Origin of the sequence: Varibaculum massiliense (assembly GCF_900106855.1) — a bacterium.
In the GTDB taxonomy this organism is placed as follows: Bacteria; Actinomycetota; Actinomycetes; order Actinomycetales; family Actinomycetaceae; genus Varibaculum; species Varibaculum massiliense.
In genome coordinates this window covers 519,044-749,729 of sequence record NZ_FNWI01000004.1, presented here as the reverse complement: position 1 = coordinate 749,729, position 230,686 = coordinate 519,044, and the positions used below count along the sequence as shown (strand labels likewise).

The window sequence follows — 230,686 nt, the reverse complement described above, 5'->3', positions numbered from 1 at the left end:
CGGAAGATCCTCAGGCAGTTCATTTTAATTCTGCTTACCTGGGGTATCATCAACAGATAAATCGAGATAACAGCGGAGTTTCCCCCTATGCTAAAGATATGCCGACAGGTCATGGGATGTATAGATGGCACCTGCTAGATCCCATCAGATTTTCCACCCGTCTAAAGGTAACTTTACAGCAAATAGGAGACCGGGGAGATCACCTATTCGAACGCCGAGATGATGTAACTACCGTAGCTTACTGGTATCTAACTGACCCGAATGGAGATGGTTACTCCTTGCCTCCCAAAGAATGTCGGAGACCTCGTTGATAGGAACTGGAGAACAAGGCCTGGGGAAAGCTCGCTAAAAATTAGGCAAAACGCCCCCCCTATCTGGGAGGTGGTTCTTGGGTGGTCTCGGCGGGGGGGTAAAACTAGAGAAAGAAGTTAATACGCTATGGCTTCAAATTCGTTAGCTGTTGGTTAACGTTTCAATCGCTATTTTAGCCTGACATGCTCTGCTGGGGGGCAAACACAAAAATAAATAAAAGGCTGTCCGTACTAACAGACGGGGTAGTTTATCTAACCCAAAGAGGACAAAATTATTATCTAGAAATATAACTGTTAGTATCCCCGGTGTCGCTGGTCAGTATGACGGGCATATGCCGCCAAAATAAGAAACATGATTAACTATTTAACCGTAAACGGCGTGGCTCGGTGGTTCGGGTTATCCCCTCACACCATAAAAAGTCATATTGCGCGCGGCACGTTCCCCGCCCCTGACGCATCCATAGGAGCGGGAAAGGCCATCAAATACGGTTGGTTACCCGAAACCGTGGACGCCTGGCAGGAAACCCACCCGGGGAAAGCCGGAAGACCTAAAGGGAGTTTTAAGCGGCAGCTATAGCCATCACCTTCTCTCCGTCAAGCGCGGTTACCAGATTCTGCTAATAGAATCCGCCCTGGGTGGGGGAGTGAGGCAACAGATAGTGATACGGTTACGCTAATAATTGATGAAACTGACCTTAAAAATATTGAAAAAATGAAAAAAGGTTTATATCCAGTTCAAATTTCTTATAAACGAGTTCAAGACTGGATGTAAATCTAAAAAATATCTGCCAGCGGATATCTAGAAGATAACTATCAAACTACGGTAAATATATGCTGACGTATTTAGATTTATATAAACGGGTGCGTGGCCATTTAGAAAAAACAGCTAGCCCTGCAGTGCAACAATTGATAGCAGATTACGAATATGGCGAGGGCGAAGACCTGGATTTCATAGTCTCGCTCGCGTTTGAGGAACGGATCGGTCTACCGAAAACCCTTGGCGAACAGCTAGTTACTTTACAGGACGATTACGCAAAGACCGGAGATTATCCCTTGCCCCTGTCTGAAGCGACCCTAAAATATTTACGGGAATAATCTCGCGGGATTATCGGGTCTAAGGCTGGAGCCGTGAAAGATTCCACCCCGGCAGAGATTATGTCTAAGGCAGGACTATGCTTGTCATGGTGGACATGAGTATAGCGGTTATCGACTATTCCGGGGATCAAAACGATGACTTATGATGAGCTTTACGCTGCTTCGCGCGCTTTCTTCGAAGCTCATGCTACCCCCGAGCAAATAGCTCTTTTAGATAGCCACGAAAAGTGTGATGGGGCTGGTTTTGTTGATTCTGTCCTGCTTTTTATTGATCTGTTCCTCGGTGACATGCCGGGCGTACCCGAAAAAATTGCCCAGTGGCAGGCAGTCTTAGACAGCCTCCCAGAACACGATTAATCGATAGTCACCACGGTTCAAGAATTACTCTATACGTGGGGTTGATTTTTAAATGCAGCTCACTCCCGGGATAGCTACCGTGCCGGAAATTAGCAATATCGTAAACATGTATATCGAGATGTTGTTAGCAAGGTGATTTTGCTTCAGACCCCCGGGAAAACAGCATTCAGGTATCAAATACAGCATCCAATGCATAATAAAAACTACATTGAGAGTGGTTTTATTTTGCTTACGGGTGTACCTGAAGTTAACTGTCTCGGGTTACTGCAGGCGCATCTTTACCGGGAACCGGCAAGTGCAGGTGGCGATAAACCGTCTCACCGGCATCTTTGATTTCTCCGCGCTGTTTAGCGGTTCTCCCAATCAAATGGGCCCCAATCGGCGCAGTTATTGTCTGCAACACAATCGCCAGCATCACTACCGTAAGCCAGGACCAGGTTTGCCGAATCGCCACTAATCCCAGACAGGTTAAAATAAACCCAGTTAACTGCGGTTTGGTAGCTGCGTGCTGCCTTTGCAACAAAGTTGGCAGCTTAACCACTCCAATGGCGGCAATCAGCGTCATGGCAGAACCCAGGGTTAAAATCGCTACTCCCAGGTATGTGAGGACGGTAGACCAAGTTTCACTCATCGCGTCCTCCTTCCGCCGTGGTCGTATCGGTCACTTGCTGCGGCTTAATAGCAGCACCAGGATCAGCATCGTGAGCCTGTTCCGCCGCCGAACGCTGCCCAATAATCCGCGCTACCGACGTCGCGGTCAAGAAACTCACCAAAGTCAGAATCAATAAAATCTGCATGGTGTCATCGCGCTCCCCAGTAACCGATATCAGGCAAATAATCCCGATGGTGATGGCAGTAAGCAGATCCAGCGCCACTGTACGATTCAAAATCCCCGGTCCCCGCCATAAAATATAGAGCGCCAGTAGTTCAGCAACGCACAACATCGCCCAGTTCAAAGTGAAAATTAAGGTCATAGCGCCTGCCTCCCTTCGCTAGCAGGTTGCTGGGGCATATCCGCGGGTAGGTAAGGACTCCTGCCCGAATAGGGGATTTTCCCCTCCGCAACTAGCTGTTCATAGCTTTGCAAACGTTCCTCGGCCTCACGAATCTCTGCCCGGCTACCCAGGGCTTTTACAATTCTCATTTCGAGGGCGTGCAAAGATTTCTCTACTCCCCGCGCTCCTCCCGAAAGTTGTCCGTCCAACACGTGCAAAACTACGCGCGAAGGATTTATCTGGGCACTCACCACTAAAGACCCGGGCACCAGGCAAGTCATTGCCGATGCCATAGTCAAATAAAACTCTGAGCGGGTCACCATCTCCACTTCAATCATCTGGGGACGAGCCGGTTTGCTGCGCAAAACCACATAAGCCACCTGGAAAGCCGAAGCCAGCAAATCCCAGGCAAACCGCAGAATCAGCCAAGTTACTCGCAGAGGGCGAAAACGCTTGACCGGATTGACGTGGGGCATCGGGGAAAATATCTGCAGTGCTACCGCAAGCAGTAAACCGCCACAAATTGAAACCGCTGAAAGATCCCGAATCAGCAATAGCCACACTACAAACAGCCAGGTAGTCATCCCCAAGGAGCAGCGGCGAGGCAGTGTTCGCAAACGCTGTTTTAGATCAGGGCGTTGCGACCTGACGCTGGCGGGGGGTTCTGCCAATCCCTCTCGCTTGTCCCGGTCGTCAACAGAATCTGCTAGCACTTGCACAATCTTCTCCGGGGAATCCACCGGAGCTGCGTTCCCTTTGTCGAGCCTATTCGTTTTTTCGTTAGTCATCGCTACCTCCCCTCATCAGGGCGGATCCGCTAAAATCCGTTGGAACCAGCGAAAACGCATCGAGAATAAAGTCGTGCGCACTAGTCTTTCCTCCCGAGGAAGTATTTTGACCTCCGACCTCAGTAACCAAATCTTCCGGGAGCCCAGAAGCAATTTTTGAGATCCCGTGTCCGCGTCCGTCCTCGCCGAGAATCGCGCGTTGATATTCGGCCCGTGACATAGAAATCGTGGCGCGTTCAGTAAAGGTATAGACCGGACCGGCAAAAACCGACAGACCGATCGTTACTGCAGTTAGGAAACCAGTTGCTGTCCATACTCCCCGCGGAATCCGGGAGGCAGTATCAAAAGTATCGACCGCTTCCTCTTCTTCGCCGCCACTTTCTTGCGCAGATTCACGTCCCTGCCAGAAAGTTTGCAGCCAGATTTTCACCACCACATACAGGGTGAGCAGCGAAGCAATCAGCCCCGCAGCCAGCAGCGCCCAAGCCAGGGGAGTGTTACGCGCCGCCGTGGCCTCCGCCAAACCAAGTTTGCCCAAAAATCCGGTCAAAGGCGGAAAACCCACCAGGTTGAAAGCCGGAATCAAATACCAGACGGCTAGTAGCGGGGAAATTTTTGCCAGAGAGTGCAGACGGCGCAGCGAGGTGGAGCCGCCTACCTTCTCCATCATCCCTGCCACCAGGAACAAAGTGGTTTGCACCAAAATATGGTGGACGGCGTAAAAGATAGCCGAAGCCACCCCCAGGGTATTGGCCAGGGAAATCCCCCAGATCATAAAACCAATATGGGAAACCAAGGTAAAAGAAAGCAGCCGTTTAATATCGTCTTGAGCGACCGCCCCTAAGATTCCCACAATCATGGTGAGAATCCCCACCACTGCTAGCACTATATCCACCGGTGACTCCGGGAAAATCAGTACCTGCATCCGGATAATTGCATACACCCCGACTTTGGTAAGCAAACCCGCAAATACTGCGGTAATCGGGGCGGGAGCCGTAGGATAAGAGTCCGGAAGCCAAGCCGAAAGCGGGAAAACCGCCGCCTTCAAACCAAAACCCACCAGGAATAGCGTTTGGATCAGCATAGCGACTGCCGGGTCGATTTCGGTTAGCCGCATAGACAGCTGCGCCATATTCATAGTGCCACAGGCGCCATAGAGAGCAGCCAGGGCAATCAGGAAAACCGCTGACCCCACCATCGAAACCGCCACATAGACGGTACCGGAACGAATCCGATCTCGGGTGCCTCCCAGAGTGATCAGGACGAAAGAGGAGGTGAGCAGGATTTCTACCCCCACGTAAAGGTTAAACATATCGCCGGTGAGGAACGCGTTATTAACTCCGGCACATAGCACCAGGTAGGTGGGGTGAAAAATTGGGGTAGGGATATCTTCTGACTCGTGGACAGTGCCTTCTGCAAGGGAATAGGCCAGTACCGCCACCATCACCACCAGGGAAGTACACAGCATTATCGCAGCTAGACGGTCACCAACCAGGGAAATCCCGATTGGAGCCGCCCACGAACCGACATCTAGAACCAGGGTTGCCTCGTCGGAAAACACCAAAATCATGATGGCAACTACCAGGGAAGCAGTCAGGGTGGTGAAGGCAACTACTGATTGGGTGCGATAGTGGCGTCCCAATCCTAAGGTTAAAGCTGCCGCTAATAGGGGGAGGAGCACTGGCAGTGCCAACAGAAAGTTCACAGCTCCCTCCTTTTACGTCCGTGGCTCTTGTCGAGTTCATCCAAATCTAGGCGCAAGAAACGCTCGGTATCGCCCACTTTCTTTGCCAGCCGCCTATCTTCCAGGTCATCGGTAACTTCGTCATGCCCCGACAGTCGCCAGGAGCGATAGGCAAGCGCCAGACCGAAGGCGGTAGTGGCCATAGAAAGCACAATCGCAGTCAGAATCATGCCCTGGGGGAGCGGATCGGACATTTTTGAAAGGGCAGTTCCTAGAATCGGGGCGGTCCCGGCCGCACCGCCCTGGGAAAGCAGAAATAAATTAATTCCGTTACCCAGCAGTCCTAATCCGATAACTATGCGGGTCAAAGTGCGTTCAGTGACCAAGTAAACCCCGCAGGCAACCAGGAAGCCGGCAGCTAAAAGTAGACATAAAGAAACACTCATCGCTGTACCTCCCGAGGTTCAGAGGGGGAACTTAGTTCTGGAGGGAGCTTTTTTCCTTCGCTCGCGGAGGACGAAACTGAGGTCTCGCCCTTAGCGTCCCTAAAGCCTGGCGGCTGATCCGCTGGATCTTCGCGTCCGGTAATATCAATTTCCGGCAACTGGTGTCCCGCAGATTCGCCCTGCCGGTCAATCTCGGATCCTAAGGACTGCAGCAAATCAAGCACCACCCCGATAACCAGCAGATATACCCCAATATCTAGCCCCATTGCAGAAGTAAAGTGCAAATCCCCTAAGATTCCTAAATCAAGGTGAGCCTCCACGCTTTGCAAAATGGTGTAGCCAAAGGCCAGGGGGACTAGGGCGCTAACTACCGCAGTAGTCATTCCGATAGCGATCACCCCGCCCGGACGCGCCGGGACTGCCTCCAGCAGTTCAAAACGCCCTCCTGCAAAATAACGGATAGTGATAGCAATACCGGCAACCATGCCACCGATAAAGCCTCCACCAGGGTGGTTGTGTCCAATAAACAGTAGCCATACCGATACCAGCAGCAAAGTATGGAAGAGGATTCGGGTGGAAACCTCCAGCAAAATAGAGCGGCGGCGCGGATTGATTAAAGTGGCGACGGCTAGCCAGGTTTGCTGGGGGGCGGCAGAAGTTTCCTTTAAGCGACCCCGCCGTTTGCGTGCCCTCGCCAATAGTCGGTATCGGCGAGCGCGTTGGGAGTCAGCGAGCGCAGTAGATAATCCTCGCAGGTAGATGAGGGCGGTAACCCCGGTGGCAGCAACTAGCAGTACCGACAGTTCCCCCACGGTATCCCAGGCTCGCACGTCCACCAGCAAGATATTGACCAGGTTTTGACCGCCCGCAAAAATGCTACCCTCGGTAGTTACCAGGTTGGAGACCGGTTCGTGAATCCGGGCAGAGGCGGTGGATAGCCCTAATAGCACTACGCCCACTCCGCAGGCAGCGGCCATTAGAAGCCGGTACCCGGGCGCCCAGCGGCTGAAGCGACGAGAAAAACGTGCGGGTAGGCGCCGCAGTACCAGCAAGAAAAGAGTCAAAGTGACCGCTTCGACTACCAGTTGAGTTAGCGCTAAGTCAGGGGCGCCCTGGAGAACGAAAACTGCGGCAACTGCGGCTCCACAAGCCGAAAGTGCCAGCACAGCATTTAGGCGACGTTGAGCAACTACGCAGATAGTGGCCATTCCGATAAGGGCAAAACAGATGAATGCTTGCCCGAAGGAATCGGCGAAATGCCAGCGATGCATATCGGAAATCCCTAGCATGCATACTGCTCCTGCCAACACCGCAACGGTAAATATCACCGAAAGATCAGTAGGTAGGGATCCGGTTTGTACCTTGCCAGTCACCCAGGAGGCGCCACTTTCTAGGCTGCGGATAGTGCGCGAATAAATACCTTGGGCGCCCCAACGCGGCGAGAAGGCTAGACGGCGTTGCAAGCGTGCCAGGCGGGCGCGACTCCAGAACAACCAACCTCCTGCAATCAGGATCAGCGCGGTCACCAAACCGGGGAGTATCCCTGACCAAAGATGCAGATGACCCGGATTTTTCCCGTAGATTTGCACAGCGGTTTGCCCCAGAAAACCGTCAAGGACACCGGGCAGGAACCCCAGGCACAACGAAAGTCCGGTAAGTACGCCGGGAATGATGGTCAGAGTTTTACCGGTTGCCCGCAGTTTTTGGCGATGGGGACAAGTTCCCTGCCGGTCATGTTTATGGCTAAAGGCTCCCCAAAAATAACGCAGCGAGTAAGCGAAGGTGAGGGCAGATCCGGCAATCAGGACCGCCAGAATCACCTCGGATTCAAGGTCGCGTCCTGCACCTAGAAGAGCGGTAATGGCGTGCTCTTTTCCGAGGTATCCGCTGGTGATCGGGATTCCGGACATAGATAGAATCCCCGCGAGAGCGCAAATGGCCAGTTTCCGGGAACGTTCCCCCAGCCCGCACAGGCTGGGAAACTCGCGGGTGCCGGTCTGTTTTTCAATAGTACCCGTAGTTAGGAACAATCCGGATTTGAAGGTGGAATGTGCAGCCAAAACGCACAGTCCCGCCAAGTAAAGTTGGGGGTTCCCTGAGCCAATTAGCATAGTCAGGAATCCCAGCTGAGATACGGTACCGAAAGCTAACACCAGTTTTAGGTCGGTTTGCCGCAGTGCGGAGTATCCACCTAGCAGCATGGTGAATCCCCCTAAACCTACGATTGCCCAGGTAAGTCCGGGGAAACTGGCAAAGGCGGGTGCAAAACGGGCAAGTAGGTAGATACCAGCTTTAACCATCGCGGCAGCGTGCAGGAAAGCCGAGACCGGGGTGGGGGCAGCCATCGCGGAGGGGAGCCAAAAGTGGGTTGGGAAAATCGCCGATTTGGTAACTGCCGCAAAAAGAATTAACGCTAATCCGCTGATAGCTGCCACCGGCTCGACGGGAGTGCCCAGGGCGGTAGGGGAAGAGAGTACGGTTAACAGTTCGCTGATTCTAAAGGAGCCTCCGGGCATGATTCCTAAAATCACGAAACCGGCGAACATGCTTAAAGAACCGGTGGTGGTCACCAAAATCGCTTGGCGAGCGGCAGCGCGAGAGGCACGTTCCTCAGCCTCGTGACCAATCAAAATAAAGGAACTGAAAGTGGTGATTTCCCAAAAGAAATAGAGGGTCATGGTGTGATCTGCTAAGACCAGACCTGACATCGAGGCGGCAAAACCTAGGAAAGCTGCGATAAATTGACGAAGGCGCGGAGAATTTTCAGAGAAATATTGCGCACAATACACCAAGATCAAAGCGCCAACCAGGTTAATTACTGTCAGCATCAGCCATGATAGGCCGGTTAGGCGAAATCCTATTTCCAAATCTAGCGCACTTGACCATTGATAAAAGTCAGCCAATCCTTGCGATCCCGTGCCGAAAGCCTGCCGGGTGTGCGATAGCGTCCAGATTAAGGCTCCCAGGGGCATGAGGGCGGCGATGTAAAAAGTGCGCTGCCTAAAGTATTTGACCAGAAAGGGAATTAGCAGTGTCGCCAAGAAGTAGCATACGATCAGCGCGGCTGCGCGATCCCACAAAAGCATAGCTATTTCCGTTTCACTTTCTTGGTTTTTCGTCCAGCATGTTCCGGCTGTCACTTAACTGTACCGTGAACCGGTATTTTTTTCGCTTCTGACCGCGTAAAAGCTCAGCGGGTGCACGAAGGAAAGAAAATCCCCACCTGCGCCCTCATCGTTACTGATGTTTCATTTCCGTACGGGTTTCGCGGAGCTTTCTGATGCCAACCCTGTTCCAGCGCAAACGTGAGGGAGAACACTTTCTGGTGACGAAATAAGCGCAAATATGCGGTACTATAGTCCTATATCTTGATGTCGAGGTACTTACTGAGAGGACGTGCAAGTGGACCTTTACGAATACCAGGCTCGTGACTTATTCGAGGCTCACGGAGTTCCCGTGCTAGCCGGAATCGTGGCCGAAACTCCTGAAGAAGCGCAAAAAGCTGCCGAGAAACTCGCTGCACCCCTAGTGGTGGTAAAAGCGCAGGTAAAGACAGGAGGGCGGGGAAAGGCTGGCGGGGTTAAACTCGCTCGCAGTCCCCAGGAAGCCCGCGAAAAAGCCGAAGAAATCTTGGGTATGGATATTAAGGGGCATACCGTGCATCGGGTGTTAGTTGCCGCTGGTGCCGATATCGCTTCCGAATACTATTTCTCGATTTTGCTTGACCGCTCAAACCGTCGCCACCTGGCGATGTGCTCTAAAGAAGGCGGCATGGAAATCGAGCAGCTAGCCAAAGAGCGCCCGGAGGCACTGGCCAAAGTTCCGCTGCCGGTTACTGGGATTGACGAGGATGTTGCCCGCAACATTCTGAAACAGGCCGGTTTCGAGGATGAAGAGCTGATCGCTAAGGCCGTACCGGTGCTGGAGGGGCTCTGGGATGTCTACCAGGGCGAGGATGCTACCCTGGTCGAGGTAAACCCCCTAGTATCCAGTGAAGAAGGCGAGATTATTGCCCTGGACGGGAAAGTAACCTTGGATGATAATGCCCGTTTCCGGCAGCCCGGTCACGACCAGTTGGTAGACAAACGCACCGAGGATCCTCTGGAAGCCAAAGCTAAAGAAAAAGGCTTGAACTATGTACACCTGGAAGGTCAGGTGGGGATTATTGGTAACGGCGCTGGTCTAGTGATGTCTACTTTGGACGTGGTGGCTTACGCGGGCGAGGAATATGGAGTGAAACCAGCCAACTTCCTAGATATCGGGGGCGGCGCCTCCGCGCAGGTGATGGCTGATGGGTTGGACGTGATTCTGGGCGATCCCCAGGTCAAGTCAGTATTCGTAAACGTATTCGGGGGAATCACCGCCTGCGACCAGGTAGCTTCCGGAATCGTGAAAGCAATCGAAATGTTGGGCGATAAAGCCACGAAGCCGCTGGTGGTGCGGCTAGATGGTAACGCGGTGGCGGCTGGTCGCAAGATTTTGGAAGAAGCGAACCTGCAGCAGGTGACCATGGTAGAAACTATGGATGCCGGTGCCGCCCAGGCAGCTAAACTCGCTGCCGGCTGTTAAGAATCGGTAAAAGAATAAGGAGAAACCAAATGTCAGTATTCCTTGATTCCTCAGCCCGGATTGTCGTACAGGGCATGACCGGTTCCGAGGGGCGCAAACACACCCGATTAATGCTAGGTGCCGGTACCAATGTGGTAGGGGGTACCAACCCCAAGAAAGCAGGGCAAACGGTCGATTTCGATATCGTCCCCCTGGGAGAAGCCGCAGAAAAGAAAGGTATTAAAGCCGGAACGGTTTCGGTACCGGTTTTTGGCACCGTAAAAGAAGCAATGGAAAAAGAGGGCGCGAATGTTTCGGTAGTGTTCGTTCCCCCGCGTTTCGCTAAAGGGGCGGTGCTAGAGGCGGTTGAGGCCGGAATGCCGCTAATCGTGGTGATCACCGAGGGAATCCCGGTACAAGATTCCACCGAGTTCGTAAATGCCGCCCTGGAAAAGGGCTGTCGGATTATCGGCCCTAACTGTCCGGGAATCATTACCCCGGGACAGTCCAATGTGGGGATTACCCCCGCCGATATTACCGGTTCTGGTCCCATCGGACTGGTATCCAAGTCCGGTACTTTGACTTATCAGATGATGTTTGAGCTCCGCGATATCGGCTTTACCACCTGTATGGGGATTGGCGGTGACCCGGTGGTGGGTACCACCCATATCGATGCTCTCGAGGCCTTTGAAAAAGACCCCGACACCAAAGTAATCGTGATGATTGGTGAGATCGGGGGAGACGCGGAAGAACGCGCCGCCGACTATATCGCCGCTAATGTCACCAAACCGGTGATCGCCTATGTAGCAGGCTTTACTGCTCCTAAAGGTAAAACCATGGGGCATGCGGGCGCTATCGTCTCCGGTTCGGCAGGGACTGCCCAAGCCAAGAAAGAAGCCTTGGAAGCCCACGGCGTAAAAGTCGGGAAGACTCCTTCCCAGACTGCCGAGCTGGCGCGGGAGGCATATAAAGCGCTTAGCTAAATGGCAGTTGCTGCCAGTTAGCTAATCCTCCCGCTGGTGACAGCACGTCAGCTAAAATTGAAATACCTGAAAATGTTGTGGGGGCGGCGCCTAGCGCCGCCCCCACAACCATTATTCAGCGCGGGGCAGGCTTGAGCGCGGTGCGCCTAAATGGCAGTACCGCGAAAAAGTGGACAATAGTAGGGATGTTACGGCGGCCTAAAGTTCCAAAGATTCCTCGGCAACCTGCGGGTGCGAGGAAAGTATCCGCCTATACCTCCGTAGGAAAATCGCCTAAACCAGAAAAGAAAAACGCGCGAAAATCCGGAACTGAGCGTCCGGGGGGCAAAAATAAGTATTCCGACAAAGTCAAGAATGGCTCCGGCGGCACCAAGAAAGGTAAGGGGAGCCCCTTAGGCGGGAAATTGCGGCTAGCAAGACAGAAAACTTCCCCTGCTGGGAAAGTATCCGCAAAATCGGCTGGAAACAAAACCGTAGCTAGCTCCCAAAAGGGGCGGCGCACCCTCACCGTGAGGATTCCGCGAGGGATTCCCCGGATGGTGGCCGCCGCCCTCATCACCTGCATATTTCCCTGGATAATTTTCTTAGCGATCAGTGCGGGAGTGTATTTTTCCACCTCTGGCAACCCCTGGATGGTGGATACTGTCTGGACGGAATCCCTGACAGTAGGCGCCAGCGTCTGGGCATTAGGCTTCGGGGTTCCCCTAAGCGGCACCCTCGGTGGAGCCGCCACCTTATCGGTGATTCCTTTGGGACTGTGGATTGCCTACCTGTGGTTAGCTGGGCGCCTAGCACATAGTTTCGTCCTCGAAAGTAAAACCATCCTGTGGGCTTATCCTTTTGCGCAAGCGGCAATTGCCACCCTGGTGGGTCTAGCAATCCGCGGAGCCTATAGTCTGGGAGGCTTGTTTTTTTGGGCGTTCCTACACGGTCTTGCCGCTGTTGCCTACGCTTTTTACCTATTTGACCGCGATCAGCGTCCCGATACCGAAAAACCTTCGCTGCTCCGTCCTAAAGCGCGTCTAGCTGCTGATTTTAACCGTTTTACGGCGTGGAGCCGGACTCTCATCCTGCGGATGCGCCAGCCCGACCGCGCCTATAGACAAGATCTGGAAAATCGTCGCCTGGGAATCGACCGCGATGAGCGCAGTTGGGACGGAACTAATAGCACCTGGACGGTGCCTGGCTGGGTAGTTTCCGGGGTACGTGCCGGATGGCAAATGTTTATGTTCTTCGGGATTGTCACCTTGATTCTGGTGCTCGCCCAAGTGTTTTCCCATATCACGGCAGTAAATAAAATCTATGACCTGTACGGGGTATCCCTGGGGGCAGGCGCCCTCATGTGGTTGGCGCAACTGCTCTATCTGCCTACCGTTCAGACCTGGGCGTTAGCCTGGATTTTGGGGCCGGGATTCCAGCAGGGTACCGGCACTATCCGTTCTTTAACTCAGGTGAAAGCTGGCCCGATTCCGGCAGTGCCTATCCTGGGGGCGCTACCTGCCCAAACCCCCGGATATTGGGTATTGGCGTTGATTGCGGTACTTAGCCTGATGGTTGGATATCTGTTTTATACCGTAATGGCTCGGGTTGACTTCTTTTCACACGTAGCATCTTTCCTTGTGGGAGGGCTTTTATTTACCTTTTTGACCACTTGGTTCTGTTTCTTAGCCTCCGGTTCTATCGGCGCGGGACGGATGTCTGCCTGGGGGGCGCATCCATTGGCTGTTGCCGCCATGGGATTATTCCTGGTTTGGGTGCCAATTATACTGGTAGGAACGGTTTTGCATCCCCACGCCCGCGCCTATTTGGCAGATAAATTTTTTAAGGTCAAGAGGGCGAGTGTGCGCGCTAGCCGCCAAGGTTTTGCAGCCGCGAAAGAAAAAGCGAAAGGTTACCGCTCCTGGACTCCTTTGAGCAGCGATACTACCGTTAAGGCCGCGGACGCAGCAGAAGGCGAGCAGACCGCCACTGAAAAAGAAGAAAACGCAACCGAAGATGCGGCAGAAAGTGAGTCGCCAGAAGCCTCCCCAGTCGTGGAAGGGGAGGAAACGACAGAGATTCCCCAGACGCGCGAACTGCCTGAAGCTGATGAGCCAGAAACTCTCGCTAATGAAGAAAGTGAGCATGAGGACGAGCGGGAAGAAAACAACGAAAATGTCCCCGAAGAAAGCACCTCCGAAACCACCGGTAACTCGGACAGTGAAACAGCAAGTGAGCAGGAGTCCCCAGAGCCGACCCGCCCGGCTCCGCCAACTCCGCAAGAAATCTTTGCCCGCTCTCGCGGCGCGCTCCCGGCTGACACCGAAGAAATCAAAGATTTAGTCACCGATTGGGCAGAACGCAAAACCGATGAAGTTATTGCTAAAGAACAGCAAGAACTAGAAAAAATAAAATCCTCTGCTAAGCGGCTCCCAGCAGCAGAGCTCACGCGGCCAGCAATCAAACGCTCACTTTTCAAACGAGGACGGCTAAAAGCTGGCAAACCGCACCGCGATGCGGACGATACCTCCACCCAAGCTATTGAAATTCCCGACCAAGACTAACTTTCGTCGCCGAAGCCAGCAGGGTAGACTGGTTTTTACGTGACTGGCGAAAAAAGTGGATTACCACTGGGGAACGTAAAGGGACAGTCGCTCGCCTGGGCTGGACAAAGAATGCAACAAAAGGATCCCGCGTCATGAGCGAAATTAAACCCATTAAACGTGCCCTGGTCAGCGTGTACGATAAGACCGGTCTGGATAAACTGGCAAAAAGCCTACAGGCTGCTGGGGTAGAGATTATTTCCACCGGTTCTACCGCCCATCAGATTGCCGCTGCCGGGGTAGAGGTAACTGAAGTTTCCCAGGTAACCGGGTTTCCCGAATGCCTAGACGGGCGGGTAAAAACTCTGCACCCGCTGATTCACGCGGGGATTTTGGCTAACCGGGAGCTGCCGGCCCACGTTGCGCAGCTAGAAGAATTAAAAGTAACCCCGATTGACCTGGTGGTTTGCAATCTTTACCCCTTCGCGGACACGGTGGCTTCCGGTGCGGGGTTTGCGGATTGCATCGAAAAAATCGATATTGGAGGTCCCTCGATGATTCGGGCGGCCGCCAAGAATCACGCCGATGTGGCAGTGATCGTTGATCCCAGCTCCTATGATGATCTAGCGGCTGCTTTGCAGCGCGGGGGCTTCACTGCCGAGGAGCGCCGCGAACTTGCTGCTAAGGCTTTTAACCACACCGCTATTTACGACACCCAGATTTCTTCCTGGTTTGCTAAGCAACTCCAGGGCGAGGACGCGGCTACCACCAGCAGCGCCCTGCCTAACCTGGAAGAGTGGAAACCGCAGCTCAAGGAACTGTACAGCTTGCGCTACGGGGAAAACCCGCATCAAGAGGCCGCGGTCTACCGCTTCACCGATGAAGAAGGCGGTCTGGCACAGGCAGAACAGCTGGGTGGCAAGCCGATGAGTTATAACAACTACACTGACGCTGATGCGGCTTGGCGGGCTGCCACCGACCATAGCGAGCCTTGCGTGGCGGTAATCAAACACGCCAACCCCTGCGGGATTGCAGTTGCTGAGGACGTAGCAAAGGCACATCTGCTGGCGCACGGCTGCGATCCGCTGTCGGCCTATGGCGGGGTGATTGCCTGTAACCGTGAAGTGACACTAAAGATGGCGCAGCAGGTGAAACCGATTTTCACCGAAGTGATTATTGCCCCCGAATATGAAGCAGAGGCGCTTGAGCTGCTGCAAACTAAGAAGAATCTGCGGATTTTGCGGATTGATGCGGATGCTCCAGTGGAATGGGAGTTCCGGCAGATCAGCGGGGGAGTGTTGGCGCAAACTCGTGACCGCCTGCAGGCCGAGGGAGATAATCCAGAAAACTGGAAATTGGCCGCGGGACAGGTAGCAGATGAACAAACCCTAGCTGACCTAGCCTTTGCGTGGAAGACCGTGCGGGCAGTGAAATCGAATGCTATTTTGCTGGCAAAGGATCAGGCCACGGTCGGCATTGGCATGGGGCAAGTTAACCGCGTTGATTCTTGTGCTCTGGCGGTTCAACGCGCCAACATCTTGGGACAGGCGCCGGAAGGCGAGGCCGCTCCCGAGCGGGCACGCGGCTCGGTGGCCGCCTCTGATGCTTTCTTCCCCTTTGCGGATGGTCCTCAAACCCTGATTGATGCGGGCGTAAAAGCGATTGTGCAGCCAGGGGGTTCGATTCGTGATGAAGAAACCATCAAAGCCTGCCAGGAGGCAGGGGTAACCCTCTACCTGACCGGTACCCGCCATTTCTGGCACTAGGCGGTTAATCACGGCTGACAGCAAGTCCGTCACTGATTTTTAAAGCTGCCAGCCATTTAGCGGGCTCGGCAGACAAATGCCTTGCCTGAGCGATAGATCTGATACTGGTACTGATAACCTGGGGACGCCGACCGGCGTCCCCAGGTTATTTTGATTTGCCAAGTGTGCAGTAAGGAGATTGCAGATGATTATCGCAGCAACAGATGGTTCCTCCCTCGGCAATCCCGGTGCCGGCGGCTGGTGTTGGTACCTGTCACCTGAATGTTGGCGAGCCGGCGGTTTTACCCGGGGAACTAATAACCAGGCAGAGCTGATGGCAGTAGCCGATCTACTCACCGAAACTGCCGGAATAGCCGATGATTTATTGATCCAGGCGGACTCCCAATACGTGATTAACATTTTGACCAAATGGCGGTTCGGTTGGAAGAAAAAAGGCTGGAAAACCGGCGGTGGCAAACCAGTAGCCAACCTAGAAGTGGTGAAACGCCTAGACCAGCTGCTATCTGACCCCAGTAGAAGGGGAAAAGTCAGATTCGAATGGGTAAAAGGACACGCCGGTCACCCGCTTAATGAGCAAGCGGACAGTCATGCGCAGGCAGTAGCGAGAGCCTATCAGTCAGGTACCCCCAGCGAGAAACAGTTAGGACCAGGCTGGAAATCTGGAAAGGAGGGGACCAGTGAACGAACTTCCCATACACCAGGTGAGGACGCTGCTAAATCCGCAAAATACCTACATCCAGAAGACTCCCGCGAAACTAGCGGCCAGCAAAAACCGGTCGCTCCCGCAGCAGCGCCAGCGCGCCCTCTTTATCCGCAATTAGAACAAAACCCTAACCCCAAGGAGTATCGCCAGGGACGTTACCTAATCCGCGAACACGTCCTGACTGTACCCCTCTACCACCCAGAAGTGGCGCTAAACCTGTACCCGGACTCGGCGAAAAACCCGGTAGTAAACCTGGCGCGAGGGGCAGATGAGCAGGACAGCGGGGTACAAAGCGAGCTGTTTGCGGTTACTCCCGGAGAACTAGCCCGGCCAAAATCGCAGAAAAACTCCAACATTTCGGATTCAGACAACCAGTTTCTACCCCCTTGGGTAGACGCCGAAATCCAGAAAACCAATATCCAGATTTATACCCGCGAAATCGCCCGCGACGATGATGAAAACCGTCCCTACCTGATCTTTTTCCAAGGCGGTCCCGGATGTAAGGGGTCTCGCCCGGCCGATTGGTCTTCCCCCTGGTTCGGAGCTGCCCTGGAAAAATACCGGATTATCATGCTTGACCAGCGGGGGACTGGGCGTTCCACCCCGCTTGATAACGTTACTATTCCCGCATTGGGGTCTCGCGCCGGAGCCTGGCTGCGGCTAATGCGCGCTGACCAGATCGTAGGGGACGCGGAAGCGCTGCGCCGCGCCCTAGGAATAAAAAAGTGGACAGTCATGGGGCAAAGTTTCGGCGGGTTTATTATTACCGCCTATCTTTCCCGCTTTCCGGAGGCCATCGAAAAAGCCTATATCACCGGAGGACTGCCGGGACTAACCAAGGTTAACCGCATCTATGAGCGCACGTTTGCGGCTACCGCCCGGCGTTGCCGCGAGTTCTACGCCTTGCCCGGAATGGAAGAAGCAGTCCGCCAAACCTGTGCGCACGTGCTAGAGCGCGATGAATACCTGCCTAATGGAGAAAAACTTACCCCCAATCGAATTCGGCAGGTAGGCCTGGAGCTGGGACGCACCTACGGTCTTGAAAATCTGCGCTACCTTTTCGAGGCGCCTTTTGTGCAGACCGGAGGCAAGCGCCACCTCACCCAAGAATTTTTAGGGCAAGTCGGAAGCCGGGTCAGTTTTGCTCTAGATCCCCTCTACGCCCTCCTGCATGAAACTATTTACGGGAATGCGGTGCCGCAAAGCGAAGTTGAGCCGACTGCCTGGGCAGCAGATCGGATTCGCGCAAATGCTCCCGGGTTCGCGCAAAACGCCGATCCTCTCGACTGGGGGAAACCCTATTATCTGACCGGGGAACACTTTGGTAGCTGGGTCTTTGCGCAAGATCCGGCGCTGAAACCCCTAGCTAATCTAGCAGATGATTTGGCGGCAGAAACTGACTGGCCGGTACTCTATGACCCGCAGAAACTGGCGGAAAACCAGGTGCCGGTACATGCGGTGGTTTACCGGGACGATATTTTCGTTCCCCGCACCCTGTCGCTAAACACCGGCAGGGTTATGGGAGCCAATATCTTAGAAAAACCAGACTGGCACCACGATGGGCTGCGCGCCTCTGGCAATCTGATTATTTCCTGGCTGCTATCCAACTAGAGAACCGGCAGCTAACAGCAGCTGATAGGAGCACTGGTCGGGAGTTCCCTCGATGCCGGGGTGGGGCACCGGATGCCCTTTAATGGTGCACGACTACCGGGGTGCCAATAGGCGCCCAATTATAGAACTCGCCGGCTTCAGAAACTGGCATATTTACGCAGCCGTGGGATCCACGGGGGTCTCCCCAGCCAAAGGAACTGCGCCAGGGTGCTCCGTGGAGGGCGTATCCTCCGGAAAAGTACATAGCATAGGGGACGTTCGGTGTCACATAGCGGGTGCCGTCTGTATTAAATCCCCGCATGGTGTCGAATCGTAGTTTGCGTTGGATGGCAAAAGTTCCTTTAATCGTCGGGGTAGCGGGAGCTCCGGGAACCATGCTGGTCGGCGCTACTGCCACCGTGGTTCCCTCATATCCGGTAACCGTGTAGTTAGAAAGATTCACATCAATCCATTTTTCTCCGGGCGCTGCTAGATAAGCCAGGTTTTCCGCCCCATCGGCAATGAGCTTATCTTCATTACTGGCTTTATCGACTTTAGTCTCGAAGGCAAGGGAGCTGTCTTTCCCCGCAGCAAAGTTACTGGCGATTTCTTTTGCCAACTGGTCACCGTTAGTAACGGTGACTCCATCCTTTGATGCGGTTTTAGTTCTTAGTACCTTTCCCGCGCTATTAACCAGGCGCTGGCCGTTAACCTTTTTTACCTCAACGGCTTCTTTACTCTTGTTTACCCAGTCAGCCACGGCATTGTCATTGGTAGTGAGCTTGGCATGCCGACTGACCTCCGGAACAATAACGAAACTAACCTTGTCTTTTTGGTCAGCGACGATTTCTTTATCCCCGACTTTTATCGTGACCTGTGGTTGGATGAATTTTTCTGCCGCGTCTGCTAACTGCTGTGCCAATTTAATATCAACCAGTGGTTTGACTGCACCCATAGTCAGAGGCATCTTCTGATTTTTTTGACTAGCCATAACCTTATCCGCGCCTGCTAGTAGCCTCTTAGTATCTGCTCCGAATCCGTCCTTACCCGGAATCGCTTTAAAACCAGTCCCCTCGGCGTTAAGTTGCACGCTAGGCTCGGTGACCGGTTTGCTGCCTTTAATATCTTTAGTAAGTTCATGCGATAGTTTGCTGGTAACCTGCGCGTTTACCTGGTGCTTGATCGGAATCCGCCTGGAGGTAAACAGGCTGGTTACGTAGCTGAAGGCGCTACTGCGCGCGGTTGCTTTCCGGGCGGTTTCCGCTGAATCAACCTGATACCCGATTTCCTTGGGGGTCAGCGATTTTCCGTTAACCCCATGTCCCGAAAAAGTGACCCGGTACTTGGTTTCTGCGGTATCTAGCTGCTTTTTAATTTGCTTAGCAGTTAGCCCGGAGACTTTAACTTCCCCCACCTTGGTGCCAGGTAGTGCCTTCTTCCCAACTGCGTAGTAGGAAACGTAGATTGCAAAGGCAGCGATAATCGTAACCAGCGCGGCAGCCACTGCGACAATAGTGATTTTTGTTTTCTTAGACATGGATATCGGGGTTTCAGAAAATGGGTGAATCCAAACAGTATCTTCATCCTAGCTGGCTTTGCATCGCTGACCACACCCAAAATGGGTAAGTCTGCTCACAATAGCAGGTGAAACCGGCTGCGAAGGGATTTCGATAGCTGGAATCCCTTCGGGAATGTAACTAGCGGTGAGAGACTACTACTGTTCCTATCGGTGCCCAGTTGTAGAACTCGCCCGCTGCGGGTACGGGCATATTTACGCAGCCGTGAGAACCGCCTGATCCTCCCCATCCAAAGGAACCACGCCAGGGTGCTCCGTGAAGCGCGTATCCTCCGGAGAAGTACATGGCGTAAGGAACATTCGGGGTTACGTACCGGCTGCCATCAGTGTTAAATCCCCGCATAGTGTCAGAGCGAACTTTACGTTCAACCGCAAAGGTTCCTTGAATGGTGGGGGTAGCGGGGGCGCCAGGAACCATTTTTGTTGGTCCTTTAACTACCGTGGCACCCTCATAACCGGTAACCGTGTAGTTAGAAAGATTTACGTCAATCCATTTTTCCCCCGGAGCTGCCATATAGGCCAGCTTTTCCGCCCCATCGGCAATGGTCTTGTCTTCATTAGTAGCTTTATCAACATCGGTCTTGTAGGCTACCGAGCTGTCTTTTCCGGCGGCAAAGTTGGTGGTGATTTCTTTTACCAGCTGATCAGCGTTGGTGACTTTAACTCCATCTTTCAGTTCGGTTTCGGTTTTAAGTACCTTCCCCTCGCTATTTACGAAGCGTTTGCCGTTAACTTTTTCTACCTCAACAGATTCTTTATTCTCGTTTATCCAGTTGCTGATAACTTTCCCATCTGCTCCCGGTTTAGGATTCATGGTGACATCTGGGATTTTCACGAAGGAAACCCGATCCTGCTGGGTGGCAACGATATCCTTTTCTCCGGTCTTCACCGTTACCTCGGTTTTAGCTAATTTTTCGGCATTAGCAGCCAGTTGTTTAGCCCAACTCGCTTCCGCCAAAGGCATAGTCTTACCAATTTTCAGGGGAACGTTTTGATCCTTCTGGGTGGCGACTACCTTGGCAGCTGCCATCAAGATAGCGCGGTTATCTGCTCCAAAACCGTCCTTACCGGGAGTTATTTCAAACCCAGTTGCTTCGGAGTTTGCTTCTACCTGAGGCTCAGTTACCGGCTGTAGTTTCGAAGTTTCCGTGGGTAACTCTTGTGACCATTTGTCCACAACTTTAGGTTTTAAGTCATGAACAATGTTTACCTGGCGGGTGGTGAACAGGCTGGTTACGTAGCTGAAGGCACCGTTGCGGACGGTCGCCTTCCGGGCGGTTTCTATCGAATTCACCTGATACCCGATTTCCTTGGGAGTCAGCGAAGTTTCCTTGATTCCCTGTCCGGAAAAAGTAACTTTGTTATTTGTTTCCGCGGTGTCGAGTTGTTTTTTGATTTGGCTAGCAGTTAGACCGGAAACTGTAACTTCCCCTACCTTGGTGCCGGGCAGTGCTTTCTTCCCAACTGCGTAGTAGGAAACGTAGATTGCGAACGCGGCGATAATCGTCACCAGGATGGCAACTACTACCCCAACAGTTATTTTTGTTTTCTTAGACATCAATATCGGGCTTCCAAAATGGGCGAATCAAAACAACACCTTCATCCTAACGGCGTTTTAGGCTTTAACTATCCCCAGCGTGGGTAAGTCTGCTCACAATTGCAGGTAGAAGTAGGTTTTGCCCCACTTTACCAGCACTGATGCCCTGCTGTTTTCTTGTCTGTTATGAGATTGTTATAAGATTCATTTTTCAAATGGCGAACAACGGCTAGAAGAAGCCACCCGGAAAGGTCATGCCCACCACATTTTTGCCCGAGAAGTAGCATCACCAAGGCGCGAAGTGGCATAATCTAATCCGGTTCCGGTTCACCTCTTGTAACCTGCATTTGGACCCGGCGCCCTAAGAACCTCAAGGAGAAACCATGAAGCAGGGAATTCATCCCGAATACGTTCCCACCACGGTTACCTGTACCTGTGGGAATACTTTTGAAACCCGTTCTACCATTAAGTCCGGCACCATGCGGGTAGACGTGTGCTCTGCCTGTCATCCCTTCTACACCGGTAAGCAAAAGATTATGGATACCGGAGGGCGGGTTGCTCGCTTCGAAGCTCGCTACGGCAAGCGCAAGCGCGAACAGTAAAGCTTTTATTAGGTGTGGTCGGCCAGTTGGTCGGCCACACCTTTTTAATTTGCCATCACCCTGCCTCTTTGGTTCGAGAAAGGCTTTAACCGGCGCTTCCTAGCGAAAGCTGGTTTTCGCCCCGGGGATAGGCAACGTAGAGTAGAAGTCAGGTCGCAAAGATTTAAGGAGCAACTGTGGGATCGCCGATTGACGAGGAAGCTGTTCAGGCTCTCATCGCAGAAAAAACTGAACTGGAAATGAAAATGGGCGATCCCCAGATACAAAAGGATCAGCAACAGGCCCGCAAGATTGGGCGCCGCCATACGCAGTTAGCGCAGATCGCTAAGGCTTATGAAACCTGGAAAAGCGCGGAAGGAGACCTGCAGGCGGGCAGGGAACTGGCGAAAGAAGATTCCGATTTTGCCTCCGAGATTCCCCAGATGGAGCAAACTGAAAGTCAGGCGTTAGATAAGCTGCGTAAAGTCTTGGCTCCCCGTGACCCCGATGATGCTCGCGATGTGATTATGGAAATTAAAGCGGGTGCCGGTGGGGACGAGTCTGCCCTCTTCGCCGGGGATTTGCTGCGAATGTACGAGCGTTACGCCGAAGCTAAAGGTTGGAGCCTACAGGTGCTGGATTCCACAGTGAATGATCTCGGGGGAATCAAGGACGCGCAAATTGCGATAAAAGCTAAAGGAAATGTAGCTCCCGAGGACGGAGTCTGGGCGAACCTAAAATACGAGGGCGGGGTACACCGGGTACAGCGGGTGCCGGTTACTGAATCCCAAGGGCGCATCCATACTTCCGCCGCCGGAGTGTTGGTAATGCCCGAGGTTGAAGACGCGGGAGAAATAGAGATAGACCCCAACGAGGTACGGGTAGATGTATTCCGCTCTTCCGGTCCGGGCGGGCAGTCGGTTAATACCACCGATTCCGCGGTTCGCCTGACCCATATTCCCACCGGAATCGTGGTCAGTATGCAAAACGAGAAGTCGCAGATTCAAAACCGTGAGGCAGCTTTCCGGGTGCTCCGGGCGCGTCTAAAGGCGGAAGAAGAGGCAAAGCGGGAGGCCGAGGCCGCCGAGCAGCGGCACTCCCAGGTGCGTACAGTGGATCGTTCCGAACGTATCCGTACCTATAACTTCCCGGAGAATCGGATTGCTGATCATCGCACCGGATACAAGGCCTATAACCTCGACCAGGTGCTCAATGGGCAATTGCAGCCGGTGATTGATTCGGCCATCAAACTTGATGAGGAACATCGCTTGCAGCAGCTCTCCGGGCAGTCAAGCGATAAATAGCGTGGTATTTTTCGCGGATGAACGAGGTCGGTTTTTCTCGCCAGCAAGCGTTTAGCTGGGCGCGAGGGCGTTACGCTGAAGCTGGAATCGAGCCGGCACGAGAAATCATGGCACTATATTGCGCTGCCTGTGAAGCTAAAGAATTCCTATTTGCTCCTCAGGTATTGTCAGCTACGCAAACAGAAGTTTTCCGTGATTTGGTTAGCCAGCGTTGTACTCACCAGCCGCTGCAACATCTGCTAAAAGAAATGCATTTCGGGGCTTTTCGCCTGGTTTCCAGCCCAGATGTTTTTATTGTGCGCCCGGAAACTGAGTATCTAGTAGAACTGGCGCTGCGTCCCCAGGGTGCAAGGAAAGCAAAACTCGCGGCAGATTTATGCGCCGGATCGGGGGCTATTGCTCTTACTCTTGCCCGCGAATTGCCCTCGGCTGAGGTCTTTATGGTGGAGATCAGCAAAAAAGCTTTAGCAGTGGCGCAGAAAAATTTGGAACGCTATTCAGATTTAGCGCGGCGGATTACCGTGAGCTACGCCGATGTAGCGGAACCTGGTCTTTGGTCTGAACAGGCGGGAAGATTTGACCTGGTTGTAAGCAACCCGCCCTATGTACCGCCCGGCACTATCACCCAGCCAGAAGCATTAAAGGATCCGCCGCTCGCGCTTTGGGGTGGGGGAGCAGATGGTCTCCAGATTCCCAAACAAACCGTTAAACAAGCTTTCCGGCTGCTGGGGCAAGACGGGATTTTGGCGATGGAACATGACCCCACCCAAGGGGAAATCCTATGTGCTTATGCTGGTAAAATCGGTTTTCGACAAGCGAGGACGCATCTGGATCTTAATGGTCGTCCTCGATACCTATTGGCGCGAAAGTAAAGATAACATTAACGTCTGCCTTAGATGCTGCTAACGTTAAGGTAAAGTGGCTGGAAGATAAGAGAAAGGGGGCGGAGATGGCGCGCAGTTTTCGCACGGTACTTGCTATTGCCGTGGTAGCTTTGCTGCCTTTAGCTCTTACTTCTACTGCCTTCGCGGATGACCCCACTCCTCAGCCCACTTTGAATTATGTCGAGGCTCCTTTAGATCGCCCTCCTGCCACCACGGCGGTAGAGGTCACTAAATCTCCCGAACCGGCAGCAACTACCCCTTCTCCCCAAAATAGTGAAACCCCGTCTTCCCCGCAGGAAAGCACTCCCGATAGCCCGGGTGAGTTAGCAAAAACTGGGGGTAGCCGCGATATTTGGTTAACAGGTATTTCCTTGGTCTGTATCTGGGTAGGAGCGGCCATCACCACCTATGGACGGGAACGTAACCTAAAACGTTAATATCGAAGTATGCGTACTCCCTTAAGTCCCGAAGACATCTCTTGCCTGAAAAACCAGATTTCTGCTGGAAACCTGCTGGTAGTGCCCACGGATACCGTCTATGGGATTGCGGCAGACCCTTTTTCATCTGCGGCAGTCGATAAGCTGTTGACCGCGAAAGGTCGGGGAAGAGACTTTCCCTCTCCGGTGTTGGTCAATAGTATCGCTCAAGCTGCTTCTTTGGTTCCGAAGATTCCGCCCCTGGCCAAATGCTTCATGGATAGTTTCTGGCCAGGCGCCCTAACTATCGTGCTGCCGGCTCGCCCAGATTTACCCCTTGACCTGGGGGTGACAGGGGGTACGGTGGCGGTGCGGCAGCCGAATCAAGCAGACCTTTTGCAGTTACTGACCACAACCGGGCCGCTAGCGGTAACTTCCGCCAATCTCCACGGGCTTCCTCCTGCCCAGTCAGCCGCCGAAGCCAAAAAGTATTTTGGAGATAAGGTGGCGGCATACCTGGATGCGGGTTCCAGTAGAATCGGTCAGTCCTCCACCATAGTTAAAGTAGAGAATGAAGAGTATTCGCTGATACGGGTAGGAGCCATCGCGCCTCCGCTGTTATCTGCAGTAGCGGGCAAAGAGCCGAAAGACTAGCAAAACTGTGAAAGCCTATCTGTTACTTGGAGTAATCGCCTGCGCGATTACTTTCTTAGTGACCCCGATAGTGCGCCGTATTTCCTTGGCACTGCACGTATTGACCCCGGTAAGGGGGCGCGATGTGCATACCGTACCCACCCCGCGTCTCGGGGGGATTGCCATGCTATCTGGACTGTTAGGGGCGTTCTTAATTGCGAGACAAACCCCGTATTTCTCGCAGTTTTACAGCGATCCCCAAGTTTGGGCGCTAATCTTTGGATCTCTCGCAATCGCAGTTTTGAGAATAATCGACGATATTTATGATTTGAACTGGTGGACAAAGCTTTCTGGACAGGTTTTAATCGCCGCCGGGATAGCCTGGCAGGGCATTCAAATAGTTTCTTTCCCGATTTTTGGAATGACTATTCCCTCCACCCGGATGTCGATTCTGGTAACCGTGCTCATCATCGTGGTTTCAACCAATGCGGTGAACTTTGTAGACGGTCTGGACGGTCTAGCTGCCGGAATCACCCTGATTGGCGCCGGAGCGTTTTTTGTTTATTCCTACCTGCTGATTCGCCTCACTAACGCCCAAAGTTATGCTTCCTTCGCTGCCATGATTGGAATCGTAATCGTCGGGGTTTGCCTGGGGTTTTTAACCTCTAACTTCCATCCCGCCAAAATCTTTATGGGGGATTCGGGGTCGATGTTGCTGGGGCTCACTACTTCCTGCATGTTTATCGTGGTAACTGGGCAGACGGATCCCGCCTCTTTAGGCAGGTCGCAATTCCTGCCGGCCGCCATCCCGGTGTTGCTACCTATCGCCGTAATGATTTTGCCGTTCCTCGACATGGTGATGGCAGTAATTCGTCGGCTTAGCCGCGGGCAGAGTCCTTTCAAGCCCGATCGCCAGCACTTGCATCATCGGCTGCTAAAAATGGGGCATTCTCACCGCCGCGCAGTCTTGGTGATGTATCTTTGGGCATTCTTTATTTCTCTACTGGCAGTCAGTTTCTTGAAACTAAGCCCGCTGGGAGAACTGCTGCTGGCCTGCGGTGGTGGGGTTCTGTGTTTCCTAGTTACCATAGCTTTTTTACCGGGTTTGCGGAGTGATTATTTTGCTGCTTCTGGTCCCTATCCGCGCCACCTGCGACAAAAGGAGGATTTATGAACGAGGATGCATCAGCGGCTGAGCTGCAGGGGGGTGACGTAAAAAGCACTGCCGACAAAGGCCTGGAAAAAACTAGTCTGACCAGCGCTACCTCCTCTATTCAGGATCGCTACGGGGCGCGCGCGGCTATTCGCACAGGTAATCGGGTAGTAGCCCTGATTTTAGGGGTCTTAACGGTGGTAGCAATACCGTTGGCCGGGGTAATCCGTTCCTGGCCAGGGCTGCTGGGGGCTGTAGCCGGGATGACGATTATGTGGATTGTGGCCGCGGTGGGAATCGGAGCCAATCAGCTAGTGCTGCGCAATCCCCGTCGCACTAGCGGGGTGGTTTTCGGGGCTTATTTAGTGAAACTGGTCATAGTTATTGTGGCCGTGGCGGCTCTGCGCCCTTTGCCACAGGTTGATAACACGGTGATCTTTCTCGTATTGATAGTCGCTATTTTACTAACCACCGTTGGCGAGGCGCGTGCGGTATCTAAAACCAATAAATTGATTATCGAGAAACTATAGAAACAGTAAATGCGCAGCACTAGCACCTTTAGTTCTCAGCGACGCGTGTCCTATGTTAAGTTAATCTAGAGATATTTTGAAGCGGTCTCTTGAAGCGCTATGAAAGCGTTAGAATGGAGTCCGAATCACAGTTTTCGGCCAAATCGGCAGAAATGAAGGGAACAGACAGTGTCACCGATGCTTAGTGGGCTCACCACCCTGTTACCGCAAGGCGGTTTCGAGGCACCTACTATTGATGAATTCTTCCCCCCGGTGATTGCTTTTGCCGGAACCCCTTTCGAAATGAACCGCATCACCTTAGTGCGGATTGTGCTGCTAGTGGCTTTCTTGATTTGCGCGGTGCTCTATACCCGCCGGGCAAAAATGATTCCCGGTACGGCGCAATCTACGATGGAGTATCTCCTGGATTTTTGTCGCACCAATATCTCTGAGCAGGTGATGGGTAAAGAGTACGCGAAGAAATACAACGGTTTTGTTACCGCAATCTTCTTTACCGTCCTGTTTATGAATATCGGGGGCATTATTCCTGGGCTTAACATCGCTGGTAGTGCAGTGGCAGGCATTCCGCTACTGTTGGCGATATTTGTTTGGTTTTTGTTTATCATCGCCGGAATCCGGGCTCAGGGCTTTGGAGGTTACTTTAAGTCTTCGCTATTTATTCCGAACGTTCCCAAGGTGCTCTACATTCTGCTGACTCCGATTGAGTTTTTCTCCACCTTCCTGGTGCGCCCTTTCACCTTGTTCGTCCGGCTTTTGGCCAATATGGTCGCCGGACACATGCTGCTGGCACTGACAATTTTGGCATCCAACTATTTCTTGCTTACCGCGGCCGGAGGACTAAAAGTGCTCTCGCTGGTAACCTTCCTAGCTGCGATTGCGGTAACCGCCTTTGAAATTTTTGTTGCATTCCTTCAGGCTTATGTATTCGCGGTACTCACCGCGGTGTACGTAGAACAATCGGTACACACCCACTAAGACTTCCGCCTTCGGCGGGAAAACCCACAAATAAAGAAAAGAAAGAGAAGAAAATAATGACTGGATCTATAGCTACTATCGGATACGGCTTGGCATGTCTTGGACCCGGTATCGGTCTTGGGCTTCTAATCGGTAAGACCCAGGAATCTCTGGCTCGCCAGCCTGAACTTGGTGGTCGTCTAACCACCAATATGTTCATCGGTATCGCGTTCGTAGAGGCGTTGGCACTAATCGGTTTGGTTGCCGGCTTCTTGTTCTAATCCTCAAAAGGAAACTCAATGTTGTACATGATTCAGCGGGCAGGCGAGGAAGGTGACCACCACATTCTACTGCCAGCGATTCCAGAGTTAGTCTGGTCTGCGATTATTATCGCAATCTTCTTCTTTGTGATTTTGAAGTTCGTTTATCCAAAGTACAAAGAAATCACCGAAACCCGCGCCATCACCATTAAGGATGGTTTGGAAAAGGCGGAGCAAGCGAAGAAAGAAATCGCTGATGCTAACACCCAATCTGAACTGGCGTTGCGCAAGGCTCACGAAGAAGCAGCTCAAATCCGCTCCGAGGCGCAAGAAAGCGCCAAGCGGATTGTGGCAGAAGCAAAGACACAAGCCAGCGAGGAAGCTGAACGTATCAGTGCTAATGCCCAGCGGCAAGTAGAGGCCAACCGACAGGCAGCAGAAATCTCTCTCAAGACTGAGGTCGGGATGCTAGCAGCGGACCTGGCAGAGAACATTGTGGGCGAACAGCTGACCGATCGGGAACTATCTGCACGAGTTGTTGAACGTTTTCTAGATCAGCTGGAAGCTTCCTGCGAGAAGGAAAGTGTTGAGAAATAATGCGCGCATCCAGTAGGCAAGCCCTAGAGAAGGGCAAAGAGGTTATAGCTGGACAAGCGGGCGTAGCAGCTGAAACCTGTTACGCCTGGGCAGATGACCTCTTTGTACTCTCTGACTTGGTGCAAGGCTCATCTAGGATTGCTTTGGCGCTCACTGATCCGGCTCGTAGCCACGAGGATCGATCCGGCTTGCTCACTGCCCTGGCAGAAAACCTGTCAGATGTCGCCAGGGAAGCAGTGATAGCAGCTTTGGCAACTGCACATAGCTCTCCAGAGTTGCCTACCGTTATTGAGCGGCTAGGTGAATATGCGGTGCGATATGGTGCCCAGACAGAGGGCAAGACCATTGAGATCGCCGATGAAGTATTCTCCCTGGAGCAGTTCGTGCGCGCTAACCAGCAGGTGCGTTCGGCACTTTCTGACCGCAATCGTGACTCTAAGTATCGGGTGCGCTTGCTACAAGAGCTAGTCGGCGGGCAGCTTTCACGTCCGGCGGCCACTTTGGCTGCGCGGGCAGTTAAAGCGGTTAGTCGCGATTCCAAGATTGAAGGCTCGGTTTCCCTTACAGGAACCCTGCGCCATATTCGCCGTGACCTGGCAGCTGCCGGAGATGCTCTGGTGGCAACCGTACAGGTGGCGATGCCCTTGGAGCCGGCACAAGCTGAGCGTCTGCGGGATATTTTGTCCCGACGCTATCAAAAAAACATTCACCTACAGGTGAGCGTTGACCCTTCGGTGGTAGGGGGCATGAAAGTCCGGGTTGGTTCCCAGGTTTTCGATGGCTCCGTGGCCACCATTATTCAAGAAACAAAGCAGAAACTGGCCGGGTAGTACCGGAACGTTAGGAAAAGGCAATTTTCATGGCTGAACTTCAAATCCAACCGGAGAAGATTCGTGACGCCCTCGCGGACTTCGTAAGCTCCTACGAGCCCACTCGTTCTACTGAGGACGAAGTCGGGCACGTAGTGATGGCGGCTGATGGTATCGCTCGAATCGAGGGCTTACCGGGGGCAATGGCGAACGAACTGCTCAAGTTCGCCGACGGCACCACCGGCTTGGCAATGAACCTAGAAGATCGGGTTATCGGCGCGATTGTGCTGGGTGACTTCTCGGGTATTGAAGAAGGTCAGCCCGTGCGCCGCACCGGAGAGGTGCTATCCGTTCCTGTGGGTGACGGATACCTGGGGCGTGTAGTCGATCCCATGGGGCAACCCCTTGACGGTATGGGAGAGATTCAAGATATCGAGGGGCGCCGCGTCTTGGAGCTACAGGCTCCGGGGGTAATGATGCGTAAGTCCGTGCATGAGCCCTTGCAGACCGGTCTAAAAGCCATCGACTCTATGATTCCGATTGGGCGGGGTCAGCGGCAGCTAATTATTGGAGATCGCCAGACCGGTAAAACCGCGATTGCGATTGACGCTGTGCTTAACCAGCGTAAGAACTGGGAAAGTGGGGATCCCAAGAAGCAGGTGCGCTGCATTTACGTGGCCGTGGGGCAAAAAGGCTCCACGATTGCTAGTGTGCGCGGGCAGTTAGAAGCTGCCGGAGCCATGGAATACACCACTATTGTGGCGGCTCCCGCCTCCGATTCTGCCGGCTATAAGTACCTGGCTCCCTACACTGGCTCCGCTATTGGTCAGCACTGGATGTACCAGGGCAAACACGTCCTGATTATTTTTGATGATCTTTCGAAGCAGGCCGAAGCCTACCGTAGTGTTTCCCTGATGCTCCGTCGCCCGCCGGGGCGCGAAGCCTACCCGGGCGATGTGTTCTATCTGCACTCGCGGCTCCTAGAGCGCTGTGCCAAGCTTTCTGATGAGCTCGGCGGAGGCTCCATGACTGGATTGCCTTTGATTGAAACCAAAGACAATGACGTATCAGCCTATATCCCCACCAACGTCATTTCGATTACCGATGGACAGATTTTCTTGCAGTCGGATCTGTTTAACTCCAACCAGCGTCCGGCGGTAGACGTAGGTATTTCCGTTTCTCGTGTAGGCGGAGATGCGCAGGTCAAAGCGATGAAGAAAGTTTCCGGTACCCTGAAGATTACTTTGGCACAGTACCGAGATATGCAGGCTTTCGCGATGTTTGCTTCCGATTTGGATGCCACCACGAAACGCCAGCTAACCCGCGGGGAACGCCTGATGGAGCTGCTGCGACAACCGCAAGCCACCCCTTACGAGGTAGAAGATCAGGTTTGCTCTATTTGGGCTGGTAACAGTGGATATATGGACGACATCGAAGTCAGCGATGTTCACCGTTTCGAGTCGGAAATGCTTGCCTATCTGCACGCCAACTCGGATATACCAGCCAAAATTAAGGAAACTGGGCAGTTTGATTCTGACACCGAACAAGCTCTGAAAGAGGCAGTGGAGAAGTTCCGTGCGGGCTTCGTTTCTTCTCAGGGAGTGCTGGAATCGGAAGTTCAGATTCCCGAGGAGGTTTCCGAAGCCGAGCGTGACAGCGAACAACTGGTGGTAGACCGCCATAACAAGAAAGACAAAAAGGATTAGCCTTGAGCGGAAAGCAGCGGATATATAAGCAGAAGATTAAGGCCACGCAGACGCTGGCTAAGGTCTTTCATGCTATGGAGCTGATTGCGGCCTCGCGTATCGGGAAGGCTCGCGCAGCTGCCACTCAGTCCACGCCCTTCGACTCGGCGATTACCCAGGCTTTGGCGGCTTTGGCGATGCACTCTTCCTTTGATCATCCAGTTACCCGTGAACGTACGGACACTAACCGGGTAGCGGTGATGTGTGTTACTTCGGATCGCGGTCTGGCTGGTGCCTATTCAGCTTCCATCTTGCGGGAAACTGAAAAGTTGGTTGAAGAGCTAAAAGAGCAGGGTAAAGAGCCGGTACTGTACAGCTGTGGGCGCAAAGCAGAAAGTTATTTCCGGTTCCGGGGGATTCCGGTTAAGCGCTCGTGGACTGGGAATTCAGATTCCCCGACAATCGAGCAATCTTACGAGATAGCAGACGTCCTCACCGAAGCTTTCTTGGCGGATGTGATTAACGAGGGCGTAGCTCAGGTGTACCTGGTGTTCACCCGGTATGTGAATATGGTTAAGCAGGTTCCGGTAGTGCGCAAGATGCTGCCTCTGGAGGTCATCTCGGAAGAAGAAGCCGTAGAGATGGAGATGGATATTAACCTGGATCCACCCCAGGGTAAAGTTCCCCCACTCTATGATTTCGAGCCTAACCCCGAGGCAGTACTGGATCAGATTCTGCCCATGTATGTGCGCTCGCGGATTCGGTCGGCGCTGCTGCAGGCAGCAGCCAGTGAGCTGGCCAGCCGGCAAACTGCTATGCATACTGCAAACGATAACGCCCAAGACATGATTGAGCGTTACACCCGTCTGGCAAATAACGCACGCCAGGCAGAAATTACTACTGAAATAACTGAGATCGTCGGCGGGGCAGAAGCCTTGGCCGCTGGTCGCTAGAGGAAACAAGGAATAAGGAGACTCTAATGAGTGATACCGAACGGACTACGGGCGTGGGACGGGTTTCCCAGGTGATCGGCTCGATCGTGGACGTGGAGTTCCCGCCCGATCATCTGCCTGAAATGTATAACGCGCTGGAAACCATGATTCAGATGGAAGGGGAAGCAGCTCCTCATAAGCTGACTTTGGAGGTGGCGCAGTTCTTGGGTGACGATGTGGTTCGCTGCCTAGCACTCAAACCCACTGACGGCTTAGTGCGTGGACAAGAGGTTACCGATACTGGCGCCCCCATTTCGGTTCCGGTAGGGGACGTAACCAAGGGACACGTATTTAACGTGACCGGTGATTGCCTCAACCTGGAAGAGGGCGAGACTCTCGAAATTAAAGAACGTTGGCCGATCCACCGTGACCCGCCGTCTTTCGACAAGCTGGAATCCAAGACCCAGATGTTTGAGACCGGGATTAAAGTTATCGATCTGCTCACTCCCTATGTGCTGGGCGGCAAGATTGGTCTTTTCGGAGGCGCGGGCGTAGGCAAAACCGTGTTGATTCAGGAAATGATTCAGCGCGTAGCCCAAGACCACGGAGGCGTGTCAGTATTCGCCGGTGTAGGCGAGCGTACTCGTGAAGGCAACGACCTGATTCACGAAATGGATGAAGCGGGGGTCTTTGACAAGACCGCACTGGTGTTCGGACAGATGGATGAGCCTCCGGGGACTCGTCTGCGGATTCCGCTAACCGGTCTGACCATGGCGGAATACTTCCGGGATGTACAGCATCAAGACGTGTTGTTGTTCATCGATAATATCTTCCGCTTCACCCAGGCCGGCTCGGAAGTATCTACCCTGCTTGGGCACATGCCTTCGGCAGTAGGCTACCAGCCGAACCTCGCCGACGAGATGGGGCTACTACAGGAGCGGATTACTTCGGTGGCGGGGCACTCGATTACCTCCCTGCAGGCCATTTACGTGCCTGCTGACGACTATACTGACCCGGCTCCGGCGACCACCTTCGCACACTTGGATGCCACTACCGAGCTTTCGCGTGATATTGCTTCGCGTGGTCTGTATCCGGCGGTTGATCCTTTGGCTTCGACTTCGCGTATTTTGGATCCCACGTATGTGGGTGAAGAGCACTACCAGGTTGCCACCAAGGTGAAGACAATTCTGCAAAAGAACAAAGAACTACAAGATATTATCGCCATCCTGGGTATGGATGAGCTCTCCGAAGAGGACAAGCTCACCGTTAACCGGGCGCGCCGAATCCAGCAGTTCCTGTCCCAGAACACCTATATGGCGACAAAGTTCACCGGTGTCGAGGGCTCTACGGTTCCGCTTTCGGAAACCATTGAAGCGTTCAAGCGGATATGCGAAGGCCAATACGACCATATTCCGGAGCAGGCCTTCTTCAATATTGGCGGGATCGAAGATCTGGAACGCAACTGGGCGAAGCTGCAGAAAGAAGCGGCGTAATGAGTTCGCTTTCGGTTCGATTAGTTACCCGCTCTGGGGAGCTGTTTAGTGGGCAGGCGGGATTCGTCTCCCTGCCCACTACCGAAGGTTCTATGGGTATTTTACCGGGTCACCTCCCGCTTTTAGCTACCATTACCGCTGGTAAAGTAAAAGTTGGGGCAAAGGAAAATGATCCGGACGCCCAAGAGTTTGAGGTGGTTCCCGGATTCGTTTCGGTTGACGATGACAAGGTAACTATCGTAGTAGATGGGCTCTAGGCCGAAAAGAATCATCTTTAAGAGATATAGTTAGGCCATGACGGCGCTAAAAGTTTTTCTGCTAATCATATTGGTGATTGCTGCCCTGGTGGCTTTAATCGCCGCCTATTTTCTGTGGCGCATGAATCGGCTCTATCGTCGGGGAGCTTTCCTGTGCTCTTATCGCCCGGACGTGACCTCCGGATGGACCGAGGGGTGTGCGGTCTACGAAGCCGAGTCCTTAAACTGGCACAAAGCGGCAGGTCTTTCCTTTCGCCCCGACAAGACCTGGTCACGTCGGCATCTAGAGTTAGGCAAAGTGCATAACTACCTCTCCAAAAAAGGGGTGCGCAACGTAGCGGTGCCGGTTACGGTAGGTACTCATCGTTTTTGGCTCTTCCTGTCTGAGGATGACCACGCCGGTCTGGTTTCTTGGGCAGAGGCGGCACCTCCTCGGGAAATTCCCCAATCCTGGGGTTAAAATCTTTTTGCTTTAGAATAGATTCTCATGCGCGTTCTCTTCGCTAATTGCTCAGTTGAATACAGTGGTCGTCTAACCTCTTTCTTACCGATGGCACCGCGAATGATTATGGTAAAGGCGGATTCGTCGGTGCTTATCCATTGTGATGGCGGCTCCTATAAACCTCTCAACTGGATGGCGGGTCCGGCAACTATCGAAGAACTGCCGGTGCTACCCGAGGACGAGGCCGCCGGGGTAGAACAGATTTGGTTAGTAGAATCGGCAAAAACTGGCGATCAGTTAAAGCTGCGAATCGGGGAGATTTTCTCGGAAACCAGTTGCGACCTGGGAATAGATCCGGGACTGCAAAAAGATGGGGTAGAGGCGCACTTACAAGAATTATTGGCGGCGCAAGTACCCGAAATCCTCGGGTCTGGTTGGGAATTAATCCGGCGTGAATACCCCACTCCGGTAGGTCCGGTAGATTTACTGGTTTTTGACCCCGAACTCAATCATGTAGCCATCGAAGTTAAGCGACGCGGGGAAATCGATGGGGTGGAACAGTTAACCCGCTATCTAGATTTACTTTCCCGCGACCCGATTATGCCGGAAGTGCGGGGAATTTTCGCCGCGCAAGTCATCAAACCCCAAGCTAGAACGCTTGCCGAGGATAGAGGAATTCGCTGTCTAACCTTGGATTACGATACGATGCGAGGGGTGGACGACGCGGAATCGCGCCTATTTTAAGCAATGAGAATAATACTGAGCGGGCAGGAGCATTGCAGCTATGAGTGAAGTTTTCGCACTACGTGGACGAGTGGTCACCGCGAATCGCATCATTACTGATGGGGCAGTGGTGGTCTCCGGGGATGCCATCGTCTGGGTGGGGGAGGCAACCGCCGCTAAAGAGGTCGGGTTCGGCGATGAAATCTTAGCTGCGGAATCTCCCAGTGACGATCGCTATGTGCTCCCCGGTCTGGTTGACGTACACTGCCACGGCGGTGGGGGAGTCTCCTTCCCTGATATCCAAACCAAAGAACAGGCGCTGGCAGCGGTGTCCGAACATCTGCGTTGGGGAACCACTTCGCTGGTGGCTTCGCTGGTCACCCAATCCCCGATGGTGCTTCGGGAAAAGGCAGAGATGCTGGCGGAATTGTGCGAGGCAGGTAAACTCGCCGGTATCCATTTTGAAGGCCCGTTCATCGCTCAAGGTCATTGTGGCGCGCAAGATCCCGCACATATTCAAGCCCCTAACGCGCCCTTAGCGCGCGAGCTACTAATTGTTTCGCGTGGCTATGCGGTATCGATGACTTTTGCGCCTGAAAAACCTTATGCGATGGGACCTTCCGGGGTGGCAGAAACTTTGATTGCCGGCGGAGCGGTGCCTTCTTTCGGGCATACCGATACCAACTCTGAAAAGATGCGGGATGCCTTGGTAGAGGTACGGCAAACCCTGCAACATTCCGCGAGCGCTCGCTGCCCGCATGCTACTGTTACCCATCTGTTTAACGGGATGGCGCCTATGCATCACCGCAATCCCGGTCCGGTTCCGGAGATTCTGGCGGATGCCGCCGGGGGCGGAGTGATTGTAGAACTTATCGCTGATGGGGTACATGTCGCTCCTTCTTTGGTGCGTAATGTGTATGAACTGATCGGGCGGGAGCAAATGGTGTTTGTTACCGATGCGATGGCGGCGACCGGTCTGGGAGATGGTGACTACGTCCTCGGCGGACAAGCGGTAAGCGTTAAAGAGGGGGTAGCTAAGCTAACTCAGCCAGGCGGGGGGCTTGCCGGGGGAACTTCCCATCTGATTAACCAGGTTAAAATCGCACATCAGGCGGGAATCCCGCTGGTAGATGCGGTTTATTGCGCTTCGATGCAAGGGGCAAAAATCATGGGGAACTCCCAATTGGGGGAGGTTGCTGCCGGAAAGTCGGCGGACCTGCTGGTTACCGATGCCGATTTGAATCCCATGCGGGTTTATAAGCGGGGAGCTTTAGCGTTTTAAGTGGCCAGGCGTTCTCGTAAGCGTCCCTGGGGCGAGCATCGCCCTTTGCGGATGGATTCTCTAGCTTCGATGCCACGGGCAGTTTCCCGCGCCGATGGCGACTATCAGGTGCAGTATCTTTCGCAGGCGCGCAAGGTTTATCGTTGCCCCGGCTGTAGCCAGGAAATCCAGATTGGTCAGGCGCATGTGGTGGCTTGGCGCACTGATTCTCTTTTTGGTCAGCGTTCCGCTTTGGAAGGACGCCGCCACTGGCATCGCTCCTGCTGGGAACGCGGTCTTTAGCTAAATTTGAGGACGCGCCAAGTCCCGCCTCCCGGAAAAGGCCAACTCTCGCGCCGATTTACCTTAAGCTAAGCGGAGAGCTGTGCGAAGATGGATTTATGAACGTGGCGATTTTTACGCGCGATGCGCAAAGAATAGGGGGTACTCCCGCAGTAGTTTTATTAGCTGCCTTCCCCTACGATCACCGAATGTGGGAAGGGGTGGCGCGCCGTTTCGAGGGGGTACCGGTGATTGCTGTTGATCCCCCGGGTTTCGGTCATTCACCGATTCCCACTGACCCACCCTCTTTAGAAATCTATGCCGACTATGTAGCCCAGGCGGTGCGCGCGGAGGGCGCGGAAAAAGTGCTGGTGTGCGGAAACTCTATGGGGGGACACACCGCACAGGCGATGATTGAGCGTCATCCGCGCCTAGTGGGTGGAGTGGTTCTGGTAGGCACCAAGGCTGATATTGACACTCCCGCCGCGCGGGCAGCTCGCACCGAGATGGCGGTAGGGGCCTTAGTAGGCAGGGCGCAAGAACAGTTAGTGGAGGGCATCCCCACTATGTTGGCTAAAGAAACTGTTACTGATTTTCCCAAGATTCCGCAGCTGATGGAAAAGTGGATTAACGAGGCTCCCGGGGAGGCCATCTCTTGGGCACAACGGGCGCTAGCGGCGCGTCCGGGGCGCCTGGAAACTTTGGGGAGGGCGCAGATTCCGGCAATGGTAGTGCGCGGGGAACAAGATCAAAGTTCTACCGCTGCTCAAGCCGAAGCGATGGCTAAGGCGCTCGGTACCCGGGTAGTTTCGGTGCCACGCGCCGGGCATTTGGTTCCCCTTGAGGCGCCCTCGGCAGTGGCGCGGGCAGTGATGAGCGTTTATCGGCGAATGTCCTGACTTTTGCCGCTAGTTTTAAACTAAGGCGAGGGCGGGTAGCATTTACATCCTCCCCCCAGGGAACGGGCGAGCCAATATTTTAAATCAAGTTGCTGAGCGTAGCCTGAAAGTTTTCGTATTCACCTGCATAAACTAAAATAAATCGACCGTAGAGTGAGACTGAAAAGCGCGGGCAGCGCTCGTCCTCATACCGTAAAACTATGAGTTCTTATTCTGACTTTGACCTAGCATTGTCTAAGCTGCATCCCCACATGTTTGGCAAGTATGTATTCTTGTCGGAGCGGGATGGTTTGCCCGCGGGATTGGAGCCGTTCGCGCAGATAAAAGAGGAAGAAGGACTTACCCTAATCGTGCCTTTGGAACAGGCTAAAGCTGCCGGAGTGGCCGAGGGGAAAAAGATTTATCGCCGTATCACTTTGGACTGTGATGTTTCCTTGGAAGAAACCGGGCTTACTTTTACCGTGGCTTCCCAGTTGGCCAGCCAATCTATTCCCTGCAATGTTTTATCCGGTCTGTATCACGATCATTTGATGGTGCCGGCAGCGCGGGCGCAAGAAGCGATATCTCTGTTAGAACAGCTCTCCCAGCAAGCTAAAGGCTGGCTGCAATACTAGGCGTTCCTCTGCCTGCCAGCTAGTTTAGGACGCTAATGCCGCGCTGATTTGGGACAGGGTCGCCTCCTCGCCCCCTACGAATACGTTTTCAGTGTTATGGGCTGCTCCCGGTTGCCCAACTTTCTTTCCCTGGGGGTCATAGATCCCGATTTTTGACCCCACGTAGCGGCGTTGCGGAAATGAAAACTTCTTTACCCGGGCAAACCCGGCCTGATAGATGGCGCTAATCATCTCGTCTTCGCTGATCCAGGCTTCATCGTTATAGGAAACCACGATAGTGTTGGCGCGTACCCGATGCAGCAGGGAAAAGAAACTGCTTGCCATAGTGCGTTTGGAGTTAAAGACTGAGCGGTGCTCCTCGCCGCGGGCATCTACTCGTTTGCGGGCTACCCCGTAGGTTTCCGGGGCATCCCAGCGCACCAGAGTCTCCCAAATATGGTAGTTCGTGAAGTATCGGTGCTGGTTATAGGGGGGATCTAGGTAGGCGAGGTCGACTGGCGGTACCTGGTCAACCAGCTTGAGGGCATCTCCTTGCAGTGCCTGTCCCTTGCCCGAAATTAGTTCCGGCTCCCGCAGTTCTAACTGGTTATAGGAACGCGGCGCCCACTTCTTCAAATATGCCATCTGGAGCCCGGTGGTAGAGTCTACTCGGTCGGCTGCCTCTAGCAGGGAAGTTAATAAAATCGGAAATAGGGGATCGTCTGTTAGGGGAACCAGATAGTCGCGGCAAGCATCGATGCGCGCTCCGTTGTGGGGTTGGAAAAACCTGGCCTGCCGGCAAAAAGTCTCGGTGAAATACCCCTCTTTGCCTTCTAGGGCGCTCATTGCGGCTAGGTGCGCGCGCAAAGCGTCGTAATCTACCGTGTCGGCATCGGTTTCGATATAGGTGCGCGCCAGCTGGTAACTATAGGAGGCCAGGTCGCAGGCAGTGGTGAAGATTCCACGGCGTTTAAACTCTTGGGCAACCCGGGTAGTGCCAGAAAATAGGTCGAGGGCGCTTCTGACGCCAGCGGCGGTGGCAATAGTTCCTAAAGCTGGCACCAGGTTTCGTTTGGAGCCCAAATACTTAATCAATGTCCCTCCTTTCCTTCCGCTCACTATAAACCAGACCTGGCGGTTTTGGGGTATCTGAGCTACACGCGCCGAGGGTGAACGAAAAAATGGGTGCGGGCAACTAGGGTGGAAGTATGGCAAAAGAGGAAGCAGAAGCCGCGCGCGCCCTAGTTAAACTGGCAGATGGAACCGTTAAACAGCGAAATCAGTTGACCGGAACCGAAGTGTGGACCGTGCCGGGGCGGGGGCATCGGCCCCTTTCTAAGCCGCAGGTTAATCCCACGCCGATTACTGCAAAAGACCACACTGCTAGCTGCGCATTCTGCTCAGATCGCTATCTAGAAACTCCGCCCGAAAAATCTCGGATTGTCCTCGGGGATCAGGAACTTCCCGCAGATAAGACTACTAGCTGTGGGGATTTTCGGATTGCGGAGGGGCTGGCAGCCGATCAGCTCAGTAAATATCCGGCAGATTTTCGCCGGATTCCCAACTTATTCGAGATTGTTTCCTATCAATACTGGAACCTGAATTACGGACACCAGCCTTCCGATAAGGAACGCCAACGTATGGCGGAATACCTGTCTACCCCTACCGGCTATGACCATGTGCTGCGGGTAGTGCGGGCTAAGCTGCACCAATACGGGATGAATGATGCGGAAATAGACGGCATGAGCGAGCCGGAGATGCTGGGGCATGCCAATTCCTTCTTTTCGGGCGGACATGACCTGATTGTGGCTAAACGACATTTTGTTCCCGGAGCGACCGATTCTTCCCAACTGGCCTCGGCAGGTACCCTCACTCCCGAGGAACATAATGCCTATACCGCTTTCACCGCCCGCACGCTGCGTGACCTGTACGAGTTGGATTCGGCAGTTAAATACGTGGCCACTTTCCAGAACTGGCTAAAACCGGCGGGCGCCAGTTTCGATCACCTACATAAACAATTGGTGGCAATTGATGAATTCCCGGTTCAGACCGCGCAAGAACGCGAGCGGCTGCGTAAAGACCCCGATATTTACCACACGATTTTAAAGATTCGGGCGACTCGCGGGCTGATTTTGGCGCAAAACGAGGACGCGATTGCGATGGCCGGGGTGGGACACCGCTATCCCACGATTGCAGTCTGGCCGCTGGGCAAGCCCTGTAATCCTTGGGATGCGGGAGAAAAGAAAGTGCGGGCAGTATCCGATATTTTGCACGCTATCCATGCGGCGACCGGGGCGGATGTCCCCTGCAATGAAGAGTGGTATCACCGTCCGCTTTCGGTTTCCACCCCCATGCGTTGGCGGATTTTGGTTAAATGGCGGATTTCTACCCTGGCAGGATTCGAGGGCGGCACCCGGATTTACTTAAACACGATTGATCCTTGGGGGATTTGTCGGCGAGTAGTTCCCCGCCTAAAAGAGCTACGCGCATCCGGGAAGATTGCGGATATGCGCATTGGCGACGAAACTAAGGTTCTGCCCTCCCTACTGGATTAACTGCAGGTTTTAAGGGCGCGTTGGGGGTAATCCTGGCAAGTCCGCTTTATTAAGCAAAATATATAAGGAATCGGGAGGCTACCGCCTCCCGATTCCTTATTTAGCTACTTTAAAGCTTAGTTTCCTCTGGATTACTTATCGTTAGAGAAACCTTCCTTGATTTTTTCGGCAGCAGCCTTCAGATTGGCGCCGGCTTCTTCGGCTACGTCCTTGGCTTTGTCGGTAAACTCAGAAACCTTGTCTTTGATTTCTGCGCCCACCTGGTCAACTTTGCCTTCGGCTTCTACGTTCTTGTCTCCGCTAACTTTGCCAGCAGCTTCTTTAGCTTTGCCACCCAAATCTTCAGCGGTGTTCTTAATTTTGTCGTCTAATCCCATTTTGTTCTCCTTTTATTTCTTGGAATCTACGCGGTCCGCAGACCCTAAGCTACTTCGCCAATTCGTGGTTAGCCGCACCAGAATCGGCATTTTTATTCCTAAAACTTGATCGAGCCTAGCGATTGCCTGGTCAAGCTCTGTCTTTACTTCTCGAGGATTTGCTCCCTTAAAAACTGCGGCACTTAGCAGCAGTCCAGGCTGTTTCTTCACGTCCCAAGAAGCCACCTTCAAGGACGAGATCCAGCGGCTGTCGCTGACTTCGTCCTCGATAATGTCCCGGATTAAGCCCAGTTCGGCGGTAATCTCGCCCTCTTTTTCGGAATCTTTTCCAGCCTTATTTAAAGCCAGTGAGCGAATCTTGCCGCCTCCCTGGGAAAAAATCCAAGTGATTAGCAAGAGGGCGACAATTATCGCGACTGCAATCAGCCCCACCTGTATCCAGGAAAACTGCTGCCCCGACACTGTAAAGGTTGCTTTCTGCACTAGCGAAGTGTAGTCACTATCTAGACATGAGCGATATTTAAGTACCAGGTCGCGCAGCGGCGCATTTATGGCTGCTCCCACCAGCAGCGTTCCGGCAGCTAAGAAAAGCAAACCGAAAACGAACAGCAGAATCCGGTTCAATGCCCGCGGCAGTTTCTTCACTTCTCCAGCCTCCCCTCGGGGGCGACTTTAACAGTGGTTTTTAGCCGCGGCTGCAAGTTCCAGGAAGTAACTTCATCCTTCGTGAACTGTGTCATCTGCCCTTGGTCTAGGGGGCGACCGGTACTGGGGGTAATCGTGCTTAGCGAGCGGCGTTTACTGACCGCGGTAGACACTGTTCCCTGGGGGAGTCCTGCCTCTTCGCGCACCAAACGGGAAATCCCGGAGGCGATCACCGAGTCATCGGCAACGTAGGCGGCGCGTTCGTCCCTTAATGCATGTTTACTTAAAGATCCGGGAAGAATCGCTTTGCCTAGTAATCCGAGACCGAAAAGCCCCAATACTGCCCCCACGATGATTACTAAGGGGCGAGACTTTTCCTGTAAAGCTACCGGGGCTTGCTCCCACAAGTCTTGGGGAGCAGCCAGCAGGGGAGGACGCCCTAACGCGGACAGCACTCCCTCAGCGGCTAAATACCCTATTCCCGCAATCAAGAGCAGTGCCAGGATGACGCTGATTAATGCCCGGGAAGAGTGGGTTTCTCGCCGAACCAGATAAGACACATACAGGCGAGGTTGGCTAGCTTTCTTGCTCATTTCAGCCTCCTCTTTTCTGTATTTCTGTGTAGTCCGGTCAGGCGGAGGTTTACCCGCCCTACTTTTACCCCGGCGATTTCGCTGACGCGAGTGACGATATCTTGGCGCGCCTTGCCTGCCAGTGAAAACACCGAAGTGTCCGGGGTCTGCCTGATGGTGTCCAGGGCACGATAATCTAAGGGACAAGAAATATTTATCCCCAATAATCCCTGGTCATCGTGGGTAGTAACTTTTATCAGCTTATTGGGTACGCTGACTCGTCGTCCAGTGGTGGCAGCCACAATGGTTTGGATTGCGCGCGAGGAAACCGTGGTGATTCCCGGGAGATCCGCCCGTTCCTTATCGGATTGCATTACGCCTCCTTTCTAATCGGAGGTGGTGGTGTGCTTGCCGATCAGGGCTTCACCAACGCCTTTCAAATCTAGCTTGCCAGAAGCCGCCCTGCCTAATACTGCCCCGATGGCCATAAACAGGATGGCGACTAAAAATCCGAAAAACCCGTGAGCTACGGCCATATAGGCCAGAAAAGCACCACAAAAAATACCGGCTATGGTGGTCATTTTATTTTCCTTTCCGGCGAAGGTTACTTCAGATCCTTGCTTTCCTTCTCGTCCTCTTTTTCTTCGTCACTGTCGGGTACATGCACATCGGTAACCTTGATGTTTACTTCGGTGACTTCCAGGCCCACTAGCCCTTCGACAGCGGAGAAAATCGCTTCGCGTACTTTGTCGGCTACTTGGTGTACCGGATGGGGATATTCCACAATCAGCACCACGTCCAGCGCGGTTTGGGTTTGCCCAATTTCTACGGAAATTCCCTTAGTAATGCTTTCAGAAGCACCGACTTTAGACCGCAAGGCTCCGAGGGCGCGGGCGGCGGAGGTACCCAGGTCGTAAACTCCGGGAATCTCTTTAATAGCCAGACCGGCAACTTTGGCCACTACCTGATCGGCAACGGTGGTTAGCCCCTGACCTTGATCCTCGGCAACGTTATTGGCGGGGATTAGTTCCTTGGCTTCTTCCGCACTAGGTACCACGGTGGGTTTCTTCTTATCTTTTTCTGCAGTTGCCATTACTCATCCCAACTTAGTTATCTAATCTTCTTTTTAGTGGTCTGTAACCAGCTGTTTTATATATGCTGATTCTCTTTGACCTGTTTTCAGGGTATCGGAGATTGCTCCCCTTAGCGAACGCTAACTCCATCTCAATGAGCATTTAGCAGGGTTTTCCCGGTAGTATCGCCCTATGAGTAAGGAAGCAGATAAAGAAGAAACGGCTGGGCATGGCTTAGCAGATGCCGATAACAGCTCCGGAAATCAGGAAAAGGTTTCGCCGGCGGCGAACGAAGGAGAGAAATCTTTGCCACAAACCCGCGAAGAGGACGAAAAACAAGTTTCTTCCTCGACAGTTGCGGGTGAGAATTCAACGGGAGAGGGCAAGGAATCGGATGAAGAAGAAAGGCTTTCTGAGCAGCTGGGGGAAGCCGATAATAATTCCGATGACGCAGAAGACGCAGAAGAAATCGAAGAAATCGAAGACGCCGGAGCGACCGCAGATGGCAATGAAGCCGCAGCTGCTGAAGATAGCGCAGACACCGCAGATCCAGAGGACACAGTCTTGCACAGCGGTGAGGAAAATAGCGACGATCAGCAGTTCCAGGTTCCAGAAATTTTACCTTTAGCCGGTAGCCAGTCAGAATCGCCGGAGCAGCCAGATGAAGCTGGGGAGAATAAAGACGACGAACGGGTTTGGGGTAACCAAGTTGGCGGACACGTTGACCGGGAGGAAGTACCGCCCCTGCCCGCGGGCAGCTCTTTTGATGTTTCCCAGATTTCGGTAAAGAAATCTGAACCGGTTAAGAAGGCACATTCAAATTCACGCCGGGTCGTTGCCTGGATTTTAGGGGCAGTGGCGGTCATAACCCTGGTAGTAGTGGGGCTCTACGCCAGCGGGCTTTTACAAAAGATTTTTAATCCCGAAGGTGCCGCCTCCCCGAAGGAGGGCGCGCGAGCCTACTACGGGGCGCTACTGGATAAGGACGCCGAAACTTTATGTGTGCTTAGCTCCCCCGCCGCGCGTGGGGAGCTGGTGACCGCTTTAAGTAAGAAATCCGCAGGAAACAGCGATAGCGTAAAGGCGTGTACGGCTGCCGCTAAGGAGGCGTTTGCGCAGGTTCCAGACAGTCCCGCTATTAAGCTAAAAGATATGGTGTTTGCGCCCGAAAAAGCGGCAGATGCCGGAGGCGTGAAAGCGATTCTGATTAAGGATAAAAAAGGTACGCCCTTGCAGATAATGGGGTGGCAGGAGATCGATGGACGCTGGTTCCTGGCGGGGCAAGAATCCCAGCAAAAGGTGATGATGAAGTATCAGCAATCCTTGGCGGCGGGCGCTGAAGGAAAGAAGTAGGCTTTAGCGATCTAGCTCGTCCTCGTCCTCGTCGTCGGCGAAACGTTCATCAACGTTGGGGTCTTGCGTGTCCTCGAGGGCGGGGGACAGCTCTTCCCATTCTTCCTCGTGGTTTTCCCAATCGCCGCTGGGGGAGAGTACCAGCTCGCCGCGGTGCTCGCGGAAGGAATCGGGGGTAGCCATATAGACGTAGGCTTGTACGTCTTGGGTGGGACCTTCCCAGGTGCTGTCCTCGTCGGGGAATACCTCTACCCGCACGGTTTGGCGGGTGTACATATTATTGGGGTCGCCTTCCCCTAGGTAGCCTTCGTAGTCGTCGAGTTCTTCTAGGGTTTCTTCAAAGAGACGCTGTTCGACTAAGAGGATCTGTCCCACGATTCCGGTACCGCCGATAGAGCGGATCGCCATCGGATAGGATGCCCCGATATATAGGGAGGCTTCTCGCAGATAGGCCGGGGCGAATTCGGTCACTGCGGCTTTCAGACTGGAGCCAAAGCCGCGCGAACCGAGTTTCAAGGTGCCGTAGACGAATAAAGGTAGGTATCGCGTGCTCATGTCTTCATTTTCTCAGTAGCTAACGCTTTTCGGGCGTCTTTGGGGCGGCGTTTCGGTTTGAGATTCCGGCTCATGCCTAAATGAGGGCAGTATTGGCTGTTAAAAGCATTTTTTTTATTTTTTTAAGAGCGCGGGTAAAGAAAAAAGTAAAGTTGAGCCTATAAGACTTAACTTTTCGCCTCCAGAATAATTTGCTAGCACTAAGACGCTTAGAGTGCCAAAATAAGAGGCGTGAGGCCGAGAAATTCTCGGCGAGAAGATTTCCCGCTTTGCGGGGGTAAGGAGTAATCATGGTTCGCAGGTATGACCCCTTCCGCCAGATGGAAGCGATTTTTGATGACGCCATGCGTCAAGGTCCCTCCCGGGCAGCTATGCCCCTGGATTTGTATCGCGATGGGGAAAAGTTCATCGCTCTGTTTGATTTGCCGGGGGTGGATCCGGCCAGTGTAGATATTGATATCGAGGATCGCACCCTCACTATACGAGCCGAGCGCAAATCCCCTGAAATTGCGGGCGCCCAGTGGCTCACCCACGAACGCCCCTTTGGCACTTTTGCCCGCCAGCTCACCTTGGGTAATGGGGTAGCTCTTGACCAGGTGGAGGCGGAGTATGTGGACGGGGTACTCAAGCTGGTTATCCCGGTTGCCGAAGAAGCTAAGCCCCGCAAGATCGCGGTGCAGCGTGGCTCTCGCCAGATCGAGGGCAGTGGCGAAATCCTAAATCAGGATGACTAATAACAGTAAATAATTTTTTAAGGGCGGGGACGCGCAAAATGTGCGTCCCCGCCCTTACTTAGTTTTACCCTCAGGATTATTGCGGGTTATGCCCGCTGTGCTTTCCTCCTAATCCTGCTGATCACCAGCGCGCCGCCAACTGCGGTAAACAAAGCTGCCGCATACAGGTAAAGCAGTGCATTCGCGCCGGTTACCGGACCGGGCGACACCACCGGTTTATTTTCCTTCTTTTCCGGTACCGGGGTAACTACTTTATCTACAAATACCGGGGTAATAACCGTGTCTTCGCTGAACTTATGTCGTTTACTGAAGCCATAAACTCCCAGCCGAGCTTGCCCCTCATTTTGGGCTGCTTTATTGGCGGACCAATGCTTAAACCCGGTTGCGGCTTTTTCTCCGTCACTGACTGCGATCTCGGGAATCTCAACCCAAGCCTTGGGGTTGACCCAATAGCTCTTAGGAGTCAGATTGCCCAGTCGGCTGGAGGGCTTCACCGTCACCTTGACGTAGTTTCGGGCTTTAGTGTCCTTTAGCAGGTTCACTAAATCACCATTACCACTGGTTGCCTCCTTCAAGAAGTCGGGCATTTCCCCTGAGGGGAGGGCATCATAGCGGTTCTTGTAGACCTTTATCGGCACGTCAATTTCCCGCGTATTTTTCTCTCCCTTAATTTTTACTTTCGCCTTGAGGGTTATGGTGCGAACAACTTCCTCGGAGTCAGTCTTCCCCTTTTCGCTTACCAGCACGTAGATGTCGGCAGGGGTTTTTACTTCCTTCCCACCCTCGTCATAGAAATCTATACTTTCATACTCGGGCAAGGGTTTTATCTGATTATTCTTATATTTCGCCTTAATCAGGTTCTTTAAATCATCCAGCTTTGGTGCAAAATCATTTGTCCAGGTGTTAGCGGGATCAGCAAAGGACTCGGTAGTAGCCATGCCTTCGGTGGTGAGAGTAAACCAGTCAAAATAAGCGGTAAAGACGTAAGGAGATTCGTCATCCTTCTTTTTGATGATGGTTTCTGGAGACAAAAGTGGATTTTGATCCCACTTTTCAAAAGCCTTGCCGTCTTCCGGGGTGATGTAATATTTGTCCTTTTCCGGATTCTCTCCCTTCTTCAATGTCTGAGGAATCGGAATCGACTCAAACTTAGTGCCCTCCAGCACGTCGTAATGAATTTCTTTGATGGGGTTCCCATCTTTATCGGTACCAAAGGAGCCGCCATCGCTTGCCTTAAAGATAACCCGGACGTATCCATCGGGCGTCGGGTCATCTTTCGGTACTTCAATAACTCTGACATCTTTATAGAAGAAGGTAATCTCGTCGGAACCGGTACCGTTGATTCCTAAAAACTTGTTAGTGTCTTCCTCTACATCGTAGAAGAGCTGCTGCTGGGGATTAGAACTCAGTTTCCAGCCAATTATCGGCTTATAGTTGCGGGCGTCGTAATGCCGAGCTGCACTGGTGACTTCTTCTTGATCCAAGATGCGGTATTTCTCTATAATCTCTTTCTTTTTCGCATCGGTAGCGGCTTTCGCCAACTCCGTCTGGGCTCTTTCGTCCACATAGTTGACCTTATAGTGGCGGCTTCTGAAGGGGCGATAGAAGAAGTGGAATTCATTGTGCTTGAAGTTGGGGTTATCAACTAATTTGCCACCCTGCAAAATCTGCTTTGGCTCTACCAGGAGCGTTTGGAAATAGGGGTTACCTTGCGTTGCCAGGTTACCAAGCTCTTTAGCCAGCTTTTGATAATCGTCATAGAGTGTTTTAGTGTCTTTGTCTTTGGTGTTCCGCAATTCTTCATCGGAAGCCAAAATCCAATTGTCATCTTGCTTTGCACCAGTGGCGGATACCAATTTACCTGCGCGCTGGTTTCCTATAGTTTCTTTAGCGGGATTAGGCTTCACGGTCTTATCAATTGCGAGATTGTTATCCAAGAAGTGGTGGTAAACTCGCACATCCTGCATATCATTTTTTACCCAAATGGCTTTCAGGTAAATGGGACTTACTACGTCGTTACCGTAGGAGTAAAGTTCCGGAACTTTATAGGTGTCCCGATAAGAGGTGTCCACTTTGTCGGTGTATTCACCGGTATTGGCATCTTTCTGATAGCGCAGTACCTCCCAACCCATGAAGCTATAGCCTGTCCGGGTTGGTTTTGCCGGTTCTACCAGCTTTTGTCGCTGCACAACAGTAAAGACTTGCTTGTCCCCCTCATTTGCGCCCTTTTTCGCGTAAGTTTCTGGATCTGAGCCAACATCGCCTTTAATAGTTTTACGGGCGGTGGTAACGTTCTTCTCCTCAATGGAAGCTAACTTGCCCCCATTGGGGTCAAAGGTTACTTTCCACTTGTAGTCCGGCTCCCCCCCACTTGGCGTAGAGCACCAGGTTGTGGGCGGGCATCGTTTCTTTTTTGTTTTCCCAAACCAGTTTCTGCCCCGCCGGGTCTAGCGCCCAACCCTTAAATACCATTTCGGGCGCCAGTCCCGCTGGTCTCTTAATCCGATATCCGTCGCCATCTTTTTCCACCAGATCGGTCAGCTTCAGATTCGCTAAGGTCTGAGGATCATCTAGGTTTAAATCCTTTAAGGGTTTTTGGTAGAGGACGTCTGTCTGATTGGTGTCGTTGTACTCACTGTCGTCCTTGAGGTTTGCGGGATCATTGTTGAACCGCAGCTTGTACTTATTGCGGTGGTACTTAAAGCGAATATAGCCATTTGTATCAAATTGATCGCTGCCATCGGCAACGTCGCCCCATTCGTCGGCACGGTTAAAGAAGGTGGACATAAACTTCATTTTGCCCTTGGTTCGGACATCATCCTCATAGGGGCCAATTACCGTTTCGTTAGGAAACGGGGTCACCGCTGCCCGCTCTTCGTTCATAGCAGCAAGCTCATCCGCAGTAAGCTTCTCCGTTGTTTCGGATGTGCGGTAAGGGGTAAATCCTTGGACTACCGGATATCTGTGGTCATAGCTGTTCGATGAGGTGTCCGACTTGGTTCGATAAAGATTGTAGTCAATGATGGTCTTGCCGTCCTCAAACCCATCCATCCAAAAGTCCATGTGGTGAGGCATTGGCTGGTTTCCATCTTTGTCGCGACCCCGTTGTTCGATACCAAAGGAAAGAGTAGTGAACTCAAACCATTTGAGGTTCTTAGTGACGCCATTTCCGGCATCAATCTTCTTGGTGTAACCACCCAGGTTGTCGTAGCCTGCCATATCTAGGAACTCATCAGCCGATAGCCGGTAGGGAGGAGTATCGCGGTAGACCCAATGTGGCACATCGAAGTTTGGACTCCAGCCAAAACTTTGCTTACCCGGGGAAAACCCCTTGGTTTCCTCGGCGTCATTTGGCCACTCTGTCATCAACTGGTTAAACCGGGCCTTAAAGTGGTATGGGTTTCCTGGCTCGCCTAACTTTTTGCCGTGTCTCCAAATTTCGGGATAGAAGGTCGCCTCATCTGCATCATGCTGCTTATCATTCGACTTCGTAAAGTAAAGGTCATACACCTGGCGATCATAATAGATGTTATAGACGGTTTTGCCGGTGGAAGAAACCGTCTTTACTAAGTTGGGGCTATTTGGATCAGCGTTTTCTTTATCGGTTAAATCTTTATTGTATGTATAGAATTTATTCAGTAAGAGGTCCTTACCCCGGTTAAATCTTTGGTTTTTCCATATTTTATCTAACCGTGCCTGATCCAGATCCGGAAACTCCACCCCGTTTACCGTCTCCTTTTCAAGTTCTGGACGAGTACCGGTGGGCTGATTCTTATACACGTGGGTACTCACAAAATCATATTTTTCTAAAAGAGAAGCCCCCTCGGGGTAGTCGGCTTTTTCTGTCCAAATTTGGATTGCATAGTCTGCCTTCTCGTTATCTTTCCACACCGCAGTGAACTTGACGTTTTCAGCCGGCATAACCAGCTGCGCTTTTAGATCTTTAATCGCATTACCGCTGCTGTCTTTAATAACTTCACCGGCATTAAAGGTCGTGCCCGATTTATCTTTTAGCTCCATCGAAGGTTTCCAACCTCGGAAGGTAGCTCCCACTTTAGTGGGGATATCTTTGGCATCCAGGGTGGGGATTACTTGCTGGTAGTAAAGAGTGCGGGTAGGAACTTCCGTACCCCCGTCGGTATCAAAGGTGACGTCATAGTGGTTACGGTTGTAACGATATTCCACGGTAAATTTCGCGGTATTTAGTGGAACTTGGACCTGGATATACTCGGTTTCCGGAACGAAACCTTTTATTTCATCTGCTGGTAAAGGTGGAATTTTCAGGTTCGAGCCCACGCTACCTTCTGCGGTAGTTTTAGTTTCGCCGGTTTCTCCAGGTTTATTGCCATATTTGTCAAAATCACCAATGTCTTGGAAAACGTGTCTGACGTTAATGGTTTTCTTTTCCGCGTCATACTTAAATTCTTGGGAATTTTGGTGAGCGATTCCGTATTCCGCATCCCCGCTGCTTTTACCCTTTTTAGCTTTCTCCACAACTTCTTGATAGTTGATAAGAAAATCGTCTAGGGGATTGCCGTTATCCTTCGGCTTACCGTAACCCGGGAAATCCGGAAACTTAATCTTCTTGTTTACCTTGTCTTTTTCGTCTTTAGTAGCCGCTGCCCCTACGGTCGCCACATAGGGTTGATAGTTGATGTCGTACTCCCCATTTCTTTCAACCTTAAAGTCGCTACGAAGAGTGTAGATATCGGGTTGCTCCGGGTTCTTGACGAAATCTGCTGCCTTTTCGCCCGCTGGCAGCTTTACCGGTTCCACCTTCAGTTTGTCTGCGTATTTGGGGGTTTCCGCGGCGTCAGCTGTCAGCGGCTGGGAAAGCATCACTGCCGCCGGTAACACCAACGCCAATGCCAACAGTAGAGCCAGGGTTTGCTTAAAGGAAACTTTCATGGGGGACTTCCCACCTCCGACACCAAGATTCATTTCTGAGGGCAAATATTGGTGTTTCTACCTATTGATTATTTTAGCCATTAAAACATTGTTAATTTATATAAGTTAGCTGCGTAAAGCAAGCTCTCGGGGGCGATTCACGTAGTGTCAAGGCAGCCTGGTAGGGGCGCCTAAGTTATTTCGCGGACAGAGATTTCCCTCGGGGGTGCCGCAAATTTTTTTAACGCTTAAAACCCCTTATGTTCAAGTTGCTCGCGTGCGCGAGCAGTGAACTCAATAATCTGACTAGCGACGGTTACCGGATCAAAAACTTGCAAGAGGTGGCGGGAAGAGTCGGCGCGCACTAAGCGGGCATCTATTGCGCGAGCAAAAGAAGTAAGCCCTTGCCAGGTTTTGCTGGAGCGGCGGTGAGCTGCGGAAATAACCAGTTGGGGGAGCTGGCGATCCAGCAGGTCAATTTCTTGCAGGTCTTGCCAGGCCATATAAAAGGAGGGTTGCTCGCGGGCGGCACCCCGGTAAAGCCAGGTCAGGATTTTTTGCTCTATATCTTGGTACAGAGGGCTGGCGCCCTCGTAATTTCCCTCAAAAGAGGGATCTATCTGCACGATTCCCACTGGCCGCACCCGGGAGGGAGCGGGGGATTTTAATAGCTGCGCTGCCCAGACTCGCACTAGCATCGCCCCATAGGAGTGTCCCACCAGCACTATAGGCAGGGGATTATCAAAGGTAGCTCCCAGGTGAGCGGCGGTTTTTTCTCCGCCCGATCGCATTTCCGCCACTAGGCTTTGCCAAGTTACCTTCGCGTCCTCTTGGGGGCGCAAAATCGGGGAGCGGGTAGAGCGGGCGCAGTAAAAAGCGCGACAAAGAATCGGGAAAGTCAGGTCCCAGCTGCGCATAGACCCACCCAGTCCGGCCTCGAGCCAGATAAGGGGCGCCGGTCGCGCCTGGATAGTTTTGCCAATCTGAACCCGCATATAACCAATTTAAGGTAAGAAGCTACTTTGGGTGAAGCGTTCATCGCTGCGCGGTGGTAGCAGGGGTGGAACACCTGCGGCTGTGAGCCGCGAAATCGCCTGCCAGCTCACAGTGCTAGCCATTGCGAATTTATCTCGATGTCGAGTAAAGTTGATAGCGAGGACTTAAAACTACAGCTTTTGGAGTTATTCATGGCAAAAATCAAAGTAGCCGGTCCAGTCGTCGAACTAGACGGCGATGAAATGACCCGCATCATTTGGCAAAAAATCCGTAATGAACTGATTCTTCCTTACCTGGACGTGGATCTTCGTTACTACGACCTCAGCATCGAGAACCGCGACGCCACCGGTGACCAAGTCACCATTGATGCCGCTAACGCGATTAAGGAACACGGGGTAGGGGTTAAATGCGCAACTATTACCCCCGATGAAGCCCGGGTAGAAGAGTTCGGGTTGCGCAAAATGTGGAAATCACCCAATGGCACCATTCGGAATATTCTGGGTGGGGTAATCTTCCGGGAACCCATTATTATGAGCAACGTGCCGCGCCTGGTGGGCGGATGGACAAAACCCATCGTAGTTGCCCGCCATGCCTTCGGTGACCAATACAAGGCTACCGATTTCAAGATTCCCGGTGCTGGCAGCTTGACTATTACTTTCCATCCCAAAGATGGCTCCCAGCCCATTGAGCATACCGTGGTGGAATACCCCGAAGATGGGGGAGTCGCCATGGGAATGTACAACTTCAACGATTCCATTAAAGATTTTGCCCGCGCCTGCTTCCGCTACGGTCTGCTGCGCGGCTACCCAGTCTACCTGTCCACCAAGAACACTATTTTGAAGGCTTATGACGGGCAGTTCAAAGATATCTTCGCCGACATCTACGACGCCGAATTCAAGGCACAATACGAGGAAGCCGGATTGCACTATGAACACCGTTTGATCGATGACATGGTGGCTTCTTCCCTGCGCTGGGAAGGTGGATACATATGGGCATGTAAGAACTACGATGGCGACGTCCAGTCCGATACGGTAGCGCAAGGCTTCGGCTCTCTGGGGCTAATGACGTCGGTGCTTATGACCCCCGATGGGCGCACTATCGAGGCCGAGGCAGCGCACGGTACGGTAACCCGGCACTATCGCCGCTGGCAGCGCGGGGAAAAGACTTCCACCAACCCGATTGCCTCTATCTATGCCTGGACCCGCGGTCTGGCACATCGCGGCAATCTGGACAACACCCCGGAGGTTACCCACTTCGCCGAGACCCTAGAAGATGTCATTATTTCTACTGTCGAAGGCGGGCAAATGACCAAAGACCTAGCGCGCCTGATTGCTGAGGATCATCCCTGGCTAGACACCGATGGCTTTATGAATGTGCTGATTGAAAATCTAGCTCAACGTCTAAAGCAAGAGGCATAAAATAAACCCAGTTGACCTGGGGGTTTAAAGAGGGATTTCCTCCGGTATAGCCCCCCAGGTAAGCGATTCTTTCGGGACGGACGCGGGGAAGCAGCGTCCGCCCCGAATTTTTCACGCTGGTCGCATCCTTGAAATAGGCTAGTATTGACTTTATAACTGACCGTTAAAAAATAGAGCAGCTAGATATTAGGGCAGGGAGGGAAACAGTGGCGAAGAATCCGCAGCCAGAAGCCAAACGTTTCCTATTAGTAATTCCCCCAATGCCCCATAACTCCCCAATGCTCAGTACGGTAATGCGAGTAACATTTGCAACCGCCAAGATGGGGATTGACTTAATCCCGGTGCAGTTAGACAGTGATCAACTAGATGTGGATGCCCTAGCCGACAGCGCAAAACTTATCGGCGCGATTTTGCCGTTGGTTCCCTTTAGTACAGAGCAAACCAAACAGTTACAAAGTCTGGGAGTGCCGGTAGAGCCGGCAATTTTTGCCACCGATTCGCCGATGTATTCGGTGGTGGCTGCCCTCTATGGTGCCTCCGGGCGGGCGATGGCTTCCCGGATGGTTTCCTCCGGGCATCGAAACTTGGTTTATCTTTGTTCCGATAGCGCCCTCCTAAAAAATCTAAATCAATTGCGTTACGCCGGAGTGCTGCAAGGGTGCATTTTTGGGGGGTGTCCTACCCCCACCATGCTCACCACCGAATATAACTCTCCCAACCTTTCAGGAGAGCTGGTGCAGTTATTCTCGAAGAATCCCGGGGTGGATGGATTTATTTGTCATAGCGATTTCCTGGCGATGGAAGTAATCCAGGCGCTGCGGATGTGTGGGCGAATGGTTCCCAATGATTGCGCGGTGATTGGGGTAGGCAACGCTCCCGAGGGCGAACTCTTCAACCCGCCACTCACCTCTGTCGATTTTAATCCCGAAGCCAGTGGGCGGATATACGCCCAGGCTCTCAAGAAATTCTTGTCTGGAGAAAAGGTGGAAGCGCCCGATCCAGCAGAAGTAGACAAAATGATGACGCTGGTCGCCAGGGGAAGCGCCTAGGGGTCAGCCTTCAAAGAGGAGGAATGATGGGCCAGTCCGCGCAAGGGCAACCAAAACGGCTTGGAGTTTTAACCTCGGGCGGGGACGCCCAGGGAATGAACGCTGCGGTGCGGGCAGTGGTGCGTACCGCCTTAAAAATGGGAGCTCAACCCTACGCGATTCTTGAGGGATGGCAAGGGGCAGTTACCGGCGGCGAGATGATCAAGCCGATGGGCTGGTCAGATGTATCTAGCGTGCTTAATAAAGGTGGCACGGTTATTGGTACTGCCCGCTGTAAAGAATTCCGGGAACGTTCCGGACTGCGCAAAGCCGCTAAAAACCTAGTTCTAAAGGGGATAGACCGGCTAATTTCTATCGGTGGTGACGGCTCGTTGGCCGGAACCAATGAGTTCCAAGAAGAATGGCCCAGCCTGCTGGAAGAATTAGTACAGGCGGGGGAACTAACTCCCGAGCAGGTAGCCGGACATGAAAAATTGCGGGTAGCCGGACTGGTCGGTTCTATCGACAATGATTTAGTCGGTTTCGATATGACTATCGGCACCGATTCTGCCCTCCAGCGCATCCTGGTAGCTCTGGACGAACTATCTTCAACCGCGGCCTCCCACCGCCGCACTTTCGTAGTAGAGGTAATGGGGCGTCACTGCGGGTATTTGCCGCTGATGAGTGCAGTCGCCCGCGGCTGTGACTATGTGTTTATCCCCGAGGCTCCCCCCGAGGAAGGCTGGCAAAAAACCCTGGCAGACAAACTTGCGGCTGGGCGCAAAGCGGGCAGACGAGAATCCATAGTGTTGGTAGCTGAGGGAGCTATCGATCACGAGGGTAATCCCATCACTGCAAACGATGTGTGTGACGCCCTCGAACAAGAAACCGGGCAGCGTCCGCATCTGACAATTTTGGGACACGTGCAGCGCGGGGGTACCCCCTCTGCTTATGATCGCTGGATGCCCACCGCCCTGGGATATGCCGCCGCCTACGAAGTGCTACACCAAGACCAAAACTCGCAACCGGTAATTATCGGCGCGCGTAACAATCGAGTAGCCCGCCTCCCCCTGATGAAAGCGGTAGGGGATACGCGCGCAGTCGCCAAATTCACCAAAGCTAAAGAATATGACAAAGCAGTGCAGGCACGCGGGCGTTCCTTTAGCGAAATGCTGGCGATTAACGAAGTAATGTCAACCCCTCCCCAGGAAGACCAGCTGCCAGCTGATGCGCGGCGGGTAGCCATTATGCACGTAGGCGGACTGGCTCCCGGAATGAATTCCGCCGCCCGCGCGGCAGTGCGGCAAGGCATTGACTGCGGATTCGAAATGCTAGGAATCTACGGTTCCTTTGATGGACTAATGTCCGGGAAAGTTAAACATCTAGCCTGGGAAGACGTCGAAGGCTGGGGTTTTGATGGTGGCGCCGAACTGGGAACCTTACGCCCCATCCCCAAGGTGGAAGAATACTATGCGATAGGGCGCGCCCTGGAAGAACACCGCATTGACGCGCTGGTAGTAATCGGGGGCTACAACGCCTACCTGTCGATTAATCAGATGCGCCAGGAAACTTCCCGCTATCCCGCCTTTAATATCCCCATGATTTGTGTCCCGGCATCAATCGACAACAATTTGCCGGGATCCGAGCTATCCATCGGAGCCGATTCCGCCCTTAATAATGCAGTCTGGGCGCTAGATCGTATCCGAGAATCTGCAGCCGCCTCGCGGCGCTGTTTCGTAGCGGATGCGATGGGGCGCCACTGTGGGTACCTATCCCTAATGTCAGGGATTGCGGCGGGAGCCGAGTTAGTCTACCTTGATGAATTCCCCTACAATCTGCAAAATCTGGCGAATGACGTGAAAATGATGCGGGATTCGTTCCGCGAGGGGCGCCGGCTCTGCCTTGTTCTGCACAACGAAGAGGCCGGAGGTAGATACGACCGAGAGTTCATCGCCTCCGTTTTTGCCCAAGAATCAGAAGGGCTTTTCGATGTGCGTCACTCTGCCCTGGGACACTTGCAGCAAGGAGGCGAGCCCTCGCCCTTTGACCGAATTTTAGCTACCCGCCTAGTACGGGTGGCGATTCAAGAGCTCAGCAAGCAATTCGCGCAAAATCGAAGCGAACCCTTAGGGGTGGGGCTGGCAGCGAACGGGATTGAAACCTTCCCGCTGCTGCAAATGCAAGAAAAAGTAGACCCCCAGGTTCGCAGGCCTGTCAACCAATGGTGGCTGCCACTGGCTGACATTATTTCGGTGGTTTCCCGCGATGAATGGGACATTGAAGTCCGGGAACTGCCCATCACTGACCTTTAAAAACCTTTGAACAGGAGAAAAAATGAGTGCCCCGATTGATCCCACCACCACCCAGGCCTGGCAAGAGCTAAGCAATCTTGCCCAATCCTTCCAGCCAGATTTAGCTGCTTGGTTCCAAGACCAGCCCAGTCGCGCCCAGGAACTGACCTTTAAAGCGGCAGATTTGCAGGTAGATTTATCAAAGAATCTGGTCGATGCCCCCGTATTGGCGGCGCTTGCGCGCCTGGCGGCACAGACCAAAGTCGAGGCACACCGGGATGCGATGTTCGCGGGTGCTCACATCAATACCACCGAAGATCGCGCGGTGCTGCATACCGCATTGCGGCGTCCTCGTGAGGACAATCTAAAAGTTGATGGGCAAGACGTTAGCGCCGATGTGGCCGCCGTTTTAGAACAGGTCTATGCCTTTGCCGACAAAGTACGCAGCGGTGCCTGGCGAGGAATTACCGGTAAACCCATCACTACCGTGGTAAATATCGGAATTGGGGGCTCAGATTTAGGCCCGGCAATGGCTTATGAGGCGCTACTTCCCTATGTGAAACCAGGACTTGAGTGCCGTTTCATATCCAATATCGACCCCACGGACCTCAGTGAAAAAGTGAGGGATCTAGACCCGGAAACCACCCTATTTATCGTGGCCTCCAAGACTTTCACCACTTTGGAAACCCTAACTAATGCCCGGGCGGCTCGCACCTGGCTGTTAGAACAATTGGCGGCTCGCGGAATCTGGGAAGGGAAAGATAGCGCCGCGCAACTGAGCGAACAAGACGCGCGTCAAGCAGTATCTAAGCATTTCGTGGCGGTGTCTACCAACCTTGAGGCAGTATCAGAGTTTGGGATTGATCCCGAGAACGCCTTTGGTTTTTGGAACTGGGTAGGAGGGCGCTACTCGGTAGATTCCGCCGTTGGCACCGCCTTGGCAGTGGCGATTGGGAAAGAAGGGTTCGCTGATTTCCTCGCCGGAATGAACGCCATGGACGAGCATTTCCGCACTGCGCCTTTGAGTGAAAATGTTCCCCTCTTGATGGGGCTATTTAACGTGTGGTACCGCAACTTCTTGCACGCGCCCACCCACGCGGTCTTGCCCTACTCCCAGTACTTGCATCGTTTCCCTGCCTACCTGCAGCAACTCACTATGGAATCCAATGGTAAGTCGGTGCGCTGGGATGGGGCAGCGGTAACCTACGATACTGGCGAAATCTTCTGGGGAGAGCCCGGCACTAACGGGCAGCACGCCTTCTACCAGTTGATTCATCAAGGTACCCAGATGATTCCCGCCGACTTTATTGCCTTCGCCAACCCCACTTGGCCGCTTAAAGACGGCGACAATGATCAGCATGAGCTATTCTTGGGCAACTTCTTTGCCCAAACCCAGGCGCTCGCCTTCGGAAAGACCGCTGATCAGGTACGCGCCGAAGGCACCCCGGAACAAATCGTGCCGGCCCGGGTGTTTCCTGGAAACAAGCCCTCGACCTCAATCATGGCTCCGCGGTTAACCCCCTCGGTACTGGGGCAGTTAATCGCCCTCTATGAACACATCACCTTTACCCAAGGGGTTGTGTGGGGGATTAACAGCTTCGACCAGTGGGGTGTGGAGCTGGGTAAACAGCTCGCCAAAGCCTTGACGCCGGCAATCGCTGGTGACCAGGAAGTCTTGGAGCAGCAAGATCCTTCTACTAAAGCGTTGATCGACTACTACCACGCCAATCGTGAAAACTAGCCTATAAAACTATTGAGGTTACGCGAGGGCTAGAGGGTTAGTGCACTAAAAGCGCTCGGGGCTCTGGTGAGCCTTGCTTCGCTCGGCTCAAGTCGCCCTCTCGCATCTTTTAGCGCACCAACCGCTGCATAGTGGGCCGATTTATTCCAGCTGTGCGCGGGGGCTAGGTTTTATCCGAGTCGGCTAGGCGGGCGCAAAATTTGGGAAACATCGCTACGTTTTCCAAATTTTTGGGCAGGAGGAAAAATCTAGCCCCTGCGCCAACCATGAAGATCCGCCCCCGAGCGCTTTTACCGCACCAACCTATTCCCGGGAACGGCGATATTTGTTTTCAAGCGGAAGGAAAAATCTAGCCCCTGCGCACAGCTGGGACTAGAGGATGTCCATGGTGTCGGGGTGGGAGCCGGAGCGGCCCGGCTCGCCCATATCCAGGGAATCTAGATCCGCTTTGGCTTGCTCATCGAGCTGGAAATCGAAAATATCCAGGTTTTCTTTAATGCGGTCGGGGTGAACTGACTTGGGGAAGATGACGTCCCCGCGCTCAATGCCCCAACGCAGTACTACCTGGGCAGGAGTTTTTCCTAGACGCTTGGCGGCGGCAACCACTTTTTCTTCCCCTAGAACCCTTCCTCGAGCTAGGGGCGACCAGGCTTCGGTTACGATTCCATGTTCCTGGTGGAACGCGCGCAGCTCATTATTGGCAAACTGGGGGTGAATCTCCACCTGATTGACAGCCGGGGTCACTCCGGTTTCCGCAATCAAGCGCTCTAAATGGTGAATCTGGAAGTTAGAAACCCCCACGGTGCGTGCTTTTTCGTCAAATTGGAATTCGAGGAGGGTGCGCCAAGTCTGCACGAAATCACCGTCATAACGGGTGGGCAATGGCCAGTGGATTAAGAATAAATCCACATAGTCAGTGCGCAGATCCTCCAGGCTCTGCTGGAAAGACTTTCGCGCGTCCTCCGGCAGATGCTTGTCATTATTGAGCTTGGTGGTCAAGAAAATTTCTTCTCGGGGAATTCCCGATTCCTCAATGGCGCGTCCTACTTCTGCCTCATTGTGATACATTTGCGCGGTGTCGATATGGCGAATCCCCAGATCCAAAGCATATTTCACCGCATCTACACATTCTTCGGCGGGAATTTTGTAGGTTCCAAAACCGAATTGGGGAATCTGATATCCGGTAGAAAGTTCCAAAGTGGGGATAGACAAGGCGGTCATAAAATCATTCCTTATTTCTCGACTGCTGTTGCCCCCATTGTTACCCGAGGGCTGTGGCATTTGGGGAACAATGCTAGCTAACTCACGCTTTGGGTAGCGATCTTCCAAGGGGAAAGCTGAAAGTAAAATGCTTTTAACTGCGAAAATATCCCAAAAAATCGACTTTGTGTTTTATCTTGCAGACCCCAGGTAATCTCATCTTGCGCCCTCGGAAAAAATCAGTGACCAGAAAGTAGCAGGGGGTGGCAGGCTAGTTATCGGCGTAGCGATAAACGTTGGTTTCCCGCTGTTTAAATCCGCAGCGCCGGTAGAGGCGGTTAGCGGCCTCGCGGGAAGGGCGGGAAGTTAAATCCACAGTTTTTGCCCCCACCTTCTTGGCGTGAACTACCGCTGCCTCCACTAGCTTTTGACCGGCTCCCTGACCGCGAGCAGCCGAATCCACCACCACGTCCTCTATCCAGGCGCGTTTTCCAGTGGGAATCTTGAAAGTGGCCAAGGAGAGCATCCCCAGAATCTTGCCTGCGTCTGAGCGGAAAACCAGCAGGTAAACTCCGTCTTGTTCGCAGAACTCTTTGATCTGCTCCGGGGTTAGCTGTTTGGCGGATTGCGAAAGCTGGGGGATGAGACGAGAAAATGCCTCTACAAGTTCTTCGTTGAACTCTTCGACCAGTTCGACTGCCATGATTGCTCCTTTTATTTTGGGAAACTCTTACCTAGAAAACATATACGCTGAAAGCGCAATTCGGAAAGTGACCTCTCCGTACCTGGCTTTTCTTAGGGAAAATCTGCGCCTAAACCAACCTTTCTGAAAATATATCTGCTGGTAGATGTGGTTTTTAAGAATTTCAGAAAAAAATTTTCCCGGACGAGGGAATAAACTCTGAACTTACGGAGTTGAGTTAAGTAGACTCAGGTTTTAGGGGTGCGGCTTGATAGACCCTCTAGATTTGATAACCTTGAGCGCGTAAGGCTCAAGGCTGATGGAATCTAAGCGGACGTCGTCAAGATTGAAAGCGGGGGCGTCAGCCGCCAAGGCCTAGAGCTAAAAAGACTAACTAAATAAATTCTTAGGAAGGAAAAAACTATGGCACGTGCAGTAGGTATTGACTTGGGCACCACCAACTCCGCGATTGCGGTTCTAGAAGGGGGGCAGCCCACGATTATCGCCAACGCGGAAGGTCAGCGCACCACCCCCTCGGTAGTGGCATTCTCCAAAGCCGGGGAAGTTCTGGTAGGGGAAGTTGCCAAGCGTCAGGCGGTAACCAACGTGGATCGGACCATCTCGTCCGTGAAGCGTCATATGGGGGATAGCTCTTGGAAAGTAAAAATTGACGATAAGGAATACAACCCCCAGCAGATTAGCGCCTTCATCTTGGGTAAACTGAAGAAGGACGCCGAGGAATACTTGGGTGATTCGGTACAGGACGCGGTAATCACCGTGCCGGCCTACTTTAACGATGCGCAGCGTCAGGCAACCAAAGACGCCGGTAAAATCGCCGGACTTAACGTGTTGCGCCTGGTAAACGAACCGACCGCCGCTGCCCTGGCTTACGGCTTGGAAAAGAGCGAAAAGGACGAATCCATTCTGGTCTTCGACCTAGGCGGAGGCACCTTCGACGTTTCCTTACTGGAAGTAATGAAAGATGAGGACGGCTTTTCCACGATTGAAGTGCGCGCCACTAACGGGGACAACCGCCTCGGTGGTGACGACTGGGATCAGCGAATCGTGGATTGGTTAATCAGTACCGTGAAAACCAATACCGGGGTGGATTTGTCTAACGACAAGATTGCAATCCAGCGTTTGCGCGATGCCGCAGAGCAAGCCAAGAAGGAACTGTCTTCGGCGACCTCTACCCAGATTTCTTTGCAGTACCTGTCGATGGCGGAGTCTGGCCCGGTTCACCTCGATGAGCGCTTAACTCGCGCCCGCTTCGAGGAAATGACCCAGGATTTGCTAGAGCGCACCCGCAAGCCCTTCGAACAGGTAATCGCGGATGCCAAGATTCATGTGTCTGATATTGACCACGTGGTGCTGGTGGGTGGCTCTACCCGGATGCCGGCAGTAGCCGAGATGGTAAAGACCTTGACCGGTGGAAAAGAAGCCAACAAGTCGGTTAACCCCGACGAAGTGGTGGCTAGCGGAGCTGCGCTGCAAACCGGGATTATCCAGGGTGACCGCAATGACGTCCTCTTGATCGACGTCACCCCCTTGTCGCTAGGAATTGAAACCAAGGGAGGAGTAATGACCACCCTGATCAAGCGCAATAGCGCGATTCCTACTAAGCATTCGGAGATCTTCTCCACTGCCGAAGATAACCAGGATTCGGTGCTAATCCAGGTGTTCCAAGGCGAACGTACCTTTACCCGTGACAACAAGTCGCTAGGTACTTTCCAGCTCACCGGGATTTTGCCCGCACCTATGGGGGTTCCCCGGATCGAAGTCACCTTCGATATCGACACCAACGGAATCGTGCACGTCTCGGCGAAAGACCAGAACACCAACAAGGAACAGTCGATGACTATTTCCGGGGGCTCGGCGCTTTCTAAAGAGGAAATCGACCGCATGGTGAAAGAGGCAGAAGCGCACGCGGAAGAGGATAAGAAGCGGCGCGAAGAAGCCGATTTGCGTAACTCGGCGGAACAGACGGTTTACTCGATCGAGAAACTGCTGAAAGACAACGCCGAGAAACTGCCCGAGGAAATCGCCAAAGAGGTACGCGAAGCCTCTGACAAGGTCAAGAAGGCTTTGGAAGGTGAAGACATCGAGGCGGTAAAGACCGCGATGGAAGAACTCAACACCAAGTCGCAAAAGATTGGGGAAACCCTCTATGCGCAAACCCAAGCCGAGGCGGCGCAAAGTGAGGCAGCCTCTGGCACCGAGGCTGCGGATGCTGGTGCCGGGGCAGAGGACGAGGTAATCGACGCGGAAGTTGTCGATGAAGAGGACGAAAACAAGTAACTCTTAAGTCTCAAGCTGTCTGGGGCGCTCGCGAAAGTGGGCGCCCCATCGGCAGGAGGAAGAATTTTGGAAGAGCAAAATGGGAAACGGAGGATAAAGATCAAGGTGAAAGACCCATTGCATCCCACTTCGGAACCAGAATCAGAAAATCAGGCGGATGCGTCCGCCGGGCAGGTGCCGGATTCTCAAAGCACCGTCACGCCGGAACAGTCAGCTTCAGTCAGCCCGGAGACCTCCGCGCAGTCTGCACCCGTCGACAGCACCAAAGGGGAGGAAACCGATGAGCAGGACGAAAACGCGGCGTTTGCGGATTTAGCTGCCCGCCTGGGCGAAGAGGTCGATCCGGAGGCTAGCGCGGCTCCAGAAGCAGCGAGCGAAGAGGAACACGAAGCTGAGGACCCTCAAGCCCAGGTAGAACAGCTTAAAGCCCAAGTGGCGCAGTTGACGGAACAGCTAGCCCGAGCGCGGGCGGAAACCTATAACCTGCAACAGGAATACTCCGGTTATGTAAAGCGTAGCAAAACCGAGATGTCTGCCCATCGGACAGATGGGCAAAAAGCGGTGCTGCAGGTGCTGCTGAGCGTTCTCGATGACGTGCAGGCGGCGCGAGAAGCAGGAGATTTGCAAGGCCCCTTCGAATCGATTGCTAACAAATTGGAAAACACTCTAGAAACCAACTTTGGTTTGACTCGCTATGGCAATAACGGGGATGAATTTGACCCCAACGTACACGAAGCCATGATGGCGCAAAGTGGTGGGGAGGGCGAACCCAGTATTGCCCAGGTGCTCCAGCCTGGCTACAAAGTGGGCGACCAGGTGTTGCGAGCAACAAAAGTAATAGTAAATAACCCAGATTAGGGATTAAGGAGGTGAGCATTCATGGCCGGACAAGATTGGGTAGCAAAAGATTTCTACCGCACTTTAGGGGTGTCGAAAAAGGCAAATCAGGCCGAGATTAAGAAGGCTTACCGAAAGCTGGCACGTAAATACCATCCGGATCAAAACCCTGGAGATAAAGCTGCCGAAGAGAAATTCAAGTCAATCGGGGAAGCCTATCAGGTACTGTCCGATCCCGAACAAAAACGTCAATACGACGCGATTCGCGCGATGGCGGGCGGTGGTGCCCGTTTCAGCGCCGGCCCCGCCGCAGGTCATGGTGGGGCCGGAGGCTTCGAAGACGTATTAGGCGCTATGTTTGGGGGCGGAACCGTTCCCGGGGGCGGCTCCGCTAGAATCAACTTAGGCGAGGGTGACCTTGGCTCCATGTTTGGTTCCCTGTTTTCTGGGGGAGGACGCGGCAGCTTCGGGGCATCCGCTCCTTTCGGGGCAGGGGCAGGTGGTTTCCCCGGCGGCGGCAAAGGACAAGATTTAGCTGCCGAGGTTACCCTGGATTTTCGCACCGCGATGGCGGGCAGCACTATGAAGCTGACGGTTGATGGCAAGAGCATGACCGTGCGAATTCCTAGCAAGATCCGCGATGGCAAGAAACTGCGTCTGCGTGGAAAAGGGCGGCCCGGTCCGGGTGGAAACGGTGACCTAGTGGTTACGGTGCATGTAACCCCCGATCCGGTGTATTCCTTTGACGGAAAAGCCCTACAAATGCAGCTACCGGTGAGCGCGGCGGAAGCCCTAACCGGCGCCAAAGTTAAAGTGCCGCTGCTTGGCGGCAAGCAGGCAACCATCAAAATCCCTGCCGGAGCTGATAGTGGCACCAAGCTGCGCCTGCGCGGTAAAGGATTAGCGGGGTTAGATGTGGTAGCTACGGTGCGCATCGTTAACCCTGCTAAACCCTCTAGTCGGGTAGTCGATATTGCCCAACAGCTAGGGGAAGCAATTCGCGCCGACCACCCGGATTTTGATCCCCGCAGTCAGCTGGAGAAGCAATAATGACTGCCAGGGTGGAAACTCTCTATGTGATCTCGGTTGCCGCAGAGCTGGCGGGGATGCACCCACAAACTCTGCGGCAATACGACCGCATCGGATTGGTAATTCCAAGGCGCACCAAAGGGCGGGGGCGACGTTATAGCGCCGAAGATATCGCAGAATTGCGAGAAATTCAGCGCCTTTCCCAAGAAGAAGGAATCAATCTAGCCGGTATTAAACGGGTGCTGGAGTTGCAACGCGCGGCAGCCCGCCTAGCAGCAGAAAATCAACGTTTGCGGCAGCGGCTCGCTGTTTATGAACGAGGACGCGGACGGGTGTTTTCAGCCGCGCCCACTGGGGAAGTTTCCCCTTTAACCAGATTTCCCGGGTCCCGCCGGGTTCCGGGACAAGAATTGGTTCCCTATTTGCCCGGTCAGATAGTTATATGGGGTGAAAATCAGGGTTAACCCTTACAATAGGGGAAACGATTCAGGGGAGGAAGAATGAGCGAAACACCAAAAAGGTACGGGGCTAACTCCAGCGAGCAGGAGCAATGGGTGTTGGATGGAAAGCTATACTCTGGAGATCCTGCTGATCAGCGGCAAGACACCTCGCCGTCCTCCTTACAGCAGCCGGTTTCCTCCCCGGGGCAAGCAGCGGAGCAGGCATCCTTTAATCAGGGCAGGGGAAATAATTTTGTCGCTTCTCCCGACGGTTCTCCGCAAAATAATATTGGCGAGCAAAATAATTTTGGTTTCGGAAGTGAACCTAGCGTTTCCAATAACTTTGGTACCCAAAATAGTGGCGGTAATAACTTCCCGCAGCCTCCCCTCTCTCAGCCTCCTTACGAGCAAAACTTCCCTGGCTACGGAACCCCCAATGCTTACCCCCAGGCGCAATATCCCTCCGCGGCAGGAAATAATTTTCCCACCCCGCCCGGTTACCCAGGGGGTGGCGCTGGGAATGTGCCTCCGGGAATGCCGCAACCTAATGAGCCGGGAGGAATGGAACCGGGTAGTTTCTCGGGGCTTAGTAATAACCCGATAACTCCGCCCCCGGAAAGAAAGTCTCGAACTGTGCCGGTCTTGGTGCTGGTGCTGGGAATCGTGTTCATGGTGGTAATCGCCCCCCTGACCTGTATTGGGATGCTAGTCGGGTATGGGCTGGACGTTGCTTCCAATGCGGAGCACCATAGCGGCGATAGTGTGATTACTCGCGAGGACGACTATAACGGGCGTACCTTAGTGCTGGTGGAAGTGCCTGAAGGTACCAAGGTTAGTTGTAAAACTACATTTAACGGCAATGAAATTCCTTCTGAAACCAGCCCGGGAGCCGATTTTAGTGCCGGTACCGCCACGGGTGACGAAAACAACGAGGTGTTCAGCTACAACCTTCACTCTCGCGGAAAACTGGTAATTGATTGCCAGAGCGCCCAGCCCGATAAAGCACCCATTTCCGCCATCAGCGTGATTCCCAACGTTACCTTTACCCTGTTGGTCTGGGCATTTGTTCTCCCCACGATTATGGGGTTTGCGGGTCTAGGGCTGCTGATTTGGGGGATAATCTGGACGGTGAAACGCGGTCGGGATAGTAGACAAGCTCTCGTCAATAACTCTTACTACCGCTAGTTTTCTGGTTTCCCGGAATCCCCGGAGTGCGTAGCGGCTTAGTTTAGATGAACATTTCGCTCGCCCTCAGGTGGTTTTGTCTCGCTCTGGTTGCGCACGAAAATCGGTTTCTGTGAGGTAGTTAACCCAAAATATAAAGTTGAGTGGAATAAACTCAACTTTCGGGGTGTTGGACTAAATAGCAACACCCCATCCCACCCGGATGGGAATATGGGAGGAAAAATGGAAACAAAACTTACTGTTAAATCACAGGCTGCCTTAGGGGACGCGGTACAAACCGCGCAAGCCAATAAGAACCCTCAGGTAGAGCCAGAACATCTTTTAAACGCATTATTAGGGCAAACCGACTCGATCGCGTTTGCGCTTCTGGAAGCGATGGTGCCGAACCGTACCCAGCAGATTAACGCCCCCTTACATCAAATGTTGGGAAGACTTCCCAGCGTCACGGGTACCAGCGTGGGCGAAGTGCAAACCTCAATGGCGATGCGCCGGGTAATAAATAAGGCCGGTGAGCTGGCACGCGAGCTCAGTGACGAATACGTATCTACTGAGCATCTGCTTATCGCCCTTGCCGACGATTCTGAGGGGCAAACCGCGGTGACGCAGCTGCTTAAAGGAGCGGGCGCCGATGTCAAGGCACTGCGTGAAAAACTCAAGGAAATTCGCAAAGATCCGGTGACTTCTGAGGATCCCGAAGCCTCTTTCGATGCCTTGAAAAAATATGGTCGTGACCTGACGGAAGTGGCGCGCAGCGGAAAACTCGATCCGGTAATCGGACGGGATAAAGAAATCCGGCGGGTAATCCAAGTGCTCTCGCGGCGCACCAAGAACAACCCGGTGCTAATCGGAGAGGCCGGGGTAGGTAAAACCGCAGTGGTAGAAGGCTTAGCGCAACGGATTGTCGCGGGAGACGTCCCCCAATCTTTACAAAACAAGAAACTGATTAGCCTAGATTTAGGGGCAATGGTCGCGGGCGCCAAATACCGTGGCGAGTTCGAAGAGCGTCTCAAAGCCGTCCTGGAAGAAATCAAGAACGCCGGCGGGGAAGTCATCACCTTTATTGACGAGCTGCACACGGTAGTAGGTGCCGGGGGTGGCTCCGAGGGCGCCATGGATGCTGGCAACATGATTAAACCCATGCTGGCACGCGGCGAACTACGGATGGTGGGTGCCACCACCCTGGACGAATACCGGCAAAATATCGAGAAAGATCCGGCCCTAGAACGCCGCTTCCAGCAGGTGTTCGTAGCCGAACCCTCGGTAGAAGATACGGTAGCGATTTTGCGCGGGATTGCCCCCAAATACGAAGCGCACCACAAGGTCACGATTACCGATGGGGCCTTAGTGGCGGCGGCCAAACTCTCGGATCGCTATATCACCGAACGTAACCTGCCGGATAAAGCTATTGACTTGATTGACGAGGCTGCTTCCCGGCTACGGATGGAGCTAGATTCCAGTCCGGTAGAAGTAGACGAAAAACGCCGTCAGGTTGACCGGTTGAAAATGGAAGAAGCCTATCTGGCGGATTCCGAGGGTGAAGGCTCAGATGAACAGACCAAAGCCCGGCTGGCGGATTTGCGCGCGGAAATCGCCAAGGAACAACAGGTCTTGGATGACTTGAATGTGCGGTGGGAATCTGAAAAAGCCTCCCGCAATAAGGTCGGGGATCTGCGCGCCCAACTCGATAAGCTAAACACCCAGCTAGAGCGGGCAATGCGTAGTGGCGATTGGGAAAGCGCTGGACGGCTGCAGAACGGGGAAATCCCGCAAATTCAGGCCGCGATTGCTGCTGCTGAAAAGCAGGAGCAGCAAAGCGATGACTCCGACGCGATGGTGGTAGACAAAGTCGGTCCTACCGAAGTTGCCGAAGTCGTGGAGTCCTGGACGGGGATCCCCACTGGAAAAATGCTGCAAACCGAAACTGACAAGCTGCTGCACATGGAAACCGAGATTGGTAAACGCCTAATCGGGCAAGAACAAGCGGTGCAAGCGGTTGCCGATGCAGTCCGCCGCTCGCGGGCGGGAGTCTCTGACCCCAACCGTCCCACGGGTTCCTTCCTCTTCCTCGGTCCTACCGGGGTGGGGAAGACCGAACTTGCTAAGTCCCTCGCGGCGTTCCTCTTTGATGACCCCGCCGCGATGGTACGCATCGATATGAGCGAATACGGAGAAAAGCACTCGGTATCGCGCCTAATCGGAGCCCCTCCCGGATACGTAGGTTACGAAGAGGGCGGGCAGCTAACCGAGGCGGTACGTCGGCGTCCCTACTCGGTGATTCTGCTGGATGAAGTGGAAAAGGCGCATCCGGAAATCTTCCATGTGCTGCTGCAGGTGCTAGATGACGGCCGCCTGACTGATGGGCAAGGTCGGGTAGTGGATTTTCGTAACACTATTTTGGTGCTGACCTCGAACCTAGGCTCACAGTATCTGACCGAGAAAGATCTGGGCGAGGACGAGAAAGAGCATCTGGTGAAAGAGGCTGTAAAAGCCAATTTCCGGCCTGAGTTTTTGAATCGGCTGGACGAGATTTTGATCTTTAAGCCGCTCACTCGGGCTCAGCTGGCGCAGATTGTGGATTTGCAGTTGGCGCAAGTCATGCAGCGGCTAGCCTCTCGCCGTTTGAAGCTGACAGTTAGCGAGGACGCAAAACAGTGGCTAGCGAACCGCGGATATGACCCGGCGTTCGGGGCGCGTCCGCTGCGGCGCTTGATTCAAACCGAAATTGGCGATCAGCTGGCACAAGGTCTGCTGGCGGGACAATGGGAAGATGGTGCCGAAATTAAGGTTACGGTGCCGGAAGGACATGCCGCTCCGGCGGGAAGATTCCACCTGCAGCTAGTTTAGTGACGCCTAGTCATAAAAATGGTGCCGGAAGAGAGATGCTCTTTCGGCGCCATTTTTTGATACCCATTCTCAGTAGAAGCCCAGCTAGCAAAGCAATTTAATTGGTTTTATATAGAAATCCAGGCATTTGGAGGTGATGTAACTCTCGGAAACGGAGAAAACTGTTATAAAACATTGTCGATTTGTTAGGTGGTTTGAGGGGAAAAACTGTATCCTGGTTAGAGCTTGGGTATTTTTGTGCCCAACGGTAGAAAAAATTATAGGCGATAGGCAAGAGGGAGGGGGATGCCCAGGTGCCCAAAGCAGCACATAAGAGCGGGGAACGCGGGCCTTACGCCGGTGGCGTAGCTCGGCGTGAAGCCATACTTGACGCAACTGTAGATATGATTGCGGAAGTTGGCTACCACGGTCTATCTATGCGCGATGTGGCTCGTCGGGTTGGTATTTCCCACCCCGGGGTTATCTACCATTTCCCCTCCAAAGAAGCCCTGCTCATGGCGGTTATCGAGCGCTATGAGGATCGTTCTAACTTCGATGTGCAAGCCATGCGGCACATGCAGCCTTTCGAAGTGTTCAATGCCTTCACCGAACTTTCTACCGAGCTCAGTTCTAACCCCACAATCGTGGAAATGGAGTGCATGTTGTCGGTGGAAGCCTCTAACGAGGTACACCCGGCTCACGACCACTTCGCAGCTCGTTTCGAGGGGTTACAAAAGGTGCTAACCAGCGCCTTTGGGCAGCTACAAGAAGAAGAGCTCATTAACAAGGATTCCGATCCCAAGACACTGGCACATTCCCTTCTGGCCGAATGGTACGGCCTGCATATCCAGTGGCTCTACAACAGGGACGGCGTAGATGTAGTCGGTTCCTTGACCAACTTGATTATCAACCAGGTGGATCTTTCCAATCCCAAGGCGCTTCACGCCATCATGTCCAGCGGTTTTGCATCCCCCTCCGCAATGGCCGCAATCGAGCAGGTGGCTGGATTTACCTTGGAAGATTTGTTGGAAAAAGGATACATCAGCCTTTCCTCCCAGGAAATGGAGAAGTACGGCCTTTCGGACGTGCCGGAAGAAATCCTGGACAAGATTGTTCGTTCCGGCATCTTGACGGCCAACGACCTCGAATACGCGCAAGAAAACAAAGCTCTCAGTATCGATTTGCTGGGGCGGTTGGTTATCAACAACGTCCTCGAAACCGAGGAATACAACACCCTGGCAGATGTTGGCGTAGTGCCGCGTGAAGCTGTGGCTGCTCTTACTGCGGTTATGGCTGCCCGCCCCTTCTAGGAACTCGGCTGGATGGCTTCTGACCCAGTAGCTACAGTTTTAAGGCAGTTCCCTTTCCCGGTTTCCTGCGCGCTTTTCTCCTTTGTATCAGCGTCTTTACCCCAAAGTTGCCACCTGCTCGGTACCTGGGGTGACCAGGATAAAGTCTATCCTTGGATGTCAGTGACTAAGCTGGTTACCTCCCGCACTATTCTGGGGGCGGTAGAAAACGGTGTTTTAGACCTAGATCAGCCTTTTTCGCACCTACCGGGGGTGAGCGAGCCCCGCCCAGTAAGTGTGGCTGACCTACTTGCTCACCGCAGCGGTCTCGATTATGAAAAGAGAGAGTTTACCCGCGCCACCCATAGCCGTAGGGTGTACTCCAATTCTGGGTATGAAATCCTCGGCGAGCTACTAAGCCAGCGCAGCGGGGTTCCTTTTGCCACCTGGGTAGCGGAAATGGTGTTTTCACCCCTGGGAATAAAACGTAAAATGCGAGGTTCGCCTGCCTGGGGAATGCATGGCAGCCTGCGAGAACTTTTAGCTTTTGCTTTCGAGGCCGCCTGCCCCCGGTTCCTATCCCGGGAACTGTTTGCTGCCTGGTCGCGCAGTGATGGAATGGCGCTACCTGGGGTGGTACCCGGATATGGTTTTCACCGCGACAATGCCTGGGGGCTGGGCTGCGAAATCCGCGCCGCCAAAGACCCGCACTGGACGCTGCCGGATTCTTCCCCGGATACCTATGGACACTTTGGGCAATCCGGATCTTTCCTCTGGGTTGACCCCGCCGCTCATCTGGGCGCAGTTTTCTTGGGGCAAGAGCCTTTCGGCGCCCTCCACAAGCGTCTGTGGGTGCAGCTAAACCGCGTCCTGCGAGAAGTAGCCGAAACCGCTCAGGAGGCTTAAGGAGTTACCTCTAAAATCACTGGCACATGGTCAGAGGCGCCTTTGCCTTTGCGTTCCTCGCGTAAAGACTCGGCGGCTTGAATTCGCTGTGCCAGAGCGGGGGAGCAGTAGGCAAAATCAATCCGCATCCCTTCATTACGGGGAAAACGCAACTGCTTATAGTCCCAATAGGTGTATTGATCAAACAGGTCGCGGGTAACTTCAGTAAAACCGGCATCCGTGAAAGCGAAAAAGGCTTCGCGCTCAGGTTCGGACACGTGGGTGGCACCCGCAAACACCTCCATATCCCACACATCCTGGTCAAAGGGGGCAATATTCCAGTCGCCCATTAGCGCCAGTTGTGCTTTCGGATCCGCCTGAAGCAGCGAGGACGCATACTTCCGCAAGTTCTCTAGCCAGGTGAGCTTATAACGGTAGTGGGGATGGGATAGTTCGCGGCCATTGGGAACGTAGAGAGAAAAGATTCTTAGCCCGCCACATAGGGCGCTGATCGCGCGCGGCTCCACCACCGGTTCTTTCCCCGGATTCCCATAGGCGGGCTGAGAGGGAAAATCTCGCTGTACCTCCTCGAGACCTACCCGAGAAATAATCGCTACCCCGTTCCACTGGTTGGCTCCATGCACCGCGACCTCGTATCCTGCGTGCTTGAACGGTTCATAAGGGAACTGATCTGGGCGGCATTTGGTTTCTTGTATTGCTAAAACATCTAAGTTTTCCCGCTCCAAAAGCGCGCTCACCCGCTCATATCGTGCCCTGATTGAGTTAACGTTCCAAGTTGCAATCTTCATGTGTCAACCATAACGGCTATAAACCGATAAACTGAATGTCATGACCGCAAACGACTCGCAAAAGGCTCGCCTGATTTCTTTAATCAAAGAGCTATCTGTTAAATACGGGGATTTTACGCTGGCCAGCGGAAAGAAATCCTCCTTCTATATTGACCTGCGCCGCTCCACCCTGCATCACGAGGCTTCAGTGCTAATCGGGCATGTGTTGCTGGACTTGCTAGAAGAGGCGGGGTATCTGCCGGAAGATATTGATGCAGTCGGTGGACTCACCATGGGAGCCGATCCGGTGGCCTTTGCGATTATGCAGGCAGCTGCTTCGCGCGGTCTAGATATAGACGCTTTCGTGGTGCGTAAAGAAGCTAAAGACCACGGAATGGGGCGGCAGATTGAAGGTCCTGATATTGCGGGTAAACAGGTGGTAATCGTGGAAGATACTTCCACCACCGGCGGATCGCCCATCCAGGCAGCGCAGGCAGCAGAAAAAGCGGGCGCCAAAGTGCTTTGCGTGGCGGTGGTGGTTGACCGCGGCGATGTGGCGAAGCAAAAGGTTAACCAAGCTGGCTGGAAGTATCTGGCGGCACTAGATTTGACAGATTTAGGAATCGAGGGGGATTAACAGATGTCATGGGTTTTAGTAACCGGAGCTTCCAGCGGGCTAGGGCTAGAGTTTTGTAACCAGTTGGCAGGGCGCGGACACAATGTGGTGATGGTGGCGCGGCGCGAGAATGTTTTGCTGGAACAGGCGCAAAGGATTGAAGACTTTTATGGGGTTACCTGCGAAGTGTTAGCTGCTGATTTAGCTATGCAACAGGGGCTGAGAACGGTGGCGCGGCGTTTGGCTGCCGAAGAGCGTCCGATTTCTTTACTGGTTAATAATGCTGGTTTTGCCCTGGCGGAAGATTTCGTGGACGGATCCGCCTCTAAGCAGGTGCGCGGGCTAAACGTAATGGTGCGGGCAGTCATGCTGCTCTCGCAAACCGCCGCCTCTCGGATGCGTCGGCGCGGGCGGGGCGCAATTTTGAATGTTTCCTCAGTGGCGTCTGGAACTGCCATGGGAACTTACGCGGCTCACAAAACCTGGGTAGAAATCTTCAGTTGCGCCCTAGCGGAAGAACTGCGTGGCAGTGGGGTACAGGTAATGGCGTTAAAGCCAGGTACTACTGATACCGGTTTCTTCAGCAAGATCACCACCAAAATCGAGGACGTACCCACTATCGCTCGGCTGACCCCGGAATACGTAGTTGAGCAAGCCTTGAACGATTTGGCACGGGGAAAAATGATTTCGGTACCTTCCGTGATTTACAAGATTATAGATTTTTTGACCTGGAAGGCTCCCCGCTCCCTAGTCTGCCGCTTTACTGGATATTTGCAGCGTGATCGGTTCAAAGCCTAAGCCGATGGGTAACGGAGTCGGCCCTTGGCCCGGTGGGTCGGAGCACTGGCCAGAAGGTGAGCATTGGGATCCGGAGTTACTAGCGGGCGGGGATCGTCGCAATGTGGAAGATCGTTTCCGTTATTGGCGCCGGGATGCGATACGGGACTTCCTAGATAGCGAGCGTTTCCCGTTCCAAGTGGCTATCGAAAACCTCGACCATGATTTCAATATCGGTTCCATCGTGCGTTCAGCAAATGCTTTCGGGGCTAACTCGGTACATATTGTAGGAAAGCACCGCTGGAACAAGCGGGGGGCGATGGTAACCGATCGCTACCAGCACGTGGATCATTTTCCGGATGCAGACTCTTTCGCCCATTGGGCACGTTCAGCGGGCATTACCCTGATTGGGATAGACAATGTGGAAGGCTCGCAGGCACTGGAAGATGCGGTTCTACCGACGGAATGTTGCCTGGTTTTCGGGTCGGAAGCCAATGGCTTAAGCCCGGAAATGCTGGCTCAATGTTCGGCAGTCTATGAAATAACCCAGTACGGCTCGACCCGCTCTATAAACGTAGGAGCAGCCGCCGCAGTCGCCATGTGGGCGTGGGTGATTCAGCATCGAGACCAAAATCAATGACGCTAGTAAAAAATTAGTACAGGTTTTTAGAGAGATATATTGCGTCTTAGGTAGCATCTTGGGACACAAGACCCTGCAGTTAGCTTGACCTTGTGAGAGAATGAAAACGTAAGAAATCTATCTTAAAGGAGGGCCCTCGTGGCTATTGCAACCCCTGATGTTTATAACGAAATGCTAGATCGCGCGAAGGAAGGCAAGTTCGCCTACCCTGCGATTAACGTTACTTCCTCCCAGACGCTAACCGCAGCGATTCGCGGTTTTGCCGAGGCAGAATCCGACGGGATCATCCAGGTTTCGGTAGGCGGTGCCGAATACTGGTCGGGCTCTACCGTTAAAGATCGGGTAGCCGGCTCGTTGGCGATGGCGGCTTATGCACGGGAAATCGCCAAGAACTATCCGGTGACCGTAGCTTTGCATACTGACCACTGCGCCAAGCAGAACATTGATTCTTGGGTTCGCCCCCTATTGGAGCTAGAAGCTGAAGAGGTTAAGGCTGGTCGCCTCCCGTTCTACCAGTCCCACATGTGGGACGGTTCCTCGGTTCCGTTGAGCGAAAACCTGGAAATCGCCCAGGAACTGTTGGATCTGTCGGTTAAAGCCAACACCATTCTCGAGGTCGAGATTGGCGTTGTCGGTGGCGAAGAAGACGGCATCGTTGGCGAAATCAACGAGAAACTCTACACCACCCCTGAAGATGGCATGAAGACCGCTGAGGCTTTGGGCTTCGGGGAAAAGGGTCGCTACCTGACCGCTTTGACCTTCGGCAACGTTCACGGCGCCTACAAGCCGGGACACGTTAAGCTGCGTCCGGAAATTCTGGGTGAGATTCAGGAAGCCGTAGGCGAGAAGTACGGAAAGGGCGATCGTCCGTTCGACTTGGTTATGCACGGTGGTTCTGGCTCCACTGCCGAAGAAATCGCCACGGCGGTAAAGAACGGCGTTATCAAGATGAATGTCGACACTGACACCCAGTACGCCTTCACTCGTCCGATCGCTGATTGGATGTACAAGAACTACGAAGGTGTCCTAAAGGTTGACGGCGAGGTTGGCATCAAGAAGCAGTACGATCCTCGTTCTTGGGGCAAAGCTGCCGAAGCCGGAATGGCGGCTCGCGTAGTCGAAGCGTGTGAGCGCCTCGGCTCGGTCGGCACCAAGATGAAGTAACTTTGCAGTTTAGCTAGTTACCTAAAGATTCAAGGGTAGCCCTGGCGGATTTTTCGCCAGGGCTACCCTTTTTTCTTGCACTTTTTATCCCCGAAGCGTAGGTTATGCGGGCTAATATCCATTTGGGTATTAACCCCCATTTGGGGGTGCGGACGGATTTTTAGAGAGTGTTTTGGCTGGTACTGTCTTGTAAGTTGGGGTTTGTTTAGCTTTTTGGGCTCATGACTGAGGGCTGTTGATGAAGCCTCCCTCTAAAAACAGAACCGCCCTCCGGCGACAGAACCGCCCTCCGGCGACAAGATAGTCCTCCAAATACAACAGCGCCCCCCGGATTCGTGAATATGGGCGGAGAAAGTGCGCTCTTTATTGTCGCTGGAGGGTGCTTTTGTCCGAGGAGGGCGCTTTTGCTCGCTTTTCTTTCTTCTTCCTGACCAAATCACCCTCCAGGGACGGAATCACCCTCCGGAGACAGAATTGCGCTCCGGAAATAGAAATCCCCCCCGACAACAACTCCTCCCTCCGGCGACAGTAACACCCTCCCGGTAGAAATGCTTTTGCAGCAGCTACGAGGTGGTGAACAAAAATCACGCTCGGAAAGCGCCTTACGCTATGATTAGGGGCAGTGAAACTCTTACCTATTTGCTCGTGCCCCCTCGGTGCGGGCAATTTTTTCTATATGCCCTTACCCCTGGGTGAGGCATAGATAAGGAGAAGTTCTTATGCAGCAGGCCTCCTCGGATCTGGCCTTAATCGTGCTGGAGGACGGGTTCATTGCGAAAGGCAAAGCCTGGGGGAAACGCGGACGCGCCCTGGGAGAAGTGGTTTTTGCTACCGGGATGACCGGATACCAGGAAACTTTGACCGATCCCTCCTATCACCGCCAAATAGTTATCCAAACCGCTCCCCATATCGGAAATACCGGGGTAAACGAGACCGATCCCGAATCGGGACGAGTCTGGGTAGCTGGATATGTGGTCCGCGATGCCGCTCGGCGAGCCTCCAATTGGCGTGCTACCGGAGACCTCGAAGACCTGTTAAAAGCCCAGGATGTGGTAGGTATTCGCGAGGTAGACACCCGCGCCCTCACCCTGCATTTGCGGGAAGCGGGCGCCATGCGCGGCGGGATTTTTTCCGGAGATGCCCTCCCGGCGGGAGCCGCCTATCTAGACCAGGCCACCCGCGACCTTTTGGTTTCAGTGGTGCGCGACCAGCCGATGATGGCAGGAGCCGCGCTGGCCGCCGACGTGAGTACCCCCGAAAAATACGTGGTGGAGCCTGCCGGCGAATATGAAGGCAAAAAGCCCTTAGCGGTAGTAGCCGCCCTAGATCTAGGGATCAAAGCGCGTACTCCCGAACAGATGGCGCTGCGCGGAATCCAGGTGCATGTGTTCCCGCAGCACTCCAGCTTTGCAGACATCATGCAGGTGAACCCCGATGGGGTGTTCTTCTCTAACGGACCGGGCGACCCGGCCTCGGCAGACCACGAAGTAGCTTTGGCGAGGGCGGTGCTGGACGCGGGCATCCCCTTCTTCGGGATCTGTTTCGGCAACCAAATCCTAGGGCGTGCCCTGGGGTACGGCACCTATAAACTGGCCTACGGTCACCGCGGAGTAAATCAACCGGTGGTAGACCGTGAAAGCGGAAAAGTGCAGATCACTGCCCACAACCACGGTTTCGCGGTGGACGCCCCTGCGGAACACCCCTCGGTGGCACCTTTCGATGGAGGACGCTATGGGCGGGTTGAAGTATCTCACCTGGCGCTAAACGATGGGGTAGTAGAAGGCTTGCGCGCCCTCGACCTGCCGGCTTTCAGCGTACAGTACCATCCCGAGGCGGCGGCCGGCCCCCACGATGCCCAATATCTATTTGATAAGTTCCTAAGAATCATGCAGGAAACGAAGGAAAAAAATGCCACGCAGAACTGATCTTAAATCTGTCCTAGTTATTGGTTCCGGGCCGATCCAAATCGGCCAGGCCTGCGAGTTCGACTATTCCGGGAGTCAGGCCTGCCGCGTGCTAAAAGCGGAAGGGCTGCGAGTTATTTTGGTTAACTCCAACCCGGCAACCATTATGACCGATGCGCAGATGGCGGACGCCACCTATATTGAGCCGATAACCCCGCAGGTAGTGGCCTCAATTATTGAAAAGGAACGCCCGGACGCCCTACTGCCTACTTTGGGTGGGCAGACTGCGCTCAACACTGCGATTGCTCTGAGCCAAGATGGCACCTTGGAAAAATACCAGGTGGAGCTAATCGGAGCCAGCGCTCAGGCGATTAACGCCGGTGAGGATCGTGAAGAATTTAAAAAGGTAGTACACCGCTGCGGCGCCGAAGTGGCACGATCTTTCATTGCTCACAACCTGGCTGACTGCAGAAAAGCCGCCGAACAGCTGGGATATCCGCTGGTAGTGCGCCCTTCTTTCACTATGGGAGGCATGGGCTCCGGTATTGCCTATAACGAACAGGATCTGATTCGGATCGCCGGGGGAGGCATGGCCGATTCCATCACCTCCGAAGTGCTGCTGGAAGAATCGATTCTGGGCTGGAAAGAATATGAACTGGAGCTGATGCGCGACAAGGCAGATAACGTAGTCGTGGTCTGCTCTATCGAAAACGTGGACCCGGTAGGGGTACATACCGGCGATTCCATTACGGTGGCACCGGCGCTCACCCTAACTGACCGGGAGCTGCAGAATCTGCGCGATATCGGGATTAACGTGATCCGGGAAGTAGGGGTAGATACCGGCGGGTGTAATATCCAGTTCGCGGTGCACCCCGATACTGGTCGGGTAGTAGTTATCGAGATGAACCCGCGGGTGTCGCGCTCCTCCGCCCTGGCGTCGAAAGCTACCGGTTTCCCGATTGCGAAACTGGCCGCAAAACTGGCGCTCGGTTACACCCTCGACGAGATTCCCAACGATATTACCGGCTCAACCCCGGCTTCTTTCGAGCCCACTTTGGACTATGTAGTCGTCAAAGTGCCGCGGTTTGCTTTCGAAAAGTTCCCGGCTGCCGATCCCACCCTGACCACCGCCATGAAGTCGGTGGGCGAGGCGATGGCGCTGGGCCGAAACTTTACTGAAGCGCTACAAAAAGCCTTGATTTCTCTAGATAAGGCCGGCACTTACTTCCGTTGGGACACCCCGCTTTCCTCCTCTAAAGCGGAGCTATTAGAGCAGGTCAAGATACCTACGGAAAAACGCCTAATCCAGGTGATGGATGTGATTAGGGCGGGGGCAAGCCTGGAAGAACTCTACGAGGCTACCAAGATTGATCGCTGGTTCCTAGATCAGCTGTTCTTGTTGAACGAGGTCGCAGATAAGATTCGGGAAGCGGAGGCGCTTACCCCGGATCTGCTGGTAGAGGCGAAACGTCATGGTTTCTCGGATCTGCAGATTGGGCAGATCCGCTCCGTATCCGACGAGGTAGTGCGAGAAGTCCGCAAGGCCTTCGGGATTCGCCCGGTCTATAAAACGGTCGATACCTGCGCCGGGGAGTTCCCCGCTCAAACCCCCTATTACTATTCCAGCTATGACCTGACCAGCGAAGTTAAACCGCGTCAGCGTCCGGCGGTGATTATTCTCGGCTCCGGACCGAACCGAATCGGGCAGGGGATTGAGTTCGATTATTCCTGTGTACACGCTACCCAAGAACTGCAATCTGACTATGACACCGTAATGGTCAACTGTAACCCGGAAACTGTGTCCACGGACTACGATATTTCCTCGCGTCTATATTTCGAGCCGCTCACCTTTGAGCACGTGATGGAAGTTTACGAGGCCGAGTGCGCGGCCGGTCCAGTTGCGGGGATGATTGTGCAGCTCGGTGGGCAAACCCCGCTTTCTTTAGCCGCGCGTTTGAAAGCCGCCGGGGTGCCGATTGTGGGTACTCCACCGAGCGCGATTGACGCCGCCGAAGACCGCGAACTCTTTGGGCGAGTACTTGACGAGGCGGGGTTGCCCTCTCCGGCGCATGGAACTGCCACCACCCCGGAGCAGGCATTTGAGCAGGCAGAAAAAGTCGGGTATCCGGTTTTGGTGCGTCCTTCTTTCGTTTTGGGAGGACGGGGAATGGAGATTCTCTATTCCGCCGAAGAACTCGACTCTTACCTGCATCGCTATAACCTGTCAGATCCCACAGTCATGACTGGACCCCTGCTTATTGACCGTTTTCTTGATGATGCCATCGAGATTGATGTGGACGCCCTTTACGATGGTCAGGAACTTTTCTTGGGTGGAGTCATGGAACATATCGAAGAGGCCGGGATTCACTCTGGGGATTCTTCTTGCGTGCTGCCCCCGATCACCCTTTCCGACGCGATTATTGACCATATCCGCACTTCTACCGAGAAGATCGCGGCGGGAGTAGGGGTACGCGGCCTCATCAATATCCAATATGCCCTAGTCAGCGGGGTGTTGTATGTGATTGAGGCTAATCCGCGGGCTTCCCGCACGGTACCCTTCGTTGCTAAAGCCACCGGAGTACCGCTGGCTAGGGCAGCAGCCCTAGTAATGATGGGGTCCTCAATCGCGCAGCTAAAACAGCGCGGCTACCTGCCGGCAGATGATTCCGATTTCGCCACGCCCGGACGGCCGATTGCGGTTAAAGAAGCGGTGCTGCCATTTAAACGTTTCCGGGACAAGAATGGGCGAATTGTGGATACGGTTCTCGGACCCGAGATGCGTTCTACCGGGGAAGTTATGGGCTATGACCGGGATTTCCCCACTGCCTTCGCTAAGAGTCAGACCGCGGCTTACGGGAATCTGCCCTCTAAAGGAACCGTGTTCGTATCTGTCTCTGACCAGGACAAACGAGCCTTAGCCTTGCCGGTATCCCGGTTATTTGACCTGGGATTCTCGATTATGGCGACTGCGGGAACTGCCGCTTTGCTGCGCCGCTACGGGATTCCAGTTACCGAAGTGCGCAAAGCCAGCCAAGGGCCAGGTCCTGACGGGGAACAAACGGTAGTGGATATGATCCGCGCCGGGCTAATCGATATGGTGATTAACACCCCCGGCACTTCCGGGGCGCGGGTGGATGGTTATGAAATCCGTACCGCCACCACTGCCGCCGATAAACCGATTATCACTACCATTTCCCAGTTCCAGGCAGCGGTGCAGGCGATTGAGGCTACTCGGGACCGCACCTATGGGGTGTGTTCACTGCAGGAATACGACAAAGCTAAATAGTCATGTTTTTAATGCTTGCCGCCGCCATCGGGCTATCAATCGGTCTGGTAGTGGGGGCGCTGGGCGCCGGTGGGGGAATGCTGTTTATCCCCGTGCTGGTGTATTTGCTGCGCTTTTCCCCGCACGAGGCGGCGGCTGCCTCTCTGATTATCGTGGGGCTTACCGCTATGGTTTCGCTCATTCCTCATGCACGTTCGGGCAATGTGCAATGGCGTAGAGGATTGCTCTTCGCGGTCTTTAGCGCTGCTGGATCCATCGGTGGATCTCGGCTGAACGCAATCACCCCTGGTAACTACCTGATGTTGCTGTTTGCGCTGTTAGCAGCGGTGGTGGCGGTGGTGATGACCCAGAAAGGATTAGCGACCAGGCGTCAGTATTGGGATGGAATCCGCGAAATTGTGCAGGAGGACGCCGGGGAGTCTCCCCAGCAAAACTTCAGCTCGGATGCTGACGCGGTTCCCGAGACCTCCGCACAAGTAGCAGCAGATAAAGTAGAGCAGCACGGTCCCGTAATCAAATGGGTACTGGCAGCGTTGGTTACTGGTTTCTTAACCGGATTCTTTGGAGTCGGCGGCGGCTTTGCAGTAGTGCCGGCACTGGTGATTTTTCTGCATCTTAATATGCGGCAGGCTGCAGGTACTTCGCTGCTGATAATGGTGATTTCCTGTGCGTCTTCGCTGCTCGCCAGGATAGGGACGCCCCTAAATATCGACCTGATATTAATAGCGGTTTTTGCGCTTACTTCGATGGTGGGAGGGGCGCTCGGCCCTATCCTTACCCGCCGGGCAAAAGAATACCGCCTAACTTTGTGTTTTGCTCTGTTACTGGCAGGTGTAGCCGTGTTTACCGCTTACGAGCAGATATTTCTGCTGTAACTTTAAAAACACCGCAGTCAATCCTCGGGGCTGATCCGTTTGCCATACCTGGCAATAGCAGATTCCGTAATGGAACCTCCCGCGTCTTGTAAGGAAAACGAATACTGAAACTAAGACCGCTTGGCCACATCATTTTCGGCGAGACGCAAAGCCTGCTCGGTTTGTTGTTTCGCGCGTTGTAATAGTCGCAAGGCTTCTTGGGTGTCGACGCTCCCCGGACGGTCTAGACGCGTTAAAGTACGATTCGCCAGGTCAAGCATGGTGCGGGAGGCTACTCCGACCTGAGCGGTATGTACCCCGATATAGTCATCTACAGCTGCCATCAAAATCGCAACCTGCTCGCTAAGCGGCTCCACCTTTTCTTCGAAGGTTAAGGCTTGCGTAACTTTTTCTGCCGCGCGGAGACCGGCTTCTTCAGCTCGAGCTTGTCGCGCGATTTTACGACCTTGCAGTAAGAGGTTCTCGGTGCGTACGGTAGCTTTCAGTACCTCATTTTCGCATCCTGCGCGATCCATGGTTTGCGCTTCTTCCAGCAGGTTCTGTGCTCGCGCCAATAATTTATGCGCCCCCATGACGTCCTCGCCGATGCGAGTGGCCTTTTGGGGATCATCCTTTTGGATACGCTCCACAATTAAGCGGCATCTGACCAATTCTTCCCGGCATTCAATAATCTGCCGTTCAAAGCTGCGAGTAATATCTGGCAGCGGAGTCTGCTGATGATACAGATTCGTAAAGTGAGTAATCTGATCGCGTAGCTCCCGTAAAGGTGCGGGCAGATTTCCGGCCACAATCTGTTGATCAACCGGACGCGACTGCAGCTGAGCGGTAGCGAACTCCGCAAATGCGGCGCGGACTGCATCTTGGGCACGTACTAGCGCTAAAGCGAAAGGCTGAGTGATGCTCTTTCCGAAGCGATCCTGCGCCAACGCCAGCTTGCTGGAACCTTTGCGAGCCCAGGAATCGGCCTGCCGCAAAACTTTCGTAAAGTCTGGTTGCGCGCCAGGCTCTGCCGGGCACTCTCTCGTCTTTTGCGGGGTTTGCGGAGCTGCATGTACAGAAGCTTGCGGAGCGGGCTGCGGAGCCACTTGCGGGGTTTCTTGCGGGACGGTCTGCGGTGCAGGTGTCGGCGCGGGATAAGAGGGCGCGGCGGGCTGCGGCTGCCTGGGAGCCTGCGAACCTTCGACTCGCGGAGGCGGGGCTGCCGTATGGGCAGATACCTGCGGGATTGTCTGTGGCGCTACCGGAGTAGTTGCTTGTGGAGCGGGCTGCGGAGCCACTTGCGGGGTTTCTTGCGGGACGGTCTGCGGTGCAGGTGTCGGCGCGGGATAAGAAGGCGCGGCGGGCTGCGGGCGGGGCGCCAGGGTATCCGGTGTCCTGACAGCAGTCTGAGATGCAGAAGCCGCCGGTTCAGCAGGAGCAACTGATGAAATAGGGGAGCCGCCCTGCGGGGTTTGCGGAGCTGCGAACGCTTGCCCCGGAATGGGTGAGGCTACCGGCGCTACCGCCTGCAGCGCGAGGCTGGAGGCAGTTGCCTGGGGGCTCAAGTCCGGCTGATAGCTGACGGGCTGACCTAGAGCGGGTGAGGGCTGCTTCTTTGCCTGTTCTTGACGGAAACGGCTCATTGCCTGGGCGCGGGCTTTCGCGCGGGCAATCTCATCACGGCGCTCTTGCCCATAGTCTTTAATTTGCGCGGCAGAAGTAACCTGAGTGTCATCGTCATTGGCTTGCGGTGGCAAGTAGGTAGTTGCTCCCGGATGCAAAACGGAACTGTGAGGTTGAGGCGCGGATGCGCGCGGTGAAGGCGAGGTTTGCGCCGCTGGAGGAGTCGCTGGAGCAGCGGTAGCAGCTAACGGAGATGAAGCCGGCGGTTGTGCTGGCGGCACCGGCGATAAACCGGGAGCTACTGTTTGAGGGGCGGGCGCTACGGGCTGAGGCTGCGGCATAGCCGGTTGCGTGTGCGCCTGAGGTACCTGCGCCTTTGGTGCTTGTGCTTGTTGTTGTTGCGTCACCGCGGACTGCTGTACCTGCGGTTGCGCCTGTGTCACCTGAGGTTGGAACTGCTGCGGCTGCTGTACAGCTGGCGTCTGGGACACTACCTCCTGCGGAGAATGCGGAGATTGCATAGCGGAGTGAGCGCTGCCGGTAGTCCCGGCAAGTGCCTGGGAAGCAGCTTTCGTCCTAGCTAAAGCAATTTGATCTAACTCGGCTAGGGAAGGAACTTTGCCTGGCCGGGCGTCCTCCTCGCCAGTTTCCGCTTCACTATCGGCAGAAACCGAAGATGCCGGGGCAGTCGGTTCCCTGGTAGCCGGGGTTGATGGAGCCACCGGGCTGGATACCGCCTGGGAGGTCAAAACATCCGGTTGCTCCTTTTCTTCAATGCGTTCCTTAGCTTTACGGCGCGCTTTCAGCATCCGGGAAAGTACCACGATTACCACAATCAGGGCAATCAGGAAGGCAATCATTGCCCAGGGGGCGACCGCTAGCCCCGACCCCATTTCCGGCGCTTTCGCTGAGAGCGCATCTAGGTACGCCAGCACCGCCTCGGGATATTTTTGCTGATTAAGCAAGGGAACCATTTTATCGGAGGCGATGGCAGATAATTCCTCTTGGGAGAGTTTCGCGGCATTATCTGCAGAAGCCAAATACATAGTCTGATTAGGGTTATCAGCCACTATTGAGAGCATATAGGAGCCCTGGGGGGCGCCCGATTTTTGCAGCGCCATTAAATTCCAGTTACTGACGGTGTCATTGGAATACTCTGAGGGGAATGCCACATAAACATGCAGCCCAGAGCGATCTAAAGATGCCAGGCGCTCTTTTACTTTCCCCGCCTGCGACCCCATTTTATTTCCCGGATCATAAAGATGATTGGAAATTTTAGGCGGATCTTCGGCGTAAGCAACATTTCCAGTGACCATAAAACTGGCAAAAAGCGCAGCTAGAAGCACTATTGTCAGTAAACTGGCTTTCTTTAAGACTCTCACTTAAGTTTCTCCCTAACTAATGTGGATAGCCCGGAGCAGATTAAATCCCCACTGTGCATTATCATAGGCAAAGAAGTGGGTTGCATGTTGCTTCATGTAACCTAGATTAAGAAAAAGTAGGGAGAAATCAGTGCCAACCGGAAAAGTTAAGTGGTTTGATGCCGACAAAGGGTTCGGGTTTATCACCGCAGAGGACGGCTCACAGGTGTTCTTACACGCCAGTGTATTGCCAGCTGACACTAAACCTCCTACTCCGGGAACCCGAGTCGAGTTCTCAGTTGCCGACTCGCGCCGCGGTCCCCAAGCCCTATCGGTAAAGATCTTGCAGCGCACGCCCTCGGTAGCAAAAAATTTGCGGCGTAAACCCAAGGCCATGGTGCCGGTAGTCGAAGACCTGATTAAGTTATTGGACGCCTCCTCCGGGCATTTGCGGCATGGACGCTACCCGGATAATGGTGCGAAAATCGCGCAGCTGCTGCGGGCAGTTGCCGATGATTTCGATGCCTAGCGGCGGCGGTGAACTAAGAAAGACGCACATGAGTGAAACTACCCGGCGTAAAACCGGAAAAGCGGATAGTCTCCTGGCGGGCGCGGTAGACATTGCCCGCGAAGGGCTTGCCCCCATAGCGAAACCGGCAGAAATTGGCGAGCATTTGGGCGCCACTAGCGAAGGTGAACGCCTGGTTACTCACAGTTTTGAATGCTTAAAGCCCGGTTACCGCGGCTGGCATTGGGTGGCGGTTTTGGCGCGAGTACCTCGGGGACGCAAAGCCACAGTCTGCGAAATCGACCTACTTCCGGGCGAGGACGCATTGCTGGCGCGCCCCTGGGTGCCTTGGGCAGAGCGGTTGCGTCCTCAAGATATAAAACGCGAGGACGTGCTGCCTTACGTACCCGATGACGAACGCCTCGATCAGTCCTACGCGGATACGAACGCCGAAGACTTAGATCGGCGCACCCTCGAGGAACTGGGGCTGGGGCGTCCTCGGGTGCTGTCTGCCTGTGGCCGCGCGCAGGCCGCCAAACGTTGGTATCACTCCGAACAAGGCCCGGCACGACGGGGTATGACCCGGAAGAAACTACCGGAAAATACCTGTTCAACCTGTGGATTCTTGCTAAAAGTGGCAGGCAGTATGCGCACTATGTTCGGGGTATGTACCAATGAATGGTCGGTCGACGACGGCCGCGTAGTGTCTATGGATCACACCTGTGGTTCCCATTCGGAAACTGATGTCAAAGTGGATACTTCGCCTTGGCAACCCACTCCTGCCCGTCTAAATGAGCTGGACGTGGAACAGGTGGAAATCTAGGGGACTAGAGGCTCTGGCTGAAGGCGGGGGGCTGTGTTTGCGTCCTAGATATTGCCCGCTAGTGATTAGGTCTAGCGGCTTTGACATGGTGGCTAGTGAACTTCCGGCGGGACTAGGAAATCTGGCTGAAATTTGCAAATAAGTTGCAGATAGCGGTCAAGATTGGAAAAACCCTGGGAATCTCCCGATAATAAGCCTGTAAGTAACTTCTATGCCCCTGGTGGCGGATTGGACAGTTATCTTGTCTTCTCAAGATACGGCGAAAAAGTCGGATAGTTCCTTAGATCGTTTCTTTAAAATCTCGGAAAGGGGCTCTACCGTTGGGCGGGAAATCCGCGGCGGCCTGGTCACTTTCTTCGCGATGGCCTATATTTTGGTGGTTAATGCCGCGATTTTGGGGGTGGCGGCTCCCAAAGATATTAGCCAGTCCGCAATCGCGGCTGGCACCGCCCTGGTCGCCTGCGTAATGACCCTGCTGATGGGGCTAGTCGCAAACTTCCCTCTGGCATTGGCCTCCGGTATGGGGCTAAACGCCGTGGTGGCTTTCACTTTGGCTAACCCCGAGGCTTTAGGACTTAGCTACCAGGAAGCTATGGGGCTAATCTTTTGGGAGGGTGTGGCCATCACCATCCTGGTGCTGACCGGTTTTCGCGAGGCCGTGTTCAAAGCGGTTCCGGCCCAGCTAAAAACTGCGATTAGCGTAGGCATCGGGCTATTTATTGCGTTTGTCGGTCTGATTAATGCCGGGATTATTCGTCCGGGTGGCACTCCGGTACAGCTGGGGGTGAACGGCTCCCTGGTGGGCTGGCCGGCTTTGGTATTCTGCGTTGGTCTGATTGTGATCATTGTGCTTTATATCCGCAAGGTGCAGGGCGCGATTCTTATCGGGATTGTGGGAGCCACCGTTTTGGCTTTCATCGTGCAGGCTTTCGCCCATTTAGGCTCGCGCGCGGCCGATGAAAAGGCCGTGTCTGCATGGGCCTCTAACGTGCCGCAACTGAAAGGTTCCCCGGTTTCCCTACCTGATTTTTCCACTATTGGTGCGATTGACTTCTTCGGTCCCTTCACCAATCCCCACACCACCGCGGTGGGAGTGGTGCTGCTAATCTTCTCGCTGATGCTCGCGGACTTCTTTGACACTATGGGAACCATGGTGGCCGTAGGCGCGGGCGCCAACCTGCTAGACGAGAACGGCAATCCCCCCAAGACTCGCGAGATTCTGCTGATTGACTCGCTTTCGGCCATGGCCGGGGGACTCGGCGGGGTTTCCTCTAACACTTCCTTCGTGGAGTCGACCTCCGGGGTGGGCGAGGGCGCACGCACCGGTTTGGCTTCGGTAGTCACCGGGCTGCTGTTTGGGGTGTCTATGTTTATCGCCCCGCTCGTGGAGCTGGTACCTGCCTAGGCGGCCTCGACCGCCCTGGTGTTCGTAGGCTTCCTAATGATGGTGAATGTCCGCGATATCGAGTGGACGCGTGCGGACGTGGCGATTCCCGCCTTCATGACCATCATGATGATGCCGTTCGCCTATTCGATTACCGTCGGTATTGGCTTCGGTTTCATCACCTACGTGGTGGTAAAGATTGCCTCCGGACGGATTTCACGGATCCACCCCCTGATGTGGGTAGTCTCGATCCTGTTCGTAATCTACTTCTGCTTAGGTCCCATCCAATCCCTGCTGTCGTAAAGCAGGTGAGGCAAGAGCCTTAAGAAACCAAATAGTCCGTGGGAGTGGCCAGGAGCTGCTCCCACGGACTATTTGCTTTTAAAAAATGGGTGCTAGCCCTAAAAACTTGGGTTAAGACGGCGATAAATCTCAACTAAAATCCTGGCGAAACATGTATCTCATATGTATGATATCCATATGGATATAGAAAGTTATCTAAGCTTCGAATGGGATGATGCCAAAGCCGCAATCAACCAAGACAAGCACGCGGTAACTTTCGAAGAAGCCACAGAGGCTTTTGGTGATCCCTATGCGCGGGTAATCGACGACCCCGATCATTCGCAAGATGAAAAGCGATTTGTACTGATAGGTCTGAGCATGTCGGCTCGGGTTTTAACCGTCTGCCACTGTTTACGAGGACGAGGGAGAATTATCCGCATAATCTCTGCGCGGAAAGCAACAAAAAACGAGGAAAAGCAATACTGGAGGTGTCGACAATGAGAAAAGAATACGATTTTAGCGAAAGCCGCGTTAATCCCTATGTGGAACGTTTACGCAAACCGGTCACTATAAATCTCGATGTTGCCAACATTGACTATTTTAAGTCAGAGGCTGCGCGTACCGGAGTTCCCTATCAAACCATTATCAATATGTATCTGACAGAGTGCCGCACTCAAGATAAACACCTGGTATTTGCCTAGCGGTGCAGGTAGCTGCGCTAGGGTGGGAAGTGTGAGCCTGGGTTACAGGCGGTCGATTACATAGTCTAGGCAGGCGGTTAGCGCCTGGGTGTCGGCCACTTCCACATTGGGGAAGCATGCAACCCGAATCTGGTTGCGCCCCAAAGCGCGGTAGGGATCAATATCCACAATCCCGTTTGCGCGCAGCTGCGCAATCACCTGGTTGGCATCAATATCGTGGAAATCAATCGTCACCACTACCGGGGACTGTTCTTCCGGGTTGGACACGTAGGGGGAAGCGTCCGGGTGGGAACGCGCCCATTCATATAGCACCGCCGAGGACGCGCGGGTGCGTTTTTCCATTGCCTCCAGACCGCCCTCGGCTAGCATCCATTTCACCTGGTCTTCCCATAAAATCAAGGTGGCAATCGCCGGAGTGTTTAAGGTCTGGTTCTTAACCGAGTTCTTTAACGCCACTGAAAAATCCAGTATCGGCGGAATCCAACGGCCGGCACCCGGGTCTGCTTTGATTTCTTGCGCCCGTTCCTGAGCGGCCGGGGAAGCGAGCGCTACCCACAGCCCGCCCTCGGCGGCGAAACATTTTTGCCCCGAGAAGTAATAAACGTCGGTCTGTGAAATGTCGACCTGGATTCCCCCGGCAACCGAAGTGGCATCTACCAGGTTTAATCCGCCTTCAACGCGCTTTACTGGGCTGAGGGCGCCGGTAGAAGTCTCGTGAGCGGGATAGCAATAGGCATCGATTCCCTCTTGTCCGCCACGCAATAGTGCGATTTCGCTGCTGGTTTCTAGGCCCTGCGTCCTCGCCGATACGCCCCCGAGCTCTAGATAGGGGTCTTTAAGGTGAGGAGCCCCGCTGACGGTTTCCGCAAACTTAGCGCCGAAGGAGCCGAACACCGCATGCGCGGAACGCTCCCTAATTAAAGAGGACGCCGCTACCGCCCAAAAAGTAGTGGCGCCGCCATTACCGAGTACAACCTCATACCCGTCCGGGAGGGCGAATAACTCTTTTAGCCCGTCGCGTAGCGAACCTACCAGGTTTTTAACCGGTGTCTGCCGGTGCGAGGTGCCGGGCAGATTGCTGGCGGCAACTTTCGCAAGGGCAGTTTTTCTTATTGAGCTGGGTCCGGAGCCAAATTTCTTATTTTTGGGCAGTAAATTTTGGGGAATGCTGACAAAGTTTTCCATAGAGAAAACCTTACTCTAGGTGCGTAAACCGTTACTAATCCGGTTTGAATGTCATTAGAAAATGTTGGCAAGCATAAAAAATTGCAGACAATCGAGTTAGCCTAAGAGAGGATAAGCGCGGCGATAGCTCCCGCGCAAGGAACGGCGTTAGGGGCATTGATGGGTGACCTGGTTGATACTACCGAAATGTATCTGAAAACTGTCTACGAGATGCTCGAGGACGGGGTGCCGCCCCTGCGGGCGCGAATCGTGGAACGTCTGGATCATTCCGGTCCCACGGTTTCTCAGACGGTGGCGCGTATGGAACGTGATGGTTTGCTGTTTGTGGCTGATAATCGCCAGATTGAATTCACTGATAAGGGTGCAGAGCTGGCGCGGGAAGTAGTGCGTAAACACCGTCTCGCGGAACGCTTACTTTTGGATCTGATTGGCCTGGATTGGGTGATGGTCCATGATGAGGCTTGCCGCTGGGAGCATGTGATGTCTAATGCTGTGGAGATGCGGCTGCTTGATTTGTTGCATCATCCTTCGACTGACCCCTACGGCAACCCGATTCCCGATACCGAAAGCGATTTGCTGGGGCCGGGGATGTCCGCTGCGCAGATTGTGGAACAATACGGCGGCATTGTGGCCACTAAGGTGGTGCGGATTGGTGAGCCTTTGCAGGCACAACCGCGGATGTTGGCTTTCTTCGACGAGGCAGGTATTTTGCCTGGTAACGAGGTAAATCTGCAGCCACAAAATGACCAGGTGGCGGTTATTGGGGTCGACACGGAAAAAACTGTGTTACTTGACACTTCTTTGGGGCAGCACCTGTTTGTCGAAGGGGTCTCCGAGCAGAATTAAGCCTGTTTAAGAGAGCTTTTACCCTGCGGAAACGCATGGTCTTTGCGACTAATTTTACGGTTCTGAGGGCGCGTGTTTTTGTGGGGCTGACCACTTAGACGTCGGGGCGCTCCGAAAGATTAAAAAACTTTCGTAACCAAAACGTGACATTCCGTTACCGAAGCATTATATTTAGATACGACCAATCGGTTAGGACGGTTTCCTGGGTAGCTCCCAGTTAGCCATCTTGATCGGCCAGAGAATTTTTGACTGTCAGGAGAACCCTTATCGTGACTCAGAAACTGCAGGCGCGTCACCGCGCTCCGAGCCGTCCCTCCACTCCGGTTTCCCAGTTTGCCCAGTCGTTCTTTTCCTCCGAAAACGGCAAGCGCCTATCTGCGCTGGCCGGCTCGGGAGTTGCGCTAACGGTAGTAGCGGCCGCAGCCGTTCCCGCTAGCGCCGATGCCACTGCTGCTAAGCGGGCTGCGACCTCGGTTAATGCGGCTGAACTGGCTAAAGGCACCGTTGAAAAACTGACTGTTAATGCGGCTGTTTCCTCTGAGGTGGACAAAGTTGCTCAGGCTGCCACCTCTGCTCAGGTAAACACCCCCGCTCCGGCAGCACAGCCCGCACAAGGTTCTTCCTCGCAATCTTCCTCCTTCGTAGGGCGCGATTTGGGGCCTGCCGACGGCACTGTGGTGGGAATCGCGATGCAGTATCAGGACGTTCCTTACGTATGGGGCGGTTCGACTCCTAGTGGTTTTGACTGTTCTGGCTTTGTCGGTTACGTTTATCGTCAAGTCGGAAAGTCGCTACCTCGTACTGCCAATGCTATTGCTGCTGCTGGCACTAAGCTGCCGCTCAGCCAGGCTCAGCCCGGAGACATTCTGTGGCATAACAATCACGTAGCGATTTATATCGGTGGCGGAAAGCTGATTCACGCCCCCAAACCTGGTGAGCGTGTAAAAGTAGCCCCGATTTACTCCTCGGCTTTCCAGGTCATCCGTTTTTAGTTATTTAGTTTTTGAGGATTGTGACCCGAGGTGACCCCTCGGGTCACAATCTTTTTTAGCTATTCACATCTGCTTTCTTTCCAGTTACTTATACTTCCCAGTCGCTGGCGGGTCTTTCTATTCCGGGAGAGCCATCGTGTCTCCATTGTGTCTCCGGAGGGTCTATTTGCGCGCGGGGGGCGATTCTGTACCTGGCGGATGTTTTTGCGTGCGGAGGGTGATTCTGTCGCACAAATTGCCTGTTGATGCATCTGCACCTGACGTTTCCGCCCTCCAGAGACAAAATCACCCTCCGACGTTAGGCAATCCCTCTTTCAATCCTTCTGCTTTCGGGTATTAACCCCTGTTTTTTATCGCGCTGGCGGGTCTTCCTGTCTCGAGGGGGGTGTTTAAGAGGCAGGATCTTTCTATCTCGGGAGGTTATTACTGCGTCGAGAGGGTCTTTCTGCGCGTGGAGGGCGCAAATGCCGCGCATATTTCCTGTTTGCGTGCATTGCCCCAGCATTTCCACCCTCCAAACGCTTAGATAGGGCAGATATCTAACTATCAGTAGGGAGGGTATCTGCTCGGCTTTTATAAAGCGTGACGTTTCCGCCCTCCATAGGTCGAAATATGCATATGAATTGCGGGCAAAAGGCTTGCACCAGGAGATACAAAGAAGTGTGGAGTAGCTAGAAATAAGGGGACGCTATTGATCCGTTTCGTGCGTGAAACACGCATTCCCCGTGAGGACATAACGTCGCAGAAGAACTGCTCAGATAGCTAATAGAATCAGACTTCTTATAGGTCTTTACATATTAAAAGCAGGCTTTTTCAAGCGGTATAGGGGTGGAAGTGCCACACCGTTCCAACTGGTGCCGAGCCGTTCCCGCAGGAATTTAGCGAAGCCTAGAGTGTCTGCCACGTCCTCGTAGGTGAATCGGTAAATATGCCATCCGAGTTTTTGTAGCCGACTTTGACGCTGTTTTTCACCCTGGATAGCCTCGTAAGCTTTCTGAGGATCATTGCTTCGATATTTCTGCATCCCGTCGATTTCAAAAGCTTTACGAATCTTCGGGAGTGCAGCATCCAGAAAGTAGCTTTGAGCGGTGGAAATCTTAACTTGGAACTGTGGAATTAGTCGTTTTACCTGCGCTAACTGTGCGGCGGCATGAAATAAAGATTCCGCGTAACTTTCGAATCGGGGATCCATGTTTGCGAGGATTCGCCGAGCTTGAGGAGCGCCGAGCCGCTTCCGGTACTTTCTGGCCAGGCTATACATCTGCGCGCGCAGTTTTGGAATCCGGTCTGCGAAAGCCTCTCGGCCACGCCGATCAAGCTGACCCCACTCCGGAATAAGCTTTCTAGCTGCGGAATCGGCTACTGCTTGGGCGCTTCCGGCTGGGAGCCAGGCGGCACATTGCAACGTGGTCGTAGGAAGGTCGGTGATGCGCACTTGGTGACCGATAAATTTAGTGGAATCTTTTGGGAGGCTGATTTTATGGAAAATCAGGGGAGTCGGGGGTATTTTCGTGCGGATAGGGCGCCCTTGGGAGGTGTCGACATCAACCCAAGCTGGCAGCAGTTTCTTTTCAAAATGCCTAGTCGAGGTGTGTAAAGGAGTATCGCCTCGCAGCGATTTTAGGGACAGGCCATGCAGCAGGGCGGCAGTAACTCCGATAAACACCGGGGGAGTATGGCACCGCGCCGCGTGGGAGGCGATTTGTCCTAACTTTACATAGCGGATTCGTTGCCATTTGTCTGCTGATTTCAAAGGCCTGATCACGTGTCCGCGCCCGACCTGAATTAGGGAGCTGTTCGCTAGGGAGTCTGCAAGGACTCTCCGCGAAAACGCCTGGGTACTAATTAATTCAGGAAACATAGCTACACCTTGACAGCTATGGTGAACAAACTCCTGTTCCTAATAATCGGGCAAGGATACTTTCAGTTTGTTGCCCGCTGGGGACTGGCGTTATTGGCGCATTATTGAGATGCCGCGGGAAGGTATTTTTGTCTCGGGAGGGTGGGATTTTCTCCGGAGGGTGTTTTTATCTTGGGAGGGCGGTCTTGTCCTAGGAGGGCGGAACGGTCACGCGATTTAGGGAAAATGCTGGTGGCATCTGGCGGAATCGCCCTTCGGCGACTAATTGACCCTCCAGGGTTGAAAATGCCCTCCGGGGACGGGAATAGCCTCCAAATACAAGTTGACCCTCCAGCGCCGAAATTGACCGCCGGTGCTACTGGGAGTGCGGGCGGCGCAGGAGTGGCCTCATCAGGCAGCACATGGGCGTTTTTGTCAGGCGCACAGCAGTCTTCTTACCAGGCAGCAAAGTAGTGTTCCCGCCAGGCGCACAGGAGTCTTCTTGTCGGGCGGCAAATCGGGGTTTTCGCCGGGCGGCAGCAACATTAATATTCCCGCGATGAGGAAATCGTTAATGGATATATAGATAATCTGGGATTTCCAGGACGTATGTCCTAGTGTCAGAAATAATTTTTAAAAAGCAGCCGTAAATACGTAAAAATCTAAATATTTTACGACCAACCATCTTCCCGAACCGTTGCGAAAAAAAGATTAGTTTACTATCATGGAAATGTAATACGTTGAGGTGAAATTAGCTGCCATAGGTGGCGGCTGACCCGTGTTAGAGGTGTTTACGTGGCAAGTAAGACGCTTAGTAGAAGGCTGGTTGCTTCGCTATCTGTTTTGGGGTTGTTGTTATCGTCTTTGCTGGTGATTGTGCCGATGACGGCGCCCGCAGCAGAGCAGCCAAATGCCAATGACCCCACTTCCACCAGTACTAATACCTCCACTAATAACAACTCCGCAAAGCCTGCTGCCAACGCCACTAAACCTAGCCCGTCCGCATCCAAAAACCCTGCAACCGGCAACCAAGCAGCCCCCTTTAACTTCGAAGATCCCAGCGCGGGCGTTCCTCCGGCACTTCGTAGCCCGATTCCGATGCGGGGAGGGGTGCCGACTGACCCTCGTTTCACTTTCAACGGAACGGAAATCACCGGCCTGACCGATGCCGGTAAAACGGATCTTAAAAATAATCACGAACTGACCATCCCCGATGGCACCACCAAGATCGCGGCGGGCGTATTTTCGGGGCTGAAACTCACTAAGGTCACGCTTCCGGCTTCGGTGACGGAAGTAGGCGACCGCGCCTTTTACGATAATGCGATTACGGAACTTACGGCTCCGGGGTTGCAAACTATTGGCGAGGGCGCGTTCCAGAAGAACCAGCTAACTACTTTCGCTTCGGATACGGTAATCAGCATTGGCGAGGGCGCGTTCAGCGATAACCAGTTAACCAAGGTGAATATCACCGACGCCCGCCCGGATGATCCGCAGAACCCGCCCCAGCGGTTAACCACTATTTCGGCGAATGCTTTCCGTGACAATAAACTAACTGAGGTCACCCTGCCGAAGTATGTGACCGAGATCGGCGCTAGTGCTTTTGCCAATAACCAGCTGAAAACGATCAATTTGCCGGAGAACCTGCAGACAGTAGGCCAGGAGGCCTTTAGCGGCAACCAAATTGAAAAGGTGAAGATTCCCGCTACTATCACCACCTTTGGCAAGGAAGTTTTTTCGAATAATAAGCGCTGGGTGGTGCTAGAAAAAGCTGACGGGCAGCCCTCGCTCCCGGCCGCAGTAAAGTCCGAAAAGTACGATTCCGGCTTTGGTCAGGTAGCTGCCGAGGATGCAGTCTCGATCACCATTAACTACATCGATGCTGATACTAATAAGCCCCTGCGCAGCCCGCAGGTGCTACAAAGTGAGTTCACCGAACCGGACGGAGTCTATTTCGCGGGCGAAAAAAACACTATTAAGGCGCCGCAACTGGCTGGCTACGCGGTGACTCCGGCTTCTCAAGATATTACCCCGCAGTCCGGAGCGGAAAATGCGGTTACTTTTACCTATAAGAAAACTGATTTCTCGCCCAAGATCAGCGGGGAAATCGTCAAGCATATTCCCCAAGGTGGAGACGGTTCCAAAGCAGCTTTGCTGGCAGGGGTGACCGCAGAGGATATTGACGGCAACGATATTACTGCCTCTCTGACTGTCTCTCCAGAAAAAATTGACACCAGTGTGCCAGAGGCTACCTACGATGTCTACTACACGGCTACTGATTCTCAAGGGCGCACTAAGACGGTTAAAGGCAAGGTGGCAGTAGGTCCGGATTGGCCAGAAAAAACCATTTGTGCTGGTTGGCAGGTAAAAGATTTCACTTACAACGGGGGAACCATCACTGGGTTCAGCTCTACCGGTAATCAGAAACACAATGGTGGGAAGACCGCTGATCCCTGGTGCTGGTCGACAGTAGGAGACAAAGGGCAACCTATTACCGCCATTGGTGACCGAGCCTTTAATGGTAAAGGTCTTACCCGGCTCCCGGATTCTTGGGGTTCCATAACCAGTATCGGGAACCAGGCGTTTGCATCTAACAAATTCACCGAGGTGCCTAAATCTTGGGACAAAGTTACTACCATTGGCGATTCCGCCTTTGCTGGACCTTCAGGCTATCGGGGAGGAGAGCTTAAGGCTCTGCCTAAATCTTGGGGAAATGTAACTACCCTGGGGGAAAGTGCTTTTTCGAATAATAAGATTACTGCGCTGGAAGCTCCGTGGGGGAAGATAACCAACCTTCCAAAAAATGTTTTTTCCAATAACCAGATAGCTTCAGTGCCGGATTCTTGGGGCGATATTACTAATATCGACGAATCTGCGTTTTATAAAAATCAGATTACTTCCTTACCCGATTCCTGGGGCAAAGTAGCTTCTCTAGGCAGAAGTGCGTTCTCTGACAATAAGCTCACTGCTTTGAAGGCTCCGTGGGGCAAGATCACTACCCTGCCAGACAGCGTTTTTGAAAATAACCTCTTAACATCACTCCCCGCTAGCTGGGGGAAAATTACCTCCATCGGTAATAGCGCTTTTTCCCAAAATTATTACAATAGATCTGAATCGATGGCACTCCCGGATTCGTGGGGGGAAGTTACCTCCATTGGGAATCAAGCGTTTGCAAATAACCCGAACACTGCCCTTCCCGCGTCTTGGGGAAAGGTATCAAGGCTAGGTACTAAAGCTTTTTATAGCAACAAGATTACGGCCGTACCCAACTCTTGGGGCAATATCACCGCCCTACCTGAGAGCGTATTTGAACAAAACGAAATAACCTCGCTACCGGATGACTGGGGATTGGTTGCCACTCTCGGCAAGAGTGTATTTGCCAGTAATAAGCTAGTTGCTCTGCCGGATTCTTGGGGCAAGATCACCACTATCCCGAGAGAGGCTTTTTTCAAGAACGAACTTGCGTCGTTGCCTGCTTGGGGCCCAATCACTAGCATCGGACAAGCCGCTTTCCACCGAAATAGGCTGACTGTACTCCCGGACTCTTGGGACAATGTCACCACTATTGAGCCGTGTGCCTTCGCTGGGAAAAAGGTCTATGACGACGGTACTTATCCGCAGTTTTCGGAGAATAACAGTTGCTATTCCAATCCCGGTTCAGGCGATACCAACTTTAACCAGATTCAGTCCCTGCCTTCTTCTTGGGGCAAGGTAAAAACTATTGGATTCCACGCTTTTATGGGCAATACCCTCACCGGTCTGCCGGACTCCTGGGGAGAGGTTTCGACCCTCGGTGAAGAGTGCTTCAAAGATAATAAAATTACTGCTCTGACCGCTCCCTGGGATACTTTTACTCAGATTCCCCGCGGCGTGTTCTTGAATAACGAAATAACAACTTTACCGTCGTCCTGGGGAAACCTAAAGGACATCGGTAGCTATGCCTTCACGAACAACCGCCTCCCGGCATTACCAGCCTCCTGGGGCGAAGTGGAATACATCAGATATGGCGCATTTGCCAATAACGCATTAACTTCTCTTCCAGATTCTTGGGGGAATGTAAAGAGCCTGGGGTTGCGGGTACCGGGTAAGGATCGTCCTGCGCGCAACGAGCCGGCTGCGGGGGTATTTGGGCGAAATCTCAAACTCTACGAATGGGACAATCCGATAAACAAGGACAAAGATAAAAATAGGATTACCTCTCTTCCAGAGTCTTTAGAAAATATCGTTGAACTAGGGCAGAACACTTTCTATGGGATGCCGATTGAAGATCCCGTGTTTACGGTTCCGGACACTCCCTTAGATAAACCAGATAGTGACTTAAAGCATCCATATAACCGCTTGGAGCGCATTAGGGCTCTGTTCACCCAGACCTGGTGGGGGGGAGGCAGAGGCTCCTACGCCGGCTTCAACGGTCCAGTTTATTTGCGGCCAGAGTCAGGGAAGAACCCCGACAATATCACCGGTTACGGTGGTGATCGAGGCATCATTATCCTCACCGATTCCCAGGTGCGGGTACGCTACCTTGATCAGCAAACCGGTCAGCCGGTAGCTCCGGAAATGAACCGTCCAATTAACAGCCGAGAGGGCGATAGTAACCAAAATTATGTGCTAGTTCCTCCCATGGTGAAGGGATATTCGCTGCCTCCTACCCAGACCATAAAGCTAGATGGTAATGACAAGGACATAGTTTTCCGTTACCAGAAGGCTCCTGCCGAGTTGTCGGGCTCTTACGCCCGTCTGAATTTGACCGGAAAAATAAACCAGCCAGGCTGGCCCGAGTCCAACGAGCTAGAAGAGCAGTTCGGCAATAATATGCGTACTGACATCACCTACGGTGGGGATGCTGGCACCTCGATAGTTAAGAATGGGACCATCCGGATAACTTATGATCCCACCCGGGTAGAAGTTGCGGATTGGGATAATACTTCCAGCCAATACTTCCGATCAGTAAAGGTAGTTGCCCCAGGAGTCCTAGAAGTTAAGCTGAGGCCGAATTACGATAGCTCCATACGAACAAGTATTCCTATCTACTGGCGTATAAAGAAGCGGATTACCGCCTCGGATGCAGTGTTCCCGGTTAAGGCCGAATTGCTTGATACCGCCTCGGATGGGAAGCAGTATGTGTTGACCCCGCACCCGGCTTCTAAACCGGGACCGGTGAACCTTAAAGGTTACTATCCGCTGCCTACCTTCAAGAAAGATACAGTCGGATGCGAACTTGCTGTATGCAGGGACTACGATGACGATCCGGAAGGGGACGTCAGCACCTCTGGCAATAACGCGGTCACCTTTACTTTTGAAGTAGAGAAAATGCTGCGGAACGTGCGGGGTTACACCATCACTGACCAGTTGCCGCTATATACGAAGACAGATGGTACCCAAGCGCGTGCCCAGTTCGTAGCTTCTGAAAACCCGGGGTGGAAGCTAGGTGACGATCAGGTCACCCTCACTTACACTAATACCCAAAAACGTCTGACCACGGAATACTCAGGTCTAGGGAGCTTGAAGTTGCATTTCCCGGGGGCAAAGAAACAAAAACGGATTGATAACCACGCCGATTTTACCCTCACCCCCGAAGAACAAGGTCCGAAGGAACCGCTAATTACTGGGGCGGCAAATACTTACTTTAGCTTCTATAAACCGATGGAGACCGCACCCCCCGGCGTGCCCTTAACGAAGGTTGCTGCCGGTCCGCACTTCCGTGATGGAGTCGCGGTAATCTACGACAGCAAGCAGGATCGTAATACAGAATTCGATTGGAATGTACTTACCAGGAACACATCGGATACTCCTGTCACCCTAAATCTTAGGGACTTCGACCTTGATGACCGTTTACAATACACCGCTATTACTCCCGACCCAGTGTTTGTAGGGGGCAAACTGGAGATTATTAGTCCCACTGGTGAACCGGATACCTATCAAGTTCTTTATTCGGTTGGTATTACGGGAACTGACCGTATCGACCTGCCGGAGAATCTTACCTCCTACCAGAACGTCCAGTTGCGGTGGAGCAGCGTTAAGGCAATGCAGCCGGGACAAAGCACTATTACCAAGATTCACACCAAGCTCCGTGACCCGAATCAGAACCTCTGTAACGGACTGAAGTGCCAAGCTGACCTCAGAAATAAGGTACAGGGCGGAGAACGTATCAAAGAGGCTCATGTCAAGGTGAAGCCCGAGGGCAAAGTTCTTAAAGCTCGTAAAGTGAACACTTTTGCCAAGGCAACTATAGCCGGTAAAACCGGTACCTATACCGTGGGTGCCGAGCTGGAAACCGATTATGGTGATCCCTTGACTGCTTTCGAGCTGGTAGATGTGCTACCCAAGGGCTTGGAAGTTAACCGGGTGACGCTAACTCAAAAGTTTGCGGAGCTGCCCGGAGCGCGTTATGAGATCCTTTCCAACTTCAATGGCACCGGACGCGTAGCGGTTCGTTTCCAAGCCGACCAAGTCACGGATCCGAACCAGGTATACAGTGTGGGACAACTAGAGACCACTATTACCAATGGTGTTATCGACGGTGACATTATTAACGAAGCGTTTGTACGGGCGCAGGGAAATGTCCGTTACCTAAATGAAGTGAAGAACCCGATTGCGGGTACGGGAACGTGGTCGAAAGCGGAAAATACCACCCGAGTCGCGGTTGGGGATGAAACCTACATAACTAAGCGGATTCGGGAGCGCAAGCCCAATGCCCCCTGGATTACCGAGATTAGAACTGTCGGGGGAGCGAACTTCGATTATCAGCTGCGCTTAGGCTACGGGACGCGCCCGGAGCAAAATCCGGTGGTCTATGACTTACTGCCGGTGGCAGGTACTCCTGCCCGCAAAGGTTCCACCATGATTAACCAGTATGATCCCAGCGGGCGAATCAGCTTCCAAATGGCTGATGGAACGGCTGCTACTGGTTGGAATACCTTCTATACCTGCGATACTGGTATCGCGACGAAATATGACCTGGATCGTGCCAACTGGCAGAGCACTCCTTGCTCGGCGGTAACGGGGTTGAAATTCACTAATACCAACCCGCAGCAGCCGCGCAGCGAAGTGCGGATCACGGTACCGATGATTGCCGGCCCCAAGGGCGCGACTCCGCTTTCCCAAGAACATTTGGGTAAGCAGGCGATAAATGATTTCTGGAGCGTGTCTAGTTCTCACGAAGGGAAACTGGAATCCAACCCGGTGATTAACACTTTGGTGCCGCCGGCGGTAAATATTGAGCTGACAAAGTACGGATACAAAGCCGAGCCCTTACAGTCAGCGCAGAAGAAACTGCTCGCAGGAGCCAAGTTTGGCCTCTATGATAAAGAGGGCGCGCTCAAAGCCACCGCTATCTCTGGCTCTAACGGCAAAGTCAGGTTTACGAATGTGAATGCCGCCCCGGGTTGGACGGTGCGAGAAATCGAGGCTCCGACCGGGTATGCAGTAAGCGATAGAGCATTTATGCTGTCCGCCACCGACTTTAGTGCGACTAATTTTGATTCTGCTACCGGCACCTACCAGATTAAAGCGCCTGATGTTACCAACATGGGCAAATGGTATCCAGTCGAGCCGATTCGTGGTACCGCCGAGTTTAAAAAGGTGGATAAGAACGGTCAACCCTTAGCGGGAATCGAGTTCACGATTACTCCGCTACCGGTGCAACAGAACGATGGCACCATGTTTGTGCCGAACTCAGCTCCGAGGACGGTGCGCTCTAACGATGACGGTGACGTAAAGTTCTATGGCATTCCTGCCGGTAAATGGCGCTTAACCGAGAATCCGGGTGATCGTCACCTGCAGCCGATTGCTCCGATTGACTTTACGATTACGACTTGTTCCACGGGATGTACTCAATTCCGTGGGTTGAATCTGACGTTCGGCTTCGGGGATCTTGGTCTGGTTTTTAACGATAAAGGCTCGGTGTCCTTGTCGAAGCTAGGCGTGCGCGGCATGGCTGATAAGAATAAGTCCTTTGGCCAGTGGAAGCGCGGTGACGGGGTGATTAAACCCGGCGCGACCTTCGCCCTCTATAAAGGCAATACTGCTTCGGCTACCAACCTGGTTACGCAGGTAACCACCGGGGGACCAGACGCTAATGCCATCTTGAAGGATCTGGTGATTAACCAGGTCTATACTCTGAAAGAAATCACGGCTCCTGCCGGATATGTCAAGAACGATGCCCCGCTGCAGTTCCAGATTGATGAGGCCGGCAAGCTTAAGGATGCTGCCGGGCATCTGTTGTTCGAGCAAAGCGAGCTACTGGTGCCCAATGAGGAACAAAAGCAACAGTCTTCGCTGGTAGTCACCAAGGTTGACCCCAATGTTACCGGCGATGCCCGCAACCTTGCTGGCGCCGAGTTCGGCCTATTCAAGCAGGCCGACGATGGTTCTTGGCCCGCCGAGCCGATTAAGAAGGCAACTACAGTCGATACCGGGCAAGCAGAGTTCACCGAACTGGATGGCGGTATTTACCGGGTGAAAGAGCTGAAAGCTCCCATCGGGTACTATGTTGACCCCCAGGCGCAATACGATTTCATAGTTGATGATTATAAGGCGCAGCAGTTTACTTGGACGGCCAATAATAATCCTTCTCGCCTGCGGGTTTTCAAGTTCGAACCCCTGGTGAAGTCGATTGATGAAGCGGCAGCGGACAAGGTGGTGTCGGGCACTCCCGGCGCGGTTAAAGTGCCAGGCCAGGTGGCAGGCACCTTCAATGTGGTGATTCCGCTTTCCGGTGCCAAGTTCACCTTGTATGAAGAGGACGAGTCGACGGAAGTGGCTACCAACCTGGTTACTGGTAGTGACGGTTTGGTTAACCTGCCGGCAACCGTGAAGCTGGATCCGAACAAGATCTATAAGCTGAAGGAAATTCAAGCTCCCAGCGGTTATATCCTGAAATCTAACCCAATTTCGGTGAAAGTATCCGACTATGCCCTGCTAGAAGGGTTTACCGGACTGATCACTATGGAGGTGCCTAACACTAAGGACACCGGCAGGATCACGGTTTCGAAACTATCGAAAGAAACCGGTAAGCCGCTGGCGGGTGCGGAATTCACCCTAACGGCGCCTGATGGAACCAAGAAGACGCTGGTTACTAACGAGGTCGGCCTCGCCACCTTTACCGGCCTTACTTTCGGCGTGAAGTATAAGATTCAGGAAACTAAGGCTCCGGCGGGTTATATGACCACTGATGAAGGAACAGAAGTTACCCTGACCGGCGACAATCCGCTAATAACTTTCAAGCGCTATAACCAACTATCCGAGACCGAGGTGGAGCTTAATAAAGTCTCCGATGCCGGTACCGCAATAGAGGGCGTGGTCTTCGAGCTTTCTCAGGAGGGCGCGAGCGGAGCTGCTCAGACTTTGACTACTGATAAGAACGGGAAAGTTAAGTTCAAGGTGATACCTGGACAAAACTACACCTTAAAGGAAACCCAAACCAGCAGGGGTTACGCCCTATTGCCGCAGCCGGTGAACTTCACGGTAGACGGTAGCGGGAACGTGACCATTATCAGTGGAAAAGGAAATGTAAATACCGTTAGTGGCGGGAATGGATCCCTGACTGTCACTAACTACCCGGAAGGGAAACTTCCCTTGTCGGGATACGCCGGTGCTTTAGAAGTGTTACTTCTAGGGTGCCTGGCATTAGGGATTGCTATTGTAGTCACTCTATTTGAAAGGAAGAGAAGTGAGTAAGAAAAAGTTATTAGCCGTGCTAACCGGCATGGTGATGGCCTTTATGGGCCTGGCAGGCGTCGGCGCCGCCAGTGCTGATACTACGTTGACCCCGGGTGCATCGCAGCCCACTACCGCATCTTTGACGGTGCATAAGTATCTGGGTGCGACTACGAATTTGAAACACGATGGTACCGCGATTGACGCTGCCGAGCTTACCGGTAAAACACCTTTGGAAGGGGTTAATTTTAAGCTCTACAAGGTTGAGGGCGTTGACGTTTCTACCAATGACGGTCTGAAACTGGCTCAAGAAATTGGGGAAGTTTCTTTGAAGGACGATGTAGTCACCACCGGGATCACAGTTGGAGCTACCACTTACAAGCTGGCCGCTAACCCGACGACTATGACAACTGGCACTAATGGGGAAGCTAAGTTTTCCTCTGTACCCAGGGGTCTGTACGTCGTGGTAGAGGATCTAGCCGGATCAGGCACGATTAAGGCTGCAGGTAAAGAGGTTAAGAAGGAAAAAATCACTCCGATTGCCCCCTTCGCAGTTACTTTGCCGATGACCAATCCCGATGGCAAGGCCTGGAATAGCGACGTACACGTCTACCCCAAGAACCAGGAAAATGAACTGGATAAGAAGGTTGTAGACAAGGGCGTTACTACCCTGAATCAGGGCGCTGCAAACGGTATGGATGAGTTTAAGTATGTCTTGACCACCAAGTCCACGGGCGCTGACGTCAATGGCGATGGCAAGATGGATGCCGCTGACCTGGGTAATCTATACCAGATTGTCGACCAGCTGCCCGCCAATGTGGAGTATGTAAAGACTACCGCCAAGATTAACGACCAGACTACAACCGATTTTGATGCCACGACCGTTAAGGATGGTACTCCCGAACGCACCACCGTCACCGTCGCCTTCAAGGGTGCCGGTCTAAACACTATTGCTGGGGGTGCCAAGATCGAGGTTACTCTACACGTTAAGCTAAAGAGCGTTCCGGCTGATGGCTTGACCAAGAACACCGGTAAGTTGTTCCCGAATGATTGGTCTAAGAAGAACGATAAGCCGATTAACTCTCCGGAGGTTGAGACCCGGCACGGCGATATCGTAATCAAGAAGGTTAACAGCGCGGACGAGCCTCTGGCTGGCGCTATTTTCAGTGTCCACCTGGATACCTCGGCCAAGAAAGATTGCTCCAGCTATGGCCCGACTATCAAGACCTCGAATGAGACCGGGGCAGATGGTCTAGCGAAGATCTCTGATTTGCAGATGACTGACTGGATTGATGGGGTAGAAGTACCGGAAGCGAACCAGGTACCCTACTGCCTCGTTGAGGAACAAGCTCCGGCTGGTTACCAGATTCTGCCGCAGGCTATTAAGTTCTCGCTTACTAAGCCGGGAACGGTTACTGATCTGTCTACCGCCAAAGCGGGTGACGGTAACTTCGTGCAGATTACCAACCACAAGAACCTGGGGCTGCCGCTGACTGGTGCGCAGGGGATTCTACTCGTTTCGGCTCTGGGACTAATCCTAGTTTCCATCGGCGTGGTACTAACCGTTAAACGCCGTAAGGACTAGGCGCAAGTCTAGGAAAACTACTAATAGAGTGAACAATAGCCCCTAAGACCAAAGAGGGGGCGGTGCAGCCATCTGCACCGCCCCCTCTTTGCGCCCTCAAAATGGAAACTGCGTGCCAGAGAAAGCGGCAGAAAGCAGACCAGCTGACTAGGGGAGAAGCAGCTAACTAAACAAGCAAAAAGCCCGATGTAGACTGCGGGAAGCTCAAGCATCCGAGTTGGGTTAAGAAAATACCGAGCCAGCTAAAAGAATAGTAAGGCGTAAACAGCTAAGAAAACGAGGGGAGGGAACCGCGGTGCGAAAAACTTTAATCATCATTTTGACAGCAGTGGGAGCCCTGCTCTTGCTGTATCCGGTAGTCGCTATTTTCATTGGCAACGTGCGTATTGGGGAAATCTCGCGCATGCAAGCGCAAGAAATGAAACAGATGTCTGCCCATCCTGATCAGTCTCAGGCGCTGCTGAAAGCGGCACACGAATATAACCACAATATCCGTGGCATCCCCATTCTTGACCCCTACCTCTACCAGATGACTAAAACCGGGTCGGAAGAATATCAAGAATACCTAGCGACCCTCCCTGGAGACGTGATGGCGCGGCTAGTAGTGCCCTCCGCAAAAATCGACCTACCGGTGCGGCACGGCACCGAAGATGACGCGATTGCCCGTGGCGCCGGGCATCTTTTCGGTACCGGACTGCCAGTTGGAGGTAAAGGAGTAAACGCCGTCCTCACCGCCCATTCCGGGATGAGAACCGCCAGTTTGTTTGACGGGCTTCACGATGTCAAAGTCGGCGATATTGCCTACGTGCAGGTGGCAGGAAAAAAGCTCGCCTATAAAGTCCGCGCTATCCACGTAATCAAACCCACCCAGTTAGAGTTATTCCATCCCGTACCGGGCAAAGATATCCTGACCCTGTTCACCTGCACCCCCTACGGCACTAACACCCACCGCCTGGTAGTTACCGCCGAACGTATCCCCCTCAAGACAGCGCCCCCGATGAACGAAGAAGGACCCACCTGGTGGGATGCGTTGCGCTGGTGGATGATCCTCCCGATACTTATTTCCGCAGTGGGAGGGACTATCGTGGCGCGGTACCTGCGAAACGGCCGTAAAAAAGACGATGAAGAAGATAACCTCGAGGAAGCAGAAAATCTCGCGCAAATAGGTAGATTAACCCGGGCGGAAAGAGCAAAGAAGTTCCGGGAATCGCGTAAACGTAAAGCATCGCGCCATTCCGCAGGGTCGCGTAATTCCGCTCGCGCCCCCAAAGCTAGCAAGACCGGCGCAAAAAGCCACCAAACGTCTCTTCAGGAAAAAGAAAAAAGCTTCACCTGAACACCATCCGTTTCGGCCTTAGTTTCAGCGCGCACGGTTCATTTCAGAGTAAAGGCGCCCTCAGGTCTATAAAATAGGAGTAAGCAGGCATAGGCGCAGCAGAAGGGGGATATAGCCATGTCGGGAAAAGAAACTATTTTAGTGGGCGTTGACGGCTCCCCAGAATCTTTAGAGGCCGCGGAATGGGCGGGTGTGCGCGCCCAGCAAAGCGGCAGCAAGCTGCAAGTATTATGTGCCTACGCCCTGCCTTCCTATACGGCAGCCTCCATGGATTCCGGATTCGCAGTAGTAGATAATGATGCGATTCGGGAAAGCGCGCAAACCGTAGTGGACGAGGCTATCTCCCACCTCAATAAGCTTGGTTATCAGGCCGAAGGTCGGGTGGAGGCCGGTGATCCCACCGCGATTTTGGTGCAGCTGTCGCAGCAAGTCGATTTGATTGTGGTCGGTACCCGCGGAGGCGGCGGATTTACTGACCGGTTGCTGGGTGCGACCTCTTCGGCGCTACCTGCCTATTCTCGTTGCCCAGTAGTGGTAGTGCCGCGGCGAGGGGGCGCCGATGACCAATTCGTGCCAGTAAAGAAAATCGTGATCGGATTTGACGGTTCCACCCGGTCCCGCAAATCTTTGCGCCGCTCTATCAAAGAAGCCCAAGTTTGGGGCGCGGAGCTCACCGCCGTGGATGCGGTTCCCCTGGCATCATCCGCCGGGATCTTGTCCTGGTTGCCGGCAACAGTCGACCGCGACAGCATCTTGCGGGATGTACGGGACCAGCTTAAACAAACATGTCAGGAAGAAACCGCTGGTAGCGGGGTGAAAGTGCATTCTCATGCCCTAGACGGCAATCCGGCGGCGTTGCTGACAGAGTTTTCCACCGCCGTCGACCTGGTGGTGGTAGGTACTCGCGGAGGCGGCGGATTCGCGGGAGCGCTGATGGGTTCCACCTCGCAATCCATCTTGGCGCATGCAGCCTGCCCCGTACTGGTAGTACCCACTGGCGACCGCGAATCTGGCGCCGAAGAATAGGGTTAGGTACCAGGGGGGTTATTTCGGCTCTAGTGCCGGCCTGCTACGACGAGACCGAATCCGGCGCCAAACACTGAGCGTTAGTATCGCAAGTACAACGCAAATGGTTTCGTTGCATTTGCGTTGCAAGACTAAATTTTGCGTTGCACTTTGCATTGCAACGCAAACCTAGGGATTCTTCCTAGGTTTGATCTCCTCTTACTTACTTTTCCTGCGTTCGTGCGTTTTGATCTGTCCTTTCTTTTTGCGTATTTCTGCGTATTTTTACGAATCAAAATGAGTTTTCTGGCGCTGTCGTTGTTGGATCCCGAGACTCTACTCTCTGCCTCAGGCTTTATCATCCTGGCACTTATGCGTCTCACCTGCAGATATTCATGTTTGCGTTGCTTTACAGGTGCGACAGCCTCTTAGTGGACAGGCAGGCAGATAGACATTCTACATGAAGTATGCGACAAGTTAGCTGTATATCGTGAGAGTGGTTGGGTGGGAGTTTTTTGGCCTCGAGCGCCGCCTCGGAGCCCAAAATAGGCTGTTTTATGTAGAAAAGTGTTTAAAATTGGCAATTTCAAGATAAATGTTACAAAAGAAAATCTAGTTTCATTTAAAAATAAAGGAAATTACACGTTTAATTTAATGAATTTGCCTGTCGCATTCCTAATTTCAATTTCGATGAATTACGCAACAAAGTTATCCACAGGTTGTCGTCAGAAGTGCTTGTTTCGTTACTCCGCGAAAGATCGCCAAAACTGGGTGAAGTTCGAAAAAATTTCACCTTTCTGAGTGCTGAGCCTGTCCTGTAGTCGTATCGCCGTCCTCTGCTGGTCTGCCTCCGCCCCGAATCCTCACCTCTCTCGCCTTCCTCTCATCGCCCTCGTTCCCTTCCTTCGCCCTCTTCCCGCTCTGCCGTTCTCGCCCTCACTCCCAATTCCGTCCTTCCCGCCCCGTCCTTTCGATCCCACTCCGCACCTCCGCTCTGGAGGGTGAAAGTGTCGCGGGAGGGTGGAAATGTCGGCGTTGTGCCTGTAGTGGTTTGTGAGGGTGTGCAGAATCGCCCTCCCCGGACAAAATCACCCTCCCGGTACCGGAACACCCTCCGGCGCGGGGAAAGCGACAAAAACACCCTCCAGGGTCTTTAGGGTGGGGGAGGAGAATCGTCTGGTGTTCAAGATCGATGGCGAGGTGTTGCGGATAGTCCAGTGCGGCACCCATTATGGTGACTTGTGACGCTTAACTCCTTCTAGCTCCCTCCCAATTCCCGCAACCGCCAGCGCTGCCATAAACTGGAGACTATGAGCGCAAAGCAGTCGATTTTTACTTCTGAATCTGTCACCAGCGGACACCCCGACAAAGTCTGCGACCGGATCGCCGACACCATTGTGGATGCCCTGCTGGAGCAAGACCCGGAGGCGCGATCCGCCGTAGAAGTTATGGCCACCACCGGGCAGGTACATCTGGCCGGCGAAATCACCACTTCCGGCTATGTTGACCTGCAGACCCTAGTGCGCGAAACCATTAATGAAATCGGCTATACCTCCTCCGATATTGGTTTCGATGGAAATTCTTGCGGAGTGCTGGTCTCAATCGACCGTCAGAGCCCCGATATTGCTCACGGGGTGCAAGACTCGTGGGAAACCCGCCAAGGCGCAGCGGTAGATGCCTTTGACCAGCAGGGAGCCGGCGACCAAGGGATGATGTTCGGCTATGCCTGCAACGAAACCCCCGATTTAATGCCCGCCCCGATCTGGCTGGCGCATCGCCTCGCCAAGCAACTCGAAAAAGTCCGGCGGGAAAACATCCTCGACTACCTGTGCCCCGACGGGAAAACCCAGGTGACGGTACGTTACGAGGACGGGCGTCCAGTGGGACTAGACACCATCGTGCTTTCGACTCAGCATCGCGCTTCCGCAAACCTTAAAGACCTGCGGGAAGAAGTAAAAGCCGCCGTTATCGACCCGGTTATCGCTCAGGTGCCGTGGATTGAGGATCACGATTTCCGCACCCTCGTGAACCCGGCGGGACGCTTCATCCTTGGGGGACCGGCCGCCGACACCGGCCTGACTGGCAGGAAACTGATTGTCGATACCTACGGGGGAATGGCGCGTCACGGCGGGGGCGCATTCTCTGGGAAAGACGCCAGCAAAGTGGATCGCTCCGCGGCCTATGCGGCGCGGTGGGTAGCCAAGAACGTAGTGGCGGCCGGACTTGCGGATCGGGCGGAACTGCAGGTGGCTTACGCTATCGGCTCGGCGCACCCGGTTTCGATAGAACTGGAAACTTTCGGCACCGAAAAGATGGATAAATCTCAGATTCTTGAGGCCGTGCGGGAAACTTTCGACTTGCGACCGGCCGCTATTATCGATCGCCTTTCGCTGCGCCGACCTATCTATTCGCGTACCGCCGCCTACGGGCATTTCGGACGCTCCGGGTTTACCTGGGAAGATACCGATATGGCGCGGGAGCTACGCGCCAAGCTGGGGGCGTAAAAACAGCGGGCAAGCTGGGGCGTGACCCCCAGCCAGTCAAGCGTGGAGCCTAAAAAACTAGCGCCACCAGGTACTACGCCGAGAGGGAAAACTAAAACAACTAATCGTGCTTTTTGCCGCAGCCATATAGAATCGGTAAACGGAGCGAACACACGGGAGAACTAATGTCATTTTTTGAAAAAATCCTGCGGATGGGTGAGGGGCGAATCCTCAAACGCCTAGACCGGACAGCTCGCGAAGTCGTGGCGAAAGAAGAAGAATACGCCGCCCTCAGCGACGAAGAACTAAAAGCCAAGACCGCCGAATTCAAAGAGGCACTGGCAAAAGGGGCAACCGAGGACGAAATCCTGGTGGATGCCTTCGCGACTGTGCGGGAGGCCGCCTGGCGCGTCCTCAAGCAAAAGCCCTATCACGTGCAGGTTATGGGAGGAATTGCCCTTCACAACGGCAATATCGCCGAAATGAAAACCGGTGAAGGTAAAACCCTGGTCGCCACCATGCCCAGCTACCTGAATGCCTTAAGCGGCAAGGGCGTGCACGTAGTCACGGTTAACGACTACCTCGCCAGTTATCAAAGTGAACTCATGGGGCGTGTCTATCGCTTCCTGGGGCTAACCGTCGGCTGTATCGTTAACGGTCAAACCCCTACGGAGCGGCTAAAACAATACCAAGCAGATATTACTTACGGCACCAATAACGAGTTCGGATTCGACTATCTGCGCGACAATATGGTGCAGCGGGTAGAAGACATTGTCCAGCGTGAACACAACTTCGCCATCGTGGACGAGGTGGACTCCATTCTGATTGACGAAGCGCGTACCCCGCTGATTATTTCCGGTCCCGCCCAAGGCGAGGCTGACCAGTGGTACAACAAGTTCGCCTCCCTGGTAACCCGCTTAGAAAAAGATATGGATTACGAGGTCGACGAAAAGAAACGTACCGTGGGGGTCACCGATGTGGGGATTGCCGCGGTCGAGGACTTCTTAGGAATCGACAACCTCTACGAAGCCTCCCACACTCCCTTAATCGGCTTCCTCAATAACGCAATCAAAGCGAAAGAGCTGTTCAAACGGGATCGGGACTATATTGTTCGCAACCGGGAAGTGCTAATCGTTGACGAACATACCGGGCGCGTAATGGAAGGGCGGCGCTACAACGAGGGCATGCACCAGGCGATTGAAGCCAAGGAACACGTCCCGGTTAAAGCCGAAAACCAGACCCTGGCCACCATCACCTTGCAGAACTATTTCCGCCTGTACAACAAACTTTCGGGCATGACCGGTACCGCGGAAACCGAGGCGGCCGAGTTCATGAATACCTACAAGATTGGGGTTATCCCGATTCCGCCCAATAAGCCGATGATCCGCATTGACCAGCCGGATTTGGTTTACCCTTCCCGGCGCGGCAAACTCAAGGCGATTGTCGATGATATTAAAGAACGGCATGAAAAAGGCCAGCCAATTCTGGTAGGTACCACCGACGTTGCCAAGTCGGAAGAACTTTCCATCCTGCTGGATGAGGCCGGGGTGCCGCACAACGTGCTCAACGCGAAGCAGCACGCCCACGAGGCGCAGGTGGTGTTCGATGCCGGACGTAAAGGCATGGTTACCGTGGCCACCAATATGGCCGGGCGTGGTACCGACATTATGCTGGGTGGCAACCCGGAACATATTGCGGATCAGAAACTACGCGCGCGCGGCCTGGATCCGGAAGAAAACCTCTCCGAATGGCAAGCAGCTTGGGAGGACGCCCTTACCGAGGCGGAGGCCGAGGTAGCTGACGAACACGAAGAGGTTGTTGACCTGGGCGGACTCTACGTCCTCGGCACGGAACGTCACGATGCTCGCCGCATTGATAACCAGTTGCGCGGGCGTTCTGGACGTCAAGGTGACCCCGGGGAATCCCGCTTCTACCTGGCAATGGATGACCCGTTGATGATGAAGAACATGGCGGCGTTCGTTACCCGGTTTATGAATTCTTCCCTCTACCCCGAGGATTTGCCGCTAGAATCCAAGATGGTTTCCGGGCGCATCCAGTCCGCGCAGCATCAGACGGAGGCGCAGAACTTCGAGATTCGTAAGAACGTCCTTAAATATGACGACGTGATGACCGATCAGCGCGACCTGATTTACACCGAACGTCAGGAAGTGCTGCATAAGAAAATCGACCTCGATGAGCTGATTCCTTCCTACCTGCGTACTTTGATTAAAGAAGCGGTTACTCACGCCACCAGTGAAGGCAATGATTCCAACGAATGGGATTTGGAAAAACTGTGGAATAACCTACGTGCGGTTTATCCGGTGCGCGCCTCCCTTTCAGATCTCAAGGGTGAGGACGGCACTTTCCTGCATATTTCGGCTTCTGAGCTGGAAACTATGTTGCAGAATGATATTGCCGATGCCTATGAAGAGATTCTGGATCAGGTCAACGAGAACCCGATTGCGATTGATCAGCTGGGTGACCAGCCGATGGCCGAACTAGAACGCCGGGTACTGCTGGCCACGGTGGACCGCCTGTGGCAACAGCACCTCTACGAGATGGACTACCTCAAAGAAGGTATCGGCCTGCGGGCGATGGGGCAGCGCGACCCCTTGGTGGAATACAAGTCCGAGGGTGCGCTCATGTTCGAAAATATGATGGGGCAGGTACGTGAAGATACCATTACCGGTATTTTCAGTTTCTCCCACCAGTTCCAGCAGGTCTATGAGCAGCAGCTAGAGGCAGAAAAACAGCAAGCGGAGCAAGCCAAGAAGAAGGCGCTGGCAGAAGGCTCGGTGATGGGGGATACCGGACATAAGGAATCCTCACAAACGGTGCCGGCTGGCGCGGGAGCTTCTGGGCAAGGCTCAGCTTTTGGTGCCGAGGCTGCCCGACAGACTGCTGCGCAAGGCGGTAACCGGGCTCAGCGCCGCGCGCAGAAGAAGCGCAAGAAGCGTCGGTGAAATAACGGGTAATCCTTTTTACCTGCAGTATCGCGGGGAAGGCGGTTGGGTGGGCTTTTTGTATTAGCGCTATTGCCAAGCCCAGTACTCGTTGGCTGTGCGTTTGTTTACCCGATTTCCAGGGCGGTGATTCGCCAAGTTTTTCCCCAGGGTTTGATGCGCATGGCGATTGCCCGCACCCGGGAACCATCACTGACGCTGACTGCGACCTCGATTCCGTTGAAACCGTACTCGCCCTCACCGGCTTTGCGGTAACAAATCCGGCGCACCTGGATTGGTGCCGGCAGCGGATCATGTCTTTCGGTGCGCGCCAAAGCCAAGAAGGGTTTGCGCAGCTCCGCGCTGAACCAATTGGTGATGGCCTGTTCGGAGCGCCGCCCGGAAAAGACTTCAAAAATAGTTTTCACCGCCGTCGCTACCCAGGGTTTAATTTGAGGTAGCTGAGACAAGGATTCCCCTTGTTTAGGGGCAGGTAGTACTTTCGGTTTTTCTTGTTTTAAAGGGCGTAGTGCCTGCACTTCCAAAGAGCCATATTTGGGGCTAAGAGGAATTGTAGGAAGCTCCGGGCAAATGATGGCTAACGGCTGGGAGGAATTTCTGTCTTGAGGACAGATAGTCAATATTGGTTTTCCTGGCGGAAACAGCACCCGAAAGCGATTTTCACTATTAATTGGTTCGGCATAGTTCTCCACGGTCTCCCGTAAGAGGGGTTGTCTAGCTGCTAAACTCATCGACTTTGATCCTTGCAATATGAGAATTGTGCCGCTAATCCATTAGAGGCATCAGGGGAAAGGCATCACTGCCCAGTTGCGGTTTCGCGTTATTTAGAGAGAAAACCAAAAGCTACTTTAATAGTCAAAACTGCTACCAACAGGTTGTTAGTAATTTCAAATTAAGAAAACATTAAAGATAGGTGAGTTTTAGAGGTGGTTTCTGAGGTGGAAAAATCTGGGGGTAATACCAAAAATCTGCGGAACCTCACCTTTAGGATGCTTCGGGGTGGATTAAGAGTCCAGAGGGCGCGCGGGCGATAACATAGTTAGGTGCGTATTTATCTTCCGCTCGCGGACATCGAACTTTATAACCAGCAGCTTTATTCCCGCTTCGCCTGGGCGGGTAATGATGATTTCTGCCAGCTTTGGGGAATCGACTCTCAAGATGAGGAAGAAGCAGAAGATATGGCCATGACCATGGCGTCCATGTCTTGCCTAGAAAATTCCGGGGACGCCTATCCAGGGCGGATAGTGGCGGCGCTGGACGCAGATGGCAGTGAAATTGGCGCTACCAGTGACCTCGGTGTCTTTGAGGTGAAAACCGGCTTTAGCTGGCAGCGCCTGGTCAGCCTACATCTGGATAGCCCTGAAGATCTTGAGCTATGTCAGCAGGTAAGAGCGGCGCTGCCGGCGGAACAAGCCGCCTTTTGGTGTCGCGGAAACTATAGCGGTGAGGAAAATCTAGAAACTCCGGGATGGGAGCTCTGGCAAAAACTAGTGGCTGAGCCGCTGTCCTGGTATGACCGGAGCGAACTTGAGTATCTGCGCCGGCTGCTAGCTGCAAATGCTGGTTCTTAGGCGCGGGTTCCCGCTTCCTGGGCATGTCCCTGGGCGGCAATCGCCTGGCGTAGCGCCTGCATAGAAGTGGCAATTTCCTCCGGGGTAGCTGGCTGGGCGTGCGCGAACTTAATGTCTTCCATAGAGTTCGCCGGAATTAGGTGCAGGTGTAGGTGCGGCACATCGAATCCCGCGATGCTCAGGCAGGAACGCTGGGAGCCGAAAGCTTGTCGTTGGGCGCGCCCGATAATCTGCGCCACTTTCATCAGGTGTTGCAGCTCTTCAGTGGGGGCGTCCCAATAGTTTTCGACTTCCCGGCGAGGAACTAGCAGCACGTGTCCGGGGGTTATCGGGTTGATATCAGCGAAGGCGACGCAAATCTCGTCTTTCCAGCAGAACTCGCCGGGGATTTCGCCAGCGATAATGCGAGTAAAAATAGTGGGCATGGTTCCTCCTGAGGTTACAGTTCTTGTCTTCAATGATAGGACGGCGAGGATTCTGGGGCGGATTTAGCGCAAATTTGGCAACACGCGCGGGCAGTGCTTGCCGAAAATGCCACTTTACATAGGATTTTCGTTTGACCAAGAGGGCAAGAAAAGCTAACCCTAAACTAAAGGTTGAGGGTTAGATCGGAGGGCGACCGTGACAGTACCAGATACCAACCTGGCGGATATTAAAGTTGTAGGCATCGGCGGCGGGGGAGCAAACGCCGTTAACCGCATGATTGAGTTCGGCCTGAAAGGCGTAGAGTTCATTGCGATTAATACCGATGCGCAGGCACTAATGATGTCAGATGCGGACGTGAAACTGGACATCGGACGGGAAGAAACCCGCGGCCTCGGCGCCGGTGCTGATCCCAAGGTAGGCGAGCGCGCCGCCGCTGATAACGAAGAAGAAATCAAAGACACCCTAGAAGGTGCGGACATGGTCTTCGTTACCGCAGGTGAGGGCGGCGGTACCGGTACCGGTGGCGCTCCCATCGTGGCGCGGGTAGCGCGGGAAATGGGCGCCCTGACTATCGGGGTAGTTACCCGCCCGTTCTCCTTTGAAGGTAAGCGTCGTCAGACCCAAGCTGATGCTGGGGTAGAGGCGCTACGCAAAGAAGTAGATACCATTATCGTGATTCCGAACGATCGCCTCCTGGAAATCTCAGATCAAAACATCACCATGGTGGACGCCTTCTCCGCGGCCGACGAAGTTCTACATTCCGGGGTGCAGGGGATCACCGACCTGATTACCACCTCCGCCCTTATTAACGTTGACTTCGCGGACGTGAAAAGCGTGATGAAGGGGGCAGGGACCGCTCTGATGGGGATTGGCTCTGCCACCGGGGAAGACCGCGCAATCCGCGCTGCCGAAGCCGCTTTTATGTCACCGCTGTTAGAAGCGAATATCGATGGAGCGCTGGGGGTGTTGATGTTCTTCCAAGGCGGCTCTGATATGGGATTACTGGAGGTTCACCGCGCCGCCGATATGGTGCGGGAAATGGTGCATCCGGAAGCCAATATCATTTTCGGTGCCAATGTAGATGAATCTTTGGGTGACCAGATTAGGGTGACGATTATTGCTGCCGGATTTGATGACCCCAAAAAAGGTAAAGGCAAAACCAAGAGCGCGAAGGTAGAGCAGAAAGCGCCGCTACCAGCGGGAGAACCGGCTGCGGCTCCGGCGAAAAAAGAGCAAAAAGAGGACTCCACCGCTACCTCCACGATTCCGACTTTCCCCCGGAGGGCATCTTTGAACGAGGAAGAACGCAATGTGGGGGATTTGCCGCGGGCGAGCGCGCCGGGAGCACACCGTCTGCCGGTAACGCCGCCCTCCCGTGATGCTTTCAACCGCCGAGATAATGAAAGCTCGCACAGCTACCGCGATAACTTTGGCGTAGATACGAAGCGTGATGATGACACTACTTTGACCGTGCCGCGAGTATTCGAGGACGATAATCAGGAATCGGGGCTAGACGTACCCGACTTTATGCGGTAGATCCAGATGTTTGACCTTGGGGGAGCACAGGCGGTTTTCACCAACCGGATTGGTGGGGGATCCACCGGTTCTTATGCCACTCTCAACTTGGGAGATCACGTTGGTGATGACCCGGCTGCAGTAGCACAAAACCGCAAGATAGTTGATGAGGCGATTGGGCGCAAAGTGGTGTGGATGCATCAGACCCACTCCAACCGGGTGACACAAGTCCATCCCGGTTACACTGACAGCCCCGCCGATGCCGATGGAATCATTATTGATACCCGCGAGTTCGCGGAACTGGGGCTGGCTACCCCCGCTGCCGCAGTGATGGTAGCCGACTGTGTACCGCTGCTACTGGCTTCCGATGATGGTCTATTAGTAGCTGCCGTACACGCCGGTAGAGCCGGAATGGTGACCGGAATTGTCCGGGAAGCGGTAATCGCCATGCGAAAACTGGGTGCACAAAACGGCAAGATTCATGCTGCAGTCGGACCGGCAATCTGCGGAGCCTGCTACGAGGTACCAGAGGCGATGCGTACCCACGTGACTGGGCATGTACCGGCCGCCTGGTCGCGGACTCGCTCAGGCAGTCCCGGTTTAGATTTGCAGGCGGGAGTAATCTCGCAGCTGCGCACGGCAGGGGTACGGATTACCTTCGCCTCTAAACGCTGCACTTTCGAGGATCGAAATCTTTATTCTTATCGCCGCGATGGCGTCACCGGACGCTTTGCGGGGATTGTGGTTGGCAAAGGCCAGGTGCCAACCGGCTGAACTGCAACTTTAGGTCGGTAGTTTTGGGAACACGCCGAGGGGGTGCTTCCTAAAAAACCCGCCCGCGATTAACGTTTTCATAGACCCGCATTAAACGAAGGAGAACCTGATGGGCGCTTTGAGGAAGACGATGGACTATTTAGGCCTGTCCGAACCGCAAGAGAACGAGGAATACCGCGATGAGCTGCAAAGCGAAGTTCCGGATGCTGAAGTTCCGGCTCCGCGCCCGCGAATCGTAGAGCCGGCGCTGCGTTTCCCGCATGCGGTCAGCTCCCAGCCCGAACCGGCCTCCGAATTAAAGCGGATTGTAACTATTCGCCCCACCACCTATAACGAGGCACAAAATATTGGGGAGGCCTTCAAGGCCGGCACCCCGGTGATTATGAACCTGGGGGCAATGAATGACCTGGAGGCGCGGAGAATGATTGATTTTGCCGCTGGTCTTAGCTTCGCTCTCGATGGGGGGATCGAAAAGGTAACCAACCGGGTGTTCCTGCTTTCGCCAAAATCTGTACAGGTTGACGAGGGTGCGTCCTCCCTGGGGTCAAAACGAGATTTCTTCAACCAAAGCTAATAAATGCTTTCCCTGATCTATTGGGTCGGTCTGGTTGGCAGATGGCTGCTACAACTGTACATCCTGGCACTAATTATCCGGGCAGTCTTGTCCTGGGTGATGACGCTAAACCCCAGTTGGCGTCCTCAAAAGTCGCTGAGCCTATTTCTTTGTAACCTGGTTTTTGGTCTAACCGATCCGCCTTTACGTTTCTTAGGAAGATTTATTAAACCGCTCCGTCTTGGGACTATCGCCCTAGACCTTAGTTTTATCGTACTGTTTCTGCTGGTCACAATCTTAATTAATATTTGGACGCATTTAATCAACGCGCTTTTGGTGCTTGCCAGTTCCTAAAACTGCAGAAAAATGCACAAAGTGTTGCCGAAAATCATAGATGTTACTATTGTTGAAGATGTGGAAGTTGAGCAGAACTTCGGTATGCTTGTTTCCAACTGCAACCTATAGTGCAGAAGTTCCTCTAGAAAGTTAATAGCTTTCCCGGGGAAGAAGACGATAACAAACTGAGGTGACAGGTATGGCTCTGCTGACTGCTGAGGATGTCCATTGGAAGCAATTCCAGGCGACTAAATTCCGTGAAGGGTACGACCAAGAAGAAGTCGATGAATTCCTAGACGAGGTCGTGGAAACTATTGCGACGCTACAAGATCAGAATGCGTCCCTAAAATCTGAGCTAGATGAGGTACGTCAGCAGGCGGCTGCTGGTGGAGTAGTAGCTCCCAGCGACAACAGCGAAGAAGTCGCTGCCCTCAAGGCACAACTAGAAACCGCTAATGGGCAGATTGCGCAGATGCAAGCGCAGGTACAGCAGTACCAGGCGGCGGCCGCCGAAGGTGACCCGCAGGCCGGGGAACAAATCCAGGCGCTGCAAGCTCACTTGGCGCAGACGCAGCAAGAAGCTCAGGCGGCTTTGGCACAGTCTCAAGCGGAAACCCAACAGGCGATTGCGGAAATCGAACAGCTGCGTGAACAGCTGGCGCAGGCACAACAAAGTGCAGTGGCTCCGCAGGCTGCAGCAGACCAGCCCGAGGACGCCACCTCGATGCTGGCGCTGGCACAGCGGGTACACGATGAATACGTACGCAACGGTCAGCAGGAAGCTGATCAGATTCTGGAAGATTCCCGTCTCAAGGGTGACCAGATTGTACGCGAAGCCAATGACGAGCGTCGTCGCGTGCTAGAGCAGCTAGAATCCGAGCGGGCAGACCTAGAGACCCGAGTCGATGATCTCAAGGCTTTCGAGAATGACTACCGTCAGAAGGTGCGCGAACACCTGCAGGCGCTAATTGGTCAACTCGATGCCCAAGAGGCCTAAAAAGAATATAAAAGCCTAGTTCCTTCCAAGAGCCAGGGAGGATGAAGCGATGCCACCACGCAAGTGGTGGCATCGCTACTTTTTTATTAAATTTAGTCATAGACTTAACCAATCTGGGAAGAAGATGAATAAGCGAGAGAAGAAGCCAGTCGCCCCACTCCTGGTGATATTTGCATTTATCGCCGTGCCGGTGCTGATTATTGACCAAGCCACCAAAGCTTGGGCACTCAGCACCCTAGAAGTAGGAGCTGCCCCTAAGCCCCTAATCGGTACCTTTATTGGTCTGCAACTGGTACGCAACCCCGGCGCAGCCTTTTCCCTAGCCGAAAGTTTCACCTGGGTATTTTCGGTGATTGCAGCGGCAGTACTGGCAATCATTATTTGGAGTGGGCGAGCGATGACCAATCTGGCATGGCAACTATCCCTCGGGCTATTAGCGGGGGGAGCGCTAGGAAACTTGGTTGACCGGCTCACTCGCCCTCCGGGAATCTTTCGCGGGCATGTGATTGATTTCTTGAACTACCGCGGAATGTTTGTAGGGAATATCGCAGATATTGCTATCGTAGTGGGGGTTATTACCGTGGTAGTGCTGGTGGTGCTGGGCGTACCTTCTACCAGCGGAAAGCATACCTACAAACCGGAGCGGGTGCGAGGTACCGATGCGTGAACGGGTTACGATGCGTCTGCCTGATTTAGTGCAGGGGATGCGTCTTGACCAGGTATTAGCCAGTGAACTACAGCTTTCACGTTCCCTAGTTGCCAAGCTGATTAACCAATGCGATGTGAAAGTAAATGGGAAAATTCCTCGTAAATCCGCCGAGGTCTTTCCCGGAGATCAGGTGGAAGTACTCCTTCCGGATGCCTCCCCAAAAAGTTTGGAAATACCCTTTGAACTGCCGGTTCTTTTTGAGGACGCCGATATCGTGGTGGTCAATAAACCGGTGGGGGTAGCCGCGCATACCGCTCCCGGATGGAAGGGACCTACGGTTAATGGCGCCCTGCTAGCGGCGGGTCACCAGATTTGTACATCTGGGCCGCGAGAGCGGATTGGGATTGTGCATCGCTTAGATGTCGGTACCTCCGGCGCCCTGGTGGTGGCGAAGACGGAGGTAGCATACCGGCAGCTTCAAGATGATTTTCGCGCCCGCCGGGTGGAAAAGATTTATCACGCTCTGGTGCAAGGGTATTTTGAGCCGCCGCAGGGAACCATTTCCGCCCCGATTGGGCGGCACCCCTCCCGGGATTTCAAAATGGCGGTGGTAACGGGGGGAAGACCGGCGGTTACCCATTATCGCACTTTAGAGAGGTTACCGGGGGTTTCGCTACTGGAAATCCAGCTAGAAACCGGCAGAACGCATCAGATTCGGGTGCATGCGCAGGCAATGAGACATTGCCTGGTGGGCGATCCTATCTATGGAGGAAATCCGGAGTTGGCAAAGAAGCTCGGCTTAGAGCGGCAGTGGTTGCATGCAGTTTCTCTAAGTTTTATGCACCCGGTAACCGGTAAAAAAATGACTTTCGAAGCCCCCTTGAGCCCGGATTTAATGGCAGCTTTAGAAAAGTTGCGGACTTTGGATGCGGGGAAATAGGCGTTTAACCCGCCTTTATCCGAGTTCTATTGTGGGGTTAGCGACTTTAGGGTTTGTCCCCAGGGGTAGATAACGCCGCTTTATCCTGTTAGCTGCAGAGTCCAGATTGCGGATAAAAGTCGCAGAAAATAGTTTCGCCCTATGGATCAGGAAAAATCCAGCTATACCCGCGCGCAGTTTCGCCAGGCCACCCGCAGCGCCGGGCAGGGTGAAAAACTCTTAGAACAGGCCGAGGGGCGTTTGCGCTCGTCCAAAGGGGGGTTGCGAGCGCGTCTGCTTCCCTCCCCGCAGATAGTGGCAGTGGCACTGGTTGTCATCGTCATCGTGGCAGTACTGGCGGGGGGGGCGCAAAGGAAAAATCCTTCCAGCCCGGCTTCTTTACCGGTCCCTACTATCAGTTCCGCATCAGCACCCACATCGACAACTGGTGGGGCGGTGCTGGTAGATGTAGTGGGAAAAGTTAATAAACCGGGGGTGGTACGTCTGGAGGCATCTGCTCGGGTACAGGACGCGATTAAGGCCGCCGGGGGAGCGCTAGCGGGTACGGATTTATCAGGGCTGAACTTGGCGCGCAAAGTCAGTGATGGGGAGCAGATCCGGGTAGGTATCGATGATAGCGCCGGCAGCTCCAGTGAAGAAGGTAGTGCGGGGGCAGGTGGAGAGGGTGAAGGAATAGCTACCGGGGGCGGGGGAAAAATTTCTATCAATGACGCCTCCAAAGAACAGTTACAACAGTTGCCCGGAGTAGGGGAGGCTTTGGCGCAACGGATTGTGGCTTATCGCAAAGAGCAGGGACGATTCCAAAGCATTGAGGATCTAAAAAATGTTTCCGGAATCGGAGAAAAGAAATATGCCGCCTTGGCGGAGTTAATCAAAATCTAGCTGCACATGAATCAGCGCATTTTAGATTTGCGATTATTACCGGCAGCGGTTTCTGCCTGGTTAGGGGCGCTGTTTTTGCCGGCTTTGCCTTTGGAGTGGGAACCGATTGTCAGTTTCTTAGCTTTGGCGGCAGCGGCAGGGTTGCTAATGGCCGTTTATCGCCGGCATCTAGCAGGGGTAGGGTTAATACTTGCCCTGGCGGTAGCGGCTTTTGGCGGGGTGGGGCTGTCGGTTTCACAGGTTGTACGGGAAGTATCCGCAGATCCCTTAGCGCGCGCTTGGCAAGGGGAGGTCTCTAAAGTTCGAGTGTTGGCAAGGGTAGAAGCGCCACCGCGAAAATATGCGCCCGGCAGTGAGCAACAAATAACCCAGTTGCAGCTATTAGAAGCCAGATTACCGCACACTCCACAGGTTAAAACCCGCCTGAAAGTGGTGGCCTTCGGTCAGCACCTAAAAGCATATCCACGCGGAACCGTGCTAGAAACCAGCCTGAAATTGGGAAAACCACATCGCGCTGCGGGAATCAATTCAAATATAAACGATTTTACCAGCGCAAATATGATTTTTCAGATCCCTGCGCAAATCATGGCTACCCCAAAGATTAGAGCCGGGCCGCGCGGTCTCGCGGCTCTCAAACAAAAATTCGCGGCCAGGCTGGAAGAAAAGCTAGAAGCCGTAAAATCCCCGGCAGCAGCCACGCTACTGCCAGCCATGATCCTGGGAATCCGCGCTGATGCCTCCGCGGATACCGAAGCGCTGAAAACTGCCGGAATTGTCCATATAACCTGTGTGTCTGGGATGCATATCTCCGTGTTGCTGTCCTTAGTGGCACTGCTGACTGCCGGTCTGAGGCGCCGCTGGCGCCTAGTGGCGTGTGGAAGTCTGTTAATAGGTTACTGTCTGCTGCTGGGGCCGGCGCCCTCACTGCTGCGCGCCGCGGTAATGGGCATGGTAAGCATACTGGCTCTAGCCAGGGGCAGAGAACCCCGCTCTTTTAGCGCCCTCCAAGTGGCAGTAATCGGGCTCCTAATCTTTAATCCCGCTTTTGGTCAGGACGCTGGATTTTTACTTTCAGTTAGTGCCACCGCCGCAATCGTGCTGGTAGCTAAACCTTTAGAGGAAAGGCTCCAAGAAAAACTGAAATGTTTAGAAAGGAAGGGGAGCGGGCGGGTGCCTCGGATAGTAAGCGAAAAATACCGCGCGCTTGGGGGAAAATTTCTGGTGGCTTTTTTGACGGTTAGTGCAGTTAGCCTGGTGGCGCAGCTTGCTTGTTTGCCGGGGCAACTGTTAATCCGTCCCGGAATCAACACTTTGACCGTATTAGCGAATCTGGCTATCGCCCCGGTGGTTACCTTGCTGATTTGGGGAGGGGCTTTCTTGACCTTCTTACCACTGCCAGGTACTTTACTAGCTAAAATCTTGGGAGCGGGATGTAGCTGGGTGATGCTGGTAGCTCGCGGGGTCGCTGGTAACCGTTTCGCCGTCCTGCCCTGGCCACAAGGAATTCCCGGGATTATAGCTTTGGGCGCAGTTGCTGCCGGGGTTATGTTTATTTTGCGTTGCTACTTTCCAAAAATGGAGATAGGTGGCAATGTTAAAGCATGGTCTCAAAGCAGATGAGTTGGCGCGATTGCGCCCTGGCGTCCGCCGTATTAATTCGCGGCTCAGAGAAACTGCTAGCAGATCGCGCCCTTGCTCGCTTAAAGCAACTGGGACGCAACCAGGATCCTTCCCTGGCGGTTACGGAAATCAGTGCCACTGAATACCAGGCCGGCTCCCTGGAATCTTTGACCTCTCCCTCATTGTTCGGAGAAGCTCGGCTGGTAGTGATCCCCGATTTTGAATCTGCCGATGAAGCCTTGGGGGCAGACTTAGTAGCTTATCTATCTGCTCCGCAACCAGATTGCTGGGTGGTAGCGCTTCACGATGGCTCCAATAAAGGAAAACGCCAGGTAGACAAGATAAAGAAAGCGGGAGCTAGGGAAGTTAAAGTCGCTAAATTAAAGAATGCCCGCGACAAATTGGCGTTAGTGGTCGAAGAAGTCCGCACCGCGGGTGGACGCATAGAGCCAGCTGGGGCGCAGCTACTGGTAGATGCGCTCGGTGGGGATCTAGCGGAACTAATCGGCGCTGCCCGCCAGCTGGTCTCTGACTATCCGCAGGCAGTAACCTTGCAGGCAGTACAGCAATTCTACGGATCGCGAGTGGGGGCTACCGGGTTTAACGTAGCCGATGCGGCGGCGGTGGGGAATCTTTCACGCGCCCTGGTGTTGCTGCGGCAAGCGTTTTCTTCCGGAGTGGAGCCGGTTGCGATTGGGGGTGCGCTCGCCCTCAAGTTTCGTAACCTGGCAAAAGTAAGCGTGCGGGGAGTAAACCCCTCCCAGCTGGGAATGGCGCCTTGGCAGGTAGAAAAAGTCCGGCGAGAGGTGCGCGGATGGAAAGATTCGCAGCTGGCGGCAGCGATTAAAATTATTGCGCAAGCGGATGAGGACGCTAAAGGAGCCAGCCGAGATCCGCAATACGCCCTGGAAGCGGCAGTTAGGAAAATCTGTCTTTTACGGCAGCGGTGAAGCGAGGAGAACTAGTTAGGAGCAGCAATGGCAATGCAGCGTAAAACCCGGCAACGGGACGCCATTATGGCAATCATGGCTGATGAAACGGATTTTCGTTCTGCCCAGCAAGTACATGCCGCTCTGGTGGCAGCTGGGCAAAACGTGGGATTAGCTACGGTCTATCGTAACCTGCAGACCCTAACCGAGATCGGAGAGCTGGATAGTTTGCGGTCCGAAGAGGGCGAAACCCTCTATCGGCGGTGTGCGGCCAGGCGTCACCATCACCACCTGGTGTGTCGAAGTTGTGGTTACACCGTAGATATTCAAGATGACCAGTTAGAACAGTGGATTGCCGAGATTTCCCAGCGCTACCAATTCAGCGATATCGAACATATGGCAGACATTTTTGGCCTCTGTGCCAATTGCGCAAACCAGCATTAAGAAACAGCGCCAGTATGCTACTTAGTGCGGGCACTCGCGATGGCATACAGGGCAATCGCAGCGGCAGTCGCCACATTAAGAGATTCCGCCTTTCCCCACATAGGGATGGCGATGGTTTGATTACAGAGGGCGATTTCCTCGCTAGATAAACCTTGGGCTTCATTACCCAGGCAGATAAACAAGGGTGAGGCAGTAACTTTACTAGAGGCGGTAAAAGCCGGTAAATCTGTTTCGGCCGCTCCTGACAGACCCACTAGGCAGCCGCCGCTTTCCTCGCTCAGCGCCCCTAACGCACTGAAGGAGGCACCAGAGTAAACCGGCAGGTGAAACAGGCTCCCGGCACTGGCGCGAATAACTTTGGGGCTAGAGGAATCCGCGCAGCCTTCCAAAGCCAGCACCCCCGCCAGACCGCAGGCATCGGCAATCCGAATGATTGTTCCCAGGTTGCCGGGATCTTGTACCCGCGCGCATACCGCCCAGGCGCCCTCTTTCGAAACCTCCGCAGGGGGAAGCTTGGCGCTAGGGAGCAGTGAAAGCTCGGCAGTGGTCGCAATTCCTTGCGCCGCGGGTGCGAATAACTTCATTACCTGCCGGGTTACCGGATGTACCCAGGAAGTAACTCCTAGTGCCTCCCGCGCCACCTGGATAGCCGGGGAAGGCGCACCGACCTCAACGTAAACGTCACGAACCGCTTCCGGATAAAAACGCAGCAGCTCGGCGCAAGCTTGTGGCCCCTCTACCAGCAGTAACCCTTGCTTTAAACGAAAACTACGCCTAGACAGATTGACCAGGGTCCGCACCCGCTGGGAGCGAGGATTGTCAATCGTGTCTAGGCGTAGATTAAGCAAAAAGCTAACTTCTTATTAGCGGCTTTAAGCAGCCGGAGCGTTTACGTCCTTCGGTAGAGCCGCTTTCGCTTTTTCTACCAGCTGATTAAAGGTGTCAATATCGTAAACCGCTAATTCGGAGAGCATCCGGCGGTCAACTTCGATTTCCGCTAGGCGCAGCCCCTGGATGAACCGGTTATAGGTCATATCCTGGGCGCGGCAAGCGGCATTAATCCGCTGAATCCACAGTTTCCGGAAATCATTCTTGCGTTTGCGCCGATCGTTATAGGAATAAACGCCTGAGTGCAGCAGCTGTTCTTTAGCCTTGCGGTACAGGCGGGAACGCTGACCCCGGTAACCGGAGGCGCGATCCAATACGGTGCGACGTTTCTTCTTGGCGTTTACTGCTCGTTTTACGCGTGCCATATCTCTTAATCCTCTCCTTGCCTACTTGTTGCCAGCCAGCAGCTTATTTACACGCTTGGCATCGGCGGGTGCCACTACCTGATCGCGGCTGAGGCGACGGGTCAGTTTGGAAGACTTGTGTTCTAGCAGGTGGCGTTTTCCTGCCTTTTCCCGCATCAGTTTGCCGCTTCCGGTCCTGCGGAAGCGCTTCTTCGCACCGGAGTGCGTCTTCATCTTCGGCATTGTTTTTCCTCTCTACCGGCGCGCCGGTGGTTTTGCCTGTTTCTTAGGCGGTTAGGACGGCCCTACTTTTTCGCTTTCGCTACAGCTTCAGTTTCCTGAGCCTCTTTAGCTTTGCGCGCTTTACGGGCATCCTTAAGTTGTTGACGGTTCATAGTTTCGCCGCGCTTTTGGTCACGGCGGCGACGCTGATCCGATTTGGTGTGATGCTTACGTTTCGTGGGAGCCAGCACCATGGTCATATTGCGCCCGTCCTGGCGGGGCATAGATTCTACGGTGGCCATCTCGGTTACATCCGCAGCCAGGCGTTCTAAAAGTTTTACGCCCAGCTCGGGGCGAGACTGCTCGCGCCCGCGAAACATAATCATGACTTTTACTTTGTCCCCGCCTTCGAGGAACCGTACTACGTGACCTTTCTTGGTTTCGTAGTCGTGATCATCGATTTTGAGGCGGAAACGAATCTCTTTTAGCTGGGAGTTAACTTGATTACGGCGAGCGTTACGAGCCTTCTGTGCAGCCTCGTATTTGAACTTGCCGTAATCCATCAACTTACAAACTGGAGGTTTCGCCGTGGGTGCGACCTCTACTAGATCCAAGCCAGCTTCTGTGGCTAGGCGCAATGCGTCCTCGATCCGGACTACCCCTACCTGTTCCCCACTGGGACCAACTAGGCGTACTTCTTTCACCCGGATGCGGTCATTAATGCGTGTCTCGTTGCTGATAGCTACTCCTTGCTTAAGATTTTTTGGGAGCCAAACTTAAAAAGAAAAGCCCCCGCTTATTGAGCGGAGGCAGCGATAAACGCGCAGATGCGTTAAGCATCTGTTCTTACCCGATACCCGAGAGCATCCAGGTGGGAAAACCTCCACTTTCGTACCAGTTTCCTGGTCGGTTAGTACCCAATCTAGCAGACCAGGGTACCTTAAGGAAAGCTGAGAACGCCTTGGCAGGGTTTGAAGTTGCTCACATGGCGAGCCGGTGGCATCAGCGGCGATAGTTGTCCGCCTGGTTTTCCTGGTTAGAAACTGAAAACTGGGAGCTGCCGGAACCGCCTTAGTGACAAACTAGTCCCGTAGAGGTATCCCGCGGGCATCGACTGCCCAAGAAGACCCGGGTTTCGCGGTCAAAATTAAGATACCTTCGATAAGACCCCAGGTAGTAGAGACAATAGCTAGGAAACCTAGAGAAAGTAGGCTAATTAGTAGCTGAGTAACCGCCCTGCCTATTCTTCCGAGATAGAAGTTATGCACCCCTAAACCACCCAGGAAAATGCCAAGCAAACCGGCAGCCAGTTTAGATTTTTGATTCGGGTACTGCCCGCTTGCGGGATTCGGCATAGGGGATGCCGTGCCTGGAACTGGTTGTCCCGGGAAAGGCGAATACTGCTGATAATTACCCGGAGTTGCCTGCCCGGGGAATGGTTGGCCTTGAGCCTGACCATTGTTATTCCAGTAATAGTCGCCGCCTTGGGGAGCGGGCATTGGGCTTTGGCTTACACCTTGGGCTTGATAGGGCTGAATCTGAGGGTTTTGTCCGCCGGGAGCTTCCGGCTTTAAAGAGTTATTCGGATTGTTAGGAACGGGAGGGTGACCCGGGTTATTGGGAAAATTACCGGATTGGTTTGGGGTGTTCTGGCTCATGAGAATCCTTTAGCTGTCTGACTTCGGACGCAGTATCGTTTCTAAGTTTACACGGAATCCCCTGCTGAGATGGAAGAATTTTCCAGGGCGAAAACAAAAATAACGCCGCCTGCTTTTCGCAGACGGCGCCGATTGTGTCCTGCTTACTAGCGGGTTACCCGACCAGACTTCAGGCACTTGGTGCAAACATTCATGCGCTTGCGCATGCTACCAACAACGGCGCGCACGCTTTGAATATTTGGGTTAAAACGGCGGTTCGTGCGCCGGTGGGAGTGCGAAACGCTCTTCCCGAAACCGGGGCCTTTTCCGCAGATGTCACAGGTGGCAGCCACGATAGTCTCCTTCAAGTATTCTTCTAGCTCTGAGCGATAACGCCCAGATATCGGCAACCCGACCAGATTAACTGATTCGAAGGGCAACAGCCAACTACCAGGTGGTTATTGTGCCAGGCTTCACTGAAAAACTCGTTAGACTATAAAGGCGGGATAAAACAGATCCTTAGCCATTATTTTGCGAAGGAGGCGGCGGTGGGCGAAGAAGAACCCTTAGCGGATTTATTTTCCTTTGCGGATTTTGCGCGCGCCGCGCGAGCTAAAAAAACGGTTACTGCCAGTTCGGAGCCGCTCAATAATGAGGGGCAAGAAGAGAAAAATCCCTTTGAGGTTAAGGAAAGCGTAAAACCCAATAAGCCCGCCCCGCGTCCTAGCTCCCGGGAGGAGCGGCTAAAAAATAGCCAAAAAGCCGGAGAAACCACCGTAGAAGGAACAACTGGGCTACTTGACTTTGAAATGCCGCAAATGGCTCCTAAACCGGTGAAACCGAGGACGAAGGGAAAACGGGAAAATGTGGCGAAAGCGTTGGAGTCTGATGAACGCCTTGACCTGCAAGTTACTGGAAGTAATATCCGGCGTTGGGTCAAAGTCAGCGGGGAAGTACTGCAGGTGGCGCAAAGCGCACTAGATGCCATGGATTCACAAAGTGAGCTGGATTCCGATACTGGCGCAAATGCTCTACTCACCTGGGATAAAGTGACTTTGACTGTAGCTGGGCTGCCCCCCAGTGCTGATAGGGACGTGAGCTGGGTATTAGAAGCGATTGCCGATGCCGCCTTAGCGGGAGCCAGCGGGATGATTGGGATAGTGTTGTCCGAGCTGTTTAGCGCAGCCGCCAATGCAGCTAATTCTCCCGGTTTAAACCCGGTGCAGTTATTAAAAGTATTGCGTTCCAGCAGCCAGTGCCCTACGCGCTGTCTGTTGCCCGCCGTGGAACGCCTGGATCCTCCGACCCTGTCGGGACTAATCGAAGAGATAAACGCGGAGCTAGAAACCCAGCCAGAGCAAATGTCGATTGAAGATATTCTCTCGCGTGCCTGGATGGCTAGCCAGGTGGCCTTGGTGGAGGGGGCAGAAGAAAATCACGGACGTCCCGATGCGCGTGCGGCAGTATTAATGCTGCTAGTGGCAGCGATGGTAGAAACTTATTGTCAGGAGAATCAACAAGACCAGGGGGCGGTAGCCACCAGTTTGCAGATGGTGCGGGATATGGTTCCCGCTTCCCATCTCGGTCTGCCGGCACCCTCGCGAATGAACTCTCTAGTGTTGACCTGGCGCGGGGAAGCCGATAACTCTCGTTTTCAGCGACTGCGCGCTGAGTTAGAAGAAAACGGGGTGTATGGGGCGATGACCGGGCGCGCCGATATGTTGGGAATCGGTCCGCGGATGCTGCTGGTGCGCAGCCGGCATCCCCGGCGGGTAATCGAACTGTTACCGGAAAAATCGGGGATGATTTTAACCCGCCCGCCGCTGCCTAGTGAAAGGGAAGATCCCGCTAACTCCAATCTGGTGAGTCTGGATTCCTCGCGCGCTATCCGCCCGATTAGACCAGCGGTTTTAGCCTACGCTTCGGCTCCCGGACTGGTGGGGGATTTAGCTAACCTAGGTGCTACGGTGGTACTTTCGCGCCGCGGAATTCCCCAGGAAGTGCTGCCAATAATCACTGAAATGGAGCAGGAAGTCGTGCAAGTTCTCCCCTGCGATCAGGTGAGCGCGGCGGAATTAGCAAACCTGGTGCGTCCCGCCAAAGATAAAGGGATTGAAGTAATGCTGGCTCCCACCCAAGATGACCTGCAAGTATTAGAAGTAGCGCGTGCCTGCTGTCAAATAGTTTCCTCCGCCATTGAAGCCCCTGACCTAATCCAGTTGCAACGCTCGCGCACCTTTGATGCGTTAGCTACCCAACGTACGTGGACAGTCTCGCCCAAAACACCCTTTGAGCTGCTGGCATCGTCAGTGAGCCCCAATGATATTCAGGCACGGATCCTCACCCGCAAAGGAGAGGATCCCGAGTTGATTGCCCGTATCCAAAACGCGCTTTCACAGGGGGCTCCCGGAATCCGGATAGAGCTAATCAGTGGAGGGCAAAGCGGTGACACCCTGGTGGGGGTACTGTCTTCGTGAGCGAGCAAGAAACCCCAGCAGCCGAGGAGCCTCTAAAGAAAGTCCTAGGGCGCGTCGCCGGAAAGTTAGAGAAAAAGTTTGGACTGCAAACCACCCTTGACCTGTTGTATTTCTTTCCCAGGCGTTATCACGAACTGGGGGAGCTTACCTCTTTTTCGCAGCTTACCTTAGGGGAAGAACAGTCGGTTATCGCCCAAATCGCAGATTCTTCGCGGCGACGCACTCGGGGCGGGAAATGGATGCTTTCCCTGCAGCTAAGCGATGGGGAAAATTTGATGGATGCGGTGTTTTGGGCAAAAAGCCAGCATCTGATCAACTGGATGTCCACGCAGATGCAGGTGGGGCAAACGAAACTTTTTTCTGGGCGCCCCAGTCTTTATCGCGGACGCTTGCAGCTGTCCCACCCCTCCTATCAGGAGGTAAGTGACGAAAATCTGGACGTAACCAGTAACCAGGCGGCGAAAGTGCAGGCGCAGCGTCCGGAACCGATTTATCCCGCGAAGGTCGGGCTACCCACCTGGACCACGCAAAAGGCGATTGCAGTGGTTTTAGATCAGCTAAAGTTTCGCCCCCTGCCCGATCCCTTACCCGCGGAAATCCGCAAAGAACAGGGCTTATTAGAGATAAATACGGCTTTAGAACAGATTCATCATCCCCAAACTCGCGCAGATTACCAGGCGGCGCGTAGTCGTTTTCGCTACGAGGAAGCCTTCGTGCTGCAGGCGGCGCTAGCTGAGCGGCGACAAGAACTCGCTGAGGATGCGCCGGTGTTAAAAGAGCTTCCCGGAGGATTTACCGAGCGGGTTGCCGCCTCGCTACCCTTTGCTTTAACTGATTTTCAGCAGCAAGCCTTGGCTGATATTGGCGAGCGGTTACAGTCACCTCGCCCTATGAACTTGCTGCTCCAGGGGGATGTGGGGTCGGGGAAAACCGTGGTGTCGCTGCTGGCGATGTTGCGGGCAGTAGATGGCGGGCGGCAAGGAATCTTCATGGCGCCCACCGAAGTGTTGGTACACCAGCATTTTTCTACCCTCACCGGTCTTTTGGGCGAATATGCCCAGCCGGGGGGATTTACTTTGCGGGGGACAGAGGGAGTCCCGATTTATCGTCTTACCTCCTCGATGCCAACTGCCGAGAAAAACCGGACTTTGGATGCGCTAAAAACTGGGCAACCAGCGTTGATTGTGGGAACTCATGCTTTGCTTTCTCAGCGGGTGATGCTTACTTCCCCCGGGGTGGTAGTGATTGATGAGCAGCACAAGTTCGGGGTGCGTCAGCGTGACCGGCTGCGACAGGCCGAATCGGGTACCCCCCACCTGCTGGTGATGACCGCTACCCCCATACCGCGCTCAGTGGCTATGACCTCGTTTGGGGATCTAGATTTACTGACTTTAAAGGGAATGCCTCCCGGGCGGACGAAAGTGGAAACTTTTCGGGTAGATACCGCTAATCGCACTTGGACAGCGCGCACCTGGCAGCGCGCCGCCGAAGAAATTGCGGCTGGTCATCGCGTTTTTGTAGTGTGCCCGGCGATTAATCCCGGCTCCACGAGTGCAGATGGGGCTGAGGGTGAAGAAGGCGAGGACGCCCGCGAACCAATCGCAAACGTCTCCGATACGGTCAGCCAGCTGCGATCCTTACCGGCGTTAAAAGGAATCGAAATTGGGATTCTGTATGGTCAAATGTCTGCGGAAGAAAAAGACCAGGCGATGGCGGATTTTACTGCTGGGAGAACCCCCTTACTGGTAGCCACTACGGTAATCGAAGTAGGGGTGGATGTTCCTGAGGCAACCATGATGGTGATTCTAGATGCCGATAGGTTTGGTCTGGCTCAGTTGCATCAGCTACGGGGGCGAATAGGGCGCGGTAAATTTGGGGGAGTTTGCCTGGTTTGGTCCCGGGTGCAACCGGACACGCTTGCCAGTCGCCGCCTCGATGCTTTCACTAAAACCACCGATGGTTTCGAATTGGCGGCATTTGATTTGCAGCTACGTGAGAGTGGAGACATTCTAGGAGATAGCCAATCCGGACGTGCCTCCTCCCTGAAAATCCTGGATTTATTGGCAGACGAGGAAGTGATCTCCCAAGCGCGCAAAGATGCGAAACATCTGGTTGCAGGTGATCCGCACCTACAGCAGCATCAAGTATTACAGCAGGCAATTGCCCGGCGAGTCAGCGAAGAAGAACAGGAATTTTTAGAACGAGGATAGCTGCCAGTATCTGAAATCTGGGAAGCTGCTTTCTGAGGAACTTAGCTAGGGTTAAACTGTCATGGTGACGAGAATAATAGCTGGAGCCGCCCGAGGCACTCAGCTAGCCGTACCCTCTTGTGGCACCCGCCCTACCCAAGACCGAGTTCGGGAGGCGATTTTCTCGGCTTTGCAATCTCGGGGAGCTACGGAAGATGCCTGTGTTTTGGATCTTTTTGCCGGCTCCGGAGCCTACGGATTTGAATCCCTTTCACGAGGAGCCCTCAGCCTAGACCTGGTTGATCGTGCCCAAAGCGCGGCTGCGGCAATCCGAAAGAACCAGGCGGCATCTGCGGTTTTTGCGGAAGCGAAACTATATGTGCAGTCAGCACTGGCTTTCTTGGCTTCGCGTTGGAAAGGAACCGACCCGAATCCCCAGTGGGAACTGGTTTTCATCGACCCTCCCTACATTATGAAAAATTCGGAAATCTTAGAGATATTAACGCAGCTGCTTCCCCTGTGTGACCCTGATGCCTGGATAGTAGTAGAGCGTTCGGCGCGCGATGAAGCCCCAGATTGGAACGAAGATGATTGGGAAGAAGACACCCGTAAAATCTACGGGGAAAGCGCCGTTTATTTCTTACGCCCCGCCCTCGACGCCATCTAAAACCATCCGGACGGCTGCAGTTTCCCCTCCCTCCGCGTGGGACGCCCTCTTCTGGCACGTCTTGCAGGTATTTTGGTATTCATGAGTACTGTTGTCTGCGTTGGATCCTACGACCCGTTAACCTACGGTCACCTGGATGTAATCAGTCGCGCAGCCCACATTTTTGAGCGTGTTATTGTGGCGGTTGCAAAAAACTCTCAGAAAAACTATCTTTTCACCGCTGCCAAGCGCGAAGAATTCATTACTCAAGCCACCGCAGACTTGCCGAATGTGCAGGCAGTTACCTGGGAGGGACTGGCTTGCGACCTCGCCACCCGCTATGGGGCAGTGGCGCTAGTGAAAGGGATTCGCAACTCTAAAGATACTGACAGCGAAATGACCCAGGCTTTCGCTAACCGGCAACTTTCCGGAATCGACACTATTTTGATTCCCACTTCCCCCGAAAACGCTCTAATCTCCTCCTCGGTAGTGAAAGAAATTGCTGCCTACGGGGGAGATGTCTCCGGATTTGTTCCCCCCGAAGTAGCCCAGGCGTTACAACAAGCGTTTACGGCAACCTCGGAAGATAACATCGCTCCCGACCATTCTTTGAACCCAGAAGCCTAAAACAGGAAGGAAGATTATGGAAGCCCAGGAAGAACCGCAATATGCACCTTCAGATGTGATTGCAGTACTCGATCGTCTCACCGAAATGATCGAGGAGGGACGCAGCGTTCCCTTTTCCGCTTCGGTGATGATTAATCAGGCTGAGGGGGTGGAGCTGCTTGACAATGCGCGTGCGGCACTACCGGCCGACCTGGTTAATGCGGATCGAATCGTGGCTGATGCTAACAAGGTGTTGGACGCCGCCGACGAGGAGGCCGAGCAGACTATTTCTGATGCTCGCTCCGAGGCCGAGCGGGTCACCACCGAGGCGAACCAGAGCGCGGAGCAAACTATTGCCCAGGCAGATGAACAGGCGCGACAAACGGTTGCGGATGCCAATCAGCAGGCTGAATCGGCGATTGCACACGCCAGTGCCCAGGCAGAAGAAACTATTGCCCAGGCAAAGGAGCAAGCCTCGCAGATTTTGCAGGAAGCCCGGCAGCGTGCAGATCAAATGGTTGCTCAAGAAAACGTTTACCAGGAAGCCCAGAGGGTTGCCAAAGAAACGGTTAATGCCGCGCGCGGGGAAGCCAGCGATTTCATGACCCAATCTGACCAGTACGTTAATGATTCGTTGACGCAGCTAGAAGATTTGCTGGGGGCAATAGCAGAGCAAACTCGCAAGGGGCGGGCGCAGTTTTCCCATCAGGAGCGTCCCCAGTTTTAGTAACTGAGGGTCGGCTCGCTAGCGCCGAAACAGAATAAATCTTAAGCTGAGGGGCATGAAGCAAGTAAAAAAGGCAGCTATCCCCCTGGATTTAGCAGGTTTAGGCTCCGCTGAAGGCGACAGTAAATCATGGCGGGTGCAGGTGGAATTACCCGCCGCCATCGGCACCGAGGATATGGCGGTTCCGGCCGGGGAAACCCTGGATTTGCAGGTACTCGCGGTAGCGATTTCCGAAGGGGTATCTATCAGTGTCAGCGGGCAGGCACGTACCCAGGGGGAGTGTGTGCGCTGCCTGGAAGCGGCAGAAAAAGTCATCGATTTTTCTTTGAGTCGGGTCTATTACTATCCGGATGAGCTGGCGCACCTGCTAAATGAGGTGAGTGACGACTCAAACATGTATGCTGAGCTAGATGAGGTCTATCAGGTGTGCCCTGATTCTCGGGTAGATTTAGAGCCACTTCTGATAGACGCCATCGTGCCGCAAATTCCGTATTCGGTGCTGTGCAGCCCTGATTGCCCAGGGCTCTGCCCCGACTGTGGAATCGCTCTGGCACACGCCGAAGCCGGTCACCATCACGAAAAGATTGATCCGCGCTGGTCGGCGCTAAAGGGGATATTTGATTAAGAGGGAGACAAAAACGCATGAGTCGCGGTTCGCAAGACCTAGCGAAGCTGCTAACCAAATGGGGGATTGAGCTAGACCCCGATATGGTGGTGCTGGCTTTGACTCACCGTTCTTTCGCGCATGAACAAGACGACCTGCCCAATAATGAACGTCTAGAGTTCCTAGGTGACGCAGTGTTACAACTGATTGTTACCGAAAGCCTCTACCGCACTTATCCCTCCCATCCGGAAGGACATTTGGCGAAAATGCGTTCCGCCACGGTTTCCCAACCGGCATTAGCCAAGGTTGCCCGGGATATTAACCTCGGGGAATTTATATTATTAGGGCGCGGAGAAGATAAGACCGGAGGCCGCGAAAAAGACTCTATTCTCTCGGACACGGTAGAAGCCTTGATTGGTGCAACTTATCTAAGCCACGGACTGGAGCCTACCCGGAAGGTAGTAGAAAATCTGCTTCAAGAACTCTTAGAGCACGCCCTCGAGCGGGGAGCAGTTATGGATTGGAAAACTACTTTGCAAGAACTTACTGGTCAGTTAGGGGTTCATAATGTAGAGTTTTCAGTAGAGGGTACCGGTCCTGACCATAATCGCCGTTTTAAGGCACGAGCTCTTATCGGAGAACGGGAGATCGGTTCCGGGAAGGGACGTTCTAAGAAGGTGGCAGAACATGAAGCCGCCCGGCAAGCGGTAATGACGCTGCGAGAAGAACACGGGGTAACCACGCCGTTAGGGTTCTAGAAAGCAATAATCTGACAGTTAAATATTTAGGAACAACAGTAGATTTGAGGGGAACTGTTTATGCCAGAATTACCTGAGGTTGAGGTAGTGCGCCGCGGCCTCGAAAAGCAGCTAATCGGGGCGCAAATAGAAAAAGTTGAGGTACTGTTTCCTGGCTCCCTGCGCGGGCAAGATGCGAAACGTTTCAGCGAAGCATTAGCAGGGTGGACAATTACCAACGCTGTACGTCGCGGCAAGTTCCTGTGGCTATTAGGCGAAGACGAAGAAGGGGAACAAACCCTATATTCCCTGGTTATTCATCTGGGTATGTCCGGGCAGTTGCTAATCAATAAACCCAAGATTGAATTGTCCCATCGGAACCAAGGACATTTGCGGGTGCGGTTGACGCTAAAAGATGGCAGAACCGTTAATTTCGTGGATCAGCGCACCTTCGGGCGCATGATAGTCGAGCCGCTAGTGGAAACCAAGGACAAGAAACCGGCAGGTATTGGCGCTGAATCTCATTTGCTTCCCCGCAATGTCGAAGTAAACGTAGCTCGGGATGTGCTAGATCCTCACGCGGATTTAAAGAAAATTGCAGAGAAAATACATCAGCGCAAGAGCTCAATTAAGCACTCCCTTCTAGATCAAAAACTGGTATCCGGGATTGGGAATATCTATGCAGATGAATCCCTGTTTGCTGCCCGTACTAGTCCGGCACAAAGCGCTAATACCATTAGTGAAGAACGGATTGTGGAAATTTTTAAGGTTGCCGGCAAGATTATGAAAGCCGCAATTAAACACGGCGGAACTTCTTTCGATGAACTCTATGTAGATACCAGCGGGAACCCCGGGTATTTCGAGCAGGAACTAAAAGTTTATGGACGAGGCGGCGAACCCTGTAAGGTTTGCGGCACCACTTTAGAAAAACTGCAGCAATCTGGGCGTACCGCCACCTTCTGTCCCCAGTGTCAGGCATTGGAAAAGTAGGATTACGTTAAATTCCCGCTGACAGCTAAGCCAGGCGATATTTCAGTGTAGAAACTACTGTTTACGTGTGAAAGTAGGGGTTAGCTCACCACTTTGTGACAACATTGTTTCCTTTGCAACAGGATTAGGTAGAATCGAGACGTGAACATTCAGCAGTCGCAGACAGAAGAGCCGTCCACTCGGGTAATGATTATTGACGACCACGAAATTGTGCGTCGAGGGATTGCGGAAATCGTAGATCGTACTGCCGATATGGAGGTAGTAGCCGAGGCGGGAACGGTTGAGGATGCGGTGCGTCGCGCGGAACTGGTGCGTCCTGACGTAGTACTGGTGGATTTGCAAATGCCCGATGGTACCGGCATTGATGTGATGAAACAGTTACGGGAGGTCTCTCCCCAGTCTCTGGCAATCGTACTCACTAGCTTTGATGACGATGATGCTTTAGCTGAATCCTTGCAGGCAGGAGCCAAAGCCTACGTACTTAAAACGGTAAGGGGAGCCGAAATTACTGACGTGATTCGGGCAGTAGTAGGCGGACGGGTGTTGCTCGATGAACGCACTGTTACCCGCCGCCGTGCCGGCAATGAAGATCCCACCGCTAATCTGACTCCGGCGGAACGCAAAGTCTTAAACCTCATCGGCGATGGGCTGTCTAACCGAGAAATCGGCGAAAAGCTGGGGGTTGCTGAAAAGACAGTGAAGAATCATATCACCTCGCTACTAGCCAAAATGGGGTTGCAGCGCCGCACGCAGGTAGCTGCTTGGGTTGCCAGTCAGCGTTCCGCCGCGTGGCGCCATCAATCGTAGCTGTTCCTTAAGTGCGGGGCTGGCTCGGTAAAAGCACTCGGCGTGTCTTTTAGCTTTCATACCAAAGTCAACGCGGGGATTAGTTTTTCCTCTCGTCGTGGGTCAGCCGGAAAAAGTGCTCGGGGGACCCCGGTGAGCCTTGCTTCGCTCGGCTCAAGCCCCCTCTCGCATCTTTTTCCGCCCGACCCCTGAGGCTAGGAAAACGGGTTTCTTCTCGATTCGGGTCTGGCTTAGGAAAAGTGCTCTGGAGACCTGGATAGTCTCGCAGGATCAGATCAATCACCGTTCGCATCTTGTTCCGCCTGACCCTTGCGGGGAATCAGCTACGATCAGCATTTATAAAAAATAGTTTTCGATTAGGCGCTTGTTTGGTGGGTATTTGATGCTGTTAGTAATGAGTTCTTGTTCGTTTGCGCTATAAATCCGTACTTGCACGCTCAGTGCGTATCTCGCGTGTTTCTCGTATCAGCCGGGACCCGAGCGCGGGGGATTAGTTTTATCTGAGTCGGCTAGGCGGGCGCAAAATTTGGAAAACGCCGCTACGTTTTCCAAATTTTTGGGCAGGAGGAAAAACTAATTCCCCGCGCTTAACTCGGTCTACGGGAAAGCGAGGCTGCGGGCGCGCGGGAGTGTAAAAATCCGCGCACCGGAATCGGTACGCGGATTATTACTTGGCTCCGGGAAAATCCGAATCTGAGATTCTACGGGTTGATGCGGGCGGTGGTGGCTAGTTTGATTTCTTTGCCAGCGCGCGGCAGGGCTTCGACCCGACCCGATTGAGAGTTACGGCGGAAGATTACGTCCGAAGCGCCTGAAAGTTCCGAGGCCGGAACCACTACCGGCTCCGCGAAGTAACCTTCCGCAGAGGGCGCCACGCCTGCGTGGGGGAGCACCGAAACTTTAGTGCTGGCGGTCAAGTTCAGACCAGGTTCCACCATGCAGTCATCGCCGAGGGCAATCCCCAGACCCGAGTTGGCGCCCAACAAGCAGCGTTTCCCGAGGGAAATCTGTTGCCCGGTTTCACCCGAGAGGGTGGTTTCAGTCGAGGCACCTCCTCCAATATCGGAGCCGTCATCGATTACTACCCCTTGGGCAACCCGCCCCTCGATGAGGCAAGCGCCCAAGGTGCCGGCATTGAAATTGACGAAAGCGGCGTGCATTACGGTAGTGCCGGGAGCCAGATAGGCGCCGAGACGAACTTTCGCCCCGTCGGCAATCCGCACCCCAGAGGGGATAATGTAGTTAACCATTGGGGGAAACTTATCCACGCTGAGCAGGTGAATTGGATGTCCATAGCTCAGGCGCATCCGCATGCGGGTGTTCTCAAAGTCTTCGACCGCGCAGGGACCTTCCGTGGTCCAGGCTACGGTAGGGAGGCGAGCAAAAATCCCGTCCAAGTTAATGGTGTTCGGTTTTACTAGCCGGTGTGAAAGTAGGTGCAGGCGCAGATATGCATCGGCTGTGGAGTGCGCCGACTCGTCCAAATCGATGGTTACCACTGTGGCGGTGCGGTTAACCCCACGTCCGGTATCGTGTCCTTCAATCTGGCTTAGTTTGTGGATTAAATCTTCATCTGTCTCATTTGGTTGGTAACCCAGGTGGGGTTGCGGATACCAAACGTCCAAGGTTTGCCCAGTTTCGCTGACGGTTGCGAGACCTACCCCGCGTGCTTTTCGTTCACTCATAACTCAACCTTATCCGTTGGGGCTTGATTTGGTAAGCCCTTCCATAAATTTGGCCAAAAAAAGCCAAGTTCATTTAATAGTTTACGCGCTAACGGCAAAGAAATTCCAATAATTCCGTGTGGGTCACCCTTGATTGAGTCAATAAATGCCCCTCCCAGTCCATCGATGGTAAAGCCACCGGCTACTTCCAAAGGTTCTTTACTATTTGCGTAAGCGCGCGCCTCTTCAGTGCTAATCTCGCTGAAATATAGCGTGGCCTGAGAATATCCGTGCACTTCTTGCTCGCAGTTAAAACCCTCTTTGGTGCGAATAAGGGAAATCGCGCAGTGACCGGTGAACAGCACCGGGGAAGCCCCGGAAAGTTCATGAATCTGGGCGAGGGCGCGTTCGAAGGTGTGGGGTTTTCCTCGGAGTTTGCCATTTAGTAGCAGCATGGAATCGCAGCCCATTACCGCCAGCCGGTCACCCACTTCCAATCTCGCAATTGCGTTCAAAGTGACCTGGTTGAGATGTAAACATTGCCGGCGGCGCTGCTCGGTGTTAGTTATTAACTGGGCGACGTGACGGGCTTTTGCCTGGGCTAAAGCCGTAACTACCTGGGCTGGGGTGGCGTTAACCAAATTAGTGCGCACCGCGTCCTCATCGATATCTGCTGCCCAAACTAAGGGGGTGATACCTGCCGCAGTCAGCACTTTTACCCGTGCTTTAGATGCCGAGGCTAGGACTAAGAAATCAGTCATAGCCTCTATTTTAAAAGTTCAGGTAATGGCGGGGGATAAAACTTTTTAAAACCATTGCTATTGGAGAAAAGCGAGGTGGCAAAGCTGTCGAAAATAAAAAGTTTCCGCCAAAGCGAGCGCCGCCGCCCCGTCTGCTGGAAAAAGTGAGGCTGTTCACCTTAAGGTTGTAGGGTGAGTGAATCCATGTCTGCTGCCCGGCTAGCGCGCAATACCGTGATGCGTCCGGTGTGGAAACTCATCGGGGGAGCTCCCACGATGACTATGCGTGAAATGGCAGAGCATGTGGGGGTAGAGATTAAGGTCGTAGAACGTTTTTGGACTTCTTGTGGCTTCCCCAAGGCAGATCCGGACACCTATATGTTCACAGAGCAAGACGCACAGGCGATAAAGGAATGGATTCACGAGATTAGAAACAGTGCGCTGTCACCTGGTACCGTAACTTCGTTACTGCGCGCCCAGTCCTATCTGGCCGATCGCCTAGTGCTTTGGCAGTTAGAGGCGATTGTCACCGATTTTCAAGAGCGCATGGGTCTGGATGACACCTCAGCGCGCCTGGTGGTTCTGGATAAAATCGATCAATACATAGAACTATTGCAATCCCAACTGGGTTATGCCTGGCGCCGGCAGATGGCGTATCTGCTGCTCAACACGAACCGGGAAGTAGAAATGCGGGAAGGGAAAGAGGCTGCCCCCGATTCTTACCCCCTGGATCGTTGCATGGGGTTCGTGGATATGGTTGCCTATACTCGCCGTTCTTCCACTATGACTGGGTCAGCGCTGGCAGATATGGTGCAAACTTTTGAAATGGCTTGCCGAGACGTGGTTACTACTCGCGGAGGGCGAGTGGTGAAAACTCTGGGGGATGCAGTCTTGTTCGTTGCTGATGAACTGTTGGTTGCCGCCGATATTGTGTGCGCAATCGTTGAGCGGTTGAAGCAGGAGCCGGAGCTCCAGCCGGTGCGAGCCTCACTAGTTCACGGGCGGGTAGTTTCCCGTTCCGGCGATATTTTTGGCCCGCCGGTCAACCTAGCCTCTCGCCTGGTAGATATTGCTCCCCGCGGACAAATTCTGATGGATGCCACCTCTGCCAAACAGCTTCAGGAATTAGATACTCAAGGTTTTTTTGCGGTCAGCCCGGCAGAAACTCAAGACCTGCAAGGTCTGGGGGAAGTGGAAGCCTGGTTGCTTACCCGCGATAAATCTGTGCATACTGCCCAGCCACTGATACGCCGCAGCACTCTGGAAATAGCTTCCCCCCTGGTAAAGAAACGGTAAAACTATCTAAAGCTCAAGCCCAGTGGCAATAAAGATTTTTATAGTTTACCATGGGAATATGACTACAGTTTTACTTGTTGAAGACGATCCGGCCATCTCGGAACCCCTGGCACGTGCGCTAGGGCGAGAAGGCTACGAAGTGCGCGCCCACGGTACCGGTCGCGGAGCTCTCGGTGAAATAATTGGCGCTGACCTGGTGATACTCGATTTAGGGTTGCCCGATATGGATGGGTTAGACGTGGCTCGGGAGATTCGCTCCCAAGGGTCTTCGGTGCCGATTTTGGTGCTGACCGCCCGCACTGACGAAGTTGATATGGTGGTTGGTCTGGATGCAGGCGCGGATGACTATGTAACCAAGCCTTTCCGGCTAGCGGAACTCTTGGCGAGGGTGCGCGCCCTGTTGCGCCGCGCTGGTAGCGACTTCCAAGATGACACTCTAGAGGCGCAAGACATTAAAATTGATGTTTCCGCTCACCGTGCTTTTCAGGATGGACGGGAGCTGCAGCTGACCGCCAAAGAGTTCGATCTGCTGCGTATTTTGATTAAAGAGGCGGGCAATGTGGTTCCTCGCCAGGTGATTATGCAGGAGGTATGGGGCTCGGATCCCGCGGGTTCCACCAAGACCTTGGATATGCATATTTCCTGGTTGCGCCGAAAACTGGGCGATGATGCTGCCTATCCCTATTACATTTCTACTGTGCGGGGAATGGGATTTCGTTTCGAGACCGACCGAAAGTAGACCGTGATGCGCCGCCGCGCGCTGTTAATGGTTTTTCAGTCAGTGTTGGTATCGCTGACCCTATTGGGACTACCTTTGGCAATTTTGGCTCCGTCGTACGTGTGGCAGTCCAGCCAGAGAGCCCAAGATCAGCAAGCGGTTACCCTGTCACGTTATCTGGATCAGATTGGGGTACACGACCTGGATCGTACCCGAAAGGCAGTTATCCAGTGGCGACGCGTCTATGCTCCCGAAGCTCAAATCCGTATTGACCATCAGGAAAAGCGTATTTTTGATTCTGGCCCCATAGGCACTGACTGGCAACTGTATTCCCACGCTCGCAGCGCTGGGGGTCTCTACGTTTCTGTGCGTTCCTCGGCGGTGCCAGTGATTTGGTCCGCGGTAGGGGCAGTTTGTGCGGTGCTCATCTGCGGGGCGGTGGCACTGGGGGCGGGCACCGCCTTCGCTTTCCATGGTTCGCGCCGGCTGGCTGCGCCCCTAATCTATCTTTCTGCCCAGGCAGAACAAGTGGGTTCCGGGGCAGTGCAAGCCCGGCTAGAGCCTACTGGAATCGAAGAGATTGACCTGGTAAGTGAGGAACTTTCTCGCTCCGGGGAAAGGATTGTGGGTCGGATTGCCAAGGAGCGCCAGTTCGCTTCGGACGTCACTCACCAGTTGCGCACCCCCTTGACCGCCCTGTCAATGCGGATAGAAGAAATCCAATATCTAAGCGATGACGAAGAGGTACGCAGCGAAGCTGAAGCCTGCCTGGAACAGGTAGAACGAATCACCCAAGTGGTAGAGGATTTGAAGAAGCGCGCACAGCAGGCCAGTCACGGTCACACCCAGGCAGTGAAAATGGAGGAGATTTTCCGTCAACAAAAGGACGAGTGGGAGCCCCAATTCGCAGCAGTAGGACGCCAAATTGTTTTTAATAACTTGGTAACTGACCGTTTACCCTTGGCGACCCCCTCTTCACTTTCGCAGGCCATTGCCACTTTGGTAGAGAATTCTTTGAAATACGGGGCAGGTACGGTCACGGTTTCTACCCGCAAAGGAGTCTCCTCGCGCTCAATCTTCGTAGAAGTTGCTGACGAGGGCGAGGGGGTGAGCGAAGATATTGCCCCCGATATTTTCCGGCGGGGAGTTAGCGGTCACGGGTCCAGTGGAATCGGTCTGGCGCTGGCGAAAGACCTGATTGAAGCCGATGGAGGTCGCATTGAGCTAACTAATCGTCAGCCGGCGGTTTTTACGATTTCCCTAGCGGCTGTTTCCGAGTCGATGTCTCCCGATCGTCTCTTACCTCAAGGGGGATTAGTAGTGATAGGGCGCCGTCATGGTCGCCACTAACGGCACTTTTAGGGAACCAGCACCATTATCCAGGGTTTCTTCAGCTAGCGCTCTAGGTTATCAATGCCGGTGCGCACCAGAAAATGACAGTTAGTTTCTTTCTGAGTCTAGATAGTCGGAAATATCGGCGGTCGCGGTGAGAGGCATGGGAAGTACTACTTGCTCGTCTGGGCGGGTCGCCAACTGGGTGCGGATATAGTCCTTTACCGCTTTGCGGGTGTGGACATGGTGGTGAGCTTTTTCAGACATGAACCAGCGGTGCTCTAGAACCTCATGGAAGATTTGTGCCGGCTCTAGTTTCGCCCGCAGGTCATCGGGGATTGCGCTGATAGTGGGCAGATAAACGCGGTCCATCCAGGCGTTTGCCACTAAACGCAGCGGAGTTTTGCTTAGTTTCTTGTGTTGCTGATAGGTCAAAATATCGGTGTAGATACGTTTTGCCTGTTTTTCTTGGACTTCCAGACCGGTTAAATCTTTTACCAGACGCTGGAAATGCCCGGCCTCTACCACTCGCGGGGCGAACCTCAGGAAATCCCCGTCCTCATCGGATTCAATGTCTACTTGACCGATATCGAAACCGAGCTGTCCCAACCTGTCGGCGCGTGCTCCTACTCGCCAAATCTCGTCGGCGGGGATACGCTCGGATCTGGTTAAATCATTCCAGAGGGCGCGGTAGCGTTCTTCCAGGTAATCGCCGACTATAGTCGGATCAAAGTCTTCGTCTACCAGACCACCTGCCTGTAAGTCCATTAGTTCGCCGATGATATTCATAGCACCTAGGGAAACATCGTATTCGCGGGAACGATCCGAGATGTTGTCGTAAAAACGCCCAGTTTCTGCATCTACCAGATAGGCGGCATAGGTGCCGGCATCACGGCGGAAAAGGGTATTTGATAAGGAAACATCTCCCCAGTAGAACCCGGATAAATGCAAGCGAACCAGCAGGGCAACTAGGGAATCCAGGACGCGGTCGAGGGTGCCGCGAGATAGATGTTTTGACAATAACACCCGGTAGGGAAGGGAATACTGTAAGTGGTGGGTGACTAGGGCGGAGGGTAGTTCTTCGCCATTTTCGTCCTCGCGTCCGGCGACTACTGCCGCCACCGACACAGTAGGCAGTTCTTTACTTTGCAGCTGGCGCAGCATTTGGTATTCGTGGAGCGCATCGCGTTCAGAAATCTCTTTGACTGCGAAAATTTCGCCCTTGGCCTGAATAAAACGTACTACGTGGCGGGAAATGCCACGGGGGAGGGCTGCTAACAGCTCATTTGGCCATTCTTCTAGAGGCAAGGACCAGGGCAGAGAAGGTACCAGGGAATAAAATGAAGAGGTCCCCTCAGTAGTTACCCTTAGCTTTTGCATAGCTGGCACTATTTCCTCCTTATGGCTATTGCTAGGACAATTGTGGCACAGGTAGTTGGGTATCTGCGAACACAGTTAGCTAAAATCGCTTAAAGAGAGTTGCTTAACAGTTAGGGAGATAGTGGTCGCGCAAGAAATTGGCGGATACAAGGTACTTAAGGCCTTGGGGACAGGGGGGATGGCATCGGTTTACCAAGCCGAAGCCCCCGATGGGCGCCAAGTTGCCTTGAAATTTTTGCATCCCCAAATCGCTAGCGACCCCAATGCCCGCAAACGCTTGCAGAGAGAAGCTGACGCGATTAACCGGGTCAGCTCCTCGGGGGTAGCGAAAGTTTTTGAGGTAAACACCGAGGGTGAAACTCCTTATGTGGCCATGGAACTGATTAAAGGGGTCACTATCGCCCAGGATGTGAGCGAATTCGGTACCTGGAATCTGCCAGATCTGATTGACCTGGCACAGTGGCTAGCCCGGATTTTGCGGGAACTTCATAGCGCCGGGGTAGTGCATAGAGACGTGAAACCCGCGAACATTATGATTTCTAAGCAGGGGCCGGTGTTGATTGATTTTGGGATCTCCCAAACCCCGGGGGCAGAACGTTTAACCGCAACCGGGCTGGTCACAGGAACTCCCGGCTATATTTCACCGCAACTTATTCAAGGCGAGGATGCACAGGAGCGCGATGACTGGTGGGCTTGGCTGTGCGTGTTGCTCTATTGCATCACTGGTCGTCCCCCCTTTGGTTCTGGCCCTATCGAGGTAGTTTTAGGGCGGATAAATACCGGTCAAGCCGACCTGTCAGAATTGCCGCAGCCACTCAGGCAAGTGTTTTTGGCTGGCTTCCAGGTGGATCCGGAGCGCCGCGCCTCCCCCGAGCAGCTAATCGCGGCTTTTGAGGCGGTTAATGAGGGGAAAGATCCTGCTGACTACTTGCCGGAAGGCGCCTACCTGCAGGATGATTCTGGCTCTGCGACGGCTAGCCAGGGTACAGCGGTTTTGGGGGCAACGAGTATCGGAGCTGCTGGTCTGGGGGCGGCAGGCTTAGGGGCGGCTCCTCCCAGTTTCCCCCCTTCCCCTCAACACGGAGGGGAAACAGAGCCCAACTCTGCCCCCCTGGCTTCGGGGCAAGCTACGCGGCTTTATCCCCCCGCGTCCCCTGAAAATGCCGGCGCTGCCGCTAACCAGGTAGTGCCAGCGGGGAATTATGCCGGGAACTATGCGAGTAGCGGCGTAAATTCGGGGGCGCAGCCGCCTGGCTATGGCGCAGTCGCCGGAGTTGCTCCTGGCGGCGAGGTGCCTGCACAGTGGGAGCCGCGCTATATCCCTAATAAGCTACCTAATGCTTGGATATCCTGTTTGGCGTTAATGCTATCTTTATCTCTGTTTACGGAAGTTTTTGAGTTCAAAAATTATTCGGGAACCTCTGACGTGAATTATCTGTGTGCGGTAGTCTTAGCGATTTTAGTAGCGCTTTGCGGTCTTTTTGGGGCATTTAGGGCGCGCATGCGAGATGCGCAATTGGCTTCGGGAATGGTTACTCCGCCCAGCGCAGCACTTAAAGCCCAACCGTTATTGGCTCCGATAAATGGAGCAATCGTGGTGACCATACTGGTGGCGGTGGGTGTTTCTCTTATAGGGCGTTTTGGCTACCCGCCGTTAATGCAGCTGGCGTCGCAGCTTTTGCCACCGGGGCTGCGCGAACAACCGGTGATTTATCGGGTACTGCTCTACCTGGCGTGTTCGCTGTTTGGGACGATAGTTGCCTTCTTTTCTCGTTCCTTTCGGGTGGGGTTTGGTTCTATGGTGCGCCTGCTGGGGGGAGCGGGGGCGCGCCTATTTTGGATCTTGGTGGCGTTAGCAGCCAGTATTGCTGCCGAATATATGGTGGTAAATGGTCTGTGGTAGGTGGCGTCACCCAGGATTACGGTGATTAAAGCCCGGATAGGGTGAGAGTGAGGTGCGTCCTCGTTTATGCTTAAAACAGATAATCTGGAAAGTTGCAGGAAAGTAGTAGCGGGAAAGTAATGGCAAAGACAAAAGGCAAAATGCAGACCGGAAAAATTAAGAGTTCATCTCCAGCTGCGAAAAAGCGGCAAGAAAAGGTTTGGAAGCAGGTAGAAGCGCAGCGTGAAGCGGCGCGGCGCAAGCAGACTCGTAATCGCGTGGTAATCGCGATAGTTGCGGTGCTGGTGGTGGCGGCGGTCGCCCTCTCCGGATACCTGATTGCGCAGCGAGGGAACAATATAGCGCATGCAAGTCGAAGTGCTGGGGGCGCGGTGCTTTCCGGACAAAGCCCGGAAAAAGTTGCTGCCCTCTCTGGTCAACAGGCCGTTGATGCGGCGCAGGGCATTTTGATTGGTCAAAAGGGCGTATATAAAGCTACCGCTGGGGTTCCCACGATTGAGATGTGGTACTCCTATGGCTGCCCCGCTTGTTTGAATCTAGAGCACAAGCTGGGGGATAAAGTCCTGGCTTTTGCTAAAGATGGTAAAGCCAATCTGGTGCTGCATCCGGTGGCTACTCACGCTCTGCCGTGGACGATCATCGCCGGGAATGCTTCTATGCAGGTAGCTGCAGAGCAGCCGGAGAAGACGCTGGATTTCCACCAGGCGTTGATCGATGCCGGATATGGGGTGATGTTCGCTAAAGGTGAGGACGCTGGGTGGAAGGATCAGGGTAACTCCACGATTATGGCTGATCCGGCTAAGTCGCTAGAAAAAATCAAAGAAGTTGCCAAGAAGGTTGGGGTTAAAGACGAGATCATTAACTCCTTTAAGGCAGATCCGCAATCGGCGCTGCTGGAGAAGTGGCAAAAACAGTGGGCGGAGGCTGCTGGTAAGCAAACCCAGCAGGTAGGTACCCCGATGTTTGCCTCCAATGGGAAATTGGTTGAGAACCCGATTAACCAGGATGGAAGTTTTAACGAGGACGTGTTGCTGGGGAAGTAATAGGTCTGGGACTGCTAGCTGGGTGGGGATTAAGTCTCAGCCACTAGTAACTCGGGGCGGACTAGGTGGGTCTCACCTAGGTAGAGATCAGGTTTGATCCAGCGGTAGGTTAGTGAGAACTACTCTTTAACTGCCGAAGAAATACGGGAGATCGGGTTGCAACTAGCTGCGGTTTTGTTCATTTACTAAAGCCATGACAAACTAAAGGGCGTCTTCATTTTTGAGGACGCGAGGCGAGGACTGCGGGTACGGGATACCTACCCAACGCGCCGGTTTCGTAAGGGCCGCGGGAGTTACAGACGCACCGCACCCTCTGTACGCATTGCGTACCCGCCGACTTAGCTCAGTTGGTAGAGCAGCTGTCTTGTAAACAGCAGGTCATCGGTTCGAGTCCGATAGTCGGCTCCACGCAGGGAATATTCTATTTGGGTCGTTGCGCAGCCAGGATGTAATCCTGGTATTTTCCCTATTACGGGAAAGAATCCTGCTGCCGGGCAGGTCGGCGGATAGCGATAATCACTCATGGTGACTTAGAACGCGTCGAGGTCGTGGTGCTTATATCAGCAGCGGAGAATGTTCATTTTTGAAGATTGTTTGGGACAAATCGTAGCTTACGGGCGTTGGCGATTATTGCTCGATTTTAAAAAGCCTCGGTCTCCTACGCGGTAAAAATTGGGTTAAACAGCAGAAACGTAAATAATAAACTCTACAACTTAACGTTGCTTAACTCCCAGTCCTGATGTGATTATGAGCATAAGCGTCCAAAAAGGTCTCAGCAAAGAAGCGAGCCTTGGGCGTTACAAGGAGAAATGCATGAGGGTTAATGAGAACCGTAGTAGGGCTACCCGCGGATCGGCATCTGATATCGCCCAGGTGTTGGGAGTGTCGAAGGCAGCGGTCTCCTATGCATTAAATGGGAAGCCCGGAATCTCTGATGAAACCCGGCGGTCAATAATCGAATTGGCACGTGCTTACGGCATAGAAGTACCAGAACGTGCTACAAATATGCACACTATCCCCTCGTTGGTAGGTTTGGTACTTGCGGATCTTTCCAACCCGTTTTACCAGGAGCTAGGCGTTGCTGTGGCAGAGGTCGCTCGGTCACATAATCTAAACACGCTGTTAGCACACACCGGCGACCGTCCTAAAGATCTGCTCTCGACCGTGCAAACCATGACTCAGCATGGAGTTAATGGAATCATTCTTACCGCAACGCAAGATGGTGATGCTTCGGTAGCTCGCCTATTGCGCAATGCAAACCTGCCTTATGTACAGGTATCACGCAAAATGCCAACAGTACGTGCAGCTTTTGTGGGAATAGATAACAAGAACGCGGCAAAAGATATGGCTCTACATATGGTGAGCCACGGATATAAGAAGATAGCGCTGGCTATTGGTCCCCGGAGCTCTTCGGCTTCAAACGAGCGTCATGTTGGGTATCTTGAAGGTCTAATCGAAAGCGGATTATCCACCCCTACCGAGTGGATTGTGCGTACCGATCTGGGAACTGGGGGCGGGTATAACGCCGCAAAACATTTTCGTTCGCTAAAACGTGGGTTACCAGAGGCAATTCTGTGTGGCTCAGATGCCATTGCTTTCGGAATAATAGAGGATTTTAACGCTCATGGTATTAGCGTTCCTGACGACGTCGCTGTGGGAGGTTTTGATGGTGTTACCCCAGCGGTATGGCCAGGATTTTCACTTACCACTATCGTGCAACCAATTCGTGCGATGGCGGAGCAAGCTGTGGTGCAGCTAGAAAACCTGATGCGTAACGAGCGTGTCAAGCAAACGGACATCGTATGTCCATATGAACTACACATCGGCAATTCTTGCCGCTGTCAACCTATTTAATCTAATGAAAGGTATAAGAATAATGGATTCGATATCGCTAAACGGCAGGGTTGCGGTAGTAACCGGAGCCTCGCAGGGGATTGGTAAAGGCATCGCGCTAAAACTTGCGCAGCGCGGAGCCACCGTGGTTGTTGTAGATATTAATGGCGAGGCTGCCAAGGTGGTGGCTGAACAGTGTGGAGGCAAGTCACGATCCATTGCATTGAATGTTGCCGATCGTGAAGCTGTGGATGCTGCCATAGAGCAGGTGATTGCGGAACTGGGCAAGATTGACATCCTGGTAAATAACGCCGGAATCAACCGTGACGGCATGCTTCATAAGATGACCGATGACATGTGGGATGTGGTGCTCGCAGTAGATCTTTCTGCCGTTTTCTACTTGTGTCGCAAGGTGGGATCGCATATGCGTGAAAACCAGTATGGGCGCATTTGTAACGTGGCCTCCGAATCTTGGCAAGGAAACGTGGGGCAAACTAACTACGCGGCAGCAAAAGGTGGCGTTGTCTCCCTAACCCGCTCTATATCCAAGGAGCTGGGGTTCAAGAATGTGACCGCCAATGCAATTGCTCCTGGTTTTATTGAAACGGATATGACCTGCAAGCTTAAGGAAATTCCTTCACGTGCTGGATTCGAGAACCTCTATGAAGAGCAAGTCGCAAAGGTGTCCCTCAAGCGTGCCGGAAAACCAGAGGATGTAGCCAATCTGGTTGCGTTCCTGGTATCTGACGATGCCTCCTACCTGACCGGTGAAACCATTCGCATCGGAGGGGGATACAAGCTATGAGCTTTAAACAAGTGACGCCTGAAGAAGTGGCATCACTGATTCCGAACGGGGCTACTGTAGCTGCCGATGGTTTCACCATGATGAGCGTAGCTGATGAAATCTATGCGCATATCGAACAGTCATTCTTAGAAAAAGGTACCCCGAATAATTTGACATTCGTACATGCAGCTGGGCAGTCAAACCGAGTGGATGGGCTTGCCCGCCTTGCTCACCCAAAATTACTAAAACGCGTAGTGGGGCCACACTGGGGGCTAAACCCACCTATGGCGAACCTGTTGGGCGAAGATGAGGTGGAAGCTATTTGCTTGCCGCAAGGTCAGATATCCACGCTGTATCGTACGATAGCAGCAGGTAGACCGGGGCAGCTTTCTACGGTGGGGCTCGGTACTTTCGTTGACCCACGGCTGGATGGAGGACGAATTAACGATTCTGCCCGTGCTGCCACAGCTCCTGATGAGTATGTGGAACTGGTGGAAAGAGATGGTAAGGAATACCTATTCTACAAGTCTTTCCCGATTGACGTGGCGATTATACGGGGTACGAAGATTGATCCAGATGGAAATATGTCGCAAGAAGACGACGTGACAATTCTGGATTCGCTGGCAATTGCGCAGTCTGTTCATAACAATGGCGGAATCGTAATTGCCCAGGTGAAGCAGATTGTAGAGCGTGGTGACATTCCGGCTCGTCTGGTGAATGTTCCCGGTGTACTGGTGGATTACGTTATGGTGACTTCTGATCCAGCGAAATACCACAAGCAAACTAACTCGGCGGTTGAGGTAAATATGGATCTGATCACGGGGTATGCCTCCTCTGAGGAACTAGCAAAGTCCATCCTTGACCACGAGGTGGAACCGGTTCGGGTGCGCATCGGGGAGAGGGGCGCAAAGCTGGTACGCGACGGAGACATTATTAATCTAGGTACCGGTCTCCCCGGAGACTCCATAGGTCGGGCACTTGCGGTAAGCGGTAAGCTCGCCAAAGTTACCTTAACGGTGGAGTCTGGCACATACGGAGGTGTCCCGCTAGGGGGAGTGGACTTTGGGTGTGCAATTCATCCGGCAGCTATTATCAGCCATCCGCAACAGTTCGATTTTTACAACGGTGGCGGCGTGGACATCACCTACATGGGTGTGGGGCAAGTAGATGGTAAAGGCAATATTAACGTTTCGGCTTTTGGTGGCAAAGCCATCGGCTGCGGTGGCTTCATGGACATTGTGGACGGTGCGAAACGAATCTGCTTCCTGATGATTGCCGATTCGAAACATCCCAAGTGGGTAGATGAAGTGGACCAATTAACTTTCTACGGTGCTGCCGCCCTAGATAAAGGGCAAGAAGTCTACTTGGCTTCTGAACATTACATGGTGCAACTAACCACCGAAGGTTGGAAGATTCTCGAGGTTGATGACAATGACGCTGCTCGCCAAGCAGCGGCGCTCATTCATACGACGCGTTAAGTAAAACACTGGATTCCGCGAAGGCGGGAGCGGTTCTATTAAGAAAGGTAAACAATTGGAAAAAATAGTCATTATTGAGGGCGCAAGGACTGCAATCGGTACATTTGCTGGTTCCCTGTCCACTACGCCTAATCACGTCATGGGGGCAACCGCGATGAAAGCGGCGGTGGAACGTTCTGGCGTTCCCATGGATGCAATTGATGAAGTAGTAGTTGGCTGCGTGGGACAAGTAGGCGGGGATGCCTTCTTGGCACGCCGAATTTCCTTAGAGGCGGGAGTACGCGAAGAGTCCACTGCTTTTACAGTAAATAGGTTATGTGGATCGGGGTTGCAGGCAGTTCAATCTGCAGCGCTTGAACTGCGTGCTGGAGATTCGAAATTCGTAGTTGCCGGTGGTTCCGAAAATATGTCGAATCAGCCCTTTATGGATTTTCAGGCGCGTAACGGCTGGCGCACTGGCAACCATACCTTGGTTGATGGAACCATGTCGCTAGTAACCGATCCTTTTGGTGGTTACCCGATGGGTGTTACCGCAGAAAATGTAGCGGATAAATTCGATATTTCCCGCACGGATCAAGATGCTTTTGCAGCACGTTCACAAAGGTTAGCCGCAAAAGCTCAAGCTGACGGCATGTTCCAAGATGAGATCGTGGACATCACAGTTAAGGAACGTAAGTCAGAGCGTGTGTTTAACACCGATGAGCATTTGCGCCCCACCTCCAACGAGGAGAAATTGGCCAAACTACGTCCTGCTTTCCGCAAAGGTGGATCCGTTACCGCCGGTAATTCCTCCGGCATTAACGATGCTGCTGCCATGTTGGTGATGACCACTGAATCTATTGCCAAGGCGGAAGGTTTAAAGCCGATTGGTGAGCTGGTTAGTTTTGCAAAGGCAGGTTTGGCTCCCGAAATTATGGGTTTTGCTCCAGCATTGGCGATTCCGCGGGCGCTTGATAAGGCTGGGCTGTCCCTGGCCGATATCGACTGGATCGAGCTTAACGAGGCCTTCGCCGCTCAGGCACTAGCCGTGATCCGTGACCAGGATTTGGATATGGATAAGACGAACCCGCTGGGTGGCGCGATTGCATTGGGGCACCCGGTGGGAGCAACTGGCGCTATTTTGACACTTCGTACCCTTTACAACCTGCGTCGCACGAACACCGAATTTGGCATGGTAACCATGTGCATTGGTGGAGGCCAAGGCGTGGCAGCGGTATTCCGCGCACTATAGAACGGAGAAATTATATGTCAACTACACATGCTGAGTTCTCCTCCGAAGAGAAATCTAGGATGGACCTACTAACAAAGAAGAACTTCAAGAAGCTGATGCCGCTCCTGGTGATCGTGTACATCATTAGCTTCATTGACCGCACCAATATCGGTATGGCTAAAGAAGCGCTGCAGGCTGATATCGGCCTTTCGGCGGCCGCCTACGGCCTCGGTGCCGGTCTGTTCTTCCTTTGCTATGCCGTGCTCGAGATCCCCTCGAACCTGATCATGCACAAAACGGGTGCTCGCTTCTGGATCACCCGAATCATGGTCACCTGGGGCATTATTTCGATGCTTATGGCGATCGTCTGGAACGATACATCGTTCTACGTACTGCGAATCTTGCTAGGTGTCGCTGAAGCAGGCCTGTACCCTGGCATCATCCTGTACATTTCGTACTGGTTCCCGCAGAAGTACCGCGCTCGCGCCATCGGCATTTTCCTCCTCGGCGTATCGATCGCAAACATCATTGGGGCCCCGCTGGCGGGCGCTCTGCTCCAGATGCATGGTTTGCTCGGCCTACACGGTTGGCAGTGGATGTTCATTATTGAAGGTCTGCCGGCAGTTTTCCTTGCCTACGGCGTGTGGCACTGGCTTCCTAATAAGCCAGAAAACGCTAAGTGGCTCAGCGACGAGGATAAGGATCTCATCGAGCGTTACCTCGCTTCGGAGGACGTTGGAGAAGAGTCCAGCCACAGTGATCTGCGCGCGCTGGGCCCGGTCTTTCGCGATCCAATTATCTGGCTGGTAGTTGTTGCTTACTTCACCCACCAGATCGCTGTGTACTCGCTGTCGTACTTCTTGCCCTCCATGATTAAGTCTTACGACGCGAACATGGGCAGCATGACGGTGGGTCTAATTACTGCGATTCCGTGGATCGCGGCTGCGCTGGGATCCTGGTTCCTACCGAAGTACGCCACCGGCCTTCGCAAGTCGAAGTTCATGGCCTCGATTGGGTTCCTCATGGTTGCCGCTGGTCTGACCATCGCTGCTGTTGCCTCAACGAACCTATGGGTCGCCGTTATCGGCTTCTTCATCGCTGCTTCACAGCTGTTCGTGATCCAGTCGATCCTGTTCACCTTCCCGCAGCAGCGCTTCTCTGGCGCCACCTCTGCAGCAGCTGTCGCATTCATGAATATGTGCGGCCTGGCGGGTGGCTTCCTAGGCCCCACGGTCATGGGCAAGTTAGAGGACTCGACCGGCAACCAGCTTGCTGGTCTATGGTTCATCATCATCGCTGTGCTTGTTGGTTCCGTCCTGGTATGGGGTCTGAAGTACCGCAACACCAATGCTGAAGAATCAGCAAATGCGTAAAACATCCTAGATTGGTGGGGTAGCCGCTTTAAACCCGGCTACCCCACCACTCAACAATCGGAGTAGCAATGAAATTCGTCCTCGCCCCTGATTCTTTCAAAGGCACGATGAGCGCCGCCACCGCCGCCGCAACGATGAGCGCCGGGGTTCGTGATGTGTTCCCTGATGCTGAATGCATTGAGGTTCCCATGGCTGACGGCGGCGAAGGAACCACCCAGTCCCTGGTGGACGCGCTTGGCGGCAAACTACTCCACGCCGATGTCGCCGATGCACTCGGGCGCACCAGGACCGCCCACTTCGGGTGGATCGAGGCGGAACGCCTGGCGGTCGTCGAAATCGCCGAGGCTGCCGGCATCGAACACCTCACCACAGAAGAGCTGAACCCCCGCGAAGCAAACACCGCGGGCGTGGGTCAGCTGCTCAACCACATACTTGAACTCTCCCCCGCCCGCCTGATAGTTGGCCTGGGCGGATCAGCCACCAATGACGGCGGCTGGGGCATGGCGCGCGCCCTGGGCGCGGTTGCCACAACTGCCGCAGGAAAGGAAATTGAGACCCGGGCGCTGGCTCTGGCGGACGCCGCCAACCTGGACACCAGCGGCATCAGCGAACGCTGGCAAGATGTAGAAATCACGCTCGCGTGCGACGTCGATAACCCACTCACCGGCGAACGCGGCGCAACCGCCGTCTTCGGCCCCCAAAAGGGCGTGCAACCGAATGAGGTTGAGGTGTTTGACGCAGCCCTCGCCCAATGGGGCAAGCTCCTGGACTCGGCAAGCGGGCGTGCCGTATCCGAGATTCCCGGAGCCGGAGCAGCCGGCGGCCTGGGCGCGGCCTTCATGGCACTGCTGGGCGCAAAACCGCAGCGCGGCGTGGAAGTCGTGATAGCCACCGTGAAGCTCGGCGAAAAAATCGCGGGTGCGGACTTCGTGTTCACCGGAGAAGGCTCCATGGACTTCCAGACCAAATTTGGCAAAACCCCGTGGGGGGTTATGCTCGAGGCACGCGCACAGGGCGTACCCACTATTGCGTTCACCGGCAATCTGGGCCGCGACGTGGAGTCGCTACACGAAAACGGTTTCGCGGCCATCATCCCCACCGTGCGGGTTGTTGGCACCCTTAAAGAGGCTCTCGCCACAGCCCAGCCGTCACTACAAGATTCAGTGCGAATGGCGTGCCGCATCCTCGCGGCGGCACGAACACGCGAATAGCTCTAAGTCGGCTTGGCTCAGCACGGGCCAAGCCACCTACAGGGGAGCCGGTTTGGCAGAGCCGCCTAATCGGGAAGCCCCAGACTAAAAGTTGAACAAGGAGTACTCAAAGATGATTTCCGGGCAAGCACTTTGGCCAGAAGAAATGGTGCACGATTTGCAGCCAGTTGAGGTATATGGGCGAACGGTTCAAACCTATGTACCTGGTCCTGCTTCACTTTATGAAACTCTAGTAAATACCGCGCAACGGTTCGCCAGTAAGGTGGCAATTTTTGCTGAGGACGGTAACCGTTTCACTTTCTCTGAAGTCAAGCAGCTAACCGACCAGTTCGCGGCCTATTTGCACACAGAATACAAAATTGGTCCCGGAAACCGAATAGGGGTATTGCTGGACAACGGAATTGACTTTATTACCTCTTTCTACGCTAGCAACCGGCTAGGTGCCATCATAGTGCCGCTCCCTGGTAAATTCCGTCGGGCAGAAATCGACGCTTTGGTGGCTCGCGCCAACTTAGATTTAGTCATTTGTCATCCTGAGCAAGCTGCTTGGTTTGAGGATAAGCCAGTAGTTACCACCTCCTCTAACACCTGTGCTTGCGGGTTACCTTTGAATAGTGAGAAGGGGGAGTTAGACCCGAAAACAGTGCTGGCAGAGGTTCCACTTCCGGGAATCGAGCAGGATTCCATCCTGTTATTTACTTCGGGAACCACATCCCTATCCAAAGGTGTGCTGCTGACAAATATGAACGCAGTACATGCTGTACGTTCTTATGAAAGGGTACTTGAGTTAACCAGCGATGACACTACTATTATCGCCGTTCCCATCTACCATGTAACCGGAATGATTGCCATCATTGGACTATTTATTTATTTGGGAGGTTCAATTCATATCCAGAAACGTATGGAAGGCAGACCATTTGTCAAGGAAATTTTCATTTCTGCGGTTAGCTTTGTGCATGCCTCTCCTACGGTTTTCGCGTTGATGTTAGAAGAGCGTGATCGTTTTCCCGAACTTCCATCGGTGCAGAAGATGGCATGTGGCGCAGCCCATATGCCGGTATCGCGAATTAAAGAATTACACGAATGGATGCCGCAAATGCAGTTCCGTACGGTGTATGGGCTAACCGAAAGTTGCTCTCCTGCTTTCGTGTTTCCCTGTGATGCGGCTGGCTCTCCTTACTTAGGATCCTCTGGATTACCTATTCCCGGACTAGAAGTGAAGATATGTGATGATTCTGGGGTGGAATTGCCCGTTGGGGAGGTGGGCGAAATAAAAATGCGCGGAGCTAACATTGCTAGGCGCTATGACGAAATCGAAATTGATGCCTTGACCGCCGATGGTTGGCTAGCCACCGGTGATGTAGGGCGAGCCAATTCTCAGGGGTATATATACCTGATGGATCGCAAGAAAGACATGATTAACCGCGGTGGTGAAAAAATCTGGTGTATCGATGTGGAAGAAGAACTGCGTAGGCTAAACGTGATTGCGGATGCATCTGTGGTTGGAGTTCCAGACCCAGTCTATGGTGAAGTTGCTGCTGCTGCCGTGGTACTTGAGGATGGGGCAAACACCAGTGAAACACAACTTAAACAAGAACTAAATAAGCGGTTGGCGCGCTACCAGGTTCCGGTATACTTCCGCCAGGTTTCCGCCATTCCGCTGACCGCTGGTTCGAAGGTGGATAAGAGCGCGGTACGAGCATTGTTTGTTTCTCTCTAAACTGATTTATTCTCTAGGTTTTCATCGAAACTGCCAAACTGTGAGTGAAATTTTAGCGCCGCCCTGTTCCAAGATAACTATGGGGCTTTGGTATTACAGAGTTTTCACACCCCTGCCGATTCAAGATTTACTGAGCACAGTAGGTTAGAGATTTAACTGTCGAACTTTTCGAAGCCGAATTTGCTATAAACCAATGATTCCAAGGTCTCGGGTTCTAGGGATTTTTCTATGCCAGCCGTGTGGGGGCTGGTTTCTTTTCTCTCCAGGACGTTGGTGTGACGGGTGGGTTTAGCTAACCATGGCTTTAGATACCCGGGTTTTCGTCTTCGGGAAGGAGGGGTAAAAATGTTGCGCCCCCAAGCCAGATGGTACTACACTTGTAATACAGCGCCGGAGGGAGAGATGATGGGGGCGATTAGTTTACGGGTTCCAGATAAAGAGCTGGATTTATATAAGGATTACGCGCGGATTCATAACCGTAGTTTATCGGCGGTTATTCGCGCAACCATGATGGAACGCATTGAGGACGAATACGATCTGAAGACGATCGCGCGTTATGAAAAGCAGAAGGGTGCCGGTGAGGCGGAGCTTTATTCCCACGATGATGTATGGGCGGAATTGGGGGTATGAAGCGCTATTCGCTCTACTACACGAAAGAAGCCAAGAAAGCCCTGAAAAAACTGGATAAGCCGGTTTTGGTGATGATTAAAGCGTGGGTAGAAAAGAACCTAGTCAATACCGCTGAGCCGAGAAAGTATGGCAAACCATTAAAGGGCAAATTCTCTGGTTACTGGCGTTACCGGGTTGGAAACTATCGGCTCATTACTGAAATTCGGGACCGCGAACTGATTATTATTCTGGTTGATCTGGGGCATCGCAGGGACGTTTACCGGTAATAACCTGCGCTGAAGGCTGCGTCTCTCTGAGAGCGAGCTAGGGGAGGGCGAGAGAAACGTGAGTATGAAAGATCCGGTGTATCCCGGGGCGGTAATCCGGGAGGATTGTTTGGAAAAACTTAGGGTTGATCTTTTCCGCTACGGAGTTTAGTGCTATTGAGTGGAGAGGGTCATTTTTAGCCCCAGGGCTTTCATGATTTTCGTGATGGACGCAAAGGAGGGGTTGCCCTCTTTGGATAATGATTTGTAGAGGGATTCGCGGTTTAGCTGAGTTTCTTTAGCGAGCTGAGTCATGCCGTGTGCGCGGGCAATATCACGTAGAACCACTTGCACTGTTTTGGTGTCACCGTCTTCGAGTGCGATAGCTAGATAGTCATTTATCGCTTCGTCAGTGTCAAGGTATTTGCTCGCGTCAAACGCAGAAAAAGTCACCTCGTTCATGATTGTTCCTTCCTTATCTGTTTTGCGAGTTCCTGAGCGGTTTTAATATCTCTGGTTTGGTTAGATCTATACCCCCCAGCGAAGCGCCAAACAAGCTGCTGGAAGCATTTTCCACACCCTAATTGTAGCTTAAAAGCTACAGCAGTCAAAAAGTGCTGTTCATTTTACCCCGATAGGGCAGGATACCACGCAATCTAACCTCAGAACGGCATTAGCAGCCAGCCCTGTTTTATCGGGTGTTGTGCAAGTTGGACCATTTTTGTTGTGCAAGTTGGACCGTTTCTATTGTGCAAGTTGGACTTTTCGGATACTGCTGCTGGGGAGATTCCTGGTGCAGGTTTTTCCCCGGGGTGTCGCAGAGGAACCTATCGGTTAACACTCTCCTGCCATATAGGAAACCAGGTGCCTAGCGGTAAATGCGGCTTCTATGCCCGATCTCGATTGCGATCACTACCAGTTCTTGATCTTTGATATCGCAAAGTACGCGATAGTTACCTACTCGGTAACGCCACTTTTCAGATAGGTTGGCGCTCAAGCCTTTTCCGTGCGCGCGGGGATCTAGGCACCCGTCGATGTTTTTGAGCAGCCAAGCGACAATAACTCGCCTGACGCCGGGATCCGTTTTTGATAACTGCTTATCGGCGTGCTTAGAAAACTCCAGTTTCCACATACTAGAGGTATTTCTTTGCGATCTCGGCGGAAGAAATCGTTTCCGGGTCAGCTTCGAACTCTGCTTTCGCTTCTTCCCAGGCCTGTAAATCTAGTTCGTCCTCTATACGCTCCAGCGTTACCCTGCGAATAAACTCGGATACAGAGATTCCGAAGGCAGCGGCATAATCAGAAATGAGAGCCTTTTCTTCCCGCTCGAGCCTGATAGTAATAGTTGTACTAGCCATCGCTACCTCCCCTCTATTTATAAGACAATGTAATACGTAGGTGGTGGGCGGCAGTGAGTGTATTGACTTACGCCTTACCATTTAGCGCTGCGAGTCGCACGGATTAGCCACTTTACGATTGCTGCCACCGCGGCGCCTTGTGCCCAACGCTCAAAACTACCTGAACGCCGGTGAACCGTAATTCGGGGATCATCAGGGCGGGCATAAGAATTTAGATGCTTGTCGAAATTCGCTGCCCAGCGAGATTCCAATAGGCACACGCCCTCTCCATCCAAGACCACGTCCATGACTAAAGCGGCAGATGTAACTGTCTGAACGTACACCGCCAGGCTCTCAGCAAACTCGGCAATCGCGCGCCTACAAGATTTATCGCCGCTATCCGCAAGCCGCATGAGTTCTTCCGCAGAGGTTGGTGAATTATCGTCCTCGGTAATGGCTCTACCTGCTTGAGCTCGCGATAAAACTGCTGGCACAGTCAGTGCCCCATTAGCGCACCCCACGTGTCCATATTGGCAAACGCCGTGGGCTCCCGCTAGAGGAAGATGTGCGGTCATACCTAGACCGCCCTGTGGGGAGCGAACAGCTCGTAGGTTATGCACCATGCCGTGACCTACACCAGCCCCAATAGTGGCAACCACGAAATCTTCACAGTGTCGACCCAGCCCAAACCATTGCTCTAGCATGGTTAAACCAGTTACGTCATTAACTAGTTCTATCTCGGGAATGTTTTCATCTGTGGTTTCTGTGAAAAAAGTTTTTAGGTTAACGTTTCGCCAGCCTAAAAAACGACTTTCAATCACCCTGGATTTATCAATCTTTCCCCCCAGAGAAATTCCGACACCTTCAATCGGAGGGTGATTAGTGGATCGAGTGTATTCGTCAATCAGATTTTTCAATTGTTTTTGGCACTCAGTGGCGCTCTGGTTTTGAATTGGAATCGTCTTGCTAGAAATAATGCGCGCATGGGTATCGGTACGCACACAGTGGATTGTGGAGCTGGTCAGATTAATTCCGATAAACGAACGGTTATTAGAAGCAACTTCCAATAACTTGGTGGGGCGCCCCATCCCGGTTGTTGATTTCCCAGAACGCACTTCGCTGATTGTTCCGCTGCTAATCAAAGGGCGAACTAGGCGGGTGAGGGTAGCAGGAGATAAATCAAGATCACGTGCGGTGTCGGCACGCGAAAGGGGACCGTGCGCCAAGACGTGCGCAACGATAGCAAGCGCAGAATCATCAAATATCCGTGTCATCGTTCCCCTTTCGCAATCCTTTTCAGTTGTTCAAGACATTGCCCAGATGCAGCGCAGTAGGGCGCGCGGAATTTATTTTCCCAAAACTTCTTGTAACAACTCAACAATCGCGCTATTATTTTTAGTAATGAAAATAAGTCGGTGCAATGAAGTGTCGATTAAAATTTTTCTTGGAGGAATCGATGACGAATTTTCCTACGTTACTTAATCTTCGTAATGGCGGCACCTCAGTGTATTTACGCATTACAGAGTGGAGAATTCCGCAGATTCTCTACTGGGGGGAAGATCTTGGGGAGTTAACTGCTGCTCAAAGTCAAAATTTTTCGCGTTCTCAATTTTCGGCCGTAGTTTCCGGCAATGCCGATATTTCCCCCCTCTTTTCTTTAGTGCCGCAACAAAGTGAGGGTTGGGTAGGGACACCGGGGCTAGTTGGTTCACGTAACGGCAAAACCCTTTTTTCGGCTTTCAACTTGACCGATATGAAACTGACTTATCAAGGAACTGACGGTGTGGCCTCGGCTATGTCGGCAAAACTACATGACATGGAAGCCGATATCGACCTCACCTTGGAACTTGAGATTGCCCCCTCCGGCATAATCCGTACCCGAGCTACGATCACCAACACTGGCGCTGACGGTTACCAGGTGGATTCGGTGTTGTTGGGACTGCCTACGCCGGCAGCAGAAACCTATGTTCTGGATCAAACCGGGCATCATCTGCGAGAACGTGATATTCAAAAGCATGAGTTCACTATCGGAGCGCATCAACGCGACACGCGGATCGCACGCGGGCACGCACTATCCAGTATCCACGGAACTTGTGAAGCCAATACTTCCTGGCGCAGCGGGCTGGTTCACTATGCACACGTGGCATGGTCCGGAAATACCCGCACCATTGCCGAAAAAGATACTCAAGGATATCAAGGACTATTAGCAGGGGAATTATTGCTACCCGGCGAAGTCGTGCTGAAAAAAGGTGAAGAATACACCTCTCCTTGGATCATTGGCACTTGGGGGCGCGGACTAGATGAGGCGGCAGGGCGGATACATAGTTTTGTTCGCGGTCGCGATAACCATCCGAAAACTCCCCGCCCAGTGACCCTTAATGCTTGGGAAGCTGTTTATTTTGATCAATCGCTACCGCATCTATTAAAGCTGGTAGACCTGGCAGCTGAGGTTGGCGTAGAACGTTTCGTGCTCGATGACGGCTGGTTCTCCGGACGTCGCGATGATACTTCCAGTTTGGGAGACTGGACAGTATCTGAGGAGGTGTGGCCCGAGGGGCTATCCCCGCTGGCAGATGCAGTGCACGCCAAGGGAATGCAGTTCGGGCTGTGGTTTGAGCCAGAAATGATTAACCCCGACTCCCAGGTGGCCAGGGAACATCCAGATTGGATGCTTTCCCCACGTACCCATCGCCCCCAAGAAGCTCGCCACCAGCAGGTAATGGATTTAACCAATCCCGGAGCTTTTGAACACGTAAAATCGCAGATTTTAGTGGTATTGGCATCCACTCAGATTGACTATATTAAGTGGGATTTCAATCGTGACCTCTACGAGGCAGTATCACCTGCTAGCGGGATTCCGGCATATCACCAGCAAACTCTCGCTACCTATCGGCTCATGGAGGACATTCAAAAAGCCTATCCCGACCTGGAAATTGAATCCTGCGCGGGCGGTGGTGGTCGCATCGATCTGGGAATCATGGACTATGCTGTCCGGGTTTGGGGCTCCGACTGTACTGATCCCATTGAGCGGATGTTGATAGAGGCGGGCACCTCCCTGGTACTCCCGCCGGAGCTGGTAGGTTCCCACGTGGCTTCCCCGGTTTCTCACCAAACCGGACGTACCCTAAGCCTGGCTCTGCGTGCCTCCAACGCTATGTTCTCGCACATGGGAATTGAATGGGACTTGGCATCCGCCCCTGCAGAAGAGATTGAGCAACTTGCAAGCTGGGTAGCTCTCCATAAGGAACTGCGCCCCCTGTTGCACTCTGGGCGAACTGTCCATGTAGATCATCCTGACCAGGGTTATTGGGTTCATGGAGTGGTATCCGAGGACAAAGACCAGGCCGTGTTTGCGGTGACCCGCCTGCGCACATCGGCTCAACGTCCCTCACCAGCGCTTTGCTTACCGGGATTAGATAGCTCCATTTCTTACCGGCTCCGGGAGCTGCTGCCCAAAGGAATCAAGTCTGCGATTGGCGAGGGCGAAGGCACGGTTTCTTGGTGGCACGAGGGATTGGAGTTACCGGGAACTGTACTGCAACGAGCCGGCATCCGCCTACCGGATCTCAATCCTATGCAAACCGTTTTGATGGTTTTAACTGCGCAATGATCTGCGCCTAACCCAGCTTTGTTCCCCAAAAAAATCTGAAAGGAGAAACTGATGAGCACATCCCTGGGTGTTGCTTCGAGGAAGAAGCAACGCCGCGTGGTTAACTCACGTCAAACGCGATATGCGTTAATTTTCTTGATTCCCGCTGGAATCGGCTTATTTTTCTTTTACCTACTACCAGCACTGCGCGGTTTTTATTTTTCATTTACCGATTACGCAGTGCTAACTCCCGAAAAGTGGACAGGATTAGCGAACTACCGTCGTCTAATCCATGACCCGCTATTTTGGAATGCCGTAAAAGTCACGGTGTATTACGTAGTGCTTAACATCGGTTTTCAAACCATTATCGCCATCGTCCTGGCAGTTCTGCTGCAACGCTTAACCAACTCAACCATTATTCGCGGTATGGCATTGTTGCCCTATTTCATAGCGAATGTGGTTGTTGCCCTGGTTTGGTACTTCATGATGGATTACCAAATCGGTATTGTAAACGAAATTTTCACCTGGGTGGGACTAGACCGGGTCGCATTTTTTGGGGAATCAGCCTGGGCGATTCCTACAGTCGCATTTATTAACGTGTGGCGACACATGGGTTATACGGCGCTACTGGTTTTCGCGGGGCTGCAAACCATCAACCGCTCGGTCTATGAGGCGGCCGATATTGATGGAGCCGGGGAGGGACGAAAGTTTTTCTCAATCACTTTGCCACTGCTTCGTCCCGTCCTCGCCATGGTGTTGGTGGTGACTTTGACTGGCTCCTTCCAAATCTTCGACACGGTAGCGATTACCACTAAAGGTGGCCCCATCAACGCCACCCGGGTTATCTACTACTACATTTGGGATCTGGCGTTCGGACAGCTCGACTTCGGGTATGCCTCTGCCATCGCCATGGTGCTATTTGTTCTGCTATTTGGGATTTCGCTGATTCAGCTGCGACTTATGCGCGCCGGCGAATCCGACGAACTGTGAGGAGCGAGTTATGAGTGTTTCAACGGTGACAGATACCAAAGCCACGTCCTCTAAAAAGGGCGCTGTGAGTAAAAAGACTGGTTCCAGTAAACATCGCGGCCCAGGTTTCTACGGTGCGTGGGCATGCCTGATTATTTTGTTATTTTTAACGATTTTCCCCTTCTTGTGGATGCTGCGGTCTTCTTTGATGACCAACTCAGAGTTGCTGGCAAACCCGGGACAGTTATGGCCGAAAAATCCCACTTTCGATGCCTATAAACGGGTTTTAGGGATGACTACCCCGGAAGAGTCTTTGGCACAAGGGGGTGCAGGAGCCTCAATTAACTTCTGGTTGTACCTGCGTAACTCCTGCGTGGTGGCAGCGGCAGTTATGATTGGACAAACCTTGTTTTCGGCGATGGCAGCCTACGCATTTTCCCGTTTAAGGTGGAGAGGACGAGATGCGGTTTTCGCGCTGTTCCTATCGGCGCTGATGGTGCCGTCTATTTTCACTGCCATCCCTAACTTCGTGTTGATTAAACAGCTGGGTCTGCTCAATACTTTCGCGGGGATAATCCTGCCGACCTTCTTTATGACTCCGTTTTCGATATTTTTCTTGCGCCAATTCTTCCTCGGAATTCCGCGTGAGATCGATGAGGCGGCAATGATCGACGGGGCAGGTCCGTTCCGGGTATTTTTCCGGGTTATTTGTCCGATGGCCTCTGCCCCCATCATTACCTTGGCAGTGCTGACCTTTATTAACGCTTGGAACGACTATATGTGGCCGTTATTGGTGGGGCAGTCCGATAATGTGCGGGTGCTGACGGTAGCGCTGGGTATTTTCCGATCCCAAAAACCGCAAGGTTCGCCGGACTGGACAGCTCTGATGGCTGCCGCTTTAGTAGCAGCGCTCCCCATTATGATTTTGTTCATCATCCTCGGAAAGCGGATTGTGAACTCTGTTGGATTCTCTGGAATTAAGTGAGGCTCGACATGAAAAAATCTGCGTTTACTGCTTCTGGGCGCCGGATGGTCACCGCTGTTTTGGCGGCGACCCTGGGTTTGATTCTTGCGGGTGGACTTGCTGCTTGCAGTTCGCAAGTGAGTGGAAAACCGGGGCAAACCGTATTGCGTTACTGGTTATGGGATTCGGGGCAACTTCCGGGATATCGCCAATGTGCTGCCGATTTTGAGAAACAAAATCCCGATATCCATATTCAAATCGAACAGTTTGGTTGGGATGACTACTGGACGCAAATGACAGCCTCTATGGTGGCTGAAAATGCGCCAGATGTTTTCACTGACCACACGCAACAGTTCGGTAAGTATTCCTCATTGGGGCAGCTCCTGGACATTGAACCTTATGTCAAGGACGAGAAGTTTGATTTGAGTCATTATGCCCCGGGACTCGCCGAACAGTGGGAGTCTGCGGACGGTAAGCATCGTTACGGTCTTCCTAAAGACTGGGATACTGAAGCGCTGTTCTACAACCAGGATATGGTTAAAGAGGCAGGTTATACCCAAGAAGACCTCTGGAAATTAGAATGGAATCCGAAAGACGGCGGGACTTTTGAAAAGTTTCTTGCTCGTCTCACGGTAGATGTGAATGGCGTTCGCGGGGATGAACCCGGTTTCGACAAGAAACACGTAAAAGTCTACGGGTTGGGTTACAACGAAGCTGGATCTGGATATGGGCAAGTGCAGTGGTCACCTTATGCTTTGTCTAATGGTGGCTGGACCTGGACGGATAAGAATCCCTGGGGGATGCATTTTAACTACGACGATCCGAAGTTCCAGGAAAGTATTGGATGGTGGCGATCCTTGATCGATAAGGGATATATGCCGCCGCTATCGGTGGCGTCCTCGGGGATCGGGACTGTGGAATCTCTCGGGTCAGGTGGATATGCCAGCCTGGTTGAGGGGTCGTGGAATATTTCTACTATCGCTAACGCCACTAAACTCCCGATTCAAGTTGCCCCCACCCCAATCGGTCCCGATGGGCATCGCGCTTCGGTGATGAATGGTTTGGCAGATTCGATTTGGATTGGCACCAAGCATCCTAAAGAGTCCTGGCGTTGGGTTAAATACCTGGGGTCAGCTCAATGTCAAGATGTAATTGCCAAGCAAGGTACGGTGTTCCCGGCAATATCTTCTTCAAGCAAGAAGGCAATCAAAACCTTTGAAGATATGGGGTTTGATGCTCGCGCATTTTCGGTTCATATTGAGGAAGGTACTACGGTACCGTCTCCAGTAGTTGACCGGTGGGCGCAGGTAGATGCCCTCATGAAGCCGGCAATGTCTTCGGTTGTCGCATTTGAAAGCGAGCCGTCCTCGTTGACGGAGGCAAACAAGCGGGTAAATACGCTAATGCGCTCTAACCGTGGAAAAGATTAGCTGATTTAAAGGTAATGACTGAAACTTGGACGCCCTGATCGTGATTACGGTGAGGGCGTCCAAGTTTCGTTTTAGGGGGATGGCGAGATACAGATATTTTTAAGTCTGTGGCAGCCGCTAAAAGGAGAATCTTGTGACTGAGCATCAAGAACTTTTACAACAAGCAGATAACTTCGTCGCGGCGACCCAAGAAGACGTAAACCCGCGTTGGTATCCGCAGGTACACCTAGCTCCAGCCGCCGGATGGATCAACGATCCTAATGGTATTAGCTACTTCCAAGGCCGCTATCACGCGTTTTTCCAGCACCATCCCTATAGTGCGCAGTGGGGGCCTATGCATTGGGGTCACTTCTCAAGTGAAGATTTGGTGACTTGGAAACGCGAATCTATCGCCCTCGCTCTCAGTGAAGACTACGACCTCGATGGCGTATGGTCTGGCTGCGCCCTCGAGCATCAGGGGAAACTGTATGTTTTCTATACGGGTAACCGCTGGGCGAACGGTAAAGATGATGGTGATGGCGCAATCCAACGCCAATGTCTGGCAGTCAGCTCCGATGGGCAGACGTTCACTAAACACGGGCCCGTTATTGAAAGCCCTCAAGGAATCTCTAACTTCCGCGATCCCAAAGTGTGGAAACAAGGCGAAAAATGGTGGCTGGTACTCGGGGTGGAAACGCCGGAGGGGCGCGGGCAAGTATGGCTCTATTCATCCGCCGAGCTATACACTTGGGAATTTAATCGGGTACTCTATGAAGATCCTGATCCGGATGCATTTATGATCGAGTGCCCCGACTTTTTTGAAGTTGATGGCAAATGGGTGCTGGTCTATAGCCCGATGACTTCCGTACGTCGCCAGGGATATAACCAACGCAATGGACACAACACCGGTTATGCGGTAGGAATTTGGACTCCGGGAGGGGACTTTAAAGTTCTCAAGAGTTTCGCCCAGTTCGATTTCGGCCATAACTTTTATGCGCCTCAGTCGATGCATTCTCCCGATAATCGCCGCCTAATGTTTGGATGGATGGGAGGCTTCACCTTGCCATTGGCCAGCCAAGCAGAGGATGGTTGGAGTGGGCATCTCGCGACCCCGCGGGAGGTATCCCTGAGTAAAGACCTAGAGATTATTGCTACCCCGATCCCAGAGTTCAAGGGTCTGCGTGAGGACACGGTTGCTGAGGGCGCATTTACCGTGGATACCGATAAAACCGTTGAACTGGTGGCTGATTTGCCTGTCGGGGAAATCGAATTGACGGTAGATCTGGATAAAACCTCCTCTGAACAGGTCTCTTTGCTGGTGCAACAGACCAGTGCCGACCGCTATATCGAGGTTGCCTACGACTCGCTATCGAATCGAGTAATCCTCGATCGGGGCAAGAGTGGGTCCAGTGATCGTGGTTATCGCTCTGCTCCATACGTCGGGGGATCGCAGTTGAAACTGCGGGTAATCATTGATCGCGGCTCGCTTGAGGTGTTTATCAATGATGGCCGCTATAGCTTATCTTCACTGGCATTCCCGACCGAGGGTAAACGCGGGTTCAGTATCGCCTCAGTTGGGGGAGTGATTACGGTCAGCGACCTGAAGATCCATTGCCTCAAATCTATTTGGGGAGACTAAGTAATCGCAGACGGTTGCTAGTAGCGTATTTTGTTTGCTAGTAACGGTTTTAGGTATTGGATAAGAGTCGTGTGCAGCCGGAGAATTGGTTGCCCACAACTTTTTTAGCAATAGTAGTTGCACTTGTTAGATTTGGTCTTTGCGTCCTCGGTAGATTCGCAATCAAGAGCTTGTAGAACCGCAACAAAATACTGGTGAAAGTGCAGTACTTGCACCTTGATTTGCTGAGTAATAATTGTAAAGCATTCACTTACTGTATTATTCGGGTAATCAGAAGAAAGCTGGGGTAGTTCAGGATTCCACTCAACCCACAGCTGTAACAGAAGAACACTCCGAGGTTAGAGGAGCTTGCCGCTATCCCCGCTGCGAATTGACGGTTCCGAATAATACAAGGTGGTTACTATATCTTGCGCGTGATTTCCGAAATACTTCCCAAATATAGTAAGTCCTCCTTGATTAGGAGAGTCAGGTTTTGTTCCAATTTTAACCGTAAGGAAGGGGGAAGAATGAAGACGTAACTCATTTAAGGTACAGCCTGATATACGTTTACCATTCACCGTGCTATCTTCGTGATTAATTCGTAGATGAATCAGATTTCCATATTGACTCAAGTTGGATTTCCACCACGAGGGCGTCAAGATGCCACGAACGTCAGAAAAATTTCCGGGACTCGTCCAAGATCCTACATCTACGTCGTTGATTGTAAATAAAATATCGCTTTTCCACTCGTTGTTGGATCCGGGATATTCACTACAAATTTCCATAGAAATATCAAGCATCTCCGCATGTTGATTTGAGTCTAAAGGGTTTTGTAATCGATAAGATACAAACCCGGAGGAAAACCATAATAGCTGGGAGCGAATTCTATCGTTGCAAGTGAAACTACGAGGATCATCAATTACTCCGATAATCTTGGTCCTGCTGGCTAACCCGCAGGTGGGCTCGGCTTGGAAGTCCGAATAGTAACCGATAGGTGTTTTCTGAGTGACACGTTCAAAGGGGAGGTAAATCTTCGAAGGGAAAACTATTTCTATGGAATCGACAGATAAGGAAACTATTTTTTGGCGGCGATCTTCATGTTGAGAGTCTTCTTTTACCTGTATCAAGCCTGCTTGGCGTAGCTGGTTTAAGTGTCTCGAAAGCGTTGTCTTACTAAGGTGTAAAATCTTTGCCAGTTCGGTAGCGGTTGCGGGTTTTTGAGATAGCTGTTGGAGAACGCTAAGCCGTGAATCAGATGCCAGAGCCCGGTAAACTACTAGGGATTCCTTGTCCAGACGAAGTTCCATACCTAGTGTTCTCCGGGCTCTTTGCGATTAATATATTGTCCTTTCCAATTCTAGCTGCGGAGCTAGTTGTTTGCGTTAATCTGGTGTAGCTCCTTCAAATCGAATTTGGGCTTGCGGTCGTAGGTTAGTAGCCCATTGACCTCTTGTTCGACATCCGTGAGCTGGGTGTAACAGAATCCCTGCACATACTTTGAAGTGCAGAGCGCAGAAACAAGGCGTCGATAGGCAGATAAAAATTCTTTTTCGGAACATATGCTGAGGTAACTCCAGTCCGACTCCTGATTGGTAGCAAATCCCATACCCCCGCATTCAGTAACTAGAATGGGCTCTCCGCCATAACTGAACCCATTGGCGTATACCGGGCGTCCGCTAACATATTGCGACACTAACGCCTCCGGGGAGCTAAGAGTTTCACAGAATTCTTTGAACTCGGGGTCGTCTTCATTTTTTCCGAACCGATAATTGTGAATGGCACAGATATCGGTGACAGTTTGATCCCAACCATCGTTGGAACTCACCAGACGAGTGTTGTCGAGCGAACGCAACAAATGATACAGAGTCTGTGCCCAGTGCTGTTGTTTCCCATCTAAGTGGATATTGGGAACACCCCAGCTTTCATTCAGTGGTACCCAGGTTATGATACAGGGATGATTACGATCTCGCAGGTAAACCTCTTTCCAAGAATCGAAAATGGCTATTTGAGATTCCGCAGTGAAAAACGGGGTAGAGGAACATTCCTCCCAAACTAGAAAACCTAGTTTATCTGCCCAATAGAGAAAACGAGGATCTTCAAGTTTTTGATGTTTTCGGCACCCATTGAAGCCCATCTCTTTCGCCAAGGAAATATCCCGACGATAATCCTTATCTTCAGGGGCAGTCAGTAAGCCTCTAGGCCAATATCCCTGGTCAAGAACTAATTTTTGGTAGTAAGGCTTGTTGTTTAAACAAATAATTCCATTTTCTGAATGTATTTTTCGCATTCCGAAATAGCTGCTAACAGAGTCTATTTCAATATTTGAACCAATATCTATTAACGTTAGTTTAACTGTAAATAAATTGGGATATTCTGGGCTCCACAAGTATTCATCGCTGTCATGAAAACCTGTTCGGAAGACATCTGATTGCACGAGATCCACAGAAAACTTTAGTTTGGGCTCTATACATTTGGTACGTGTCTCTACGACCAGTTGATGGCGATAATAAATCTCCAAACCCAGCATAGTATTTCGATTGCTGGTTTTAGCTTTAATATTGAACTCAACAGTTCCACTGTCCAAATCGGGTTCGATAGATAGCGATTCAATATGTTGATCGTTTACAACTTCCAACCAAACCGTTTGCCAGATTCCGCTGCTTCGTGTGTACCAGATTCCCTGGGATTTCGGCATCCAGAACTGTTTGCCACGCGGTATTTCTTGGTTATCAAGCGGGTCATGAACTCGTAAACAAAGGCTTTGAACAGTCCCTTTTTCGAGGAAAGGTGTGACATCGATAGAGAACGGGGTCTCACCGCCGATGTGTTCTTTTACCATCTGGCCGTTAATAAATACTTGTGCTTGATAGTCGACTGCTCCAAAATGCAGTATTAAGCGTTGTTGTGGGGTTAAGGTCGGCGTATCAAAATCGCGTTTGTACCAGATAATGTCGTGTCGCTCTTGGACATTAATGCCGCTGAGCTCACATTCATAAACGAAAGGGACATTGATCTGCATCTTGAAAGGGGTGTCTTGTAAAAACCAACGCTCACGCAGACCCTCGTCTTCGTCGTCAAAGCAGAAATTCCATACTCCATTTAGATTCTGCCAGTTCTCCCGCTTAAACTGCGGACGTGGATACTCATTACGTAAATAGGTCATAGAAAGTCCTCCAATTACTTGATTCCGCTGGTCATATGCAGTGCTTCCATGAAATACTTTTGAGCAAAAATAAATATGGCCAGCATCGGTAGTAAGGCGATTAATGCGCCAGCGGTAGAAATACCAGGGTAAGTTTCGTATTGGCCTTGTAAAAGTTGCAGGCCAGGGGTTATAGCCATGCTTCCCACATCGGTGAGTACAATTGAGGGCCACAAAAAATCATTCCATGCCGCGGTGAAAGTAAATAACGCCACAACCGTCAAAGCTGGTTTTAATAAAGGCATTATCACATGTAAATAAATTTGAAGGTGGCTCGCTCCGTCTATCCTAGCTGCCTCATCTAGCTCATTAGGGATTGCCTTGGCGAATTGGTGAACTAAGAAAACATTGTAGACTCCGGCGGCTCCTGGCAATATCACAGCCAGGGGAGAGTTTAAAAGCCCCAAGGTGTCTACGATTTTATAGTTAGGAATTAAGCTAAGGACTGAGGGGAACATCATCGTCGATAGTAAAAATAAAAAGAGTACGTCCCTTCCCTTGAAATTAACTCGGGTGTATCCATAGGCTGCGAGTGAAACAACAATTAACACAAGCAGCGTTTCACCTACGGAGATTACCAACGAGTTGAAAAACCAAGTCAATACAGGTGTTTGTTCATTGGCGCTTAGTAGCTCGATATAGTTAGCCAAAGTGAATTTCTTAGGAATCAGACTAAAACTGCTAGAAATGATCTCATCTTTGGATTTGAATGAGGTGAAAAATGCCCAAACAACTGGGAATATCCATAGGACTGAGAGTACTAAGAGAATAATTCCGGCAAAAAATTTTTCAACGGTGCTAAACTTCATGGCTTACCTACCTTTGGCAAAGTTTTAGAATGATGAGTTCCACTGCGGAAACCAGGATGATTACCAGACCTAGTATCGTTGCCATCGCCGATGCCATTCCAGCAACCGGTACCCCTGATCCAAATGCATTTTGTTGAATACTCATGAGTAGTACTTTTGTGGAGTCATTCGGCCCGCCATTTGTCAGCATCAAGGGTTGGCCATAAACGTTGAACTGTAAAACGGTAGTTGTGATTACTGTAAAAAGCATTGGCAGTTGGATACTTGGGAGTTGTATTTGACGGAGAATGCGGAAATTTGAAGCTCCATCTATTCTTGCCGCGTCTATTTCTTCCTGAGAAACTCCGCCCAATGCGGCGATATATATAATTAAATTTTGTCCGATACACCACCAAACGGTGACTAGAATCAAAGCCAGCCATGCGTAAGGCTGCGTTTGAGTAACGTTGAGATCAAAATTGAACCATTCGGTAAAGGGGCCATAAGAACGGCTTAGCAAAAAAGCGAAAATTAGCATTACAGCTGAAACAGCGAACATAGAAGGAATGTAAAAAACTGCTTGAAAAATTTTCTTAAACTTTTGCTGTGTCTGTAGCATGGCAGCCAGTATCAAAGGGACTATTATGCATAGAGGAACAGTAAAAACCACGAAAATTATTGTTGCAGATAGCCCATTTACTAACTGGTCGTGGAATATTGAATTTTTATCAAATAGTAGTTCTCTATAGTTTGTTAGTCCCGTCCAAATCGGGTCATTGAAGAGCGACCATTTTGTGAAGGATGCATAGATCCCATAGACGACCGGAAATAAGAAAAATAATATGAACAGAACGCTATGTGGCCCTATAAAAAAAGTCGCCCACAGGCCATTGCGTATACGGCTCTTGTGTTTTTTGGTTTCGGATTTCATAACTATACAACCCCAAAAATGGTATGTTTTGATTTTTAAGTTTGGCGGGTGAGTACCCTGGGGTACTCACCCGCCAAAACAGGTGCTAAATATTACTTTTTCATTTTCTGTTCAGCGATTTTCTGGATATCTTGCATAGTTTGCTTGATATTGGCTTTGCCAGTTATCATGTCCCATGCCCTGGCGTCGACTTCGGTGTTTACATAACTGAGTCCAGGAGTGTTGATTACGTTGACAGATTTGGCGATGTTTTCTTGCTTTAACAGGAAGGATTGCGGCATACTCGCATATTCTGAGTTATCTAGCATGGCTTTAGCCGAGGGGTTTGCCCCTGACTTCAACATTTCGAGTTGGTTAGACTGTAGCCATTCCATGAAAGCCACCATACCCTTTAGCTTTTCATCGGATCGCCCACTCTTGTTCCTGATTATCACGTACTGATCAGCACCGGAACATTGGACTAGGTTTTCCAGAGCCCACTGGGGAACTGTTGTTTCTCCCCACTCGAATTTCGCGTCTTTTACTGTGGAGAGTTGCCAAGTTCCCTCGGGCATAAAAATCAGTTTACCGTTCATGAACAACTTGACTGCTTCCTTGCCGTCCGGAACCATGTATCCCTCGTCTAAAAGGTTCTTTAACTCTTCAAAGACCTTAGTAGAAGTATCGTTGTCTACGGAGATGTTGCCATTTTCATCAGTCCACTTACCGCCCATTTGTAGATAGAGATTATCGTAGTTCTGGAACGGCCAAGAGTTTGCATAAGAATAGACGCCATCGGCCTTAGCTGCAGCACCTGCCTTTTCTATTTCTTCAAAAGTTGCTATGCCGTCATCCATGGCGCCAGGGACATATTTATCGACTAAATCTTTGTTGTAATACATGACCCAGGTACCCATGGTTCCGGGGATTCCGTATTGAGAGTTATCCACCTGTCCTGCAGTCCAAGCGGCTGGCAAATAAGCATCTTTAGTTAGCTTCGTGCCTTTGATTAGTTTATCCCAAGAATCTAAAATTCCTTGGCTCTGCCAAGAAGGAACCTCTTCGGACGCCACCCACGCAATATCGGGTACATCCTTACCGCTGCGAGCCGTGGTAGCTAGCTTGGCGTTGAAGGTATCCTTCTTCATCGTGAGCATCTTAACTTTTATGTCCGGATTGGTCTTGTTGTAATCGTCAAAAGTAGCTTTTGCCGCTTTTGCATCGGGGCCCGTCACTTGGCTCCAAACTATTATTTCTGAGTCATTGCTTTTCGAGGAACTGCTGCTCCCGCTGCATCCGGATAATCCACCGAGTGCTAAAGCTGCAACACAAACGGTTGCAAGTTTGGCTATCCTTTTCATTATCACTCCTTAGTGATTAGATAATTTGCCATGCATCTTTGCATTCATCCTTATTTTGGCATCAATATGCGCTGGAGAAAATACAAATAGGCGTTAAATAGATGTATTTTTTTGCAATTTTTGTACTCGTATTTATAGCGCTATGCAAGATAGTTTGCACTTTGCGCAACTATCTGGGTTTAGCTAACGTTTAAGCAGTAGTGTTAGGGAGATAATTACCGGCTATCAGTCTGCGTGCGTTCAATGGTAGCTTTTTCTTGGAGAAGAATCGCTGATAACTTACGTGTGCGGAATATCCTGACAGGATTCCCTACGGAATTGGACTAGGCTTTGCGCTCACGCTAATGCTTTCCTGAAAAGTGAGATTTTGAAGTGGGAGCATATGGAAAGTTCCTTACAGGGAATAAGGTTTCTACTTCCCCAGCCACGCCAGGATTGCAGTTACCGCTGCCTCGATCCCGGTGGCCAGCGTGGGTTGCATGATGGGTGCAAACTTGGGGTTATGGTTGGGGTACCCCGGGTCGTCCTCGCGAAATCCTCCTAAGCCCCAATAGCAATAGGGGATCCCGAACGCATCCGGGATAGTACTGAAATCTTCCGAGGCCGGAACTTCGCCGCAGTCACCTACGCGCTCAGATCCGAAATGCGCCACAAACGCGTCAGTTACCGTTTTGGTGGTTTCGGCATCGTTATTGGTCAGGGGATAGGAATCGTAGAGCTCAAACTCGGCAGGCTCAGGGGCTCCGGCTGCCTCGCATTCCGCGTTGACCATCCGTTTTATTGCTGATAAGAGGTGTTCGCGCACCTGCAGATCGTAGGCGCGGATATTGACCAGCAAAGTGGCGCGTTCAGGAATGATATTCGACTTGGAACCGGCTTGCAGGGAACCTACGGTTACGACCGCCATCTTAAAGGGATCAATTTCGCGAGAAACAATAGTTTGCAGGCGCAGCACAATCGCGGAGGCGAGTACCACCGGATCGACTCCCATATGAGGCATAGAGCCGTGCGAGCCTTTACCGTACACCGTAATTTTCAAAGAGGCGCCGGTAGAGAGGATGGCACCGGAATGGGTACCGACGGAACCGGTAGGCATGGGGCCGGCGAGTACGTGCTGCCCTAAAGCCACATCGGGCTGCGGAATTTTGTCAACCAAGCCGTCTGCAACCATGGATTTTGCGCCCTCGGCGGTTTCTTCGCCGGGCTGGAAGAGGGCGATATGGGTGCCGCTCCACGTCTGCCGGTTTTCGGAAAGTATCCGGGCAGCTCCCAGACCGGCAGTAATATGCACGTCGTGACCGCAGGCGTGCATAACCGGCACTTCGTTGCCCTGTGCGTCGCGTCGCGTCATCGTAGAAGCGTAGACGAGTCCGGTGTCCTCTTTCACCGGCAAGGCGTCGATATCGGCGCGGAAAAGCGTGGTTTTACCCTCGCCGTTCTGGAGTACGCCCACAACGCCGCCTCCGATTCTTTGGGTTTCATAACCGAAGTCTTGCAGCTGTTTGTCAATAAAATCGCAGGTTTCTGTCTCTGCCATAGAAAGCTCGGGATGCTGATGTAGCCACTTGTAGGTTTCCTCTTGCCAGGAACCTAGCTTTTTTACGGCCTCTGCAAGATCGAAATCGCTCATCATAAACTCCTCCTATTTTTCTTAACTCTATTTTCTTCCCGATGCAAGAGCGCCCTCCTGCTTGGGGGAGAGGGATGGCAATTTAGCTGATTTCGTTACCAGTGGAGGGCGCTTTCGTTCCTGGAGGGCGATTTGGTCGCTGGAGGGCGATTTTGTCTTTGGAGGGTGATTTGGTTTGGGGAATTGGGGATAGGCGAGGTGAGGGGTGACGTTTTCACCCTCCCGCTACAAAAGCACCCTCCGGCGCGAATTTATAAGGGTGTTTTTCGGTGAATTAGCCACTTGTGGAGGGCGATCTTGTCTTTGGAGGGTAGAAATGTCCGGGGAGGGCGAAAATGGCCGGGGGTGAGGGCGTCCAAGTTTTTCGTTAGGGGCGGGGCTGGCATCGAGAGGTAGAAATGTGCAGGAGGACGAAGGGCGGTTGTATCCTCTGTATAACCGCAACAGAGACGCTGTAATACCGCAACGCAAGTACTGTAAAACCGCAATAACTAGCTTGTAGAACCGCAATAGTAGCCTTGTAAAACCGCAATAAAACGCCCTCTAAACCTCAATGACGTGCTAAAATCATTTTATGATTACCGATATGATCCCAAGAAACGTAAGAGTGTTGGCTGAAGAAATTTTAAGTGACACTCCAGTGCTGACGGTGTCGGGTGCGCGCCAAGTGGGTAAGAGCACCCTAGTAACGCAACTGCTGCAAAATCGGAGTCATCGTTTACTCAACTTGGATAACGCCGCGACCTTACAGGCGGCACAGACAGACCCTGACGGTTTTGTGCGCCAGTTCCCGGAAGGAATCATGGCAGTCGACGAAATCCAACGAGTGCCGGAACTTTTTCGTGCAATCAAGGCCGCAGTCGATGAAAATCGTCGCCCCGGACGGTTTATTATCACTGGTTCTTCGAACTTGATGAATTTGAAAGGCGCGGAGGAATCGTTAGCAGGACGTGCAGAAACTCTGCGTTTACGTGGTTTAAGCAAGGGGGAACGCGCGGGATTTAAAGAAGATTTTGCGGCAAATGCCTGGAATCCTCGCCCCCAACTACCAGAGTCCAACTTCGAACGCGGTGACTATCTGCGTCTGATTACCGAATCCTCTTTTCCCGAAATTGCTGAGGCTACCCCTCGCCGGCGTGACCGTTGGGTTCAGGCGTATGTGGAACGGGTATTAACCAAGGATGCTACCGAGCTGTACGGGATTCAGCATCCAGACCGACTGCGCCTCTTGCTGGGAAGAATTGCCTCGCTGGGATCCTCAGAATTTGTTGCCGCGCACGCCGGCAGGGAACTGAATATTCCAGAGCGGAGCGTTCCCGGGTATCTAAATGCTTTAAAAGACGTGTTCTTGGTTGATGTTTTACCAGCTTGGGGTACTAATCTAACCAGGCGAGTGGTTTCGAAACCAAAAGTTTTCCTGCAAGATCCCGCCATGGCGGCCAGCCTGGTAGGGGTAGATGCCGAGTCCTTGGAAATGCAAATTTCCAGTTCCTTTACCGGTGGGTTACTTGAATCTTTCGTGGCCACCGAACTTTTGAAACAACAAGAGTGGTCAGCAATACCCTTCAACTTGTTCCACTTCCGTGACTCCACCGGTAAAGAGGTAGATCTGGTTATGGAGTCAAGGAATCGCGAGGTGGTAGGGGTAGAAGTTAAGGCGGCAGTCAGTTTGCAGGGCAAAGATTTCTCCGGATTGCGTCACCTGCAAAAGTTAGCTGGCGACAAGTTCCGATGTGGAATCCTACTTTATGCCGGAAAAGAATCTTTGCCGATGGGGCCGGGTCTTTGGGTAATGCCTATCTCTACGCTCTGGACTGTTTAGCCGCTCGCGGAGGACGGCTACCAGGTGAGGGAGCGGCGTGGGTGATGCGAGAAAGCCGGGGGTGCTGGGATGGCTCCAGGAAACTTGACACTAGGACGGCGGCGGAGCGCAAACCGGGAAGTCGCTATTTTTTTGGCAGCAAAATGCAATTGGAAAATAAAAATTATTTCTGTATTTCCAAAGGTAGAGGGTATATAGTAGGGTGGTATGTGAGAAGATAATTAATGAGGCTTAATCGCCGTGAGCAGGGGAAATGGCCGCATTAACTCAGGGAGAGATAATCGTGAATTCGGGTTCCACTCGCGCAACGGGGCAAAATCGGAAATATCGTGCCCTCAAACTATTACTACCCCTACTGGCTTTTGCGCTGCTTTTGGGGTTCGGCCCGCAAGCCGGGGTGAGCTACGCGGAGCCGAGTGGGGATGGTACTTCAACTCCCACGCAGACTACTAGCACCCCCACTGATCCGGCTTCACCTGGTTCTGCTAGCGCCCCCGTGTCCTCGCCGGAAGAAAAAACCACTCCCGCAGACCCGGCAAAACCTGCCCCGCCAAAAGGAAATCCTGCCCCAGGACCCCAAGAACCCACTGGCGAAAGTTGCAGCCTGAAGACCTGTTTGAACAGTGCGAAACTGTTCTACGGCGGGCAAGAAGTCAAGAAAGATGACAAGGGTGGCTACGTAACCCATCCAGATACCCCGTACCAATTGCGGCTGGGATTTAAAGAAATCCCCAATACAGAACCAAGGGAACAGGGACAAATTCCCCTCGGTAAAGAGCTAACTTATGACCTTCCTAAGGGAATGGAAGCTTTCGCTACCAAGGATCCGAAAAAATTCTCTATTGATCTGGGCGATGGCAAATTCGTTGAGGGCAACGAGTATTGGGTAAAAGACAATAAAATTCACGTGAAGTTGCAAAAAAATGAAGAGTTAGAGGGTTCTGCCCAGATGGAATTCTATGTAACTCTGGATGTGAAGTTTGCGAAGGATGCCTCCAAGATTAATCTGAACGATAACCTGCGCATGGACGTGCTGATTTCTAATGATCCTGACCTGTCGATAACCAAGAGTGCGCGGCATGATTTCGCTGCCGGGAAAGTATTCTACACTCTGACGGTTACCTCTATCGACACTAATGAAAATGTGTTGATTTCCGACCAAATCAATGGCAAAGATAGCGTTCTCACCTTGGATTCTGAACCCAAGAACATCAAGGTGAAGTCAAATAAACAGAAGAATCTCAAACCGAAGGATTTGAAGATTGAAAATAACGGTTTCCATTTAACCATCCCGAAGATGACCCATAGGGAACAGGTTACGGTGGAGTATGCCGCTTCTGTCGACTACAGCAAGATTGACCCCGAGGTGGGCGGCACCATTGAGCAAACCAAGAATGATGCAAAGGTAGTTTCTGACCAGATTCCTGCAGAAAAAGAAACCACCAACGACCTGGCAAGCCAGCTAAAGATCGGTACCATCACCAAGAATGCCGGTACGGCTAAAGAAAAGGCTCCTAAGTCAGGAAAATACGAGCAGACATGGACACTGAACGTTAACAAGTACTCAAAACTGAACGTGGCGGGCAATACCGTCAAAGATTCCATCCCTGACAAGTACCAAACCATGATGAAATACTCGGGTGCAGGTATTAAGGTCGTGGTGAACAAAGATAAAAAGGACGAGCAGGGCAACCCCATCCAGGAAACCCGCGATATTAAGTGGGCAGATTTGGCTACCCACGGCGACCACGAGTGGTCATATATTCTGCCGAAAAATGATCCCGAAAAGTCTAGCTACGAAATTACCTACACCACCGAAGTAGACGTTTCCCAGCAGATTGTGCCAACCGCGGTGAAGAACGAGGCGTCCAACAAGAAGGAGAAGACCCCAGAAGGTCAGGAAGAGAAAGTTACCGTCCCCACCAACGGTCTCAATCCTCCCCATATTTTCAATGTTCAAAAGAAAGCACTTTCGGCAGATAAGGATAAGGTCACTTGGGAAGTGGCCGTCAATGTGGTTCCGCAAGGATACAAGTCCTTAAAGTTGACGGACACTCTCCCGACCGCCACGAGTGATGGTAAAACTTACCGAGACACGCTAAAGCTTGACAACCTCGTCGAAGATATCAAGGTTCACGACTTGCTCGAGGGCGAAAGCTGGACGTTCGCGAAAGATGAAAAGGACCCCAACAGTGGATTTAGCATCACCTTCTACCAGAACACGGCAAAGACTGTAACTGGTCTAAAGCCCAACCCCAAAACAGATCAAGATGGTAACCCCATTGACCGTCAGGTCACGGTTACCTTCACCACCAAAAACAACACGGATTGGGTGAATGCATACCGCGCTGGTGACGAGAGCCTCTACCGGCACGTCAACCGGGTGAAAGCGACCGCCAATGATGATATTGAACGTACTGCCTCGGCCTCTGCTACCCCGGATCCGGAAGGTATTCACAAAACCTTCAACGCCATTAGCTATCAGGAAATTGGCGGGGTTGACTATCCGGTATTCAACTACCGGTTACGCCTGGAGGGGCTAGATCAGTATAAAGGGGAATCTTTCAAGATTACTGACAAGTTCGATGCCCCGCTGTTAAAGCTGGCTGACCACCCGAAGCCCAATATCGACGGCAAAGAGCAACTAACGATAGATAAGAAGGAGAATGGCGAAATAACCTTCGAGATGAAGACTGCCGATTTGCCGAAGGATTCGGACGGCAAAATAAAATCCGTCTATTACCTGGATTATTCGCTAATCCCGGCTAGCCGGGCAGCACTAGATGCCATCAATAAGGATCCCAAAGGGGTAAAGGTTAGCAACACCGCGACCTGGGGGCCGGTGACTACCAAAGATGTAAAAGCAGACTACCTGTATGGTCCGCTCACCAAAGAGCTAACTGATAAGCCGACTTTGGCTAACAACTATGTGGCGTCCTTTAAAGTCACTATTAACCCCGGTGGCCTAGATATAGCTAATGGGGCGCCGACTGCGAACTTTAAAGACCAGATGACAAATTTGCGTCTGCAGCCGGAAACTTTAGAGATGACCCCGAAGGACTTTAACTATCATCCGGTCTATAAGGACGGGGTGCTCACTATGGAAGTTCCCAACAAACAGAAAGTAGTGGTCACCTATAAAGCCAAAGTAATCGGCAAAGACCTGGTTAACTACGGTAACGAGGTCGAGGTTGGTAAAGAACGTTCCGCGGTTAACGCCTCTGTAGCGGTACGGGTAGATGCCATCGGCAGTGCTCCCAACCCTGCGATTACTATTCACAAGCATGATGCGCGTGACTTGACCACCCAGTTGGAAGGCGCTGAGTTCGAACTCTATGAGATGAAGGACGGTAAATTCCAGCCACTGATGGGCAAGCTTAACCCAAACCAGGCTGAGAAAGAGCCCTTGCGGTTTACCACCGATGAAAAGGGAGAGGTAACCATAAAGGGAGACGAAGGGAAACTCGGTTGGACGTTGCTGGTCAGCGACGACAATGACCCGGAGCAACAATACGAGTACCAGTTGAAAGAAGTGAAGTCTCCTAAAGGCTACAAGCTGCTAGAGAAACCGCTGAACTTCACCATCCGCAAGAATCCTGCAGATGAAACCCAACAGTATGCAGGTGCCCATATCTATGTGGCCAACGAGCCGGAACCAGGAACCGATATTCCAGGTAAACCGGGTGACGTGCATAAGAAGCTAGGAAAGACGGGTGCGCAAGTTAGCGTGGCGCTGGGAGCCATGCTGGCGTGCCTCGCTGGAGGATACCTAATCCTACGTCGCCGCGAACAGTGGTAACCGATTCTTCCCAGCAAAGGATAGGTATGGGACGGTAAAAGCGCTCGGGGGACCCCGGTGAGCCTTGCTTCGCTCGGCTCAAACCCCCTCTCGCATCTTTTACCGCCCCGTGTCCTATTAAGCGGCTAGCTGCTCCGTCTGCGCACTTCGGTAACCTGTTAACGCGGGTGACGTAGGTGTGAAAAGAAAACGCGCGAGGACTAGGTTTTATCCGAGTCGGCTAGGCGGGCGCAAAATTTGGAAAACGGAGCGACGTTTTCCAAATTTTTGGGCAGGAGGAAAAACCTAGACCCCGCGCAGAGCATCGACGGTTAAGTAACTCAGTAACCGGATTTTTGTAGGGGCGGGATTCTTCGCAGGAGCAGGGCGAATATTACTACCAGGGAAATCAAGGTGGCGGTGAGGGTGACTAAACCTGACCAACCCCAGTGATACCAGGCAATCCCTCCTACGGTGCCAAAACAGGAGCCTCCCAGGTAGTAAGAAATGGAATAGGCGGAGGCAGCTTGCCCGGCAGCACCCACTCCCGCCACGGCACGAGCGGTTACCCAGCCGGAGGCGGTGGCGTGGACTGCGAAGAACCCAATAGCGAAAACTATCAGCGCGGGAATCACGATCCACAGAGTTTCAAAAATGGTCAGTAACAGCCCGATTAAAGTCAGGAGTGCCGCGAACGGCATTACTCGCCGCCGGCCGTAGCGGGCAACTAGGTTGCCACTCACCGAGGCGGCCAGGGAACCAAAAGTATTAACCAGGAAGAATCCGGACACTATCCAAGTGGGGAAAAGGTAAGGGGCAGCGCTGAAACGGTAAGGCACCATATTGAAAACCGCCTGGTAGGCTCCCAGCGTTAAGGCGCCAATCAGGAATAACAAGGCTAAACCGGGCTCGCTCAACACCGCTTTGGTGTGGGCTATCAAGGTTTTTATACCTGGGGGAGACTTCTGGAAGTTTTCTTGCGGGGGCAGTAATCGCCACACCAGCAGTGAAAACAAAACTCCGGCCACACCGATTGCGGTTAGCACCCAATGCCAGGGTAGGAAATGGGAGATGACGCCGCTGAGGATCCGCCCAAAGAGACCGCCCAGGCCGGTGCCGGCAATATAGACCCCCGCTGCCCTAGGTAAATCCCGGGCGCGCACTTCCTCCGCCAGGTAAGCGGTAGCCACGGCAGGCAGACCCGCCGCCGCAATCCCTTGCAGGAAACGCCCGGCAAGCAGCAGGTGCCAGCTGGGCGCGAACCCGAGCACCATACCCACCAGAGAAGTTACCAAAATAGAGGTGAGGATGATTGGTCGGCGCCCTAGTCGCTCCGAGGAAGGGCCGACCAGGAATAAGGCAAGCGCGAGGCCTGCGGTGGTGAGAGACACTGTCAGGGACGCCGCCGAGGGATCCAGATGAAAATGCTTGGAGATTTGCGGCAGTAGCACCTGGGTTTCGTACATTTGCGCGAAACTGACGAACGCGGCAATAAATAGCGCGAACTCGATGCGCCGGTATTCGGGGTCTCCCCGGGAGTAGCCAGCGCTATCGCTTCTGTCCGCAGCCATAGCGGCAGTCTACGCCTTTAGGGATTTTGACCCACAAATAACTGCCAGAATCTGAACAGTTTAGGCGTTTTGCAGCCGGCGGCGCACCAGCACTACTCCGGCAGCCAGCGCCAAGACCCCCAGCGCTAGAGCCGCACTAATTTCAGAGCCGGTAGGAGGCAACGGGGGAGTCTTCTTTGGCGGAGGAGGAGTATCTCCCGGTGGAGGGGGCGGAGTAGTACTAGGCGGGGTTGTAGCAGGCGGGGGAGTTGATTCTGGGGGAGGAGTAATGTCAGAAGGAGGAACTGTGCACTTGTTAGTAATCAGGAAGCCTCCGGCAGCGTCTCCGCGGATTTCGCCACGGTATCCCTTGATTTCCACCTCGGAAACACTGTATTCGGCCAGTTTGCCATCAAGATACTTTGGTAGACCAGTGAATTTACCTTCCCAAGAGTTACTGGGATTTAGAGTTAGTTTTTTCCCGGTATCTTTACCATTTGCCAGTAACTGCACCTCGATTTGGGTGACATCTGGACAACTCTTATGGGGGTTAGACCATTTCTTGGCAACTTCTATTTCGGTGGCCAACTGATTTTCCAAGGAGATGGAATAAATCTTATTTTCCTGGTCTGCGGATTCGCCGCTTACGACCAGCTGGTAGCCATCGAGCTGTTTGCCTTTTCCGTCATGTTCTCTGAAGGTAATCGGTAGTTTCTTGCCGGTCTTCGCGTCGATTAGGGTGTCGGGATTGGGGAAGTTCTCGACCGTGGCCATCCAGTTGTTTTCCTTGCTCAGTTCCACCTGGTCTACCTGGAACCCGCCGACTAGCACGTCCAGGGTTATCTTGGTAGGACGCTGCGCGGGGTCATCGCCCTTCCAGGACTTCTTAACCCGAAGCTTCCATTTTTCGGGGCTGCCGAAGAATAGCTGACCATTATTGGCAATCCCCGCGCCGCTGATGCCTAACTTAGTAGCGGTATTATTTTCGATAACCACCCGCGCGATTTTTTCAGCGAGTTTCTTTGAGTCTTCGCTGGGCACCGACTTGAAAGCTTTATTTTCATTGATTTCCGTATCGTAAGGAATCAGCTTGTTATCGCCGCCCTCTTTATAACGAGGCAGTTGCTTAGCTAGTTCCCAGTTAGAGTGAACACCATAGATAGAGCCATCCTGATACCAGAGGCGCTGTCCGCCGCCTAGCATTCGGGGGCTAACGGAAACCGGTTGTCCTTCACGCGGTTCACCAGCAAAATGCTTGGTGATACCGGCAAAATCATCCCCGGCACCATTGAAACTTTCATATTTAGGGGTGTCCTCGGCGGAGTTCCCATAAAATGCGACCCCGCGAGTAATGTTCAGCGTGGTATGCCCGGTGGGACAGTTCCAAACCCCGCCCCCTTGCTTACTGATGGGACGATTGTTGGCGCCGATTAAATATGAATCTTTAACCGTGTTATTTCTAATCAGGGCGTTATTAACGGTCAGTTTGGCGGAAGTGTCGTTGTAAATGGCCCCGCCACCCCAAAAACCTTCCGATTTGTTTTCCGAGAAATGAGCGGCGTTAATTGTCGATTCCGCTTTACCACCAAAAGCGATAGCGCCCCCGGATTCTCCAGCATTATTTCCGGTAAAAGAACCGCCGTTGATGGTTATGGTGCCTCCATCGGTGTCGATAGCTCCGCCCCATCTATATGCCTGGTTATTGCTAAAGTCACCGCCGTTGATGGTTATGGTGCCTTCATTGGCTTCGATAGCTCCGCCCCAGCCTTTAGCAACATTGTTATTGACAGCACCGCCAGAAATTTCGGTTTCTGATTTGTCTAAATAGAGAGCTCCGCCGTTACCTTTGTATTCCCGGCTAGCCTGGTTTTCATGCAGGTTTCCACTGCTCATCTTGAAGGATCCGTTCTCAAGGGCTAGCGCACCCCCACGTTCCGTGAAGTTGTCGTGAATATTTCCACCCGAGATATTCACGTTAGTGTACGCGCCAAATACTGCGCCGCCGTAGCCGTTACACCTGGAGTTCTGAACGCTGTTGTCTGCTATTTCGCCGCCCTTGATATTAAGGGTCGCGGCTTTTTCTTCACTACCCCAAACTCCCAAGGCTCCCCCTTCGAAAAAGCCTTTATTGCCTTTAATGGTGCCACCAATGACTGTGGCTGTCCCGTTATGGACAGTAATTGGCGCTAATTTTATGTCTTTTAAGTCGTCGCATTTACTATTTGCTTTCGTGGTTACCTTATCCTCTGGCATGGTGTTCTTTGAGAAGTCGGCAGTATCGCTCATGCTGAAGTTGCCACCATCAACAAAAATCACCGGACCCGCAGGGGCGGAATCGTAAATAGATCCGGCACTAAAGTTCAGGTCTCCGTTTACCGTAAATTGTGCTTTGGTGAAAGAGGGGCCGGACAGGTTCAGTTTCCCGCCGGATTTAATTTCCACTGCGGTGGCGTTAGTGCCGGTAACTGTGCCTGTTCCCTCTAGGGTGAGTTGTACACCCTCGGGGACTACCAGCGGTTTTGACTGCTCGCTCAGGGTTAGGGTGCCGGTCACCGTGAGGTTGTGTTGCCCGGGAGTAAGCTCGCTGGTTTTGGAAACCAGGTCGTCCCAGTCGGAGACGCCCTCGGCTGCTGCCGGATTGGTTGACCCTAGCGCCACAATCACCGCGAGGGTCGCGAGAGTGGCTACTAACTGAAAAACGGAGGAAACTTTTTTCTTTATTAGCACATTTTCATTTTAGGTTATCTTCTGAAGGTTAGCAATGGGTGTAGGGGAGCATATATCCACAGTCAACACGTTTTTGCAGGTAGCCGTAGAAAATGAGGTGGTACGGCGCGAAAACTGGCAAGTGCTAGCCAGTCTGATAAACGCTTCCTGTGGAAAACCCGCCCAAAACTGCGGAGGGAAAAGGAAAATTAGTAGACTCCGTATTTGGTAATCACTTGCAGGTCACTTCCCCGCGGCGTGGACAAATTTTCCCTAGTTGGCGGCGGAAGATTAAAAGATGAGAAGAGGACGTCGCTGTGGTCAGGTTGCGGGGAAGTAGAGGGGGTTCGCGCCACTCATCGCGCTCCGCCTCCAGGCGAAGCAGCTCCGCACATTATCAAACTGGCACCACCGGGTATTACAGTTTCCGCGCGCGCCGGGAAAATAATGCTAAAAGACGCTCTCGGCTACGTAAAGCTGCGGTGGGAGTACTCACCGTGTTCAGCCTAGTAATCGCCTATTTAGCTTGGCAGCATCCCGGTATTACTAAGGCGCAGGTAGATTTAAACGATGGCGGAATCTGGGTAACTAACCAGTCAGAGCACCTGGTGGGGCACCTTAATTTCCCGGCGCGCACCCTGGATGGAGCCGTACGCTCTAAAGCTGGACAGTTCGATGTTACCCAGGCGGGCGAAAACGTACATTTCCAGAACCAAGCGGCCAGTGAAGCCGCCAAAATCGACCCCAAGAAAGTACGCCTGGAAACCTCCTCCTCCCTGGGGAAAGGGGAGCAAATCGCTCAATCCGGGGAAAATTTAGCGATTCTAGATCCCCAATCCGGTCTGCTTTGGAGCGGGAAAGACCTGTTAGGGGTGGAACGCAACCGGGCTAATGCCAGCGTGCGTTCCCTGCGTGGTGCCCAACTGGCGGGAGGGGAAAAAGGAACTTTCTTCCTGGTCTCGGCTACCACCAAAGAGCTGATAACCGTGCGAAAAGAAGGCAAACTGTGGAAAGACGAGCGGGTAAGTCTGTCCCAGCTGCCACTTAACGTCAGACTCGAGGTAGCGGGGGTAGGAGACCAGGCAGTCGCCCTTGATGGTGACCAAGGAATCCTCTATCTACCTAGCGGGAAAAGGATCAAATTGCAGGGTTCGCAGTTAAAGCTGCAAGAATCTGGACCTAATAAGCCGTTTGTTCTTCTCGCTGACCAGGATAAATTACTGAAAGTTGACCTTTCTAGCGGGGGAACTAGCGAGATTCCCTCCGGGGGTAGCAGCGGCACTCCTGCCCGCCCGATGGTGAAAGCCGAGTGCGTTTATGGGGCGTGGGCAGGCAGCGGAAAGTTCGTGCGGGAATGTTCCGGGAAAGTTTATCGCCCCTCCCAAGAGTTGGAACGGCTAAAATCCGCACAGAATCCGGTATTCCGTAAGAACCGTGATTTGGTGGTACTAAATGACACCGCTGACGGTGCAGTCTGGTTAGCCGACAGAAACATGGAACTGGTAGATAACTGGGACGAAATCTCCACCATGTTAAAGAAACAAGAGGAACGGGAAGATTCCCCGCAGCTGACCGAAGAAATCGCGCAGAAAGATCGACAAAAGGAAAACACTCCGCCGGTAGCCCGAGATGACGTTTTTGGGGCGCGGCCAGGGAAGATAACTACCTTGCCGGTGCTGGAAAACGATTCTGATACCGATGGGGATTTACTGACTGCCGAAGTAGTGGGACAGGCAGCGCATGGTCAGGTTAAACCGGTGCGCGGGGGAGCGGCCTTGCGGATCGAGCTGCCCGCCGATGCCTCTGGAACCATTAACTTTACCTACCAGGCAAAAGATGGTAGAGGCGGGGGGGATACCGCCAATGTGACTGTAAACGTCACCCCGGAGTCGCAAAACAATGCTCCAACCCAAAAGCGGGTACCTACCGTAGTAGTGGAATCGGGCAAGCAGATAGAATATAACGCCCTGCCCGCCTTTAGTGATCCCGATGGGGATCCGGTGTTCCTGACCGGAGTATCCGCCAGTAGCGAGAACCAAGTCGAATATCGGCAAGAAGGCACCCTGGTAATCCGCAACCAGGGCGGCTCTGTCGGGAAAAAAGAAATCAAGGTACTGGTTTCTGATGGACGTGACGAAATCACCGGGCGGGTGATGGTAGATGTGCGTGCCGCCGGAAATGTGCCACCCGAGGCAAACGGGGATATCGCGTTTGCGCGGGCAGGAAGCACTATCACTATCCGCCCCCTCGCTAATGACACCGATGCGAACGGAGATCCCCTCACATTAGCGGGAGTCAATATCGAACGAACCGGGCCGCAGGTCACCCCAGATCTGGCAGGCGGAACTTTATCTTTTAAGAGTGAACAAGAAGGCACCTACTATTTGACCTATACCGTGTCTGACGGGCCAGCTACCGCCACCGGGGTTATCCGGGTAGATGTCACTTCCGCGGGCAAACGCGGGAAACCGGTAGTAGAAGACGATATGGCGGTACTGCCCGTTGGTGGGCAGGTGCTAACCGATGTACTCGCCAATGATGCCGACCCGGCCGGGGAAGTGCTAGTCACCCAGGCGGTAACCGTGGGGGAGTCCTCGCCGCTGCGGGCAACCGTGATGGATCATTCCCTGTTAAATATCACCGCTCCCCGGGGAATCACCAAAGCGGAAACCTTAAAATACCAGGTGTCCAATGGGTATGAAAGTGCCGAAGGGGTAGTTACGGTTATCCCTATGAGGACGCAGTCGGCCACTACGCCCCCCAACGCTAAACCAGATGAGGCTAAAGGGCGCGTAGGGGATGTGACCAGCGTGGACGTGTTGGCTAATGACCGCTCCCCGGTGGGGCTCACCTTGAAACTGTCTCCCAAGTTGCAAACCTCTACCCCGGCGGAGGCTGGGAAGTTCTTTGTCACTGGAAACCAGGTACGCTTCTTGGCGAAGAAACCTGGCAAATATGAAGCTACCTATACGGTGACGGATACTAACCAGAATCAGGCCAGTGCCCGGGTCAGCGTAGAGATAAAACCGGCTAATGCCTCCGATAATGCGGCTCCCGAGCCGCGGGTAGTCACTGGTCGGGCAATCTCCGGGCAAACCACCCGGATACCGGTGGATCTGACCAATATTGATCCCGATGGCGATTCGGTTTCCCTAGTGGGGATTGCGGATGCCCCCAAGATGGGGGTAGTTGATATTGGCCCCAGTTGGCTAAACTACCAGCCAGTAGCGGGGAAAATCGGGACTGATACTTTCAGCTATATCGTGGAAGACCGCTTCGGTAAACAGGGAACCGCCCGGGTGCAGGTAGGAGTGGCTCCCGCTGCTGCCCTTAACCAAAATCCGCAGGCTAACCCGGATGAAGTGCGGGTAAGGCCGAATCGCGCCCTCGCAGTGGCAGTAACCGCGAACGATACCGATCCTGATGGTGACGGAGTGAGCTTGATTGCGGAATCGCTGCAAAGCCCCCGGGATGCTCTGAAGGTTTCTGCACGTCAAAATGCAGTAGTGCTTACTACTCCGAAGAAAGCGGACTCTTATGGGATTCAATACTCCATTAGCGATGGGCGGGGCGGACAGGATACCTCGATAGCTACTGTGCAGGTAGACCCGCATGCACCGTTGCAGGCTCCCGAGGCCGCCGATGACTTGGTGACCGCGAAAGAGGGGGGAAAGAAAGTTGGCGAACCGATTGTAGTAGACGTCCTCGCCAATGATATTGACCCTGATGGGGATGGCGCTGCCCTGACCGTTAGCTGCCAGCAAAAAGGGGTGACGGTAAGAGGAACTAAGCTGGTGATTCCGGCGCCTTCTAAGCGGCAACTGGTACTCTATAAGGTCACTGACCAGGATGGTTTAAGCGCAAATGCCATAGTTAATGTACCGGGGGTTTCCGAACAAAAACCCTATATCGACCCCGATACCGTGCCGATAAAAGCCCAATCCGGAGAAACTCTGACTGTTGACCTGGCTTCTTACGTGGTTACTCGGAAGGCACGCAGCCCCCATATTCATTCTGCGAAGGCTATTACCTTGGGGGCTGGATTTTCCGGCGGAGTGAAAATGTCTGGAGATGACTCCTTCCAAGTGACTATTAGCCCCGAATTTTTTGGGAAAACTTCCCTGGTGATGCAGGTCAGTGACGGGAAATCTAATGACTCTTCTGCTCTTAGCGCCTCCCTGACCCTGCCGATAGACGTGAAATCCAACGATAACCGTCCCCCGATTTTCACCCCCACACGCCTAGACGTAGCTGCTGGTGAGGAAGCTATTACCACTAATCTCGCGGATATGGTTAGCGATTTAGACGGCGATGACCCCGCCAAAATGCGTTACCGCCTGGGGGCAGTTCCTGCCGGGATTAAAGCTTCGCTGAGCGGTAGCCGGCTCTCGGTTTCGGCAGATGCGGGTAAAGCCAAAGGTAACGCGGGCAATATCGAAGTCACGGTAGAGGACGCATCCGGACCGACTACCGGGAAAATTCCGGTGCGGGTGGTCAGCTCCACCCGCCCCTTAATCCAACTCACGGCGATTGATTTGGAGGGCGAGTCCGGAAAAACCCTCAGTATCGATTTGAATCGCTATGCCACCAACCCCTATCCCGGAAAACCCTTGAAAACTGTGGGATCGCCCAATGTAGTGCAAGGATCCGGGCAGGCTTCGGCTTCGGGAACTCGGCTAGAGGTTACCCCGGCCGCTACTTTCAAAGGCGATATGGTGGTGTCCTATACCCTGCAAGATGCCTCTGGTGACCCTGACCGTCAGGTGACCGGCACCGCGCGGATCAGGGTAGTGACGGTACCGGATGCCCCCACCGCTGTAACCGCTGCCGTTAAAGAATCCACCACTGTCACTATTAACTGGATAGCTCCGGCAGCTAATGGGGCGCCAATCACCGGTTATAAAGTTACTGATTCAGTTTCGGGTAAATCAGTTACCTCTACCGCAACCATGGTTGACTTCCCAGGGCTAGAACCTGGGAAAAAGCATAGCTTTACGGTGGTAGCCACCAACCGGGTGGGGGATTCTAAACCCTCGGGAGCATCCCCGGCGATCGAGGTAGAGGTTACTCCCAGCATCCCCGGCAATCCGAGAGGTGTCACTGGTGATAAAGCCGGGACTGCTACCCTAAAATGGGATGCGGCTACCACTAACGGAGGATCCCCCATAGATCACTATGTAGTGACCATAGATAAGGGCAATCCTAGGGAGGTTAAAGGTACCACTTTGAAAGTTACCGGACTTCCAGGCGGCTCCCACACATTCACGGTTTACGCGGTCAATACCAAACCCGGCCCTACGGATGGGGCTAGTTTTACTACCTTCGATAGCTTCAAGAACACCGTTTCTGCCACATTGGCGCGATCCGCAGACCCCCGAGGAGCTTCAGTATCCTTAGACTTCACTGTTCCTGCCGGTGACAGCGGAGAATGTTGGGCAACTGCGGTAGAGAGAGCAGAAGTGATAAACGGTAACTTTACTTACTCTGACCCTTATGCGAAGGAAGAATTGCAAGTCGCCTACAGATGCAAATTTAATCGTAACGGTAAAAAATCTGGTACGGTCACCGCCAATATGCCGGCTAGGGATAATCCCAGTATTAGCGGTATACGCGAAGATGAAGGCGCAAAAACTAAGACTGGGACGGTTATATACGTGGATGTGCAAGGATTAGATGTTTGGGATATCGACAAATACTTAGATTTGGAAGTTACCGGGCAAGAGAAAAATACCCACAAAAAACTTAGGTGGAATCAACACAAAGAGAACGCTATCTCGGGGAGCGGTTGGACTATTATTCTGACGAACTTGAAACCCGGTGATGAATGGACGATTACTGCAACACTAAAATTCAAATCTGGCGGCACCTCCATAGATTACAAGCAGATAGTTATTTCAATCCCCGATCCCAGCCCCGCGGAGCCTCCGGATGAGGAATCGGCGTCATCTGTTTCTTACCTGAACAATTGGTTGAATCTTAATCCTTTGATTCCGGTGTCAAAACCGCTATACCCGCAGCTGATTCCACTGACACAGCTGCCGACTGTATCCGGTGATAACCTACCCCTTTGGCGCGACCCGATTACTCAAATCAAGTGGCGCGCCCTCAGTAACTATCAGAACCACAACCCCAGTCATAGCGGGCGGGAGTTACCTGCCCGGCAAACCGAAAGGCAGATAGCTCTATGATCCTTAAACAGGCAGAAGCCGCCGATTTTTCCACCCGTTTCGCGCAAATCGCCGAAAACGTTGATCAGGCGATACTCGGTAAAGGACACCAGGTACGCCTGGTACTCGCGGCCTTCTTGGCAGGTGGACACGTACTTTTAGAGGACGCACCCGGAACTGGGAAAACTGCCCTGGCACGCGCCCTCGCCGCCTCCGTAGCTGCCTCGCACAGCCGGATTCAGTTCACGCCCGATATGTTACCCACCGACATTACCGGGGTGACCGTTTATGACCAAAAAACCAAGCAGTGGGATTTCCATGCCGGCCCGATTTTCGCCAATATCGTGCTCGCGGACGAAATCAACCGCGCCAGTCCCAAAACCCAGTCGGCACTGCTAGAAGTAATGGAAGAACGCCAGGTCAGCGTGGATGGGGTGGTACATCCGGTAGATTCGCCATTCCTGGTGATTGCCACTCAAAACCCGGTGGAGCAGGCAGGCACCTATAAACTTCCCGAAGCGCAGCTAGACCGCTTCTTGATTAAAGTTTCCCTGGGGTATCCCGATCAGGAAACTACAGTGAAGATCTTGTCGGGAGCTTCCCAACCTGACCTATCGAAAGATTTAACCGCGGTGGTAAAAGCGGAAGAAATTAATGCCTTAGGAGAAATGGGGCTGCGCAACTATGTAGATGAGCAAATCACCCGATACGTGCAGCAACTAGCGGAAGCCACCCGCGAAGATGATGCCGTTAACCTGGGGGTTTCTACTCGGGCGGCTATCGGGATGATGCGGATGGCGAAAGTGTGGGCGGCTTCTCAAGGACGCCACTACGTATTGCCAGATGATATAAAGACCCTGGCAGTGCCAGTTTGGTCGCATAGGATCATTATGGATGCCGATGCCCTCTTTGAGGGAGCGACCGCGCAAAGCGTAGTCGAGAGGGCGCTCAATGAGGTACCTCCGCCAGTGGATTCGCAGGCCTAAATAATGAAAGTTCCCGAAACCACCACCACCGCGCTAAAGAGCGCGCTGAAAAGCGGAAATAAAGCCTGGAAACGGGCGCGCAGCACCACTTATCTGGGCGCGCTACGCAAAATTCCGCTCACCGGCTTAGGATGGCTAGTCCTGGTAGGAGGACTCGCCAGCCTGGCTGCCTGGCTGCTGTGGGATTGGGCAGAGGCCGGCGCAGTGATGTTTGCCTCCCTATTAGCCCTGGTAGCTGCGGTAGCGCAAACTTGGGGCGGGGGAGACCTCTCGGTGCGGGTGCGGGTAGAACAAGACCGGTTGCGAAAAGGACAAGATCTGATCGGACGGGCAACCGCCAAGAATAATGGACGCCGGGCGGTGCGCGCCCTCAAAATAGAGTTGTCCTTGGGGAGGGAGCAAGCCGATATTGCCCTGCCAACTTTGCGTTCCGATAAGAGTTTTAGCCGGGATTTCCAGCTGCAAACTAGGCGGAGAGAAAAGATTATAGTGGGGCCGCCCCGTACCGTGCGGCAAGATATTTTGGGGCTGATTCGCCGGGTGCGTTCTTGGCCGGATTTCCAAGAGGTCTACGTGTATCCCAACTTCACCCCGGCTCTGGGAACTTTAAGCGGTTATTCTCGGGATATGGAGGGGGCAACCTCGCAGGTAATAACCAGTTCTGATGCTGCTTTTCATGCCTTGCGCCCCTACGAAAGTGGGGATGACCGCCGCCATATTCACTGGAAAATGTCAGCGCATACTGGCCAGTTAATGATGCGGCAATACCTAGAGACTCGCCGCTCCCACCATTTGATTGTGCTGGATCTGAAACGCGAAAATTATGGGGAAGCTGATTTTGAACTCGCGGTAGAGGCGGCGGCCTCTCTAGCGGTTTCCTCCCTGTCCAGTGGGCAGCCCCTGACCCTGTATGCGGGCAAAACCGTGGTGAAAGCCGCCACTTCCCGAGCGGTATTGGACTTTCTTACCGAAGTGCAGCCCCAGGAGGATGCCCAAGAGTATCGGCATCTGGTGCGCTGGGCGCTTGCCCATGAGGCGCAGGCCTCGGTTTGTTCCCTGATCTGCGGACCGGGAGTATCTATGCGCCGCCTGCAACAAATCTGTTTGCTGCCTCCCGCTGATATGGCTACCACCGGCGTGCGGGCAGATGCCGGCGCTACTTTGACTCGGCGAGGCTCTTCTTCGCGGCGACTACTAAACATCGGGGATCTCACGCAGCTCCCCCGAGCGCTAAATGGGGTGAGCCAGGCATGAAAAGATCCGATTTAATCTGCTTAAGCTCCCTGTTTTTATTCATCGTTCCCTGCTGGTTATTTGCCCTGCCTTTCCTGGGTTTCACCGGGGCAGTAGCGGCCATCGGAGGCACCGTCCTGGGGGTGCTGATTGCTCTAGTGGTTCGCCGCTGGCACCTGGGAATAATCTCCACTGTGACCCTGATGCTGGGGGTATTTTTAGCCTTCGGCCCCACCTTGGCTGCTACTGACCCGCTGGGACGCAAGTTTTACCCCTCATTATCTGGTCTGCAAGTGTTGGTGACCTCCACGGTGACCTGTTGGCGCGACGCCCTAACCGCGTCTCTCCCCCTAACCCCCTTAGGGGGACTAGCGGTACTGTCACTAATTACTTGCCTCGTAACCGCCCTACTAGCGGGATTAGCGGCGGCTTCGCGTCGCCCCTGGGTGGCGCTGGTACCTGCCACCATTAGCCTGGTGGTAGCGATTGCTTGGGGAGCCCAAGTGGTTCCGGCGGCGCGTTGGGCAGGAGCCGGATATTTCCTGGTAGCCCTACTTTGGTGCGCCCTGGTTACCGGTTCTGCTACCAAGGCACGTACCCGCCGGGTTAACCTAGCGGGAGGCAGGCAGAAAAGCAGCTTTACCCGCCCCTTAGCGATGGTGGCGGTCACCGTGGTTATCTGCCTGGCCTCCGCATCTTTGGCGGCGATAACTGAACGCGGCAACCGGGAAGTGCTCCGCACCCACGTACTACCGCCAGTAGAACTAGAAGACTTTATTTCCCCGCTAGCCTCCTTTAGGCATCTTTCTCGCGACTGGAAAGATAAAACCATCGCCGAGGTCAAGAACTATCCGGCGGGCAGTAGGGTGCGTTTTGCCGCTATGAACGCTTATGACGGCACAGTTTTTAAAATCGACCCCCAGCTGAACGTGCAATTTGTGCAGGTTGATTCGGTATTAGATAAACAGGTTTCAGCTGATAGTACCGCGCACATAAAACTGGTGAACTATGACCAACCCTGGGTGCCTCTCTTGGGCGATGCCTATTCCCTAAAAGTAGCTTCCCAACCAAAACCAGTTATTTACTATTCGACCTCGCTGCGCTCAGCCTTCGCTACTGCCCCCGCTAACCTCTCCTACCAGGTAGGGTTCGCCAAAGACCGGATTCCCAACGACTCGCGGATTTCGGGACTGGAGTTTGACCCCATCCCCCAAGGCAAAGACGAGGCGGTTCCCACCGAAATTACCGAACTAAATAATCAGTTAACCGCCCGGGCAACTACTCCTTTGCAAAAAGTACGCAATGTGGAGTCCTATTTATCAGGGCAAGGTTTCTTCTCTGACGGCTCAGATGGACTTTCGCGTCCCGGACACCGCGCGGCTCGGATGAGCCAATTCTTCCAAGGGAAAGAGCTAATCGGTGACGATGAACAATACGCGGTAGCTATGGCACTGATGGTCAGGGCGTTTGGGGCGCCTGCGCGAGTAGTGTTGGGTGCCTACCCGGCCGATAAGAAAGCTGGCGGGAACCTGAAACTAAAGGGCGATAACGTTCATGCCTGGGTGGAAGTGAAATTTAAGGACGTAGGTTGGGTGCCTTTTGATCCCACGCCTCCGCGGGAGCGAGTACCTCGCACCGATCAACCGCAACCTAAATCTGTGCCTAAACCGCAGGTGTTACAGCCGCCCCCACCACCGGCCACTCCGCCGGTTTTACCGCACGTGGAAAAGCAGGCGCACGCCGACAATCCTTCGACCGGAATACAGATTCTGGCGGCGCTAGCGGTGGCCGCAAAATATGGTTCCTGGTTATTGCTGCTACTTTCGCCGATTCTGCTAGTGCTGCTGGCTAAGTGGTATCGCGCGCGCAGAAGGCGGAAAGCTAAAGAGCCTGGAAAACGCTTGCGCGGAGCCTGGGAAGAAATAGTAGATCGCTTCCGTGACCGCGGGGTACGGCTCCCGGCAGGAGCCACCCGGCAAGAAGCCGCCTGGATAATCGACACTTACCTGGGAGGAATAAAACAGGGGGAGGCAGAATCGGGGGCAAGAGAGCTAGCCGGAATCGCAGATTACCTGGATTATAGTCCCGGTCTCGATAGCGAGATCGATTCCGACTGGGCGTGGGAGCTAGTTAAGCAGTTAACTGACACCTGGAAAGCGGCAGCGGGGAAAGCTAAAGCCCTGGTAGCCGCGATTCGCCCCTCATCGCTTTATAGCCGCTTTATCCGCAGTGGTTTCGCCCAAAAATTCACCGCGGTCCCCGGGCTGGATAAGATCCTTACCCCGCGCAAAGAGATTTCGCTACCTAGCTTGTCCTTGGGGCTTACCCAGCAGGAATACCGACAGTTACGCACGCCCTTAGCTCCGGTGCGCGGGGAAACCGCTCCGGTTACGGCAGTAGCGGGCGGGGCGTTCTCGGAAGCTACTCGCCTAGGGAAAGTGGGATTACCGCAGGTAGGTATAGATTTTAGTGACGGCACCCGTCTAGTGAACCCTACCGTTTCTCCGCTGCCACCTCCTCCTCCGCCTAATCCGCGGAACAATCCCGGAGGAAATCAGGACGCACTAGATTACACTCGCCGGGCGTCTTCACCAGCCAATATAGACGAGACTCGCCTACGGAAAGGGGACGATGATGGTACAGACACCCCCTAAAATTCCGGGATATAGCGTGAAAACTTTGCTGGGGAGAGGCGGATTTGCTGATGTTTACCTCTACGACCAAAAACGTCCCCAACGTCAAGTGGCAGTTAAAGTCCTGCGAGAACTGGGCAGTCGAGAAGGACGACAAGTTTTTACTACCGAGGCGGACGCTCTGGCTGCTACCTGTGCGCATCCGGCGATTCTCTCCCTGTATCAAACCGGGAAACTGCCTGATGGTCGCCCCTTTCTGGTGTTGCAATACTGTCCGGTTACGAATTTGTCGCAGCGGGTTCGTCGCCATCCACTTCCCCTCAAAGATGCCCTGGATATCACGATTCGTTTGGCGGGAGCGCTAGAAACTGTGCATCGGGCGGGATTGTCGCACCGGGATGTGAAACCCGCAAACGTGCTGATTTCCGAGTTTTCCACCCCGGTGCTTTCTGATTTTGGTTTAGCTTTACCATTGGGAAAGCCCCTGGCTCACCGGGATGTTTTAGGGCTTTCAGTACCCTGGGCGCCTCCGGAGCAACATGATGAGAATTCCCTGGCGGGAGCCGCTAGCGACATTTATTCCCTGGCGGCAACTATGCATTCGCTGGTTACCGGGCGTAGTCCCCATGAGATTCCCGGCGGTGATAACTCGGTATCTGCCCTGACCCAGCGGGTTCTGCATACTGCTCCCCGCCTAGATGCTCCTCAGTTAATTTCTCCGTTACGCGAGATTCTGGCCTGGGCGCTGCAAGCCGATCCCGCGGATCGTCCAGAAAGCGCCTCCCAATTTGGGCAAACCCTGTCTGAGGTACAAGCCCAACTTGGTTTCCCGCTGACCAGTATGGATATTGCGAGCGCCAATCCAACTCTGGCGCGGGTATCCACAGATCCAGATGCCACTCGCCTGAAAGATGTTTCCGGTTCGCAGCCATCCTTAGCGGGGGCAGATAGCGGGAGAGCAGATAGTCCCCTGATTGTGGGGGGTAGCTCTTCGGTAGCCCTTTCGCGCTCCCTATCGCCCGCCTCCCGCTTGGGTTGGCGGCGAATCTTCCTAGCCCTAATTGGAGCTTTTGTGCTGGTAGCCGGAACTGGTGCTGGGGTTGCTTACTATTTCAAATCCGGTACCACCTCGGTTAAAAGCGCTCCCAGTACCAGCGAACCGCTAATTACCGCCTCCGCGGATGACGGCATCGTGGCGGAAGTATCTGCGGTTACCTCCTTGGAAGGGAAACCGGCTGCAGATGGACAAATAACTTTAACTTGGAAACCGGGCGAGGGCGATACTCCCGCCTCTTACCAGGTGCAGGTGACCCAAGATGGCAAAGATGCGGGCAGTCATACGGTGACCGAACCAGAAATAACTCTTAAGCCCCAGGGTGGGAAATGGTGTGTAAAAGTTTTCGCGGTGAGCTTAGATGGAAAAATCTCGCCTGGGGTAGACTGGTGCCAATAGGAGAGTGCAAAATTGCCGGTTGGTAATGGAGGAAACCAGATGAATAACGATCCCTACCAGTACTATCCGAACCAGTCGGGTAATGCTAGTGCAGGTTATCCGCCCAACGGGGTTTATGGAGCTCCCCAAGCGGAATCCGGTGCGCCCGTGCCGGGAAATCCCGCCCCCTATGCTCAGGCGGGAAATCCCGCCTACCCCAATCCTTATGGTGAACAACCGCAAGCTCCCCAATACGCGGGGTATTCTCCCCAAGGCGTTCCTGGATATCAGCCATCCGAATATGGACAGTCTGAGTATGGGCAACCGGAATATGGACAACCTGCCTACCAGCAGCCCTCCTACGAACAGCCCCAATATCAAGAACAGCCTCAATACCAGCAACAGTATGGGCAAGCTGACTATGGGCAGGGGCAATACGGGATGCAACCTCAATATGGGGAACAACCCGGTTACCAGCCGGCATTGCGTTATACAGTGACTTCCGGGCAAGGGCAGTCCATGATTTTAGAGGACGCGATTGTGGTAGGTCGCCGCCCGGATGCCGCTACCTCTTCCTATCCCCAAGCCCAAACTATGACCGTGCCGAGTCCGGCTAAACAGATTTCCCGCACCCACTGCCTGCTCTATATAGATGAGCACGGTAATCCCTCGCTGAAAGATCTAGAGTCGGTAAATGGCACCCGTTTGCGCCGCAGCGGGCAGATTTACCCGATTGAACCCGCAGACCCGGTAGTGCTGCAAGCGGGCGATATCGTTGACCTGGGGGAGGGGCAATACCTGTCTATCGGAACTGCCCCCGCCGGGTATTAAGTCAGCGGTCAATTCCCAGAGCCCGGCGCGCTTTGGCGCGGGCATCTCCGCTATCTTTGGCTGTTAAAATCGCTTGTGCGGCGTTTTCGCACTGCTTCTTGGTGACCTGTTCTAGCTGGGCGCCCACTCCGGGAATCGCCGAGGCAGCCATTGACAGGGAAGTGACCCCCATGCCGATTAATACGCAAGCCAAAATGGGGTCAGCAGCTGCCTCCCCGCATACTCCGACCGGCTTGCTTAGGCGCACCCCGGAGGCAGCTACCCGAGAAATCAGGGTTAAAACTGCTGGTTGCCACGGGTCAGTGTAGGTCGCCAGATTAGCGTTCATCCGGTCGGCAGCCATCACATACTGGGTGAGGTCATTAGTGCCAATAGAAACGAAATCAACCTCGGCTAAGAACTGGTCAATCATAATCGCAACCGCCGGCACTTCCACCATGATTCCGGCAGCAAGTCCTCGCTGGCGAATCAGCTTCGCTACCCACTTTGCCTCCGACAAGGTAGACACCATCGGTACCAGCACCCAGTTTTTCCCGGGATGCCCCTGGGCGGCCTGCGCGATTGCATCTAATTGCCGGGTGAACAGTTTTTCTTCAATCCCAGTAGTACGTAGCCCGCGTACCCCTAGGGCGGGGTTAGGTTCTTCCTCTAAAGTTGCCCAAGAAATTGGTTTATCCGAGCCGGCATCTAAAGTGCGGGTAACCACCTTTTTATCAGGAAAAGCCGCCAATACCTGGGAATATATTTCTGCCTGCTCTGCGCAAGTAGGCTCTTTCATTGAATCTAAGAAACACAGCTCAGTGCGGAAAAGTCCTACCCCCTGAGCGTATCCGGCGGCGGCTTTCTTTGCCCCGGGGCCATCTTGTACATTGGCTAACAGTTCCACGTCCTCGCCACTGGCAAGCCGTGCCGGCCCCTGCCAGTGGCGGATATCTTCGCGCGTGCGCAGATCAGCCGCAACTTTCGGGCGGGTTTCATCCGGGTCGGCTCCAGTGGTTATCGATCCTAGGGAGGCGTCTACGAATACCTGTTCCCCCTGAGCAATTTGGTGGAGTTTACGCACCGCCACGATACAGGGAATCCCCAGCTGGCGAGCAATAATTGAAGTGTGGGAGGTGGGGCCACCCTGTTCGGTAACCAAAGCCAAGATTTTTTCCGGGTTCAGTCCGGCAGTATCAGCCGGAGCCAGATCGTCGGCGAAAAGTATCGAAGGCTCGGATAAATGAGGCAGTCCCGGCTCGGGTTCTCCTAGCAGCTCCGCCACTACCCGCAAGCACAGATCGTTGAGGTCAGTGGTGTGTTCGGCCATCAACCCCCCGGCTTTTTCAAACATGGTGCAAAACATTTCGGTGGTGGTGATTACCGCGCTGGCAGCCGGGATACCTTTGTTTATCGCTTTGACCACCATTTTCTTGAAACCAGGGTCACGGGAAAGTTCCGCTTGTGCTGCTAAAACAGCCGCGGCGCTGCCTACGGTTTCCTTAGAGCGTGCCAAGAGGCGACCGGATACGGCTTGGGATGCTTGGGTGTAACGCTCGGCTTCTGCTTCCCGCTCATCCAGCGGGATTTTTGTGGCAGGTAGTTTGGGGATTTCGAAACGGCTTACCCAGGCAACCGGTCCGTAAGCTAGACCATTGACTACGGGAGTGCCATAAATTGTTTCTTCTGCAGACATTTATCCTCCTCAGTGAGGGGTAACTTTATAGTGACAGTGTTGCACGTTTTAGGAAGTTAAACAAGGAAACATCTCAAAAATCCATAATAATCGTAAAGATAATCGATTAAGTCCACAAAATCTCTCAGTAAACTCACAATAAGTATTGAAGCCACGTGTAATGATGGGTAGAGTAATTGTAAACGGACTCTGGTAATACTCTAGCTACCTGGTTCGATTGTGGCAGCAGAACGGGAGGCTAAGGTGTCTGTACATAGCGGAGGTCGCCGCCTCCTCATCGAACAAGCATTATCAGAGTTTGGGCAAGTGAATCTGCGGGAGTTAGCCCAGCGTTTTGAAGTCTCTGATGAAACTATTCGCCGTGACCTCGAAATACTATCTGACCAGGGCAAAGCGAAACGAGTTTACGGGGGAGCAGTCGGCCTCCAACAGATCCCCGAGTCGCAACTGTCAGAGCGGATGAAAATCAACGGCGAAGAAAAAAGGAAAATGGCACAGCTCGCCCTCAGCCACATTCCCGAGGGCGCGTTTACGGTTTTCTTGGATTCCGGCTCCTCGACCGCCTATTTTGCAGAAATGCTCCCTGACCGCGCAGATTTGCTGTTGGTGACTAACTCTGCGGCAATTGCAGCGGCAGTAGCCACCCGTACCCGCAGCCTAAAAGTACATCTAATTGGAGGGACGGTACGCGAATCTACCCTGGCCACAGTCGGAGCGATGACAGTGCAGGCCGTGCGCGCTCTCCACCCTGATCTGACCTTCTTGGGTGCTAACGGGATGGATCTGCTCGATGGCTACACCACCCCCGATATCGAGGAAGCTGCGGTAAAGCGGGCAATGGTGCAATGCAGTCGCCAGGCGGTGGTACTGGCAGATGCGGATAAATTCGGACACACTAGCACAGTTAAATTCGCAGCTCCCGGCGAAATTGAAATGCTGATTTCAGATCAGCGCCTGGCAGAACTCGCTGGTAAAGACCTGGAAAAACTAGCTAAGGAAGTGTTCTTGGCGTGATAGTTACCCTGTCTGCAAACTCCAGTTTGGATAAAACCGTGAACTTGGAGCAGCCCTTGGTGCCGGGGGGTGTCCACCGGATTGCCTCTACCCACACCGATCCCGGCGGGAAGGGGATTAATGTGGCACGGGTGGCTCAAGAGGCAGGATTCCCGGTTTGCTGCCTGCTGCCGGCAAAGCCGCAAGATTCGATTCTAGAACTGTTAGACCAGGTAGAGCTGCCTTATGTGTACACCGAAATCCCGGAAGCGGTACGCACTAACCTCACGGTCATAGATGCCAGTGGGGAAACCACCAAAATCAACGAACCCGGTCCCACGCTTAATCAGGAACAAGAAAAATCGCTTCTGATAGCACTTAGAGAGCAGGCGGGAGACCTGGGCGAGGACGACTGGGTGGTGCTATCCGGATCATTACCCCCGGGGTTACCAGACGATTTTTATGTCACCTGTCTAAAAGAACTGGGTACCGCGCAGGGACGGTTTGCAGTCGACACTTCCGGGCAGCCGTTACACGCCCTGGGGAGAGCTCTCGGGCAGGTGAAAGTGGACCTGATGAAACCGAACTCTTTCGAACTTGCCGAGCTTTTGGGAGGCAACGGATCCGAGCTGGAAAAGGCGGCTATCAGCGGAAATCTGCTGCCGGTAGCGCGTAAAGCGAAAGAGCTCAGTCAGCGAGGGGTAGGGGAAGTACTCGCCACCCTGGGGTCGGCCGGTGCCATCTTGATTACCGCGGAGGGGGCATGGCATGGCACCAGCCCCGATGTGCCGGTGCGTTCTACCGTGGGTGCCGGAGATTCCTCCCTCACCGGGTATCTACTTGCTCAAATCTCAGGCAAGAGCCCGGAAGAATGCCTAGCCACCGCGGTAGCTTATGGCGCGGCTGCCTGCGCGAAAGCAGGAACCCAGCCACCCACCCCGGAAGAAATTCATCCTGAAGAAGCCCGGATAACCAAACTCAGCCTTTAAAAGTCATCCCGAACAGGAGAACTATGGAAAACGAGAAGTTGATAATCCCGCAGTTGGTGAGTCTAGATGAGCCGCTGGGGATAGATAAAGACAGCGTGATTAAAACGCTGGCCGCAAAGATAGCGACTTCTGGGCGTGCAGAACAAAACGGTTTAATCAACGACCTGATGGCGCGGGAGGCTAAATCCGTGACGGGAATGCCGGGGGGAATCGCTATCCCGCACTGCCGCTCCCAGGCGGTTAAGGTTGGTAGCCTGGCTTTTGCCCGCCTGGCGCAACCGGTAGATTTTGGAGCCAAGGATGGTCCGGCAGATTTGATTTTCATGATTGCCGCTGCGGAAGGGCAGGGGCAGGCGCATTTGAAACTGCTGCAAAAGCTGGCACGAAAACTGGTGGACAAAAACTTCTTGGCTACTTTGCGTTCGGCGGATTCTGCCGACCAGGTCGCAGACCTCATTATGGAGGTGGTAGAGCCCGGGTCAACAGCTACCCCGCAGAGCACCCCCGCGGCTAAGCAGGTAGCAGCGAATCCTCCGGCAGTCCCAACCAACCCGGCTGTCCCGGCAAACTCGGCAGTCTCCAAAGCCCCGGCAGCCCCGGTGAAAAAGGAAGAGAAAACCGGTGACACGCAGGGCAAATACTTGGTGGCGGTCACTTCTTGCCCCACCGGGATTGCCCACACCTATATGGCGGCAGATTCGCTGATTAACAAAGGTAAAGAACTGGGGATTCCAGTCCATGTGGAGGCGCAGGGATCCGGGCATATTGACCGCCTAGACCCCGCCCTGATTGTCGGTGCTTCCGGGGCGATATTTGCGCATGACGTTAGTGTGCAGGAGCCGGAACGTTTTGCTCATCTGCCGCTAATAGATGTAGGGGTAAAAGCGGCCATTAATGACCCTGAGAAACTGATTCGGGGGGTAATGGCAAAAAAGAAAGACCCGAATGTGGATCCGGTGGTCGCGGCGGAGCCCCCAGAGAAAGAAGATACCGTAGGTTGGGGACGCCGAATCCAAAAGGCCGTGATGGCTGGGGTGTCGTATATGATTCCCTTCGTAGCAGCCGGCGGATTACTAATCGCTTTGGGTTTCCTGCTAGGCGGCTATGATGTGGCGGCTCCCGCCCAAGACATCTCTCTTAACTTCTCGCTGTGGCACCTGCCAGATTCTGGTCCCTTCGGGGAAGGCAAAATCCTCACGAATCGTTCCGGTTTGCTGCTTTACCTAGGAGCCCTACTGGTATTCCTCGGTCAAACTGGAATGAGTTTCTTAGTGCCAGCGCTGTCTGGATATATTGCTTTTGGTCTGGCAGGACGCCCCGGCATTGCTCCCGGCTTTATCGGAGGCGCTATTTCAATAACGCTAGGAGCAGGCTTCATTGGTGGTTTGGTGACCGGGATTCTTGCCGGGATTCTCGCCAATGTTCTCTCCACCCTGAAATGTCCGCGCTGGCTAGCAGGTTTGATGCCGGTAGCGATTGTGCCACTAATCAGCACCCTGCTTATGGGTCTACTAATGCTACTGCTACTGGGACGTCCGTTGGCGGCGTTGATGAGCGGTCTGCAAAACTGGTTAAACTCTATGGCTGGCACTTCCGCAATCTTGCTGGGGATCGTTATCGGTTTGATGATGTGCTTCGACCTGGGCGGACCGGTAAATAAAGCCGCCTACCTGGTAGGTACTGCCGGCTTATCGCAGGCCACCGATGGGTCATATCAGTTCATGGCGGCAGTCATGTTAACCGGAATGGTGCCACCTTTGGCGATGGCGCTGTCTTCTACTCTGCGTCCGAAACTATATTCGCCGGCGGAGCAGCAAAACGGTAAAGCAGCTTGGCTGCTAGGATTGTCCTTTATCTCCGAGGGCGCGATTCCCTTCGCCGCTGCTGACCCCCTGCGGGTGATTCCTTCCATGATGGCAGGCGGCGCGGTAACCGGGGCTATCGCGATGGCGTTCGGGGTAGGTTGCCGGGCTCCCCATGGGGGAATCTTCGTGCTATTTGCCTACAGCAATATCTTCGGGGCGCTTATTGCCCTGGTAGTTGGAGTGGCGGTGGCAGCGGCAGCGGTCACTTTCGCCAAGATGCGTCGCAAGAAACCGGCAGTAGTCAAAGCATAAGTTTTAATAAACCAAGAATAAGGAAAGGAATAATGATGCCCTCAAAAACAGTGAAAGTGGGATCTTCCGTGGGATTACATGCCCGTCCCGCCTCGATTATCGCGGAGAAAGCAGCCGAGTTCGCTGAGGAAATCACTCTCGGAACCCCCGAAGAAGAGCCGGTAGATGCCTCCTCAATGATGTTGATTATGACCCTGGGTGCCGAATGCGGTACCGAGGTTACCGTGGAGAGCGAAAACGAGGAAGCAGTAGCGGCGATTGCGGAACTGGTCGCAAAAGACCTAGATGCCGAATAGGGATTTTAGCGCCCCGCAACGTATAAAATCTACAAAAATCCGGAAAGCAGATATCCCCTCTTGGTTTAAGTCGCGCGCTGGGGCGCGATAGCCTAGAGGGGACATCTGTATATGGGAGGAATGCTTATGCAGCCGCGGGTCGCCTTTATTGTTGTTTCGCAGTCACAGACGCTGGCGCGGGGGATATGCGAGGTGGTAGCCGCCCTTGCTCCGAAAGTCATTATCGAGCCGTGCGGATGCCACGATGAAGGGTTGGGTACCGCCGCGGAAATCCTGAGTACCAAAATTTCCACGGTGATGGAAAAACTCGGGGAACAAGACGCGATTGTCTTAATGGCGGATTTTGGGGCGGCGCGGCTGGCCTGCCAACAGGTAATCACCGATATCGGGATGCGCAGGCTGCGACTAGGACACGGACCGATTGTAGAGGGAACCGCCGCGGGGGTAGTAGCAGCGGCTCAAGGTGCAGATTTGGCAGAAATCCTGCGGTCAATCAACGCTGCTTCCCAGTTTTATCCTGAAGAGGACGCGGCAGATATTTTGCCACCTCCGCCCGCTCCGGATCCGCTTGCTCCCCGCACACTCACATACAGAGCCTCAGAGCCGCTATCGGCGCGTCCAGCAGCGCGTTTAGCGCGAATTGCTACTGGTTTTGATGCTCAGGTGACTATTAATCAGGTGGATGCCGGCAGTGTCCTCGCGCTTATGGGGTTGAAAATAAAACCGGGGGATGAACTGCGGATTGCCGCTGAAGGCGGGGAATCCTTGAAAGCCTTGGATGCGGTTCAGGCGGCACTAACTGCACCTGAAGAGGACGCCGTAACCGGGGTAGAGGATTGAGTGCGGCTCTCAGATTCTGCGGAGCTGAAAACCGAATTGAGGTCGGGTCTTTACCGGTATTCTTAAGTAGTAATCTCTCTAAGTAATCTGTGCTTATAAAGGTGGAAAAAGAGAAAGGAAACGGCAATGAGTGACTTCAAATTGGACCCCGATAAGGAATATACCCTGGTGTTGGTGAAGCCGGATGGCTATCACCGCGGACTCACCGGGAAAATCTTGGCGCGGATTGAGCAAAAAGGCTACGCTATCGTGGCTTTGCGGGTAGTGCAGGCCAGTGACGATGACCTGCATGAACACTATGAAGAGCATCGTGGTAAACACTTCTTTGAATCCATGGTTGACTTCATGCAGTCCGGGAAGATTGTGGCGGCAGTTTTCGAAGGTACCCGGGTTGTTGAGGGAGTGCGTTCCCTGGTGGGTGCCACCAGTCCCACCGAGGCGGCTCCGGGAACTATTCGCGGTGACTTTGGACGCGACTACGACAGTGGGCAGATTCAAAACTTGGTGCATGCTGCAGATTCGCCGGCTTCCGCTGCTCGGGAAATAAAAATCTGGTTCCCGGACGCCTGCTAATACCCGGAGACCTAGATGTATGTAAAGTCGCTGACGCTGCGAGGATTTAAGTCTTTCGCCAGCGCCACCACTTTGCAGTTCACCCCGGGAATTATCTGTGTTGTCGGCCCGAATGGTTCTGGCAAATCGAATATCGTAGACGCACTCGCTTGGGTGATGGGCGAGCAAGGCGCCAAAAATCTGCGCGGCGGATCAATGGCGGACGTTATTTTTGCCGGAACCAGTTCCCGCAGCTCCCTAGGGCGGGCAGAAGTGGCGCTGACCATTGATAACACCAGTGGGGATTTGCCGATCGATTATTCGGAAGTAACCATTTCTCGCACCCTGTTTCGCCAGGGAGGTTCCGAATACGCCATTAATGGCACTCCCTGCCGGCTACTAGATATTCAGGAGCTGCTCTCCGATACCGGCATGGGGCGCAATATGCACGTGATTATCGGGCAGGGCAAACTCGACCAGGTACTTTCTGCCGACCCTTCCCAGCGGCGCTCCCTAATCGAAGAGGCCGCCGGGGTGCTAAAACATCAGCGGCGCAAAGAACGCGCCCTGCGCAAACTCGATGGCTTAGAAGAAAAGCTTTCCCGGCTTTCCGACCTCACCCAAGAGATTCAAAGGCAACTGGGCCCTCTGGCGCGGCAAGCTAAAACTGCGCGGCGAGCGGCAGTATTGCAGGCGCAGGCGCGTGACGCCGGGTGCCGGATTTTGGCGGATGACTTGCAGCAGATGAGTCGGCAGCTGTCCCGCTATAAAGAAAGCGGGAAAGCCTTGGAGGTCAGGCGCGAAGAATTAGGGGAAAAACTAGCGCTGCAGCATGAAAAACTGCAGAAATTAACCGCAGATGCGACGCAAAATGATTTAGCGGGTAAAGCCACCAATTTGTGGCAACAGCTGACCGCAATTACCGAGCGTTTGCGGGCTCTAGAAGCCTTAGCCAATGAGCGCGCCTCCTCCCTGGCAAAACCGGAACCAGTTCCCGCCGGTCCTAGCGTAGAGGAACGCCAACGCCAGTTGGCACATTTACAAAGCGAACTGGCAACCCATGACCAGGACACTTTAGCTAAACGTAAACAAGCTGATGCCGCCGAGGCTGCCCGGGAAGAAACTACCCGGAAAGTTGGGGATCAGGTTCGCATTACCCAGGAACTGCGGGAAGAGGCACAGCAAAAAACCCAGAAGACCGCGCGGCTAGAGCGGGAAGTTGAAACTGCGAAGGCGCGCCTAGAGGCGGCGGATTCCCGGATTCAAAGAGCCCAAAAAGCCCAGGTGGATGCGCAAGAAAAACTGGAAGTTGCGCGGGTAAAACAGCAAGCTGCAGGGGAAACAGCCCCAGATTCCGGGATGGATGCCGCTGGAAACTACCGGCAGCTATCCGAGGCGGAAAACCAGGTACGCACGCAACTGGAAAAAGCTCGTGACCGTCTGCGGGAAAGCGAAGCCAAAGCCGTGGCGGCCTCCGAGTCCAAAGCAAGCCTCAGTGAGGTCTTAGCCGCCTCCTCGAATCAGGCGGAAAGCACTTTTGCACAGGCAGCGAAGGCAGGGGGGCAGTTAGCCTCTTTAATAACGGTTCCAGATTGCTGGGAGGACGCAATTGCAGCCCTACTTGGACGCTCCGGTTCCGCCCTCACTATTGAATCAGCGCAGCTAGAAGCGGGACTAATGGCGGTTAAAGACAGCAGTGGCAGCGTCAGTTGGGTAGTGGGTGACCCAGGGGACGAGGCCGTTCCGCTAAGCCCTACTACCGGGAACAAGCCGGGAGTACCGATTCCTGCCCGGGAGGTAATTTCGGCTCCTAGCGGGCTGCATCCGGCATTAAATACGCTGCTAGAAAATAGTTATTTAGCTGAAAATCTAACGCAGGCGCAGGCGTTGGTCGCGGATAATCCGCAGGTGCGGGTAGGGCTAAAAGACGGCACGATTATCGGCAAATACCTGGGGGAAACTGGCAGCGGTGGGGTTAACCGTATCGAGGTGGAGCGGCGCCTACGATTAGCACGGAAAGCCGCTCAGGTCGCCGAAGCTACGAAAGAAAAAGCACGCGTCCAGGTGAAGGCAGCTGAGGAAGCATTATCGCAGGCAGCGGCAGCATCCGCGCAGGCTCTGAAAGTATTGCGTCAGGCTGATGCCCAAGCGGCGGCCAAGGCGCAAGAACGGGCGCTTACAGAAGCGGCAGTTAGCGGAGCCGAGAGTCAAGAAAAGCGGGCGGCAGCAGAACTGGCACAGGCGAAGGTAGATTTTGAAAAGTGTAGGCAGCTGCTAGAGGCGGCTGAAAAAGCGCGAGATGCTTTTTCCGGTAGCGCGGATTTAGCTCCTTTGCAGCAGGCGGAACAAGCTTTAGAGGCGGCACGGGCCGCGGATTTATCGGCTCGGGAAAAAGCTGCGCAGACGCATTTAGAGCTGGCGGCAGCCACTCAGATTACCAATACTTTGCGGGAACGCTTCCAAGGGGAAGTGAAATCTTTGGAGCGTTTCCAGTTGCGCCTGGCTGCCCGTAGTCAACGCGAAGTCGAGCGCGCCCGGCAGTCCCAAAGGATGTTGCAGGTGGCGTCCTGGTGTGAAGTATTTGCGCAGCGTTCGGCCAGCGTAGCCCAGGTGGCGAAAACTTGGCGGGAAAGCGCCGAGGCCGCCCGAACCGCCTCCTCGCAGGCCGCCGAGCAAGTACGCAGTGAAATCGACCGTTTAAATACCCAGTTGGCAGAGCTAAATGATTTAAGCCGCCGGGACGAGGTGGCAGCCGCTGAATATCGGGTGCGCGCGGAACAGTTAACCCAACAGGCACAGGAACGGTACGCGCTTTCTCCCCAAGAACTGATTGCTGCTTTTGGTCCGCAGCAGCTGGTTCCGGATCCAGAGTTATTGGCACAGCGGGCAGAAAATGCCCAGGAAGAAGCGGTAGCTGCTAGGGGAGAAGCTGAAGAGGGGGTAACTGAAAGCGCACATGAAACAGCTGATGGCGCCGGTCAACAAGAGCGCGAAATTGCGTCTAGCAGGGAGGACGGCGCAGCAGAGCCCGAGGAAGGACGCTGGCGTCCCTACAATCGCGCCGAACAGAGTGCGCTGCTGGAAAAGGCGAATCGCGCGATTTCCCGGCTAGGGAAAGTCAACCCCCTAGCTTTAGAAGAACACCAGGCGTTAGAGAAACGTTTTGAATTCTTAATGGGACAGCTGACAGATTTGCGGACTTCGAAAGCAGATTTGCTGGTGGTGGTGCGGGAAGTGGATCACCAGGTGAAAGTAGCTTTTGAAGAGGCTTATGCGGATATATCCCGGGAATTCACCGAGGTGTTTTCCCGCCTATTCCCGGGAGGTACCGGTTCCCTAAAACTGACCGATCCGGACGATATGCTTACTACCGGGGTAGAGGTAAATGCTCGTCCTGCCGGAAAAAATGTGCAGCGCCTATCCCTACTTTCCGGCGGGGAACGCTCCTTGGCGGCGCTGGCATTTTTAATCGCGATTTTCAAAGCCCGCCCCTCGCCCTTCTATATCTTGGACGAGGTAGAGGCTGCCCTCGATGACCTGAATCTTTCGCGGATGCTAGAGCTATTTAAGCAGCTGCGCGAAGTTAGCCAGATGATTGTGATTACCCACCAAAAACGGACTATGGAAGTAGCCGATGTGCTTTACGGGGTGACTATGCGCGAAGGGGTATCCCGGGTAATTTCGCAACGCTTAGAGCCGGCAGATAGCTAAAATCACACCGAAATCTGATAACAGTTTGGTATCGGTCAATAACCGGAGTCGGTAAATCGCTTAAGTGTTGGCATACTAGATTACGTGACTAAGCCGTTAATCTTACTATTCGTGGGCATTGGCATCACTGTACTTATTGGAGTGCTGGTGGTGGCGGTCATGGTGCGTACGCGCCGCCCCGGAGGTGGGGTGCGGGAATGGATCCGCGAGTCGGCTGGTTCTTGGCAAGAAAACGACCATCGCGCCCCCCGGGAACAATCTGGTCAGCGGGTACGCCTCGATACTTTGCTGCAAGAGGCAGCGCCAGGAGAATCCGCTGATCCTCTGGCAGAGGTGGAGAACCTGCGCAGCGCTGCCGGACAAATATGGGGGGAAGAAGTTGCAGCGATGCGTACGCGCCGGGCAGAGAAAGATGCGGCGCGTCAGCAAAAGCGGACAAAAGCTGCGGCTAAGGGAGCTTGGCAGGACTCTGACGGGATGCTACCTCCCACTTTTGCTCCCGCTCAGCATCGTCGCCCTCCAGCTAGTGCTGCAACCCCGATAGTGAAAGATCCAGGAGATTCCACTAGCTACCTGCCGCAGGTACCGGCGGTAAATGTGGTCGCAGTTTCCGGGAATAAAACCAAGGAAAAAGCTGCTGGAACCCAAAAGATTGCGGATACGCCCCTTGCGGACAAGCCGAAGGACCACCAGGACGGGCAGATGCGTCGCTGGGCTCGCAAGTTCACCCCCGATACCCCCACGGAACAGACAGGCGCTGCTGAACTGGACTTAGAAGCGCACGCCGGTTTGCCGGGGGACGAGCCTTTCCACGTGGATAAGGTTTCCTGGCAGCCTCTTAAATCGGAATAAACCCGATATTTTTCTAAACCGGCAGCTCACGGAAGGAAAACTATCCCTAATATGACCTGAGCGCGCCAATAGGTGACAATAGAGACATGAGTTTTCTTTTTTCACCTCTCGGGATTGTGGTTATAGTTCTGGTTTTGGCGGTAATTGGAACCGGTAGCGCCTTAGCAGTGCGTTCCGCGAAAGCCAAAAAACAGTTGGAGTCCTCCAAGGCTAAACAAATTGCGGCGCCTGCCGCCCAGGTAGACGAGGAGAAAGTATCTGTCGCAGCTGCGCAGCCGGAGTCGGCAGAGCCGGAACCGTTAGCGGCAGAACCAGAGGTACAGAAGGCGGAATCAGCGGAATCGGCAGGGAATCTGAGTGAAGCCCCCGCCGCCGAGGAACCGAGTGAAGCTTCTAGTGAGGAGGAAGCACAGCCGGTTGCCCCAGAGCAAGAAAGCTCTCAAGGCGCCCTCGAAACCCCGGAACCTGCCCAAGGGCGGATGCAGCGCCTGCGTTCCCGCCTGGCTAAATCAGGATCTTTCGGCAAAATGCTACTGGGGGTGCTCGGTCGCGGGGATCTTAGTGCCGAGGATTGGGAAGAAATAGAAGATACTTTGCTGCTGGCAGACTTAGGGGTTGCTGCCACCGATGAACTGATGGAAGAACTGCGCACCCAGGCGAAAGTGTTGGGCACCTCCGATCCCGTAAAGATTCGAGAAATCTTACGCACCAAGTTGATTGAGCTGGTAAACCCGGATCTAGATCGCAGCTTGCACCTAGAGCAAGCCGATGGTTCTAAGCCCGGGATCGTCCTCGCCGTAGGCGTAAACGGCACCGGGAAAACCACCACCGTCGGTAAGATTGCCCGGATTCTGGTGGCAGAAAATAAGTCGGTAGTGCTGGGAGCCGCCGATACTTTCCGGGCAGCCGCCGCTGACCAGCTAGAGACTTGGGGAAACCGGGTTGGGGTGGAAGTGGTGCGCTCCGATAAAGAGGGCGCCGACCCGGCTTCGGTAGCTTTCGACGCCGTAAAATACGCCAAAGATAAAAGACTGGATGTGGTGCTGGTAGATACCGCCGGGCGTCTGCAGAATAAAGCCGGTTTGATGGACGAGCTAGGTAAGGTCAAACGGGTAATCGAAAAGAGCGCTCCGGTGACTGAGACCTTGCTAGTTCTAGATGCCACTACCGGACAAAACGGGATGCAACAGGCAAAAGTATTCTCCGAAGTAGTCGATGTTAGCGGTATTGTGCTGACAAAACTTGATGGAACGGCGCGGGGCGGAATCGTGGTCAGCGTACAACGCGAACTATCTGTGCCGGTCAAGCTGGTGGGTCTGGGGGAAGGACCAGACGATTTAGCGCCTTTCGTACCCGAGGACTTCGTTGACGCGCTGCTGAAGTAAACTAGACGGCGAGACTATTTCCAGGAGGAAACACTTTGTTTAATAGCCTGTCTGATCGCCTAGCCGATTCCTTTAAGCGTCTGCGCTCTAAAGGCTTGCTGACCGAGGCGGATGTTGACGCTACCGTCTCCGAAATTCGGCGTGCCCTGCTAGAGGCCGACGTAGCGCTGCCGGTAGTCCGGCAGTTCACCAAGACGGTGCGCCAGCAAGCTTATGGGGCGGCGCGTTCGAAAGCGCTTAATCCCGGCCAACAGGTAGTCAAGATTGTTCATGACGAACTGGTAGAAGTCCTGGGGGGCGAGACCCGGGAATTACACTATGCGAAGCGTGGACCATCCGTGTTTATGTTGGCCGGTCTGCAAGGTGCCGGTAAAACCACCCTGGCCGGGAAACTGGGCAAGTGGCTGCGGGAAGAAGAAGGCAAACGCGTCCTCCTGGCTGCCTGTGACCTGCAGCGTCCCGGCGCGGTCACTCAGCTGAGTATTGTCGCCGAAAAAGCTGGGGTAGATATTCACGCCCCCGCATCCGGGGATGGGCAGGGCGATCCGGTCGAGGTAGCGCGCTCGGGATTAAACCGGGCGATTACCGAAGGCTATGACGTAATCATTGTCGATACCGCCGGTCGGTTGGGTGTTGACGAAGAAATGATGCGCCAGGCACGCGATATCCGCGACGCGGTTAACCCCCACGAGATTCTCTTCGTCCTGGACGCTATGGTGGGGCAAGACGCAGTGCAAACCTCGATTGCCTTCCGGGACGGGGTGGGCTTTACCGGGGTAGTGCTGTCCAAACTCGATGGTGACGCTCGCGGCGGGGCGGCGCTTTCGGTGCGGGGAGTAACCGGGCAGCCGATTCTTTTTGCCTCTACCGGCGAAAACTTGGGTGATTTTGAGCGTTTCCATGCCGAACGGATGGCCGGACGCATCCTCGATATGGGCGATATGCTCACCTTAATCGAGCAAGCCCAAAAGGCCTATGACCAAAAAGAGGCCGAGGCGCTGGCTCGCAAGATGCAAAAAGGCCAGTTCACCCTGACTGATTTTATGGCGCAATTGCAGCAGCTGCGCAAGATGGGGTCGATGAAGAAACTGATGGGAATGCTGCCCGGCATGAATCAGTACCGCGACCAGCTAGATGCTTTTGATGAAAAGAGCATCGACCGGATTGAAGCCATCGTAAACTCCATGACCCCACAAGAACGCGACGATTTATCCTTGCTGAACGGTTCGCGCCGTGCCCGGATTGCGCGTGGTTCTGGCACCACCGTTACCGAGATAAATGGGCTGGTAGAGCGGTTTACACAGGCTGCAAAAATGATGAAACGCATGTCCAACGGGGGAGGTATGCCGGGAATGCCTTCCATGCCGGGAATGCCGGGCGGACGCGGGGGCGCCACCAAGAAGCAGCGCAAGACCGGCAAGAAGAATCGCCGCAAGTTCGGAAACCCCGCGAAGCAAAAACAGTGGGAGGCCCGGCAAGCTGTGAAAGGCGAGGAAACGGCTCCGGCACCCGCTGCCGGCAGTGCCTTCGGAATGGGGGCTGCTCAACCCGCAGCCCCGGCCGCTGCTCCCACTTTGGATGACTTGCCCGATGACTTGAAACGGATGTTGGGGCAGCGATGAAGCTGCTGAGCGGAAATTTTTATTACCGTAAGCAAGCTAAGCAGGCTCCCCGCTGGGTGCGGGGGCAGTTACCGATTACCGAGGATGGACACTTCGGGGCGTTTAGAGAAGATAACAGCGCTGACGGCGACTATTTCCTGCCCGGATTTTGCGATGTGCATTGCCATATTGGGTTTGCGGCAGTAGGGGAGCTGGCTACCCCGCAAGAAGCATTAGCGCAGGCGCAGGCAGATCTAGGCTGCGGAATCTTAGCCATTCGAGACTGCGGAAACCTAGAGTATGCCCCCGGGATTTTGGACAACCCCGCACTGCCGCCGATTATTCGCTGCGGCCGCCATATTGCTCGCCCCAAACGTTATATGCGCTTGCTGCCGGTAGAGGTAGAAAACCTGAGCGATTTACCGCAGGTGATGGCTAAACAGGCAGAGCGCAGTGACGGCTGGGTAAAAATCGTGGCCGACTGGATTGACCGCTCGAAGGGAGCAGATTCAGATTTAGATCCCCTGTGGCCCACCGAAATCTTGAAAGAAGGGATCGCGGCTGCTCACGAGGCAGGGGCGCGAGTAACCGCGCACGCATTTTCCCATAAAGCGATCGCGGGACTGCTAGACGCCGGGATCGACTGCATTGAGCATGGCAGCGGGATCGATGCCAATCAGGCTCAAGAGTGCGCCCGGCGCGGGATTCCCGTCACCCCAACCTTGTTGCAAGTAGAGCTGTTTAACCAGTTCGCGGCGCAAGCGGGGCAAAAATACCCAGTCTATGCGGCGACTATGCAGAAAATGTGGGAGCAGCGGCGCGAACACTTTGCAATGCTCCACGCCGCGGGAGTGCATCTGCTGCCCGGAACCGATTCTGGTGGTTACCAGCCGCATGGAGAACTGGGGCGAGAACTGTCCCTGTGGGAACGCGGCGGGGTAGAGACCTGGGAAATTATTGATTTTGCAACTTGGCGTGCCCGTGACTATCTGGGGATTGGCGCCATTGAACCGGGGGCGCGTGCCGATTACCTGCGCTATTCCTCAGATCCGATTGGCGACCCGAAAGTGGCGGTTAAACCCGAAAAAGTGGCACTATTGGGCAAAGAGTTCCCGGGTAAAGTCCCCACTTCCTAGGACTAATAACCTAAAGAGGGTAATAATAGAAGCTATGAGCACTTCGGGAATGAGCCTTGACCATGCGCTAATGATCGTCGCGGGGGAGGCGGCGCAACAGGTAGGAGTCTACCTGCGCAAAGCCTTCCGGGCGCCCCTAGAAGTGTTCTTGAAAGCCGGTATCCACGATCCGGTCACTATCCATGACCGCTACGTGGAGGCGCGGTTGCAGTACCTGCTAGGAAGCGCGGTTCCTGGCTCCCGGATCTTGGGGGAGGAAACCGGGGAGCATGTCCTCGAGAAAGAAAAAGTTGCCGCCGCCGGAACCTTAACTTTAGAGCAGGTTCAACGCGCTAGCTGGGAAGGAGGGTGCCGGCAGGGGCTAGATCCGATATTGGTTGAGGAATTTGCCTGGGAGCAGGCCCAGCCCCACCGGCGGGAGGATGCTCCGGGAGTAGGCGAACTGGCGGAAGCAAAAGCGCTAGTAAAAGACTTGGGTACTCGGGTGCGTTGGATAGTGGATCCCATTGATGGCACCGCGAACTTTGCCTCCGGAGTAGCTTATTTCAACACTTCCATTGGAGTAGAGCTTGAGGGAAAAACGGTGGCAGGCGCAGTTTATGTTCCCTATACCCGCGAACTTTTCATCGCTGATGCTACCGAAGCCACCCTGTATGAGGGGGAGCGAGCCGCGCGCATGCGTGCCGAGGGCGCCCACGCTGAAAGTGAAGGCATCATCACCGGCTATTTCCCCTTCCGTGATAGGAATCCGCAGCGAGTAGAAAAATCTTGGCAGATGGCGGCCCGTCTGGCTGATGCTTATGCCACCGTTCATTCTCCCGGTGCCGGCGCTCTTGACCTGGCACAGGTAGCCGCCGGGCATACCGCAGTCGCCTTTGGAACTGCGATGCGCCCCTGGGACGTGGCGGCCGGGATCCACCTGGTGCGAGTTGCCGGAGGCAACGTTCACACTTTTAAAACCCGTCATAACCAGGAAGAACCTGAGTATTTACGGGGAGCGTTCGTGGCTAGCGCCCGTGGTCTAGATCCGGTTACTGCCCGTGCCGCAGTCGAACAGTTTATTTGCGCTTTTCAATAGTTTTTCCGGATTTCACCGCAGTCGGGGCGGTGAATAAGTGCGGCAGAAGGCTGCTTGGTGATTAGCTCGCAGCCACACTGCAGGTAGCTAGAGGTGTGAAACTGCTCAAAGAAGCCGCCCTAGCGGGGAATAAAGTAGAAACCTGGCGCCAAAATCTGGCAGAATAGCTAGTTGTACCGGGCCAATACACCCCCTCTCTGTGTGGCGGCCTTGTCTCGAGGGCTTGATCCAGGCCGTATCCCACCGGCTAGGGCGGGCGCTCAGCAGTCAATAGAACAGGAGAAACCACAAAAGTGGCAGTTCGTATTCGTTTAAAGCGTATTGGTAAGATTCACTACCCGGTGTACCGGATTGTAGTGGTAGACAGCCGCAAAAAACGCGACGGTCGCGTAATCGAAGAGGTTGGACAGTACAACCCCAACGAGGAACCGTCTTTCATTCAGGTCAAGTCGGATCGGGTGCAGTACTGGCTCGGCGTGGGGGCGCAGCCCTCAGACGCAGTTCGCCGGTTACTGGTACTCTCAGGCGATATTGCCCGCTTCAACGGTAAAGAAAACGTTGAAAGCTGGATTAAGACCAAAGAAACTCTTAGCAGCGACCAGGCTCGCGAAAAGAACGTGAAAGCCGCCGCGGACGAGGCACAAAAGCGTAAAGCCAAGGCCAGCGAAGAAAAAGCTAAGGCCGAGGCAGAAGCGGCAGCTAAGGAAGCCGAAGAAGCAAAAGCCGCGGAAGCGGCAGAATCCGCGGAAGCTGAAGAAGCTGCTCCCGAGAGCGAGGAAGCCTAATAATGTTGGCGGATGCACTAGAACATCTAGTTAGTGGAATTGTCGATCACCCCGAAGATGTGCGGGTGGATGAACGCAGTATGCGGCGCGGCAAGCTGCTAGAAGTGCGGGTTAATCCGCAGGATCTTGGACGCGTAATCGGTCGGGGAGGACGCACCGCGCGGGCTCTGCGCAAAGTTATGGGTGCACTTTCCGCTCGCGGACCGGTTCGGGTTGATGTAGTCGACACCGATCGCCGTTCGCGCCGGTAACGCTAGTTTTTAGTTGCGAGCCCCATGAGGATTCATGGGGCTCGCAACTTTATCTGCAGGTATATTCTGGTGATGTGTCTAGGGGAGAAAAATGGATCTGGTAAAAGTAGGGCAGGTCGGTCCGCCGCGTGGTCTAAAAGGTGAAGTGCTGGTGCGTCCCTTTACCGACTATCCCGCCGAACGTTTCCAAGTGGGGGCAACCCTTACTACCGCCGCCGGAGAAGAATGGACAGTGGCATCCTACCGGGAAATAAAAAACCGCTACTGCCTGACTTTTTCCCATATAAACACCCGTGAAGATGCAGAATCTATCCGGGGCAGCGAACTTTTTGCCCCCGAGACTTCCCGCGAAGATGAATACGCGGCTGCCCAGTTAGCCGGGCTAGAGGTTCTTAGTCCCGAGGGCGAAACCTTGGGGGAGTGCAGCGGGCTAGAGATGGGCGGATTTCAAGATCGCCTGCAAGTAACCACCGCGGCCGGGCAGCTAGTGGAAGTGCCTTTTGTGAAAGCCTTAGTGACCGGGATTGACCTGGAAAATGGGGTAATCACCGTGGATGCCCCCGAGGGGCTGTTCTAGAGGCGCAGAAAGGCAGCAAGATGCGGATAGACATTATTTCCATTTTCCCCCAGTTCTTTGATTGCTTAGATGTTTCCCTCATGGGTAAAGCCCGCTCTAGTGGGATTTTGCAAACCCAGGTTTGGGATTTGCGGGACTGGACCGAAGATGTCCATCGCACTGTGGACCGCGCCCCCGCGGGCGGGGGCGCGGGGATGGTGATGAAACCCGATGTGTGGGGAAAAGCCATTGATCAAGTGATTGCCCAGGCAGGTGCCCCTAAAACAGTGCTGGCGATTCCTACTCCGTCGGGCGTTCCGCTCACTCAACGGCAGGTGCGCGATTTAGCGGAAAACACCGAGCATCTGGTAGTGGCCTGCGGGCGCTATGAAGGCATCGACCAACGGGTAAGCCAGTATTATCAGCAGTTGCCGGGCGTAAAGGTGCTGCCTTTTTCCCTGGGGGACTATGTGCTTAATGGCGGGGAAGTCGCCGCCGTTGCCCTGGTAGAAGCCACCTGCCGCCTATTGGAAGGTTTCGTGGGCAACCCCAATTCCTTGGTGGAAGAATCTTATGAGCTATCCGGTCTGTTAGAGTATCCAGCCTATACGCAGCCGGCTACTTGGCGCGGCCTGGATATTCCCGCAGTTTTGCTCAGCGGGGATCACCAGAAAGTTAAAAGTTGGCGCCGCCAGCAGTCCCTAATGTTAACTGCCGCTCGTCGCCCCGACTTGATCTGGGAAATAGAGCCCGGGGCTCTTCAAAAATCTGATCGCGAAATCCTGGCTGCTCAGGGAATCCTGCCTGCCCCCTATAGCCAGCGGGTACGTTTTCGCCGGGCGCGGCCGGGAGAGGCTGCCACCTGTTCAGCCATCGCTTCCCACCTATTCCCGCAGGCCTGCCCAGATTATTTACCCGCGCATGCCATTAAACGCTTCGTAGATCAAGAACTCAGTGAGCCGGCGTTTAAAGCCTATTTAGCTGACCCGGGAACCTTCATCCTCTTGACAGAAGTGGCCCCCGGCGCTCCCGGGCAAGAGGAAACCACTTGGGAAACTGCCGGCTATACCCTGACCCACGTGGGAGAGCCCGGATTTTTACCCCCCGAAGAAAACCTGGTGAAAACCGCGGGAGAAAACTGCGCCTACCTGTCTAAATGTTATCTGGATGAGCGCTGGCGCGGCTCGGGACTAGCGGGCGCCATGCTAGAAGTAACCCACGCCTACCTGCAAGAGCACTTCCCGCATCTAACCAAGATTGGTTTAGGGACTAACCAGGCGAACCGGCGGGCATTAAAGTTCTACCGCCACCACGGTTACCGCAAATGCGGGCGCCGCACCTTCCTAGTAGGGGGAATCGAAAACCACGATCTAATCGCGGTTAGGGATTTCACAGCCCACCAAGTTCCGTCTTGGGCGCAAAACGTGGCACAATAAGCAAGGTTGCATAAGTAGGCTGCGAAACCTGCCGCAGGGGGCCGCAAATGCCGCTTAGCAATGCTAGATACGCCGGCGAGACCGGCCCGATAGCTGACGTTACCTGCGGAACGAAAGCAAATGAGGAAACTACATTGAATATCATCGATGAGATTAACCAGAAGAGCCAGCGCTCGGATCTACCTGATTTTCGCGCTGGGGACACTGTTAAAGTAAACGTACGCGTCACCGAAGGTGGAAACACTCGTATCCAGGTGTTCCAGGGGGTAGTAATCGCCCGTCATGGCAAGAAACAGGCAAATGCTACTTTCACCGTGCGTAAAATCAGCTTCGGTATCGGGGTAGAACGTACCTTCCCGGTAAACTCGCCGACTATCGATTCTCTAGAGGTAGTAACCCGCGGTGATGTGCGCCGGGCGAAACTATACTACCTGCGTGAACGTCACGGTAAAGCCGCTCGCATTAAAGAGCGCCGCGACTCCTAATAACACTATTTTGTTAATCGGCTCTGCCCGCTGGCAGAGCCGATTAACTTATATGTGGCATGATGGAAACATCGAATCATGGCGGGAGCTAAAGGGATGAAAGAGACTGGAGCCACAAGCGGCTTAGGAAACCGGGGTAAAGGCAGTCTTGCCCCCGGAGGTCGACGCACGCGCAAAACTCCCTCCAAAGGGTGGCTAATGATTCGCGAAACCCTAATGATGGTGGTGGTAGCCCTGGCTATCTCGGCGATTATCAAAGCTTTTTTGCTGCAAGCCTTCCAAATCCCATCCTCGTCGATGGAACAAACCCTGCAAATCAATGACCGCATCATCGTGTCGAAACTGGTTCCCAAATACCGGCAACTTAACCGGGGTGACGTAATCGTTTTCCAAGATGATGACAACTGGTTAAAACGCGATGGCACCACCCCCAGTCCCTCCATTGCCGGAAAAATAATGATCTGGGTGGGATTACGTCCCGACGACTCCCACAACCACCTGGTAAAGCGGATTGTGGGGCTGCCTGGGGATCGGGTGCAATGCTGCGACACTAACGGCAGACTGAAAGTCAACGGAGTGAGCGTAGACGAAAGTGGATATATAAACCCTGGCAGTGCGCCCTCGTTAATCAAATTCGATGTCACGGTGCCGGCCGGGAAACTTTGGGTGATGGGGGACAACCGTTCCAATTCAGAGGATTCGCGTTTCCATATAAAAGAACCTTCGAAAGGGTTTGTGTCTGTAGACCAGGTGACGGGACGAGCCTTCGCAATCATGTGGCCGTTAAATCGGGTGTCTACGATTAAGAACACCGACGCTTTCGCGGCAGTTCCCCCCGCTCCCTAAAATGACAACCACCCCAAGCCGCGACCTGGAACTTTCCCTACTGCAGCGCGCCCGTAAACTATTTACCCCACCGAACTCTGGTACTATTCTTGCAGGTGAGGGCGGCACGGCGGCGACTAAGCTAACTTGCGTAGCCGGCATTGACGAAGTAGGCAGGGGGGCAATCGCGGGGCCTTTGGCGGTGGGAATAGCAATCATAGATGGCACCGAGGGGGAGCCTCCAGCTGGTTTAACCGATTCGAAACAGCTAACCGCTAGGCGGCGCGAAGCCATGTTTGACGAGTTAGCGGCGTGGCCGGCTGCCTGGGCGGTAGGAACTGCTAGCCCCGAGGAAATCGATCGGGAGGGCTTGACTCCCGCCTTGCGTTTAGCGGCATACCGCGCCCTGGAAACAATAGAAACAATTGGTTTTTCCCCGCGTTTACTGCTGCTTGATGGCAGTTTTGACTATCTATCGGCACCTGCAGACTTATTTGCGACCTGCGAAGCGCCCCTGCCCGAATCGACGCCGGACACCTCCTCGAGAAAAGAAATTCCCCGCGAAGTTACCACTTTGGTTAAAGGGGACGGGAAATCGGTAGTTATCGCCGCTGCTTCCGTGTTGGCGAAGGTTACTCGAGATAGACTTATGAGCGGCTTACCCGATCCGGGGTATGGCTGGGCAGCAAATAAGGGATATGCGTCCGCGCAGCACCTACAGGCAATTAGCCACTTAGGGTTGGATTCTTTACACCGCCTCAGCTGGCATTTGCAAGGAGTGCCGGCATCCGAATTCACTCGGGCTTGGCATACTCGCCGCGAAAAACGGGCGCAGCCTCCGATAGTTTTCAGTAGTCAGAGGGGATGACATTGGGCATTGAAGATCTAGAGGCGTACGAGAATCATCAGGAACTCGCCCTATTCCGTGAATACCGAGATGTGGTTTCCATCTTCAAATACGTGGTGGAAACCGATCGCCGCTTCTACTTGGCGAATCAGGTTGACGTGCAAATGCACAATAATGGCGGGGATGTTTTCTTTGAAGTAACTTTGCAGGACGCCTGGGTGTGGGATATTTATCGCCCCTCCCGTTTCGTCAACCGTGTCAAGGTTTACTCGTTCAAAGATATTAACGTTGAAAAACTGCCCGAATCAGAAATAACTATTTAAAATACTGACCCGGATAGTGTATTTACCTAACCGAGATGACGAGCGGCTGTTACCATAGAAGGAAAGTGTTAGGCATTTTAACGATGGTTTATATGCAGAAAGGCTGACAGTGTCCAAGATTAATGCTGTGGCGCCGGACTGGTCCGGGATAGCTTTCCATAACGACTCATTTGTCGACGTATCCAGCGAGGATTACCGTGATAAATGGGCAATAATGTTCTTCTATCCGGCGGATTTTTCCTACGTTTGCCCCACTGAACTAGAGGATTTGGCAGACAACTATGCCCAGTTGCAGCGGATGGGGGTAGAGGTCTATTCAGTTTCTACCGATAAACATCACTCCCATAAGGCCTGGCATAAAACCTCGAAACGGATTCAAAAAATTTCCTTCCCCATGGTAGCCGACCCTACCGGCAAAATCTCGCGTGCCTTCGAGGCCTTGGACGAAGAATCCGGCTGTGCCTATCGCTGCACTTTCTTGATTGATCCCAGCGGGATTATTCAATACGTAGAAACCACTTCCGATGCAGTCGGACGCAGCGCCGGGGAACTGCTGCGGAAAGTGCGGGCGGCACAATATATTTACGACCACCCGGATGAAGTTTGTCCCGCGAACTGGGATTTGGGCGAAAGCACGATTACTCCTACTTTTGATCTGTCCGGAAAGCTATAAATATGTTAGAAGAACAAATCCTTGACCAGGTAAAACAAGTTATTGGATTAGTTAAATACCCGGTAGAGTTCGCCACTTCCCTGGATTATTCTGAACAGTCCAAGCAGACCTCCGAAATCCTGCATCAGATAGCGGGATTATCGGATAATATCCAAGTCAAATGGGAAGAAAACCAGCGCAAACCCTCTTTTGCGATTCGGCGAGCTGATTCCGATATCAGCGTGCGTTTCGCGGGGGTGCCGACTGGAACTGAGTTCAACAGTTTCGTGTTGGCGCTGTTGCAGGTGGGCGGACATCCGGTGAAGGCTGACGCCGATATTATCGCCGCGATTAAAGAAATCGATGAACCCGCCGAGTTCACCAGTTATGTTTCGCTTTCCTGCATGAACTGCCCGGACGTAGTACAAGCCTTAAATGCAATTTCGGTTATCAACCCGCTGATTAAGCACACCACGGTGGATGGGGGAACTTTCTGGGAAGAGTTCGAGCATCTGCATCTGCAATCAGTACCCACGGTGATGAAGGATGGGGAAGTATTCCTGCAGGGCAGGGCAACTTTAGAACAGATTGTTTCCAAGATTGGACGGGGAATGACGGGGCTGCGCCTGAAGCGTTTGAATGCCCTGGAGCCTTTCGATGTGCTGGTAATCGGGGGAGGCCCGGCCGCTACCGCCGCGGCAGTATATGCGGCGCGTAAACAGTTGCGGGTCGGGTTAGTGGCAGACCGCATCGGGGGACAAATCCTGGAGAGCGGTCAGATCGAGAATCTAATTACCCTTGAACGCGTCCAACCCGAGGATCTAGTCGCCACCTTTAAAGCGAACCTACGCGATTACGCAGTTGAGCAGATTGGTGGGATTCAGATTGAAGCCATTGGGCAGCGCGGCGAGGACGGGCTGATTCCGCTGACTACCGAGGGCGGGGCTTGTCTGCGCGCGCGTACCGTGGTGATTTGTACCGGCACCAGTTTTAGGCGTCTGGATATTCCTGGTGAAGAACAGTACTTGAACCGGGGGGTTACTTTCTGTCCTCACTGCGACGGTCCATTGTTTGCCGATCGCCGGGTTGCAGTCATGGGAGGGGGAAACTCGGCAGTCGAGGCGGCAATTGATTTAGCGGCATTGGCTCGGGAAGTTACTCTGATTGACCTAGCTGAAAAACTGCAGGCTGATAAAGTGCTGGTCAATCGGCTCACAGAGCTGCCCAATACCCAAGTCATCAGTTCTGCCAACGCTACCAGGGTGATCGGGGATGGTCATCGGGTTACCGGTCTGGAATATCAAGATGCCCAAGGGCAGAAACACAGCCTGGATCTGGACGGTATCTTTGTGCAGATAGGCTCGATTCCTAACACTGACTGGTTGCCAGAAACTATGCAGTTAGAAAACGGGTATATCAAAGTAGATAACCAGGGCGCCACTTCGGTACCCGGAATTTTTGCCGCCGGGGATTGCACTAACACTCCTCATAAGCAGATTGTGATTGCCCTGGGTGCGGGAGCTAATGCCGCCCTGGGAGCTTTTAACTACTTGATCCGCTGTCCCCAGCACGGTGAGCAGCTGTATTAACGCCTTTATCTTCGAGGGGGCGGGTAGGTCTATCTCGGTCTTCGACGCTGTACAACGGGTTATCCCCAAGGGGAGGTAATCCGGGGTTTTCCTTGCCCAAAAAATAAAAAGTTTCCTTTACCTGCCTGCAGAGTCAGTCTTGAGGCATGGCAAGTAAGAACCGGGTAATCGGGGCGGCGGGAGAAGATCTGGCCGTGCGGATGCTGAAAGAGTGCGGTTACCAGATTATCGACCGTAACTGGCGCTGTCGTTTCGGAGAGCTCGATGTTATCTGCCGGGATCCGCGTTCGGCGCGCCTAGTATTTGCCGAGGTAAAAACCCGCACCACCCAGCAGTATGGGGGAGCTCGGCGCGGGATTGGGCGCGAAAAATATAGCCGCTTGCGCCAATTGGTGAGTCTTTGGCTTTCTGAGCACCCAGACCTGGGTCAAGGGTGCGGGGTGCGCATCGATTTGATTGCTATTGATGTATCCGGTGGAAAAGTGCCGGTGATTAACCACTGTCGGGGGATCTAAAAATGGCACAAATCGGAACTTGTTATGCCCTGGGAATGGTGGGCTTGAATGGTCATTTGATTAAAGTTGAAGCCCATCACACTCAAGGTTTACCGGCATTCGCCCTGGTAGGGCTGCCAGATGCTTCACTTAGAGAATCTCGGGCTCGGGTGGAGGCTGCGATTGCCTCCACCGGGCTGCGCTGGGAACCTACCCGGCTTACGGTTAATCTTTCCCCGGCGGAACTGCCTAAGACTGGTTCCGGTTTTGATTTACCAATTGCCCTGGCAGTGGTGGCTTCCCGCTTTGCCGGGGTACAAAAACGGGCAGAGGGGATGGTGTTTTGCGGGGAACTGGGTTTAGACGGGCGCGTCTATCGGGTAAAAGGAATCTTGCCCCAGGTTTTAGCGGCGCGGCGGGCTGGCTTCAAGAAAGTGATGGTGGCTGCCGAGGCAGTCGCCGAAGCCTCCCTAATTGAGGGAATAGAAATCATCGGAGTATCGCACCTGGTAGAAGCACTGTCTCATTTAGGGATGCGGAAAATGAAAGACCGGGTAGCGCAGCTTAAAACCCTCGATAAACCAGATTCCCTGGCAGCGCCGGCTGCCCCGGTACTGGAAGATTCCCCAGATTTGCAGGAGGTACGGGGAGCGTTCCTGGCACGCAAAGCCTTGGAAATAGCTGCTGCCGGCGGACACCACCTAAGTTTCATCGGAGTTCCCGGATCCGGGAAAACCATGCTGGCACGTTGCCTACCGGGGATTTTACCGCCTTTAAATGATGAGGAAGCCTTAGAAGTGACCTCGATTCACTCCCTGGCGGGAACTTTTATGCCCGCAAATGGCCTAATGCGTTGCCCACCCTTTATTGCCCCGCACCATTCCGCTACCCTTCCGGCTTTGATTGGGGGAGGCAGCGGAATCGCCACCCCCGGCGCAATCTCCTTAGCGCACCGGGGCGTGCTTTTCCTGGATGAAGCCCCCGAATTTCAAACCCGCAGCCTGGATGCTTTGCGCCAGCCTTTAGAAACCTCAAAAATAACCGTGCATCGCTCGCGGGCGGTTACCAGTTTCCCGGCAGCCTTCCAGCTGGTGATTGCGGCTAACCCTTGCCCGTGTGGAATGTGGGGGCAACTGGGAGGGGAATGTAAATGTACCCCTTATCAGCGGGTACGGTATTTAGCGCGGCTTTCGGGACCGCTTATGGATCGCATCGATCTGCAGTGCCGGGTAGGGCGACCAAAAATTAGCGATTTAACCACTGAAGAATTACCCGAGAGCAGTAAAACCGTGCGCGAGCGGGTGTTGACTGCTCGAGAACGCGCGCGTTATCGCTGGAAAGATCAAGGAATTGTCCTGAACTCGCGCATTCCCAGCCGCATTTTGAAGCAGTATTTAGATTCCGCCACTAAAGACCGCCTAGATCGCCTGGTGGGATCGGGACGAATCTCTATGCGGGGCGCTGACCGTATCTGCCGAGTGGCGTGGACAGCTGCGGATCTAAATGGCAGAGATAAACCCACCAACGAAGATTTTGGTCTGGCCTATTCGCTGCGAACTTCGCAGCGCTCCTAGGAGGAAACATGGAAGATAATCATCAGTACCGGCTGGCATGTGCTAGTTGGTCAATGTTAACAGAGGCCGGAGATCTGACAGCAGATTTGCTCCTTAGTGAACTCGGCCCGGTTGCCGCCCTAAAAATTGCCCGCCGCGCCGCCAGTGAGCATCCACAGCGATGGCACAGATATTTACCAGCAGAGCTGCTGCGACGTACCGGCGGAGACAAATGGGACAAGTCATTTTCCCGTTGGCGGTCTCGCCTAGAAGTCCTAGATTTACCCGCTCTAGAAAAGATGCTTTCCCGAGGACGTTTTAAACTGCTTACTCGCCGCGATGCGGATTGGCCAGCCGCGTTTACAAATGTCGCTAACGCACCCTGGGCACTGTGGGCAATCGGGGATACCTCCCTGCTAAATAAGGAAAGCGAGAAAACCGTGGCGATGGTAGGGGCGCGCGCCGTTTCCAACCTGGGACACGATATCGCCACCGAACTTGCGTGGCGTTGTGCCGGAGAGGGGATGACCCTAGTTTCCGGGGGTGCTTATGGAGTAGATTGTCTGGTTCACCAGGCGTGTTTGCGGGCAAAAACTCCGACCATTAGTCTGCTGGCAGGCGGTCTGGATCGACCATACCCGGCTATGAATTCGCAGATGTTTAAGCAGATTGCGCGGGGAGGGCTACTGCTTAGTCAATATCCGCCCGGATCGCGCCCCACCCGGTGGCGATTTTTAGATCGCAATCGCCTAATCGCGGCGTTATCGGCAGCAACTGTGGTTATCCAGGCGGGTTTTCGTTCTGGAGCGCTCAATACTGCCCGGCACGGCATGGAGCTAGGGCGCCAGGTAGGGGCAGTTCCCGGCCCCATTAACCAACCCGAATGGGCGGGCTCCAACCAGTTAATCCGAGATGGCGCCACCTTGATTAGCGGCGCCGAGGACGTGTTAGAAATGATTGCACCCCTAGGGACGGTAACTAGCGAGCGCACTCGGGTGCAAGCAGGTTACCTGGACGGTCTGGATTCTCTAAGCGCCCGAATTCTGGATGCCACTCCGCTGGGTAGCCTGGCTGATGCCGCGGCAATTGCCCGCGCCAGCGGGGCAGCTATCGAGGAAGTGCTATCTGTTATGGGTAATCTGGAAATGGATGGTCGGGTAATCCAAGTCGATGGCAAATGGAAAAAGGCGGGGGTCTAAAGATGCGAGCGGTAAAACGAGGGGAAGCCTTAGAGGACTATCGCCGTTATCTGCAGTATGCCAAATCATTCTCGCCAGCCTCCATTAAGGCTTATCTAGCGGATTTGCGCGGGTGGCTGGATCATTGCGGAATCAGTGAAGAGCAATCCATTTTGCCGGCCTGTACCTTGCTGGCGGCGCGTAACTGGTTGGCGCAGTTGCGTACGCAAGGACAAACCGCCACCACTATTGCCCGTAAAATCGCGGCGCTGCGTGCCTTCTCAAAATGGGCAAAACAAAATCAATTGCTGGAAACGGATTTTGCAAAGCAACTTCGTACCCCGAAAACTGCGAAAAATCTGCCGCACACCCTATCGGTTTCGCAAGCTGAACAGCTGTTAGCTTGGTGTGAAAGTCAGGCGGATACTAACGCGGTGATGGCACGGGATTGGGCTATCTTCGAATTGATTTACGCTACCGGGGCGCGGGTGGGCGAGATCTGCACCTTGGTACCGGAAGATATTGATTTCAACTCGCGTACGGTGCGGCTATGGGGCAAAGGATCTAAAGAACGAATAGTCCCCTTTAGCCCCCAGGCCGAAAAAGCCTTGCGTTTTTACTTGCAGAGGGCGCGGGGCGAGCTACAAAAATCACCGCCTGCTGACGCCCTATTCTTAGGAGCCCAAGGGGGGACAGTTTCGGAAAGGATTGTGCGGGGGCGTCTGCATCGCGCCTGCGCCCTGGCGGGGGTACCCGATTTAGGACCGCACGGTCTGCGACACTCGATGGCCTCCCACATGTTAGCGGGCGGGGCTGATCTGCGAGTAATCCAAGAAATGTTAGGACATTCTGCGCTATCGACTACTCAGCGCTATACCCATGTAGATGCTCATCGCCTAATCGGTGCCTATCAGCAGGCTTTCCCCCGCGCCTAGCATCTTTTGGGGGTCTTTACCGACTGCTAGCAGCAAGAAGCTAGTTTAGGGGTCGGGGAGCAGACGAATCGGCCCCAGGATTAGCAGCAGGGGATTCAAGTAGTGGCGGTCATCGATTTTTGCCCCAAAATGTAGCCCCGGATGTCCCTCCTCCAAGGTTCCGATCTTTTGACCAGCCTTAACCGCTGTACCTACCGCTAAGTCACTTTTCACCGGGGTATAGGTAGTGCGAATCAGCTCCGAATGTTTAATCGAAATACTGGGTTTGCCGGCGATGGTGCCGACAAAGAAAACGGTTCCTTCCCGCGCACTAAAAATCTCGCTGCCTGCCGGCATAGCTAGGTCAACTCCCCGGTGTCCGCTGCCCCAAGGGGAGCTTGGGGGATCAAAAGGTCGCAGAATCTGGACGCGATGGCGACTTGGCCACTGGTAATATCCAATCTCTCCCGCAAGCTGCGCCAGGTTCACCGTTTTCCCAAATCCTTGAGCGCCAGTGTTAGCAGAGGCAAAGGGGGCTGGGGAAGTGGCCAGCAGTAAGGTCGCCCCCAAAGCTGCTAGTAGCGCCCCGAAGGAGTAGGGATTCTTGTTCACCCCCTCAGCTTGCGCGCCCGTGACCTCTGAAAAAAATTGGTAATAAGTTAACCAGGAAGTTGCGCTCTTATCTACCCCTGAGGACAAACTAGGGGAAACTAGATAGATAGCCGAGAAAACCGCAAGACCAGCTGAAAAACAAACCAGGAGCAACCGCCAGGATTAGTGGGGCATTCGTTGGTAACTGAATAACCAGTCGGGAACGTCTTAGGAAGAGAAATAGCCAGTATTTCCTTTGAAAACTGTCAGCAGATTAACAATGCTCAGCACCACTTTCAGCTTGGGCTAGCTACCTCAAGACCGCTAAGATAGCACTTAGCACCTGGATAACCAGGTGACTTCGCGTACGACTACCAGCCTAGCTGGGTCACGCTGGCTTCGGTCCTGTTTTTAGGAAGATTACCTGGGGGCAACCCGAAAGTGATCTCTACCTGATGAAACGGGTGTCAGCGGACGTCGTGCCAGGAACCGAATGGAAACCGTAAGCGGGGCGATAGCCCCAAAAACGCGTGCGCCTTAGCGCACTGAAAGGAAGTCATGGCGGTAGTAACCATGTCTGAGCTGCTCAAGAGCGGCGTTCACTTTGGACATCAAACCCGGCGTTGGAACCCTAAGATGAAGCCCTTCATCTTGACTGATCGCAACGGTATTTATGTAATCGATTTGGCGCAGTCTCTCGATGGAATTAATCGTGCCTACGATTTCGTGCAGCAAACTGTGCTGCGCGGGGGAAATATCCTTTTTGTCGGCACCAAGAAACAAGCCCAAGACTCCATTGCCGAGCAGGCAGAGCGGGTAGGGATGCCTTACGTTAATCAGCGCTGGTTAGGTGGTATGCTCACCAACTTTGGGACTGTACACAAGCGTTTGCAGCGTCTGCGTGAACTAGAACAAATCGACTTTGACGATGTTTCCGGTTCCGGACGCACTAAGAAAGAACTGCTGATGATGCGCCGTGAGAAAGATAAACTCGCCCGCACCCTGGGCGGTATTCGCGATATGGCGCGTATCCCTTCTGCTATCTGGGTAGTTGACACCAATAAAGAGCACCTGGCAGTGGCAGAAGCCAATAAACTCAATATCCCGATTGTGGCGATTTTGGATACCAACTGTGATCCAGACGAAATCGAGTTTGGGATTCCCGGCAATGATGACGCTATCCGTTCGGTAGCCCTGCTCACCCGGATTATTGCTGATGCCTGCGCCGATGGCTTGATTGCTCGCTCGCAAAAGGCAGCTGCGAAGAAAGAAGCTAGCGAAGATACCGCTACCGACAGTGCGGATGCCGCCGCAGCCAGTGAAGAACCCTTGGCGGATTGGGAACGCGAACTGCTAGAAGGCTCCACCCCGGGCGAAGCCAGCGAAGAGAAAGCTGAAGAGAAATCCGAAGAGCCTGCTGCCCCCGCGGAAGAGGAAGCAGCCCCGGCTGAAGCAGAAAAGTCTGAATAATCCGCTGAGGATTGTTAACGAGAGGAACATACTTATGGCTATTTCGATGCAAGACATTAAAGAGCTGCGTGAACTAACTGGCGCAGGTCTGATGGAAGTAAAGAAAGCACTGGAAGAGGCAAACGGCGACAAGGACGCAGCCGTAAAGGCGATTCGTTTGGCGGGTAAGAAATCCCTGGCTAAGCGGGAAGATCGTTCTACCGCTAATGGTCTGGTTATGGCAAAAGTGCTGGATACCGCGGACGGACAGGTCGGGGTAATGCTAGAGCTGAACTCCGAAACTGACTTCGTGGGCAAGTCCCCCAAGTTTGTTCAGGCCGCCGAAGAAATCATGCAGGCGCTGGTAGACAGCGGAGTAAGCACCCGCGACCAGCTGCTGGCTGCTAAATGCGGCGAAGGCACCGTGAAAGACAAGGTCGAAGAAATCGGCGCCCTCTTCTCCGAAAATATTGTTTTGGGTAAAGTTACCCGGATCGAGGGCGAGGCGGTGACCAGCTACCTGCACTACTCCTCCGCGGATCTGCCTGCGCAGGTCGGGGTATTGGTAGCCACCGATAAGGCCGGCGCCGAAGTCGCTCACGATATTGCGTTGCACATTGCCGCTTACAGCCCCCGTTTCATTGACCGCGAGGAAGTTCCCCAGTCCGAACTGGATAAGGAACGCGAAACTCTGCGGGAAATGACCATTAAAGAGGGCAAGCCCGAAAAGATCGTTGACAAGATTGTGGAAGGTCGGATGGGTTCCTTCTACAAAGACAACTGCCTACTAGACCAGGATTTTGCGAAAGATCCTAAGAAGTCGGTAGGACAAATCGTGAAGGCGGCCGGCGGTAAAGTTACCGCTTTTGCCCGTTTCCACGTAGGGTCTTAAGCAAATAAAGATGTGGCCTCAGGAAAATCCTGGGGCCACACTTTTATGTCCAGGGGACTGCACCCGGGTTTTACCGGGACAATCAAGTAAGAAACATTTGGGGGTGACCCCAGCCAGTAATCTTCGGGTTAAGGTAGTAATAGGTTGCCTACCGACCAGTAACGATATTTTAAGGGGACAAGGGTGAACCAAGAAGTCGCGAATAAACAACGCAGAGTGATGCTGAAAGTGTCTGGAGAAGTCTTTGGAGGCGGACACGTCGGCATGGATCTGGACGTAATTAACTCGGTAGCTCACCAGATTGGGGCTGCAGTTGAGCAAGGAGTCCAGGTCGCAGTGGTAGTCGGCGGGGGAAATTTCTTCCGGGGGGCGGAACTATCCCAGCGCGGTCTTGATCGGGCGCGCGCCGACTATATGGGAATGCTGGGAACGGTAATGAACTCCCTGGCCTTGCAAGATCTGCTGGAACAGGCAGGGGTAACCACCCGGGTACAGACCGCGATTACCATGGGACAGATTGCCGAACCCTATATCCCCCTAAAAGCAGTGCGCCACATGGAAAAGGGGCGGGTAGTGATTTTCGGTGCCGGCTCGGGTCTCCCGTTCTTTTCTACCGATACCGTGAGCGCCCAGCGCGCCCTCGAAACCCATTGCCAAGAGTTATTAGTAGGTAAAAACGGGGTTGACGGGGTCTATAGTGCAGATCCCAAGCGCGACCCCAATGCCACCCGTTTTGACTACCTTACCTATCAGGAAGCCCTACAGAAGGGGCTAAAAGTTATGGACGCCACCGCCTTCAGTCTTTGTATGGACAATGGTCTTAATACCCGTGTTTTTGGTATGTCCGAGCCTGGCAACGTTACTTCCGCCCTCCTGGGTGAGACAATCGGTACATTAGTTTCTGCTGAAAAGGAGTAGCCAAGTGATTGACGATATTCTGCTCGAGGCCGAGGAGAAAATGGAAAAAGCCATCGAGTTTTCTCGGGAAGAGTTCACTGCGATTCGCACCGGGCGCGCTAATGCCGCCATGTTCAACCCGATTTTGGTGGAGTACTATGGGGCGCCCACGCCTTTGCAGCAGCTGGCCACGATCAATATCCCCGAGCCGCGCACCGTGCTGATTTCCCCTTATGATAAATCCTCTACCAATGATGTTATTAAAGCAGTTCGTGACAGCGACCTGGGGGTTAACCCCACCGATGAAGGTAACCACATTCGGGTGACTCTGCCGGAACTGACTGAAGAACGTCGCCGTGATTACGTAAAGCTCGCGGGACAAAAGGCCGAGGAAGGTCGGGTATCCATTCGTGGTATCCGCCGTAAAGCCATGGACCAGCTGGGCAAGCTAAAGAAAGATGGCGATGCTGGCGAGGACGAAGTGGCGCGTGCCGAAAAAGAGATCGAGGCTTTGACGAAAAAGCAGGTTGACACCATGGACGCCCTGCTAGAGGCCAAAGAAAAAGAACTAATGGAGATGTAGTTGAATCAACGTCCCCACGCCATAAGCGAGGGATCTGCCTCTGTTATGAACCCGGAACCTATGAAGAATCCGCCCGTGAAAGCTAAAAAGTCGC

General features: G+C 53.4%; 193 protein-coding genes, 1 tRNA gene, 1 pseudogene and 1 riboswitch (2 of these 196 cut by a window edge). Of the genes and pseudogenes, 145 read left to right on the top strand and 50 right to left on the bottom strand.

Annotation, left to right across the window (positions count from 1 at the left end):
• The 4 genes from BQ5456_RS03380 to BQ5456_RS03365 form a co-directional block, all read left to right on the top strand.
• Positions 1 to 311 carry the 3' end of a glycoside hydrolase family 172 protein gene (locus BQ5456_RS03380; protein WP_205407843.1) on the top strand. It extends 589 nt beyond the left edge of the window, so 311 of the gene's 900 nt are visible here — the last part of the coding sequence; its start codon lies off the left edge, out of view; it ends in the stop codon at positions 309 to 311.
• 352 nt (positions 312 to 663) lie between these two features.
• Positions 664 to 888 carry a helix-turn-helix transcriptional regulator gene (locus tag BQ5456_RS03375; protein ID WP_071128757.1) on the top strand — a complete coding sequence of 75 codons (225 nt, stop codon included), beginning with the start codon at positions 664 to 666 and terminating at the stop codon, positions 886 to 888.
• 254 nt (positions 889 to 1,142) lie between these two features.
• Positions 1,143 to 1,406 carry a hypothetical protein gene (locus BQ5456_RS03370; RefSeq protein WP_071128756.1) on the top strand — a complete coding sequence of 88 codons (264 nt, stop codon included), beginning with the start codon at positions 1,143 to 1,145 and terminating at the stop codon, positions 1,404 to 1,406.
• Between the two features lie 135 nt (positions 1,407 to 1,541).
• Complete coding sequence (locus BQ5456_RS03365) at positions 1,542 to 1,763, top strand: hypothetical protein (protein WP_071128755.1); 222 nt, start codon at positions 1,542 to 1,544, stop codon at positions 1,761 to 1,763.
• 247 nt (positions 1,764 to 2,010) lie between these two features.
• Here the strand turns inward: BQ5456_RS03365 and mnhG are convergent, their stop codons facing one another.
• The 6 genes from mnhG to BQ5456_RS03335 are packed head-to-tail and all read right to left on the bottom strand — an operon-like array spanning position 2,011 to position 8,762.
• The gene (gene mnhG / locus BQ5456_RS03360; protein ID WP_071128754.1) at positions 2,011 to 2,394 is read right to left on the bottom strand and encodes a monovalent cation/H(+) antiporter subunit G; all 384 of its coding nucleotides are present in this window, start codon (positions 2,392 to 2,394) and stop codon (positions 2,011 to 2,013) included.
• Positions 2,387 to 2,737 carry an MrpF/PhaF family protein gene (locus BQ5456_RS03355; RefSeq protein ID WP_071128753.1) on the bottom strand — a complete coding sequence of 117 codons (351 nt, stop codon included), beginning with the start codon at positions 2,735 to 2,737 and terminating at the stop codon, positions 2,387 to 2,389. Before BQ5456_RS03355 ends, mnhG begins: the two co-directional genes overlap by 8 nt.
• Positions 2,734 to 3,546, bottom strand: coding sequence for a Na+/H+ antiporter subunit E (locus BQ5456_RS03350; RefSeq protein ID WP_071128752.1), 813 nt, complete (start codon positions 3,544 to 3,546; stop codon positions 2,734 to 2,736). The genes BQ5456_RS03355 and BQ5456_RS03350 overlap by 4 nt, the downstream gene beginning before the upstream one ends.
• Positions 3,539 to 5,251: a Na+/H+ antiporter subunit D gene (locus BQ5456_RS03345; protein WP_071128751.1), complete on the bottom strand. Its 1,713-nt coding sequence runs from the start codon at positions 5,249 to 5,251 to the stop codon at positions 3,539 to 3,541. Before BQ5456_RS03345 ends, BQ5456_RS03350 begins: the two co-directional genes overlap by 8 nt.
• Positions 5,248 to 5,676, bottom strand: a complete 429-nt coding sequence (locus tag BQ5456_RS03340; protein WP_071128750.1) for a Na(+)/H(+) antiporter subunit C — start codon at positions 5,674 to 5,676, stop codon at positions 5,248 to 5,250. Before BQ5456_RS03340 ends, BQ5456_RS03345 begins: the two co-directional genes overlap by 4 nt.
• Positions 5,673 to 8,762, bottom strand: a complete 3,090-nt coding sequence (locus BQ5456_RS03335) for a Na+/H+ antiporter subunit A (protein ID WP_071128749.1) — start codon at positions 8,760 to 8,762, stop codon at positions 5,673 to 5,675. Before BQ5456_RS03335 ends, BQ5456_RS03340 begins: the two co-directional genes overlap by 4 nt.
• Positions 8,763 to 9,078: 316 nt before the next feature.
• Here BQ5456_RS03335 and sucC point away from each other — a divergent pair, with 316 nt between their 5' ends.
• From sucC to BQ5456_RS10080, 5 genes are all read left to right on the top strand, one after another.
• On the top strand, positions 9,079 to 10,245 hold the full coding sequence (gene sucC / locus BQ5456_RS03330) for an ADP-forming succinate--CoA ligase subunit beta (RefSeq protein WP_071128748.1): 1,167 nt from the start codon (positions 9,079 to 9,081) through the stop codon (positions 10,243 to 10,245).
• Positions 10,246 to 10,274: 29 nt separating this feature from the next.
• Complete coding sequence (gene sucD / locus BQ5456_RS03325; protein ID WP_071128747.1) at positions 10,275 to 11,207, top strand: succinate--CoA ligase subunit alpha; 933 nt, start codon at positions 10,275 to 10,277, stop codon at positions 11,205 to 11,207.
• Positions 11,208 to 11,284: 77 nt separating this feature from the next.
• Positions 11,285 to 13,750: a cell division protein PerM gene (locus BQ5456_RS03320; protein WP_071128746.1), complete on the top strand. Its 2,466-nt coding sequence runs from the start codon at positions 11,285 to 11,287 to the stop codon at positions 13,748 to 13,750.
• Positions 13,751 to 13,779: 29 nt separating this feature from the next.
• Positions 13,780 to 13,858, top strand: a riboswitch (ZMP/ZTP riboswitch).
• 26 nt (positions 13,859 to 13,884) lie between these two features.
• Complete coding sequence (purH, locus tag BQ5456_RS03315; RefSeq protein ID WP_071128745.1) at positions 13,885 to 15,495, top strand: bifunctional phosphoribosylaminoimidazolecarboxamide formyltransferase/IMP cyclohydrolase; 1,611 nt, start codon at positions 13,885 to 13,887, stop codon at positions 15,493 to 15,495.
• A 184-nt stretch (positions 15,496 to 15,679) separates the two neighbouring features.
• On the top strand, positions 15,680 to 17,809 hold the full coding sequence (locus BQ5456_RS10080; RefSeq protein WP_083378329.1) for an alpha/beta fold hydrolase: 2,130 nt from the start codon (positions 15,680 to 15,682) through the stop codon (positions 17,807 to 17,809).
• A 79-nt stretch (positions 17,810 to 17,888) separates the two neighbouring features.
• Here the strand turns inward: BQ5456_RS10080 and BQ5456_RS03305 are convergent, their stop codons facing one another.
• Positions 17,889 to 19,325 carry a L,D-transpeptidase gene (locus BQ5456_RS03305; RefSeq protein ID WP_071128744.1) on the bottom strand — a complete coding sequence of 479 codons (1,437 nt, stop codon included), beginning with the start codon at positions 19,323 to 19,325 and terminating at the stop codon, positions 17,889 to 17,891.
• Positions 19,326 to 19,485: 160 nt separating this feature from the next.
• Positions 19,486 to 20,922, bottom strand: a complete 1,437-nt coding sequence (locus BQ5456_RS03300) for a L,D-transpeptidase (RefSeq protein ID WP_071128743.1) — start codon at positions 20,920 to 20,922, stop codon at positions 19,486 to 19,488.
• A 362-nt stretch (positions 20,923 to 21,284) separates the two neighbouring features.
• Between BQ5456_RS03300 and rpmE the strand changes: the two genes are divergently transcribed.
• The 21 genes from rpmE to BQ5456_RS03195 all read left to right on the top strand — a co-directional run bounded on the left by rpmE (position 21,285) and on the right by BQ5456_RS03195 (position 37,610).
• Positions 21,285 to 21,503: a 50S ribosomal protein L31 gene (rpmE, locus tag BQ5456_RS03295; RefSeq protein ID WP_071128742.1), complete on the top strand. Its 219-nt coding sequence runs from the start codon at positions 21,285 to 21,287 to the stop codon at positions 21,501 to 21,503.
• A gap of 176 nt (positions 21,504 to 21,679) precedes the next feature.
• Positions 21,680 to 22,786 carry a peptide chain release factor 1 gene (prfA, locus tag BQ5456_RS03290; protein WP_071128741.1) on the top strand — a complete coding sequence of 369 codons (1,107 nt, stop codon included), beginning with the start codon at positions 21,680 to 21,682 and terminating at the stop codon, positions 22,784 to 22,786.
• A gap of 17 nt (positions 22,787 to 22,803) precedes the next feature.
• The gene (gene prmC, locus BQ5456_RS03285; RefSeq protein ID WP_071128740.1) at positions 22,804 to 23,658 is read left to right on the top strand and encodes a peptide chain release factor N(5)-glutamine methyltransferase; all 855 of its coding nucleotides are present in this window, start codon (positions 22,804 to 22,806) and stop codon (positions 23,656 to 23,658) included.
• Between the two features lie 77 nt (positions 23,659 to 23,735).
• Positions 23,736 to 24,107 (top strand): hypothetical protein, encoded by a 372-nt coding sequence (locus BQ5456_RS03280; RefSeq protein WP_071128739.1) that lies wholly within the window; start codon positions 23,736 to 23,738, stop codon positions 24,105 to 24,107.
• A gap of 9 nt (positions 24,108 to 24,116) precedes the next feature.
• A complete protein-coding gene (locus BQ5456_RS03275) occupies positions 24,117 to 24,740 on the top strand; it encodes an L-threonylcarbamoyladenylate synthase (RefSeq protein WP_071128738.1) in 624 nt (207 codons plus the stop codon).
• A 7-nt stretch (positions 24,741 to 24,747) separates the two neighbouring features.
• The gene (locus BQ5456_RS03270; RefSeq protein WP_071128737.1) at positions 24,748 to 25,893 is read left to right on the top strand and encodes a glycosyltransferase family 4 protein; all 1,146 of its coding nucleotides are present in this window, start codon (positions 24,748 to 24,750) and stop codon (positions 25,891 to 25,893) included.
• Positions 25,890 to 26,402, top strand: a complete 513-nt coding sequence (locus BQ5456_RS03265; protein WP_071128736.1) for a Cg1360 family ATP-synthase-associated protein — start codon at positions 25,890 to 25,892, stop codon at positions 26,400 to 26,402. Before BQ5456_RS03270 ends, BQ5456_RS03265 begins: the two co-directional genes overlap by 4 nt.
• Before the next feature lie 177 nt (positions 26,403 to 26,579).
• A complete protein-coding gene (gene atpB / locus BQ5456_RS03260) occupies positions 26,580 to 27,377 on the top strand; it encodes a F0F1 ATP synthase subunit A (protein WP_071128735.1) in 798 nt (265 codons plus the stop codon).
• A 56-nt stretch (positions 27,378 to 27,433) separates the two neighbouring features.
• A complete protein-coding gene (atpE, locus tag BQ5456_RS03255) occupies positions 27,434 to 27,637 on the top strand; it encodes an ATP synthase F0 subunit C (protein WP_071128734.1) in 204 nt (67 codons plus the stop codon).
• Positions 27,638 to 27,655: 18 nt separating this feature from the next.
• Complete coding sequence (locus BQ5456_RS03250) at positions 27,656 to 28,213, top strand: F0F1 ATP synthase subunit B (protein ID WP_071128733.1); 558 nt, start codon at positions 27,656 to 27,658, stop codon at positions 28,211 to 28,213.
• Entirely contained in the window at positions 28,213 to 29,043 is an 831-nt protein-coding gene (locus BQ5456_RS03245; RefSeq protein WP_071128732.1) for a F0F1 ATP synthase subunit delta, read from the top strand. Before BQ5456_RS03250 ends, BQ5456_RS03245 begins: the two co-directional genes overlap by 1 nt.
• A 29-nt stretch (positions 29,044 to 29,072) precedes the next feature.
• Complete coding sequence (gene atpA, locus BQ5456_RS03240) at positions 29,073 to 30,728, top strand: F0F1 ATP synthase subunit alpha (protein WP_071128731.1); 1,656 nt, start codon at positions 29,073 to 29,075, stop codon at positions 30,726 to 30,728.
• Between the two features lie 2 nt (positions 30,729 to 30,730).
• Complete coding sequence (locus BQ5456_RS03235) at positions 30,731 to 31,660, top strand: F0F1 ATP synthase subunit gamma (RefSeq protein WP_071128730.1); 930 nt, start codon at positions 30,731 to 30,733, stop codon at positions 31,658 to 31,660.
• 26 nt (positions 31,661 to 31,686) lie between these two features.
• Complete coding sequence (gene atpD / locus BQ5456_RS03230; protein WP_071128729.1) at positions 31,687 to 33,132, top strand: F0F1 ATP synthase subunit beta; 1,446 nt, start codon at positions 31,687 to 31,689, stop codon at positions 33,130 to 33,132.
• Complete coding sequence (locus BQ5456_RS03225; protein WP_071128728.1) at positions 33,132 to 33,389, top strand: F0F1 ATP synthase subunit epsilon; 258 nt, start codon at positions 33,132 to 33,134, stop codon at positions 33,387 to 33,389. Before atpD ends, BQ5456_RS03225 begins: the two co-directional genes overlap by 1 nt.
• Positions 33,390 to 33,426: 37 nt before the next feature.
• Complete coding sequence (locus BQ5456_RS03220; protein ID WP_071128727.1) at positions 33,427 to 33,849, top strand: DUF2550 family protein; 423 nt, start codon at positions 33,427 to 33,429, stop codon at positions 33,847 to 33,849.
• A 27-nt stretch (positions 33,850 to 33,876) separates the two neighbouring features.
• Entirely contained in the window at positions 33,877 to 34,575 is a 699-nt protein-coding gene (gene nucS / locus BQ5456_RS03215) for an endonuclease NucS (protein WP_071128726.1), read from the top strand.
• Positions 34,576 to 34,615: 40 nt separating this feature from the next.
• Positions 34,616 to 35,836, top strand: a complete 1,221-nt coding sequence (locus BQ5456_RS03210; protein ID WP_071128725.1) for an N-acetylglucosamine-6-phosphate deacetylase — start codon at positions 34,616 to 34,618, stop codon at positions 35,834 to 35,836.
• On the top strand, positions 35,837 to 36,118 hold the full coding sequence (locus BQ5456_RS03205; protein ID WP_071128724.1) for an ATP/GTP-binding protein: 282 nt from the start codon (positions 35,837 to 35,839) through the stop codon (positions 36,116 to 36,118).
• Between the two features lie 98 nt (positions 36,119 to 36,216).
• On the top strand, positions 36,217 to 36,996 hold the full coding sequence (locus BQ5456_RS03200) for an alpha/beta fold hydrolase (protein ID WP_071128723.1): 780 nt from the start codon (positions 36,217 to 36,219) through the stop codon (positions 36,994 to 36,996).
• Positions 36,997 to 37,196: 200 nt separating this feature from the next.
• Entirely contained in the window at positions 37,197 to 37,610 is a 414-nt protein-coding gene (locus BQ5456_RS03195) for an ACT domain-containing protein (protein WP_071128722.1), read from the top strand.
• A gap of 24 nt (positions 37,611 to 37,634) precedes the next feature.
• Here the strand turns inward: BQ5456_RS03195 and BQ5456_RS03190 are convergent, their stop codons facing one another.
• Positions 37,635 to 38,684 (bottom strand): DNA adenine methylase, encoded by a 1,050-nt coding sequence (locus BQ5456_RS03190; RefSeq protein WP_071128721.1) that lies wholly within the window; start codon positions 38,682 to 38,684, stop codon positions 37,635 to 37,637.
• Between the two features lie 113 nt (positions 38,685 to 38,797).
• Here BQ5456_RS03190 and BQ5456_RS03185 point away from each other — a divergent pair, with 113 nt between their 5' ends.
• On the top strand, positions 38,798 to 40,144 hold the full coding sequence (locus BQ5456_RS03185; protein WP_071128720.1) for a DUF4921 family protein: 1,347 nt from the start codon (positions 38,798 to 38,800) through the stop codon (positions 40,142 to 40,144).
• Between the two features lie 131 nt (positions 40,145 to 40,275).
• On the opposite strand, the gene BQ5456_RS03180 is transcribed toward BQ5456_RS03185, so the two are convergent.
• From BQ5456_RS03180 to BQ5456_RS03155, 6 genes are read right to left on the bottom strand one after another with little or no spacing between them, the layout of a single operon-like run.
• Positions 40,276 to 40,521, bottom strand: a complete 246-nt coding sequence (locus BQ5456_RS03180) for a CsbD family protein (protein WP_071128719.1) — start codon at positions 40,519 to 40,521, stop codon at positions 40,276 to 40,278.
• 12 nt (positions 40,522 to 40,533) lie between these two features.
• Complete coding sequence (locus BQ5456_RS03175) at positions 40,534 to 41,166, bottom strand: hypothetical protein (RefSeq protein ID WP_071128718.1); 633 nt, start codon at positions 41,164 to 41,166, stop codon at positions 40,534 to 40,536.
• Complete coding sequence (locus BQ5456_RS03170) at positions 41,163 to 41,759, bottom strand: hypothetical protein (protein ID WP_071128717.1); 597 nt, start codon at positions 41,757 to 41,759, stop codon at positions 41,163 to 41,165. The genes BQ5456_RS03175 and BQ5456_RS03170 overlap by 4 nt, the downstream gene beginning before the upstream one ends.
• Positions 41,756 to 42,112 carry a hypothetical protein gene (locus BQ5456_RS03165; RefSeq protein ID WP_071128716.1) on the bottom strand — a complete coding sequence of 119 codons (357 nt, stop codon included), beginning with the start codon at positions 42,110 to 42,112 and terminating at the stop codon, positions 41,756 to 41,758. The genes BQ5456_RS03170 and BQ5456_RS03165 overlap by 4 nt, the downstream gene beginning before the upstream one ends.
• 12 nt (positions 42,113 to 42,124) lie before the next feature.
• Entirely contained in the window at positions 42,125 to 42,319 is a 195-nt protein-coding gene (locus BQ5456_RS03160) for a hypothetical protein (protein WP_024059343.1), read from the bottom strand.
• Positions 42,320 to 42,342: 23 nt separating this feature from the next.
• A complete protein-coding gene (locus tag BQ5456_RS03155) occupies positions 42,343 to 42,831 on the bottom strand; it encodes an Asp23/Gls24 family envelope stress response protein (protein WP_071128715.1) in 489 nt (162 codons plus the stop codon).
• A gap of 172 nt (positions 42,832 to 43,003) precedes the next feature.
• Here BQ5456_RS03155 and BQ5456_RS03150 point away from each other — a divergent pair, with 172 nt between their 5' ends.
• Positions 43,004 to 44,164 carry a hypothetical protein gene (locus BQ5456_RS03150; RefSeq protein ID WP_071128714.1) on the top strand — a complete coding sequence of 387 codons (1,161 nt, stop codon included), beginning with the start codon at positions 43,004 to 43,006 and terminating at the stop codon, positions 44,162 to 44,164.
• 3 nt (positions 44,165 to 44,167) lie between these two features.
• Here the strand turns inward: BQ5456_RS03150 and BQ5456_RS03145 are convergent, their stop codons facing one another.
• On the bottom strand, positions 44,168 to 44,719 hold the full coding sequence (locus tag BQ5456_RS03145) for a gamma-glutamylcyclotransferase family protein (RefSeq protein ID WP_071128713.1): 552 nt from the start codon (positions 44,717 to 44,719) through the stop codon (positions 44,168 to 44,170).
• 290 nt (positions 44,720 to 45,009) lie between these two features.
• Here BQ5456_RS03145 and BQ5456_RS03135 point away from each other — a divergent pair, with 290 nt between their 5' ends.
• Positions 45,010 to 45,453 carry an Hsp20/alpha crystallin family protein gene (locus BQ5456_RS03135; RefSeq protein WP_071128711.1) on the top strand — a complete coding sequence of 148 codons (444 nt, stop codon included), beginning with the start codon at positions 45,010 to 45,012 and terminating at the stop codon, positions 45,451 to 45,453.
• Between the two features lie 86 nt (positions 45,454 to 45,539).
• On the opposite strand, the gene BQ5456_RS10555 is transcribed toward BQ5456_RS03135, so the two are convergent.
• The 3 genes from BQ5456_RS10555 to BQ5456_RS03120 form a co-directional block, all read right to left on the bottom strand.
• Positions 45,540 to 47,642: a hypothetical protein gene (locus tag BQ5456_RS10555; RefSeq protein ID WP_071128710.1), complete on the bottom strand. Its 2,103-nt coding sequence runs from the start codon at positions 47,640 to 47,642 to the stop codon at positions 45,540 to 45,542.
• Positions 47,643 to 47,784: 142 nt separating this feature from the next.
• Entirely contained in the window at positions 47,785 to 50,361 is a 2,577-nt protein-coding gene (locus BQ5456_RS10550) for an InlB B-repeat-containing protein (RefSeq protein ID WP_071128709.1), read from the bottom strand.
• A 227-nt stretch (positions 50,362 to 50,588) separates the two neighbouring features.
• On the bottom strand, positions 50,589 to 51,335 hold the full coding sequence (locus tag BQ5456_RS03120) for an alpha/beta fold hydrolase (RefSeq protein WP_071128708.1): 747 nt from the start codon (positions 51,333 to 51,335) through the stop codon (positions 50,589 to 50,591).
• 192 nt (positions 51,336 to 51,527) lie between these two features.
• Between BQ5456_RS03120 and BQ5456_RS03115 the strand changes: the two genes are divergently transcribed.
• The 4 genes from BQ5456_RS03115 to pgi all read left to right on the top strand — a co-directional run bounded on the left by BQ5456_RS03115 (position 51,528) and on the right by pgi (position 57,814).
• On the top strand, positions 51,528 to 52,754 hold the full coding sequence (locus BQ5456_RS03115) for an NADP-dependent isocitrate dehydrogenase (protein ID WP_071128707.1): 1,227 nt from the start codon (positions 51,528 to 51,530) through the stop codon (positions 52,752 to 52,754).
• Between the two features lie 206 nt (positions 52,755 to 52,960).
• Positions 52,961 to 53,803 (top strand): substrate-binding domain-containing protein, encoded by an 843-nt coding sequence (locus tag BQ5456_RS03110; RefSeq protein ID WP_071128706.1) that lies wholly within the window; start codon positions 52,961 to 52,963, stop codon positions 53,801 to 53,803.
• Positions 53,804 to 53,826: 23 nt separating this feature from the next.
• Positions 53,827 to 56,094: a 6-phosphofructokinase gene (locus BQ5456_RS03105; protein ID WP_408056651.1), complete on the top strand. Its 2,268-nt coding sequence runs from the start codon at positions 53,827 to 53,829 to the stop codon at positions 56,092 to 56,094.
• Positions 56,095 to 56,116: 22 nt separating this feature from the next.
• A complete protein-coding gene (gene pgi, locus BQ5456_RS03100) occupies positions 56,117 to 57,814 on the top strand; it encodes a glucose-6-phosphate isomerase (RefSeq protein WP_071128704.1) in 1,698 nt (565 codons plus the stop codon).
• 372 nt (positions 57,815 to 58,186) lie between these two features.
• Here pgi and BQ5456_RS03095 read toward each other — a convergent pair whose 3' ends face one another.
• Both BQ5456_RS03095 and BQ5456_RS03090 read right to left on the bottom strand, forming a co-directional pair.
• Positions 58,187 to 59,035, bottom strand: a complete 849-nt coding sequence (locus BQ5456_RS03095; RefSeq protein ID WP_071128703.1) for an aldo/keto reductase — start codon at positions 59,033 to 59,035, stop codon at positions 58,187 to 58,189.
• Between the two features lie 250 nt (positions 59,036 to 59,285).
• Positions 59,286 to 59,717, bottom strand: coding sequence for a GNAT family N-acetyltransferase (locus BQ5456_RS03090; protein ID WP_071128702.1), 432 nt, complete (start codon positions 59,715 to 59,717; stop codon positions 59,286 to 59,288).
• 402 nt (positions 59,718 to 60,119) lie between these two features.
• Here BQ5456_RS03090 and dnaK point away from each other — a divergent pair, with 402 nt between their 5' ends.
• The 8 genes from dnaK (at position 60,120) to BQ5456_RS03050 (ending at position 70,503) form a co-directional block, all read left to right on the top strand.
• On the top strand, positions 60,120 to 61,994 hold the full coding sequence (gene dnaK, locus BQ5456_RS03085; protein ID WP_071128701.1) for a molecular chaperone DnaK: 1,875 nt from the start codon (positions 60,120 to 60,122) through the stop codon (positions 61,992 to 61,994).
• A gap of 66 nt (positions 61,995 to 62,060) precedes the next feature.
• The gene (locus BQ5456_RS10260; protein WP_235858523.1) at positions 62,061 to 62,852 is read left to right on the top strand and encodes a nucleotide exchange factor GrpE; all 792 of its coding nucleotides are present in this window, start codon (positions 62,061 to 62,063) and stop codon (positions 62,850 to 62,852) included.
• 21 nt (positions 62,853 to 62,873) lie between these two features.
• Complete coding sequence (locus BQ5456_RS03075) at positions 62,874 to 63,881, top strand: DnaJ C-terminal domain-containing protein (RefSeq protein ID WP_071128700.1); 1,008 nt, start codon at positions 62,874 to 62,876, stop codon at positions 63,879 to 63,881.
• Positions 63,881 to 64,324, top strand: a complete 444-nt coding sequence (locus BQ5456_RS03070) for a heat shock protein transcriptional repressor HspR (RefSeq protein WP_071128699.1) — start codon at positions 63,881 to 63,883, stop codon at positions 64,322 to 64,324. Before BQ5456_RS03075 ends, BQ5456_RS03070 begins: the two co-directional genes overlap by 1 nt.
• A gap of 36 nt (positions 64,325 to 64,360) precedes the next feature.
• Positions 64,361 to 65,485, top strand: coding sequence for a hypothetical protein (locus tag BQ5456_RS03065; RefSeq protein WP_071128698.1), 1,125 nt, complete (start codon positions 64,361 to 64,363; stop codon positions 65,483 to 65,485).
• A gap of 222 nt (positions 65,486 to 65,707) precedes the next feature.
• Complete coding sequence (clpB, locus tag BQ5456_RS03060) at positions 65,708 to 68,329, top strand: ATP-dependent chaperone ClpB (protein WP_071128697.1); 2,622 nt, start codon at positions 65,708 to 65,710, stop codon at positions 68,327 to 68,329.
• A gap of 293 nt (positions 68,330 to 68,622) precedes the next feature.
• Positions 68,623 to 69,618, top strand: a complete 996-nt coding sequence (locus tag BQ5456_RS03055; RefSeq protein ID WP_071128696.1) for a TetR/AcrR family transcriptional regulator — start codon at positions 68,623 to 68,625, stop codon at positions 69,616 to 69,618.
• A gap of 12 nt (positions 69,619 to 69,630) precedes the next feature.
• The gene (locus BQ5456_RS03050) at positions 69,631 to 70,503 is read left to right on the top strand and encodes a serine hydrolase domain-containing protein (protein ID WP_071128695.1); all 873 of its coding nucleotides are present in this window, start codon (positions 69,631 to 69,633) and stop codon (positions 70,501 to 70,503) included.
• On the opposite strand, the gene BQ5456_RS03045 is transcribed toward BQ5456_RS03050, so the two are convergent.
• The gene (locus BQ5456_RS03045) at positions 70,500 to 71,291 is read right to left on the bottom strand and encodes an exodeoxyribonuclease III (RefSeq protein WP_071128694.1); all 792 of its coding nucleotides are present in this window, start codon (positions 71,289 to 71,291) and stop codon (positions 70,500 to 70,502) included. The genes BQ5456_RS03050 and BQ5456_RS03045 overlap by 4 nt on opposite strands.
• 40 nt (positions 71,292 to 71,331) lie before the next feature.
• Here BQ5456_RS03045 and pyrE point away from each other — a divergent pair, with 40 nt between their 5' ends.
• The 7 genes from pyrE (at position 71,332) to BQ5456_RS03010 (ending at position 80,532) form a co-directional block, all read left to right on the top strand.
• Positions 71,332 to 71,907, top strand: a complete 576-nt coding sequence (pyrE, locus tag BQ5456_RS03040) for an orotate phosphoribosyltransferase (RefSeq protein WP_071128693.1) — start codon at positions 71,332 to 71,334, stop codon at positions 71,905 to 71,907.
• Positions 71,908 to 71,910: 3 nt separating this feature from the next.
• Complete coding sequence (locus BQ5456_RS03035) at positions 71,911 to 72,684, top strand: SDR family NAD(P)-dependent oxidoreductase (RefSeq protein ID WP_071128692.1); 774 nt, start codon at positions 71,911 to 71,913, stop codon at positions 72,682 to 72,684.
• A gap of 4 nt (positions 72,685 to 72,688) precedes the next feature.
• The gene (locus tag BQ5456_RS03030) at positions 72,689 to 73,303 is read left to right on the top strand and encodes a TrmH family RNA methyltransferase (RefSeq protein ID WP_083378327.1); all 615 of its coding nucleotides are present in this window, start codon (positions 72,689 to 72,691) and stop codon (positions 73,301 to 73,303) included.
• Positions 73,304 to 73,441: 138 nt separating this feature from the next.
• A complete protein-coding gene (gene fbaA, locus BQ5456_RS03025) occupies positions 73,442 to 74,467 on the top strand; it encodes a class II fructose-bisphosphate aldolase (RefSeq protein ID WP_071128690.1) in 1,026 nt (341 codons plus the stop codon).
• Between the two features lie 719 nt (positions 74,468 to 75,186).
• A complete protein-coding gene (gene carA, locus BQ5456_RS03020; RefSeq protein WP_071128689.1) occupies positions 75,187 to 76,392 on the top strand; it encodes a glutamine-hydrolyzing carbamoyl-phosphate synthase small subunit in 1,206 nt (401 codons plus the stop codon).
• A complete protein-coding gene (gene carB / locus BQ5456_RS03015; RefSeq protein WP_071128688.1) occupies positions 76,376 to 79,657 on the top strand; it encodes a carbamoyl-phosphate synthase large subunit in 3,282 nt (1,093 codons plus the stop codon). Before carA ends, carB begins: the two co-directional genes overlap by 17 nt.
• A 2-nt stretch (positions 79,658 to 79,659) precedes the next feature.
• Positions 79,660 to 80,532, top strand: coding sequence for a sulfite exporter TauE/SafE family protein (locus BQ5456_RS03010; RefSeq protein WP_071128687.1), 873 nt, complete (start codon positions 79,660 to 79,662; stop codon positions 80,530 to 80,532).
• Between the two features lie 110 nt (positions 80,533 to 80,642).
• On the opposite strand, the gene BQ5456_RS03005 is transcribed toward BQ5456_RS03010, so the two are convergent.
• The gene (locus BQ5456_RS03005) at positions 80,643 to 83,516 is read right to left on the bottom strand and encodes a hypothetical protein (protein ID WP_143037011.1); all 2,874 of its coding nucleotides are present in this window, start codon (positions 83,514 to 83,516) and stop codon (positions 80,643 to 80,645) included.
• 130 nt (positions 83,517 to 83,646) lie between these two features.
• Here BQ5456_RS03005 and BQ5456_RS03000 point away from each other — a divergent pair, with 130 nt between their 5' ends.
• The 5 genes and pseudogenes from BQ5456_RS03000 (at position 83,647) to BQ5456_RS02980 (ending at position 87,193) form a co-directional block, all read left to right on the top strand.
• Positions 83,647 to 84,024, top strand: a complete 378-nt coding sequence (locus BQ5456_RS03000) for a cold-shock protein (RefSeq protein WP_071128685.1) — start codon at positions 83,647 to 83,649, stop codon at positions 84,022 to 84,024.
• A 28-nt stretch (positions 84,025 to 84,052) separates the two neighbouring features.
• The gene (locus BQ5456_RS02995) at positions 84,053 to 84,826 is read left to right on the top strand and encodes a DUF3027 domain-containing protein (RefSeq protein WP_071128684.1); all 774 of its coding nucleotides are present in this window, start codon (positions 84,053 to 84,055) and stop codon (positions 84,824 to 84,826) included.
• A 211-nt stretch (positions 84,827 to 85,037) separates the two neighbouring features.
• Positions 85,038 to 86,513: pseudogene (locus BQ5456_RS02990) on the top strand (NCS2 family permease).
• A gap of 177 nt (positions 86,514 to 86,690) precedes the next feature.
• Positions 86,691 to 86,993, top strand: a complete 303-nt coding sequence (locus tag BQ5456_RS02985) for a BrnT family toxin (protein WP_071129900.1) — start codon at positions 86,691 to 86,693, stop codon at positions 86,991 to 86,993.
• Positions 86,990 to 87,193, top strand: a complete 204-nt coding sequence (locus tag BQ5456_RS02980) for a PIN domain-containing protein (RefSeq protein ID WP_071128683.1) — start codon at positions 86,990 to 86,992, stop codon at positions 87,191 to 87,193. Before BQ5456_RS02985 ends, BQ5456_RS02980 begins: the two co-directional genes overlap by 4 nt.
• A gap of 42 nt (positions 87,194 to 87,235) precedes the next feature.
• Here the strand turns inward: BQ5456_RS02980 and serC are convergent, their stop codons facing one another.
• Positions 87,236 to 88,378, bottom strand: coding sequence for a phosphoserine transaminase (gene serC, locus BQ5456_RS02975; protein WP_071128682.1), 1,143 nt, complete (start codon positions 88,376 to 88,378; stop codon positions 87,236 to 87,238).
• A 159-nt stretch (positions 88,379 to 88,537) separates the two neighbouring features.
• On the opposite strand from serC, the gene BQ5456_RS10675 reads away from it, so the two are divergent.
• Together BQ5456_RS10675 and BQ5456_RS02965 are read left to right on the top strand one after the other, a co-directional pair.
• A complete protein-coding gene (locus tag BQ5456_RS10675) occupies positions 88,538 to 89,224 on the top strand; it encodes a metal-dependent transcriptional regulator (RefSeq protein ID WP_071128681.1) in 687 nt (228 codons plus the stop codon).
• 269 nt (positions 89,225 to 89,493) lie between these two features.
• The gene (locus BQ5456_RS02965) at positions 89,494 to 90,216 is read left to right on the top strand and encodes a C40 family peptidase (protein ID WP_083378326.1); all 723 of its coding nucleotides are present in this window, start codon (positions 89,494 to 89,496) and stop codon (positions 90,214 to 90,216) included.
• 790 nt (positions 90,217 to 91,006) lie between these two features.
• Here BQ5456_RS02965 and BQ5456_RS02955 read toward each other — a convergent pair.
• Positions 91,007 to 92,077: a PDDEXK family nuclease gene (locus tag BQ5456_RS02955; RefSeq protein ID WP_071128678.1), complete on the bottom strand. Its 1,071-nt coding sequence runs from the start codon at positions 92,075 to 92,077 to the stop codon at positions 91,007 to 91,009.
• Positions 92,078 to 92,851: 774 nt separating this feature from the next.
• Here BQ5456_RS02955 and BQ5456_RS02945 point away from each other — a divergent pair.
• From BQ5456_RS02945 to secA, 6 genes are all read left to right on the top strand, one after another.
• Entirely contained in the window at positions 92,852 to 101,731 is an 8,880-nt protein-coding gene (locus tag BQ5456_RS02945) for a SpaA isopeptide-forming pilin-related protein (protein WP_143037010.1), read from the top strand.
• Positions 101,724 to 103,295, top strand: coding sequence for a SpaH/EbpB family LPXTG-anchored major pilin (locus tag BQ5456_RS02940; protein ID WP_022864144.1), 1,572 nt, complete (start codon positions 101,724 to 101,726; stop codon positions 103,293 to 103,295). The genes BQ5456_RS02945 and BQ5456_RS02940 overlap by 8 nt, the downstream gene beginning before the upstream one ends.
• Positions 103,296 to 103,590: 295 nt before the next feature.
• Positions 103,591 to 104,631 carry a class C sortase gene (locus tag BQ5456_RS02935; RefSeq protein WP_022864143.1) on the top strand — a complete coding sequence of 347 codons (1,041 nt, stop codon included), beginning with the start codon at positions 103,591 to 103,593 and terminating at the stop codon, positions 104,629 to 104,631.
• A 117-nt stretch (positions 104,632 to 104,748) separates the two neighbouring features.
• The gene (locus BQ5456_RS02930; protein WP_071128675.1) at positions 104,749 to 105,657 is read left to right on the top strand and encodes a universal stress protein; all 909 of its coding nucleotides are present in this window, start codon (positions 104,749 to 104,751) and stop codon (positions 105,655 to 105,657) included.
• Positions 105,658 to 106,946: 1,289 nt separating this feature from the next.
• Positions 106,947 to 108,140 (top strand): methionine adenosyltransferase, encoded by a 1,194-nt coding sequence (gene metK / locus BQ5456_RS02920; RefSeq protein WP_071128673.1) that lies wholly within the window; start codon positions 106,947 to 106,949, stop codon positions 108,138 to 108,140.
• A 164-nt stretch (positions 108,141 to 108,304) separates the two neighbouring features.
• A complete protein-coding gene (gene secA / locus BQ5456_RS02915; RefSeq protein ID WP_071128672.1) occupies positions 108,305 to 111,082 on the top strand; it encodes a preprotein translocase subunit SecA in 2,778 nt (925 codons plus the stop codon).
• Between the two features lie 107 nt (positions 111,083 to 111,189).
• Here the strand turns inward: secA and BQ5456_RS02910 are convergent, their stop codons facing one another.
• On the bottom strand, positions 111,190 to 111,813 hold the full coding sequence (locus BQ5456_RS02910) for an Rv3235 family protein (protein ID WP_143037007.1): 624 nt from the start codon (positions 111,811 to 111,813) through the stop codon (positions 111,190 to 111,192).
• Between the two features lie 312 nt (positions 111,814 to 112,125).
• Here BQ5456_RS02910 and BQ5456_RS02905 point away from each other — a divergent pair, with 312 nt between their 5' ends.
• Complete coding sequence (locus BQ5456_RS02905; RefSeq protein WP_071128670.1) at positions 112,126 to 112,653, top strand: DUF6912 family protein; 528 nt, start codon at positions 112,126 to 112,128, stop codon at positions 112,651 to 112,653.
• On the opposite strand, the gene BQ5456_RS02900 is transcribed toward BQ5456_RS02905, so the two are convergent.
• Complete coding sequence (locus tag BQ5456_RS02900) at positions 112,650 to 113,078, bottom strand: HIT family protein (RefSeq protein WP_071128669.1); 429 nt, start codon at positions 113,076 to 113,078, stop codon at positions 112,650 to 112,652. The two genes, BQ5456_RS02905 and BQ5456_RS02900, sit on opposite strands and share 4 nt — an antisense overlap.
• Positions 113,079 to 113,274: 196 nt before the next feature.
• On the opposite strand from BQ5456_RS02900, the gene ftsZ reads away from it, so the two are divergent.
• From ftsZ to BQ5456_RS02845, 11 genes are all read left to right on the top strand, one after another.
• Complete coding sequence (gene ftsZ, locus BQ5456_RS02895; RefSeq protein ID WP_071128668.1) at positions 113,275 to 114,615, top strand: cell division protein FtsZ; 1,341 nt, start codon at positions 113,275 to 113,277, stop codon at positions 114,613 to 114,615.
• Between the two features lie 6 nt (positions 114,616 to 114,621).
• Positions 114,622 to 115,368, top strand: a complete 747-nt coding sequence (gene pgeF / locus BQ5456_RS02890) for a peptidoglycan editing factor PgeF (RefSeq protein ID WP_071128667.1) — start codon at positions 114,622 to 114,624, stop codon at positions 115,366 to 115,368.
• A gap of 109 nt (positions 115,369 to 115,477) precedes the next feature.
• Positions 115,478 to 115,942 (top strand): cell division protein SepF, encoded by a 465-nt coding sequence (locus BQ5456_RS02885; RefSeq protein ID WP_071128666.1) that lies wholly within the window; start codon positions 115,478 to 115,480, stop codon positions 115,940 to 115,942.
• Positions 115,943 to 115,945: 3 nt separating this feature from the next.
• Complete coding sequence (locus BQ5456_RS02880; RefSeq protein ID WP_071128665.1) at positions 115,946 to 116,275, top strand: YggT family protein; 330 nt, start codon at positions 115,946 to 115,948, stop codon at positions 116,273 to 116,275.
• 181 nt (positions 116,276 to 116,456) lie between these two features.
• Positions 116,457 to 117,254: a DivIVA domain-containing protein gene (locus tag BQ5456_RS10365; RefSeq protein ID WP_071128664.1), complete on the top strand. Its 798-nt coding sequence runs from the start codon at positions 116,457 to 116,459 to the stop codon at positions 117,252 to 117,254.
• A gap of 124 nt (positions 117,255 to 117,378) precedes the next feature.
• On the top strand, positions 117,379 to 117,921 hold the full coding sequence (gene lspA, locus BQ5456_RS02870) for a signal peptidase II (RefSeq protein ID WP_071128663.1): 543 nt from the start codon (positions 117,379 to 117,381) through the stop codon (positions 117,919 to 117,921).
• A complete protein-coding gene (locus BQ5456_RS02865; RefSeq protein ID WP_071128662.1) occupies positions 117,914 to 118,843 on the top strand; it encodes an RluA family pseudouridine synthase in 930 nt (309 codons plus the stop codon). Before lspA ends, BQ5456_RS02865 begins: the two co-directional genes overlap by 8 nt.
• A gap of 141 nt (positions 118,844 to 118,984) precedes the next feature.
• Positions 118,985 to 119,725, top strand: a complete 741-nt coding sequence (locus BQ5456_RS02860; RefSeq protein WP_071128661.1) for a ComEA family DNA-binding protein — start codon at positions 118,985 to 118,987, stop codon at positions 119,723 to 119,725.
• Between the two features lie 6 nt (positions 119,726 to 119,731).
• Positions 119,732 to 121,345: a ComEC/Rec2 family competence protein gene (locus BQ5456_RS02855; protein WP_071128660.1), complete on the top strand. Its 1,614-nt coding sequence runs from the start codon at positions 119,732 to 119,734 to the stop codon at positions 121,343 to 121,345.
• A complete protein-coding gene (gene holA, locus BQ5456_RS02850; protein WP_071128659.1) occupies positions 121,327 to 122,295 on the top strand; it encodes a DNA polymerase III subunit delta in 969 nt (322 codons plus the stop codon). The genes BQ5456_RS02855 and holA overlap by 19 nt, the downstream gene beginning before the upstream one ends.
• A gap of 27 nt (positions 122,296 to 122,322) precedes the next feature.
• Positions 122,323 to 122,718 (top strand): Fur family transcriptional regulator, encoded by a 396-nt coding sequence (locus BQ5456_RS02845; RefSeq protein ID WP_071128658.1) that lies wholly within the window; start codon positions 122,323 to 122,325, stop codon positions 122,716 to 122,718.
• A gap of 17 nt (positions 122,719 to 122,735) precedes the next feature.
• On the opposite strand, the gene BQ5456_RS02840 is transcribed toward BQ5456_RS02845, so the two are convergent.
• The 6 genes from BQ5456_RS02840 to rpmB form a co-directional block, all read right to left on the bottom strand.
• Complete coding sequence (locus BQ5456_RS02840) at positions 122,736 to 123,566, bottom strand: TrmH family RNA methyltransferase (RefSeq protein ID WP_071128657.1); 831 nt, start codon at positions 123,564 to 123,566, stop codon at positions 122,736 to 122,738.
• Between the two features lie 24 nt (positions 123,567 to 123,590).
• Positions 123,591 to 123,971, bottom strand: a complete 381-nt coding sequence (rplT, locus tag BQ5456_RS02835; RefSeq protein WP_071128656.1) for a 50S ribosomal protein L20 — start codon at positions 123,969 to 123,971, stop codon at positions 123,591 to 123,593.
• A gap of 21 nt (positions 123,972 to 123,992) precedes the next feature.
• Positions 123,993 to 124,193 (bottom strand): 50S ribosomal protein L35, encoded by a 201-nt coding sequence (gene rpmI / locus BQ5456_RS02830; protein WP_071128655.1) that lies wholly within the window; start codon positions 124,191 to 124,193, stop codon positions 123,993 to 123,995.
• Between the two features lie 62 nt (positions 124,194 to 124,255).
• Positions 124,256 to 124,894: a translation initiation factor IF-3 gene (gene infC / locus BQ5456_RS02825; RefSeq protein WP_268872104.1), complete on the bottom strand. Its 639-nt coding sequence runs from the start codon at positions 124,892 to 124,894 to the stop codon at positions 124,256 to 124,258.
• 360 nt (positions 124,895 to 125,254) lie between these two features.
• The gene (locus BQ5456_RS02820) at positions 125,255 to 125,830 is read right to left on the bottom strand and encodes a TM2 domain-containing protein (protein ID WP_071128653.1); all 576 of its coding nucleotides are present in this window, start codon (positions 125,828 to 125,830) and stop codon (positions 125,255 to 125,257) included.
• A gap of 146 nt (positions 125,831 to 125,976) precedes the next feature.
• Positions 125,977 to 126,162, bottom strand: coding sequence for a 50S ribosomal protein L28 (gene rpmB / locus BQ5456_RS10070; RefSeq protein ID WP_072509285.1), 186 nt, complete (start codon positions 126,160 to 126,162; stop codon positions 125,977 to 125,979).
• A 195-nt stretch (positions 126,163 to 126,357) separates the two neighbouring features.
• Here rpmB and BQ5456_RS02815 point away from each other — a divergent pair, with 195 nt between their 5' ends.
• From BQ5456_RS02815 to BQ5456_RS02775, 9 genes are all read left to right on the top strand, one after another.
• Positions 126,358 to 128,286 (top strand): DAK2 domain-containing protein, encoded by a 1,929-nt coding sequence (locus tag BQ5456_RS02815; protein WP_143037006.1) that lies wholly within the window; start codon positions 126,358 to 126,360, stop codon positions 128,284 to 128,286.
• Entirely contained in the window at positions 128,283 to 130,496 is a 2,214-nt protein-coding gene (locus BQ5456_RS02810) for an ATP-dependent DNA helicase RecG (RefSeq protein WP_071128651.1), read from the top strand. Before BQ5456_RS02815 ends, BQ5456_RS02810 begins: the two co-directional genes overlap by 4 nt.
• A 64-nt stretch (positions 130,497 to 130,560) precedes the next feature.
• Positions 130,561 to 131,142: an RsmD family RNA methyltransferase gene (locus tag BQ5456_RS02805; protein ID WP_083378499.1), complete on the top strand. Its 582-nt coding sequence runs from the start codon at positions 130,561 to 130,563 to the stop codon at positions 131,140 to 131,142.
• A gap of 81 nt (positions 131,143 to 131,223) precedes the next feature.
• Positions 131,224 to 131,748, top strand: a complete 525-nt coding sequence (coaD, locus tag BQ5456_RS02800; protein WP_071128649.1) for a pantetheine-phosphate adenylyltransferase — start codon at positions 131,224 to 131,226, stop codon at positions 131,746 to 131,748.
• A 16-nt stretch (positions 131,749 to 131,764) separates the two neighbouring features.
• On the top strand, positions 131,765 to 132,454 hold the full coding sequence (locus tag BQ5456_RS02795) for a hypothetical protein (protein ID WP_071128648.1): 690 nt from the start codon (positions 131,765 to 131,767) through the stop codon (positions 132,452 to 132,454).
• Between the two features lie 55 nt (positions 132,455 to 132,509).
• Positions 132,510 to 133,079, top strand: a complete 570-nt coding sequence (locus BQ5456_RS02790) for a YceD family protein (RefSeq protein WP_071128647.1) — start codon at positions 132,510 to 132,512, stop codon at positions 133,077 to 133,079.
• Between the two features lie 17 nt (positions 133,080 to 133,096).
• Positions 133,097 to 133,816, top strand: coding sequence for a ribonuclease III (rnc, locus tag BQ5456_RS02785; protein WP_071128646.1), 720 nt, complete (start codon positions 133,097 to 133,099; stop codon positions 133,814 to 133,816).
• A gap of 60 nt (positions 133,817 to 133,876) precedes the next feature.
• A complete protein-coding gene (mutM, locus tag BQ5456_RS02780) occupies positions 133,877 to 134,785 on the top strand; it encodes a bifunctional DNA-formamidopyrimidine glycosylase/DNA-(apurinic or apyrimidinic site) lyase (RefSeq protein WP_071128645.1) in 909 nt (302 codons plus the stop codon).
• A 186-nt stretch (positions 134,786 to 134,971) separates the two neighbouring features.
• Positions 134,972 to 135,592, top strand: coding sequence for a response regulator (locus BQ5456_RS02775; protein WP_071129899.1), 621 nt, complete (start codon positions 134,972 to 134,974; stop codon positions 135,590 to 135,592).
• Between the two features lie 701 nt (positions 135,593 to 136,293).
• Here BQ5456_RS02775 and BQ5456_RS02770 read toward each other — a convergent pair.
• Both BQ5456_RS02770 and BQ5456_RS02765 read right to left on the bottom strand, forming a co-directional pair.
• The gene (locus BQ5456_RS02770) at positions 136,294 to 137,277 is read right to left on the bottom strand and encodes a DapH/DapD/GlmU-related protein (RefSeq protein ID WP_071128644.1); all 984 of its coding nucleotides are present in this window, start codon (positions 137,275 to 137,277) and stop codon (positions 136,294 to 136,296) included.
• A complete protein-coding gene (locus tag BQ5456_RS02765) occupies positions 137,274 to 138,017 on the bottom strand; it encodes a Maf family protein (RefSeq protein WP_071128643.1) in 744 nt (247 codons plus the stop codon). Before BQ5456_RS02765 ends, BQ5456_RS02770 begins: the two co-directional genes overlap by 4 nt.
• A 171-nt stretch (positions 138,018 to 138,188) precedes the next feature.
• Between BQ5456_RS02765 and BQ5456_RS02760 the strand changes: the two genes are divergently transcribed.
• From BQ5456_RS02760 to BQ5456_RS02750, 3 genes are read left to right on the top strand one after another with little or no spacing between them, the layout of a single operon-like run.
• Positions 138,189 to 139,292, top strand: coding sequence for an adenylate/guanylate cyclase domain-containing protein (locus BQ5456_RS02760; protein WP_143037005.1), 1,104 nt, complete (start codon positions 138,189 to 138,191; stop codon positions 139,290 to 139,292).
• Between the two features lie 58 nt (positions 139,293 to 139,350).
• Positions 139,351 to 140,031: a response regulator transcription factor gene (locus BQ5456_RS02755; RefSeq protein ID WP_071128641.1), complete on the top strand. Its 681-nt coding sequence runs from the start codon at positions 139,351 to 139,353 to the stop codon at positions 140,029 to 140,031.
• Positions 140,032 to 140,037: 6 nt separating this feature from the next.
• Complete coding sequence (locus BQ5456_RS02750; RefSeq protein ID WP_071128640.1) at positions 140,038 to 141,360, top strand: sensor histidine kinase; 1,323 nt, start codon at positions 140,038 to 140,040, stop codon at positions 141,358 to 141,360.
• A 90-nt stretch (positions 141,361 to 141,450) separates the two neighbouring features.
• Here BQ5456_RS02750 and BQ5456_RS02745 read toward each other — a convergent pair whose 3' ends face one another.
• Entirely contained in the window at positions 141,451 to 142,722 is a 1,272-nt protein-coding gene (locus BQ5456_RS02745; protein ID WP_071128639.1) for a DUF4032 domain-containing protein, read from the bottom strand.
• A 121-nt stretch (positions 142,723 to 142,843) separates the two neighbouring features.
• On the opposite strand from BQ5456_RS02745, the gene BQ5456_RS02740 reads away from it, so the two are divergent.
• The 12 genes from BQ5456_RS02740 to BQ5456_RS02685 all read left to right on the top strand — a co-directional run bounded on the left by BQ5456_RS02740 (position 142,844) and on the right by BQ5456_RS02685 (position 156,173).
• Positions 142,844 to 144,625: a serine/threonine protein kinase gene (locus BQ5456_RS02740; protein ID WP_071128638.1), complete on the top strand. Its 1,782-nt coding sequence runs from the start codon at positions 142,844 to 142,846 to the stop codon at positions 144,623 to 144,625.
• Between the two features lie 119 nt (positions 144,626 to 144,744).
• Positions 144,745 to 145,668, top strand: a complete 924-nt coding sequence (locus BQ5456_RS02735; protein ID WP_071128637.1) for a DsbA family protein — start codon at positions 144,745 to 144,747, stop codon at positions 145,666 to 145,668.
• A gap of 332 nt (positions 145,669 to 146,000) precedes the next feature.
• Positions 146,001 to 146,076: transfer RNA gene (locus BQ5456_RS02730), tRNA-Thr, on the top strand.
• A 405-nt stretch (positions 146,077 to 146,481) separates the two neighbouring features.
• On the top strand, positions 146,482 to 147,522 hold the full coding sequence (locus BQ5456_RS02725) for a LacI family DNA-binding transcriptional regulator (RefSeq protein WP_071128636.1): 1,041 nt from the start codon (positions 146,482 to 146,484) through the stop codon (positions 147,520 to 147,522).
• A 22-nt stretch (positions 147,523 to 147,544) separates the two neighbouring features.
• Positions 147,545 to 148,306 (top strand): SDR family oxidoreductase, encoded by a 762-nt coding sequence (locus tag BQ5456_RS02720; RefSeq protein ID WP_071128635.1) that lies wholly within the window; start codon positions 147,545 to 147,547, stop codon positions 148,304 to 148,306.
• Positions 148,303 to 149,763: a CoA-transferase gene (locus tag BQ5456_RS02715; protein ID WP_071128634.1), complete on the top strand. Its 1,461-nt coding sequence runs from the start codon at positions 148,303 to 148,305 to the stop codon at positions 149,761 to 149,763. Before BQ5456_RS02720 ends, BQ5456_RS02715 begins: the two co-directional genes overlap by 4 nt.
• Before the next feature lie 55 nt (positions 149,764 to 149,818).
• The gene (locus BQ5456_RS02710; protein ID WP_071128633.1) at positions 149,819 to 150,994 is read left to right on the top strand and encodes a thiolase family protein; all 1,176 of its coding nucleotides are present in this window, start codon (positions 149,819 to 149,821) and stop codon (positions 150,992 to 150,994) included.
• Positions 150,995 to 151,008: 14 nt separating this feature from the next.
• Positions 151,009 to 152,346, top strand: coding sequence for an MFS transporter (locus tag BQ5456_RS02705; RefSeq protein ID WP_071128632.1), 1,338 nt, complete (start codon positions 151,009 to 151,011; stop codon positions 152,344 to 152,346).
• Positions 152,347 to 152,414: 68 nt separating this feature from the next.
• Complete coding sequence (locus BQ5456_RS02700) at positions 152,415 to 153,557, top strand: glycerate kinase (RefSeq protein ID WP_071128631.1); 1,143 nt, start codon at positions 152,415 to 152,417, stop codon at positions 153,555 to 153,557.
• A gap of 112 nt (positions 153,558 to 153,669) precedes the next feature.
• Positions 153,670 to 155,277: a class I adenylate-forming enzyme family protein gene (locus tag BQ5456_RS02695; protein ID WP_071128630.1), complete on the top strand. Its 1,608-nt coding sequence runs from the start codon at positions 153,670 to 153,672 to the stop codon at positions 155,275 to 155,277.
• A 345-nt stretch (positions 155,278 to 155,622) separates the two neighbouring features.
• Entirely contained in the window at positions 155,623 to 155,907 is a 285-nt protein-coding gene (gene relB, locus BQ5456_RS02690; protein ID WP_235858521.1) for a type II toxin-antitoxin system RelB family antitoxin, read from the top strand.
• Positions 155,904 to 156,173 carry a type II toxin-antitoxin system RelE family toxin gene (locus tag BQ5456_RS02685; RefSeq protein ID WP_071128629.1) on the top strand — a complete coding sequence of 90 codons (270 nt, stop codon included), beginning with the start codon at positions 155,904 to 155,906 and terminating at the stop codon, positions 156,171 to 156,173. Before relB (BQ5456_RS02690) ends, BQ5456_RS02685 begins: the two co-directional genes overlap by 4 nt.
• A 153-nt stretch (positions 156,174 to 156,326) precedes the next feature.
• Here the strand turns inward: BQ5456_RS02685 and BQ5456_RS02680 are convergent, their stop codons facing one another.
• From BQ5456_RS02680 to BQ5456_RS02665, 4 genes are all read right to left on the bottom strand, one after another.
• On the bottom strand, positions 156,327 to 156,614 hold the full coding sequence (locus tag BQ5456_RS02680; RefSeq protein ID WP_024059238.1) for an addiction module antidote protein: 288 nt from the start codon (positions 156,612 to 156,614) through the stop codon (positions 156,327 to 156,329).
• A 406-nt stretch (positions 156,615 to 157,020) separates the two neighbouring features.
• Positions 157,021 to 157,284 carry a type II toxin-antitoxin system RelE family toxin gene (locus tag BQ5456_RS02675; protein WP_071128628.1) on the bottom strand — a complete coding sequence of 88 codons (264 nt, stop codon included), beginning with the start codon at positions 157,282 to 157,284 and terminating at the stop codon, positions 157,021 to 157,023.
• A 1-nt stretch (position 157,285) separates the two neighbouring features.
• The gene (gene relB / locus BQ5456_RS10475; RefSeq protein WP_071128627.1) at positions 157,286 to 157,510 is read right to left on the bottom strand and encodes a type II toxin-antitoxin system RelB family antitoxin; all 225 of its coding nucleotides are present in this window, start codon (positions 157,508 to 157,510) and stop codon (positions 157,286 to 157,288) included.
• Between the two features lie 74 nt (positions 157,511 to 157,584).
• Positions 157,585 to 158,763, bottom strand: a complete 1,179-nt coding sequence (locus BQ5456_RS02665; RefSeq protein ID WP_083378320.1) for an ROK family transcriptional regulator — start codon at positions 158,761 to 158,763, stop codon at positions 157,585 to 157,587.
• A gap of 182 nt (positions 158,764 to 158,945) precedes the next feature.
• Here BQ5456_RS02665 and BQ5456_RS02660 point away from each other — a divergent pair, with 182 nt between their 5' ends.
• The 5 genes from BQ5456_RS02660 (at position 158,946) to BQ5456_RS02640 (ending at position 166,059) form a co-directional block, all read left to right on the top strand.
• Positions 158,946 to 161,099, top strand: coding sequence for an alpha-galactosidase (locus BQ5456_RS02660; RefSeq protein ID WP_071128626.1), 2,154 nt, complete (start codon positions 158,946 to 158,948; stop codon positions 161,097 to 161,099).
• A gap of 51 nt (positions 161,100 to 161,150) precedes the next feature.
• Positions 161,151 to 162,068, top strand: a complete 918-nt coding sequence (locus BQ5456_RS02655; RefSeq protein WP_071128625.1) for a carbohydrate ABC transporter permease — start codon at positions 161,151 to 161,153, stop codon at positions 162,066 to 162,068.
• 10 nt (positions 162,069 to 162,078) lie between these two features.
• The gene (locus BQ5456_RS02650; RefSeq protein ID WP_071128624.1) at positions 162,079 to 163,032 is read left to right on the top strand and encodes a carbohydrate ABC transporter permease; all 954 of its coding nucleotides are present in this window, start codon (positions 162,079 to 162,081) and stop codon (positions 163,030 to 163,032) included.
• Between the two features lie 8 nt (positions 163,033 to 163,040).
• Complete coding sequence (locus BQ5456_RS02645) at positions 163,041 to 164,441, top strand: ABC transporter substrate-binding protein (protein ID WP_071128623.1); 1,401 nt, start codon at positions 163,041 to 163,043, stop codon at positions 164,439 to 164,441.
• A gap of 133 nt (positions 164,442 to 164,574) precedes the next feature.
• Positions 164,575 to 166,059, top strand: coding sequence for a glycoside hydrolase family 32 protein (locus BQ5456_RS02640; RefSeq protein ID WP_071128622.1), 1,485 nt, complete (start codon positions 164,575 to 164,577; stop codon positions 166,057 to 166,059).
• Positions 166,060 to 166,397: 338 nt separating this feature from the next.
• Here BQ5456_RS02640 and BQ5456_RS02635 read toward each other — a convergent pair whose 3' ends face one another.
• From BQ5456_RS02635 to BQ5456_RS02610, 6 genes are all read right to left on the bottom strand, one after another.
• Positions 166,398 to 167,345 carry an ArsR/SmtB family transcription factor gene (locus tag BQ5456_RS02635; RefSeq protein WP_071128621.1) on the bottom strand — a complete coding sequence of 316 codons (948 nt, stop codon included), beginning with the start codon at positions 167,343 to 167,345 and terminating at the stop codon, positions 166,398 to 166,400.
• Between the two features lie 62 nt (positions 167,346 to 167,407).
• Positions 167,408 to 169,201: a glycoside hydrolase family 2 protein gene (locus tag BQ5456_RS02630; protein ID WP_071128620.1), complete on the bottom strand. Its 1,794-nt coding sequence runs from the start codon at positions 169,199 to 169,201 to the stop codon at positions 167,408 to 167,410.
• 14 nt (positions 169,202 to 169,215) lie between these two features.
• Complete coding sequence (locus tag BQ5456_RS02625) at positions 169,216 to 170,049, bottom strand: carbohydrate ABC transporter permease (protein ID WP_071128619.1); 834 nt, start codon at positions 170,047 to 170,049, stop codon at positions 169,216 to 169,218.
• Positions 170,050 to 170,056: 7 nt separating this feature from the next.
• Complete coding sequence (locus tag BQ5456_RS02620) at positions 170,057 to 170,647, bottom strand: carbohydrate ABC transporter permease (RefSeq protein ID WP_235858520.1); 591 nt, start codon at positions 170,645 to 170,647, stop codon at positions 170,057 to 170,059.
• 404 nt (positions 170,648 to 171,051) lie between these two features.
• Positions 171,052 to 172,173 carry an extracellular solute-binding protein gene (locus tag BQ5456_RS02615; protein WP_235858519.1) on the bottom strand — a complete coding sequence of 374 codons (1,122 nt, stop codon included), beginning with the start codon at positions 172,171 to 172,173 and terminating at the stop codon, positions 171,052 to 171,054.
• 538 nt (positions 172,174 to 172,711) lie between these two features.
• On the bottom strand, positions 172,712 to 173,929 hold the full coding sequence (locus tag BQ5456_RS02610; RefSeq protein ID WP_071129896.1) for an amidohydrolase: 1,218 nt from the start codon (positions 173,927 to 173,929) through the stop codon (positions 172,712 to 172,714).
• Between the two features lie 574 nt (positions 173,930 to 174,503).
• On the opposite strand from BQ5456_RS02610, the gene BQ5456_RS02605 reads away from it, so the two are divergent.
• Both BQ5456_RS02605 and BQ5456_RS02600 read left to right on the top strand, forming a co-directional pair.
• Entirely contained in the window at positions 174,504 to 175,751 is a 1,248-nt protein-coding gene (locus BQ5456_RS02605; protein WP_071128616.1) for an ATP-binding protein, read from the top strand.
• Between the two features lie 253 nt (positions 175,752 to 176,004).
• Entirely contained in the window at positions 176,005 to 179,550 is a 3,546-nt protein-coding gene (locus BQ5456_RS02600) for a SpaA isopeptide-forming pilin-related protein (protein ID WP_071128615.1), read from the top strand.
• 320 nt (positions 179,551 to 179,870) lie between these two features.
• On the opposite strand, the gene BQ5456_RS02595 is transcribed toward BQ5456_RS02600, so the two are convergent.
• A complete protein-coding gene (locus tag BQ5456_RS02595) occupies positions 179,871 to 181,100 on the bottom strand; it encodes an MFS transporter (RefSeq protein WP_071128614.1) in 1,230 nt (409 codons plus the stop codon).
• A 60-nt stretch (positions 181,101 to 181,160) separates the two neighbouring features.
• Complete coding sequence (locus tag BQ5456_RS02590) at positions 181,161 to 183,806, bottom strand: Cna B-type domain-containing protein (protein ID WP_071128613.1); 2,646 nt, start codon at positions 183,804 to 183,806, stop codon at positions 181,161 to 181,163.
• A 296-nt stretch (positions 183,807 to 184,102) separates the two neighbouring features.
• On the opposite strand from BQ5456_RS02590, the gene BQ5456_RS02585 reads away from it, so the two are divergent.
• From BQ5456_RS02585 to BQ5456_RS02560, 6 genes are read left to right on the top strand one after another with little or no spacing between them, the layout of a single operon-like run.
• A complete protein-coding gene (locus tag BQ5456_RS02585; protein WP_143037004.1) occupies positions 184,103 to 189,973 on the top strand; it encodes an Ig-like domain-containing protein in 5,871 nt (1,956 codons plus the stop codon).
• Positions 189,970 to 190,938 carry an AAA family ATPase gene (locus tag BQ5456_RS02580; RefSeq protein ID WP_071128611.1) on the top strand — a complete coding sequence of 323 codons (969 nt, stop codon included), beginning with the start codon at positions 189,970 to 189,972 and terminating at the stop codon, positions 190,936 to 190,938. The genes BQ5456_RS02585 and BQ5456_RS02580 overlap by 4 nt, the downstream gene beginning before the upstream one ends.
• 3 nt (positions 190,939 to 190,941) lie before the next feature.
• Entirely contained in the window at positions 190,942 to 192,192 is a 1,251-nt protein-coding gene (locus BQ5456_RS02575) for a DUF58 domain-containing protein (protein ID WP_071128610.1), read from the top strand.
• Positions 192,189 to 194,825, top strand: coding sequence for a transglutaminase-like domain-containing protein (locus BQ5456_RS02570; protein ID WP_071128609.1), 2,637 nt, complete (start codon positions 192,189 to 192,191; stop codon positions 194,823 to 194,825). Before BQ5456_RS02575 ends, BQ5456_RS02570 begins: the two co-directional genes overlap by 4 nt.
• The gene (locus tag BQ5456_RS02565) at positions 194,806 to 196,257 is read left to right on the top strand and encodes a protein kinase domain-containing protein (protein ID WP_071128608.1); all 1,452 of its coding nucleotides are present in this window, start codon (positions 194,806 to 194,808) and stop codon (positions 196,255 to 196,257) included. Before BQ5456_RS02570 ends, BQ5456_RS02565 begins: the two co-directional genes overlap by 20 nt.
• 39 nt (positions 196,258 to 196,296) lie before the next feature.
• Complete coding sequence (locus tag BQ5456_RS02560) at positions 196,297 to 197,067, top strand: FHA domain-containing protein (protein ID WP_071128607.1); 771 nt, start codon at positions 196,297 to 196,299, stop codon at positions 197,065 to 197,067.
• Between the two features lies 1 nt (position 197,068).
• On the opposite strand, the gene ptsP is transcribed toward BQ5456_RS02560, so the two are convergent.
• Positions 197,069 to 198,742, bottom strand: a complete 1,674-nt coding sequence (ptsP, locus tag BQ5456_RS02555; protein WP_071128606.1) for a phosphoenolpyruvate--protein phosphotransferase — start codon at positions 198,740 to 198,742, stop codon at positions 197,069 to 197,071.
• A gap of 243 nt (positions 198,743 to 198,985) precedes the next feature.
• Here ptsP and BQ5456_RS02550 point away from each other — a divergent pair, with 243 nt between their 5' ends.
• The 26 genes from BQ5456_RS02550 to BQ5456_RS02425 all read left to right on the top strand — a co-directional run bounded on the left by BQ5456_RS02550 (position 198,986) and on the right by BQ5456_RS02425 (position 226,201).
• Positions 198,986 to 199,756 carry a DeoR/GlpR family DNA-binding transcription regulator gene (locus BQ5456_RS02550; RefSeq protein WP_071129895.1) on the top strand — a complete coding sequence of 257 codons (771 nt, stop codon included), beginning with the start codon at positions 198,986 to 198,988 and terminating at the stop codon, positions 199,754 to 199,756.
• Positions 199,753 to 200,724, top strand: a complete 972-nt coding sequence (locus BQ5456_RS02545; RefSeq protein WP_071128605.1) for a 1-phosphofructokinase family hexose kinase — start codon at positions 199,753 to 199,755, stop codon at positions 200,722 to 200,724. The genes BQ5456_RS02550 and BQ5456_RS02545 overlap by 4 nt, the downstream gene beginning before the upstream one ends.
• Positions 200,725 to 200,747: 23 nt before the next feature.
• The gene (locus BQ5456_RS10670) at positions 200,748 to 202,841 is read left to right on the top strand and encodes a PTS fructose transporter subunit IIABC (RefSeq protein ID WP_071128604.1); all 2,094 of its coding nucleotides are present in this window, start codon (positions 200,748 to 200,750) and stop codon (positions 202,839 to 202,841) included.
• Positions 202,842 to 202,873: 32 nt separating this feature from the next.
• Positions 202,874 to 203,137, top strand: coding sequence for an HPr family phosphocarrier protein (locus BQ5456_RS02535; protein WP_235858518.1), 264 nt, complete (start codon positions 202,874 to 202,876; stop codon positions 203,135 to 203,137).
• A 111-nt stretch (positions 203,138 to 203,248) separates the two neighbouring features.
• Positions 203,249 to 203,977: an HPr family phosphocarrier protein gene (locus BQ5456_RS02530; protein WP_071128603.1), complete on the top strand. Its 729-nt coding sequence runs from the start codon at positions 203,249 to 203,251 to the stop codon at positions 203,975 to 203,977.
• Between the two features lie 126 nt (positions 203,978 to 204,103).
• Positions 204,104 to 204,550 carry a nucleoside-diphosphate kinase gene (gene ndk, locus BQ5456_RS02525; RefSeq protein ID WP_071128602.1) on the top strand — a complete coding sequence of 149 codons (447 nt, stop codon included), beginning with the start codon at positions 204,104 to 204,106 and terminating at the stop codon, positions 204,548 to 204,550.
• Between the two features lie 15 nt (positions 204,551 to 204,565).
• Positions 204,566 to 208,240, top strand: coding sequence for a chromosome segregation protein SMC (gene smc / locus BQ5456_RS02520; protein WP_071128601.1), 3,675 nt, complete (start codon positions 204,566 to 204,568; stop codon positions 208,238 to 208,240).
• 84 nt (positions 208,241 to 208,324) lie between these two features.
• A complete protein-coding gene (locus tag BQ5456_RS02515) occupies positions 208,325 to 209,092 on the top strand; it encodes a hypothetical protein (protein WP_071128600.1) in 768 nt (255 codons plus the stop codon).
• A gap of 86 nt (positions 209,093 to 209,178) precedes the next feature.
• On the top strand, positions 209,179 to 210,477 hold the full coding sequence (gene ftsY, locus BQ5456_RS02510; RefSeq protein WP_071128599.1) for a signal recognition particle-docking protein FtsY: 1,299 nt from the start codon (positions 209,179 to 209,181) through the stop codon (positions 210,475 to 210,477).
• 35 nt (positions 210,478 to 210,512) lie between these two features.
• Positions 210,513 to 212,099: a signal recognition particle protein gene (gene ffh, locus BQ5456_RS02505; RefSeq protein WP_071128598.1), complete on the top strand. Its 1,587-nt coding sequence runs from the start codon at positions 210,513 to 210,515 to the stop codon at positions 212,097 to 212,099.
• Positions 212,096 to 213,214 carry an amidohydrolase family protein gene (locus BQ5456_RS02500; protein ID WP_071128597.1) on the top strand — a complete coding sequence of 373 codons (1,119 nt, stop codon included), beginning with the start codon at positions 212,096 to 212,098 and terminating at the stop codon, positions 213,212 to 213,214. The genes ffh and BQ5456_RS02500 overlap by 4 nt, the downstream gene beginning before the upstream one ends.
• Positions 213,215 to 213,248: 34 nt before the next feature.
• Positions 213,249 to 214,292 carry an inositol monophosphatase family protein gene (locus BQ5456_RS02495; RefSeq protein ID WP_083378316.1) on the top strand — a complete coding sequence of 348 codons (1,044 nt, stop codon included), beginning with the start codon at positions 213,249 to 213,251 and terminating at the stop codon, positions 214,290 to 214,292.
• Between the two features lie 293 nt (positions 214,293 to 214,585).
• Entirely contained in the window at positions 214,586 to 215,077 is a 492-nt protein-coding gene (gene rpsP / locus BQ5456_RS02490) for a 30S ribosomal protein S16 (protein ID WP_071128595.1), read from the top strand.
• A 2-nt stretch (positions 215,078 to 215,079) separates the two neighbouring features.
• Positions 215,080 to 215,328, top strand: a complete 249-nt coding sequence (locus BQ5456_RS02485; protein WP_071128594.1) for an RNA-binding protein — start codon at positions 215,080 to 215,082, stop codon at positions 215,326 to 215,328.
• Between the two features lie 91 nt (positions 215,329 to 215,419).
• Entirely contained in the window at positions 215,420 to 215,905 is a 486-nt protein-coding gene (gene rimM, locus BQ5456_RS02480) for a ribosome maturation factor RimM (RefSeq protein WP_071128593.1), read from the top strand.
• A 20-nt stretch (positions 215,906 to 215,925) separates the two neighbouring features.
• The gene (gene trmD / locus BQ5456_RS02475) at positions 215,926 to 217,320 is read left to right on the top strand and encodes a tRNA (guanosine(37)-N1)-methyltransferase TrmD (protein ID WP_071128592.1); all 1,395 of its coding nucleotides are present in this window, start codon (positions 215,926 to 215,928) and stop codon (positions 217,318 to 217,320) included.
• Between the two features lie 134 nt (positions 217,321 to 217,454).
• On the top strand, positions 217,455 to 217,805 hold the full coding sequence (rplS, locus tag BQ5456_RS02470) for a 50S ribosomal protein L19 (RefSeq protein WP_071129893.1): 351 nt from the start codon (positions 217,455 to 217,457) through the stop codon (positions 217,803 to 217,805).
• Between the two features lie 78 nt (positions 217,806 to 217,883).
• Positions 217,884 to 218,651 carry a signal peptidase I gene (lepB, locus tag BQ5456_RS02465; RefSeq protein ID WP_205407842.1) on the top strand — a complete coding sequence of 256 codons (768 nt, stop codon included), beginning with the start codon at positions 217,884 to 217,886 and terminating at the stop codon, positions 218,649 to 218,651.
• A gap of 1 nt (position 218,652) precedes the next feature.
• The gene (locus BQ5456_RS02460) at positions 218,653 to 219,498 is read left to right on the top strand and encodes a ribonuclease HII (RefSeq protein WP_071128591.1); all 846 of its coding nucleotides are present in this window, start codon (positions 218,653 to 218,655) and stop codon (positions 219,496 to 219,498) included.
• Positions 219,495 to 219,800, top strand: a complete 306-nt coding sequence (locus BQ5456_RS02455) for a DUF2469 domain-containing protein (RefSeq protein WP_022864068.1) — start codon at positions 219,495 to 219,497, stop codon at positions 219,798 to 219,800. Before BQ5456_RS02460 ends, BQ5456_RS02455 begins: the two co-directional genes overlap by 4 nt.
• Before the next feature lie 127 nt (positions 219,801 to 219,927).
• Positions 219,928 to 220,473 (top strand): redoxin domain-containing protein, encoded by a 546-nt coding sequence (locus tag BQ5456_RS02450; protein ID WP_456243171.1) that lies wholly within the window; start codon positions 219,928 to 219,930, stop codon positions 220,471 to 220,473.
• Between the two features lie 2 nt (positions 220,474 to 220,475).
• Positions 220,476 to 222,041: an alkyl hydroperoxide reductase subunit F gene (ahpF, locus tag BQ5456_RS02445; protein WP_071128589.1), complete on the top strand. Its 1,566-nt coding sequence runs from the start codon at positions 220,476 to 220,478 to the stop codon at positions 222,039 to 222,041.
• A 146-nt stretch (positions 222,042 to 222,187) separates the two neighbouring features.
• Positions 222,188 to 222,556, top strand: a complete 369-nt coding sequence (locus BQ5456_RS02440) for a YraN family protein (RefSeq protein ID WP_071128588.1) — start codon at positions 222,188 to 222,190, stop codon at positions 222,554 to 222,556.
• 2 nt (positions 222,557 to 222,558) lie between these two features.
• Positions 222,559 to 224,109, top strand: a complete 1,551-nt coding sequence (locus BQ5456_RS02435) for a YifB family Mg chelatase-like AAA ATPase (protein WP_071128587.1) — start codon at positions 222,559 to 222,561, stop codon at positions 224,107 to 224,109.
• 8 nt (positions 224,110 to 224,117) lie between these two features.
• A complete protein-coding gene (dprA, locus tag BQ5456_RS02430; protein ID WP_071128586.1) occupies positions 224,118 to 225,287 on the top strand; it encodes a DNA-processing protein DprA in 1,170 nt (389 codons plus the stop codon).
• Positions 225,288 to 225,289: 2 nt separating this feature from the next.
• Positions 225,290 to 226,201 carry a tyrosine-type recombinase/integrase gene (locus tag BQ5456_RS02425; protein WP_071129891.1) on the top strand — a complete coding sequence of 304 codons (912 nt, stop codon included), beginning with the start codon at positions 225,290 to 225,292 and terminating at the stop codon, positions 226,199 to 226,201.
• 45 nt (positions 226,202 to 226,246) lie between these two features.
• On the opposite strand, the gene BQ5456_RS02420 is transcribed toward BQ5456_RS02425, so the two are convergent.
• Entirely contained in the window at positions 226,247 to 226,792 is a 546-nt protein-coding gene (locus tag BQ5456_RS02420) for a M23 family metallopeptidase (protein WP_071129890.1), read from the bottom strand.
• 537 nt (positions 226,793 to 227,329) lie between these two features.
• Here BQ5456_RS02420 and rpsB point away from each other — a divergent pair.
• The 5 genes from rpsB to BQ5456_RS02395 all read left to right on the top strand — a co-directional run.
• Positions 227,330 to 228,241, top strand: a complete 912-nt coding sequence (rpsB, locus tag BQ5456_RS02415) for a 30S ribosomal protein S2 (RefSeq protein WP_071128585.1) — start codon at positions 227,330 to 227,332, stop codon at positions 228,239 to 228,241.
• Positions 228,242 to 228,275: 34 nt separating this feature from the next.
• Entirely contained in the window at positions 228,276 to 229,112 is an 837-nt protein-coding gene (gene tsf, locus BQ5456_RS02410) for a translation elongation factor Ts (protein WP_071128584.1), read from the top strand.
• Between the two features lie 219 nt (positions 229,113 to 229,331).
• Positions 229,332 to 230,030: a UMP kinase gene (pyrH, locus tag BQ5456_RS02405; RefSeq protein ID WP_071129888.1), complete on the top strand. Its 699-nt coding sequence runs from the start codon at positions 229,332 to 229,334 to the stop codon at positions 230,028 to 230,030.
• 4 nt (positions 230,031 to 230,034) lie between these two features.
• Positions 230,035 to 230,592: a ribosome recycling factor gene (frr, locus tag BQ5456_RS02400; RefSeq protein WP_071128583.1), complete on the top strand. Its 558-nt coding sequence runs from the start codon at positions 230,035 to 230,037 to the stop codon at positions 230,590 to 230,592.
• A gap of 75 nt (positions 230,593 to 230,667) precedes the next feature.
• A protein-coding gene (locus BQ5456_RS02395) for a phosphatidate cytidylyltransferase (RefSeq protein WP_205407841.1) crosses the window boundary here: on the top strand, positions 230,668 to 230,686 show its start. It continues 797 nt past the right edge of the window; the window shows 19 of its 816 coding nt (coding positions 1–19); it begins with the start codon at positions 230,668 to 230,670; the stop codon falls past the right edge of the window.

Bases quoted from the DNA above. Each gene is read 5' to 3' on its own strand.
- BQ5456_RS03375 (WP_071128757.1), top strand. From the start codon at position 664: ATGATTAACTATTTAACCGTAAACGGCGTGGCTCGGTGGTTCGGGTTA.
- BQ5456_RS03370 (WP_071128756.1), top strand. From the start codon at position 1,143: ATGCTGACGTATTTAGATTTATATAAACGGGTGCGTGGCCATTTAGAA.
- BQ5456_RS03365 (WP_071128755.1), top strand. From the start codon at position 1,542: ATGACTTATGATGAGCTTTACGCTGCTTCGCGCGCTTTCTTCGAAGCT.
- mnhG (WP_071128754.1), bottom strand. From the start codon at position 2,394: ATGAGTGAAACTTGGTCTACCGTCCTCACATACCTGGGAGTAGCGATT.
- BQ5456_RS03355 (WP_071128753.1), bottom strand. From the start codon at position 2,737: ATGACCTTAATTTTCACTTTGAACTGGGCGATGTTGTGCGTTGCTGAA.
- BQ5456_RS03350 (WP_071128752.1), bottom strand. From the start codon at position 3,546: ATGACTAACGAAAAAACGAATAGGCTCGACAAAGGGAACGCAGCTCCG.
- BQ5456_RS03340 (WP_071128750.1), bottom strand. From the start codon at position 5,676: ATGAGTGTTTCTTTATGTCTACTTTTAGCTGCCGGCTTCCTGGTTGCC.
- BQ5456_RS03335 (WP_071128749.1), bottom strand. From the start codon at position 8,762: ATGCTTTTGTGGGATCGCGCAGCCGCGCTGATCGTATGCTACTTCTTG.
- sucD (WP_071128747.1), top strand. From the start codon at position 10,275: ATGTCAGTATTCCTTGATTCCTCAGCCCGGATTGTCGTACAGGGCATG.
- purH (WP_071128745.1), top strand. From the start codon at position 13,885: ATGAGCGAAATTAAACCCATTAAACGTGCCCTGGTCAGCGTGTACGAT.
- BQ5456_RS10080 (WP_083378329.1), top strand. From the start codon at position 15,680: ATGATTATCGCAGCAACAGATGGTTCCTCCCTCGGCAATCCCGGTGCC.
- BQ5456_RS03305 (WP_071128744.1), bottom strand. From the start codon at position 19,325: ATGTCTAAGAAAACAAAAATCACTATTGTCGCAGTGGCTGCCGCGCTG.
- BQ5456_RS03300 (WP_071128743.1), bottom strand. From the start codon at position 20,922: ATGTCTAAGAAAACAAAAATAACTGTTGGGGTAGTAGTTGCCATCCTG.
- rpmE (WP_071128742.1), top strand. From the start codon at position 21,285: ATGAAGCAGGGAATTCATCCCGAATACGTTCCCACCACGGTTACCTGT.
- prmC (WP_071128740.1), top strand. From the start codon at position 22,804: ATGAACGAGGTCGGTTTTTCTCGCCAGCAAGCGTTTAGCTGGGCGCGA.
- BQ5456_RS03280 (WP_071128739.1), top strand. From the start codon at position 23,736: ATGGCGCGCAGTTTTCGCACGGTACTTGCTATTGCCGTGGTAGCTTTG.
- BQ5456_RS03275 (WP_071128738.1), top strand. From the start codon at position 24,117: ATGCGTACTCCCTTAAGTCCCGAAGACATCTCTTGCCTGAAAAACCAG.
- BQ5456_RS03265 (WP_071128736.1), top strand. From the start codon at position 25,890: ATGAACGAGGATGCATCAGCGGCTGAGCTGCAGGGGGGTGACGTAAAA.
- atpB (WP_071128735.1), top strand. From the start codon at position 26,580: ATGCTTAGTGGGCTCACCACCCTGTTACCGCAAGGCGGTTTCGAGGCA.
- atpE (WP_071128734.1), top strand. From the start codon at position 27,434: ATGACTGGATCTATAGCTACTATCGGATACGGCTTGGCATGTCTTGGA.
- BQ5456_RS03250 (WP_071128733.1), top strand. From the start codon at position 27,656: ATGTTGTACATGATTCAGCGGGCAGGCGAGGAAGGTGACCACCACATT.
- BQ5456_RS03245 (WP_071128732.1), top strand. From the start codon at position 28,213: ATGCGCGCATCCAGTAGGCAAGCCCTAGAGAAGGGCAAAGAGGTTATA.
- atpA (WP_071128731.1), top strand. From the start codon at position 29,073: ATGGCTGAACTTCAAATCCAACCGGAGAAGATTCGTGACGCCCTCGCG.
- atpD (WP_071128729.1), top strand. From the start codon at position 31,687: ATGAGTGATACCGAACGGACTACGGGCGTGGGACGGGTTTCCCAGGTG.
- BQ5456_RS03225 (WP_071128728.1), top strand. From the start codon at position 33,132: ATGAGTTCGCTTTCGGTTCGATTAGTTACCCGCTCTGGGGAGCTGTTT.
- BQ5456_RS03220 (WP_071128727.1), top strand. From the start codon at position 33,427: ATGACGGCGCTAAAAGTTTTTCTGCTAATCATATTGGTGATTGCTGCC.
- nucS (WP_071128726.1), top strand. From the start codon at position 33,877: ATGCGCGTTCTCTTCGCTAATTGCTCAGTTGAATACAGTGGTCGTCTA.
- BQ5456_RS03210 (WP_071128725.1), top strand. From the start codon at position 34,616: ATGAGTGAAGTTTTCGCACTACGTGGACGAGTGGTCACCGCGAATCGC.
- BQ5456_RS03200 (WP_071128723.1), top strand. From the start codon at position 36,217: ATGAACGTGGCGATTTTTACGCGCGATGCGCAAAGAATAGGGGGTACT.
- BQ5456_RS03195 (WP_071128722.1), top strand. From the start codon at position 37,197: ATGAGTTCTTATTCTGACTTTGACCTAGCATTGTCTAAGCTGCATCCC.
- BQ5456_RS03185 (WP_071128720.1), top strand. From the start codon at position 38,798: ATGGCAAAAGAGGAAGCAGAAGCCGCGCGCGCCCTAGTTAAACTGGCA.
- BQ5456_RS03180 (WP_071128719.1), bottom strand. From the start codon at position 40,521: ATGGGATTAGACGACAAAATTAAGAACACCGCTGAAGATTTGGGTGGC.
- BQ5456_RS03170 (WP_071128717.1), bottom strand. From the start codon at position 41,759: ATGAGCAAGAAAGCTAGCCAACCTCGCCTGTATGTGTCTTATCTGGTT.
- BQ5456_RS03165 (WP_071128716.1), bottom strand. From the start codon at position 42,112: ATGCAATCCGATAAGGAACGGGCGGATCTCCCGGGAATCACCACGGTT.
- BQ5456_RS03160 (WP_024059343.1), bottom strand. From the start codon at position 42,319: ATGACCACCATAGCCGGTATTTTTTGTGGTGCTTTTCTGGCCTATATG.
- BQ5456_RS03155 (WP_071128715.1), bottom strand. From the start codon at position 42,831: ATGGCAACTGCAGAAAAAGATAAGAAGAAACCCACCGTGGTACCTAGT.
- BQ5456_RS03150 (WP_071128714.1), top strand. From the start codon at position 43,004: ATGAGTAAGGAAGCAGATAAAGAAGAAACGGCTGGGCATGGCTTAGCA.
- BQ5456_RS03145 (WP_071128713.1), bottom strand. From the start codon at position 44,719: ATGAGCACGCGATACCTACCTTTATTCGTCTACGGCACCTTGAAACTC.
- BQ5456_RS03135 (WP_071128711.1), top strand. From the start codon at position 45,010: ATGGTTCGCAGGTATGACCCCTTCCGCCAGATGGAAGCGATTTTTGAT.
- BQ5456_RS10550 (WP_071128709.1), bottom strand. From the start codon at position 50,361: ATGAAAGTTTCCTTTAAGCAAACCCTGGCTCTACTGTTGGCATTGGCG.
- BQ5456_RS03120 (WP_071128708.1), bottom strand. From the start codon at position 51,335: ATGCGGGTTCAGATTGGCAAAACTATCCAGGCGCGACCGGCGCCCCTT.
- BQ5456_RS03115 (WP_071128707.1), top strand. From the start codon at position 51,528: ATGGCAAAAATCAAAGTAGCCGGTCCAGTCGTCGAACTAGACGGCGAT.
- BQ5456_RS03105 (WP_408056651.1), top strand. From the start codon at position 53,827: ATGATGGGCCAGTCCGCGCAAGGGCAACCAAAACGGCTTGGAGTTTTA.
- pgi (WP_071128704.1), top strand. From the start codon at position 56,117: ATGAGTGCCCCGATTGATCCCACCACCACCCAGGCCTGGCAAGAGCTA.
- BQ5456_RS03095 (WP_071128703.1), bottom strand. From the start codon at position 59,035: ATGACCGCCTTGTCTATCCCCACTTTGGAACTTTCTACCGGATATCAG.
- BQ5456_RS03090 (WP_071128702.1), bottom strand. From the start codon at position 59,717: ATGGCAGTCGAACTGGTCGAAGAGTTCAACGAAGAACTTGTAGAGGCA.
- dnaK (WP_071128701.1), top strand. From the start codon at position 60,120: ATGGCACGTGCAGTAGGTATTGACTTGGGCACCACCAACTCCGCGATT.
- BQ5456_RS03075 (WP_071128700.1), top strand. From the start codon at position 62,874: ATGGCCGGACAAGATTGGGTAGCAAAAGATTTCTACCGCACTTTAGGG.
- BQ5456_RS03070 (WP_071128699.1), top strand. From the start codon at position 63,881: ATGACTGCCAGGGTGGAAACTCTCTATGTGATCTCGGTTGCCGCAGAG.
- BQ5456_RS03065 (WP_071128698.1), top strand. From the start codon at position 64,361: ATGAGCGAAACACCAAAAAGGTACGGGGCTAACTCCAGCGAGCAGGAG.
- clpB (WP_071128697.1), top strand. From the start codon at position 65,708: ATGGAAACAAAACTTACTGTTAAATCACAGGCTGCCTTAGGGGACGCG.
- BQ5456_RS03050 (WP_071128695.1), top strand. From the start codon at position 69,631: ATGGCTTCTGACCCAGTAGCTACAGTTTTAAGGCAGTTCCCTTTCCCG.
- BQ5456_RS03045 (WP_071128694.1), bottom strand. From the start codon at position 71,291: ATGAAGATTGCAACTTGGAACGTTAACTCAATCAGGGCACGATATGAG.
- pyrE (WP_071128693.1), top strand. From the start codon at position 71,332: ATGACCGCAAACGACTCGCAAAAGGCTCGCCTGATTTCTTTAATCAAA.
- BQ5456_RS03035 (WP_071128692.1), top strand. From the start codon at position 71,911: ATGTCATGGGTTTTAGTAACCGGAGCTTCCAGCGGGCTAGGGCTAGAG.
- BQ5456_RS03030 (WP_083378327.1), top strand. From the start codon at position 72,689: ATGGGTAACGGAGTCGGCCCTTGGCCCGGTGGGTCGGAGCACTGGCCA.
- carA (WP_071128689.1), top strand. From the start codon at position 75,187: ATGCAGCAGGCCTCCTCGGATCTGGCCTTAATCGTGCTGGAGGACGGG.
- carB (WP_071128688.1), top strand. From the start codon at position 76,376: ATGCCACGCAGAACTGATCTTAAATCTGTCCTAGTTATTGGTTCCGGG.
- BQ5456_RS03010 (WP_071128687.1), top strand. From the start codon at position 79,660: ATGTTTTTAATGCTTGCCGCCGCCATCGGGCTATCAATCGGTCTGGTA.
- BQ5456_RS02995 (WP_071128684.1), top strand. From the start codon at position 84,053: ATGAGTGAAACTACCCGGCGTAAAACCGGAAAAGCGGATAGTCTCCTG.
- BQ5456_RS02985 (WP_071129900.1), top strand. From the start codon at position 86,691: ATGGATATAGAAAGTTATCTAAGCTTCGAATGGGATGATGCCAAAGCC.
- BQ5456_RS02980 (WP_071128683.1), top strand. From the start codon at position 86,990: ATGAGAAAAGAATACGATTTTAGCGAAAGCCGCGTTAATCCCTATGTG.
- serC (WP_071128682.1), bottom strand. From the start codon at position 88,378: ATGGAAAACTTTGTCAGCATTCCCCAAAATTTACTGCCCAAAAATAAG.
- BQ5456_RS10675 (WP_071128681.1), top strand. From the start codon at position 88,538: ATGGGTGACCTGGTTGATACTACCGAAATGTATCTGAAAACTGTCTAC.
- BQ5456_RS02955 (WP_071128678.1), bottom strand. From the start codon at position 92,077: ATGTTTCCTGAATTAATTAGTACCCAGGCGTTTTCGCGGAGAGTCCTT.
- BQ5456_RS02930 (WP_071128675.1), top strand. From the start codon at position 104,749: ATGTCGGGAAAAGAAACTATTTTAGTGGGCGTTGACGGCTCCCCAGAA.
- metK (WP_071128673.1), top strand. From the start codon at position 106,947: ATGAGCGCAAAGCAGTCGATTTTTACTTCTGAATCTGTCACCAGCGGA.
- secA (WP_071128672.1), top strand. From the start codon at position 108,305: ATGTCATTTTTTGAAAAAATCCTGCGGATGGGTGAGGGGCGAATCCTC.
- BQ5456_RS02910 (WP_143037007.1), bottom strand. From the start codon at position 111,813: ATGAGTTTAGCAGCTAGACAACCCCTCTTACGGGAGACCGTGGAGAAC.
- BQ5456_RS02900 (WP_071128669.1), bottom strand. From the start codon at position 113,078: ATGCCCACTATTTTTACTCGCATTATCGCTGGCGAAATCCCCGGCGAG.
- pgeF (WP_071128667.1), top strand. From the start codon at position 114,622: ATGTTTGACCTTGGGGGAGCACAGGCGGTTTTCACCAACCGGATTGGT.
- BQ5456_RS02885 (WP_071128666.1), top strand. From the start codon at position 115,478: ATGGGCGCTTTGAGGAAGACGATGGACTATTTAGGCCTGTCCGAACCG.
- BQ5456_RS02880 (WP_071128665.1), top strand. From the start codon at position 115,946: ATGCTTTCCCTGATCTATTGGGTCGGTCTGGTTGGCAGATGGCTGCTA.
- BQ5456_RS10365 (WP_071128664.1), top strand. From the start codon at position 116,457: ATGGCTCTGCTGACTGCTGAGGATGTCCATTGGAAGCAATTCCAGGCG.
- lspA (WP_071128663.1), top strand. From the start codon at position 117,379: ATGAATAAGCGAGAGAAGAAGCCAGTCGCCCCACTCCTGGTGATATTT.
- BQ5456_RS02865 (WP_071128662.1), top strand. From the start codon at position 117,914: ATGCGTGAACGGGTTACGATGCGTCTGCCTGATTTAGTGCAGGGGATG.
- BQ5456_RS02860 (WP_071128661.1), top strand. From the start codon at position 118,985: ATGGATCAGGAAAAATCCAGCTATACCCGCGCGCAGTTTCGCCAGGCC.
- BQ5456_RS02855 (WP_071128660.1), top strand. From the start codon at position 119,732: ATGAATCAGCGCATTTTAGATTTGCGATTATTACCGGCAGCGGTTTCT.
- holA (WP_071128659.1), top strand. From the start codon at position 121,327: ATGGTCTCAAAGCAGATGAGTTGGCGCGATTGCGCCCTGGCGTCCGCC.
- BQ5456_RS02845 (WP_071128658.1), top strand. From the start codon at position 122,323: ATGGCAATGCAGCGTAAAACCCGGCAACGGGACGCCATTATGGCAATC.
- rplT (WP_071128656.1), bottom strand. From the start codon at position 123,971: ATGGCACGCGTAAAACGAGCAGTAAACGCCAAGAAGAAACGTCGCACC.
- rpmI (WP_071128655.1), bottom strand. From the start codon at position 124,193: ATGCCGAAGATGAAGACGCACTCCGGTGCGAAGAAGCGCTTCCGCAGG.
- BQ5456_RS02820 (WP_071128653.1), bottom strand. From the start codon at position 125,830: ATGAGCCAGAACACCCCAAACCAATCCGGTAATTTTCCCAATAACCCG.
- coaD (WP_071128649.1), top strand. From the start codon at position 131,224: ATGAGTACTGTTGTCTGCGTTGGATCCTACGACCCGTTAACCTACGGT.
- BQ5456_RS02795 (WP_071128648.1), top strand. From the start codon at position 131,765: ATGGAAGCCCAGGAAGAACCGCAATATGCACCTTCAGATGTGATTGCA.
- BQ5456_RS02790 (WP_071128647.1), top strand. From the start codon at position 132,510: ATGAAGCAAGTAAAAAAGGCAGCTATCCCCCTGGATTTAGCAGGTTTA.
- rnc (WP_071128646.1), top strand. From the start codon at position 133,097: ATGAGTCGCGGTTCGCAAGACCTAGCGAAGCTGCTAACCAAATGGGGG.
- mutM (WP_071128645.1), top strand. From the start codon at position 133,877: ATGCCAGAATTACCTGAGGTTGAGGTAGTGCGCCGCGGCCTCGAAAAG.
- BQ5456_RS02775 (WP_071129899.1), top strand. From the start codon at position 134,972: ATGATTATTGACGACCACGAAATTGTGCGTCGAGGGATTGCGGAAATC.
- BQ5456_RS02770 (WP_071128644.1), bottom strand. From the start codon at position 137,277: ATGAGTGAACGAAAAGCACGCGGGGTAGGTCTCGCAACCGTCAGCGAA.
- BQ5456_RS02765 (WP_071128643.1), bottom strand. From the start codon at position 138,017: ATGACTGATTTCTTAGTCCTAGCCTCGGCATCTAAAGCACGGGTAAAA.
- BQ5456_RS02755 (WP_071128641.1), top strand. From the start codon at position 139,351: ATGACTACAGTTTTACTTGTTGAAGACGATCCGGCCATCTCGGAACCC.
- BQ5456_RS02750 (WP_071128640.1), top strand. From the start codon at position 140,038: ATGCGCCGCCGCGCGCTGTTAATGGTTTTTCAGTCAGTGTTGGTATCG.
- BQ5456_RS02745 (WP_071128639.1), bottom strand. From the start codon at position 142,722: ATGCAAAAGCTAAGGGTAACTACTGAGGGGACCTCTTCATTTTATTCC.
- BQ5456_RS02735 (WP_071128637.1), top strand. From the start codon at position 144,745: ATGGCAAAGACAAAAGGCAAAATGCAGACCGGAAAAATTAAGAGTTCA.
- BQ5456_RS02725 (WP_071128636.1), top strand. From the start codon at position 146,482: ATGAGGGTTAATGAGAACCGTAGTAGGGCTACCCGCGGATCGGCATCT.
- BQ5456_RS02720 (WP_071128635.1), top strand. From the start codon at position 147,545: ATGGATTCGATATCGCTAAACGGCAGGGTTGCGGTAGTAACCGGAGCC.
- BQ5456_RS02715 (WP_071128634.1), top strand. From the start codon at position 148,303: ATGAGCTTTAAACAAGTGACGCCTGAAGAAGTGGCATCACTGATTCCG.
- BQ5456_RS02705 (WP_071128632.1), top strand. From the start codon at position 151,009: ATGTCAACTACACATGCTGAGTTCTCCTCCGAAGAGAAATCTAGGATG.
- BQ5456_RS02700 (WP_071128631.1), top strand. From the start codon at position 152,415: ATGAAATTCGTCCTCGCCCCTGATTCTTTCAAAGGCACGATGAGCGCC.
- BQ5456_RS02695 (WP_071128630.1), top strand. From the start codon at position 153,670: ATGATTTCCGGGCAAGCACTTTGGCCAGAAGAAATGGTGCACGATTTG.
- relB (WP_235858521.1), top strand. From the start codon at position 155,623: ATGTTGCGCCCCCAAGCCAGATGGTACTACACTTGTAATACAGCGCCG.
- BQ5456_RS02685 (WP_071128629.1), top strand. From the start codon at position 155,904: ATGAAGCGCTATTCGCTCTACTACACGAAAGAAGCCAAGAAAGCCCTG.
- BQ5456_RS02680 (WP_024059238.1), bottom strand. From the start codon at position 156,614: ATGAACGAGGTGACTTTTTCTGCGTTTGACGCGAGCAAATACCTTGAC.
- BQ5456_RS02675 (WP_071128628.1), bottom strand. From the start codon at position 157,284: ATGTGGAAACTGGAGTTTTCTAAGCACGCCGATAAGCAGTTATCAAAA.
- relB (WP_071128627.1), bottom strand. From the start codon at position 157,510: ATGGCTAGTACAACTATTACTATCAGGCTCGAGCGGGAAGAAAAGGCT.
- BQ5456_RS02665 (WP_083378320.1), bottom strand. From the start codon at position 158,763: ATGACACGGATATTTGATGATTCTGCGCTTGCTATCGTTGCGCACGTC.
- BQ5456_RS02660 (WP_071128626.1), top strand. From the start codon at position 158,946: ATGACGAATTTTCCTACGTTACTTAATCTTCGTAATGGCGGCACCTCA.
- BQ5456_RS02655 (WP_071128625.1), top strand. From the start codon at position 161,151: ATGAGCACATCCCTGGGTGTTGCTTCGAGGAAGAAGCAACGCCGCGTG.
- BQ5456_RS02650 (WP_071128624.1), top strand. From the start codon at position 162,079: ATGAGTGTTTCAACGGTGACAGATACCAAAGCCACGTCCTCTAAAAAG.
- BQ5456_RS02645 (WP_071128623.1), top strand. From the start codon at position 163,041: ATGAAAAAATCTGCGTTTACTGCTTCTGGGCGCCGGATGGTCACCGCT.
- BQ5456_RS02635 (WP_071128621.1), bottom strand. From the start codon at position 167,345: ATGGAACTTCGTCTGGACAAGGAATCCCTAGTAGTTTACCGGGCTCTG.
- BQ5456_RS02630 (WP_071128620.1), bottom strand. From the start codon at position 169,201: ATGACCTATTTACGTAATGAGTATCCACGTCCGCAGTTTAAGCGGGAG.
- BQ5456_RS02625 (WP_071128619.1), bottom strand. From the start codon at position 170,049: ATGAAGTTTAGCACCGTTGAAAAATTTTTTGCCGGAATTATTCTCTTA.
- BQ5456_RS02620 (WP_235858520.1), bottom strand. From the start codon at position 170,647: ATGCTACAGACACAGCAAAAGTTTAAGAAAATTTTTCAAGCAGTTTTT.
- BQ5456_RS02610 (WP_071129896.1), bottom strand. From the start codon at position 173,929: ATGAGCGATTTCGATCTTGCAGAGGCCGTAAAAAAGCTAGGTTCCTGG.
- BQ5456_RS02605 (WP_071128616.1), top strand. From the start codon at position 174,504: ATGATTACCGATATGATCCCAAGAAACGTAAGAGTGTTGGCTGAAGAA.
- BQ5456_RS02600 (WP_071128615.1), top strand. From the start codon at position 176,005: ATGGCCGCATTAACTCAGGGAGAGATAATCGTGAATTCGGGTTCCACT.
- BQ5456_RS02595 (WP_071128614.1), bottom strand. From the start codon at position 181,100: ATGGCTGCGGACAGAAGCGATAGCGCTGGCTACTCCCGGGGAGACCCC.
- BQ5456_RS02580 (WP_071128611.1), top strand. From the start codon at position 189,970: ATGATCCTTAAACAGGCAGAAGCCGCCGATTTTTCCACCCGTTTCGCG.
- BQ5456_RS02575 (WP_071128610.1), top strand. From the start codon at position 190,942: ATGAAAGTTCCCGAAACCACCACCACCGCGCTAAAGAGCGCGCTGAAA.
- BQ5456_RS02570 (WP_071128609.1), top strand. From the start codon at position 192,189: ATGAAAAGATCCGATTTAATCTGCTTAAGCTCCCTGTTTTTATTCATC.
- BQ5456_RS02565 (WP_071128608.1), top strand. From the start codon at position 194,806: ATGGTACAGACACCCCCTAAAATTCCGGGATATAGCGTGAAAACTTTG.
- BQ5456_RS02560 (WP_071128607.1), top strand. From the start codon at position 196,297: ATGAATAACGATCCCTACCAGTACTATCCGAACCAGTCGGGTAATGCT.
- ptsP (WP_071128606.1), bottom strand. From the start codon at position 198,742: ATGTCTGCAGAAGAAACAATTTATGGCACTCCCGTAGTCAATGGTCTA.
- BQ5456_RS10670 (WP_071128604.1), top strand. From the start codon at position 200,748: ATGGAAAACGAGAAGTTGATAATCCCGCAGTTGGTGAGTCTAGATGAG.
- BQ5456_RS02535 (WP_235858518.1), top strand. From the start codon at position 202,874: ATGATGCCCTCAAAAACAGTGAAAGTGGGATCTTCCGTGGGATTACAT.
- BQ5456_RS02530 (WP_071128603.1), top strand. From the start codon at position 203,249: ATGGGAGGAATGCTTATGCAGCCGCGGGTCGCCTTTATTGTTGTTTCG.
- ndk (WP_071128602.1), top strand. From the start codon at position 204,104: ATGAGTGACTTCAAATTGGACCCCGATAAGGAATATACCCTGGTGTTG.
- smc (WP_071128601.1), top strand. From the start codon at position 204,566: ATGTATGTAAAGTCGCTGACGCTGCGAGGATTTAAGTCTTTCGCCAGC.
- ftsY (WP_071128599.1), top strand. From the start codon at position 209,179: ATGAGTTTTCTTTTTTCACCTCTCGGGATTGTGGTTATAGTTCTGGTT.
- BQ5456_RS02500 (WP_071128597.1), top strand. From the start codon at position 212,096: ATGAAGCTGCTGAGCGGAAATTTTTATTACCGTAAGCAAGCTAAGCAG.
- BQ5456_RS02495 (WP_083378316.1), top strand. From the start codon at position 213,249: ATGAGCACTTCGGGAATGAGCCTTGACCATGCGCTAATGATCGTCGCG.
- BQ5456_RS02485 (WP_071128594.1), top strand. From the start codon at position 215,080: ATGTTGGCGGATGCACTAGAACATCTAGTTAGTGGAATTGTCGATCAC.
- rimM (WP_071128593.1), top strand. From the start codon at position 215,420: ATGGATCTGGTAAAAGTAGGGCAGGTCGGTCCGCCGCGTGGTCTAAAA.
- trmD (WP_071128592.1), top strand. From the start codon at position 215,926: ATGCGGATAGACATTATTTCCATTTTCCCCCAGTTCTTTGATTGCTTA.
- lepB (WP_205407842.1), top strand. From the start codon at position 217,884: ATGGCGGGAGCTAAAGGGATGAAAGAGACTGGAGCCACAAGCGGCTTA.
- BQ5456_RS02460 (WP_071128591.1), top strand. From the start codon at position 218,653: ATGACAACCACCCCAAGCCGCGACCTGGAACTTTCCCTACTGCAGCGC.
- BQ5456_RS02455 (WP_022864068.1), top strand. From the start codon at position 219,495: ATGACATTGGGCATTGAAGATCTAGAGGCGTACGAGAATCATCAGGAA.
- ahpF (WP_071128589.1), top strand. From the start codon at position 220,476: ATGTTAGAAGAACAAATCCTTGACCAGGTAAAACAAGTTATTGGATTA.
- BQ5456_RS02440 (WP_071128588.1), top strand. From the start codon at position 222,188: ATGGCAAGTAAGAACCGGGTAATCGGGGCGGCGGGAGAAGATCTGGCC.
- BQ5456_RS02435 (WP_071128587.1), top strand. From the start codon at position 222,559: ATGGCACAAATCGGAACTTGTTATGCCCTGGGAATGGTGGGCTTGAAT.
- dprA (WP_071128586.1), top strand. From the start codon at position 224,118: ATGGAAGATAATCATCAGTACCGGCTGGCATGTGCTAGTTGGTCAATG.
- BQ5456_RS02425 (WP_071129891.1), top strand. From the start codon at position 225,290: ATGCGAGCGGTAAAACGAGGGGAAGCCTTAGAGGACTATCGCCGTTAT.
- rpsB (WP_071128585.1), top strand. From the start codon at position 227,330: ATGGCGGTAGTAACCATGTCTGAGCTGCTCAAGAGCGGCGTTCACTTT.
- tsf (WP_071128584.1), top strand. From the start codon at position 228,276: ATGGCTATTTCGATGCAAGACATTAAAGAGCTGCGTGAACTAACTGGC.
- pyrH (WP_071129888.1), top strand. From the start codon at position 229,332: ATGCTGAAAGTGTCTGGAGAAGTCTTTGGAGGCGGACACGTCGGCATG.